This window comes from Bacillus sp. SRB3LM (genome assembly GCF_015712745.1).
GTDB lineage: Bacteria > Bacillota > Bacilli > Bacillales > Bacillaceae_G > Bacillus_A > Bacillus_A thuringiensis_K.
In genome coordinates this window covers 230,513-461,198 of sequence record NZ_VWVQ01000004.1, presented here as the reverse complement: position 1 = coordinate 461,198, position 230,686 = coordinate 230,513, and the positions used below count along the sequence as shown (strand labels likewise).

The following is a 230,686-nucleotide window of genomic DNA, read 5'->3' as shown; positions in this document are numbered from 1 at the left end:
TTCTGAAAGCGCATTGATTTTAGTATGAAACTGTGATATTTCCTGAAACTCCCCTTTATACAACAACTGAAGTAACGCTTTCCACGTATTATGTTCCTCTACAAACTGTAAGTGCTCTCTCATTTCTTCTGTTAATGATTTCTTAATTTCTTCCCATTCATTTTGACTCTTTTCAAGAGTATCAATTAACCGCTTATGAGTAATCGCAGCAATGCCAAGTGCACATTCGAAAAGTATCGAATATTTCACTTGAACGTTATAAGTTTCTCTCTTTTTACTCGTTATGTGATAGACCTCCATTTTTATCCCTCCTTGTTTGCTATATATTTAATTCTATTTTTATCGAATTATACCTTCTATATTTTTAGAATTATATTACAACTTTAAAAATATTCTAATCAATGAGCAAATAGAAAAGATTTATACTCTTTTTTATTCTGACTCAATTAAAACCTTGATTATTAAAAATGAAAGTTTTTAATGCCTCTTTTATACATTGCATTTCCTTCTCTTGATCAGCTATAAAGAAGGTTTATTGAAGAGAAAAGAGAATTGATTTTATTAAGAAAAATGAATAGGAGGCTATACGAATGGGGAGAAAAGAAATGTTGCAAAATGGAGTCCAACAAGTTTTTTACGAAGAAGAATGGTACCCACCAATATCAGAAGCGTTAAAAAATCTTACTGCTGAACAAGCATGTTGGCAACCAGAAGGTGCTGCCAGTAATACGATTTGGGAAAATGTGAACCATTTATTAATCTTTAAAGAACGCCTACTTTCCCGCTTACATGAAGACAACACATTTGTTGCTCCACAAAATAATGATGAAACCTTTATCCAAGGTGAGCCTAATGATGATAACGCTTGGCAACAAACAGTAAAGCGAACGCTTCAAGTACATGATGCCTTACAATCTTCATTAACCGCCCTTCAAGAAGCAGAACTAGATCAACTAAGTCCTTCTCTACCAGTTTGGCAACAATATATGAATATCCTTTTGCATGATGCTTATCATACAGGACAAATTATACAGCTTCGGAAACTTCAAGGTTCATGGCCAACTCACCGTTCTTATTTATAAAGTGAAATTTTAATCAGCTCTTACCAATCGGGATTTTGCGGGCAGCCCATCCCCACATCACTTCTTTGCTTTCCCTGAATTTTGAGGTGGAAGTCTTACTGCCCGTTAATCCGAGATAAACGATGTTTAAAATCGCATACGTTTAATATCCAACAAAGCAATTGAAAATAGCTACTTGTTTTGTAATTACTGCGATTGCTCAAAATAAAGCAAATTAAAATACGTGAATCCCAAACATCATTTACCTTCTTCATAACTTCTGATCATAATCCAAATTTGGAAGAATAGAGGCTTTTTTATATACAAATAATAAGCCTCAAGGAGTTGTTGACATGTATTTCATATTGAATATGTTAGGGATTTTCGTTGTCATATTAATCGTTTTCTTATGTTCGCCTAATAAAAAACATATAAAATGGAGACCAATTGTAATTCTCATCCTATTGGAGCTTTTTATTACGTGGTTTATGTTAGGCACAAAGCTCGGCAGTATTATCATTAATAAAATTGCGTCATTTTTCAGTTGGCTACTAGCATGTGCGAATGAAGGTATTCGATTTGCATTTCCTTCAGCTATGGAAAGTCAGCACATTGATTTCTTCTTTAGTGCGTTACTTCCTATCATTTTTGTTATTACTTTTTTCGATATTCTTTCTTATTTCGGAATCTTAACTTGGATTATTGATAAAGTAGGTGCAGTTATTTCAAAGATTTCTCGTTTACCAAAGTTAGAAAGTTTCTTTTCGATTCAAATGATGTTTTTAGGAAACACCGAAGCACTTGCGGTTGTTCGTGATCAATTATCTGTTTTAAAAGAAAATCGATTATTAACTTTTGGAATTATGAGTATGAGTAGCGTTAGCGGATCCATTCTTGGTGCTTATTTATCAATGGTTCCAGCAACATATATTTTCAGCGCAATCCCATTAAACTGTATTAACGCATTAATTTTAGCCAATGTATTAAATCCTGTGGAAGTTTCGAAAGAAGAAGACGTTGTTTACACACCTTCAAAACATGAAAAAAAGGATTTCTTTTCTACTATTTCAAACAGTATGTTAGTTGGGATGAATATGGTTATCGTTATTTTAGCTATGGTAATTGGTTATGTAGCTTTAACAGCATGTTTAAATGGGATTTTAGGATTTTTTGTAACAGGGTTAACAATTCAAAAAATCTTCTCCATTATCTTTAGTCCTTTTGCATTTTTACTCGGTTTATCAGGCAGTGATGCTATGTATGTAGCTGAATTAATGGGGATCAAAATAACGACGAATGAATTTGTTGCAATGATGGATTTAAAATCAAACTTAAAGTCGCTACAACCACATACGATTGCGGTTGCAACAACATTTCTAGCTTCTTTTGCTAACTTTAGTACAGTAGGTATGATTTACGGAACTTACAATTCATTATTTGGCGGAGAAAAATCATCAGTCATCGGTAAAAATGTTTGGAAGCTTCTTGTTAGCGGAATGGCGGTTTCTTTATTAAGCGCTATGCTTGTTGGACTATTTGTATGGTAAACATTCTTTAAAACGAAAGACACCCAATCGAATTGAGTGTCTTCTATTTTTATTTTCGAATTTGACCATTTCCACGAATCACATATTTTGTAGAAGTTAATGCAGGAAGCCCCATTGGTCCTCTTACGTGTAACTTTTGTGTACTGATGCCAATTTCTGCGCCGAATCCGAATTCAGATCCATCAGTAAAACGAGTTGACGCATTATGATACAGTGCAGCCGCATCTACAGCTGTGAAGAATTTGCTGACGTTTTCCTCGTTTTCTGAAATAATCGCTTCAGAATGCATAGATCCATACGTATTTATGTGATGAATCGCTTCTTCTATAGAAGAAACTAATTTAACTGCCAGCGTGAGTGATAAAAATTCTGTACCCCAGTCTTCTTCTGAAGCAAGCACAATTGAAGAATCAATTGCCAATGCTTTTTGATCACCACGTAGCTCCACGCCTCTATCCTTCAAAGAAGAAAACAACTCGCTACCATATTGCTCTGCCCACTTCTCATGAAGTACAATCGTTTCAATGGCATTACATACAGATGGACGCTGCGTTTTTGCATTTATAATAATATCAAATGCCATTTGTTTATCCGCTGTTTCATCAATGAAAATATGACAATTCCCCGCACCTGTTTCAAGTACTGGAACAGACGCTTCCCTCACAACAGTATCGATTAATTGCTTGCCACCTCTTGGAATAAGAACGTCTAGATAATCATTCATTGTAAACAACTGCTTCGCGCTATCCCGTGTTGTATCTTCTATAAGCTGTACACTCTCTTGAGGCAAGCTTGTTTGTTTAAGCGCCCGGTGAATAACGTCAACAATAGCTTTGTTAGAATTGATAGCAGAAGAACTACCACGTAATATAACTGCGTTTCCTGTCTTTAAACAAATTGTAGCAGCATCTACTGTTACATTTGGCCTTGCCTCATAAATCATACCAACAACACCAAGTGGTACACGCATCTCCTGAATAAATAGTCCATTTGGTCGCTCCCATTTGCTTACACATTCTCCAACAGGATCACGTAATTCAATTAATTGCTTAATTCCCTCTGCCATATCAATGATACGCTGTTCATTCAGCATTAGACGATCAAGGAGTGAATCAGAAAATCCTTTTGCCTTACCTTCTTCGATATCTCGTTTGTTTTCCTCTAAAATATAAGCTGTTTCTACTATTAACCTTTCAGCAATGGCAGCAAGTGCTTCGTTTTTTTGACTTGTAGATTTTAGTACAAGTTCTCTAGCAACTTCTTTCGCCCTTTTCCCCTTTGCCAACACTTCATTCATTTTTGTTTCCTCCTTTTTAACATCACTATTCTTAAAGTGAAACCCAATAATCTCTATGAATAACTTCATAATTATGTCTTTCGCCTCTTGCTTGAATATGTTGGCTTTGCATACCTTTTATCTCTCTTAATTCCTCTGCGCTATAGGTGCATTGCCCTTTTCCAATTACGTGCCCTTGTTGCGTCATTACTTCTACGACATCGCCAACTTTGAAAAATCCTGACACATTTGTAACGCCGGCAGGAAGAAGACTCTTACCATGCTGAATGATAGCAGTAGCTGCACCAGCGTCTACTTCAATTTGTCCGCTAACGAGCGAATGCAACGCGATCCATTGCTTGTTCATCTTCATTTCTTTTTGAGGAGCATTTCCGATATATGTTCCATCACCTTTGCCCTTTAAAACATCTACAAATTTCTCTTGTCCACGTCCTGTTCCAATAAATACACTCGCACCAAGAGAGAGTGCTGTCTTTGCAGCATCGATTTTTGATTTCATTCCGCCAGTCCCAAGTTTTGAGCCAGCATCTCCTGCAAGAGAAGCGATTTCTTCTGTAACTTCAGGAAGGAAATAATATTTTTTCGCATCCTCATTTTTCTGAGGATTTTTGTCATATAAACCGTTCACATCTGTAAAAATCATAAGCATATCAGCTGAAACAAGTCCGCTTACTAAAGCTGACAGCATATCATTATCACCGAACGTTAGCTCCTCTAAAGAGATGGAATCATTTTCATTAATGATTGGAAGAGCAGAACGGTTTAATAACTCTCCTAAAGTAGCGTAAGCGTTACTATATTGTTCTTTTCTAGAAAAGTCACTTCTCGTCAGCAATAATTGCGCAGTTACAATACCATATTTACGGAATTCCTCCGTGTACGCCTGCATTAACAAGCTTTGTCCGACAGCCGCAGCAGCCTGTTTTCCTTTAATTGTCACAGGTCTACTTGGATATCCTAGAGCAGAAAAACCTGCAGCAACGGCTCCAGATGTAATTAACAAAACTTCATGTCCTTCCTCTTTCAATCGAGCCAATGCGGCAACATGATCTGAAAGTTGTTCTTTAGAAATGCCTCCGTGACTATCTGCCAAGGAGCTGCTCCCAATCTTAACGACAACTCGTTGTTTTTTCACTTTTGTATCCCCCAAATCTAAAATCAAAGTTTTTTATACATTACACTTTTATTCATACAGCTTTCAGTCATTTCTATTCTCATTATTGCTGCACCTAGCCTATTCAAGAGCAAAATAAAAATGACCGCTTCGCCCTTAATAAAATAAAAAGGACGAAACGGTCATTGTTCCGCGGTACCACCTTAATTGATATACATAGATATCCACTTGGCGCCTATAACGCGGGCGAACGCCTAAACTTTCATTTAAGACTCAGGGATAGGTTCGATATATTCTATACGAGGAATCTTTCAGCCGGTGAATTCCACTCTCTTTCGCAAGAAGACATATGTACTATTTCCCTTCAACGATTTTCGGTTTAATTTTTTTATATTATGCGATATAGTTTGATTTGGTGTCAAGAGGTATTTTAAAAAATAAATAGAGCGACAAGTTCTTGTATGAAATGATTGCCCTACTGAATGAAAATACAAATTGATATAACTGCAACTCATATTCATAAACATAATACCTTACATTATAGTGTATATATTTACAGAATGTCGAATATAATTCATTTTTATCTTTTACTGTTGCAAAAAGGAATATATTCTCTTAGAATGTTTCTTTATATTGCATGGAGATGTTATTGTTATTTTAAGATAACAATTTCGAAATAATATAATTTATTAAAAAGGAGCAAGATTGAGTTATTATGGATAAACAAATTGGATTCATCGGATGCGGAAATATGGGAATGGCTATCATTGGCGGAATGCTAAACAAAAAGGTAGTGTCTGCAAATCATGTTATTTGTTCGGATTTAAACACTACGAATTTAAAACATGCTAACGAAAAATATGGGCTAACTACAACTACTGACAATAATGAGGTAGCTAAAAATGCTGATATTTTAATTTTATCAATTAAACCGGACCTATACGCAGCGGTCATTAACGAAATAAAAGAAGTCATCAAAAACGATGTTATCGTCGTAACGATCGCTGCCGGCAAAAGCATTAAAAGTACTGAAGAAGCTTTTGATAAAAAATTAAAAGTTGTAAGAGTAATGCCTAATACACCTGCTCTTGTTGGAGAAGGAATGTCTGCGTTATGCCCTAATGAAATGGTGACAGAAAAAGATTTAGAAGATGTGCTAAACATTTTCAATAGCTTTGGTCAAGCAGAGATTGTAAGTGAAAAATTAATGGATGTTGTTACATCAGTAAGCGGTTCTTCACCAGCATACGTATATATGATTATAGAGGCGATGGCAGATGCTGCTGTACTAGATGGTATGCCTAGAAATCAAGCATATAAATTCGCTGCTCAAGCTGTATTAGGGTCTGCAAAAATGGTACTAGAAACAGGAATACATCCAGGTGAATTGAAAGATATGGTTTGTTCTCCTGGCGGAACAACGATAGAAGCTGTAGCAACATTAGAGGAAAAAGGCTTACGCACAGCCATCATTTCAGCTATGCAGCGCTGTACGCAAAAGTCTATTGAACTGTCTAGCCAAACAAAAAAATAAAACGATAAAAGAGATCATGTTAGCTATGAATTCATATGAATTTAACTAGAAATGCACTACATGATAAACGGCCAAATTCGAATATACTTGAGTTTGGCCGTTTTAGTTTTTAATTATATTAAAATAATTTTACTCATCACACTACTTTACTTGTGTAATTTTATTAGAAACTAATAATTTTTCAATGCATTTCGGTAACATGTCTAATAGCGTTTCAAATGCGTAATTTACATCTAAACGTTCTGTCCATTGGTGGGCATCTTTTCCTACCGGCCCCATATTTAATACTGGAACGTCAAACTCTTCTAGTTCCTGAAGTGGAATCGAGTAACCTTTATCCCATAATGGCATATTGTCTACAAGTGAACTCATTGAATGTAGTGGATTCTGTAAGCCCACATAGCTCAAATCTGAAATTCCTCCAAAATAGTTTTGGTTTTCAAATGTAATGTTATGATTGTAATGTGCATACTTTTCCATTTCTGCAACTACTTCTTTAATTAATGGATCGTTGCGTGAACTTACAGCTGGATAATATGGTGGAGCAAAGAAAAGTACAATCATCGGCGCCTTTTCTTTACATAAAATAGCTAGTTTATCTACTAAATCAATTGTTACCGCACGATCATCTTTCTCTTCTCTATTTTTTATTATACTAGATTGAATATCATCTATTTTCGCTTGACCATGTTGTTCAATTGCATAAGCGATAAGCTCTTCGTACGTTAATACATTCACTTTCATATTAGGCGGTATAAACGGATTATATTTAGAAAAACGATATGCTTGCTTTTCATATTTCTCTTCTATTTTCTCTGCTATTTTCGTTACTTTTTGACGTAACAATGAAACGACATCTGTCATTGATTTTTCTAGTAAAAACAAATTAAATAATGTAACGGCACGATGCGGAATTTGTACAGAATAATCCTCCTTTAAGTCCCGTTGAAGTAAGTTAGTTGGCGGAGGACTCGCTTCCCCTTCTACAATATCACAAAGGTCCGTATTCAACTCTAATTCTGCTGTTATTAATGACGCCATATAACTACCATTTAAGCCCGCAAAAGGTTCACCTACATGTGTTTCTTTACCATAGCAAAGAAATCCAGGTAACACTTTACCAATAGAACCCGTGTAAATATACTTATTTTGGTCACCAGGATGTCTTGCAAACATAGGCTCTGAATTTAGGACTGTTTTATAATTTAAATCATGTTCTTTTGCTAACTCTAGTAATCTTGGAACAGCAGCCCTCATCCCCACCGAATTTACTTCTTCATCTGGAACAGCTAATAAAAGTACATTTCCATCAAATCTTCCTTCACAGGCTTGCTCAATCATTGCCATTTGTAACGTGAGGCCGCATTTCATGTCCATTGTTCCTCTACCAAATAGCCAATCTCCTTGTTCTATATCTTCACGTACATGGGCTGGTAGTTCATCTTCATGAGAATAAAACATAGACGTTAACTTTTTAGGGTTGAATGCATCCTCTTTCCATACTCCGTAATCTTGTACATCTACAACATCAAAGTGACTAACTAGAATTACGGTATTTTTTGTACAATCGCTTTTCTTTACGAGCGCTGTAACAAAATATCGTCCGTCCCCCGTCGGATTTTTTTGCAAATGTTGTGGGTTGTCTTTGAAGTACTGTAAATCAGATAATTGTTCCACAACAAAGTCTGGCAATATTACTTCAGCTTCTGTACCGGTAATACTAGGAATTTCAACTAGACTGCTTAATAATTGAATCAATTGTTCTTTTGATTGCCACTTTGACATATAAATCCCCCTATTTTTCCGCATTATGAAAATGAATTCCAGTATATGAATAAAAAATGACGACAGTTATCAAAATTATAGTTCTGATGTACTGCCGATTTTTATTGATATTTCATGAGCTGCTTGTTTTACCTTATTAATAAGAAAAGATAGTCGATCTTCATTAATACGATGACTAATTAACCCAACACTTAATGCTCCCACTACATTATGATTAAATCCAATAATTGGTGCAGCTACTGAAGCAGTTCCTTCTGTTTTTTCTCCATAACTGACAGCATATCCTTCGTTTCTTATTTGCTTTATTTGATCAAGAAGAATTCGCTTTTGTTCTGGTAAAGCAGGAAGTAGCTGCTCAACAATATATTCCATTTCATTCTGTTTCATATTGGCTAGCATCGTTTTATTTGCGGCACCAATTGAAAGTGGAATTTGTTCCCCTAGATTATCGATAACTCGAATTTTTAAAGGACTATCAATTCTTTCAATGATAATAGAATGCGTTCCGTTTGGAATATTTAAATAGACACTTTCTTCGACTTCAAAGGCCAACCGCTTCATCACTTCTCTTGCAACAGATCTATAGTCTACCTTCTCCAATTGACGTAACCCTATTTCCATCCACATTGGTCCAATTTTGTACTGTTTTGTCTCTGGTATTTGTGTAACTAACCCATGCTCCATTAGAGAGTTAAGTAATCTATGTACTGTACTAACTGGGAGATGTGTTCCATCTGCTATATCAGAAATAGCCCAATACTCTTTTTCATTTGTAGAATTCAATAATTTAATAATACTTATCGCTCGATCAATGGACTGTACCATAACTCGCCTCAACTTTACTCGTAGTATGTTAGTACGTTTAATTAACTACCAATTTAGCAAACATTCGAAATGAAATCAATATATTTATTCAATTTTCTAACAATAAAAATATATCACTAACAACGAATTGAAAACGCAAACAAAAAAATATTGACTTTTCTTTTTAATTATCTGAAAATTATAACAAGATTTCACATCACGGAATACATTCCATAATACGGGAAAACATCAAACTTTATTCTATCAACTACGAAAGTGAGGAAAACAATGGCGCAAGTAAACAATACAAACAATGAATTAAAACGTACGATGAAAAGTAGACACTTATTCATGATTGCACTCGGTGGTGTGATTGGAACGGGGTTATTTAACGGATCTGGCTTTATAATAAGTCAAGCTGGACCTGGTGGATCCGTACTTGCCTTTATGGCCGGTGGATTATTAATGTATTTCGTTATGCTATGTCTTGGTGAACTCGCTGTAGCCATGCCTGTTTCGGGTTCTTTCCAGGAATATGCCACTAAATTCATCAATCCTGCAACTGGCTTTACAATCGGATGGTTGTATTGGTTAAGCTGGGCGAATACGACCGGTCTTGAATTTACAACTGCCGGTATTACAATGCAGCGCTGGTTTCCTGATATTCCTGTTTGGGTTTGGTGTTTAATATTTGGCGTTACAATCTTTACTATTAACGCATTATCTGCTCGTAGTTATGCAGAAACAGAATTTTGGTTTTCAAGTATAAAAGTATCTGCCATTATAGCTTTTATAATTCTTGGTGGCGCCGCTATGTTCGGCTTTATTGATTTAAAAGGCGACGAACCAGCTCCACTCCTTTCAAATTTCGTAAATCATGGTGGTTTATTTCCGAATGGACTTGCAGCTATTCTATTAACAATGGTTACAGTCAATTATTCCTTCCAAGGTACAGAGCTTGTCGGAATCGCAGCAGGTGAAAGTGAAGATCCAGCAAAAACTTTACCTCGTTCTATTAGAAATATTATATGGCGCACAATGTTTTTCTTCGTCTTAGCAATCTTTGTTCTTGTTGCTTTAATTCCTTGGGAAGAAGCAGGACTCACAAAGAGCCCATTCGTTGCTGTTTTTGATAATATCGGTATTCCATATGCAGCTGATATTATGAACTTTGTTATTCTTACTGCTGTTCTTTCTGTTGCAAACTCAGGACTATACGCTGCTACTCGCATGCTTTGGTCTTTATCAAAAAACGAAATGGCTCCAGCATTTTTAAAGAAATTATCCTCACGTGGGATTCCTCTCAACGCTTTAATCATGACAATAGCTATTTCTGCTTTTTCTCTTTTAACAAGCGTAGTAGCTGCTGAAACGGTTTACTTATGGTTAATTTCCATTTCTGGAGTCATAACAATTATTGTTTGGATGTCAATTTGTGTTTCTCAATTCTTTTTCCGCAAACACTATTTAGCTGAAGGTGGAAAATTAGAAGACTTGAAGTTCAGAACTCCACTCTATCCCCTTGTACCAATTCTTGGTTTTGGATTGTATGGCATTATATTAGTAAGTCTTATCTTTATCCCAGATCAAAGACTAGGCATTTATTGTACTGTACCATTTATCATCTTTTGCTACACATACTATCACTTTAAAGTTAAGAAAAGAATTGCTACTAACACTCAAAGTGAAACTAAAATTAGCGAAACTTCGTAATATTGTACGATATAAAAAAGACAACATGTGGCGTTTCACTTCATGTGTTGTCTTTTTTTTATTATTTAAATATGAGTTCATCTGAATTTAATGAATATATCCCCTCTCCTACAAAAGTAGTAGAGGGTTCATTTAAACACTTACTACCTCAGTGGGATTTATCACATTCCAATTTCAATATAATAGTAAATAGGTATATCGGATATAGATGTACATTACTAGGCTTATACATATTTCAACTTTAGAATTACATTTACTATTCAATTGGTAGTTACCAATAAAGAGAGGAATGATTATAATAATACAGAACATATACGAAACTCATTTACATGTAAGAAATTTAGAAAAGGCAATAAATTTCTATCAAAACAAGCTAGGATTGACGTTAGCAAGAAAACTCTCCAAAAGAAGAGTGGCTTTCTTTTGGGTCGGAGAAAATAAACAACAAATGCTTGGACTATGGGAAGTAAATAATATCGAAGACTTTGAGCTGAGACATTTTGCTTTTGGTGTAAATTTAGAGTTTTTAATGACTTCTAAAGCGTGGTTAGAGGAACGTGGAATAGAAGTGATAGGAAGTCAAGGAAAAGGAAATCAAGAGCCAATTGTCCAAAGGTGGATGCCCGCTGCAAGTGTATACTTTCTAGATTGTGATAGAAATAAATTAGAATTCATTTCTATGTTACATGACAATCCAGATGAATTAGAATATGCATCCTATTTAAGTGTATGGAATGCGAAACACCAAGAAAAATGAATGAAATTTCCGTTCAAGTCTTTTCTAATTTTTTAGATATAATGTTGTACGATCCCCCTTTTGCTATTAATTTTCGTCGGATTTATGAACAGTTATCGTAATGGAAAATTCATGATAACTCCACTTGTTAACATAATGCATTTACTGTCACTTTATATTTGTACTTACGTACGAGCAATTCCTAATCTGCTTCAATTACAATTTGAATTATGTAAATTTTCCTCTTATCTGGCATCTACTCTTTAAACACAAACTCCCCTTAAATCGAAAATGATTAAGGGGAGTTTTATATACGATGCAATTATAGTTCAGATTTCACTCGAACAGAAACATTATTTTTAATTATATTTTTGACATCTTTAAAGCTAACAAAATTGTTACTTTTCTCATCCCAAAGACGGAAACGTAGTGATTGTAAGCTTGTAGTAAGCGTAATCGTTGGTACATTTTTTAACGGAAGCGTATTATTGTGTGCCTCTTCTAGTTTATAGTTAGGTACTCTTGGACTTAAATGGTGAACATGATGGAATCCAATATTACCCGTTAGAAATTGCAAAATTTTAGGAAGCTTATAAAAAGAACTTCCTTCCACTGCCGCTTTCACATATTCCCAATCTTTATCCTCTTCAAAATAAGAATCCTCAAATGTGTGCTGTACGTAAAACAGCCAAATCCCTACTGAACCTGCTATTAAGAATATCGTACCATGTACTAACAGAAACGATTGCCACCCAATTGCCCAGCAAAGTATAGCTACTACAGCAACAATTATAATATTCGTCAAATAAGTATTCATACGTTCTTTCTGTCTTGCACCTTTTCGGTTAAATCTATTTTTAAGCAAGAAAACATAAATCGGACCTAATCCAAACATAACGAATGGATTGCGATATAAACGATATGCTAAACGAAGTCTAAATGGTGCTGCTACATATTCATCAACTGTAAGCGTCCAAATATCCCCTGTACCCCTCTTATCCAAATTACCACTCGTAGCGTGGTGAATAGAATGCTCATGCCCCCACTGATCAAATGGGAATAATGTTAAAACACCCATACACGTTCCAACTATTCTATTTGCACGTCGACTTTTAAAGAACGAATAATGGGTACAATCATGAAAAATAATGAAAATTCTTGTCATAAATCCAGCGGCTAACAGTGCTGGAACTAAAGTTAACCAATAAGAAACTGACAAACTTTTATAAGCAAGGTACCATAAAATAATAAATGGCACGATTGTGTTGATCAGTTGCCAAACACTTTTTTTAATCGTTGATTTTTCAAAAGGAGCAACTTGTTTTTTTAAATTTTTAGTATTTTCTAAGGTCATTGTTCTAATTCCTTTCCTTTTTGTTGCTAATTCATATTATAGCACACTATTAGTATCAGGTGTTAAAAGTAGCTATAATAAATATTTTATACTATGAAAATCTCTTTTTTCTTACTCATTACTTACAAATTTCTTACGTCCAAAATAGCTTCTATAATTGGATAGACGGAGCATTTTATGTATCAAAGAAACTTCGAATTTTTCCAATAAGTACATAAAAAACAGAGAGTTTTTTCACAAGAAGAAAAAAGCTGCAACCAGTCAGTTTCACCGACTTATCGCAGCTTCTCTTCTTTTTACCTTATTTTATCGATGAAGCCAAACTGCACCTGCAGACTTGTCTTCAGCTTGGCCTACGACTTCAAACTTCAGTCCTAGCTTCGGCAACTTACGTCCTGCATCAGGAATAACGCTGTTGATGTATTGCTTAGAATCATCAAATTTTGCCACTCCTGGTAATCCTTTATAATCAAAGATACCGCGTGTTGGTGAATTTACTTTCCATGCTGGCGTTTGATCAAATGAGAATGCCGCATCAGCAATTTGATAACGCGTACTGCTCTTCACAGTAGGTTGTCCATTTAATGTCCCTACAATTGCCTCTGGATGAGAATCTACTACTCCTAAGAACCCTTCACCTGGATGAACGCCTACCCAGTTATCTGTAAAGCTTTGATCCGCATACCATACAACCATTCCTGTATTAAATACTGGTCCACGTGCATGTTGTAACGCAGTGTCAGAACCAGCGTAATTTCTCCACTCTACATAGTAATTATGTTTTTTCTGTTCAAATCCGTTAGACACAGTAAAGCCTTTTAACGTCATTGCTGGCTGACCTTCTGCATCATCAGAGAAAACAACTTTTCCATCTACAGTTAATGCTGCATTATCTAACGCAAACCCTTTATAAGCTACTGCAATATCTGTTAAGTACTCAAATTGCAGTTTTACTTTTTTTCCTTTGAATTGGCTTAAATCGTATGATTTATCAACCCACTTACCATCAGTTGTATCCGCGCCGCCTTTTACATCTTTTTCGCCCATTCTATCAATGCGTGTCTTCGTTCCATCTTCTGCAATCGCATATACGTCAAGGAAATCATACTTCGCTTCAAGTTCGTAAAATGCCTTATAATCGAACTTAGCATCCTTTGCATTTGTTAAGTCAAATACTGGTGTCTCAAGTGTTGTATGAATGTCATTTCCTTTTGTACTGTAATAGAACTTCTTACCAAACGCTGATTCGATATTTTTTATATCTTTGTCCGGCAAGTTAACACGAACGATTCCAGGTCGTTTAGATTTTGTAGTGCTTTGATCTACATATGTCGCAACACCGATTCCTTTGCTAAGTTTGTCATAATCTACTTCAAGGATATTCGCCCAGTTCCCCTTCATATTCTTTTGGAAAAACTCTTTATTTTGTGGTGAGAAACTCGTTGGCTCTGTTCCTGCAATTTTTCCAGCCCAACTACCACCACTCATAATAGACCATGACTCAACAGGTTCACCTTGTCCTGAGTACTTTGTATCATATTCATCTGGTAAACCTAAATCATGACCATACTCATGCGCAAACACACCAACTGCCCCGTCTTCAGGCTCGATTGTATAATCGTATGCAGCCATCTTTCCGCCCCAGTTCGAAACAGAAGATTTCGTGCCATCAATTGCATATGGTTTTGAACCTAGTTTTGAACGATGTGACCAAATCGCATCATCTTTCAATTTACCGCCGCCAGCTTCTTGACCAACGCCAGCATGTACAACCATTAAATGATCGATAATGCCATCTGGCTCATTTTTATTTCCATCACCATCTTGATCGTATTGATCAAATTGGTCATAGTCTGCTAAATTGATTCCTTTTGCTACCGCTGCTTTTAATGCTTCTTTCACAAAATCTTTTGGTCCTAAAGGCCCCTTGTTATCATGCCCAGTACCCGCATCAGCACCATAATCTGATGCTTTTCCTGGAACAGTAAGCCACTCTGTTACAGTCCCATCAACTGTATAGCTGCCACCAGATTGTTCTTCATAATATTGCTTAAATGTGTTAATCTTCGATCCATCAAATAAAGTGAATGGTTCATCACCAAATAACATTTTTTGATAATGTTCACGATTAAAGTCCTTAGAATACATGTATCCTGGCTCTTGATCAATATTGTTATGCTTAAAATCGCTAAATTCTACAAGTAAAACAAGTACTTTATCTTTTCGAACAGCTCCATTGTATTCTTCTTGCTTCGCTGATGTAGTAGGTACTTTTCCATTTAATTTCCCTGGATTCAATGCTGCACCTTGTCCAGCTACTGGGCCTACTTCAGGCTGCTGTGCCTGTTCATTTTCCTTCATTTTTGCATCTTTTACTTTTTTCATAAAATCAGAAGCTTCTTGTGTAAGACTATCTCCTGTTAAGATTTCTTTCCCAGGGTTTTCCCCTTTCTTTTTCTCAACATATTTTTCGACAGCCTTTGACATCTCAGCTTGTGATGCAGATTGATCAATTACCCCCCGTTGTTTTAGCGCTTCTGCCAAACGCTCCTCCGGTATTAAGTGCTCATCTATTGGTAGAGATGATGTTGGTGTCTCAGCATAAGCTGCGTGACCTCCAAAAGCAAACGTACTACTTAGTACTGCTGCTGTTGTTAATACCGCTAATGGTTTTAATTTCTTTTTCAATGTATTTCCTCCCCAATGTCTGCAAATTATCGTTTTTTGCCAATAACAACATAATATTCTTTATAATACGAATATTCAATCTTTTTCAATAAATAAAATGTTGAGAAATATTTTTTATGCAGGGTGAAATACATAAGATATAAAAACAAACAGACCCTCCTATAAATAACAGTGAACTTTTATATGTTCTTAGTTACAATCAAAATCCAGTAAATCTGGGATTCATACTTTTTTAATAAAAATAAGAATTAAATATTTTCTATACTATTTAATCTATGGATTACCATATTACTCACTATTCTCATTATTACAAGCTAATAGTGGTTCGTACATCATTATAGCGTGATTCTCTGTTACATATTGATCTTCTATTAACTGTTTCTGTTGATTATATACTTTACGTTGAATCACATTATGTCGTATATAACCGCCCCAGTATGCAGGTTGAATTGAGTGTTCTTTCTCATACACTTCATATTGATAAAGTTGCGGATAGACTGTTCTCCATTCACCAACTAAATGTTCATCTGTCATATAAAGGTGAAGTTGATACGGTTGGTCCGTTTCATTTTTAATTTGTAAATCCAAATAGTTATAGGAACAAGTCGCCCCACTCCCAAACGGTTGAGTTCGCCTAGAGTCAGGAAAGACATCAAAGCTATGACGATATCGTTCTGTTACTGTCAGTGGTGTATGTAAAGTCATCCAATATATTAAATTCGAAAGCTGACAAAGACCTCCTCCAATACCTGTTTGAAAAGATCCGTAATGTAATACCATACCTTCTACATACCCTTTTTTCCTCGTTGGCTTACCTATTAAACGCCAGTAAGAAAATGTTTCTCCCGGTCTAATGACGATACCATTTAGTTTTTTAACAGCAATTTTCAAATTAACAACCTTATTCTGTTGATACCACATATCTACATCTTTGAGCTTACGAAGTAATATCGTTCGGTGCTGAATTGCTGTACAAGGTAGCTTTTCTTGTTGGAACCTTTTTGCATATGTTTTTCCATCTGCCAACCACTGAATGTACCTCTTTGTAGAGTAATACCACTTCCCTAGCATAATGCGATACTTAGACCGCTGTTTAGGACGTAAGTGCACTATATTCATTTTATTCCCTCTCTCTTTCTTCAAGTAAATTCTAATATATTTCTAATTCAATAAATTACAGTTTTCTTAGCTGCATAATAATTTCCGCAAAAAAATAATAAATTTACTCTAGTGGAGATTTTATTTTGATGATTGCTTTATAATTATATGAAACTGCGCTGCAATACGATAAATTGAAATAAACATATTATAAATATAACGGATAACCTTAAATAAAAAATAATGAACATTAAAGAAATTCTAAAGTATTAATATATTTTTCGTAAATATTAATTGATAACACATTAGACTTTACTATATGTATAACTTCTTATTCTACAAAATGAAATTTTTTAATGTAAGAAAAAATATAATTTCCCTTTAACATTTATACAAGTCTCATATGGAAAACTTTACAAAACAATTCGAACACTTATATTTAGAATAAACACAAAAAATTGCCACCAGTTAGCTTAACTGGTTGGCAATTTTTTAACGAGAATGCTTTACAAATAGTTGAATTGCTTCTTCTGGTACATAGCACTTTCCATTACTCTCTACAATAATACTTCTTAATTCATACCCTTTACCATTAATACGAATTATATTTTTGTTACCAAATAATTGTGCTTCTACTTTATTATGTTTTACTACGAGTAACGGGTTTGCTCCTTCGATTTTGTCGGCTGTTACAGTTGCACCGATTTTCTTAAAGGCTTGTTCACTCTCTAAAAATATTTTATTCGTTACTTCTTCTAAGTTAAAGCCCATCGCTTTCGCCATCGTCTTCGCAATGTCTGTATTTTGGATTAAGCCTTCTGGTTTTTGAGGTCCATAAGAATGTAAGAATACATCCTCACCTGTATGTCCTCCTGTCGTAAAGCCGATATTTGCACGATTAGCCAATAATGTAGTAAGAATTCGTCCTACATCCATTTTCTTTTTTGCCACTTTTAATTTTTCTTTTTCATCATGAGTTAGATTATCCAAACCGTATAGTTTAGCTACATCTTCTACATTTGATAAATCAGATTTCAGTTTATTTATAGTTCCTTCAAGTGTCATTTTCGCCTTTTTCAATGGATCAATGTATGCAGAAACCGGTGTAGTATTGTATCCTTTTGTCGTATTCCTATTCCCTATAGAAATGCCACTGTTACCATGATCAGTTAAAGCGATGAGCATCGTATCCCCATCTTTCTTCGCAAATTGTAACGCCTTTGCTACCGCTTCATCAAATGCCAATACATCGCTAATAATCCCAATTGGATCATTAGCATGAGCTGCCCAATCTGGCTTACTACCTTCTACGAATAAAAAGAAGCCATCTTTATCTTTTGATAATGTTTGAATTGCTTTTTCTGTCATTTGAGAAAGTGTTGGTTGTTCTGGATTTGTTGCTATACGATCCATATCAAACGCAAGAGCATGATGTGAGAAAGAGCCCCAAATTTTATTAGATTTGGAGTTCAATAACGCATCTTTCGTTTCAACAAAATCGTACCCTTTGTCTTGAATCACCTTTACTAAATTTTCACCATCTTTTCGGATTCCATTACTTTTTATAGGTAGAAGCGCCGCTTTTCCCCCGCCTAATACGACATCTATATTTTGATATACTTGCTGCTTCGCAATTACGTCAAAATGTTTGCGATTGACATGGTGAGCGGAGAATCCGGCCGGAGTAGCATGCTGAATTTCAGATGTAGCAACAATGCCAGTTGCACGACCAGTACATTTTGCGCCTTCTAATACGTTTGCGACCGGCCGTAACTTTTCTTCTTCTTTTATTGGCTGTAAGCTAGGCGAACTTACAATAGAAGGTAATACACCTACATATCCTGAATTCGATTTATTTCCAGTTGCTAAAGCTGTTGCTGCTGGCGCTGAGTCTGTAATAGCTGATTCCGCCGAAAACGTACGAACACCTCCTGTTACAATTTGATCTAACGTAAGCGGTGCCCCTTTATACCAGCGAGCCAATGTTGTCGCCGTTGAACTCGTTCCGTCCATAACCATCATAATTATATTTTTAGGCTGGTGTTCTACTTTTTTCACCTTAGCTTTGGCCGCATGATAATTCATCATACTTTCCGTACTTAATACGCTTACTATTATAGCTCCCACCAATAGTAACTTTTTCATCTTCACACCATAATTCAACATGATTGTTCCTCCATAAACTTTGCATTCATTTCAATACACCTTATTTCCTTTTCCATACCAAAACCTACATATGTTTTATTAGTTCCCAATTCTCATAAAGCTAACAATAGTTACTTTCTCTTTCTTTAATTAAATATTGATATGTATCATTTATCTTATAAAAAAGATTTAACATCCTTTTCATTAATTACTTATTTAACAATAAATCCTCAATTAAAAGAAATAAAAATTTATTGTTAAACAATAAATTTCATGTTAAATTAATAAGATATTAAATAAATGAGGTGCTTTTTATGAAACAAGGATCCACACTCTTTTTAAAGACCGTTGTAATTCTGATCGGAATCCCCGTTCTTGCTATGTGCATTTTTTTAGTCCCTAAAATAGGAAATTTTGCCGCAGAATTATATCCAGATATTGCATATATTAAATATCTTGTATTTATCAATTTATACGCAACAGCAATACCTTATTACTTCGCACTGTACCAAACATTTAAGCTTTTAAACTATATTGATAAAAATAACGCATTCTCAGAGCTATCTGTTCAAGCTTTAAAAAATATTAAGTACAGCGCATTGGCAATTAGTGTATTATATGTATTAGGTATGCCACTTTTCTATCTCGTGGCAGAGAGAGATGACGCCCCTGGCATTATTATTATCGGAATGATTATGATTTTTGCTTCAATGGTAATCGCGGTCTTTGCTGCCGTTCTCCAAAGACTATTAAAAGATGCTATAGATATAAAATCAGAAAATGATTTAACGGTCTGAGGTGAATAATATGGCAATTATTATTAATATTGATGTAATGTTAGCAAAAAGAAAAATGAGTGTAACAGAACTTTCGGAGAAGGTTGGAATTACAATGGCTAACCTTTCTATCTTGAAAAATGGAAAAGCAAAAGCAGTCCGTTTTTCAACTTTAGAAGCAATATGTAAAGCATTAGAATGCCAACCCGGGGATATTTTAGAATATCAACCTGAAGATACCGAATAAAAAGAGTCCTTCATACGAGAAGGACTCTTTTTATTACACATTACGGCGCAAAACTAATTTGACCAGTAAACAATAGGATAATTGCTATGATCCAAAATATAAAAAATGATGAGGACAGTATTAATGAAAGAATAGCAATTCCCTTCTTCTCTGTTCTTTTCGTCATTGTGATTATTGAAAGCATGATACCTACACCTGTCAGGGCAATTGTAATATAATCTCCAACTATATTACCTGCATTGGCTATCCTTGTTGGCGTTATAAAAACGAATAGAAAACACAAAATGCCGATGAGTAAAGATATATAGCTTATTATACTGTACTTCTTTGTAGGAACTATTTCAGTTTTCATACTAACCCCACCCCTTCTATATAGCTATGAGTTCATATTAACATGAATAACCATAATTTGGTTAAAACATAAAAAAGATAAAGTGGACGCTATCACTTTATCCTTCAGTTTATTTCTATCTAACAATTAACCTGGCTACTTCTTTAATAAAGATGGACGGACATTCTTTAACTCCTAGCAATTTTTATATACAGAAAATAAAATGAAATAGTTCTAAAAAATTAAGACTGTACCTTTAAAATGAAAGATACAGTCTTTATTCATAACTTTTTTTATAAAGAAAACTCTCTATCACTCACTACCTTAAAAAACTCCGAGTAATGTGATAAAGAATAATCCGCTACATCACAATTACCTTGAAACATACATGTTGAAATACCTAATTCTTTTGCAGGTAATAAATCTAATTCTCTATCTCCAATAGCTAAATCAATATTGTATTTTTTATGCAGATGATTATAAGCTAAAGAGTTCGGCTTTCGAGGAAAGCCATCGTCAATTGTAACCATATCTACGAAGTATTTTTCCCAGCCGTAATATTTTAAAATGGCCATAACCCCTTTCCTATGTTTATGGGTCATAATCACATTTTTATCTGCAAATTTCAAAACCTCTTCGACACCTGCAAAAGGTTTCATATCTTTTGGCGTGAATGTTCCCTTCAAAACTTTAATCTTTTCTTCCTGCTCGCATGAAATATTATAATACTGAATTGCATGAGAGTATGATATTTTTAAGTTTTTGTATATTTCTTGTTTTTCTACTGAATCACCTAATATTTCAGAAAGCATCATTGTATATGCAGGGTACGTATCAAATAACGTCCCATCAAAATCCCATAAAATATTCATTCTATTCACCTTCTATTTTCAAATCATTGGATGACTAAATCCGCCCTATCCTTCGGCAATTCCATTTCTAAGTAATAATCCTCTGCTTTCCAATACCTATTTTCAAACTTTGAAAAGTTTTTCTGCGTTTTTTCACTCTCACGTAGAAACCTTGTCTCTCTTGGACAGTCCAAATAGACCATATAATGAAAGAAATCTCTCCATTCTTTTCGCTGCAAAAAAACTCCTTCAATAACAATTACGCCTACAATAGGAATCTGTACTTTTTTCATTTCACATGAGTCTGTTTCCTCTTGATAAAAAGGCAAAGTCAGTTTTGTCTCATGTTGTAACTTCTGAAAAAACTTCTGCCTCAAGTATGGAATATCCCACTGTAAACAATAATACTCATACCATTCTTCATATCCTGTATGATAGCGTTTATTACGCTCCACTATGTGATCATCAATATGAAAAATATGAAACGGGATGCCCTCTTGTTTCATATTTTCTTTTAAATTTGCTACGAATGTTGTTTTTCCAGATCGACTTAAACCATCTATCCCTAAAATAAAGCGGTTTTCTTTATGCTTCTTCATAACATTTATAAGCTCATTTGTACTCATTACTTCTTCCACTCTTCTTTTAATAAAGAATATAAAATGGTATCATGAGCGACACCATTTTGAATCATATGTTTTCGAAGTAATCCTTCTTCTTGAAATCCTGCTTTACTTAATAATTGTTGTGAAGCTTTATTTTCTACATATACAACCGCTGCGATTCTTATTAGTTGCAGTATTTCAAATCCGTAAGCTAAAATTGCTTGTAATGCTTCAGATGCATACCCCTGTCCCCAATATGTATCATCTAATTCATAACCAATTTCAGCTCGTCTATGATGATTGTTAATTAAATGAAATCCACACGTCCCAATTAATTGGCCCGTCCCTTTTTTCTCGATTCCCCAGCGAAATACACTTCCTTCTTCATAACGATTTTTAAACGTTTGAATCGTTGTTTTCGCTTGCTCAATATTTTCGAAAGAATCCATTCCGAAATAACGTATAACTGATTCTTTCGAAAAATATTCGAACATCGTTTCCGCATCTAATAGTGTAAGTTCTCTTAAGAATAAACGTTCTGTTTCTAGTTTTGGAAATCCCATCTCTCTTTCTCCCTCTATTCTAATGAACTACAAATTTCAATATAATTTCCATCTGGATCAGCAATGTAAGAAATTGTTTGTCCCCACGGTTTTACAATAGGTTCAACTAAAATCTTAATACCTTGTTCTCTAAATTGCTCAATCGTTTCTTGTACATTCTCAACAACGAATCCTAATTCGAAATGAGAAGACTGTAATTCACCTTCTGTAAGCAGTAGTCCTGTTAATTCTTTCACATCTTGCCGCGTATTCATCGCTAAAATGGTCGTTCCAGTATTAAATTCAATATATGTACCGTGCTCTGCTTTTATAGGTAACTGTAAAATATCTTTATAGAATTTTAAACATTCCTCAAACTTTTCTACATATAAAATGATGTACTTCATTTTCAAATCCATTTTCCATCCCCCTTTATATCTACCCCTAAAATTTCGACAAAAGTCTCATAAAAACCTTGTTTTTTGTAGTAATGAGCAAAAAAAATGAGGCCGATTTCTCGGCCCCCCAGCTTATTGGCATAAAACAGGAGATTTGGTTTGGACATAACCAGTTCGTACTTTTATTATATTTTATTTTTTCTGAATTTTAAATACATTAAACACCTATTTATATTGAGAAAGTTTTTTGCTTGCATAAAATTAAAGAGTTTAAGAAATGATACAAATGGAGGTGTATACATATGGAACCAATGCTATGTCCAAGTTGTAAAACGAACCGTACTCGCTTTAATATTCTTGAGCAACAAGTAAAACCAGTCAAATTAAATCCACAAACTGGTCAAGTAGAAGAAGAATATACAAATGACACGATGAATGCTTTTCATATGGCCTATCAAGGACCTACTTATCGCGTCCAATGCGCTGTATGTGGGCTTGTTGAAAACCCAGAACAATTTATTAAACCTGCTCAAAATCAGTCTTTCTAATAAAAACATGATTATCCCTTATAGAAATAGATTTTTCTATAAGGGATTTTTCCGTGTAATAACTTAATTAAAAATGTATTTCTTCCTTATTATATGTTAAACTTCGCACTCTTTTGGAAATGTTTACATAAGCGAGGTAAAACAAATAATAAAAAAATAACGCTTCCATCAATATTTCTACTATTAACTTGTCATATAGTCATCTTTTACTTTTGGATCTTCGATTGGAGGAAAATCTCGACTTCTTACGGTTTAGCTATATGGATACTTTCTACTGTTTGTCGTCTTTTACTTTATTTCCTTTATAAAAATCAAAAATCTAATAAATTGATATTAATTGCTCGTTCGTTATTATTAATTATTTCTTCTTCATTTATGATTTTTTTAGGTGTTGTTACTGGTATTCATCTTTCTAACTAGTTCTATGCCTTAAATATATAATGTTTTATTATATAAAAAATAGTTAACAAAATAGAATTACATAGAAATTAAAAAAGATAATGATGTCATTGTTATTGTCTTCTTCTAGGGTCTAATCTTTATTATAATATTTCACTTTTCAATTTCTTGATTTTCCAAAAAATCCTCATGAAAAAATAAGCATACATACAACCTACAAGCCCTGTCATAACTTTCGCCCAAATTGGCACCCTTGATTCTGTTGAACTTAAAAATACGCTATACATTGAGGGTAATGTAGTTATTGAAATCAATGCGAAAAATTGTAATAATTCCTTCATTTTTTGCACCTTCGTGTCCTTCTCTGAATATATGTCAGGTAACTCAATTCCCTTCTCTACTTCCTTACAAAAATAATTCCATCTTGTAAAACTTGTGACACGTTTCCAACCAGACATTTCATATATTTCAAAGTACTCCTGTTGTTTTTCTTTTGAATCTCTATAAACCAATCTAAAATCCGCTTTATATACTACATCTTTTGGTTCTGTTTTCTTAAACGTATACAACAAATTATATCTTTGTAACGCCCAACCTTTTTGATGCATTTTCCGTAAAAAAACTTCTTCTTTTTCTAAACTCCATGCCATGAAAAATTTAAATACCTTCTTTGTCTCCATCTCTCATTCACTCCCCTAATATACTATTTCCATTCCTTACAGATCTCTGCAATCTGTTATATTCTAGCTCTAACACTTCTCTCCCAAACGGCGTTAACTCATAGCACTTCTTTCTATCTGTAGAGGCAACTTCAACAATTAATTTTTCTTTAAGTAATTTCGTCGTATTCCCGTATAAAGTACCAGGACCGAGCTTTACTTCCCCATTTGTCATCTCTTCTACCATTTGCATAATTCCATATCCGTGCATTGGTTTCACTAGTGATAACAGTATGTAATATGTCCCCTCAGTTAACGGAATATATTTTTGCGCCTTCGCATTCATTATAACTACCTCCGATACATCGCCTTATGATATATCGACTTACGATACATCGTATATCGATATTATATAATCATATTCCAAAATATTCAAGAGTAATTTAATAATTAAATATCCATTTCTTTGAATTAAAAAACCATACAATTTTTCTGAATAATTTGTTAAAATATAGAAATATTAGCTCTTTTATAATGAAAGGAATGGTACATATGATAAATAAATTGAAAGAAAATATCGGATCTGTGTTTGTTGGGAAAGAAAATGTTATTGATCTACTGCTCGTTTCACTTCTTGCTGATGGACATGTACTACTCGAAGACGTGCCTGGTACTGGGAAAACGTTACTGGCGAAAACCATTTCCAAAAGTATTGGTGGTAGTTTTTCTCGCGTTCAATTCACCCCTGATGTACTTCCAAGTGATGTAACAGGTGTTGAATACTTCAACCCAAAAACAAGCGAATTCGAATTAAGAATTGGACCGGTTATGACAAACATTTTGCTAGCAGATGAAATTAACCGTGCAATGCCGAGAACGCAGTCAAGTTTGTTAGAAGCGATGGAAGAACGACAAGTGACACTCGAAAAACAATCTACGCCTCTGCCGAAACCGTTCTTTGTTATTGCGACGCAAAACCCAATTGAATCACAAGGGACTTTCCCTCTTCCAGATGCACAGCTTGATCGCTTTTTAATGACGGTTTCAATCGGTTATCCTACTCCTGAAGATGAGCTACAAATGATGCGACGTTTTCGGAACGATTTACCATTAGAAAGTGTCACATCTGTCATCTCATTAGAAGATATTTTAGAATCTCAAAAACGAGTAAAAGAAATATTTGTTTCGGAACCATTAGAACATTACATTATTAAACTTGCTCATGCTACAAGAAATCATGATTATATCGCTAACGGTGTAAGCCCACGTGCCACATTAGCTTTAGTACGTGCTGTTCAAGCTTTAGCCTTTTTACGCGGGAGAGAATATTGCACACCAGAAGATATACAATTGTTAGTTCCTTCTGTTTGGAATCACCGTATCGTCTTATCAATGGAAGGCGCATTACGTACGACAAAAAATGATATTATGCAAAGTATTTTAAAAGAAGTTGATGTACCCGTGGAGATTGAGCAAACATGAATGGACAGCGCGTTGTAACTGTACCTTTATTTTTTCAACTTCATATTATTCAACTAACCGTTCCAATCGCGTTACTTTTCACATTCTTTTTCCCGCAACGAATGCTTATGTTTCTCTTTTTCTTCTATTATATATTTGCGATTTTTATTTATAAATATGTCGCTTTCATAGAGAAGAAGTTTCAAATCATAAATGAGAAACAAACTACACGGCTTTTTCCTGAGGAATCTGGACAGTTTTTTATTCATTTAAAAAATGTAGCCAGCATACCACTCGTTAATGGTGTTTGTTACTTTCATTTAAATTCGTCCCTTATACCGCATAAAGAGCAAGGCATTGAACAAATATCAAAAACGTTATTCTCTTTCCCATTTTCACAACCTGCACATTCGGCACAAAAATGGGATTTAACATTAACCGCTACGAAGCGTGGGGTGTTTCAAATTGAACAGTTTGAATGTGTATTAAAAGATCCATTTCATCTATTAACTGTACATTTACCTGTTTTTGATAAATTAAGGACTGAAATTATAGTGTATCCTTCTCCTAAAGAAGTAGCAGGTTTGCAAGAACTTCAGCAACTTTTAATCGGATCCTATCAAACGAATTTTTCTTTTTACAATGACGAAACATCTATTATAGGTGTAAAACGCTATGAACGTGAATCATTCCGTTCTATTCATTGGAAGGCATCTGCTAAAATGCAGGAATTACAAGCGAAGCAATATGAACCTGTAAAAAATTATAGTTGGACGATTTGTCTTTCTTTAGCTGCCGATCGTGGATTTGGTTGGAAAGATAATGTTGAAGATTTAATTTCATTCGCAACATACATTTGCCAATATGCAACGAAGCATCACATACCGTTTGAATTATTTATTAGTGTATTAGCAGAAGGTGGTGCATTACATTTATCGTTACATGAAGGGCAAACGCAATATGCAAAAGCTTTAGAAGAATTAGCCCGTATTTCAGATGATAGTACGTTACTTCCGAAACAAGGATTCCTTCATTATGTAACGAGAAAGAGAGAACGATCGTCTACAATGATATACATTGGTTTACAAAGAAATGAACTCCCTCTTCTCTCGCAGCCAACGTTTCTCATTACTAGTGAAGGGATGGTGGAATCGGTTGAAAACTTGGCTATATCACATTCATGATTTCATTCTGCTCCTCCTGCTTTCATTATTAACAGAAAGAGATGAACTAATTAGTATTGCAATATTTTTAACAACAGGCTATATTGGAGTATTTCTTATTCATAAATTTATGCAGAAAAAAACAACAGGATTTGTAATACTTTTAGTTCTTCAAATCGTTCTTTTCTCTTTATTTTTACCTTTTTCTCTTTTTGGCACAATCATATTACCACTATTTTTCTTTATCGTACATGTGGTCGGACCTGGATATCCAGTTCAAAAATCTTTAGGTGGTATTGTATGGTTTGTCGTTTCAGTTATATTTTATGCACCCTTTCCACCGTTGTGGAAACTATTAATGTTAGCCTTGCATCTTATGATTACATTTTGGTTAACCGGGGCAAATCGCAAACAACAACTATTACGTTTTGCTTCTATCATTACGATTGGCTTAATGAGTATATTAATTGTTCAAATATTTCCTTTCATTCGACTTATTTTTGGTTTTATAACGGAAGTAGTCGCATTAGGCGTCGGCTATGCTTTAATGCCATTAATTAAAGCAGCGGAATTAAAAGATACTGAAGATGTTTGGGCAAATAAAGGACATCTCTTAAAACCAAAAATTGAAGACGGAAAAAAAATTCCTGATTTTGATCCAATACTCATAAATAGCGCTACAATAATAGTCTGTACAGCTATCGCTATTTACGTCGTTTGGAAAATAGTAAAAAAACGAAAACATTTAAGTTTACCAAATATGCACGTCTTCGAATCTACTATCATTACTGATAAAGAAGGAATGAGCCAAAATCGTTTTAAACGAAATAAACCGCCACATAACGAAATTCGGAAGGAAATTTTTAAGCTAGAGAGTAAGTTAACCTCTCCTTTAAATAGAAAACGGGGAGAAACTGTTGAAACTTGGCTAGAAAGAATAAACGATGAAGAAGATGTAAATATTCAAAGTGATATTATTATAGATGCTTATAATACTGTGCGGTATTCAAATGGTGCAAACACTGTACTTCTACATGAATTTAAGAAAGAGATTCATAAGCTTTATGCATATCAAAAAAATTTGAAGAAACGAAAGAAATAACGTAACAAAAAGACTCCTATATTCATAGGAGTCTTTTTATACTTCTACGTTGCTTTTTAAATGGAAGCATTCTTCCCTGCTTCAATTTCTAATGACTCTTCATGCCACCAAAGTGTTTCTTCAGGATCTTCTTTAGCAATTTGGTGTGCTTCTTTTTTCGTTTCTACTGTAGGATATGAACCTTTTAGCGCACGCCCTGAAGTCGTAACGAATAGTACACTAAATACAACTAATCCAATAATACTTACACCTGCTAAATAAAATGCCGGTGCGAGCGGGTTACCAGTTGCATGAACTAAGTATGAACATACAAGCGGCGTTGTTCCACCGAATATCGATACAGAAATATTAAATGAGATCGAAAGTGCTCGATAACGTACATCAGTGAAAAAGAGTGATGGTAATAATGAAGGTAATGTTCCTTCATATACACTTAAGAAGAAACCTAATACGAAAATACCTGCAAATATAGCTGCAATATGTCCGTTACCTATTAGTAAAAATGCTGGAATTGCAAATACAGTTAAACCAAGTAAACCAATTTGCACAACGCGTTTATTACCAATTTTATCACTTAATTTACCGAAATATAGTGCTAGTGGAATCATAAGTGCCATCGTAATAGAAATAATTAATAAGCCTGTTGTTTCTTCGACTTTAAGTACTTGAGTTAGATAAGAAGGAATATACGAAAGAATCATATAATTCGTAATATTAAAGAAGGCGACAATTACTGTGCTTAATAAGAAGTCTTTTTTGTGATACTTAATAATGTCCATAAATGAAAATTGTTCATTGTCTTCAGATTCCTCTTGTGCTTTTTCCATCTCTTCAAAGATTGGAGATTCATCTAGATGACGGCGTAAGTATAAACCGACCAAACCAATTGGTGCAGCTACTAAGAACGGAATACGCCATCCCCAGCTGAGCATTTGCTCATCTGTTAACAATAACGTCAAAATGGTAACAATTACCGATGCAGCAATGTAACCTGAGAGTGTTCCAATTTCAAGACCACTACCGAGTATACCACGCTTTTTATCTGGAGAAGATTCTGCGATATAAACCATTGCTCCTGAATATTCGCCGCCTGTAGAGAAGCCTTGAATCATTCGGGCAACTAAAAGTAGTATTGGTGCCCATACACCAATTTGTTCATAGGTTGGTAGTAATGCGATGAATAATGTAGAAAGTGCCATTAAAATAATAGTAGTACTTAACACGATTTTTCGGCCGTACTTATCTCCTATTCTACCAAAGAATACACCTCCGATTGGTCGAACGAGAAAGGCTGCTGCAAATGTACCGAATGTAAGTACAAGTTGCAATCCACTATTATCAACACCTGAGAAGAATAATTGACTTAAAATTACCGCTAAATACGCGTATAATCCGAAGTCAAACCACTCCATTGCGTTCCCTATACCAGTAGCAATTACTGCTTTCCTGGCTTGTTTAGGATTGACAATATTAACGTCTTGAGGTTCAAAATTTAAATCATTATTTTGTTGCATATAATAAAACAGCTCCTTTTTTAATTTAACTTCTTTAAGCACACCTTCTCTTATTGAATAAAATTAATTCGAAGCACTTAAGGGAAATCAACGTCTCCTTGTCTGTTATTATTATTTCACATAATTAATTATTTGTCCAATTAAATGCTCTTTTTGTATAAATTTACACCCTATTTAACTTTTTATAAAATGAAGTTTAGGCTATATAATATATACCTTTACACTATAAATGAACCTTTCATTTATTTATATTTATAACGTTTCTATAATTGCTTCCTCTAACTTAGAAATTAGTAACTTTTACTAAAGACTTGCATATATTTAAAAAGTGAACTCATTGGCTCGAATTCTGTTTTATTACATTCAACTATAATATTATTGTAGTTTTAAAGGAGGCTGTTTTATGTTGGAAATAATCCTTTTACTTGCTACTGTTTCTTTTCTCTTAATTATTTCTGGATTTTTCATTACCTTAAAGCAATATAAAGAAATAAAAAATATAAAGACTATATTAACTACGAAAAAAGAAAATGAGAAAACTACATCCGAAAACTCAATCCCTATGCAATTAGACCTTAGCGTTCTCAATAATTTACTCGCTTCTGGAATAAATAAAGGTTCTAATTCAGGTAATGAAAATTCTAAATCTGATAAAACTAAATAGTCGTTACGTATATAATAAAATATACATCTCCTATTTTATCTAACCTTATTAATAACTACCTCTGATTAAAAAGGAGACTACTTATGTGTAAAAATCCGATTTCTATTATTATTCGTATACAGCATAACATAAGAGTTTTAACTGAAATTTTGAAAGCCTGTGAACAACTACAGCCTTTAGAAATCATCCTTACTATTAACGGATGTATCGATGATTCCATTGATATTGCACAATCTTACAATTGTAAAATTATCACGCTAGAAGAACCGACAGAATCAAATAATTGTTATGTAATTGGTGCAAAAAAAGCAAAGGGTAAGTACCTCTTATTTTTAGATGCAAATTACAATATCCACCCTTCCTTACTTAAACAATTTCTTCAACCATTACTAGATGAATCAGCTGACTTAGTATTAAACAATTTAGATGATTTTTTTTATCAAAAGCAAAAGCCAACTATAGAAATGATTTGGCAGCAAGTTACGAATCATTTTTTTCATCGTCCAGATTTACATGTTAACTCATTATTATTTCCTCCCTATGCAATAACAAAAGAAATTCTTGAAGCAATTACTCCAGAAAGTTTATTAAATCCGATATTAGCACAAATGAAAATTATTAAAAATAAATTTCGGATTAGCAATCATTTTAAAATTTCTATACCGCAAATTCCCTCCTTCCCCTCAAAACAACTCATTCGTTATCACCTAGAAGCAATTGAAAATTGGATAAATATATTACAAAATTCAAGAGGAAACTATACTGATAATAATCGAAGGCGAGATATTATTTTAGAACTTCAAAACGGCGAACAAAAAGCTATACCAAAAATAATTACAGGTAAAGAGTTTTATTCAAATACTTATGGAAATAAACAATTATCCATCATTATCCCTGTTCAAAATGAAGAAAAAACGATAGAATCTATCATTTTTGAGGTGCAGAAATTAAAACCTTTAGAAATCATCATTATTGTTAATGGATCAACAGATAAAACAGAGGAATTGGCGAAGAATTGCGGTGCAACAGTTATTACTTACAAAGAAGCACTCGGCATTGATACCGGACGTGCCGTTGGTGCATATTTTGCAAAAGGTGATATATTATTATTTATTGATGGTGATTTCTTAATTCCTAGTTCTGATTTATTACCATTTGTACAATCTGTTCAAAATGGAACCGATTTAGCTTTAAATAAATTAGAGGACTACTACATGTATCGTCTTCCTTATACTATCGTGACTGCATGTAAGTATGCTGTTAATTTAGCATGTAATCGAAAAGATTTAGGTATGGGATCCACAATTGCTGTCCCTCATGCTTTTAGTCGAAAATGCATTGATATAATTGGATTTGATTCACTTCTTTCACCAACCTTAAGTCAAGTTAAAACAATTTTAGCAGGCTTGCATATACAAAAAGCCCATTCTGTCGACGTTGACAAGATAAATCGAGTTCGACCCAAAAAACACTTCTCTGAGGAAGGCCACCTTTCATTAGCAACACAGCAAATCATTGGTGATCATATAGAGGCAATTTCTTACCTCCTCGAACAAAAAGGAGACACTGAATGCTCTTAATTGTATATCCTTACGAACAGATAATATATAAATTCAATTTAAATATATAGCAAAATAAAAAAGATGGTTTGTAACCATCTTTTTTATTTTTACATTAGTTCAAAAGAAAAGTAGAAAGTAGGCTTTTCATTTCTTGATTTTCTTAAGAAGTTTGAAAAGAGAGGCTTGTTAATGAAGATACAACACTTAAATCATCGTTTAGTGTAATTGAGAAACATGCAACTAATGGTAAAGTAATTACAATTGATCCACTAGGACTAATTACAATTGTAGGACTTGTCCCACATGCACCCCCACAATCCACTACAGCGTCAATTCCACTACCAGGGGTAATTGTAATTTTAAGACATACATCAAAACAAACATTATTCGTAGTACATGCCATAACTCTCCCTCCTTTCTCTTAACAATATATGCAGTTAGTTAAATTCGGACACGACTCTCTTACTAAATTTTATAAATTAGATGTTATTTTACTATTAGGTTCCAAGAAAATTAACGTTTTATTAAACAATCTAAATCAACTAAAAAACTCAAATCATCCTTTACTGAAATAGAAACACATGCAATAAACGGTATTACATTAAAATTAGATGAACATTCATCATTGCACCTTACGAATATTTCTGCCCCACCATTTGGATTGACTTTAGTTTCTAAACAAATATTAAAACAACTTTTATTGATGCAAGACAAGATATTTCCTCCTTTCTTATATCTAATATCAATTTATTCAGAAATAAAAATGTTGTTACAACTTTATTCACTCTTTACTTTCCATACATAAAATAAAAAAGATAAAAGCTCCTTCATATATATAAAGAAGCCTTTACCTTTTGGTTACTTGTTCATTTATTATCAGTCAGTGAAACATGCTCTTCACTTGTACCTAAGCTAAAAATAATAAAAATTTTTGATTTCAGTTTCATTGCAATACTAAATATCGTTAAGTTGCATAAATGAAATGTTGAGGTTACTCATTCAATAGACAAATTTCCCTTTTAAAATAAATCTTTAAAACCCTTATTCTTCAATAAATACGAAAATCCTTCTAAATGATCCCCAGTAATTCTTAATACAGCTGGCGGATGTCCTATCGTGGCAAAATGCTCTTGTGGCCGAATACGATTAGGTTTCATTACATCTACAAAATGGACACATTCAACTTTATATCCTTCTAATATTGCCTTTACTTGCGCAACACACGCTGTGTGAAGTGTATCCCAGCCGATTCCCTCTAAACATTTTCTACTAATAGCATGGGGAACAGCAATTGTGGATCCCACTCCTAAATCTTTACGATTACAAGCAATATTCAACACATATTTATATAAATTTACAATATATAGAGGAAATCTAAGATTTAAATTTAAATCGTTTAAAGCCATATCAATCCCATTGGCAACAGCCTTTGTTAATGGGTGAAGATCTTTTGCTGGAATAGCAAAATCAGCATCAATAAAGAGAAGTATATCCCCTGTGGCTTCTTGTGCACCAATTGCCCGTCCTACATCGTGACCCAATGCTTCTTGATAAACAATTACTGTAGCTCCTAGTTGCTTAGCAATTGCTTCTGTTTGATCTGTTGATCCATTAATTACAACAATTATTTCTTTCGGTTCAATTTTTCTTGCCTCAAGAATAACTTCTTTAATCGTTGTTTCTTCATTTTGTGCTGGTATAATAATCGATAACTGTTTTCCATTATAAATAGAGGAATTCATTCCCCATCCTTTATGAAAAAGTGAATAATTCTTCTGTTTTTTTAGTTGCTCTATAATTTCTCTTTTTCTTCCTCCATCTGTATAGTTACCTCTACCATCTTTTCGTTGTAACCAACTCTCCAAAGCTTTTACGTTTTCTTTAATCTCACATACTTCTAATTTAGTTAATTCATTTTTATAGAAAGAGGTTTTGTTTGTGGGTATATTATTCAAGGAGGTGTTAGTGATAGCTGACGAGGATTGTAGTCGCCACCCTTTCTCAATAAAAGTTATTTGAGATAGAACGGGATTTTGCAAAGTGTCATATCCAATGTCCTCAATTGCTTTTTTTCTAATGGCATATGGCATAGATAACACCGAATCATATTTTAAATCCATGCGCCCCAATACATCGTTTACTATTTTTCTATACACCATAGCAATACTTGGCCATTCTACTCTCATCTTTTCAAAACATACGGAGTCTATGTTATTTAAGATTACATCCTGTTCCTTTTTTAGTAGCGGTTCTATAAATCGTTCTAATTCTACCGAAAAAATAACATCTTCTCCATTTAAAAATAAGACCACATCACCATTGGCGACTTTTGCCCCATGAACTGGTGCTTTCCATTTACTTTTCTCCTCAATCACAACAACGTTACTTTCAACAAATGTTGATATAGATTGTATCGCACTCATTCTATCATCAGATACAATAATAATTTCTAGTGGTTTTATATGCTGCACTTTATTTAAAATTTGATTCAATTTTGATTTATCTTCTCCTAAAACTATAACGACTGATAGGTCCACTTCTTTTTGTTCTTCTTTTACAGTCTGATTAGGTTTTACTTTTTTTATATATTCAATTGTTTCACTCTTACCTACAGCTGCATGCCCTGCTTTTTTATCAAAATATAAGTCAATTATAATTTGATTTACTTCCGTGTCTTTATCAAGTTGCTCTAATTCAGAAATAAATGGTAGCAAATGATTTTGCACATCAAATTCACACGCGAAATTTTGCAAAAAATAAATGTTCGGCACATATTTAATGTGATTAAAAAATTTCACAACATTAATTCTTTCACCAAATTTCTCCTCAACTTCTTCTCTTGATAAACCTGGATAAGATAAATCGAAAACTAAATTTACCGGTACAGGTATCCACTTTATTAAATTTGTTTGAGGATTATTAATGAAAGCTGTGGAACCTTTAACGAATCCAGCTAAAATTAAAGACATAAATCCTCCTCCAGAACTTCCATAAAACAAGACATTTTTTGAATCAACTTTTAACTTTATAAATAATATTTCTAGAATATTAGCTATATCTTGTAAATAAAATCTATTTAACTCTCCCTGTCCCCAACCTAAAGATAATTTTCCAAGATATAAAGTAGGATCATTATAATATATAACAGTATCTTCAAATTCATTCATCCAAGAATGTCGATGAAAAATAGGTGGACCAATTGGTTGTTCTTGAAACCCACCTGCTCCGGATCCAAAAACAATTGTGTTAGAAGCATTGGGCTTAATACGAATTAAAAATTCATACGTTACTTTATCCCAATTAACCTTGAGTATAAATGGCTCCGTAGTTTGAAAATCCATTTGCCATAATTGTTCATATGAAATGTTAATTATTTTATACTGGTCTAACAGTTTAATCACCCTTTCCATCCATTTCGAGTTGTTCTATCAAGTAAGAGAGAGCTTCAACATGATCACCAATTATTCTTAATACTGCTGGAGGATGTCCATTTTGACTTACATTTTCCTTTAAACGAATTCTATTCGGTTTTACAACATCAACATAATGAACACATTCTACCCTATATCCTTGTAATATAGCTTTTACTTGTGCAAGACTAGGGCATAGTAAAGTTTCCCACCCTATTGCATCTAAACATGATCTACTCATTGCATGTGGAATAGCTACTAATGATCCATTACTTAATTCTGGGCGATCATATGCTAAATTAAGCATATATTTTACAATATCAACAATATAAAAAGGCGGATTGAGCATTGGGTTCAAATCATTTAACGCTATGTCTATGCCATCTGAAACTGCTTTTGTAAAGTGATGTAAATCACTTCCTGAAACACTAAAATCACCATCAATAAATAAAAGAATATCTCCTGTAGCTTCAAGCGCTCCAATAGCACGTCCAACATTATGACCGAGTCGTTCGTTATATTTAATAATAGTAGCACCAAGTCTTTTAGCGATATTGGCCGTTTGATCTATCGAACCATTTACAACGACAATTATTTCTAGTGGTTCTATTTTTCTCGCCTCAAGTATTACTTGTTCTATAGTTTCCTCTTCATTTTGCACCGGTATAATGACAGAAAGTTGCTTCCCATCATAAATTGAAGAATGCATTCCCCACCCTTGATGATAGGAAGGGTATCGCTTACATTCACCTAGTTTTTGAACAATATCTCTTCTTTTTCCTGCATCAGTAAACCCTACTCTTTTTCCCTTTTTCTCTATCCATTTAGAAATACCGATTAAATATTTTCCCAATTTCTCCTTTTCATTTTCTGACAATTCTTTTTTAACTAAATACCCTTCCTCTTCTAACGTTTCATCTCTAGATAACGTTTTTATTGCATATTGATCGTTAATCCGCCATCCTTGATCCACTATGTTCATATGAGCTAGAACGATATTTTTCATATAATCAAAGCCGATATTTACTACTACTTCCTTCGCAAGTGCATATGGTAATGAAAGTATTGAATTGCTTTTTAAATCTGGTCGACTTAAAATTTCATTTAACATTTTTCTCCATACAATATCCATATTTGGACATTTACCAACTTCTACAAATTTATCTATTTTGTTTAATACTACATCAGCCTGATTTGTAACAACTGGTTCAATAAATTTCTTCATCTCATTTGTAGATATTGAAAAATTACTATCTACAAATAACAAAACATCTCCTTTTGCTGCCTTTACAGAAGCTTCATACCCCTCATAATACGTACTATATTTATCCATCAAAACAATATGGCATTTATTTTTCTTTGCTATTTCATACAAATTTCTTCTATCGTTAGGAACTAAAATTATAATTTCAAGAGGATTTAGCTTCCATATAGATTGAATTGACTCTTCTAATATTTGCTCTCTTTCACTATACAAAATAATAACCGTTAACGATTTCATTACACGCCCCCTTTACACATCATGTGACATAAAGTGAAACTTTAATCAGTGGGGGTTTTCTTCATCCCCCACTGATTATTAGCCCTCACCAATCGGACTTTAATGGGCAGCCCGACCCCCACCTAAATTCTTTGCTTTCACTAAATTTTGAGGTGGGGTCTTACCGCCCATTAAAGCGGGATAAAATATTAAGTATTACCATTTCCTATGAATTTGCTACTTTATTAACATATTCAAAAGTGAATTATACTGTGTAAAAACAATCGTCTATTTTTGAAAATATAAGTTCTACACTCGTTCCCTTCCTCTTATCATTATTTGTTACAACTCTCACCATTTAAAAACAAAAAAAAGCCCTAATTTCTTTAGGACTGTTTTAAACTAATTTATTTACATTATTAATTTTATATACTATCTTTTTCCATGTTATACCTCTATCCGTTGTAGTAAATATTTCTTTTTTATTACACGCCCAACCTTTACGCCGATTAAAAAAATGTAAACAAAATACATTTTTCAACAATGAATTACTTGATACCTTTATCCATTTTGCTCCTTTTTTTATTATTTGATATACACTTCCATGTTCACTATTTATAACCCAGCCATAATAGGAACTAAAAAAAGAAACAGCCGCTTTACTAGTATTTATTGTTTTATTTGAAATATGCCACGAATTCCCCTTATCAAATGAGTAATTCATTAAAAATACATCATTATTCATTTTAGTTGGTATTACTAACAAGTTATTTTTATAGATTGCTTTATAAGCCATAGAAGTCTCATTATTACTTCCTTCAAGACTTGGAATATCTTTTATAGGCTTCCAATTTACCCCGCCATCTATTGTTTTAAATACCGCTGATGTTTCATATTGTTTGTGCAATGAAATAAATCCAACTAACTCGTTTATAAATGTTATTCCTGAAATACTATCACTAATACTTATATTTTTAATTACTTTCCATACTCTCCCTTTCGTTTTCATGTAGTATAAATTATGTTCAAATTTATTTGATGCAAGCTTTCTAGACAATACAATCCATATACTATCCATATTGGTGGCATGCAATTGTACTTGAACATCAGTCGATTTCTCCCACTCTTCTTCAATTGGTAATATAAACTCACTCCATCTTTCCCCTCTATTAACTGTATAAAATATAGCGGGCAATAAATCATCATTCGTTTTTGTTAAACCATATGCCCAAGAGCTTCGAGCATTTATTGGATATCCAAATAATATAATTGAATTTAGAGGATTAACAACTTCCCATTCTACTCCTCCGTTTCGAGTATATAAGATAGCTTGCTTTTTATTTGTATATTGAATACCAGCCCACCCAAATCTATCAGTTCGCATTTGTAAAGAAGTAAATTGAATATCATTATTTTCCAATATATCACCTCATTCTTATCATATATATATTCGTATGCTATTATTTTCAAAACGTTCTATCATTAGTTGTTAGTACCACTCGTTTTATCTACTATCTTTACACATTTACTTTCTCTTTTCCTCACCAACCAAATATCAATAAATAATGTATCAAATCTAATAAAGTTCCTTTTATTTTTTCATTCTCATTTCATAACGACTGTATTTCACAAAATTCTACTATAAAAAATGCACCCCAATTGTAAAACTATTTCTAACAATTAGAGTGCACTTTATATAAAATATAGCTTTAATTTTTAAGCACTTACTACAGCAGCAACTTTATCTAAACAAATAATAAACTGATTAATAAATGCGTCAATTTCCTCTTTCGTAATAATATACGGCGGAAGTAATCGAATAATATTCCCTTGTGTTACATCGACTAACATTCCTTTATTCATTAGCTCAATCTGTAATTTCTTCACATTTTCATACGTATCATTCAGACTAATTCCAAACATCATGCCAGCATGACGTACTTCCTGAATATAATAAGAATTTTCTTTCTGAATTTCTTGTAATTTATCATTTAAATATAGTGACGTTTCATACGCTTCTTGCATTAAACCATCGTCAATCAATGTGTTTAATACAGTTAACCCTAAAGCCGTTCCCATAGATGAATGAGCAAACGTTGTACCGTGATCTCCAGGTGCAAATACATCACATAACTTTTCACCTACAATAATTCCTCCTAGCGGTATCCCGCCTCCTGCTCCTTTACCAATTTGAATAATGTCCGGTGTAATATTAAAATTTTGATAAGCAAATAGTTTTCCCGTTCTACCCATACCACTTTGAACTTCATCAACGACAAGAAGTACATTATATTTTTCACATAAATATTGAATACCATGTAAATATTCACTTGATAAAGGATAAATCCCCCCACTTCCTAAAACAGGCTCTAGCATAATCGCAATTGGGTTCTCTTTAATAATGGTCTCTTCTAATTGGTCTATATTTTCGCGCTCTACTTCATATACAGGAATAGATGTTTTAGGGAAATTTTGATATACCTTTTCTTGTCTCGTAAAATGTAGTGCCCCTAACGTCCTCCCGTGAAAACTATCTTTTAACACAACTACTCCATCACGTTCTTCATTCGCAATAGTTCTATATTTATCAATTAATTTTAATGTCGTTTCTGTCGCTTCCGTACCAGAGTTTGTAAAAAAGACTTTTCCGCTTTTTAAAGTACACTCTACTAATTTCTTTGCATACTCAATTGCAACTGGGTTTAAGAAATGAAACGGTAAATGCAACGATTTCGCAACTTGCTCCATTGTCGTTTGTACAATTTTAGGATGATTGTATCCTAATACATTTACTCCTACGCCAGAAAATAAATCTAAATACTCTTTACCATCTACATCATATAGATTACATCCTTCTCCTCTTTCCATTGCAACCTCTGTACGACAATATGTAGACACCATATATTCTTTATCTAATTGAAACCAATCCGACATGTTAAATTCCTCCTAGTTATTTTTCCTTTTTTAACGTTCATTCTCTATATAATCGTTTATAAATTAAGTTTTAAGATTGAAATTTTAATAGTGGTTTTCTTCCACATTTTTATTAAAACGTGTGCTTTCTCTTCCCGATATTCATTTTTCCATAATTTCTTCTATTTCAACAGGTCCACTACATATGTGTTTTTTTCATCTAGCGGTATGTTACTGCTTTGAACTTTGCATGTCATACATAATTGGGACTATAAAATCATATTTAGTAACAATCGACGAAAAAATTTGGAGGCTATATCGATGAATGAAAAACATGATAAATATAAAAAAGATTTATTAGATGAAGACTTTAATAAACATCGAGAACTTACTGAACCAGCTAAATTCCACTCTCAAACAGTTGGTTTACGTGGCCCCGTACTAGAACAAGATAGTGTACTGCATGAGTCATTACAACAATTTATTCATGAAAAAATTTTAGAAAGGCCTGTTCATGTAAAAGGATTTGGTGCGTTCGGTTATTTTCAAACGATATATTCGATGTCTGAACATACTAAATTAAGTTTTTTACAAAATTCTAATGAGAAAGTTCCTGTTATGGTTCGATTTTCGTTAGCTGTTAGTACGAAAGGAACACCGGATACTGCTAGAAATGTACGCGGTTTTTCTACAAAATTTTATTCAAAAGAAGGAATTTTTGACCTTTTATGTAATCACATTCCTGTTTTTTCTGTTCGTGATCCAATGCGTTTCCCTGAAACGATTCAAGCATTATTGCCTTCACCTAAAAATAACTTAATAGACCCGAATAGATTTTGGAGTTTTGTCGCTAAAGCACCTGAATCGATTCATTTTGTTGTCCGTTTATACTCTAATAATGGTACGACCAAAAGTCTTCGCCACATTCCAGGACATAGTGTTAATACATATGTATGGAGAAATGCGGAAGGTAATCGAAAGTATGTAAAGTATCATTGGTACCCATTTGAAGGTGTACAATACATTACTAGTAAAGAAGCAATTAAATTAGCTGCTGAAAATCCTGATTATAGCGGGAAAGATTTATATGATGCTATTAAAAATGGTAAACCAGTGGAGTATGGTTTATACGTCCAGCTCATGGATCCGAAAGATGAAGCGCACCTATCTTATGATCCTTTAGATGACACAAAAGTATGGGATGAACAGACGTATCCTCTCATACCAGTCGGGAAAATGGTATTAAATAAAAATCCTGAAAATTTTATGGAACAAGTAGAAAAGGTCGCATTCTCTCCTTCTAATTTACTGGATGGTGCAGAACTATCAGATGATAAAATGCTGCAAGGGCGCGCTAACATTTACAGTGATTCACAAAGAAGAAGAATTGGTCCAGAATTTCGCAAATTAACGATTAACCAGCAGCAAGATTGGACACCTGCTAATCAAATTACAACCGGTGAAGGAAGGTACGTTGAAGGTAAACTTGAAAGAACTTCTATAACGAAACAGGATGACTTTACGCAGGCTGGTGAATTTTATACGAAGTTACAGCCGATAGAAAAAGAGCATCTCGCTGAAAACTTAGCTAGTGATTTAAAAGTTATATCCGATGATATCAGAAAGGTCGTTTTAGGGTATTTTCATAAAGTGTCTGCTGATTTAGCTGCAAAGATTGAGAGTGCGTTGCAAAAGATTTAAGCATATAAAAAACGTCATTTTAATGTTTAAAATAACGTTTTTTATAGAAAAATTACTAATAAAATTTATTGTCTCGTTTATAAATTATTAAAGATAGATTCTCCTGTAAGATTTTCGTTATTTCATTTTATATTATGATACTCATTTTTCTTTTTCATATAATCTTTTTCACATTGCAACGGCTTGAATTTCACTTTTTTCCCTTTCTTCTTTTTCGTTTTTATAACGAGCCATTCCCCTTTTTCAACGTCTAGTTTTAGGCGTTTCATTACATTGATATTATCTTTTTCTTTATAAAGTAAAAATGCTTCTTGCGCCCTCACAAATAGGCTGGGCTGTTCGCTAAATCCACCACTATCATAAATTTTAGTTAGCGAAGTATAATAAGAATCATTTTCCTTTCCACCATACATCAAATGAGCAGCCTCCAGATCTCTTTTACTTACTTCCCAAAAACTATGTTCATCAATATTTAAATTAAATGTGGATTTAATGTCCTGTATTATATTCTTCACATACTTTTCATCTCTAACTTTTCTTTCTTCGAGACAATCCGAAGATAACTCTGGTGCATCTGATTGGGAATGTACAACGTGTTGTATCGATACACACAGAATAAATACGCTTAAAATGTAAAATATTTTTTTCATATTTACATATCACCTCAAATGATTTAGATACTATATCATTTGAGGCTTACAATATTCTTATGCTAATAAAAGGAAAGATCCTATAAAATAAAATTTTTATAGGATCTTTCCTTTTATTATTGCTTTATCAAATTCACGGGCGAGGCAACTACCTTACTACTTTTCACATCATATAATCCTATAGGTGTTACTCGTACAAAAGGCAAGTGCGTCGCAGAAAAGAATAAAATTGTAAATGCTGGATCATCATACGCGTAGCCACGCTCTTGTAGTAATTTCACCATCTGTTTCTCTTCCTGTATTAATTCTCTCATTTTTAAATTAGACATAATCCCGAGCAATGGTAATGCTATTTCGTGTAACACTTCATTGTTTTCTGCTATGACCATTCCACCACCGAGCTCTTTTACTCTACGAAAAGCTGTAAGCATATCTTCTTTTCTTTTTCCTATAAGAATGATGTCACCTGTACCAGAATAAGAGCTAGCAAGCCCACCTAGTTCTTTTGCAAAACCTTTCACAGCTGTATTCACTTGCCAACCGCCATCACGAGCAATCATCATAAGGAAACATTCATCATGATCTGTGGACAATTCATCACAGTCTATATTGATTTCACTAGTGTATGGTTTTGTAATAACGTTATTTAATAAGTGTATCCCCGTTTTATTAGAGAAAATCATATCCTCTTTTTCTATTGACCAATCTAGTGATAATGGAGTTACTTTATGTTTACTCCAGTCTATATGTAATGCCTCATGTGTATTTACACCGTCACGCTTCACCCATTTCCCCTTTGCAATTACACTTATTGGAACCGGGTTTTCTTTACTTTCCAAAATATTAATATTAGCAATTCTACCTGTCGCAATTGAACCATGTAGATGTTCCATATTGTAATAACGAGCGATATTATAGCTTGCCATATGATAAGCATCTATTATTGGCACTCCTTGTTTTATCGCGGTAGCTATCATTACATTTGTCATTCCATTTTCATAGAACGAAGGATGTGAACCGTCTGTCGTAAGAATAAATCTATCAAACTGCTTTACTCCTAGTTCCAGCAATTCTTTCAGTAACACTTCTAAATCTGGACGGATTGAAGAATTTCTTAGGGAAACCGTGTAACCTTGCATAAGACGAGCAAAAGCTTCCTGTCCTGTCATCGCCTCATGATCACAATCTGTACCTAACAGTTTTAACTTTGCTAAAGTCGTTTCAGATGCTCCTGGAAAATGTCCTTCTACTTTTTTTTGTAATCGTTTCGTTTCCTGCACCCAATGTAGCATTTCATCATCGCCATGTAATAACTTTGGCCACGCTGTTAGCTCACCGCCTTGAAGAACTGCTTTATGCTTTAGCCACTCTATTATTTCTTCACAATTAAATAAAGATTCCCCGTTTTGCAATTCAGTCTGTCCATCAAAACGACACCACCAATACATACTTGCTGGAATCTTTTCAAATTCATCTAATAAACAAAATGCTTCTTCACGTTGTAATGTGAAAAATAAAGTTAAATTATCATTAATAAAAGTAGTCGTCCCAAATTGCATCGCATAATTCGCTAACGTTTCTGGATTATATAATTGATACGGATGTGCATGCGGTTCTATGTAACCGGGTACGACATACTTTCCTTCACAATCAATGACTTCGCATCCTTGTAGTTGCACTGGTAGTTTTTCTCCTACATAAATAATGCGATCATCATAGATCCAAATATGTGCTTGCATCCACTCGCGTATATAGGAATTTAAATAAGTTGCATTTTTCAATAAAATGTGTGGACTTCTTGTGCCGTCTATTACTTCAACATGTTCTCTTAATTGCTTGTTACTCCATCTAAACTGATTTTCTCCCAATGAATTTCACTCCACATCTAGTTACATTATTTATTAAAATAAAAATAATTAACAAACTAAAGTATTATCCATTCATAACTCCCCTGTATAACCCCTATCCCCTTCATTATATGGAATAATTGTAAAAATAACAATTTTCAGAATCAAAAACACACCTCTTTGCTCAACAATAAAAAAGGATGTCGTGTAACTGACATCCTTTTTATTGTTGAATTACACTTGATATCATACTAGGAATGCTAATACTGTCCTTTACAACAGAATGCTATTCGCTTTCTTTTCATCTATTTCTTAAATTCAATTTGCATCATTTTATTAAACTGCGGAACAATATCGACCCCACCTATAGAGTTGAGACTGATAGCCAATGTATGTTTGCCTCCAATTACTCCCCCAGCAAAAGTTGTAAATCCAGGAATTCCTCCTCCATGCCCCCAAACTGAAACACCGTTTGGAAGTTTAGTCTCATAGATTCCAAGACCGTATGCGTCACCAACCCCTTTTCCTTCTACAGGAACTGTAGTAAGCATTTCTTTTAGCTCGCGTTCCTTCAGTAACTTACCACCGAGTAAAGATGAAAAGAACTTATTTAAATCATCCGCATTAGAAATCATATCTCCAGCTGCATTAGCTAAACTCGGATTATAATAAGTAATATCTTTCAACTCGCCTGTTCCTTCCATTTTCACATATCCACGAGCATGATTCTTTCCTGGGATGACGGGTGAATTTCCCGGTAAAAACGTATTTGATAGGTCCAAAGGTTCAATAATTCGCTTTTCGATTTCTTCCGCATAACTATTTCCAGTTATTTTTTCAATAAGCATTCCTAGTATTACGTATCCTGTGTTTGAATACAACCAGTCTTTACCCGGCGAAAAATCTGGAGGCAGCGAAAGGCCTATTTTCACTATTTCTTCTGCTGTATACGTTTTTTTCGAATTCATTATGTCCGCGTCTTTTGACTTTAAGTATTCAGCGATACCACTCGTATGATTCAAAAGTTGTCGTATCGTAATTTGATTACCATCATACCCATTTCCTTGCACAAGACCCGGTAGCCACTTTTCAATTGGATCATCAAGTTGTAAGCGATTTTCTCCTACTAATTGAAGAATAGTCGTGGCAGTAAACGACTTCGTCACACTACCAATCCGAAAGCGATAATCCGAATTCATCGGTTTCTTTGTACTTAAGTCCGCCACGCCAGCAGTAAAACTACTAGTTTTTCCGTTATTAGACGCCTTAGCTAATATTCCTACAGCACCAAGCTGTACTGTTTCCTGCATTACTTGTTTCCAGCCATTACGATTCTTTTGATCATGTACTTGTGACGAACTAGAAATATTTTGAGTTGACTCTGCAGTCACAGTAAAACCAGGTGTGAATAGAGCAGTACCCGCTAATAAAACTGCAAAACTTGCTAACTTAATTGAATTACATTTTTTCATAAGGCTTTCTCTCCTCCATTAATATCGGATTGATTCAAGCTATACTTTCATCCTATATGATAAATCTCTCTTTTTTCTTATCCATTCCTTACGAAATACTTACTTTCAAAATTTGGCGACCAGATGAGAAAAAATTATGTATGGAAATAAAAAAAGAACGTGTTTTCATTTATAAACACGTTCTTTTAAGCACTCTATTAACTTTTACCATCCTGCACTAGCGTTCATACCATTTCCTATAATAGTAAGAAGTAGTGGCCACAGTACTGGTACTAACGTAAGAAATAGATTAAACAGTATAAGTATTCTATATCTTCCAGGAATATTATAATTTTTACGATTAACAAATAATACAAAAACTAACAATATTATGGTCGTTACAAACAAAAGTAACACTAACAACCAATACCAAACCATTAAACTGAGACTCCATGGCTGTAATAGCTCGTGTACAATACCAAAGGTGATTCCCAATACTGCAAAACTAAAGGTAGTAATTGTTGCTTTGATAAACAATTTACTCGTTTTTTTATCGTATGTATACTTACAATATAAATCTATTATCGTGTATAAAGATAAAAATGCCATTAATACACCTATCCAAGACAATAACCAGTCTCCGCCTCCTCTAACTACCATAAACAGAAACCAACACATCCCTGCTGCAGAAAAAATAAAGGAAAGGAGTATGTTTTTCAATACCGGTTTCATTCTGTTTTCACACCCTTACAAAAATTTAAAAATAAATAATAATTTCTTATTTACATGCTACTAGTAATTGTTTTATCTCTTTTTCATTCTATATTGATGTAGTGAAGATAACTCCACAAAAAATGTAACGAGCAATACTCTATTAAGACAACCCATTTCCATTAGTATTGATATAAAAAAGTAAGTATACATTACCATATAATTAAATAAAATTAATTATATGGTAATTTTATTTACTTATATTAATGTCACCCTTTACCGTCTCGCTCTATCCATCGTACAGTCTTCTCTACATCTAAATCCGTATACGTCTTTGCACCATAACGAACAGACTCATATATCGAAATAATATCTCTCGTTCTACAAATTCTCGTTAACCATTGTTGCATCGTTTCATAAGACCTTCTTTGTTCGTGAAATGGTAATGTTCTTTCCCATTCAACTAACGTTTTCCTTATCGTATCTTTAGGTAACGGCTGTTCAAACTGATGCTTCACTTTCTTGTTCTTTTCGGTTCTATCCGTATTTTCCTTTGTTATCGATTGTTTATCCTGTTCTATTTCTGATTTTGTTACCTTTTTCCTCATTAATTTATAAAAAGCATATAGAATAACTAATGCAATAATTACATAAAAAACGACACTAATCCATGCATTTGAAAGAACAGAAAACACATCAGTCCATGAATTTTTTCGTACAAAAAGTGGAATTTCCCTATATATTTTTGTTCTTGTATCTACAACTCCTATTTCTTCATCTATAATTCTTTCAGGTTCATCAAACTGTGCGTCTACACTAGTAAAATCATAATTTCTTTCCGATATTGTCTCCGTCTTACTAGAAAAAAGCCCATTTACTATGTCTTGTACATGCACAACACCTTGTGATAACGTTATCGCACTAACCGTAAAGAAAAGTAGTATTAATACTCTAACACTCCACAACTTTACTTTCACATGTCTCTCTTTATTAGCCATGACATAAACCCCTTCTTATTCTTTAATTACGACCCATTTATTCGTTCTACTGTATTTCCTTGGGGAAGTACCAAGAATTAAAGGAACCGCATCTAATTCCTTTCGCCGAAATCCAGCTGTGTAAAAATAAGAAGAAGTTATAGGTGTATCTTGATCCGATATTGAGGCAAGTACCTTTAATACATTTTGCAAATGTTTCCGGTTATCTCCATTTTTTATATGTAGCAAACCATTATCTTTCACACTATTAATCCATACTTCAAACGAACAGTTTTGCATAAGAAGTTGTTTACATATGCCTGCTGTTAATTCAATTAATTCTTCTATATCATTTCGCAATGAAACGCCACTTTTATTTTGCAAATTGAGATAAATCGCATATTTATCTGATTGTGTTCGCTCGTACTTTTTCGCAGTTATCGTCCCTGTTTTCGCCGTTGCACTCCAGTGGATGGAACGAAAATCTTCATTTTCATAAGACTTTACTCCCATTACTTTCGTTTCATCATATAAGGGTGAAGACATCGCTTTTCGAAATCCTCGTGACCATTCTTGTAATTCAGGAACTTGTATTTTCGGAACAGCTGGTAAGACTAAATAAGAGGGCGTATCAACTTGTTTATATGTTATATGGTTCGTTATAAATCCAAAGAGATCAGTAATAACAATTTCAACTTCTTCCCATTTCGCGATGCCTCTTTTTAACGCTACAGCTTGCAAATCAAATGAAACTGACTCCCTTCCTTTTAAATTAAAATTCATATAATAATTTGAACCTGTACTATGATTTTTGTTTATTTCATCATGATTCCAAGTTAGCTTATTTTCACATTTAAATCGAAATACGATATTAAGAATAGGAAATATCGACTTGTTTGAAATTTTCATTTTGCACATATTCGTTTCACCTATAAAAACGTTCGAATTCCCTTGACTGTATTCCCATTCAACACGAGATACTTTACGTATATATACATGCATAGCACCTATTAAAATTACATATAAAAATACGAGAGATAAAAACAGTAGATTACTTGAAAATACACTTAAAATAACGGCTACAACTGACATAACCCCCATTACGAAAGGCTCCGCTAAAGGTGTATACACAAGCTGTTGATTCATCGTACATTCTCCACTGGCACACTAATCGTATGAAGAATTTCTTTCATAATTTGTTCTTTCGTCGTTTTCATCTCTCCCTCAATCGTTAACGTTAAACGATGAGCACAAACGGATGCAGCGAGCGTCTTAATATCATCTGGCGTACAGTAATCTCTTTCATTTAATATTGCCCGTGCTTGAATTGCTCTCATAAATGCCAACGTTCCCCGAGGGCTTACACCAATTTCAATTAACTCATGGTTACGAGTTGCTTCAATAATTTCAAGGAGATAATCTTGCACATCATTCCCTACTAACACTTCTCTTGCACGCTTTTGCATCGTAATAATTTCTTCACTTGAAATAATAGAATGTAACGTTTCTAATGGATCATTCATTTGAAACCGATTCATCATTTCCTTTTCAGCTTCTCTCGTAGGATAACCTTGGCGTATTGTGAGTAAAAACCGGTCTAACTGAGCATCTGGTAACGGAAATGTGCCGGCTGATTCGAGTGGATTTTGCGTTGCTATAACTAAAAAAGGTTCTGGTAATGAATGTGTCTGTTTCGCAATTGTAACAGTACGCTCTTCCATAACCTCAAGTAACGAAGATTGTGTTCTCGGTACAGCTCGATTAATTTCATCCACTAATACGATATTTGCAAAAATAGGACCTAACCTCGTTTTAAAATCCGATTCCTTCACATCAAAATATTCAAGACCAATAACATCTCCAGGCAAAGTATCCGCTGTAAATTGTATTCTTTGAAATTTAGCGTCCACACTTTTAGCCAAGCTTTTCGCTAACGTTGTTTTTCCTGTCCCAGGTACATCTTCTAATAAAATATGCCCCCTTGCTATAAGAGCTATAGCTGCCAGTTCAATCGATTCATCTTTTCCTATAATAACTTTCGAAATATTATTAGTAATCTTCTTTAATGTACTCATATAGTATCTACCACCTTTAAATTATCTAAAAATTAAGAATATTTTTTCCAAATTATAACATGTAATTCGAAGATGAAATAGAGTGAAAATGAATCTTTTATTTTTTCTTCATTGCACGCAAAAAAGCACCTATTGTCGTATATTGACAATAAGGTGCTTAACTCACGTAATTTTCATATTGGGTATTTAACACCTTATATACATTCACTATCTTTCTATTTCACTCCAAATATCAATATCACTTTCATTTAAAATCGATTTAATTTCGTCTTTCTCAAAAACTACTAAATAATTATACGGTAAAGCTAGTACTTGAATAATTGCAGGTTTCATTTTTAATAATTCGTAGGCGTATATGGTCTCTAATTCTCCTGATACTTCTTCATTAATAGGACCTATATACCAACCCGAATCACCTTTATCACAACCACTAGATCTTTGTAAATAAAGCCCTTCTTGTCGCAACACATTTTTCGCTATCCCAACCTCTCTAGCTGCAGCAATATTGTCTTCCTGCTCTTGTAAGTTCAATTGTTGTTCTTGCAAAGTAAATTGTTTCATCTTGGTTTGCCAGCTTGTACTTCTATAATCTCTTGAGTTCGTCTCATTGTTTCTTTAAAGAATCGACATTGATTTCTATTAGATATCCTAAGTACACTCATACTCTCATCTGCCTCTTATTCTTGCAACCAATTTCGTGCCACTGATGAACACCCTTTACAGGTGTTAAAAACATAGAAAAACCTTGAAAAGCATATATGCCAATCAAGGTCTCAGTTTATATACCACCTATTATTTACATATTCCACTTTCCCATACTCTTTTTCCGTCAGTTAAAAACACTGCACTTGGCGGATCATCATAGAGAGAAATTTCAACCAATGAACTTTTTTCTTGTTTTAACCAATTATATACAGTACCTTCGTTTGTATTAGGTCGAGATAAAATATTATTTACTCTAAATACAGCTGCATCATATTCTGTATAATTTATATCATCCTCATCTAGTCCATTGTCTGTTTCAAAAACTGTATCTAGTTCTCCAATAATCCTCAATCCACTTTTCCATTCTAGTATCATGTCACTATGTTCATAATTTATTAATGTTCCAATTAAAGAATCGTACCCCATTTACATCCTCTTTTCTTATGATTTTTATGGCCTTGATGGTACTATATGAGCGCCATCTTTTCCATAATGGATCAACCCTTTAGTAGTCTCATGGTATTCACCAGTATTGCGGTCATAATATTTTCCTATTGGCTCACCAAAGTCTACTCTTTCTCTACCGTTTTTTAATAGTTCACCTTTCCCGGCGAACTTATCAAGCAATTCTTGCGCTATTTTATTATCGCCATAGAAAATGCTCTTATTTTTTCCATTTGCTAATTCTTGTTTATAGTTCGGTGTATCAGGAATATGCTTTTCTTGAGCTCCTGCTTTCACTTTTATTGGATAACCATTTACTTCACGGTATGGACCTTTAGGTACAGAATCTTTTCCATAAGAAGGTATTCGATTACTCGCACCCTTACCCCCACCAGAAGACTGAATTTTTTTGAATAGTACCCTTAGTATTTTGAATCGATTTATCCCATACAAATCCACCATGTGCAAAAAGACTAGCCCCAGCAGCTGTTGCTGCTATATCTAATGGAATAACAATTGGTGACGCTAACCCGCCAGTTCCTACTTCTGCCACGATAGTTAAGAAATTAGATCCGCCTATGAGCGAGATACCTTCAAACATTTCTACAATGGACCCGACTATTTAATAATATTGCCCTGTTTTTTTTAATGTTTTTTGACATTGAAAAACAAACTATATACCTGCAATTGAAGCCTATGTGCATATTCTGTTAGCTTTAATTCATAAAAATAATTTCTATAAATTTATAGCTTACCTTTCAATTAAAAAGCACTTATTGTCTCAAATAGACAACCAAATGCTTTAAGTTCATATGTTTTTAAGTAGCATAAATTTTTGCCCATTCCAAGTCTTTAATATTCGTCGTACAGTAAAATGTCATCTCGCCTAAGCTCGTAATTCTTTTTCTATTCTCTCATTGCACACAGTACTCCACGATGGTACAACCATCATGATCTATGAATTTCAAGAAAGTATCATTATATCCCATGGTTCTATGCTTAAGCACACCAACTATTCCTTTAATTTAAGGATTTTCTATATAACTTTCTGCAATATCAATATCATTTGTCATTTCTAATTCTGGAAATTTCCCATCTAATTTTCTTAAGCAATTAATTAGTTCTTTACTTTGTATAATTTCTACTATATCTTCCAAAACTTCACTTATCCAATATAACTCTTCTTTACTACAGTTCTCTAAATATCTTATAGTATTTTCCTCATTTTCTGAGAGAACTTCTATTATTTCATTCCAACTTTTTTGTATCCCATAGTCATCATTCAAATTTAATTTTTTTCTTTCATTTAATATAACTTCCATTTTATTTGCTATATCCATATTAATCCTCCAAACTCTATCTACGGTTGTTTAGTCGCATCTGGAAAAATAGTCCCTATCTCTCCATTTGTTTTTATAACTCCAACCCTAACCCCATTATACTCTGCAAAAATAGCCACACCATTTTCTGTATTCGCAAATCCGGGCAATTCAGCAATCTTAGCACCTGCTGCTGTAATATCAGACTCTGTCCAGCTTTCTGGAAACCATGATTGATTGGAACCTGTTCTTTTTGCTTTCACCTTGTGTCCAGGCACATTACCTACCCTAACACCATTTTCGTATACTTTATTTATATTATAATCTACATTATTTTTTTCTAAAAATTCAATATTACTTTGTCCATGTCCTCCACCCTTCATTTTTGAAATATCTCCTGTTTTAGGATGTGTTGTAAAGTCACCTACATTTGAATGTTTAATGCTACTTTCGGGTATATTAACCTTGTTAGCCCGACTAGTTCCATTACTGAATCCACCTTCTTTAGACTTCGCAAACTTATAATAAGCTTCTATTAATTCGCCTTGAGGTATTTTGGTTACAATAGTTCCACCAACACTAGAGAGTGCATAGGAAGCCTCTCTCTTAAATGATTGTAACATTTCAAGCGTAGGCTTCAATTCTTTTGCTAGTTTTACTGCATTAGCAAATGTACTTAATCCACTTGATGCTTTTGCTCCTTTTGTGATATGGCCTATTGAAGATTTAATTACATCATTCAATTAATTTCTATATACAGATATAAATAGAAGGTGATAACAATATGTTTATGAATTTACTAACATCCAATTAGATATTATGGATATTTAGATAAAAAAATCCAGTGATAATTCATAATTCGTCTGCATTTCAACATCTCGTACATATTTCCTAATTAGCTCTTACATCTAGCTCACTGGATCCATTACCAACATTACCCTTATACCTACTTTAATACAAACTAAAAAATCCACAGTGTTAAAATTTATCACTGTGGATTCCAACATTTATTTTTCTTGGCAATGCACCATATCATAAGGGTAATATGAACTATCTTTCAAGGTTGAATCATCTAATTTTAAAATTTTAGCGATTGCTCCACTTTCAAAACTCCAGTAACCACTATAAATGTCATGTTTATTTTCATGTGCATCGTACCATGCTTCTTCTAAATGTCCCTTATACCAATACTCCTTTATATATTTCTCTAAATTTTTTATAGAATTCTCTTGTGAAATTTTATTACTCTCAATTACTTCTTTTAATTTGAAATATGGATATTTTACATAAAACTCACTTTGCTCATAAAAATCTGATGGCTCACTATTTCTAAAAGCAATAAAATAATTAATCAGATAATCATTTAATCCTTCTTTCCTTACCATTGCTATTAGTCTATTAAATTCTTTATCTTCAACATTTAGCATTACTGCTATAGATATCATCCATAACATACGTATATATCCACTTTCTTTATTCCACACTTTTTCCATTATATTTATTACTTCAGGTAAAAAATCACGAATAGTTTGGATAGAACAACCCGCAGAGTACATTGCCCTTAATTTATTAAAATAATACCCTTGTAACGCTATATATCCATTCTTTACACCTTTATCATCTTTGCCTCTTCCCTCAATAACCTTTTCAACCAATAATAAAAACTTTTCTATTCTCTTTTCCTCATAATTGATAAATTTGTTAAAATATATATCATTTTTGATTTTATCCCTTAGCATAATTTCTTTTCCACCTTTTATACTTCAAGAATTTTCTTCACAATCGTTCCGTCAGGCATAACTTGAATAACAATTCTTTGAACATTTTCTGGATTCAGCAACATCTCTTCCACAATTTCATCTGCTTTTTCTTTTGACAAAGTACTATCTAACCTTTCACTTCCAAGAATCCAATCTTCACTCATTTGCTTACCATCATTTGTTTTTCCTAATTTGGATGTGTTATACTTAGCCTCCGCTATCACATACTTAGGTGGCGGAGATGAATTTTCATATACAGCATCTATTCCCTTAACAATTTTTTGATCTAATGTTAATACACAATCATCACTAATTCTAGTATATGTTTGACTTTCAAAAAAGTCATCCATCTTCATTTCACCATAATTTCCTTTACGCTTCGTTGTTTTTAAAGCTACTTCGCCACTTTCTACTGATTCTATTACCGTACGTTGTTGTGCTCTAGCTGCTTCTAATGTTTGGGCTACTTTTCCAGATTCCTTAGCTATTTCACTAGTTTTACCCGTACCCTTACCACCATCTTTAGACTTCGCAAACTTATAATAAGCTTCTATTAATTCGCCTTGATGTATTTTGGTTACAATAGTTCCACTAACACTAGAGAATGCATAGGAAGCATTTCTCTTAAATGATTGTAACATTTCAAGGGTAGGCTTCAATTCTTTTGCTAGTTTTTCTGCATTAGCAAATGTACTTACTCCACTTGATGTCTTTGCGATATGACCGATTTTATTTAGCGCCTTTAACTTATTTACTTCTCCTACATAATATATACACTCTGAAATACTCTACTTAATTTACAGAACCATTCGTAAACACAAAAATAGTGGCAGTTGGATTCTCCAAACTACCACTATTTTTAACCTCTTAATTCATTAAATTCCGTATAAATTAGTTTTTCAACATTACTCATGATACACAATGTTTTAATTTGCTTATTATAGAACTTCCTCTACATCGACACTCTCAATCTTCACTTCATACATATTTGGGATGTTTGCTTCTTTTGGTACCCATGCATAATAATTTTGATCATTCTCTAACATAAATTGAACTAACTTTGTTTCTGAAACATTCCAGAAATTTTTAAGATTATCGATGTAGTCCTCTAAATCTTCTTTATAGTCCAATTGTAATATATAATCTCTTACCGTCAGAGCAAACACAATTAAACTTCCTAATAGATTTTTTTGCTCATTTTCTTCTTCATACTCTTGTGGTAAGAACCACACTTGACCTATTCCTATCGTTTTTTTGTATTTTTCATAAAAACTACTATCGTCCATATTATCATAGTCATGGATCAATTCATTGACCAATGAATGCCATTTTGGCGGAATAATGTTTTCCAATGCAGGATTATGTTCAATTCCTTCTACTATATCCTCGATTTCTTCTGTCTCATCTTCATAGTGATATTCACTTAGGTCTATATGCTTAAATTTCATTTCATTTTTATAATGTGCCAAATCATATGGATAATGATTATTATCTTTTAAACTTGTATCATCAAGTTCGAGTATCTTTACTATTGCAGCTGTCTCAAAGCTCCAATACCCTACATATCCAGGTTCTTTATGCGCATTTTTCCATTCATAATCATAATGGCCTTTAAACCATTCTTTCTCCATGTACGTTTGTAATCTTTTAGATGCTTCTTTTTTATCTGTTTGTGCAAGTTCTATAATCTCTCTCGTTTTTGCATATGGATTTTCTTTATAATATCTGTTCGTCATTTTTGTGTATCCGATATCACTAGCGCATAAGAGGAAATCGATTACTGCGTCATTCATATTTTTTTTATCAACTATCTTTTTTAATCTTTCTATATTCTTTTTATCCGTTTCTAACAAAATTCCTAAGGAAATCATCCAAATCAGACTTAAATATCCAATTTCCCTACTTCCTGTATTCTCTAAATCATAAATTGCATTATGAAAATCTTCTTCTATTACACTAACATCTTCCCCTAAAGAATACTTTGCCCTAATATCCTCCATCTCATATCTAAAATTGGCTAGATATGTCCCTTCTATAATACTCTTATTATCTTTAGAATATCTTTGAATTCCATTTTTAGTATCTTCTTCTAAACTTTTAATATCTTCTCTATTTTCCTCTATAAACTCTTTATGATATTCAATTCCTTCTCTACACTTTTCTTCTATACATAAATAATCTCTCATACCATTCAATTCCTCCTAGCTTCTAAATTATGGCCATTCTCCAACGATGTTACCCTTTGCATCTATTCTATAAGTTTTAACGTTCCCAGTACTATCAACTTTTGATAGTACTCTTTCCACTTCACCTTTTTTCAATGCATTCGTAATTTTTATTGATAATTTCATATCTCCATCAACAGCCTTCAATATCCTACTTTTTCGCGTCTTCGCACCATTCAACCAATCATTTGACATTTGTCGTCCATCTTTAGTTTTCCCCAATTGTGAACTACCAAACTTAGCTTCATCTATAACGTATTTGATCTTTGATTCTGCATTTGCATTTTCGTATAATCCATCAATTCCTTTTACTATTTTATCATTTATGCCAGATGGTGCACTTTTTCCGACTGGCTTTAACTCAAATCCAGCTTCTTTTAAACTTTGATTATTCAATAAATTGTCACTAGATTTTATTTCACCATAATTACCTTTTTGTTTATTTGTAGCTGTTTTTGCATCAAAATTTTCTACATTTGTGTTTTTGCTACTGCTAGGTTTACCGTTAGCCGTATCCTAAGTATCATCCTTAGCCCCTTTAACTCAATCAATTTCTTCCTAAAGCTTTGAAATCTTACTTTGAGTATAGGCTTTCGTGTCTTTACGACTTAGGGTGATTGCCTCTTCAAATATTAACTACTATAATTACAAGTAAATTAAAACAAACTTAAAAGGAATGAATTCTTTACTATACAGAATTCATTCCTCACTAGTTGCTTAAAATATTTATCTAACTCTTTAGTTTCAATTCACATTCAATGTCCCCTAAACATACATTAAATTTAAATTTTCCCTCCATATTTTTAAATTCCTAAAAATGATGGAAAGCTAGCATACCCTGCAAGCTTATGCTGAATACCACTCTTCCGTAGAAAAATTATCAGCATTTGAATTTCCTTCTAACTCCCATTCGCTAATAAAATTAATTATTTCTCCTAAAATTAGATTTATATCATGATTTTTTATAATCAAACCTCTATGATTATTCCAAGTCAAATCAATTTCGATATTTATATTCAACTCATCCTCACATTTACTTAAAAAGTCATTCATTACTAAGGTAAAACATAAATTTACAAAATTATCAGAAACCCAAATTACGGATGAATCATCATTAACCTTCTCTATTCTAAATCTTAAATTATTGTATGCAATCCACTTTATATTACCTTGTATTTTTTCTTCTTTCATAATTATTTTCCTCCCATACTATGAAATAATCCTGTCAAGACATCCATTGCTGGATTTGTTTTTAAACTGCCATATATCACATCTTCCCATGAACCATACTTTTTATAAAGTTGTTCAGGTGTAGGTCCTTCTGCCCTGCCATATTCAAGAATATTTCTTTCTTTCATTGCATTCAATCCATCTAAATTATTAGATTTTATATACGTTTCCATTCTTCCTTGATTTCGCTCTTCGACTTTCAATCTAGCAATTTCCTCCATAGATAGCCCATCATTTTGAAGATTTTTAATATCTTGTTCTAGTTGTATTCTTTTTTGTTGTATTTTTTCATGATACTTTATTCTTTCGCTTCTTGCATAAGCAACTTCATCACCATTTGTCCAGTCTACCCCAAACTTATTTAAGGCAGATTCCTTCTTAGGTGAATATCCATATACAGCTTCAGTATTTCCCTCAATCTCCTTTGCTATCTTAGGATTATCTAATGGATTTCGAAGTTTAGAATTTATTTCTCTTCTGGTACCACCAGCCTCGACTATATCATCAAGATAATTGCTTACAGTTTTACCCGTACCCTTACCACCATCTTTAGACTTCGCAAACTTATAATAAGCTTCTATCAATTCACCTTGTGGTATTTTGGTTATAATAGTTCCACCAACATTAGAGAATGCATAGGAAGCCTCTTTCTTAAATGATTGTAACATTTCAAGCGTAGGCTTCAATTCTTTTGCTAGTTTTACTGCATTAGCAAATGTACTTACTCCACTTGATGCCTTTGCTCCTTTTGTGATATGGCCTACTTTATTTAGTGCCCTATCGCCTAATATTGTGGTAGCTATTTGTGTTAATCCATAGGTAGTCAATTCTGTACGACTCTCTGCATCTCCCTCTATCATATCTCGTTTTATTTTATTTGAAAATGCATGCCACATATTTTTTGCAGTTTCATCCAAATGGAAAAGTGCATAGGTTACATTAATAAAAGTTCCTATGTCCATATTACTTAAAGCTATTGCGGACTCGATTTCATCACCAACAGCTTTCCCCGATCCTCTTTGAATAGCTTCCCACATCTTTTTCGCTGTTTCAAACGTGCTAACTATACCGTCTGCCGCATCGTCCCAAGCATTTCTAACCGGAGATTTCTTCTCAATTATGTTATTTGTTTCTATATCTTTAATTGACTGATCATTTTTTCGAGCTGTTTCTTCTATAATCCCCTGAATCGAACTCACCCAATCCATATTCAACCCTTGTGTACTAAACGTACCACTCACAGGACTAAATCCTTTCCCACTTTGCACTTCAGCGAGTCCGGCTGTGATGCTAGCTGCTAATTGGAGAGCGGCGCTGTAGTTGTTGCTGGATGAATGATTGAATTCATATAAATGCTCTAGTTTTTCTTCCAGTTTTTTTCTCATTGCACCTAATACCATTACAATTGCACCTACTCCGGGCATTGGTGTAAGTACTTCTATTGCTTCTATACTTGTAATCGATTGATTAATTCCCCTTATTTGTTCTCTTATTTCTTGTTCAATCACATCTGTCGAAGCAACTTTCGCTTGGAACTCATTTGGAAATGCTTCATTTTGGCGAATTAATTCTTCACATAAGCATATGATTCCTTGCGCTAATGGCCGAAATGTTTGGACAAGGTAGGCTTTTGCACTACTGTATGTTTGTCCTTGTAATACTGTGTCTATCGCAAAGGCATCAATAGATTGAATGGCTTGTTCCATACTTTGAATCGTAGCATTACATATAGCGTTCATACTTTGAGTTTGACTTTGTACTTCTCCCAAATACATGTTTAAACTCATGTATTGGCCTCCCTTTGTAGTTGCTGCTGTTCATAGGAAAGGTTGTTTTCTTTCTCACTGAGATGCCGTTTTTCTTTAAGCAACGTCTCTTTTTCGTTTTCTAATTCGAATGTAAGTTTTCTTTCATACTGCCCGATCTCTTGCCGCATATTCGTAAAAAAGTGAAATGCTTCTTTGTCACCATACCAAGTTTCTAGTATTCGGTTAAATAAACGATTACTTCTATTTTTCCATTCATGAAAACTAGCCTCAGCTCGTTCTTGATTTTGCAGCGCGATTCGGTTTTCATTTTGTTCTTCAAATATAATTCGTAATTTTTGATTACATTGATTGATTCTCGTTTCAATTCCTTGACTCATCTTTTCTCCCTACCTTTTCCCCTTTACGTAGGTTGTTACATTATTGAAAAGTCTTTTGAAGTCCTGTATCCATTTTCTCAAATTCATTTGCTACGGAATGGATATTATCAATTGTTTGTTGAAAAGCAGTACAAAATTGTTTCGTGATCTGTAAATTTTGTTGATTTGCTTCTTGTGCTTGGAAGTTCACAGATAGTGTAGTACGCGTTGCCTTATTTATAGAGCGACTAGTAGCACTTTGCATTCTATCTGAAGCAGTTCTCATTTTCGTTGCAAGTTGTGTTGCCGTATGCAAATTACTTTGAAATTCTCCCATTACTTACTCCCCTCTACCTTTTATTTACAAGAAAATTATAACACGGAAAAATATCCCAATAAACCGAATGTTCGAATTTAACATACAATTCACCACAGTTACTGAGGATACGAGCAACGCTTATCTATCAACATAACTGAGTCCAAGATGGATTCTACTTATACAAAAAAGATGACTTCAGCCATATGCTAAAGTCATCTTTTTCTACCTTATTATTTTACTAACTCTCCATTATAAGCTTTTATATTAAGCGGAGCAGTTAAAAACTGTGCTGCTTTACTAACGAAAGATGTGAAGTGTTCACTCGTATTATGACTCGCAACTGCTGCTTCATCTTTCCATACTTCTACCATCGTATAAACACTTTCTTTTTCTGTATCTTTATATAAGTCATAAGATACATTTCCACTTTCTTCTCTTGAACCGTGAATGAGTGGCTGAATTTCTTCTAAAAATACTTGTTGTTTCGCTGGATCTACTTGAAATATTGCGTGAATAATAATCATGGTGTTTCCCCTCTCATCTTTCACTTATTGAAGTTCTTTTATAAAATTATTTCCACTCTGCAACTTTTTCAATTGGAAGACGTACTGATTGGTAACCACTGTCTGCAGCTTTCCCGATTGAAATTAACATAACTGGTACGTAGCGTTCTTTATCTAGTCCAAATGCTTCTGCAATTTGGTCTTTTTCAAATCCACCAATTGGACAAGTATCATAACCGTGCGCACGAGCTGCTAGCATAAATTGCATCGCTACAAGACCACCGTCAATTAATACTGTATCTTTCATTACTTCTGGTGTAACCATAGAGAAGTAAGCTGAAAGTTTTTTCATTTGATCTTCTTTTACTTCTGCTGGCATAAGTCCACGCTCTACTGCTGTACCGTAAATTTCTTCTGCGTTATCAAAGTTGTTTAAATCACCAAATAAAGCAATCATTACTGAAGATGTTTCTACTTGAGATTGATTGAATTTCGCAAGTGGCGCAAGTGTTGCTTTCGCTTCGTCACTTTCAATCACTACGAATCTCCATGGTTGCATGTTTACTGAAGATGGTGCAAGTGTTGCTTCTGTAAGAATTTCTGTCATTTCTTCTTTGCTAATTTTCACTGAAGGGTCGTACTTACGAATTGAACGACGTCCTGTTAAAATTTCGTTAAAATCATTTGTTTTTACTGAGTTAGTCATAGTTGTATTCTCCCTTTTTTATAATTCTTTTATATTTTCTTGAATGTGATTTAACATATTTAAAAGATTATCGCGTTCTTCCTCACTTAATCCTTTAAATGCAGATGCTGCAAAACGTTCTTTTTCCTCTTGAAACGCTTGAATTTTATTTCGTCCCTCTTCAGTAAGAGAAACTAACGTAATTCTGTTATCTTCTGGATTTTTACGTCTTACAATCATTTCATTGGCCTCAAGCTGCTTTAAATGCCTTGTTATCGCAGCATTATCAATATTCACTTCTTGCTGAAGTGCTTTTTGACTAATTTCACCTACTTCAAATAATTGAAGTATAAGCTCTAATCGAGACTGGCTCATACCCGTACACCCTTCAAATTTCGAACTTACTTCTTTATTTAGAAAGTGTAATTTATATAAAATAATCGCTTCTTTTGAGCATGAACTTGTCAAATTAACCCTCCTTTACAATCAAAATAAAAACATTTGATGTATCAATAGTTGATATGTCAATTAATATAATCTATATCGATTTAGAATGCAAGCATTTTGTTTTTATTTTATTTTTTCCAAATTAAGGCACTTTGTAGCGTTACAAATAATGTTAATTGCACTATAATAATACTAATTTAAAGAACTGGAGAGTGATTGATAATGCGGCAATACACAAATAGAAATGAGGAATTGAAAATGGAAAATGAAATGAGGATATTCACAAATGACAACAATAAATATAGGGATTGTTGCGCACGTAGACGCTGGCAAGACGAGTTTGACTGAGCGTATTCTTTATGAAACGAATGTGATTAAAGAAATTGGCCGAGTAGATAGTGGTAATACACAAACTGACTCAATGGAATTAGAAAGACAACGCGGAATTACGATTAAAGCATCTGTCGTTTCTTTCTTTATTGATGATGTAAAAGTAAATGTCATTGATACACCTGGACACGCTGATTTTATCGCTGAAGTGGAGCGATCATTCCGCGTTCTAGACGGTGCGATTTTAGTTATCTCTGCCGTTGAAGGTGTGCAAGCACAAACAAAAATTTTAATGCGAACATTACAGAAACTAAACATACCGACTATTTTATTCGTTAATAAAATTGATCGTAGTGGCGCAAACACTGAAAAAGTTATGAAACAAATAAAAGAGGTTCTTTCAAATGAAGCATTCCCCTTCTATTCTGTTCTAAACGTAGGAACGAAAGGAGCCCAGATTATTGCATACAAATCATATGACGATTGTACGGAACTGTTAGCGCCATATAATGAATCGTTACTTGCGTCATATGTAAATGATGAAATCGTACCGGACGTATTATTAAGAGAAGAACTCGAAAAACAAATACAGCAAGCAAGTGTGTACCCAATCTTTTTCGGTTCAGCCATGACAGGTATAGGTGTAACTGAACTGCTCGAAAATATTTCAACCTTATTTCCAGCTAATAAGTCGGCAGAAAACGAAACATTATCCGGTGTTGTGTTTAAAATTGAACGTGAACCTTCTGGAGAAAAGATTGCTTATGTAAGAGTTTTTTCTGGTCGTTTACACGTAAGAAAATATGTCTATTTCATAACGGGAATGTTGTTCAAGCTTCTATCGTTCCTAGCGGAGAATTTTGCAAAGTGTGGGGACTGAATGATATTAAAATTGGTGATATTATTGGTGAACGTACGGATTATATAAAAGATATTCACTTTGCCGAACCACAAATGGAAGCTTCCATTGATGCAGTATCAAAAGAAAGAATTCATGATTTATACGCTGCACTTATGGAGCTATGTGAAGAAGATCCACTTATTAAAGTGTGGAAAGATGATGTTCATAATGAACTATATATTCGCCTTTTCGGTGAAGTACAGAAAGAAGTAATTGAAACGACTCTTTTTGAAAAATATAATTTGCAGGTTACTTTTTCAAATACGCGAGTTGTATGTATTGAAAAGCCAATTGGCATTGGGAATTCCGTTGAAGTCATGGGTGAAAAAGCCAATCCATTTTACGCAACAGTCGGATTCAAAGTTGAACGTGGTGAACTTAATTGCGGCATAACATATAAATTAGGTGTTGAGCTCGGCTCACTACCTTTAGCATTCCATAAAGCGATTGAAGATACGGTATTTCAAACGTTAAAACAAGGATTATATGGATGGGAAGTTACAGATATTATCGTCACGTTAACACATACTGGTTATGCTAGTCCTGTTACAACAGCGAGTGACTTTAGAAATTTAACACCGATCGTATTAATGGATGCTTTAAAGCAAGCTGAAACACATGTATATGAACCAATAAACGAGTTTGAATTAACTGTACCGGAGCACGCAATTAGTACCGCGATGTATAAGCTCGCTGCCGTTCCAGCAACTTTTAGAGAGCCTATATTGAATAATAACTCTTACCAGTTAACAGGATCATTACCTGTTGCAAAAACAGAGAATTTTAAACGAATGCTACATTCATTTACAGAAGGAGACGGCATATTTACAACGAAGCCAGCTGGTTTCACAAAGCTTATGGCTCCCTTCCCTACTCGAAAACGTGTTGATTATAATCCGCTGAACCGTAAGGATTATTTACTTCATGTTTTGAAGGCTTATTAAAGTAAAAGAGGTGCAATTCGCACCTCTTTTGCATGTATTAATAGGTTAGTTTGTCCTAACAACTTCTTTAAGTTCTCCTATTATTTTCGCTATAGCCTCAATTGAATTTTCCGTTTCATATCCCCCAACATTTACAGAATGATTTGCATTTTTGACAACTTCAATCTGTAAATTCGTTTTATATAACTGATCAATTTGATCTGCATTGTATTGGTGATCTTTATCCCCAATAACTAAAAACCCTTCGTGTCGACTATGTAAGATAGAATCAAAAATTGTATCAAACGTCAGTAAAGGTGTAAGTAATATCATTTTTGACTGCGCGAATTCGTCTCTCTTCATTAAATCATTTGCAATCGGAATTGTTCCGAGTGACTTCCCTAAAAACATAGTCTCGTTGTATTGCTCATCTTTTAATACTTCATTTATTACAGGATTAATATCATCCATCATTACTTTCGTTACTTCTTCCATTGGTTTATTCATTACTTGTTCGTCATAAGAATAATGAATATGTACAACATCTATTTTATGTTCAAGCATTAACATCGTTGCGTAATAAAATAACGGCTTATCATAATTGTATCCTGAACCTGAAAACATAAAGCAAACGGTACTAGAACCTTTTTCGATATGTGTGTAATAAATTACTTTGTCATTTATATGTACCTCTTTTTTAGTTCCCTTCACCATTTTCCCCTCCGAATACATTTACTTTTGTAATACGATATGTTCTGTGTGAACTGATACATCCTTTACTTTCTCTTTTATAAATGCAGGCTGTAAGTTATATGTATGCAGTTCTTCAACTGGCACCCATCTAAACAAATACGTTCTACCCTCTTCTTCCAAAATATATTGATCCGCTCCATTTGCAGGTAACTCATGTAGCTCTACTTCATAATAAAAACTAATTTCATGAAACTTTCGCTCAGAAAGTGTAAAGAAATTTTCTACTGACCATATTAATCTTTTCCCTTTCATAGGAACACCTAATTCTTCTGCAAGCTCTCGTTTTAACGCATCCTCACTATTCTCTAACATTTTCACTCTTCCGCCTGGTACGTACCAAAAATCTTCACCGTCACATTGCTGAATAAGTAGTTTATTACCTTGTTTACAAATTGCTCCGACTCGGTAATTAAAACATGTTTCCTCTACTTTAAACGTAAGATCCATCCGTAATGCCCCCTCATATAAATATCGAATTATTACAAAACAATTATGTAATTACTGTACAAATAAGGTTACTAAATTTATCCACTTCATTCAATCGTTTTCGAATTTTCCGAACTCTTATTTTTCATCATTACAAGTGTATATACATATGTTACAATCACATTGCACACTAGAAAACATTATGGGGGTACGGATGGAAACGTTATTAATCCAGCAAACTGAGAAATCAAATAAGTTTTGGAAAATCGTTGTGAAAGAAAAAGACTATGTTGTGTTTTACGGAAAAATCGGCACAGCTGGCAGTGTGAAAGCGAAAGAGTTTGAAACAGAAGAAGAATGTATGAAAGAAGCTAATAAACTAGTTGCTTCCAAACGTAAAAAAGGATATATAAACCCTATTCAAGGGGAAGATTACATAAAAGAAAAGACAATAACCGAAGAAGAATTTTGGGAACTACTTAATCGTGCAAAAACGAAAGGTGAGGAACAAGTAGAACAAATAGAATGGCTTACTTCCCACCTTGCTAAACGTACAGTACATGAAATTGTTGCTTTCGATACGCATATGCATCGTATTTTGAAAGATTCCTATACCTCCCATTTATGGGCAGCAGCCTATATTATTATGGGTGGCTGTTCAGATGATACTTTCGATTACTTCCGTGGATGGTTATTATATCAGGGAAAAGAGACATACGAAGCTTGTATTGAAGATCCAGAACGATTAATTCCTGTATTAGAAAATTTGAGTGAGTATGACGTTCCAGAGATTGAAGAACTTACTCTATATTTCGGGCAAGAAGTTTACATGGAGAAGACTGGGGATGAAGATGATACATACTTTACACTATACCATGTCTTAACAAATGAAGAGTTTGAGGAAGTTGATATCGAGTTAGATTGGGATGAAGACGATGAGGAAGGTTTAAAAAAGATGTTTCCTAAGCTATGGGAGATGTATGGGGAAGAACCGATTGAGTGGTAGATTCATATTAGGACTCTGTTTAAGCAATAAACAGAGTCCTTTTTTCACAAGATTCTTATTTAAACTCTCTTTATTTCATACCACTTATCCAATAACATCTTTTCTCTTTCCCTTGAAATACCTGCTTTTAATTCCCATTCGTCCACACTCTTCATCCACTCATACACATCTGTAACTGTATGTTCTAACCTTCTAAAAGTAAGTCCTTCTTTAACAGCACTTTCAATACTAATTGAAAACCCACCTTTCCACGGCTTCGTCTCACCTTCTAATGAAAAAGTTTCTGGAAGCCATAGTGGCATCTCTGTCCAAGGCTGTACTTTATGTCCATTCATAAACGATTCATCTACCCAAACGAATTCAGCATCACTATTCATAACCTTTTTACACGTATTTAATAGCTCTTCCATTGTCAAATCATAATTTGGACCTGTTACATTGAATGTACCTACATTTTTATTTTCTGCCATGTTTAGTCCCCAGTTTGCGACATCTTTTATATCAACTATTTGCACTGGACGATCTTTTCTTCCTGGAACTAACACTTTACCTCCTTTTGCTACACGCTGAATCCAGTATGGAAGTCGATCTGTATAATCAAACATCCCTGAAAGAAGTCCTGCTCTTACGTGTAAAACACGCCCTGGCCAATATTTCTCTGCTTCTTTTTCACATAATACTTTTAGTGCACCATAATGCTCATAATGAGATATTTCACCATTCTCTACAGCCTTTATTTGCTCTTCCGTCGGTTCAGGTTGTAATATATAGTCTTCTTTTATGTCATGCGGAATCCAATCTTTATATACGGAAAGGCTTGAGATGAATATATAGTGTTCAATATTATCTTTAAGCACTTCTCCAACATTCCTAATATGATGTGGAGAAAATCCACATGTGTCTATGACAACATCCCACGTTCGATTTTTTAAACTTGATACATCGTTATTTCTGTCACCGGTTAACTGCTCCACATTAGAAAAAATTTCTTTGTTTGTTCCTCGGTTAAATAACGTAATTTCATGCCCTCTCTGTAAAGCCTCATCTACAAATGCTCTTCCTAAAAATCGTGTACCGCCTAGAATTAGAATTTTCATGGTTCTCCCCCATTCGTGATTAATAACCCTTCCTAATGTTTAACGATTTTTTATTGAGGAAAGTTACGGGGAGCGTTTAAATTTTTCTACAAGTTCACCATTACTCTTTTAAAAGTATATACTCTTTGATTAATCTCCATCTATCCTTTGTTTCTGGCACAACTTCAGAAGCCATCACCACCACCAATTCCTTCTCTGGAATACAACAAATCATATTCCCACCATCACCCATTGCACAATACGAATAGACACCCTCTTCTTCTCGTAACCACCATAAGTAACCATATTGATTTGAATTCATCGCTATTGATTCTTTTATCCATGATTTTGATAGTATTTGTTTTCCATTATGAATACCTTCATTCAAATACATCTGTCCAAACTTAGCCATATCCCTAACCGTTAACGTTAGTCCCCAGCCGCCCGCCGAAATACCATTTGGATCGTGAACCCATCCTTTCACATCTTTTCCGAATAAGTCATCAAATCCAAATGCTTTCATATTATAGTTTGGAATTTCTCTCATGCCGAGTGGCTGAAATAAGTATTCATTCGCAAATTCACGCGCATTTTTTCCTATTGCGTTCGTTATGATCGCTGATAGTATATGAGCTCCTGCAGATGAATATTTAAAAGATCCAATTTCTCCGCCGTTTCCTATCCTATTTAACGTATATTGTATCCAATCTTGTTGTGTACATAGTTCTTCTAACGGTTCCTGCCAGTCTACGAAAGGATGTGGAGCTGTCATCGTTAGAAGATGGCTTACTGTTACTTCAGATGAATTAACGTTATATTCCGGGAAAAATTCTATTACTCTTTGATCAACGCTTTTTATATAGCCCTTATCTATACATATCCCAATTAGCGCAGAGATTATCGTTTTTGTGACTGACGCTATGTGAAATGCATCATCTGGACCGTAACCGTTATAATATTTTTCAAAAATAACATTACCTTTCTGCATTACTAACATACCATTCATATTTTCATATTCTTCTTTTATAATCTGATCTAACTTTTCAGCAGTTTTCATTATTCTTTCCCCTTTAACCTGTAATTAAAAAGGTTCGATAGGTACATATATATCAACTATATGTTTATGCTTTGGATGCTGCTTTGGGTCATTTCTATATACTTCAAAAGGATACGAGTCTCTCGGTTTATATCCGCTATTTGGCAGCCACTCACCATATATAAAGTCCCACGCTCCCTTATATTCATCTTGGAATATTTCAAAATGTCCTACTGCATACTTGCCTGAAGGTATTATCATTATTCCAATATCACTCGTTTCTACTGCGGACGCATCCGGAATTGTTATACATAAACTTGTTCTTAAATGATAGTCCTCAGTAAATTCATGATGATCGTGGTAAATGGTTAATACTTTCGTATCCTCAAATACATGATATTTTTTCTTCGCCGCGTAACGAAATAATTTTTCTATCATTTCTGGAAAAGCTATAGCTAACTCTTCATATGTACCTGTATGTCTTATGTATGCGACGTTTATATTATCCGCTGTTACAATTTCAACATTTCCTCGAACCTTCTTACATTCATTGTATTGAGGAATTCCCCTTACGTCTTTGCAATTCTTGCTATTGTCATTTCGATATTGAGACGGACTTACACCGTAACACTTTTTAAATGTACGAGAGAAAACTGCTGAATCGGTGAAACCAAAATGGTAAGCGATATCCGTAATCGTCATATCCGGACGATATGTAAGACGGTTTGTTGCCCTTTCTAACTTCAAGCGATTCACATACCGAGATAACGACTCGTCTACGATTCCTTTAAAAATCCGATGAAAATGAAACTTTGAAAATCCTGCTACATCTGCTAACTCTTCAATTGAAAGTGCATCATTTATGTTTGATTCTATATAATCTTGAACCTTATGTATGCGTCTTAAATACTCATTTCTACTTTGTTTACTCTCCATATTTCTAGCTCCTCACAACAAAAAGGCTAACTTTGCGCTAGCCTACTTTTACACATTTTTCAAAAACAAAACTCTACTACCACCGTTCCCATCATAATTTGTATGTACCGATACACCCTCTACCTCATCATCCCCGGCCTCAATTCGAAAACCGATTTCTTGATGAAACTGTATCGACTTTTTGTTAATTGGTGACGTAATTGCTTTTACAACTTTACGGTTATTTGCACGTGCGACATCAAAGAAATACGAATACAATGTCGATGCAATTCCTCTTCTTCTATACTTCGGATTGACACCGATAAAATGAACGTACGCTTCCTCTTTATGCGTTTGTGAGAAGAATCCGCATAAGAAACCTAACGTTTCTCCCTCTTCTTCAATAATAAAACTCGTTTCTTGAAAGTGAATAAAGAACAATTTTGGCAACATGGCAGCCATGTCTCTCCCGCCCCACCAATCATTTAAAACAGAATGAATCTTTACATAATCTTCCCCTTGGATGTTTCTTACTCGCATATGTTTCTCCCTCTCACTCACTTCATTTTTTCATAAATTTTAATGACTGTTTCTACTAATAGGATGAATACCCATATCCCGCAAAATACAAGAACTGACTGAAATATAGAACCTAGCATAACAATACTTATTAAACCTAATTCTGATCCTGAAATTGATATTTCTTCAAAACCCATATTATGTATAAATGGACCGGTTGAAAAAGCCATTAAAATTGATCCTATTAAATAAATCACACTCATTATTTTTAATATTTTTATAGAAAGATACGAAGTTTGTTCTTGCTCCACTTGTGATAATTCGATTTCTCCGTTCTCAATTCCTTTTTGTAAACAGTCTTCACATAGAAATTATTCCTTAATTTTTTTACCACCGTGCATCGTACCTGTTATTTCTTTACATCTTGAACATTTTCGATTTATCATGTTGTTACCACTCCAATCTATTAAGATTATACTTATATCATTCTGCATTTACCTTAATATCCCTTTTATGTATTTTATAGAGAAAGGTCGTGTTTTATGATTTCAAAACTCACGTTTGGCTCGAAAAAACGTACCGTTCATTATGTATTAAGACCTAGTTGTTATGCGATTATTTTCCATTCATCTTCTTCAAAGATTGCTGTTATCCAAAAAGGAGACCGTTACTTTTTACCTGGTGGCGGTATGGAAGGTAATGAAACAAAAGAAGAATGTTTGCACCGTGAACTACTAGAGGAATTAGGATGGGCAATTAAAATTGATCAGTATGTCGGTAATGCGTCACAATATTTTTATGCAGAAATGGAAGATACATATTATTTAAATGATGGGTTCTTTTACATTGCGAACATGGTGCAGAAACAAACTGAAAATTGTGAGGAGGATCATGTTTTGCGATGGATGTCTCCTTTACTTGCTGTAGAACTTCTCCTTCACGATCATCAAAAATGGGCCGTTCAACACGCGCTTTTATTACGAAATAAAAAATGATCTCCTTCTATATGAAAGAGATCATTTTTACTGTTAACTTACTTTTTTCAAATTGAGAGCAGGCTTTTTCATTCCACCTTTTTTTACAACATATAAGCCGATGAAGATAATAAGTCCGCCAACGAGTTGCATCATATTAATTTGCTCTCCAATTGTAACTGCCGCAAAGATAACTGCGAACAATGGTACGAGATACATATAAACCATTACTTTCGTTGAGCCTATTTGACTAATACCGACATACCACATTGCTAGTCCGAAGATGGTCGCAAAGATGATTGAATATGCTAGTGAACCCCAGCTTGGCGTATCTACTGGCCATGTTAAAGAGTTTACGTTGAATAAACAGTATATAACAAGTGGTACAATTCCAATTAAAGTAGACCATGATGTAACTCTCATTGCGGAGTATTTTGTAATAAGAGGTTGCGCTAATATTGGATACCATCCCCACGCAATTGCTGCGACTAATCCAATTACATTTCCGAGCCACGCATATTCGTAAGTAGCTCCTCCTGTATGTCCTGTTAATAAAACAAATGCTGCACCAATAAACGCTACTATTGAACCAATTTGTACTTTCATCGAAAAACGTTCTTGTTTGTGCAATACTGCTAATATCCCTGTAAATATAGGTGACATCGCAATTAATAATGAGGCGTTCGTTGCTGAAGTATATTTCACAGATAACATAAACATCGTTTGATACATTGCTGTACCAACGATACCGACTACTACTAATCGTAACCTATCTTTTCTTTCAATACGTAATGAACGTTCCATCATAAACGTAATAAGTAATAATACCGGAGATGCTACTAAAAATCGTAAACTATTAAATTGAATGGATGACATATATGCCACGCCATACTTTCCAATTGTATAATTCGCTCCCCATACTAATGCTACTGATACTAGGAGCCATTCCATTTGCCATCTTTTCATCCGAATCTCCCCTTCCATATTTAGCATAGTAAAATTGGCTGGATATAACACCGTCCAATTGGCTGTTTTTTTACCCAGCCAATTTGTTATACTGAATGTATATAAGAGATGCGGAGGCATTTGTATGGAATGGAAGCTAGATAACGACAGTAAAATCCCTATTTATCAGCAAGTTGTTGACTTTATTGAGAAACGTATTACATACGGAGAACTACCTCCAGGAAGCTTCCTACCTTCCGAACGAAAATTAGCTACGCAGTTAAATGTAAACCGTAGTACAGTAACGACTGCTTATAATGAATTACGTGCTATGGGGATTGTAGAAAGTACGACTGGTAAAGGGACACGTGTAAGTACACATATGTGGGGCGTTTCTCCAACATTAACGCCGAACTGGAGAAATTTCGTAGAAGGTGGTACTTTCTTACCAAACTTACCGTTACTTCGCCATATTCGTGCGGAAGTACAACAAAATGAAAATATTATTGATTTCGCAAATGGAGAACTCGGTTGTAACCTCTATCCTCACGATCAACTACAAACGATTTTACGAGAACAACCGTTAACACATTCATTAAGTTACGATCATCCGCAGGGCTATCTCCCGCTGAGACAAGCGGTAGTAAAATATATGAAGGAATATTTAAAAGTTGAAGCGACTGAACAGTCTATTATGATTACTTCTGGCGCACAACAAGCACTTCACCTTATCGTGCAATGTCTATTAAACCCAGGTGATGCAGTCGCTTTTGAAAGTCCTTCACACTGTTATTCCTTACCGTTATTCCAATCAGCAGGTATTCGTATTTTCCCGTTACCTGTCGATGAACATGGTATTAATCCGGATGATGTGCAAGAATTATATAGAAAGCATCGGATTAAAATGATCTTTTTAAATCCAAATTTCCAAAATCCTACAGGCACAATGCTGCATCCAAACCGTAGAAAAAAATTATTATCACTTTGTGCAGACTTACGAATTGCGATTGTGGAAGATGATCCGTCTAGTTTGCTGACACTAGAAAAGAAACAACCTTGTCCTACTTTAAAATCAATAGATGAAAATGGGACAGTCATTTATGTACATTCCTTATCTAAAATGATTGCACCAGGTTTACGAGTCGGCTGGCTTGTCGCCCCGCAGTCTGTAGTAGAAAGGTTATCCGACGCAAGACACCAAATGGAATTAGGTATGAGTATTTTCCCGCAGTGGCTTATGCAGCAATTTTTCGAAACTGTGCCATTTCACTCTCATATCGTACCGTTACGAAAACAACTCGCAGAAAAAAGAGACGTTATCGTTCGCGCCTTAAATGAGCAACTTCACGATAAAATCTCTTTTTCAAACCCAACCGGCGGTATATACATATGGGGAAAATTAAAAGAACCGATAAACGAAAAACAACTTATTATGCAAAGTTTAAAACAAGAAATCGCCTTTATGCCCGGTAGTATTTTCGGTGCGAAAGATGGTTATATTCGTTTATCTTATGGAAAAGTGAATATTAATCAAATTGAGGAAGGGATTTCTCGTTTACGTGAGGCTATTTTGCTTTGTGAAAAATAATGTGAGATAAAGCCTTCTCGTTTGACAAAAGAAAAATCTACCATTATTATCAACACGAACCTAGTTACCCCGCATTAACGGGCAATAAAACTCCCAGCTCAAAATTTAGCTGTAACAAAGAAGTTAGGTGGGAGATTAACTGCCCGTAAATGCCCGATTGGTTCAACTAATAATCAGTGAAGGGTGAATCCCCCCACTGATTAAAGTTTCACTTTATAGGAGTGGTAAAAATGAAAATTTACGTTGATGCAGATGCTTGTCCTGTAAAAGATGTAATTATTTTTGAAGCTACGAGTGCAGAAATTCCTGTTACCCTCGTTACTAGCTTCTCACATTATTCTAATGCAGAGCAGCCAAAAGGTGTCGAAACAATTTATGTTGATTCTGGAGCAGATGCTGCAGATTACCGAATTATGCAGTTAGCAAAAAAAGAAGATTTAATCGTAACACAAGATTACGGTCTTGCTTCGCTCGCTTTAGCAAAAGGCTGTATCGTTCTTCATCATAAAGGGTACAAGTATACGAATGATAACATTGAACAATTGTTACAAACACGATATTTAAGTGCAATGGTTCGAAAAAGTGGTAAACGTACAAAGGGACCGAAACCATTTACAGCAGAAGATAAAGAGAAATTTAGAGTGCTCTTTAAAAGTATGATTGCACTTCAGAAATAAACCTTCTATTTGTAGAGGAAGAAAAGAAGAGAATATCCAAATGAACATTCTCTTCTTGGGGTTTACCCGTTTAAAATGAAGGTAAATTATCTAAATTATTTTCTTTTATTCCATCCGGTTCACTACGTATAATATCTCTACCATACTTATGAAATACGTCCACATGAGCTAACTTCCCTGATTTTGCTTCACTAAGAGCAGTCGTATAATCTAACTCTCTCCCTCTACTTGTTTTAAAAGCAATCAAATCACCTTCATCATTTTTACGAACAGCAACAATTTGTTCTGCTCCTGAAGTAACTTCCTGAGCTATTTCAAATTGAGCTTGCTCTCCCCCTTGATGTAAATAATCATTATATACTTTTTCAAAGTCTTTTTTGTCCATTAAACTCACCTCCAACACATTTTATTAGTATGGTTGGGAGGTGTTGGTTTTATGTACTTTTCTGTTAGAAAAACGAATTTTTAATACCTACGCAAATCCTTCAAAGTTTCCAATATATCATCTGTAAAGGCTGTACTACCTTCTGTCTCTAAAGCTCTGAAATAAAAACTTCTTAAGAAAGTTCTAATATTTTGTACTAAAATAGCATGCTGCGGATGTCGGATGTCTTCAACCGTTGCTATACTATGTAACCAATTGCTCCACTCTTCCTCAGTTAAAAGATTTTGGTTACGTAACGACATAATTGGCGCTACTAATCTCTCATCTTCAAAGTGAATATATACGTAGTCATGTAAGCGAACCTTCTGACGAACAGCAGCTAATATAGCATATGAAAACTCACGATTTTGGATTGTACGTGCTAAAGCATCGAGCGCATCTGCTGCATGTGCAGTAGAGTGTGCCCAGCCTTTTCCTTCTACGTAGCCTCTTACATCTTCTTCTAAATACACATATTCCAGCACTTGTTCTGCTACACTGTACAGTTGTTCTTCGGATAACAACGGTTCTCTTTCATGAACAGATAAAATAAGTGGTGGAATTAATACGGAGAATGCACGTTTAAATACAGAGTCTGTTCCCTTTTCACCAATTTTATAAAATAAATAATCAGGACTAATTGCTTGTAACATTAATCCTCTTAACTCTTTTTGTCTAAATACATCATTTGTAATCCATGTGTGAAGCGTACTATAAATTAAATCATCACGTAATTCAGCATCAGTTGATCCGATATAATCTAGCATCCATTGCGCATATGGATATGCATCTACGTCTTCTGGTACAGCATAATTGTTATTTTTAATTTGTAGTAGTTCTTCTTTTAGTTCTAGTACTTCATTCATTATATTTCTTGTCCCCTTTTTGCGTTTTTTATTGTCTTATCCCCTTTTATTTGCTTCATAAAATTAATTTAATTATAACAATAAACAAAAGGCTATACATATATTTCTGATTATGTATTACGCTCTTTCATGAAATATAACTTCTGGATTTCCTAAATCATTATTCTTAAATATAACATTCGTACACTCTTTTGGATTATGCTCATCTATATACATCTTACAGGCAGCATGATATCTGTTTAAAAACATCTTCTCTGCTTCTTCATAACTTCCAAAAGCTTCAGTTTCCCGCTTAGCACCACGTTTTCTCGCAATCTCAAAATTTGTATCTACAAAGATTTTGTAATCAAATAAATGCGCAACGTCTTTTTTCAATAGAAACGTTCCATCTACTATTAATATCATATTTTGCGTGGCCAATAGCGGCTCATTATGTACAGGCATATCCGTTATTAAGTTATGAGAAATCGTTTCATATTGTAAATTCCCGTTAGGTCCTAAAGGCATTAATAATCTTTCTTTGAAAGCTGTATAATCGTGTGCATCTTCATAATACCCCCTTGCAGATTCTTTTCCTTTTGCATAGCGAATCACTCTTGGATTATGAAAATCATCAATGCTGGCGCGTGTTACTGGTAATCCTCGTTTTTTTATTTCTTCCGCTAGTTCGTTTGCAAATGTTGTTTTTCCTGATGCTGTAATACCACTTACTCCAACTCTTGTTGGATAGGTTAAGTTTAGCTTTACAATATGATCTGCAATTTTTTTGATTTGTTGTTTTCGGTTCATGATATCTCCCTTTACATTTAGTTTACATAATATTATTACAAGTAATAATACATGTCGTTATTTGTCGGTAAGTCGATATTCTTTATCGAATCGTCGATATATCGAAAAAATCGTTGATATATTTTAAGTTACGATAGATATATTTGAAAAATCGTTGATATATTATTAGCTTACTTCCCCTTAAACCCTCGATATAAAGCAGTCCGTAATTCTTGTTTGTATTCTTCAATTTCTGGCATTTCGAGTTCTTCTGCTAGTCTGATAGCTAATTCAATATCATACGGTACTCGTACAAGTTGAATAGAAAAGCTCGCTGCTTCTTTTTCATTGTAAGTTCCTTCAAATATTAAATAGGAAGCTTGTGTTATTTCAAGTGGGTTTCCTACGCTACCAGCATTACATAACGTTTTTCCTCTGAAATTTTGAACGAATGCTTGGTGAACGTCACCGTAGCAAACGACATCTGGCTTTCTTTCTCCTTCTATGTTCTCTGTGACCTCACTGTTTTCGAACATACTAACACGCTCTTCTCTTGAAGCGTGCGGTTGAATTCTTTCATATAAACTTCTCGGTGAAGCGTGGAACATACGAATCAATTTGCCACTCATAAAAAATTCGATTGAAAATGGTAAGCTTCTTAAATAATCATTTTGTTCTTCCGATAATTGTTTTTGATGCCATTTTAACGCTTCAAATTCAGTCGGTTTTGTAATAAAATCATCCCAGTTACCCATTACAACTACTTCACATTCTTTACGAATGATTTCAATTACTTCGCTAGAATGAGGGCCTTTTCCGACTAAATCTCCAAGACAAATAATGCGTTCAATTCCTCTTAATTTAATATCTTTCAGTACAGAATCTAATGCCGGAATATTGCCGTGAATATCTGAAATTACTGCTATTTTATCCATATGAATCCCTCCATTACTTATAGTTTATTATATCCTCATGTTGTGATTGATACCATTTTGGAATATAGGATGAAAAATGATTATGATCTTCTAAAATTCTGTTCAATCTTTCTTTCATATCATCTACTAAATGGGGCATGCTTCGGTTTGTCCATACGATATCCGCTGGGAATGTCATTGCTGCATATAAGGAGTACAGTTTCCAAAAATGAAGTGACGGTTCTCCCCCACAATAACCATGAACTTGTCCAACTGCAAATGGTTTACTTATTCTTGTAGTAAAAATCGCTACGTTATAGAAATCGTGTATTGGATCGCCAAAATCATATCCACCAAAATCGATAACGATAAACTCCTTATTATGAATCATACTATTTGCTGGATGGAAATCATCGTGTAAAAAGGTGATTGGACGATTTTTCAATAAATACTTATGATTTTCTACAAAGGTTAATATGGGCTTCAAATCGAGAAATTTCACCTCGTAACCTTCTAATGCTTCTATATATCTTTCATACTTATTCCATCGAACCGTTTCCCATTTATTACTTACGCTTTCTTTTTCAATTGAATGAATCCTCTTTAATACTTCCCCTGCTTTTCTTCCTGCATAATACTGTTCTTCCACCGATAGCTTCCCTAAACCTTCTTCACCATTTACACCTTGGACCCATTCAAATACTTGAACACATTTATTTAATTCCTCAAGTTTTATGAAATGAATTAACTTCGGCGTTGGAATATGTAATAACTCTAATTGTTTCATATACGTATATTCTTCTTGTTTACGTTCAAAATGAACAGCATCACATACTTTTACAAAATATGTTACTGTGTTTTCTAACTCTATTTTATATTTCTCTTCATGTGAAAAACCTTTTGAAATAGCTGTACACGTTGCAATACGAGGCCATTCTAGTATTCTCTCTATCTCTCTAAGCATTTCTTCCACAACGTTCACCTCTATTAATATATGTACAAACTACCTAGCACTTCATGTTCTCGTTTATTTCCACCTTTAAACTCTACTGCAAATGGATTTTCGCCATTCTTATTCAAATGTTCTAGTACTAGCCCTTCTCCAATCGGTTCACAAAACTGCACATGAATATCTCCAAATACTACACTTTGACACTCGGCATTCCATTTTTCATTTTTCACAACTGAGCTTGTAGATAGCTCCATTACTTCTTTCCATTTCCATACTGTTTCTCGAACATTTTTTACTGCGTAATGAATCGTTTCAATTTGTTGCACTTTGTTTTTATGTTCAGTAATCGTCCCACTGTTACGTAAATCGTTTCTTCTTTCTTCGTCCGTTTCATTCCACTGTATAAAGAAAGGTAATTTCGGTCCGTTCTCTTCTTGCTTAACGAATAACATTTTCCATTCTAAAAGTCGGCCATCTTTTCTCATACGTTTCCCTTCAAATGGCCCTATCGTATGTAAGCCGTACTTATTAAAGTTAACTGCTAGCTCCTCAATTGCATCTGTTCGGATCGCGATTTGTAGCATTCCTTCTCCATTTTGTAGTTTCACCACTGTTTCTTGTACTAATGGATTTTCTGCTTCTTTCGCTTTTTCTTCATGTTGAACTGCTAAAAATTCTATATATGATAAATCAAAATAACTTAAACTATTCCAAGTACCCCAATTCTTATGCTCTCCGCCTAATACAGTATGAAATCCAAGTTCCTGCATTTGTTTTGCTGCTTCCTCCGGTGTACCATGTACTGCGTGTACGAGATGATCGAATCGTAACATGTCTTTCTCCCCTTTCTCTCCATCCTTTTATTGTATATTTTATTTTTCTTTCATTCAATTCAAAAAACTTTAAAACCCAGTTGATTTATACGATTAATATGTATTATAATGAAACAAATTTAATTATTGCTGATTGGAAAAACCAAAGGCACTTTTCTCATACGGGAAAAGTGCCTTTTTCATTTATTATTACAGGGGGATTTTTTATGCAGAAATTAATTGTCTTTGCTATTATTGGATTTTTCGCTCAATTAATCGATGGAGCGCTTGGAATGGCATACGGGGTAACGTCTTCCTCTTTATTATTAATGTTTGGTATTGCACCAGCTGTCGCTTCCGCATCTGTTCATTTAGCTGAAGTCGTTACAACCGCGGCTTCTGGTGCATCTCATATCAAATTTGGAAATGTTGATAAATATACAGTTTCCAGGCTTACATTGCCAGGAGCAATTGGCGCATTTGTTGGGGCATGTTTTTTAAGCAATTTACCTGGTGATGTCATTAAACCGTACATTTCTGTATTTTTATTTACTTTAGGGGTTTATATTTTATTACGATTCATCATTCAAAAACAAATTGTTGCTTCAAAAAAACGTATGTCTGCAAAACAACTTGTGCCGCTTGGCTTATTCGCTGGATTCGTTGATTCAACTGGTGGTGGTGGCTGGGGTCCGATTACGACACCTGTACTTTTAGCAAGAGGAAATGAAGCGAGAAAAGTTATCGGATCTGTAGATACGAGTGAGTTTCCTGTTTCACTCGCTGCAACAATTGGCTTCTTCATCTCACTTGGCTGGGAACAAGTAAGCTGGGTTTGGGTATTTGCGTTAATGCTTGGCGGTATTGTAGCTGCACCAATTGCTGCATGGTTAGTTCGCATCGTTCCAGCACATTTACTTGGCGTATTAGTTGGCGGTCTTATTATCTTCACAAATATTCGTACACTGCTTACTACATTTAAAGTGGATCCAACTATTATTTCACTTTCTTACGTTGCAGTTGGTCTTGTCGTTATTATTTCTATTTTCATTGCTGTTCGAAATCATTCCAATCGGCCTAACGCATCAACGGCTGAGTATCCGAATGATCAGAAGCAAATGCTACCATAACTATAAAAATACCGCCCAATTTAGAGCGGTATTTTTTATTTTTCTATTTTCCAATTAATCATCGTTTCTGTAGCATTTACTCTCTTCATATGTAACTTTTCTAAAACACGCATCGAACTATAATTATCTAGGAGTGTCTCTGCAATTATTGTTTCTACCTCTCCTGTTTTGAAAGCCCAATCGATTAGTTCTCTTACAGCTTCTGTTGCATAGCCCTGATTCCAATATTTCTCAATAAATCCATAACCGATTTCTACTGTTTGATTCTCATTTGGTTTCCCCTTAAACCCAATATCACCTAAAACGATACCATCTTCTTTCCGAAGAACATACCACGCCCCCCATGATAATAAATCCGCATCTTGTTTTATATTCCCTACATGCCCCACAATATGCGGACCGCTATTATATCCTTGCTCGTTAGCGATTTGAATCCTCTCTTCTGTACACGGCACTATATAGAGCCTTTCTGTTTCTAATTTCATTTTGATTTCCCCTTTTTGCTTAAACGTTACTCTAATTATAACAAATAATATGACCTTATCATGAATGTCGAATTTTATTTTTCTGAATTTTCTTTTAATTTAAAGGATTTTTCAATATTTTTTGCGAAACATTTGTATAACAATTTTTTCTTTGCTTATTGCTACATAATAGTTGGTTCGGGTGGAGTTTTGCAAGCGTTTCCTATACAATAACCGATATTTTTTGATTTTTTCCTACAAAATATCTTGCAATATATTCAGAAAGTCATTACAATTGCCATATATTAAAAATCTTAGCAATATATAAATCCTCATCAATCCGATGAGGTAGAGGTTGCGACTTTTAATAGTAAAACGGACGAGACACAGAGAATGTCAGCTGACTCCGTTTGAAAGGAAAAGTTGCCGAAGTTTATATTTCTTCTCTGGAAATATGAGCTGGGGCTGTCTCCGAAAGGAACAGAACTGTCACGTTTACAAAATTACCGTGTAAACGTGGGGTGCTATCTTAACGGAAGGGTATGATGGGGTGGTTATTTGTGAAACGTTCCGCCAAATTCCTTTGGCGGTTTTTTGTATTTTTCTCCCCCGCTCCTTCCTAACCTACAAGAAAAGGAGTGTTGAACATGAATAGCGCAACAAATCAATCTACCTCTAAAACGCAAACTACACAAGGAAAAGGTGAATTAAGACGCGGTCTAAAATCAAGGCACCTTACGATGATTTCTCTCGGTGGTACAATTGGTACCGGGCTATTTCTTGCCAGCGGTGGTGTCATCCATACAGCTGGACCTGGTGGCGCATTAATTGCATACGCCGCAATTGGAATTATGGTTTATTTTTTAATGACAAGCTTAGCTGAACTTGCAGCTTACATGCCTGTTACTGGATCTTTTAGCACATATGCAACAAAATTTGTTGATCCATCACTTGGCTTTGCACTTGGATGGAACTATTGGTATAACTGGGCAATTACAATTGCGGCAGAACTAGCGGCCGTAACATTAATTATGAAATTTTGGTTCCCGGATACCCCTTCTCTTATTTGGAGCGGATTATGTTTAGCTATTATTTTCCTTTTAAACTACTTATCTGTTAAAGGGTTTGGTGAATCTGAATATTGGTTCGCACTTATTAAAGTAGTTACTATTATTATCTTTTTAATTGTTGGTTTCATGATGATTTTCGGAATTATGGGCGGCGAAACGGTTGGATTCAAAAACTTCACTGTTGCAGATGCACCATTTAACGGCGGTATCATGGCAATTATCGGTGTATTTATGGCAGCTGGTTTCTCTTTCCAAGGAACTGAATTATTAGGAGTAGCTGCTGGTGAAACATCTGATCCAGAACGTAATATTCCGAAAGCAATTCGTTCGATCTTTTGGCGTATTCTTTTATTCTATATCCTTGCGATTCTCGTTATCGGTTTATTAATTCCTTATACAACTGAAAGCCTTGCAGCAAGTGATGTAACAGTAAGTCCATTTACACTTATTTTTGAAAAAGCGGGCGTTGCCTTTGCTGCTTCTGTTATGAACGCTGTTATTTTAACTGCTGTACTATCTGCTGGTAACTCTGGTATGTATGCATCAACTCGTATGCTTTGGGATTTAGCTCGCCAAGGAAAAGCACCAAAATTCTTAGGCAAATTAGATAGCCGCGGTGTACCTGTTAACGCGTTAATCGTAACGTCAATTGTTGGTAGTATTGCTTTCATTGCTTCTTTATTCGGTGACGGTGTTGTATACATTTGGTTATTAAACGCATCTGGAATGTCTGGCTTTATCGCATGGGTTGGAATCGCAATTAGTCATTACCGTTTCCGTAAAGCATATATCGCACAAGGAAAAGATTTAAATGACTTACCATATAGAGCAAAATGGTTCCCATTTGGTCCAATCTTCGCATTTACACTTTGTATCATCGTAATTTTAGGACAAAACTACGGGGCATTTATGGGTGAATCAATCGATTGGAATGGCGTACTCGTTTCTTACATCGGTTTACCACTCTTCTTAGTACTATGGTTAGGATATAAATTTACGAAAAAAACAAAAGTGATTCCACTTGATAAATGTGAACTAAAATAAAGTGAAACGAGCAAACAAATTTGTTTGCTCGTTTTTTGTTGCAAACCTCTTTGCTTCCCTATTGCTCCTGTTTTTGCAATAATAAAGGAAATATAAATAAAGGTTGGGATACTATGAACATTCATATTACTGATGAAGCAAAAGCAGCTATACATAGATTAGAACGTGAAGACAAAAAGATCATTCGCATTAGAGGGACAATGACAAACTCTTGTAGTATTTTCGTTGATGTCGATTTAATTTGGGATACATATAACGCAGATGATGTTGTATATGAAGATGCAGAGCTTATCGTACAAATGGATTCATTCACGAAAGACTACACTGGTGATACAGTGAAGCTTGATTATAAGACGACTGGTTTTAGTATTACGACTCCGAGTGAGACGTTAGTTTATGGATTGTCGATAAAAAAATAACAATTGCTTTTAACTGGCCACCGAGGTGAAAAAATGGGTAAATACGTTCCATTAAAATTTTTATTCAACGAAGAATTAGCAGAAAAAATGGCTGATTCTATTTGTAAATACGATCCGAATTTCTCTAAAAAAAACTTTGTATCCTCTGTAACATGTAAAGTTGAAGGTTTAGAGTTAAAACAACGTATTGAAGTAATAGCAGATGAATTACAAAATGCTTTACAAAAAGATTTTAATGCAGCAATACATATATTACTGAAAACATTAGGACCAGAAAATACAACAGAAATAGGCACGTTTACAAATGGATATATGTACATGCCTCTTGCAAAATACGTTGAAAAATATGGACTTAACAACTTTGAAACCTCATTCAACGCCATGTATGAAATAACGAAAAGAAATACTGCTGAATATGCCATTCGGCCTTTTCTTGAAACATACCATGAAGACACACTAGACATATTACAACAGTGAGTTCATGACCAAAACAGTTATCTCTATCAGTGTTTCAGTAGTTTGGAACAAAAGGCTGCTGGTACTAGAATGAGTTTGCTTAATTTCCCAGGCTTTCTAACGAAAGGAATGGGGATTGCGATTGTAGGTGGATTATTATCGATACATTTGCTAAACCGAAAATTACTACCTATGAATGCTAATTCTTTCACTCATTTGTATAGTAATTTACTATTACTTTTTGCAGGAATCATATTGATTAGCTGGTTGGTTACTATGAAAATGTATAAATGCTCCAGAAGAAATATATATCAAGTGAAAAGATTCATTTTTCAATAACTTTTTTGTTATATTTTTCAATCTAGTGATGTTTCTTACATCAAGATTAAACAACTATATTTTTAACCCCGATCTAAATTTAGATCGGGTTATACTTATTTGGACTTTTGAAATTAAATAACTTTATTATCATTTTACATATAAAAAATCAAAATTTAACAATTTACCCTATATGCATTATAAAAGGCTTGTCTAAAATAATGTATATGTCAAGAAAACTTGTCTGTAAGTTGAAATGTTGTAGAATCTAGAGTCCGAATATGCTTACGGTAGATCCTCCTAATCATACTCGCCTGCGTCGGATGGTCTCTAAACCCTTTATACCACGTATGATTGAGGACCTTCGTTCCCGTATTCAGCAACTTGCCGACGAATTGTTAGTTGCTGTACAAGAACAAGGAAAGATGGAAATTATTGCAGATTTTGCTTAACCACTACCCATTATTTTCATTTCAGAGGTGCTTGGGATTCCCGCCACTGATCGAAACCAGTTCCGCAAATAGACAAAAAACTCATGGACACCTCTGTGGAACCTATTCAGGGACCTGAAGTTAAAACAACACTTAAAAGTTTATTCATTACATTGAGACATTACTTAACGAAAAGCGTCTAAATCCTGATTCTGATTTGATAAACGATCTCATTCAAACAAGAGAGCAAGAAAACAAGTTGAATAAGAACGAGCTTCTTTCGACAATTTGGCTATTCATCATCGCTGGACATGAAACGACAGTTAATTACATAGAGAAGTCAACGTCTTTTTTATTTTAGGGGAACTTGTTTTGTTAATTTGATATTTACAGTTAAGTGAAGTAAAGTGACATTTGATTCTCATAATCCGTATTATCTGAAGTTAATAAAGTCTATTACACTCTCTTCTTTAGGAACGTTTCCATAATATCTTTCTTAAATTTTTCATAATCAAACTGAAAAGCTACATTATGCGTTTTATAGCCTGGATTAGTAACAAAACGAAAATCTGCAATGCTTTGACCAAATCCTTCTCCTTGATCAGGGATTACTTTAATAGGTACTCTTGAAAGACTAACAGCGTCTTGATTTAGCAAATACCAAACTGTTACAAAATCATGCATAGGACTTCCACTTATACCAGGATTAGACTTGGAGTAGAAATTATAATAATAATCTAACATAGGTTTGATGATGAGTCCTGCAAGATCCTGTGTACTCCGATGAAATGCATCAATTTGCTGGACCATTTCGGGTGTAACAATCGCGTGTTGAGTCACATTTAAAGGAATAATCGTCAAGTTCTTTGCATGCTGCAGAATTAAGTTTGCTGCATACGGGTCTGCGTAAAAATTAGCTTCAGCCACAGCAGTTACGTTACCTGGATAGAAAAAAGCTCCCCCCATGCAAATGCATTCTCTTACATTTCGCATTGTTTCTAAATTTAATACAAAAGTCGTAGCTAGCGAAGAAAGTCTTCCTAAATTGATAATTGTAAGATCTTCTAAATTTGATTCTATAATTTGATAAATATCATTTAAAGGATAAACTGGATATGAAATTTCAGGTGGAATAATAGGTCCTAATCCAACTTTTCCATGTACCTCAGGGAAATACTGAATCACTATACCTGTCAACGGTACAGAAGCACCAAGGAATACAGGTATTTCTTCTCTTCCCGCAATGTACTTTAAATAGTTAATATTTCTTATTACATCTTCTCTTGATACATTTCCATAATCGGCCACAATTCCTACAAGTTGAATGTCTTTACGAAAAAAGGTGTACAGTATAGCAAACGCATCATCAATCCCTAAATCTGTAAACAGGAGAACCTTTTTTTGCATATCTCTTCCTCCAAAATTTATAGAATTCTACTTTCACCAATGATGCAGTGATTAGAATACGCTTGTATATATATTTTTTATGTATTCTTAAAGAGTGGATTCTATTCACTTGAAATAGTTTTGCTTATCTAAATCTGATATTATATTCAAGCACAAAATACATAAGGGTATTAGAGATATGGAAAAATCTGTTGTTATTGAGGAATTTACATCGGATTGGGCACTACAATTAGGGCTCACCATATCAAAAACAAAAATTGTACGTTTAGACACAAAATTAACATAGTTTAATTAGCTCCCTGTACGTTAAGGAATTAGTTTCTATATTTGAGGAGATGTATGTGACAGGTGTATATTTAGGGGAATCTAATATTCACCATTCAAATATGATAGAATAGAAGTATATCCAAAACGGAGGAATAACAAATGAACTCAAACACAAAACAGTTTATTTATGATATCCAGCAAAGAAAGAACAATTATATAGAAAATGCTCTAATAGCAATACAACACCCTAAAAAAGAGCAATCTGAACAGGTCATTCAAAATATAGTAGAGAAGATGGATATGATGATTAGTCTAGTTACTACGTACATGAGGATTGAATCTGGTTCTACGGAAGAATTAAAAGAACTTCAGAAAGAAATTATCCATGCTCAAGCATATATCCAAAAACGAAAATTTGAAGAAACACAGAGATAAAACCCTGTGTTTTTATTTGATTTATAATGCTAATCTATTATAAATCAAATTACATGTGATTATTGTTTTGGCATAATCCATACAATTTGTTGAATGCGTACAATATATGGCACCGTATCTTCAATGAGCAAATGATCTAGTTTCACATCCTTTAATTTACCTCTTATATTGCCTCTTACAGTTTCAATAACCACATGTTTACCAATTACTGATTGTAATGTCTGATATACATAGGGATTAGGCACACTTACCATATTTTGTTTACTAAAGTCATTTCCCTCCAAATAACTCATTCTATAAAACTCCTTTCTAACTTGCATTCTTTCTACTAATATATGATATAAATCTTATAAATATGCTAGAAGGATAATTCATTATATGGACGGAAATAACATTTTAATAGGGTACGGTTTCTATTTCTACATTGCTAAAAAAATGATTTATATAAAGTTACTTTTACTAGTTAATAGGAGATGATAAAGGGATATTTTGAATATACATCTAGGTTGTTCCTTTCTGGTTATGTATCATTTTAAATACGCCCTTTATTAGAATAGTGCTCATACTTTTTTTGAGATTCTTTCGTAATACGTGCGTTAAGTAAAATTGCTAACAATAAAAACACTCCATATTTTCCGCCTGTAGCTCCTATGATAATCACACTACTACAAACAAGTACAATTAATAGGATAAACGAAACTAAATAAATACGATCATAATTCTTTGACATCTTCTCGTATTTTATGCGTTCTTTCCTTGCATCCATTTTAATTCCTCCTTTAGATGATCCATTTCACTCTCAGATAAATCTCGCCCTTAAAAAGGAAACAATCTATCGTTTTAAATAATTAGTTTGTTTTTTTATCAACTAATTTATATAACGTAAAAAGAAATCCTACCAATATTAAGCTTTCCACCATGATAATCTCCATCCTCTCCTTCCTTTTAACCCCAACACATCAGATAAAAGTTATGTATATCCCATATTAGCTGCAGCAAGCAAAAAGGATCCCCCTTTTCTTAAAGGCTGATCCTTTTCTCCTTGCATGCAACTATTTTTACCTATTCTTGATTAATTAGAATAATAGCTGGTCCATCTACACGAATTCCACCAACTTCGATTTTTTCATAAGGCTCAACTGTAATAGAAATAATCCCTTCTCGCTTCTTTAATTCATTACTTAATGTTAGTAACGGTGGTAAAATCCTTTATAACAACGGTTCCAAATTCCCCAAAAATAACGGACAATGGTTTCAAAACGACAATGATGGAGTGGAGAAGCTATGGTCAAGATTGGGGAATTTTTTATGATCAGAGAATTGTATCAAAAAGGATGGACAATCAAAGCGATATCTGAAGAAACAGGATTTGATCCAAAAACTATTCGGAAATATATCCAGCAAGATGCATTACCATCAAAAAAGAAAGTAGAGAAAAAACCAAGTAAACTAGATCCATATAAACCATACCTCCTTCAAAGGATTAAAGAAGGTACTACAAATTGCGCAGTGTTATACGACGAAATTGTATCAATGGGATACCCAGGGAAGGCTACCATTTTGCGCGATTTTGTCAGACCTCATCGACAAACCCCTAAAAAACAAGCAACCTTACGGTTTGAAACACCACCTGGTAAACAGGCTCAAATGGATTGGGGATACATAGGGAACATAAAAGTTAACGAAAAAGAACAAGATGTATACGCGTTTGTAATGGTATTAGGGTACTCCAGAATGAAATATGTTGAATTTACTACAAGTATGGATTTAGAAACTTTAATGAAATGCCATATGAATGCATTTGCTTATTTTAATGGGGTTCCTGAACAAATCCTTTATGACAATATGAAAACTGTTGTAATTAAACATACACCAGTAGAGATTAGATTTAATCGAAGGTTCGAAGATTTTCTATCCTATTATGGGATTGTGCCGAAGGCGTGTAAGCCATATCGTCCACAAACAAAAGGAAAAGTAGAAAATGTAGTAGGGTATCTTAAAAAGAATTTTATGCAGCGTAAGCATACATTTACTTTAGAATCATTAAATGATGACGTCAGGGATTGGCTAAATAAAACGGCAAATCGTAAACCAAATGGAACAACAAAAGAAGCTCCAATCGCAAGATATCAAGTCGAGGAAAAGTATCTAGGAAAGTCTAATACAAAACCAGCCTTTCCAATTACAAAATGGGAAATACGAGAGGTTAGTAAGGATTGTTTTATCTCTTATCAAGGAAAACGTTACTCTGTACCGTTTCGATTCGTGGGCAAACAAGTGAAGATAAAAGAGACACTTGATCATCATCTTGAAATATATGATGAATTAGAGTGCGTCGCAATACATCCAATTCTTACAGGTAAGACTGAAACACATGTAAGCCTTGAACATTATAAAGGGCTGAATGCGACAACAAAAGGTTTGGCGACCCGTCACATTCAACCCGATGAGCTCGAAGTAGAACAACGTTCTCTTCAAGTGTATGAACAATTAGAAGGGAGTGATTCTGTATGACCACTCAGCTTATAATTGAACGCTTAATCAAAGTTGGATGGCATCATACCGCCGACCAAATTGATGGTCTTTTAGAAGATGCATCTAAACATAATGTACCATATTCTGAATTTCTAAACACCCTACTTTTGCATGAAATTGAAAAAAGAGAAGCATCAGCTTTACAGAAACGAATACAACACGCGAAACTTCCGTTTCATAAAACAATTCATGAATTTGACTTTACTTTTCAACCTAGTATTAGCGAAAAGCGAGTGAAAGAAGTATTAACATGCCGTTTTATTAATAATGGGGAAAATGTCCTACTCTTAGGACCTCCAGGAGTAGGGAAAACACATTTATCAATTGCATTTTCTAGCGAAGCTATCATGAAAGGTTATACAGCACTTTTTTTGAGAGCTGATGATTTTATTAATGAGTGTAAGAAGGCTCATACCAAGGGACTATTGAATCGAGTAATCAAACGTTGGAGTCGTCCTGATCTTCTTATCATTGACGAACTAGGCTATTTTCCCTTTGATGAATTAAGTGCCAATATCTTCTTTCAAATCATTTCAAAGCGATATGAAAAAGGGGGAGCACTCATTGTAACTTCAAATAAATCTTTTATAGAGTGGGGAAAGATTTTTGGAGATGAAGTATTAGCAACAGCTATTTTAGATCGACTCTTACATCACGCAACAACATTTAATATCAAGGGAGATTCATATAGGCTTCGTGAGAAGCAAAAAGCTGGAATACAGCCAACAACATTAAATCGCTAATAAAAGGGAATTTGATTCCGTCAAAAAAAGGGAATTTCAATACGTTATTGACAATATCTTCTATTGGAACACTATTGGCCCGAGCCAAACAGAAGTTTCGTAAGATGTATAAACAAGTAGAGGAGGCATAACAAATGAATTGTTATGCTAAAGGGTTTGTTCAAGCGTTTATAGATGGGGAGCTTCCTCATCATAAAAGAAAAGGATTTACAAAGCATCTAGATACATGTGAAGTATGCCAAAATACATTACTTGAAATTAGTAAATTAAATCAATGGGAACATGTCATGTTAGAGGATGAAACTATACACTCATCACAAGATATCAACATTGATATTGAACAAGCGTGGAAAACATTTGAAAGTCGCACAAAACTAGAAAAAGTTTCTTATATAAATGAAAAAACTGAACAGAAGAAGGGATTGTTTACGAATATGAATAAAAAATCAAAACGCTTTATGTATGCGGCGGTAGCTGCAGCTGGACTTTTCACAACAGCTATGATTCCACAAGTACGAGTGGCAGCGACAAATGTTGCTTCCTATTTTTCGAATGAAGTTTCAAATGATAAGGTTGTAAATGAAGGTATGCAAGATGAAAATGGTGTCACACAAGATATGATGAAAAATGGCCAATACATTCCGATTGATGAGAAAATCACAGATCAAGGTGTTACGGTACATTTCAAAGAATTATATGTGGCAGATTCACGTATATCTGTTCATTATAAAATTGAAAAAGCAGATGGAAGTTTAGTACCGTATGAATTTGATACAACGGGATTAAATCTTAAAAGTGAAGGCAAGGAAAATGGACAACAAGAGGAAAACCCAGAGTACTACGGAAAAGATGGTAGCTTCTCACAATTACCATTTATTCAAGGAGAAAATGGCTTACCATTCAAGCTAAAAGCGGCAGGGCAAGATTTAGAACATGTAGGTATTCGTGATAAAGATCGACCAGAAAGTGTCCTTACATTTGTGGAAGGTCCTGAGGGAAAAGATTCCTTCAAGCAGCCACTTACATTAGATGTAAATATAAATAAAATTGGAAAGCTAGCCGGATCTTGGAAGGAACAAATTCTAATTGATCCTTCTAAGTTGCAAAAATAAAACTAATTGAGATGAGAAAAAGAATAGAACGATATGTATCTCATACGAAGCTTATATTCTTTCTGGTTTTACTTACATGTATTTCGTACATGATTTTCACTCTATCTCTTTTTATTAAATAATCACAGAAACATCCCAATAGAGTACACCCTATCGGGATGTTCTTTTGATTCTGATATAATGGTACTTTAGAGTGTCCCATATGACTTGTTTCAAAATAGGAGAGTAGAATATGAGAAAAATAGGCTATGTACGAGTAAGTTCTGTTGATCAGAACCCTAAGAGACAGCTACAACAAATGAAGGAAATTGGAATAGATATTATATATGAAGAAAAATTATCAGGTGCTACACAGGATAGACCTGAACTCCAAAATATGCTAACTGATCTTAGAGAAGGTGATACAATTTATGTGACAGACTTAACTCGAATTACCCGTAGTACGAGAGACTTATTTGAATTAGTGGATTACATAAAAAATAAAAAGGCAAATTTAAAATCCTTAAAAGATACTTGGTTGGACTTATCTGAAGAAAATCCATACAGTCATTTCTTAATGACAGTAATGGGCGGCGTCAACCAATTGGAACGTGACTTAATTCGTATGCGTCAACGTGAGGGAATTGAGCTTGCCAAAAAGGAGGGAAAGTATCAAGGACGAGTTAAAAAGTATCATACAAAGCATGCAGGAATGAATTATGCAATGAAGCTTTATGAAGAAGGAAATATGACAGTCAAACAAATTTGTGAAATTACAAATGTATCTAGGTCCTCTTTATATAGGAAAATACACGATTTGAAATGAAAATTTCATCTCGAGGGATTGCAAAATCCGCTACCATAAGAAAGGAGCCGCAACATGCTTACTGTTCAAGAAACAGCTTATCCAAGATTAAAGAGTAACTTTACAACCAAAGAACTAGATAAGCTATTTTCGCCTACATTAAAAGAATTACATTGGACGAGAACACATTCTCGTAATCCATTTTCACATTTAAACTTTTTAATTTTGTTAAAAACTTTTCAATGTTTAAACTATTTTATTCCCATTACAGATGTTCCCCTTGTCATTATTAAGCATATTGCTAGAACATCTAATATTGCTCTTTCTGGTAATGAAAAATGGAATTCTTATCATCGGACGGGAACCGGAAAACGTCAAATCACCATGATTCGGAATTATCGAAAAGCAAAAGTATTTGATAATCAAGCCCGTCAAATTATGTTAAAAGCAATAGAAAACGCAGTGTTAGAGAAAGATGCGAAAAGTGATCTTGTGAATATTGCGATTGATGAATTAATCAAACATAGTTATGAATTACCAGCATTTCAGACGTTAGTAAAATCTGTAGACCATATCCATAGTATGGCTTATCGTACTCTATATAAACGAGTTGCAGATTCATTAAGTAATGAAGAAAAAGAAAAAATAGATACACTCTTTCAACAGATTGATGGAGCTACTTATTCTGATTGGTATGCGATAAAACGAGAGCCAGGCCGTCCTACACTAGAACAAATCAAGACATGGGTTGCACGGAAAAACTGGATGAGTGACCGACAGCTGGGAAGTAATTTTTTTCAAAAGCTATTTATCCCGCCCGCTAAAATAGAAAGATTAGCTGCAGAAGCAAAAACATTAGATGCAGCCCGTATGAAAGAACTGGAACAACATAAACGATATACACTAACTATAGCTTTATTACATGTTCAATACGCCAAAACGATTGATGATATAGGAACGATGTTTATCAAGCGAATTGCTAAAGCTGAAAATAAAGCGGAAAGAGCTCTCTATGTTTTGAAAGAAAAACGAGAAAAACAAACAGACGAACTCATTACGACATTACGTGATACCATCACTACTTATCAACTAGAAGGTTCTTCTGAAACACGATTACAATTATTAGAAACACTAATTGGTGGAAATCGTGGGCAACAAATTCTAGAGAACTGTGAAGAACACCTAGCCTATACTGGAAATAACTATTATTCTTTTATGTGGAAATATTTAAAAAGTAATCGTTCTGAATTAATTAAGATGTTGGAGTCATTAAGGTTTAAATCAACTACACAAAATAAAGGCCTAGGACAAGCAATTTCTTTCCTATTAAAGAATAAACATAAAAAATCTGAATGGATTTCAACTATCTACACCCGTAAGAATGGAATGCATAATGATTTAGAATCAGTTCCTCTTGTTGATTTAACCTGGATCCCTGAAGGCTGGTGGCGCTGGATTAGCTCTAATCGTAGAAAAAATGTATATCCAAATAAAATTAATAGAAGACACTTTGAAGCTTGTGTATTTTATCAAGTTAGAAATGAATTGAAATCTAGAGATTTATGTATTGAAGGTAGCGAACAGTACGCTGATTATCGAGAGCAATTAATATCTTGGGATGAATATCGCCAAAACTTACATACGTTTTGTGAACAAGCAGGTCTTCCAACAACAGCTGGGGAATTTAAAAAACAAGTGTATGATAAGCTTGAAGCACTTGCGAAAAAAGTAGATACTTCTTTTCCAAAAAATAAAGCTGTTATCATTCGAAATGGAGAACCTTTTATAACAAAATTAAAAAAGAAAAAAATATCACCGTTATTAAAGGCTGTTAGAAAACGAATTGAAGAGAAAATGGTACCTATTAATGTTTTAGATTTGTTGAGTGACACAGAGTATTGGTTAAATTGGACAAGATTTTTTGGTCCTATTTCTGGTTATGATGCCAAAATTGCTAAACCATCTCAACGTTATCTAACAACCGCTTTTTGTTATGGTTGTAATTTAGGTCCTACTCAAGCAGCTCGTTCCCTTGGTACAGTGGATAGAAGGCAAATTTCTTGGATTAATGAACGACACATTACGGAAGACACTATCCAGAAAGCTATTGAATGGTTAATTAATGCTTATAATAAATTTAATCTACCGAAATATTGGGGAACTGGAAATAGTGCGTCGGCTGATGGAACAAAGTGGGATCTCTATGAACAAAATTTATTATCTGAAAATCATATTCGTTACGGTGGATATGGTGGGATTGGATATTACCATGTTTCAGATAATTATATCGCCTTATTCAGTCACTTTATACCTTGTGGTGTCTGGGAAGGTGTTTATATTTTGGATATTCTGATGAAAAATCAGTCTGATATTCAACCCAATACACTACATTCTGATACGCAAGGACAAAATGCACCGATATTTGGATTATCCTATTTATTAGGAATCCAACTTATGCCCCGGATTCGAAATTGGAAAAACTTAAAATTATTAAGGCCGCATAACGACTCTAATTATCAGCATATTAATGAGTTATTTACAACTTCGGTAAATTGGAACATAATTGAAGATCATTATGAGGATATGTTACGTGTTGTGATGTCAATTAAAATGGGACGTATTCATCCTTCTACTATTCTTAATAAACTCAGTGCATATAGCAAGAAAAACAAGTTATATCAAGCATTTCGTGAATTAGGTTGTGCAATCCGTACACTATTTTTATTAAAATATTTATCAGATGAAGAGTTAAGAAGTACCATTCAAGCGGCTACAAATAAAAGCGAATCATTTAATGGGTTTACAAAATGGTTATTCTTCGGGGGAGATGGAATTATTGCAGAAAATCACCGGGAAAAACAACGGAAAATTATAAAATACAATCATTTAATTGCAAATTGTATCATTTTTTATAACGTCTTTCAACTTACCCGTATCTTGCATGAATATATTCAAGAAGGAAATGAATTAGACGAAGAAGTACTATCTGATTTAAGTCCATACCTTACCTTCCATATAAATCGATTCGGGAAATATGGATTGGACGATAGACGTCAACCACCCGATATCCAATTTGATATGGCCATTTCTTCTAATGGATTACAAGCTGCAAATTAAATAAAAATTGTCACTTTACCTATAAGTTTGCCGCAATTGGAAGCATAAACTTGCCGGAATTTACTTTTTTTAGAAGATATTTATCTAATTGTTCAAAGAACATGGAATCATAACTTTGCCATGGATTAATTATTAACCCATAAACTTGCCGTGAATCCTGGTACTTTGTAATAGATTTTAATCAAAAATATGCTACAAAAAAAGACCATTCAACAGAAGAAACCCAAACATTTTGAAAAAAATTGATCAAAAATGCTTGGGTTATTTGTTGCTAGTAAATAATTTATATAAGAAATTTTAATCGTTTTTCTACCTGTGTTTGCTCAACAATCGCACTCTTTTGTGTAATAAGGGTTTATAATTAAGTTTTAACAAATAAAACACCGAACAATCTTTTTATAAACACTGATGACATTTAAACAATAAATGATGCAATCAATAAAAAAAGAAGCTGTTAGTTAAGCTGAATTTTCAACCTTCTTTTTGTGGCGCCCTTGTTTTGAATTTTAATAATGGAAAAGTCGCCAATTTCAGTTGTTTTGCTAACATGGGTTCCACCACATGCTTGCTCGTCAATATCATCAATTTGAACTAATCGTACTTCGTTAAGAGAAGCTGGAAGTAAGTTAATAATTGTCTTAATACTCCCTACTTTCTGCTCAGCTTCTTTTCTACTTATCGTTTTTATCTGAACATCATGATGTTCAGAAGTTATCCTACATATTGATTGTTCTAATTCCTCAAACTGTATTTCTTCTATAACTTCAGGAGAAAACGCTAGCTCTAATCTGGCATAATCCTTTTCAATCTGACTGCTTGTAGCTAAAGCACCGTAATGTTGAAATAAATAACCAGAAATAACATGTAATAACGTATGATAACGCATGTTTTGAAAACGCCAAGACCAGTTGATATGCATGATGACTGCTTGTTCTAAGTGCTGCAATGGACGATCTAATTCATGAACGATTTCACCATCTATTTTTTTAACATTTACTACTTCGTAGATTTCATCTCCCTGTTTAATAGTCCCTTGATCGCAAGGTTGTCCACCACCACCTGGATAAAAAATCGTTTGGTCAAATGTAATTAAATTTCCATTTACTGAAACAATCTGCGCTTTACATTCTTTAATATAACTATTCTCAGCATATAATTCCTTTGTTGACACTTTGCATCTTCCTTTAACTGATAAACTATTGATTCAAATCAATACACTCATTCGCAAATCGCGATTCTAATTTTTTAATATCTTCTATCAACATTTCTACATTTTCCTTTTTTGTAGCCCAACTGGTACAAAATCTGACAATACTGTGCGTTTCATCGACTTTCTCCCAAATGGCAAAGGAATATTTTTGGCTCAATTTCGTTATTACATCTTTATGCAAAATAGGAAACTGTTGATTTGTTTTGGAATCGTACCTTAATGAAAATCCTTTTTCAACAAATGCCTCTCGGATCATCATCGCCATTTCCACAGCATGTCTGGAAATATCATAGTATAAGTCGTCTTCAAACAAAGTTTTAAACTGTATTCCCAATAATCTCCCTTTGGCCAATAGTCCTCCCTTTTGCTTGATTATATATCGAAAATCATTTTTTATAGCATCATTAATGATGACTACTGCTTCACCAAACAATGCTCCTATTTTCGTTCCTCCAATATAGAAAACATCACAAAGTGATGCGATATCTGCTAAGGATAAATCATTGCCTTTGGAAACCAGACCATATCCTAATCTAGCTCCATCCATAAATAATGGCAAACCACATTCCCGACAAGCCTTGCTTAATTCTTCTAATTCGGATCTACTGTAAGTTGTTCCATTCTCTGTTGGGTTAGAAATATATACTAAGCCCGGCTGTACCATATGCTCATGAGTCGCATCATTCCAATGGGCATCATATAATTCTTTTACCTGTTCTGCACGAATTTTCCCGTCATCACTCGGCAAAGTAAGCACTTTATGACCAGTTGCTTCAATTGCTCCGGTTTCATGTACTGCAATATGACCGGTAATTGCAGAAATTACCCCTTGATGCGGACGTAATATAGAAGCAATAATTGTTGTATTTGTTTGTGTTCCTCCAACTAGGAAATGTACATCTGCATTCTTTGTATCACATGCTTCTTTAATATATACTCTCGCTTTTGCACAATGTTCATCCATACCATATCCAGGTGTTTGCTCTTCATTAGATTCAACTAATTGTTTCAAAATTCGCCCATGGGCACCTTCTGCATAATCATTATCAAATCGTATCATTCATATCCTCCTCAATTCTATTTAATTTCTTTTCAATCAACAACATAGAAACATGTATTTCTTCTATTTCTTTTTGTGACAGCCCCTGTAGTAATTTCACTATTTGTTCATTAGATTTTTCATTTAAGTGATTAAAAAAAGCAGTCCCTTTTGGTGTCAATCGAATCAGACTTGTTCTATTATCAACCGTCGAACTTTCCTTAATTAGTAGACCATCTTTAATAAGCTTTGCAATTATTCTACTCATATAGCTGCGATCAATATCTAGTTTTTCGACTAAATCGTTTGCGATACATTCTTCCATGAAACCAATCTCTAAAATTACCCGAGACTCCGTCAAAGAATATTCACCATTAAATACATGCTTATCTAACAAACCCAGTATATTCGTATAAAATCGATTAAATCGCCTTATATCACTAACAATATTTTCATTATGGTTCATAATATCCCTCCCTCTTTTGTGGACTATGTCAACAAATAATAAAATATTTAGTGGACTATGTCAACGTTTTAATTTAGAATCATTAAGTATAAGTTAAGATATACAAACTACATATTTAGGATTGAATAATATGGTAGCTATACTGTTTTAAAAATCGAATTTATCCTGTAATGAAATGAACTGAATAATAGTTGTATTGAAATGTATTATTTCTCTGGTTATTAATCCTTTATTTCAATAAAAAGTGAATTTCTCTTTCTTGAAGATATATGCCCTTAAATTTTCCTGCTTATTCAAGAATCTGCCACTTTTAGTGGAGTAACTTTATTGTTGCTCACCAGTTTCTTTATTCACCTTTCAGTTCAGATTTTCTTTTAGCTATAAAAACCTCTCTCTAGATAGACAGATCAAAGTGGACAAAACATTTAGTCTTTTTATAAACATCTTGAATTTATTTAAAAACGACATTAAAAATATTCTTCAAATCCTGGAAGCATAAGTTTGCCGCAAACAAAAAGAACCATAAACTTGCCGAAACGGCAAACTTATGGTTCAAATCACAAAAATAGCCACAAAAAGAAGGAATCGTTGCCCTGCCCCTTTTTGAGGAAGGAATGAAAATATCTTCATTCTGATACTAATTACACTTAACTATAAAAAACAAAAAGACTTGGATACACCAAGTCTTTTTGTCAGCAAGTACATACTCGTCTAGAACAAGTAAAACGCTATTCGAAAGCTCTGTTAGTATAGCAAATAATGTGGATTTCAGCAATGAGATATTTCCTTTTACTTCTTATGTATCTTTATCATGCTCTTTTATTGAAGGAACATCTGTATCCCTGGGAGAAGAACCAGGGATACAATATCATCTTGATATAAGCCTTTCCTACACATTTTTATTTGCAATACCATAAGCCCTATACTTTCTTTGATTCATTTGTACAGATATAACCGAGGCGAAAATTATAAAATCTATGTAAAGATTCGATTGCTCCCGCAAACTCCAGTATTAATGGAATTTCCTTTTTGGATTGATAATAAATTTGTTTTGCTTGCGGTATTTTCCCGTCTGTTTGTATGCGTTTTAAACCTACATCTAATTCACGATGTAACACACGGGCTATGTTGTTCAATACATCAACAGATCCATGTATGCGTAATCGCGCACGTTTATATAGTTTTCCTTTATCTTGGCCATGTACAGTTCCTAAATCATGTAATAAGCGTATATAAGTCGCTACAAACACTTTTTCGTTAAAAGTCCCTTTGGGAAAGGTTCGATTTTTTTCTGAAATTGGCGTCCAGTTCATTTCCTCGATCTTTTTCACAAGCGGATGGCATTCGTTTATCCCGATTTCCCAAAAATTAACTTTCCCTTCACGTTCTCTCTTGCAGTATCTTACAGAATTACTTCTTACAACTAATTCACGAAATCGCTCTGGAATTTCTTTTTTTTTATTTCTGATAGAAAAATACCCTTTTCGTTTAGATCCATATCTCCAAATAATTGCTAATATTTCTGCAAAATCATCTGTTGTAAGAAATTGATTGAATTGTTTTTCCTCTTCATTTGATAATCTAAATTTCTTAGTCAATATTAGTTCTCCTATCTTTTAAAGAAATACCAATAAAGTGAACCTCTAATCAGTAAGAGTTTTGTATTCATGTGTTCATTCCCTACTGATTATTAGTTGAACCATTAGAGCTTTTACGGGCAGTTAATCCCTACCGAACTTCTTTGCTTCCGTTGAGTTTTGAAGTGGGGGATCAACTGCCTATTCATGCAGGATAAACCATTTAAAATATTTCACCAATACAAGTTTAATTCATCGCAATATGTATCCGCTTCAATGAAACAATTTCTCCAATCAGCGGTATTTGCAATCTCACAGATAATATCTTCAACCTGTTTTGTTAGATCATCAATATCTTTGTAGGGAACGAAAAATACATATTCATTAGATGCGTTCATTTCCATATTAAAATCATATCGGAGATATTGCTCCACTTCTTTTCGTACCTTGCTTTTTCCCCTAACAAATTTATTATTATTTTCTATTCTAAGCCACATTCTAATTTTGGCTATTTTTTCTTTTTCAATAGGATGTACCTTATCTCTTATCCCTTTTTCTTTTATGTAGCGATATAAAGTAGCTTGACTAATTCCAGACATAGCAACTATTTCAATAATACTATATTCTTTAGAGGCATATAGATTTAATGCTTTTTCAATGTATTTTTCTTTTACCTTGGGACGGCCACCTTTTCTTCCCCTAGCTCTAGAGCTTTCCAAACCTTCCCTCGTTCGTTGAACGATTAAGTCGCGTTCGAATCAAAGTTTTCTTTTAAACTAATTAGCTTTACACCTTGTTGTTCAAAATACTCTACTAATTCAATTAAGTCTTCGGTACTTCTCCCTAACCGTGAAAAACTTTCTACAATTATAGTATCTCCTATTCTAATTTTATCTTTTAACCTCAACAATTCCGGTCGATCGTTTTTTGTTCCAGACATTTTTTCTGTAAGAATTTCCGTACAATTACAAGTTTTTAGTAAATCTAATTGACGAATTAAATCTTGTTGTTGAGTACTGACCCTGGCATAGCCGTATATATGATTTTGTATGAAACATAACCTCCTCATGAAGTTAATTTTATCAAAAAATATAATTATCAAAAACCATCGTTTTTGACATAGTGTATATGTTTATTGTTTCTCCAAAAATAATAATATATGATAAACCTAAGAAACCGCATAAGAATAATGCAGTAATATCGTAAGCTATATGATAGAATATGTATGAAAAAGAGTAAAGAAAAAGCTCATTCTTTTACAAGAAATGAGCTTTCCTTTTTCAAGCTAAACATTGTGAATAGCTTCAATCTTTATTAGGGAAAAGATTGAAAGAAAAATTTAGCGTAATTATATTTTGTCATGAGTATAAAATAAAGTAAATTGATAATATTTATTTTGAATATTAATAATTTACTTTACACTTTCACAATGAGTAATCTAAAAATCCCACTGCCTAATTAGGCAGTGGGATTTTTAATTGATTTTGCAGATGCTATAATATAAGTATAAAATTAAGGTATAAGTATTTCTTAGAACTTCCTTTTTGCTTGCGACGGCGTAGGGAAGTTCTTTTACGTTGTTTGTTCAATTTGCTGACAAGCATAAAAGGGATTGAAATGATTCAGGCTATATATAAGCAGAAACGCCATTTTATAATCCGTTCTCTATTTTTTTAAACTTTGCAACAGACCCTTTTTTATTATATGCAATCATGGAAACAATATAAAAGCTAATTATGCCTCCACTAACATTTAGAATTATATCATCAATATCAAATAATCGATAGGAACAGTAGTATAGACCATAAACGCCTGTTAATTGTGTTCTTTCAAAGAAAAGAGAAATTGAACTTATAACAAGTGAAGTTTTCAGAATTTTATAACGAGAATTAAATACACAAGTGAATCAGGCAAAACGCCTGATTAAATCAAAAAATGTATTGAGCAGTGGAAGTTTTACAGGTGAAGGATGGCAAATTGGACGCAAAGTATTCATCTCATCAAGAGACTCACAATACGGGGGACGTCAACTGGTGTTGCCTCCTTCTTCTCTCGTCTATCCATCATATGCTTATCAGACTGTACCGGAATCAGCATTAAAGCCGTATACACGCTATTATCTATCCGTTTTCGTCTTACAGGCGGATTCGTTACACATTATGACTTCCCGTTATGGAAATGAAGTCAATCAAGTCGTCAATGTAGCCTATTCTACCTCCCTGCCTACATCTGCAGAAGATGTCAATAGTAGCCCTAACTTCTTCCAATATCCGATTGATGTAGGTGCGCTACATCCGGAAGCGAACATAGGTATTACAGTTGGTTTTACCGTACCACCGAATGGATTCGCAACAATAAGTCAGGTTTCCTTGACAGAGGGACGCCCACTAACTGTGGCAGAAATAAGAAAAGTACAGCACCAAGATGAACAATGGCTGCAACCCTATTTGGCGCAACAGACACAAATCAATGCGAGCTTACAGCAGGCTACAAATCAATTAAATGCCATGTATGATTCCTCAAATTGGAGCGGAACAATCAGACCAAATGTAAATTATACCAATGTGGAGAACTTAATGGTACTGCAACAAAGTACTCCTCAACAAGGCTCTATGCCAGGTATCCCGATGCAAGATCCATATGCACAACAAAAAGCAGCAATCTATCAAGCCGCTCTGCGCGCTTGGAATCAACTACAAGCACGGAATATTGTTCAAAATGGTTTGTTTCTCTAACAAGCACAAAATGGGAATATAGCCGGTACAGTGAGTTTCCCACAAGACAGCAATCGGAAACCTGTCTTGACATTATCGGATTGGGATAGCACAGTTTCTCAAATCATTACCTTACCAAGTAAGGGAGGCAATACAGAGTATCGTGTTCGCGTTCGTGCCAAAGGACAAGGAACGATTTCCATTGTGCCACCAGGAAATCAAAAACATATGTTATTCTTCACCCAATCTACTTTTATAACCCAATAATTCTATTTCTATCCAGATGCGAATACGACCCAAGTGGATTTGATTATTCAATCAGAGGGTGCGGAATTTACGATAGATTGGGTAGAATTACAAGAAATGGTATATGAAGAAGCCACACCACATAGTGTTTCAGGAGGAAATATGGTGGTAAATACCATTGGGATTGCTACTCCACTCGCACAACCAGGAGCATCTATGAGGGCATCACATTCACAAATCATGCACCTTTCAGCTGTCAATGTAACCAAAAATAAGGATGGTGGTTCGCTAAACGCTATTCATGAGAATGTATCAGAACGTAAAAGAAAGAGAAAGAACCCAGGAGCCCCTTCTCTCAACCTAGATTTTGTCTCTTTTTTATGGCGCTATATAATAACAGGACAAACGGTTTAACCTGCTATGTCTTGGTCGTAGAATCCCCTTCCCTATCAACTATAATCAGAACATATGATACTGGTGTAAGTAAACGATAAATCAAGCAAATTGTTTGAAATAAATGTAAAATTTTCTATACAAGTTTTTTAAACAAGCATGTCTCATTTTTTATTTAAAAAGGAAAGAATTACTCTCTTCAGTAAACACTGCTGAATAAGACGATTCGTCTAAATATCGCATGTTTTATGTAATTGAAATAGCTGTTATACATACAAACTACTCCATTTCTCATTTGGTCTTGAAGCTTGAGAGTCTCTATTTAAATAGTTATCTGAAATCTCATACACCTCTTTTTTCGTAATAAGGTCGTTTTTTCCTAATTTACTCATCAGACTTTGAATGTGCTTACAACTCAAATGAAGGTTATATGTGGCTTTAAGCCACACTTGTATTCTTTTATATCCATAAATCCCTCTTCAATATTTTTGGTTCTGGTGCAAGAATCCTAAAATGTTTGAAATGTGTTTTTCAAACTTGGCTATACTGGTACTAACGCTTCAAAAAGGGGTGTGATCAGTATGGGACCAGAAAACTTATTTAAATGGAAACATTATCAGCCCGATATCATTGAACAAGACCACAGGTTTATCAAAAAGCGGATTCGGAGTATGCTTGGATTGAAATCATTACAAACAGCTACAAAAATGATTGCTGGAATAGAAGCGATGCATATGATCAAAAAAGGACAAACTCTCCAAGGGGAGAAGCCTGTCCACAGACAGATATATCTTATTAATGATCTGTTCAATTTAACAGCATAACATTCAATTCCGCTAGGAATCTTTTTCTTTTTTCATATTCCACTGTGTTTGCACCAGAACCCTTTATTACGAAGGAAGAAGAGAAAAAGTTGAAAAACATTCTTACTTCTTCTGAAGGATTGTCAGAAGAACAACTTTCCATTCGACCGCTTCTCCTAGATCGAAATGTATCCATCCTATCACTTCTTTTGGATTATGGGCTCACACTACAAGAACTCGTATCGTTACAGATGCAACAGGTGCACTTTGGAAAAACAGGATTACTGTTTTACATAACAAAGGGAAAGAGAGAAGGATCATGTTAAAGGAAGAGGATAAAATATGTTTATTTACGTACTATAAAACGATACCTGAACTAGTTCGTCCTAGATATCACAGTACAGATTCGTTATTGGTTACATTTGATTTTAAACGAGAGACATTTCGTTGGGTGTATGACAATGATGCTCCGAAAGCACTAACAGCCATTGCTGTACAAAAGATGATTCGATTAGAAGTAGCCAGAGCGCAACTGAGAAAAGGAATTTCAGCACAGCACTTACGGAATACCTATATTCTACGCTGTCTAGAAAGAAACATGTCTACAGAGGAAGTCATAAAAAAAACTGGATTCCTTTCTCATTTATCAGTAAAGCGTTATGTAGAATATGCAAATCAATATTCACATGGAGAATAATTTGAAAAGAAACAATTTCTATGACATACTAAAATAATATAAGTTTACCTTTAAAAATGTAACGATTGAACCGCTCGCGGTGGAGAAAGAATAGGGTTCTGTTGCAAAGTTTCTTAAGAAATAAAAAGGTGAAATTGATTATATCTGAATCTTATGCAATTGTGAGTAATTGTTGTAATTCATTGTACGTTGAAAAACCGAAGTCTGAGCCAAGACTTCGGTTTCTTTTATATAAAGCATGAACGGTTTCAATGCCTTTCAAGGTACGTGAAGCATGTCGAAGGTTTTGAAATCCTGCGGATTTAACAAAACGTCTTTTAACATGCCTATGGTCCTGTTCTATAAGATTATTCAGATGTTTGATAGTGCAATGAGTTGTATGTTTATAAAAACCTTGTTCTTTTAATTTGTTAAATGCACATAGTAACGCTGGGGCTTTATCTGTTGTGAGAACCGTTGGTTCTCCAAAAGCCTTTACCAATCTTTTCATAAAGGCATATGCCGCCTGATGATCTCGTGTTTTTCGAAGCTGAATATCTAATGTGTATCCATCTTTATCAATCACACGATATAAATAAACCCATTTTCCTTTTATATAAGTCTCGTCTAATTTCCACGATGATCGTACCTGCTTGTTTTTCTTCTTCCAGATTTGATAAATCAAATTCCCATATTCATGGACCCAACGCATGATAGTTGTTGGATGAACCGATATTCCACGCTCTCTCAAAAGTTCAGATACATCGCGATAACTTAAAGAAAAACGGCAGTAATAGCCAACGGCTACTAAAATAATATCTTTTTTGAATTGCTTTCCTTTAAAATATCTCATGTCTCATTCTCCTCAGCACATTTTCCCTACAGTTTAGCTGCATTTAAAAAACTTTGCAACAGAACCTCATTGAGCAAGATTATCGATTTATCAAAAAACGGATTCGGAATATGCTTGGATTGAAATCCTTGCGAACGGCTACAAAAATGATCGCTGGAATGGAAGCTATGCATATTGATCAAAAAAGGACAAACGCTCCAAGGGGAGAAGTCTGTTCAAAAGCAAATGTATCTTATCGATGAAATCTTTGGTTTAACAGCATAAATTTCAATTCCGTTAGGAATCTTTTGTTCATTTTTCATAAACCCACTATTTTTGCAAAAGAACCATATCGTTAGATGTGGTTAAGGCCGATGCTACTTGATTCATATTTGCTGCCATATCACCACTCCTTTAAATTGTTTATTAGAAGAGGTTCTTCTTATAATTTAGAAAACATTAAATTTTCTCTGTATTAACTGTACCAGTAAATGTTCCAGTGTTGAGAGTTTGGTTAGTATCATACCCGGAAGATGACAATTTTATTGCTGTAAAAGACTTATCAGCACAGACCCCTTGAGAGTCTTGAGAAGGACGTTGAAAGTCAAAATTGTATGTGCCATTACTTAGAGACGTAGTTGTTTGATAACCGACTGGACACATATAATCCCAATTATTTGGGTCTGAGTCAGATCCCTGACCAGTTTTAGCTAGAAGGGCCGCACGCAGCCAACCATCATTAAGTCCAGCTATAGTTATAGTAGCAGTAACGCCACGTTCTCCTGATTGTGCCGTCCATATCGTCGGGTAAATGTCCATATTATTACTCGCGCCGCCAGGGACTGGGGATGTAATCGTATAATTAAGGTTTTCAGCATTATAAGGCATAGGAATCAACTCAATGCGATCGATAAATACTTGTGTGTTTGTTTCCTGTGGCTGTAAGGTAAGTGCTACTACCACATTTCCTGAAGGTAAAGTAAGAGGATCACCAGATCCGCCACCTGCAGGCCATGAGATGTCTTGGACTACATAATTTCCTTGTTGTCCCGATACATATACTTGATTTGGGAAGTTTGCTTGTATATTGGCATTTGTAGTACTTTTAAATCCCCATCCACCACCTTGAATCTGGCCACCATTTGCTACTACACTTTGCGTTAAAGATGCAGTAGTTGTACCAGCGTTTGCATAACGTACACGAACTTTATATTTTCCCGCTGTTAAGTTTGTTGCTGTTATCAACAAAGTATTTCCCGGAGTAAGGTTTACAGCATTCGCACCATTCACCCATTCTCTTACCACTACAGGACGGTTCCCATTCGTAAGAAATCCCTTTTCTGCCGGAAACCCTTTTCCAACGATATTTAGTGTATCAGGATCGATTGTACCAAAAACATTGTTTGGACTTAGACCATAGGGAACGAAACTCGCCATTACTCCTAATTTCCCAGATGCTCCCGACACATTTGTTTGTGTAAAAGGGTATAGTGCATTTATTTTTTGATTCGGTAACGGAGTATTACAACTCGCTGCATATCCAGAACTTCCATTTACACAATAGCTTCCCGGTGTACACGTCGCAGCATTACAATAACCAGGTGTAGCACAACCTGCTAAGTCAGCATTTTCTGTCGATAAGCTTTCCGCATCTACATAACGAGTATTTTGAGTAATCGCATTAATTGTCTGGACAGGGGCAATCGCACGATGATCCCAGCTGGTGTTATTTCCCGGATCATTATCCCCGTAGCGGTACGTCTTATTATTTGTATAATCTAAATAAAGTCCATAGGGGTAACAAGCATTATTAGGGTTGTATGTTTTCGTTCGAATGTACTGTAATTCTCCTGGAAAATACGAGATATCATTCAGGTTGATGGGTTGATGTTGATAACCATTGCTATCAAAAATATTATGAATAGTCGTAGTCCCATTATTGATTTGATCCTGTCCAACCATATCTGAAAAAATAACACGTGTTTGTTCTAATTCTGTTTGAGAAGTATAATCATCAGGATACATGGAAGGCCATGTTGCAACCATATCTAAGCCGTTTAACAACATTCCTCGAATATATACATTGTAGGCATTGATCGAAGCTTTATCAGATCCTAATGAAGGCATCCCCGATTTAAAAGCATCAAACACTTTTTGTGTGTTGTCATGAATAGCTGTCCGCATGATTCCTTTTATTCTAACTAGATTTTGTTTTTGTGTAAGCCCATCACCTTGTGTTTGATCTGGGTACACTACATTAATCCATTTATTTGCAAACTGGATAAAAGATTGATACGTTGATAATTGTACAGTTGCTCCTATAACAAAGAAAGGTATCGCAAGCGTGTCAAAATTTCCAGTGACCATTTGACTTAGGGCGATAATAAAAGCGGAATTAGCCGCAACAAGTTCATTATAAACATTTACATAATCTGAAGGGCTTGGTTGTCTTGGTTGTCTGTTTTGATCTCCTTGTACGCCAGTAAACTGCGCATCGACTACGGTGTCCGCTGCCTCGCTCGCTAATGTAAAAATAGCATTCAAATACCCCTGCCAATTATTTTTATCCTGATTAGATAAGGCTTGATTCAACTGTTTTTGAATTTCTGCATCAATCAAATTAATCAATTGTTGAGTATCATCTTTACTACTGTGTGGCCACAACCAACCAATCACCATGCTGAGAATTGGTGCTGCAACAGCAACGCCAGGAATTTCAGCGCCTAAAACTGTTCCTAATATTCCTATACCAGCTTGTAAAACTGCTAGATAATTGAAGCTTCCCCCACTCGCTGCTGAGAATCCGTTCTGTAGAACCGTTGTTAATAATTTGTCACTACCTGTTTTTTGAAATTCCACCCATGCTTCTTTTAGGGAAGTAATAAGGTCCTCAAAATCACCAAATTGACTCCCTGCAGTGCCCCTTGGCGGGCTTACCAGTACATTATAAGGAATAATGGATTGTTCTTGTAATGAATTCATAAAATACCCCCCTATAAAAATGGATTTGATATAGCATACTCTCTTTTCGAGACGGTGAAGAAACTCAGAACTTTATATGTTTTATTGGTATTATAAACATATTTTTTTGTGTAAATGGAATTTTTTGGGTTGTTATCACCATTTTAAGATATACGTGAAATACTCTGTTTATTCCTGTTATTTTCTTTATATAAAAAACTACAATGTTTTCCGTAGTCTGACAAAATTGTTCAAAAAGTAAAAGTATGTGTATATGTGAGTCAAAAAAGGGAAATTTACATTCCAGACTTCTCTTTTTCGACGTAAAAGGAATTACATTATTTAAACATCAACCATATTATTTCGTACATAATCATAACCGAGGTTTATCTTATCTTTAAATTAGGATGTGTGCTCTGAACACCTGAATCAACAACTGCTACAAACCTCATTTTTTCCAATTGATTCGTTTGAGCCTTTAATGTAATTCCAATGGATTTGAATCCCCGTAAACACAGTACTCATAGGATTATAATCACTATGTGTAAACTGTGAATCGTGTCCATTGGCTTGAATGATTCCAATATTAGGTGAAAGGTTCTGTTGCAAAGTTTCTTAAGAAATAAAAAGGTGAAATTGAGTATATCTGAATCTTATGCAATTGTGAGTAATTGTTGTAATTCATTGTACATTGAAAAACCGAAGTCTGAGCCAAGACTTCGGTTTCTTTTATATAAAGCATGAACGGTTTCAATGCCTTTCAAGGTACGAGAAGCATGTCGAAGGTTTTGAAATCCTGCGGATTTAACAAAACGTCTTTTAACATGCCTACGGTCCTGTTCTATAAGATTATTCAGATGTTTGATAGTGCAATGAGTTGTATGTTTATAAAAACCTTGTTCTTTTAATTTGTTAAATGCACATAGTAACGCTGGGGCTTTACCAATCTTTCCATAAAGGCATATGCCGCCTGATGATCTCGTGTTTTTCGAAGCTGAATATCTAATGTGTATCCATCTTTATCAATCGCACGATATAAATAAACCCATTTTCCTTTTCCTTTTATATAAGTCTCGTCTAATTTCCACGATGATCGTACCTGCTTGTTTTTCTTCTTCCAGATTTGATAAATCAAATTCCCATATTCATGGACCCAACGCATGATAGTTGTTGGATGAACCAATATTCCATGCTCTCTCAAAAGTTCAGATACATCGCGATAACTTAAAGAAAAACGGCTACTAAAATAATATCTTTTTTGAATTGCTTTTCTTTAAAATATCTCATGTTTCATTCTCCTTAGCACATTTTCCCTACAGTTTAGCTGCATTTAAAAAACTTTGCAACAGAACCTCGAATAGTATCTAATAATATTAAAGGAGTTTAGTATTATTTTCTTCTCGAAATAATGTAGTGCCTGTCAAAATGAAAGCATTCGTTATACATTTTGGGATAATTCTATATTGTATGATTGCATATGTGTGTTGTAACGCCATAAAAAAGAGACAAAATCTAGGTTGAGAGAAGGTACTCCTAGGTTCTGTCTCTTTCTTTTACGTTCTGATACATTCTCATGAATAGCGTTTAGCGAACCGACATCCTTATTTTTGATTACATTGACAGCTGAAAGGTGCATGACTTGTTGGCTTGCACTGACAATTACTAGCAGGTTGATTTGTCGACAGCTTGATTTGTGAATGTGATGCCATTATAGATGCTCCTGGTTGTGCGAGTGGAGTAGCAACCCCAATGGTATTTATTACTGTATCTCCACCTGAAACACTATGTGGTGTGATTTCTTCATATATCATTTCTTGTACTTCTACCCAATCTACCGTAAACTCTGCACCCTCTGATTGAATAATCAAATCCACTTGGCTCGTATTCGCATCTGGATAGAAATAGAATTCTTGGGTCATAAAAGTAGGTTGGGTGAAGAATAACATATGTCTTTGATTTCCTGGTGGCACAATGGAAATCGTTCCTTGTCCTTTGGCACGAACGCGAACACGATACTCTGTGTTGCCGCCCTCACTTGGTAAGGTAATGATTTGAGTAACTGTGCTATCCCAATTCGATAATGTCAAGACAGGTTTCCGATTACTGTCTTGTGGGAAACTCACTGTACCGGCTATATTCCAGTTTTGTGCTTGTTGAAGAAACAAACCATTTTGAACAATATTCCGTGCTTGTAGTTGATTCCAAGCGCGAAGAGCGGCTTGATAGATTGCTGCTTTTTGTTGTGCATATCGATCTTGCATTGGTATACCTGGCATAGATCCTTCTTGAGGAGCACTGTTTTGAAGTGCTGTTAAGTTCTCTATATCGGTATAACTTACGTTTGGTCCGATCGTTCCGCTCCAATTGGATGAATCGTACATGGCATTTAATTGATTTGTAGCCTGCTGTAAACCCGCAGTGATTTGTGCCTGTTGCGCCAAATAGGGTTGTAGCCATTGTTCCTCTTGGTTTTGTGCTTTTCTTATTTCTGCCGCAGTTAGTGGGCGTCCCTCTGTCAAGGAAACTTGACTTATTTTTGCGAATCCATTCGACGGTACGGTAAAACCAACTGTAATGCCTATATTCGCTTCTGGATGTAATGCACCTACATCAATTGGATATTGAAAGAAGTTTGGACTACTGTTAACACCTTCTACAGAAGTTGGCAGAGACGTAGAATAGGCTACATTCACGACTTGATTGACTTCATTTCCATAGCGGGAAGCCATAATTTGTAGAGAATCCGCTTGTAAGACAAAAACGGATAGATAATAACGTGTATACGGTTTTAATACTGATTCCGGTACAGTCTGATAGGCATAAGATGGATATACAAGGGAAGAAGGAGGTAACACCAGTTGCTGCCCCGCGTATTGTGAGTCTCCTGATGAGATGAACACCTTGCGTCCAAGTTGCCACCCTTCACCTGTAAAACTCCCACTGCGCAATACATTTTGTGATTTACTCAGACGTTTTGCCTGATTCACTTGTGTATTTAATTCCCGTTTTTCTATTGCATAACTATTTGGTAGAGATTGAACTTGTTGATGCACATAATCAATCCAGTAATCGGTCACACCGGGAGCTAGTTGATTCGGATTATCGGTCGAAAAAAGACTTTGTGTCATCACACGTGTTTGTGCCAAATTGTTGAAAGGGAATTTAACAGCGGATGTTATTTGATCTGTATTTATCATCATATAATCACTCCTTTAGATCTTTAATAGGACATACTATTTCTTTGGCTCTACTAATTAATAATGGAACATATTAGTTTTGAGGTATATTCACTGTACCAGTAATCGTTCCTCGTGTAACGTAGTTTGAAGAATAGCTACCTATTTTTATTACGGTGAACGGCTGGTCTCCATAAGGTTTTAAAATATAATCCCCATTACTTATCGAATAATCCCCAGTTGCATCTTGCATTGGAACTGCCGAAGACCAATCATCTCCATTCATAGCAATAAAAGTTACATTGTTATCAAGGTTTGTTGCATTAATGCTAGCAGAAACCCCATTTTCACCAGAGCTAGCTGTCCAGATTGTTGGAAAATTATCTGGTCCTACCCCGGATTCATTCCAGTAAGCCCAAAGCGGACTTGTAATTGTATAATTTATAATATTATCGGATGACTGAGTAGGTTGACTAACAGGAACCAACTCAATCCGATCGATAAATACTTGTGTGTTTGTTTCCTGTGGCTGTAAGGTAAGTGCTACTACCACATTTCCTGAAGGTAAAGTAAGAGGATCACCAGATCCGCCACCTGTAGGCCATGAGATGTCTTGGACTACATAATTTCCTTGTTGTCCCGATACATATACTTGATTTGGGAAGTTTGCTTGTATATTGGCATCTGTAGTACTTTTAAATCCCCATCCACCACCTTGAATCTGGCCACCATTTGCTACTACACTTTGCGTTAAAGATGCAGTAGTTGTACCAGCGTTTGCATAACGTACACGAACTTTATATTTTCCCGCTGTTAAGTTTGTTGCTGTTATCAACAAAGTATTTCCCGGAGTAAGGTTTACAGCATTCGCACCATTCACCCATTCTCTTACCACTACAGGACGGTTCCCATTCGTAAGAAATCCCTTTTCTGCCGGAAACCCTTTTCCAACGATATTTAGTGTATCAGGATCGATTGTACCAAAAACATTGTTTGGACTTAGACCATAGGGAACGAAACTCGCCATTACTCCTAATTTCCCAGATGCTCCCGACACATTTGTTTGTGTAAAAGGGTATAGCGCATTTATTTTTTGATTTGGTAGCTGACTATTACAACTTTGAAAATAGCCATTATTACTCGGACAACTGCCTCCTGGTGAGCAGTCTCCAGAACAGTATCCAGGTAGATTACAACCTGAAAAACTACTAACATCTCCCCACATGTTCTCCCCATCAACATATGTCGTATGTTGAGTTGCAGCATTAATGTTTGTTATAGGAGCGTTTTGCCAATGATCACCTGAGGTACCTGGATCATTATCACCATATCTATACGTGTTACTTGGATAGTTTAGAATAACTCCATATGGCCAGCAGTAACAATCACCACAATAGGAACCGTGATTATAACTATAGACTCTGGTTTGCACCTTCTGTAATTCATCAGGGAAATAAAAAATAGAGTTAAAATCTATTGTCCCATGTTGATAGCTAGTTGTATTGTCGAGAATATTTCGAATCGTTACATTTCCATTACGAGATTGATCTTGCCCTACTAGATCTGAAAAAATAACACGTGTTTGTTCTAATTCTGTTTGAGAAGTATAATCATCAGGATACATGGAAGGCCATGTTGCAACCATATCTAAGCCGTTTAACAACATTCCTCGAATATATACATTGTAGGCATTGATCGAAGCTTTATCAGATCCTAATGAAGGCATCCCCGATTTAAAAGCATCAAACACTTTTTGTGTGTTGTCATGAATAGCTGTCCGCATGATTCCTTTTATTCTAACTAGATTTTGTTTTTGTGTAAGCCCATCACCTTGTGTTTGATCTGGGTACACTACATTAATCCATTTATTTGCAAACTGGATAAAAGATTGATACGTTGATAATTGTACAGTTGCTCCTATAACAAAGAAAGGTATCGCAAGCGTGTCAAAATTTCCATTGACCATTTGACTTAGGGCGATAATAAAAGCGGAATTAGCCGCAACAAGTTCATTATAAACATTTACATAATCTGAAGTGCTTGGTTGTCTTGGTTGTCTGTCTTGATCTCCTTGTACGCCAGTAAACTGCGCATCGACTACGGTGTCCGCTGCCTCGCTCGCTAATGTAAAAATAGCATTCAAATACCCCTGCCAATTATTTTTATCCTGATTAGATAAGGCTTGATTCAACTGTTTTTGAATTTCTGCATCAATCAAATTAATCAATTGTTGAGTATCATCTTTACTACTGTGTGGCCACAACCAACCAATCACCATGCTGAGAATTGGTGCTGCAACAGCAACGCCAGGAATTTCAGCGCCTAAAACTGTTCCTAATATTCCTATACCAGCTTGTAAAACTGCTAGATAATTGAAGCTTCCCCCACTCGCTGCTGAGAATCCGTTCTGTAGAACCGTTGTTAATAATTTGTCACTACCTGTTTTTTGAAATTCCACCCATGCTTCTTTTAGGGAAGTAATAAGGTCCTCAAAATCACCAAATTGACTCCCTGCAGTGCCCCTTGGCGGGCTTACCAGTACATTATAAGGAATAATGGATTGTTCTTGTAATGAATTCATAAAATACCCCCCTATAAAAATGGATTTGATATAGCATACTCTCTTTTCGAGACGGTGAAAAAACTCAGAGCTTTATATGTTTTATTGGTATTATAAACTATATTTTTTGTGTAAATGGAATGTTTTGGGTTGTTATCACCATTTTAAGATATACGTGAAATACTCTGTTTATTCCTGTAACTTTCTTTTTTATACAAAAAAGAAAATCTACAATATTTTCTGTAATCTGATGAAAATGTTCGAAAGATGTAATTATCTTTATAGAAATGTAAAAAAGGGAGCGCGCTACGGGATGGCTCTACACGTTTATTCCCTCATCTTTCAGTCCTTCCTACATTAAAAAAGAAAATCTACCTATTAATTTCCAAAGAAATGGATTTGTTGGATATGGATTCAAACGAATAAGGTTCTTCAAAAGAATCAAAATCTTGCAGAGTCATTCTTCTCTTAGAATGGTTTGATTGTTCAACAGGCATGCCTTGTCTATTTGTTTTCGTTGTTGCACATAGGATTGAGCAACTTGCAAGAGAAACTCTTCTTGCCCTATCCCCGCATTTGCTGCCATTTGTACGACTCTTTGCTTGAATTCATGATCTGCATGAAAAGTTAATGGCTCTACTACATTACTTTTAAAGTAAATACCCTCTACATAAGGAAGTATCGTGCCAGATTTCATATGAGAATGTAAGTATTTAACCTCTTCTTGAAATTGCAGTGGATCTACTTGTAATACGAAAGGCTTAATTTCCAATTTGATAGTATCTGATGAAGTACCTAAGGTTTTTTAAATAAAAAAGATACATACCCTCGTTTTGTAATTACCGCTTTTGTAATGAAAGGTTCAAAGAAGTAATCATGTTCCTTATAAGTGGATAGAAGGAATATTCCCTCATCATCTGTAAGAAACCTCCATATGCACCGTTCATCTCTATTACCCTTGCTGTTTTTCCAGTATGTTGATTTGTTAACAATTGATATAAATATATCTCTTCTTGTTGAATCTTCGTAATGAATGTTTTTCGTTCTTTTGTTTTAGTTTTTTCATAATCAAGCATAAAAATCTCTAGCTCTTCTTCATCGATAAGATAGACTTGTTTTCCATGTTTTTCACCCATTGTCGCGGGTAATTTTCCAGATTTGATGTATGTAAAGATAGTAGATGGTGCAACATTCAAAATTTCAGCTACTTCTTTCGTGCTAAGGTCTCTACCCTCATTTTTATTTTACTTTTTATCGCAAAATTACTATATGAAATAAGTTATTCACTACTGAAATATATCTATTTACTAATAAATTGCAAAAAATATATGTATAAGTAGATGAGAAAGAATATCATGTTGTGTAGAATCTAAAAAATGAATTCAGTTTAAATGATAACAAAAAGAAGTGACACCACGAAATTTAATATGTAATAAGACGAAAGCGTAGCATATCCCCTGATAAGGATATTTAAGGAGAAAGGTATAAAAATAAAGAATAGGGGTCTACTTCCGGAATGAATTATAATTTCACGTACCAAACTGTTTATTAAATAAAAATATACAAACAATAAGGGTTGCTTCTTTTCTCCTTTTTTCGATACAATAGACATATAGAATCTACAATAAGAAAGGTGACTCTCTTTATGAATCAACCTTTAGTGAATTTACGAATTGATTTTGCTTTTAAGCAATTATTTGGTGTACAAGGACAAGAGGAATTACTGATTTCTTTTTTAAATGCAATCTTGCATGATTCCTTATCTACATCGATTGTATCCTTAAAAATTGAAGACCCACATTTACATAAAGAATATGAAGAAGATAAATTATCCATACTAGATATATTAGCTACACTTCAAGATGAGACCAAGGTAAATGTAGAAATCCAGTTACGAAATACACAAGAGATTGTAAAACGTTCCCTGTATTATTGGAGTAAATTGTATACATCTCAATTAGAGCAAGGAATGCCTTATCGTTCTTTACGAAAAACGATTGCGATTAATCTATTAGATTTTGATCTCTTTCCTCAATATGATGATATGCATACAGTCGGACAATTTTGGAGTCAACAACACAAGGAAGTGTTACTCGAAGATTTGGAAATCCATTTCATTGAAATTCCGAAATTGCTACAGCAATGGAGAGAAGAAAAAATTAATCCGTGGGAAAATGAATTCGCTCGTTGGTTACTTTTACTACCAGCGCATGAAGATGAACATTTAACCCACACGTTGGAGGATATAGCCATGAAACAAGATCCAATGTTACAGAAGGCAATCCACAAATGGGAAAATATGAGTCAGAGTAGCTCTTTCCGTCTCGCATATGAAGCACGGGAAAAAGTGTTATTTGATGAACAAGCGAAATTAGCACATGCACGTGAGGTTGGTATAGAAGAAGGTATGGAAAAAGGAAAACAAGTAGGGAAAGAAGAAGGGCTTCAAGAGGGTATAGAAAAAGGGAAAATCCAACTTATTCGAGGCATGCATAAAAATGGCATGGATATCGAAGATATTGCGAAGTTTACGAATATGGAACTGTCGGAAATACGCCATATTTTAGACAAGTAAAGTGTACCGTACACTTTGTAACAAGGTTAGATGATTCTTTAGGACCATCTGAACCTGAAGAACTAATACTGAAAAATAAATAGAATATTCAGAAAACTTAGATCGAATGAATCCAGTTATGTTATAATTAGCGTAACCGATATACTGTACTACCTTTTGCTCCCTGATTTGTATAACAAGTCAGGGAGCTTTTCGTATGCTTCCTGTTCTACGATTCTTTTTTCAGCAGATTCCTATATAAAAGTATTAGATTGAAAATATTGGAATTTTCGATATTTTTGTATATAAGAAAAAATAGTGATGACGACTATTCTTTCTCCACCGCGAGCGGTTCAATCGTTACATTTTTAAAGGTAAACTTATATTATTTTAGTATGTCATAGAAATTGTTTCTTTTCAAATTATTCTCCATGTGAATATTGATTTGCATATTCTACATAACGCTTTACTGATAAATGAGAAAGGAATCCAGTTTTTTTTATGACTTCCTCTGTAGACATGTTTCTTTCTAGACAGCGTAGAATATAGGTATTCCGTAAGTGCTGTGCTGAAATTCCTTTTCTCAGTTGCGCTCTGGCTACTTCTAATCGAATCATCTTTTGTACAGCAATGGCTGTTAGTGCTTTCGGAGCATCATTGTCATACACCCAACGAAATGTCTCTCGTTTAAAATCAAATGTAACCAATAACGAATCTGTACTGTGATATCTAGGACGAACTAGTTCAGGTATCGTTTTATAGTACGTAAATAAACATATTTTATCCTCTTCCTTTAACATGATCCTTCTCTCTTTCCCTTTGTTATGTAAAACAGTAATCCTGTTTTTCCAAAGTGCACCTGTTGCATCTGTAACGATACGAGTTCTTGTAGTGTGAGCCCATAATCCAAAAGAAGTGATAGGATGGATACATTTCGATCTAGGAGAAGCGGTCGAATGGAAAGTTGTTCTTCTGACAATCCTTCAGAAGAAGTAAGAATGTTTTTCAGCTTTTTCTCTTCTTCCTTCGTAATAAAGTCCTCCTTCCGTAGGGCCCGATTCGGTGGAGTGATTCCCTGCATTTCTACAATAGGACTTGGAATATCCAAGAACTGATACAATTTCTTTCACACGACTGCAATACGATGAATGGTTCTCTCTCCATCCTTTCGTTTGTATATGAGCTCCTGAAAATAGGCTTCAAAATCCTCTTTATCTAGCTTGTTCCATACGTTCTTTCCTTGAAAACGATTCGAGGTTTGCAGCCATCTTCCAAAGTCCTCAATATCATAGACATATCGTTTAATTGTGGATGCTTTTCTTCCACGACTAGCTAAAAAGAAAAATTTTGTAAGGTATCCTCAAATTCTTTTCTATTCATATACCTATCACCTCACTTTTTCTGTACAATTTTCATTTCAGCTTAGCTGGGTATTTCCAATCTCGCTTATCTTGTTTATCAGGTTTTGTTTTTGGCTTCTTTCGCTCTATTTTGTTCTTCACCTGATTTTGTTGTTCGAATGTATCTAACTTTGTTTGCATTTTCTCCATTTGTTCTTTTACTTCTTTAAGTTCCAACTTGATTTCTGATAACAACCTTAAAATTGCATCACCTTTATTCATAACAACCGCCTTATTTCAGAAGATGAATATTTTCTCAACGTATAATAGATTGAATCTTCTGTTTTATTAGGTATAATTAAGAAGAATAACTGTCATTATTTCCTTCTCGAAGGACGGACTATGCCAATAGAACCGTTCTTTTTTTATTATTTTTTACCAATCTAGTCTAATTCTCTCACATCATAATGAAAGAGTCCATTACAACAAGTAATGGACTTCCATTAAAATCACAAAAAGTAGCTCTTACTTTATCCTTCATGATTAATATCAACTCGCCTGTTTAATTGGTATGATAGGTGGAATTGAAATAGACAAAGGATAACTGCGAGTTTCTCCCATCATATTTTTTGCTACCACATGATACATATAAGATTGCTCAGGCAGGATATTTAAATCTGTAATAGTAGATGCCGTAAAGGTCTGGATTTTTTGGTTATTTTTATACAAATCGTATGCAGTCGCATTTTTCGCTGCTATATTAAATTTGATTTCAGAAGAATTTATATCTGTCGCTGCCATCTGCACACCAAATGGTGGATATTGTTTTTGTGAAGGTTTAATCACGTATGCTACACTATTTGACATGTCTAATAATGTCTGATAATGCATATATGCATATCCGTGGTCACCAAATTTTGTCCCCCAGCTATTTCTTACAATGAACCATTGGTTTGTTTCATCATACCCCACTACAACAAGAGCGTGTCCCCCTCTGGACTTCTTTTCTGTAACAGGTGGTACAATTCCGGATGTAGGAGTTGCATCAAAGTTGGGGTATACATGTATTCCCACTAAAACAGGGTCTTGATTGGCTACTGCTTGCTTTATATCAGCAAGCATATTTGCTTGACGTATAGCTTGATAGGAACTAATTTTATAAGGCACTGCATTTTTTTGCTGTAGAGCTGTAAGGGGTTCTTTAAATTGGTTTGTATTTTCTGGATTTAAATCATACAAGCGTTCTGTTTCTGGAGGTACGCCTTCTTGTTTTAAAATTTGAAAGGCGGATTCGAAATACATACCATCCTTTGGTCCACTTGGATAATAAATATAAGAGGGCGATAAATACGTAATGTCTGTTCCACGTGCTCCTGCATCTTTTGCAATATAGTATTCTCTTAAAGCAGTTGTAGCAAATGGGACACATGTACCAAACTTCCCTTGACTTCGTACTTCTGGAAAATATTCACGTAAATCGATGCGATTGGGAAGAATATTTGGATTTTGAATTCCCTGTTGTTTTTGTTTGGTTGCTTCTTGTTTTGTGAGATAAGAAATAGATGGTGTATAATCAGGTATATCTTCTTTCATTTTAGTATCTTTTAAACCCAATCCATACGTAGAGAAATCATTTGGTTGAAATGATGTTTCTGTTTCAGCATGTACAACTGGCGTAAACAACAAACCGATAATTCCGACTAATAATGTTATCATAAAAAAAATAAACGTATTCCCCTTCATAAAATTCCCCTCTCCAAATGTATTCCTTTTTCGTAAACTAAAAATTTAGTTACGCACTAAATATATAACAAATGAAATGTATAAACTAGATTACATAAGTTGATAAATAGTTTATTCCCGAAATGGTATGGTGAGGCCTTATATTATAGTATCTGCAAAATCAATTAAAAATCCCACTGCCTAATTAGGCAGTGGGATTTTTAGATTACTCATTGTGAAAGTGTAAAGTGAATTCGTAATATTTAAAATAAATATTATCAATTTACTTTATTTTACACTCATGACAAAATATAATTATGCTAAATTTTTCTTTCAATCTTTTCCCTAATAAAGATTGAAGCCATTCACAATGTTTAGCTTGAAAAAGGAAAGCTCATTTCTTGTAAAAGAATGAGCTTTTTCTTTACTCTTTTTCATACATATTCTATCATATAGTTTACGATATTACTACATTATTCTTATGTGTTTTCTTAGGTTTATCATGTATTACTATTTTTGGAGAAACAATAAACATATACACTATGTCAAAAACGATGGTTTTTGATAATTATATTTTTTGATAAATGATAAGATAAAAAACTAGGTAAACTCGTTATCAAAAGTATTACCAAAAACAAATTAACATTAATGCACCTTTTTGATAAAATTAACTTCATGAGGAGGTTATGTTTCATGCAAAATCATATATACGGCTATGTCAGGGTCAGTACTCAACAACAAGATTTGATTCGTCAATTAGATTTATTAAAAACTTGTAAATGTACGGAAATTCTTACCGAAAAAATATCTGGAACAAAAAAAGATAGACCTGAATTAATGAGATTAAAAGATAAGATTCGAACCGGTGATACTTTAATTGTAGAAAGCTTTTCAAGATTAGGAAGAAGTACCAAGGATTTAATTGAACTCGTTGAGTATTTTGAACAAAAAGGTGTAAAGCTCATTAGTTTAAAAGAAAATTTTGATACACAAACACCACAGGGAAAACTCATGTTAACTGTTTTCCAAGCATTTAGCCAGTTTGAACGAGATCTAATCGTCCAACGGACGAAGGAAGGATTGGAAAGTGCTAGAGCTAGGGGAAGAAAAGGTGGCCGCCCGAAGGTAAAAGAAAAATACATTGAAAAAGCGTTAAATCTATATGCCTCTAAAGAATATAGTATTAGTGAAATAGTTGCTATGTCTGGAATTAGTCAAGCTACTTTATATCGATACATAAAAGAAAAGGGGATAAGAGATAAGGTACATCCTATTGGAAAAGAAAAAATAGCCAAAATTAGAATGTGGCTTAGAATAGAAAATAATAATAAATTTGTTAGGGGAAAAAGCAAGGTACGAAAAGAGGTGGAGCAATATCTTCGATATGATTTTAATATGGAAATGAATTCATCTAACGAATATGTATTTTTCGTTCCCTACAAAGATATTTATGATTTAACAAAACAGGTTGAAGATATTATCTGTGAGATTGCAAATACTGCTGATTGGAGAAATTGTTTTATTGAAGCAGACACGTATTGTGATGAGTTAGATTTATATTGGTAAAATTTTAAAGGGTTTGGATTCCTATTGCCGTTTTTGTTCCATTATTACACAAACGCCTAATAAAAGGAGATACCCTCGTTGTAACAAGAATGGACCGACTAGGACGGAATACAATTCAATTACTACAATTTATTGAACATCTTCATAAAAAAGGCATACACTTTGCTGTTTTAAATTTAGGAATTGATACAAGAACTCCAACAGGAAAATTCTTTTTAACAGTTATGTCAGCCTTTAGTGAGTTAGACCGAGAAATGATTAAGGAAAAACAAATTGCTAGAATCAAACTTGCAAAACAAAAAGGAGTATATCATGGGAGAATAAAAAAATATACGGAACAACATGCAGGGATGAACCATGCGATTGAATTACGCCAACAAACGAAGAAAACGATTAAAGAAATTTATGCTATCACGGGTGTACGTCAAGCTGCGTTATATCGGAAATTAAGAGAATTGAAAAAAGATGAAAAGACGACTCTTTAATATAGAAAAGAATCGTCTTTTTATGTAAAAATATTCCTTAACGTACAATTTTCTTTTTTCGGTCGTGTGACCCCTAGTAAGTCTAAGGAACATTCTCAACAAGATAAGGAGGCGGCAGCACAAACACAATCGGCGCAAAATCAAGAGACGCCTCAAAAACAAGGGGAATCAAAAGAAGTAAGTTCTGAGCAACCTAAAAATTCACTCACAGTTACTGCGATAGGCGATTCTGTTATGATTGATATTACTCCGTATTTAAAAAATACTTTTCCTGATATTAGGATTGATGCGCAAATTGGTCGCCAGCTGTCAAAAGCGATTCCGGAAGTTGAACAGTTAAAAAACGAAGGGAACTTAGGAAACTATGTCATTATTGGATTAGGTACAAATGGAGCCTTTACTACGGAGCAACTTGTTTCATTAATAAAATTAATTGGAAACGAACGTAAAATCATATTTATTAATACGAGAGTACCACGTCCGTGGGAATCAATCGTGAATGAGAGACTGAAAATAACGGCATCTGAATATCCGAATGTAACTCTAGTTGATTGGTATACAGCAAGTGCTGGAAAGAGAGACTACTTTGCACCTGATGGTGTGCATTTAACCAAATTAGGGGCACAAGCATACGCAGCACTTGTAGCCCAAGCGGTGAAGCAATAATAGAATATGTTTTATTAATTTTTGGTTCCACCCCATTGCTATCAAGCTAACAAAAAAATACCCCCTAACAAGAAAAAATACGCTATTCTTTTTGTAGAAACATAGGAAAGGATGGCGTTTTTATATGTCTATTTCTATATCTGATGAATTACAACTATTTGCTCAAGATATTCAAAGATTTTTATCTCCAAATGCCTTACAAGATCTTGCTAGAAATGTTGGTTTTGTTCAGAAACTGAGTAAGTACCAAGCAAAGGATTTAATCGCTTTATGTGTGGATGAGTGAAAAGGTTGCTACGGCGTCTTTAACTCCGCTATCGTGAATTTAATGCATTCGATGTATCTGTAAACAGTTCACGTGGTAATTTAGATTTTGATAATGGGGCACTCCTCATTTAGAAGCAACAGAGTGTAAATATGATAGTGATTCTTGGAAACCTCATGATGGTGTAAAGGGAGATATTGCTAGCATGTTATTTTATATGACTGTTCGGTATGAAGGGGACAATGGAGAAATTGATCTAGAACTAAATGATAGAGTGAACAACAATACGTCTCCTTATATGGGACGAATATCGGTCTTACTACAATAACATGAACAAGATCCCGTGGATAATTTTGAACGAAGGCGTAATGAGCTTATTTATACAAAGTATCAACAGAATCGGAACCCATTTATTGATCATCCTGAATGGGTACAGCAAATTTGGAGTTCATAGGTAAACTCATACTAAAATATTTACATAATCGCTAGTACGTTAAAACCCTTTGAAAAACTGAAATCGTTTTTCAAAGGGTTTTATTTTTTAATATAATGTGAACATATTATACACAGTATGCTGATAGATTTCTCCGTTTGTTTTAAAAGATCCAGAAAACGTTCTTGTCTCCGGTACATATCTTCCCCCATTTATTTCTGGATATACGGATGTTTGTTTACAGGAAAAAACAAGATTCAAAGGGAGTTGAAACGAAACATTTCCATTTTTATCTGTTCGTTTCTTTGCATAGATTGTATTGTCCTTTTTATTATAGATTGTAAATTCTACATCTGCTAGATTGTTTCCAGGATAATACTTAAATCCCCCAGGCTCACTATGATCATATTTCCATTCCATGGCTGTCAATGTAATTTCTAATGTTCCCACTTCATTTCTTTGTGTTTGTAGAGATGGTTCACTAGCTGCTTGTACATGCTGCGGTGCCGCTGTACTCAACAGAAGTGCGCCTGCTGCAATAGGTACAGCTAAAAATCGAAGTGCATATTTTACGGTTTTGTTCATTCTATTTCCTCCTCAATATATGAAATGGATTGTTCCTAACAAACATCCATGTTCTCACTTTGTCTCCCTCGTAACAATTCCATTTTTTTAAAACATCTATCATTATGAGTGATTCACCTTCCATTCTTTTCTGTTTCCCCGTGAATCGACCATATGGAGGGATTACACTCTCAATCACATGCGACTTAAATATTTTATTAACAACACTTTAGTTACATCATAAATAAATTTCATATGACATACAAGGTTCTATCTACATTTCTCAACTTATGCATATTACGAATCAGAAACAACATCTCCCTGTGTAGAACCGTTTAAAGTCGAAATAACGTAGATAAATGGTGATTTTATGATACTTATTTTAACCTAAGGAGGTGTTTGTTATTTTTCCTATTTATGTCCTTAACATGACATGTAGACAAGAATCAAAAAAATAAAATCTCAGATTTTGTATGAAACATACAGAATATAAGATTTTATTTCTCATGTTTTAGGTTGTTGACACCAAATTTCATCCTCTCTAGACTAAATATAAGATCACATCCGAATTCATATTCAAAGCTTACCAATCTATAAAATTGGCAAGTGACATTTAAGGGAGGCGTTACCAAGTGACATTGCTAGAAAATATATTGACACATAATGAAACGTTTGTACAAAAACAAGAGTACGAACCTTTTGCTACAACCAAATTTCCAAATAAAAAATTATTGATTGTGACGTGTATGGATACCAGATTGTTAACATTATTACCACAGGCATTGGGCTTACAAAATGGGGATGCCAAAGTCATAAAGAACGCAGGCGCTGTGATTTCCCATCCTTTTGGTAGTATGATGCGGAGTATCATACTGGGCATTTATGAATTACAAGTAGAGGAAATTTGTGTGATTGGTCATGAAGATTGTGGTATGGCGGGTTTGCAAGCTGAGCCGCTATTAGAAAAGGTAAAACAGCAAGGCATTGATTCCACTTGCATTCGTACATTACAACATGCAGGCATTGATCTATCTACATGGTTAACCGGTTTCCGAAACGTACAGGAAAGTGTTCAACATAGTGTAGAAATGATACGCCAACATCCTTTATTACCACCTTCTGTACCTGTTCATGGACTTGTCATTCACCCCCAAACAGGTCATTTAGAAGTCGTTATAGAGGGATATTCCTACGCACATACAACAAGTCCTTAAATACATGCAGGAAGAGGAGGAAAATGATGAGATTTTCAGGCAGATATGCTGGATATAACCTTGCTAACTTACAAAAAGATATGCTGGCAGGATTGGTTGTCGGGATTGTAGCGATTCCGCTTGCGATGGCCTTTGCCATCGCTTGTGGGGTACGACCTGAATATGGTATTTATACGACGATTATCGCAGGAATTTTCGTATCCATATTTGGTGGTTCAAAATATCAGATTGCGGGACCCACAGGTGCATTTGTACCGATTTTACTCGGTATTGTGATGCAATATGGCTATGAAAACTTATTAATTGCTGGTTTTATGGCAGGAATGTTACTTATTATCATGGGTGTTTGCAAACTAGGAAGGTTTATCACCTTTATTCCGCGACCTGTCATGATTGGTTTTACAACGGGGATTGCTGTCATTATTTTCTCTGGACAGATTGCAAATTTTTTAGGGCTTCATCACCTGGAAAAGCAAGAAACCTTTTTTTATAATATGAAAGAAATTGGAACAAATATCGCAGAATTGAATCCATATAGTATCCTTACCGCTTTTCTTTGCTTAGGAATTGTGATCGCAGCTACAAAATGGTTACCTCGAATTCCAGGCGCATTATTAGGCTTGGTCATTTCAAGTTTGATCGCAACTCTATTATTTCCGAATCAAATCGAAACGATTGGGACTACATACGGCGATATTCCACATCAGCTACCAGACTTTCAAATGCCTGAATTTACATGGGATACTGTCCTTATGTTACTTCCAGCAGCTTGTATTATTGCAGCATTAGGTGGGATTGAATCATTGTTGTCTGCTATGGTGGCAGATAACATGGCAAACAGCAAACATAATAGTAATAAAGAACTGGTGGGACAAGGAATTGCGAATATGGTGACATCCTTATTTGGCGGCATTCCTGCGACCGGTGCCATCGCTCGAACTGCAACAAATATTAAAAATGGAGCGACTTCGCCAGTATCAGGCATGATACATGGAATAGTAGTATTATTGGTGTTAGTATTTCTGTCTCCGCTTGCTTTTCATATTCCACTGGCTAGTATGGCACCGATTTTAATGGTTGTTGCTTGGAATATGAGTGAGCAGGATGAGTTTATTCATATTCTAAAAACAAAAACGGGGGACACGCTGGTCCTTGTATTGACATTCCTAGTAACTGTTTTCACAGATCTTACAACTGGCGTAAGCGTGGGACTACTTCTTGCGTTTCTTTTATTCATTGGAAAAATGAGCAAATCCTTACGTGTTCGAAAAGCGTTGCCAGATCCAGTAGATTCCTATGTCAAGTCAGAAATCGTTGAAAATGGGAAAAATTGTCCGCAAATCGGTATCTTCAACGTAGAAGGTCCCTTATTCTTTGGTACCATAAAAGAATTCGAAACATCTATAGAAGCATCCTTACAATCTAACACTCACATCCTTCTTCTACGTATGGGAAACGTTTCTTTTATGGATACTTCGGCAGAGTCTGCAGTAGAAGACATTCGAAAAAAAATAATTGAAAAACAAGGAACCCTTTTGATTTCAGGTATCCAGCATCAACCGAAAGACATATTCTATCAAACAGGGTTATACGAAAGGATTGGAGAGCAACACTTTTTCACGCGTACAGGATTAGCATTAAACTTTGCACTACAAGAATTAGAGCTATCCACATGTAAGGGCTGTAAACAATTTGCGTTTCAAGAATGTACAACACTTTCTGAACCATCTGGCGAAACAGAATCAGATAAGAAACGTTCTCCAATGGAAATTAATATGTAAATCATGAAGTAACTCTATAAGTATATAGGGTTCTGTTGCCAAGTTTGAGAAAACATAGACCTGCATACAAAATCCTATTGTAGTTTAAGCAGATTTGAATAATTCCTGTAACGCATTGTATGCCGAAAAGACGGAGTCTGATGAAAGACTTCGTCTCTGTTTATATAGAGCTTGAATCGTTTGCATCCCTTTTAGGGGTAATGACAGGGTTGCTGTCATAGACCGTAAAGTAAGTTTTAAATAAAGAATACAACATTATGATTGTTGGTACAGGAACATCCGGTATTGGGAAATCTACATTTATTACAATAATTACTAGTTTAATTGAATTACCAGAAGGATAAAAAGTGCACGGTGCACTTTTGGAAAATGTTTGTGGTAATCATTTTGGGAATGATTTTTGGTAACGACTTAACCTATTTAAATCGAGAATCCTAATAAAGATTGAACAAGTTACAAAAATTATGGTTTTTGGTAACTGATTTTAGTACTTTATTCATTTACTTTGCGGTTCATAGCCAGAACCCTGCCACTACCCCCATTAAGATGCACGTCCCTTTCGCTATACAAGGTTTTATAAAATGGTGCCTAGTCCTTCTACATTTAAAAATATTAAAGTACGAATCCAAAATCTCTTCCTATGTATAATCTTCTTATCGTTTCATCTTCAAAATCTATAATGAATGGACAAAAAAGAAAAACCGCAATCTGTATGAAAGCGTCTCTTCTTTGTACCTAAACTTACAGACAACGGAAAGGAATTCACATTCACTTGCATCTTAACACACACCCACATCGACGAATATTGAGAAAGTTCTACATGTATGATAGATACATAGAACGAAGGGATTTCATTAGTTTGCTTTTACAACTACTGATGACGCTTGATCATTCCATGTTCTTTCGCCATCTCCCATACTATAATCTGTTAAATCGACACTAGTACCATTATTCGCTATAGCTAACGCACGACCTTGTGCATTCTTATGCTCATAAAGGGTTGTATAATTACCGAATTTATGTGTCCATACGGAAGACACCTGATCATTACTACTTGCACTAAAGTTCGTTATCAGTATGGGATTTCTACCTGCATTCGCATTAAATTTTGCCCCCTTCAAGTTAGTATCATGATAAAAAGTAGAATAAATTTGGGAAGAAGATTGTAATAATTTTGGAAAAGCTGGCGCAATGGGATGTTCTTTTAAATAGGATTCGAACGCTATTTGACTATCAAATCCAATGATTGTCGGCTTTGTATTGTCTTTGCTTGGGATAGCAACTTGATAAGGTTGAGATACCGTATCTGCATGTGCTGATGTATGTGATACTACAAACAGTATGGTCCCCGTTAATAACGCAGTAAAAACTACACCTACCTTACGTTTCAAAATTATCACTCCTATTTGTTTTATACGTACTCGCGTAGTATACAATGAATTTAGGCTTCTTATCAGCCTCTCTTCATATTTCTCAACAAGAGATGCTATAAAATACCGGTGGCTTGCCTCTCCATAGACAGCGTTCCTAATGTGCTACTGTAAATCATCCTTTCTACAACCCCTTTTATTACGAATCGAAATGCTTTCATAAAAAATTCACTCCAGCAGGGAATGTGAAAAAGGACGGCGAATGATAATGTTTGTTTACAGAAGGAAAACCTTGAGAAGAGAATTTCTTTGTAGCTGTTTTTCTGTCCAATCTATTGTTTAGAAGAAAAAACGCATCCCGCTGTAAATACACACTGTGTGTGAACGGTATAACATGCGAATACTCCGTTAAATGGGGAGAAAATAAACGTGAGGAGGGACATACCATGACTGTGAAAAAATTGCATTTTTTATCTGTAGGATCATGTTTTCTAGATCAATCCGCCGTGAATCTAACGTTACCACCAGGCAAATTACTTCGCATGCCTGTCTGGTCTTTTTTACTAGAAACACAGAGGGTCCAGTTGTAATTGATACGGGAATGCCAGATACTTTTATCAGCAATCCCAAATATTATAAAGGAACGAATCGAGAAAATCGAGTCGTTCCTCACATGTTCGAGAAAGATTCCATCGTGAACGCAGTCCAACGTGTTGGGTATCAGCCAGAAGAAATCCAAGTTGTTATTAACTCTCATTTACATGTCGATCATTCTGGAGGAAACAAACATTTTCGTCATAGTTCCATTGTCATCCAACAAGCAGAATATGAGGCTGCAATCGGGAATGAAAATTATGCTCCATTAGAATGTAGACTACCAGATTTACAATATCAGATGGTTACAGGGGATCATGAGTTGCTTCCAGGTGTACAACTCCTTTTTACGCCTGGGCATTCTCCAGGACATCAATCTATTCTGGTTACAACAGAAAAATCTGGACCCATCCTTTTAACGATCGATGTTGCTTACACGAAAGAAAATTTTGAAAAGGACATTCCCTTTTTCGGATTTGATCAGAAAATGGCAAAACAATCCATTCTATGTATGCATGATGTCATTCGAGACATACACCCAACATTGGTTTTTTTCGGACATGATAGAGAACAAGCGCAGCACGTACGTTTATTTCCACACTATTGATTCCTCGAATAGAAAATAACATGCCATTCTTTTCTTATATTTGGTGAGAAAAGAATGGCATGAAATATAAGACATTGAGAAATTTAAAATTGCTTACTACTTATCTAGTATTAGTTCCTGTTTTTTCTCATTGTTTTTCCACCGAAAAGAGCGAAGCATACGTGGATGTCCTTTCCAGTTCATTCATCTAAAACGATAAAAAACATACAATCTCATCCATGTAGCAAGAAAAAACTTCCTTTGCATTGTTACTGATTTTCCACTGTTGTATGAGACAATACGTTTTTTCTTTGCAAATCATGTATGGTATGCCAAATCCCTTGTTGAAAGGATGTGGTACGTATAGGACCAATCCATTTTTCGTATTTGTCGCCACTTAAGGTAAGTGGCTCTTTTGTTAAATATAACATTTCTACAATTTCTCTCATTACGGGAATAAACATTCCGAGTAACGATAGTCCCATACGGCCCAGCGGAATAACAGGTTTGGAGTACCCACTAGCCTGACGTGCAATTCGTACAATTTCCTGACCTGAAATAAGGCCCGCACCTGGAAGATTCCAATTTTCGCCCCTCCCATAGGCTGTGTCCCGAACAGCCAGCTCTGTAATCATGAATGCTGCATCTGGTAAGTAAATAAATTCTCGTGGGACGTGCATATTCCCAATAAAAAATGCCATCTTTCCACAAGCAATTGCTTGGAGGGTCGAACCGAGGTAAGAAGCTTCGTTTGCGGTGGGTCCATAGTAATCTGGTAAACGAACAATCATCACGGGTACCTTGCCCTACCTCTTTTCAAGTAACATTTGTTCAAAAGCCAGTCTTGTTTTCTCCTTCTTGGTATGTGGTCGTTTCGGATGATTCTCAGCAACCCGATCACTTTGTCTTCTTCCATAAGGATAAATGCCATCGACTACAACTACTTTTACTCCTAATTGATTCGCCGCCCCCATTACCGATTCTCCTAACGGAATTAATTTGTTCTCCATTTCATGATAGGGAACATTTGCACAATGAAATAAAACATCCGCGTCCTCAGCCGCCTTTACGATATCATCTTGACAAAACGCATCCCCTGTTACAATCGTTACATGTTCGGGATTTCCAATTTTTATTCGAAGTTGTTCTAATTTCTGAAGGGATCTCCCAAACAGAATAGTAGGGATACCTCGCTTTGCTAATTCTTCTGTAATCGCCGCTCCCGTGCCACCAGTAGCTCCAACCACAATCGCCTTTTTCAATCCAATCACCTCTTTCTTAAAATAGGGATAAAAATGAAACATAAAATAAAAAGAACAGATTACATAGTCCGTTCTTTAAAAAGATAATCATAGAGATTGACTTTAATCATAACCTAAAATACAGAAAATTCAAACTTATACTTATCAAACAAAGATTGACAGAAAAGATGTATGCAATATTTCTGTTACCTACATAATTCTCATCCGAACAACACACGCTACTATACATACCAATTCTTAACAGAAGGAGTGTATATGAAAAGTAGTCTAAAACTCATTTCTATAGTTTTCCTTTTTTGTCTATTGTGTGCTTGTGCGGAACGAAGAGAAATTGAAGAATTAGGATTTGTTGTTGGCGCCGCTTATGATCAAGCACCAGGGGAGGGAATCAAAGGAACCTATCAAATGGTATTACCCAATACACTTAGTACCTCAGAGCGTGGTACATCTACACAAAAAAATTATATTAATTTAAGTGCTACAGGAGAAAGTATTTTTGCTCATTTCCGCATGATTGCAAAAAAAATTAGTCGACCTTTATTTTTCCCACACATACAAGTCATTATTTTCTCTGACAAACTCTTACAAACACCGTATATGTTACAACATATTTTAGATGTGTACACACGTGACGACGCAATGAGAAGAAATATTCGACTCTTTGTATCGAAGGGGAACGCCGAACATATTTTAAAGCAAAATGCAGGTCCGGAGTATTTACCTGCCAAATACGTTGAAATGTTATCAGAACATACACAAAAAAACGCACAAATGGTAGAGAAAAAACGAATTGGTGATATTCATAGTAAGATTCTTGCCAAGAAAAGCTTTATACTGCCAGTTTTATTGCAAACCAAACAAGGAATAGCATTAAGTGGGGCCGCTTTGTTTAGCGGAAAAGATAACCGTTTCGTTACAATTTTACCTGCAAAAGATACAGCCTCCTTAAATTACATGACTGGTTCGCAGATAAGAGGAATTTTTACCGTTTTAAAACAGAAACAACTTATCACTTTTGAATTTCAACGTGTACATCATCGTATGAAAATAGATGTTACGAATCAAACTCATCCTAAAGTAGATATATACGTTATGGTAGACGGGAAATTGGCAGAGATTCATTCCTCTTTACAGCATCAATTTTCACTACAGCAATTGAATAACTTACTATCGAAAGAAATGGAAAAACAATTACAAAGTACGATACAGCGTATACAAAAACAATATAAATTAGATGTCCTCGAAATAGGAGATGCATATCAGCGTAAAGACTATAAAAAATGGAAAACGATAGAGAAGAATTGGGAAAATGGAAAACACTATTTTACTACGTGTCAAATTCGCATTCATGTAAAACCAAACATGACACAATCGGGTTCTACATTACCAAAATAGTACGCGAGGAGATCTACACGGAACTTTTATTTCATGATTTCTTTTTTACACCACCATATAAAAATCAATAGGAGTATAACAATAATGAAAGGGTTCTGTTGCAAAGTTTGAAAAAAATATAAACTCGTTTGCAAAATATAGTTATAGTTTAAGCAGTTCTGAATAGCTCTTGTAATTCCTTGTACGTCGAAAAAGAGAAGTCTGGAAGACTTCTCTTTTGTTTGTATATCGCATGAATAGTTTCGATTCCTTTCAAGGTACGTGAAGCTTGACGAAGACTTTGAAATCCTGCGGATTTAGCAAAACGTCGCTTGATATGTCTATGATCTTGTTCGATGCGGTTATTCAAATGCTTAACGGTGCAATGTTTTGTATGCACATAAAAACCGTTATGTTTCAGTTTTTTGAACGCACAAAGTAGAGCAGGCGCCTTGTCTGTTGTGAGAACCGTCGGTTCTCCAAAAGCTTTCGCTAACCTTTTCATAAACGTATAGGCAGCTTGATGATCTCTTGTTTTACGAAGTTGAATATCCAATGTATGCCCTTCTTGATCAATCGCGCGATAAAGATAACGCAACTCCCCCTTGACTTTGATATAGGTTTCATCTAGATGCCATAATAATTGAGCAGTTTTGTTTTTCTTTTTCCAGATTTGATACATAAGATTACCATATTCATGTACCCAACGCATGATTGTTGTTGGATGAACTGATATTCCGCGCTCTTTCAAGACTTCAGATACATCACGATAGCTTAAAGAAAAACGACAATAGTAGCCGATGGCTACCAAAATAATATCTTTCTTGAATTGTTTTCCTTTAAAATATCTCATGCGTCATGCTCCTCGCATCCTTTTTCTTACATTTTAATTTCACTTAGAAAACTTTGCAACAGAACCGAAAAGACGATCAAAATTGTTCAAAATTACATCTCTAATTTTGCAAAGATATAACGTTGGGGTGCTGTTTTCTTTGTATTATTTATTGTGTTGCTTCCATACGCCATGATTTTTATAATAGGTGTTCCGTCCATTCATAAAATCAGCCGTATGACCAGGAATACTATATTTTTTATTCTTTTTTCTCACTTTCTTTTCCAAGCGCCTTTCTTCTCGCATCACTTGGATATCCGCTTTCCATTCTTTAAGTGCATTCTTTTTACTCCGCATTATATATAAACCCCTTTATTGCGCGCGCATACACAAAAAGCCCCCCTATCATGCAGGTTCTTTCCTAGAATGCAAAAAATAACTCTTACTTTACTTTTTTCAATTATTATCATAGCGAATTAGCATGATAAAGCCTAGAAATTCTTCAACATATAGCATTTCTATTTTGTCCAAAAAACAGACAAAATGTTAGCGTCCAATTTATATAATAAAAAGGAATATTGCATTGCACATTTTTGATACTGTAGTTTCATTGCATTGGACTTAATAAACGAGAAGAAATAGGTTATGTTGATAGATGGACTGAATTGTTTTGATTCCTTTTGTAGAAGTAGTAGGCGTTTCTCAAGTCAATGCATCTAATTTATTGTGTGTACCTGTAGAAAAAGCACCTGTCGTTACAACCAATAATTCATATGAATTGGTCGTGACGACCAAACTTTCTCGCTGTCAGTTCATTTGTGGCGCTAATATCCTATTGTAAGACGTTTTAAATTAAGTTGAATAGCAAAACGAACAAATCGATTACTAACCGTTTATAAAGGTTTTAGATACCTTTAAATAAAATAGGTGTTTTTCGTAGGTGGAATACAACTCCATATACACTGTATACTCCTTATTTCGATTGATTATCCTCTGAATCAGCGGAGGGGGATTAAAAAGAATAAGATGCTCTATGAGTTATTTGTGTCGAAAATTGTAAAACAAGCTATTTTAGCGCCGGAATTAGTTTCATAAACAAAATATGTTTCTTTTGTTATCATAAGGAAAAAGAAACATAGGGGAGAATGGAAGATGAATGCAAAAGAAACGAGAATTCAAATTATAAATATACAAGAACAGCATTGCCGTGGATGTGAATATCTATTCGGTTCTTATCAACATTGCATTGCAAATTGTAAATGGGGGAAAGAAGTATACCAGTTAGGAAAGCATTTGTCTGGGGAGGAAAATGTGAGAGCAAAGAATGCAGAATGGAAATGGGATCAATTGTGTGAGGATACGGTTCAGTTACGGAATACAGGAATGGGATATGTGGAAATTGCAAAACGGTTAAAATGTCGCGCCAGTAGTTTACGTGAGCATTTGAAAAAGCGTGGACTATATGAATGATGTATCAACGATGTTATAAGAATATGGATGGTATTTAAAAGTGCATAAAAAGCTTGCAATGTTAGCATGCGGTATTTTTGCTCATCTGTCAGTTCTTATTGAGAGACATGCTAGTGGGTATGGAAGGAAGTAAATTTGCTTCAATAAGATGAACATAAGCCGTATACTAGCCAAACGAAGCCAAAACCTGAGCTTAGGTTTTGGCTTCGCAACATATGATGCATGCAAACTTAGGTGTTATTTTTTTATATTAATTTTTCCAATGGTATTAAATTCATCATCAGGTTGTAAGGAACGAGTTAGTTCATTACAACGTAAAATTTTCCCATCTTTCAATTCAAAAATCGCTATGATTTCTACGACACCACTATTCCCATTTTTCTTCTTTACATGAATCTCATATCTTAGCGTTGCTGTTTGCTTCTCTTCATCAAATAAAAAGTCATAAAAAGGTGACAATTCCAGTGTGTCTACTATACTTTTAAAAGTTTCCATGTGAGTATGAAACCCTTGTATATTCACCTCTGTACCATCTGTAACTTGCATATATTGGTCACTAAAATAATCTGATATTTTATATAATTTCAAATTTAAGATAACATCTTGATACACTTGTTTTAGAAATGTATAAGCTTGTTCTTTATGCAACATGATCACTCCTTCCATATTTCATTTGTCCATGCATTTCAAAAGGGGATAATAATATCTAATCTTACTTCATCAAATGTATCAAAGAGATGATAATGGTTCTCTGCTTTTTGATGAAGTTTTTCATAAATGGAGGCTAATTGGCTTTCAGAAATAGTCACAATAGAATACATCAATTTCTAGCACCTTCTTTTTATTACCATCTTGATTGCCTTTATAATCGCTAGTTTAGAGACATGTAATTTGCTTGAGAATAACATAGAATTTGTTAGATGTTTTTATAAAAAACCCCCTTTATTTATAATTTGTATGAAATGAACCAAGTTTATTATATTAGAAAAACATATTGTCCTTATAGCTAAATGATTGAGAAATAAAGATGTCTTGTAATCTATATGTAACAACTTTTAATTACATATAGGGTGCATGGCGCTTAAAATGAATGTGTAAGATCATGCATATTCCGAAGGGATAAACTTTTTAGGAGCAATGTAATTACAGACCAGTAAATATTCGAGGGTAATAAAAAATAACTTTAAAATTCAGAATTTTTAATTTGTTTTTTCTCAACATTTGAATTAAAATAAACCTATATTCTATCATTCTCACAGAAGGGATTAAAAAGAGATGAAAATGGTCTTATGTTCATTGTTAGAAGAGTTGCTGCAAGACTATGAGAAACATCACTCACGTATGTATTTTATGTTCAAACAAGACGAAGGGGACTATGTTTTTACTGATGTGAATCAGGCATTATTACAAACTGTTCATCAACAAAGAACTGATTTTGTAGGACAAACCATAGATACTGCACCGCATCTTGGAGATGAAGCCACAAGGAAAAAATTAAAAAACATTTATCCATTAGCTTGGTCCGGAAAAAAAGTGATTTTTTACTGTTTTCCAGATCGTAATGTAGATATATTTGTAATCACATATCTTGAACCTCAATATGAAAAGGGAAAAGTGGTACAAGTGAGGGGGCGCTGTGCATCCTTTGATAAAAATGAATTTCATGATACGTTACAACATCTTGAAGAGTTTGTCACTTTTGAAATGGTACCTGAATAATTCACAGTAAGTTCCTTCTCCCATCACATATATCAGCTGTGTATGTGCGAAGTCATAGTGAGCGCGATTATTTTCTCAACAAAAATGTTAGGTACATATGATAGAATCAATCTAGATAGGAATTTTATGTATATTTGTCAGTATATCAAGAGATGTTATTAAAATTAAAGTGGTTATCAAGTCAAAGGAAGACACTCATGAGAGTGTTTTTCTTTTTCCAAAAATAATGAGTGCTAAGAAAAAGAGTATGTAATACATATATACTCCTTATCCATATGCTTTTCTAGGGACCTTTAGCTCAGTTGGTAAGAGCAGACGGCTCATAACCGTCCGGTCGTAGGTTCAAATCCTGCAAGGTCCATCACTATTTGTATACCTTTCTTATTAGAACATGCATGGGTATGGACAATCCTAGTCCAAAAACGATTACATGGATCATGATAAGCTTGAAAATGAATATATGTAACAAACAGAAAAAGGTGCTCCTAGGGGCACCTTTTTCTGTTTATAGAATTTTAATATATATTACTTCTCAATATATATAGAACGTATAATCGTACGTGTGTACGGATGCCCCGCTTTATTTTCCTTTTCACATCAATGGTAAAATTGTATACACCTGAGTGCTCTATATGCTGTAACGTGGTAGATAGCGTATGTGCATTTACTTGCTGCACGCCATCAGATTGTGAAATCAGTGTACCTGTCTGATCAACAACTCGAACCGTCATAGAGACGTCCTCCGCTTCAACTGGTTTTTTATCAGCAGATTGGATTTGCAATTTTACTTGATTTGCTTCCATCTTAGCGGGTATTTTCAAATGGAAAGGTGCTTCTTGTTGATACTGTACCATCGCTAAATAGGCATCTTTCTCTTCCGTATTCATACGTATCGTCCAGTCTCCCAATTCCATACTTTTTAGTTGAAATGTATGAATAAAGGCCCCTTTAAAAAAGGTATCATCACCCGTTGTTACTACCGCATCCTGTTTGTTGTAAACCTTCCCTGATGGTGAAATGAGTTGTATCTCTATTTGTTTACTCGCAGTCAAAATGGATACGGTTGCGGGTGTCAACGTATCCACAGAAAACACAGCGCGATTTTCTTGATGTGGGATTAGTTCTCTGCCTACAACCGTTTGGTTTTCTGTCGGTCCTAACTCTGTATAGGGCTCATTCTTAGAAGGCGTGGCAGACGGTGACCATGCTGGCCCCATTTTTTTCGTTTGTAAGTAAGGTTCTATGCGAGAAAAGACGGCACTTCCCGTTCGAACGCCACTGTCTCTGTATACGCTAACTTAGGAAATGGATTGTGTTGTTCTTGTTTCTTTCTCATTGCTGAAATATATATTGAATCCATAGCTGAATTTTTTCTTGCAGGAGCATAATTTTCTGTATTTGTTCTTCTTTTTTATTTCTTTTCATTACGGTTCACCTCATTCTATTTCCATATCAAAAAACCTCTCAAAATGATTTTTTAAGAGGTTGGACACAAGTCGGGAATTCATGGATTCTAATCGTATCATACGGGATTCTCACAGTTCAAATGTTTTTTATTTTCTTGAAAAAATCGTTACATGTGTGATACCCATATTGACCTACTTAGGAGGTTTTCAGATGCAAAAACGCATCTGTTCTCGTACCGTTATCTTGCAATAATTTTTTGAGCGGAATTATATAAATCATTCACAAGTTTATCATATTCACACCTTGTAATCTGTTTCATATATAATTGAACTAATAATTCCTTATGAGCTTTTGAAAATGCCATTTTGTCAATCCATTTGGGATACATACAACGCTTCGTTCCATTTCTGTTTGAACATTCTGTCACAATGAATTATCTTATATAGATATCCCACTACAATCAACTGAAATTTCTACGAAAACAAAAGAATTTTTCTCTTTGTTATATTGCTCTTCCAATCTAAATTCTGTTAGCAATCCATTGTATATGTATACATTGTTATAATTGATAATAAGCAAAAACTATTAGATCAAGCAAACAATTAAGTCTTATGCTGTTCAAACAAATCAGAGTGCGCCAGAATAGAACGCAGGAGATATCAATTAAAAAGATAATTTATTTTATCATTTAGTTTTTAAAAATGTAGATAAAGAAAAATCATATTTAGTACAGTACAAAGAAGACAATGGTATAAGGGTTGCGTCCTCTCTCCAGTATCCGCTACAATAGAGATAGAATACACACAAAGAAAGGTGACTCACTCTATGAATCAACCTTTAGTAAATTTACGAGTCGATTTTGCTTTCAAGCAATTATTTGGTGTACAAGGACAAGAGGAATTACTGATTTCTTTTTTAAATGCAATCTTGCATGAATCACTATCTACACCGATTGTATCCTTAAAAATTGAAGACCCACATTTGCATAAAGAATATGAAGAAGATAAATTATCCATACTAGATATATTAGCGACACTTCAAGATGAAACCAAGGTGAACGTGGAAATCCAGTTACGAAATACACAAGAGATTGTAAAACGTTCCCTGTATTATTGGAGTAAACTGTATACATCTCAATTAGAGCAAGGGATGCCCTATCGTTCTTTACGGAAAACGATTGCGATTAATCTATTAGATTTTGATCTCTTTCCTCAATATGATGATATGCATACAGTCGGACAATTTTGGAGTCAACAACACAAGGAAGTGTTACTCGAAGATTTGGAAATCCATTTCATTGAAATTCCGAAATTGCTACAGCAATGGAGAGAAGAAAAAATTAATCCGTGGGAAAATGAATTCGCTCGTTGGTTACTTTTACTACCAGCGCATGAAGATGAACATTTAACCCACACGTTGGAGGATATCGCCATGAAACAAGATCCAATGTTACAGAAGGCCATCCACAAATGGGAAAATATGAGTCAGAGCAGTTCGTTCCGCCTTGCATATGAAGCACGCGAAAAAGTGTTATTTGATGAACAAGCGAAATTAGCACATGCACGTGAGGTTGGTATAGAAGAAGGGATGGAAAAAGGGAAAATCCAGCTTATTCGAGGTATGCATAAAAATGGCATGGATATCGAAGATATTGCGAAGTTTACAAATATGGAACTGTCGGAAATACGCCATATTTTAGACAAATAAAGTGTACCGTACACTTTTTCACAAGGTTAGATGATTCTTTAGAGTCATCTGAACCTGAATAACTAATATTGAAAAAATGAATATTCAGAAAAAATAGGCCGAATGAATCCAGTTATGTTATAATTAGTGTAACCGATATACTGTACTACCTTTTGCTCCCTGATTTGTATAACAAGTCAGGGAGCTTTTCGTATGCTTCCTGTTCTACGATTCTATTTTCAGCAGATTCCCATATAAAAGTAATATATTGAAAGTACTCGGGTTTTCGGTATGTGACGACTATTATTTCTCCATCACAAAAGATTCAATTGTTACATTTTAAAGATAAACTTATATTATTTTAGTATGCATAAAAAGGGATTCTTTTCAAATTATTCTCCATGTGAATATTGATTTGCATATTCTACATAACGCTTTACTGATAGATGAGAAAGGAATCCTGTTCTTTTTATGACTTCCTCTGTAGACATATTTCTTTCTAGACAGCGTAGAATATAGGTATTCCGTAAGTGCTGTGCGGAAATTCCTTTTCTCAGTTGCGCTCTGGCTACTTCTAATCGAATCATTTTTTGTACAGCAATGGCTGTTAGTGCTTTCGGAACATCATTGTCATACACCCAACGAAATGTCCCTCGTTTAAAATCAAATGCAACCAATAACGGATCTGTACTGTGATATCTCGGACGAACTGGTTCAGGTATCGTTTTATAGTACGTAAATAAACGTATTTTATCCTCTTCCTTTAACATGATCCTTCTCTCTGTCCCTTTGTTATGTAGAACAGTAATCATGTTCTTTCCAAAGTGCACCTGTTGCATCTGTAACGATACGAGTTCTTGTAGTGTGAGCCCATAATCCGAAAGAAGTGATAGGATGGATACATTTCGATCTATGAGAAGCGGTCGAACGGAAAGTTGTTCTTCTGATAATCCTTCAGAAGAGGAAAGAATGTTTTTCAGCCTTTTCTTTTCTTCCTTCGTAATAAAGTCCTCCTTGCGTAGGGCCCGATTCGGTGGAGTGATTCCCTGCATTTCTACAATAGGACTTGGAATATCCAAGAACTGATACAATTTCTTTAACACGACTGCAATGCGATGAATGGTTTTCTCTCCATACTTTCGTTTGTATATGAGTTCCTGAAAATAGGCTTCAAAATCTTCTTTATCTATCTTGTTCCATAAGTTCTTTTCTTGAAAACGATTCGATGTTTGCAGCCATCTTCCAAAGTCCTCAATATCATAGACATATCGTTTAATTGTGGATGCTTTTCTTCCACGACTAGCTAAAAAGAAAGAAAAATTTTGTAAGGTATCCTCAAATTCTTTTCTATTCATGTACCTATCACCTCACTTTCTCTGCACAATTTTCATTTCAGCTTAGCTGGGTATTTCCAATCTCGCTTATCTTGTTTATCAGGTTTTGTTTTTGGCTTCTTTCGCTCTATTTTGTTCTTCACCTGATTTTGTTGTTCTAATGTATCTAACTTTGTTTGCATTTTCTCCATCTGTTCTTTTACTTCTTTAAGTTCCAACTTGATTTCTGATAACAACCTTAAAATTGCATCACCTTTATTCATAAAAATAACCTTCCTTTGTAGGATGAATATTTTCTCAATGTAAATAAGATTTAATTTTCAGTATTTTCAGTTATAATAAAGAAGAATAACTGTCATTATTCTCTTCTTGAAGGACGGACTATGCCAATAGAACCGTTCTTTTTTTATTAATACCTTTTATTATTTAGAAATTTATTATACTATACATTTGAGTAATTTTCATTTCATCTTTTACCTATGGGCAGACTATTTCAATAGTCTGTTCTTTTTATTTAACAGTTCGTAAAGGTGTACTTTTACAGATACGCAGAATCATAGGGTAAACTACGTCCATAAAAGTTGCATTTCCACTTTACAGATATAAATAGACTATAATTATGGTTGAGGTGAAAGAATTGCTACATAAAAAGTTTGGATATGTCAGAGTTTCCAGTAAAGACCAAAATGAAGACCGTCAGATTGAAAATATGAAATATCTTGGAATAGAAGATCGAGATATTTTTATTGATAAGCAGTCTGGTAAAAATATGAAGAGAGAAAATTATCAAATGTTAAAACGATTAGCTCGTACGGGCGATACTATCGTTTTTGATTCCTTAACAAGATTAGGTCGTAGCATGAATGATGTGCTAGAAGAATTTAGATATTACGAGCAACAGCGAATTAACTTACAATTTATTGAAGAACCTTTTATTAATGTGAATTATAATGGAGAAAGTACGAATGCTGTCATTCAACAGGCTGTACAAAAAGCGACCCTTACCATTCTATCTGCTTTTGCAGAAAAAGAAAGAAATGATATTAAACAACGACAAGCGGAAGGGATTGCATTAGCTAAAAAACAATGAAAACATTTAGGAAGACCACCCGTACAAATTACAGATCAATTTATTGAGGCGTATCAAGAATGGCAAGCTGGGACCATTACGGCGGTTGGAGCAATGAGAAAATATCATATAAAGCGTTCTTCTTTTTACAAACTAGTAAAAGAATATGAATCGCAAGGAACAATGAAACACATAACTAAAAATGGATGACATGTAAAGAAACGGTATTCGAGTTTCTTCCTAATTATATAGGAAGTGTAACTGACATTGTAGCTCACATCTAATATTTAGATCATGTCTTGCAAAATTTGGCGAAGATATGATAGCTATCAAGGGAATCTCCTTGATAGCTTGGGCTTGCTATTTCAGGTGTCCAACGGCATATATATCCCTTCATTTTTAAACAAACGTTTGATTCGTCAATATTTGTACAAAGTCCGGGGAAATTCGCTACGAATTACTATCTCATGTAGAATCTTCGCCATTCTATGTTTTTCGGATTTGTATTCAGAAATTACTCTTGTAGTACACGAAAAATCACCTAAGTTACCGGTACTTTTAATCTTTTTATTTGTGATTTTTCTTGCTTCATACAGCAAACTTTTCTGTTACAATATAAGCGAAGGTAACATGTACATGCTTGTAACCGATATCTCGTATGTGTATATTCAAGTAGCATTTGTTAAAGACCCTCTTTTTATAATAAAAAGAGGGTCTTTAACAAATATATGTTCTTGACTCCTATGTTTGTTACTTATTTTGATTGCCAGTCCGCAAAACATTCCCACTCTCTACTTTACTTGATTCGGTAATGTTGAGCCAGAATGCTCAATGGTTGGATGAACATGAACAGTAATATCAACATTACTAAAATAATTTTCCCCTTGATCCCAATTGGTACTTATCTTCTTCCACTCTTTATAATTATGCCGCTTATACACCTCTCCTAGTTCTAATACATCTACCTTATACTTTTTTTGAACCAACTGTATTGATTTTTGGATACACTTTTCCATTTCCTTTGCAATTTCTCTTTTTACACGTTGCTCATTCATCACTTGTTTCTGGTCCCTAACATGTACTTCTGCTAATATCCCTTCCAGAGATACATGAACATCAAACTTTGGCTTGATTATATTTGTCGTAGAGACTGTAATCTTTCGGCGTACTCTATGAATTTCATATGTAATACTTTGCTTTTTTTTGTGGATAGTAAAAAAGCCCGCAAATTTTTTACCTACTATATAGTTGATGTCTTGTGTTTGTTCCCCACTCAAGCTTCCCACATACTTCGCATCTTTTCCACGAAACAAAGCTGCACCTTCCACTTTTACTCCTTGTTTTGTTAACTGTAAGACAGGTAGTATAAAACTTCGGTGTGCGACTATTTTTTCCTGCACATCCCCAAGTCTTGTCGTCTCAACCATATGCGCATTTTGGGGAGAATGTTCAGCTAGCATATCAATATACTGTGCAGGTAAATTTTCCGGTGTTGCACTTTGTTGTAAGATAGCTTTTGCATGTTCATCGGAAACAAATAGCCGGATATTTCTCCTCATTTCATGATTGCGAATATATACATCTAGTATATTTTGTAAAATATATGGATGTGAGAGTAACTTTTTGGAGAAAATGATCACTTGTATATGCGGAAAAAATAATGATCGACTAATCTTTTTATCGATCATTCGTATTTGTTCAAACACACTATCTGCTTTCGCACTCACATTAATATAATTTTCACCATCGTCATTACCTCGTCCGTTTTGTTGTGTTGTCTTACTGGGAAGAACCATTTGGTATGTTCCCTGCATAATTGGATTCAATTCCTTGTCCTTTACCATATCGTAAGCCGCACCTACTACAAATCCTCGTTCTTCTATCTCCTCTAGCTCAGAGCATCCAGTTATACATCCAGCAAAACACATCACTAATATCATTTTAAGAAGGTGTTTCATTTCCATCATTCTTTCTTTTTATGTTATCATAGGTTATTTCTAACATACTGGCAGTACTTCTATTTGATAGAATGTCCATTGAACAGGAATTAGAGATCATGTTTTATCGTAACCCTTATAAATAATATGCATGGGGACAAAGTTTCTTATACAAATTTTTCCCTATACAAAATTCTTACTTCCTATAGAGGCATGTATAGTGAGCCTATAATCGTAAAAGAATTCATTCAACGAATGATTACTTATCAGGAACGTATGTGCAGATTAAGGTTGCATAATTGAAATCATCTGTGTCTATTTTATTAATTTAACGAATTTCCCGAAAGAATTCTCCTTCCTCAAGCCTGTGAAGGGCGTAGCCCAACGGTAGGTGGGAGATGAATTTCGGTTTGGCGTAGCCAAAAGGTTTTCCTTTTTATTTTGCCTCTGATATAATCAGTCTTATAAATTATAAAGGCTGGTATATAAATGAAATTAGATAGTAATAACCATTCAGTATTCTTGTTATATTATCACCTTGTGTTGGTCGTGAAATACAGAAGAAATGTGTTTGATGATGATATGTCAGACTATGCAAAAGATATGTTTGTTCGACTATCTGAAAACTATAACATCACATTAGTTGAATGGAATCATGATGTAGACCATGTTCATATTTTGTTCAAAGCACACCCTAATACAGAAATGACAAAATTCATCAATGCTTATAAAAGTGCAAGTTCTCGACTTATTAAAAGAGACTTTCCACAAGTGAAAAAGAAACTTTGGAAAGAGACGTTTTGGTCAAGAAGTTTTTGCTTGCTAACTACTGGTGGTTCGCCAATAGACGTAGTAAAAACATATATTGAAAATCAAAGTGAAAAGTGAGGTGAAATGATATGACAAAGCAGAATAAAGCATATACATTCCGTTTGTATCCAACAGAAGACCAAGCACATTTTATGTGTAAAACCTTCGGTTGTGTACGTTTCGTGTATAACAGAATGTTAGCTGAACGGAAAAAAGCGTATGAAAAACATAAAGATGATAAGGATCAACTAAAGAAACAAAAGCTTCCCACTCCTGCGAAATACAAAGCAGAATTTGAGTGGTTAAAAGAAGTTGATTCATTAGCTTTGGCAAATGCTCAACGAAACTTGCAAACTGCCTATAAAAATTTCTTTAGTGGTCAAAATGGCTTCCCGACATTCAAAAGCAAAAAAAAAGGAAGTCTTATACAACGAATGTAGTGAACGGAAATATTATGTTGCTTAACGGTCATATCAAATTACCAAAACTGAAAATGGTACGTATCAAACAGCATAGAGAAATACCACAAGGCCATATAATCAAGTCATGTACGATTTCTATGACACCTACTGGTAAATACTATGTGTCCATTTTGACTGAATACGAAAAAGAGATCGTACAAAAAGAAGTAGAAACAGTTGTTGGATTAGACTTTGCGATGGATCAATTATACGTCAGTTCTGAGGATGAGAGAGCCAAATCCTAAGTTTTATCGTGAAATGTTAGACCGATTAGCAAATGCTCAACGAGTATTATCAAGACGTACAAAAGGTTCAGGGCGTTGGAATAAACAACGTATCCGTGTAGCTAAGCTGCATGAAAAAGTAGCAAACCAACGTAAGAACTTCCTGCATCATAAGTCTAAAGAGTTAGCTACTCATTTTGATGTTGTCGCTATTGAAGATCTAAATATGAAGGGAATATCGCAAGCACTTCATTTTGGAAAAAGCGTCGCTGATAATGCTTGGGGTATGTTCACTTCTTTCTTAGCTTATAAACTAAATGAACAAGGCAAACAGCTTGTGAAAATAGACAAATGGTTTCCTTCCACAAAAACATGTAGCAGTTGTGGAAATATGAAAAATATGTCATTGTCTGAGCGAGCCTATTCTTGTATAGGCCTCACGGCACCATTTTGGGGAAATTGTACGCTAAGGACTACAAACCCTTATCATTACAGTGTTTTTTAAAGATGAGTATATGTTCATAAAGATAAAATCCTAAGTTTAATTGAACACTGATTTGTGTACACACTTTATGAACACGATTATAGCTAAAAATTGTTGATATTATTGAGTTTTATCGTCTGTCCATAAACATACAATTTTCTGTACACATTTTCTTGGCTTCAATTTTGTAAAGTTCCGGAAAAGTATTTTTTCACCTCAAGAAACAATACATACACTGCTAAATAACGCTATTTGAATGTGCATATCACAAAAACTAAAAAAGCAGAGATGGAAACCACCTCTGCTCAATATAGCTGTGTCTTGTAGTTTGTCCTACGCAAAGAGAAGCAAATTTGTGCACGAACACTGTTAAAAGTTAATTACCCAAAACACTAGAATACTTATACATTTTAAAATCCTGATGGAATATACAATGTACAAGTTGTAAACATTCATTATCATAAAAACTTTTATATGTAGGCAATCTTGGGAATAGAGGATCGGTTATATCTACATCTGCATAATTTCCTTTATGTGACATTTTTTCAGATTGATGATGCCATGATTTTGTTAATATATGTAGTGGTGATTTTTTTAGATTGTATTTCATTTCTAATGCACGAATTGTCATGTCGAATTTCTCAAGATAAATATAGCTAGTTATAAATTGCTCTTCTCCAGGTATATATTGTTGATCAATATGTGGGTCTAAGTAAGCCTGCTGCTTTTTTATATGCTGAATATAATACAAATATTGTTTGAACGAAAATCCTTTTACGCTGTTTTCATTTTTATAAAGGAATTGTTTAATAGGCTTCCATTGCGGTAGCTGATATCCTAAAGGATCTATCTGAGCAACAAAAGAACTAACAGCTCTATAATAAGGGTTTCGAACTAACTTATATGTCTTTTTTTGATTCGTTTGTAACGCTTTTATCAGTTCACTTTGGTAGGAGGGTGCTGCTTTATATATCTCATAATTATGAATAAAGGAATGATATTTAAATGCTGTTTTTAATTCATTAATTTGATAAAAAAACCAATGCGCAAAGGAAGTACAACCACTTTTTTGACTCCAAAATAAAATGAGGGGAAAATCTTTTTGAAAATGAGGGATACGTCCCTGTGCAACTATAATGTTAGATGCATTTGAATTTGACATCACGTTTCCCCCTTGTTATATATTAACATTATCCAATAATTGACGTATCCGATGATTATAAGTATGTTCCTGCAATGTTCTTTTATAGGCATTCGTCGCAATTTGTAACCGCTCTTTTTTATGCTCTAAATAATACTCTGATTTTGTAATAAATTCTGTAGAGGAATGAAACGTTTCTATTTCCGTACCTAGCTTGTAATGTGCCGAAAGGTTACAACGTACATCTGTTAATTGAAAAGCACATGAACTTGCAATTTCAAATGTACGATTATTAATAGAATGCGCTGCAATTTTTAAAGAGTTACGGTTTAATGTTTGATCCTGTGTGGAGCGATGCATATTTACATTAATTTTAGAGGAAGTATAATACTGTAAACTTTCCTCATACGTTGCAAAGGGTAGTAATTTAATTTTCTCTTTTAATGATTCATAATGCTTAAGTTTCTCCCAACCATAGCCTACAATACATGTGTTTTTTTGTTTTAAATAATCAGCAATTGAATCAATAAAAGTCAATCGATTTTCAAATGCAGTACCCAGAAAACTTATATCGTACTTATAAGACAATTGTTCAAGGCTTGGTTTATATATACTTGAATCAGACGCTAGAGGGACATAATATACATGATTACAGCCTAATTCCTGATAAAAATTAATGATTCCAGCATCTTGTGTAAATACATAGTCATAGTGCGGAACTATGTGTTGGGTAAGATCGGAATAATAGGGATCATCCGTTAACCATATTCCGGTTTTATATCCATAACGCTTTAACATAGGGATGATATCATGATTGAAATCTGGATGTAAGCCATGTAGAACAAGAATAAAATCTGGTTTTGTTTTAATTGCTGTTTTTATAGCCTCTTTACTGGAAACCATTGTGACGGCTTGTACTACTTTCTGAAGAGCATTATATATAGATATTTCTAGTGACGGATAATAAAAAGGGATACCAGATTGAACAAATAAAACCTTTGCATTTAAAGGATTCATATTTATCACCTCTTTCAAATTTATGTAATGTACAAAATAATAAAAATAGAGCAATATTTATAGTATATATAAATATTAGCTCTACTTTTCACAGATGTATCAGGAGGAACAGGAACCTCCTACACCATATATATGTTTCATAATGAAATGTAAGAATATAATTATCTTATTTTGTTGTATAAATTTAGCCTTATTTTTGTACCCTTTCTCATAAGCGAAAGATTAACGTTAAGAGAATCAGTAATTTATGTCTAAATTGTGTCTAAACGTACAATTTTCCCGAAATGGTATGGTGAGGCCCATGCCCATCAACTTAAGAGAACAAATAGAATGAAATTCCTTTCCAAAGGGTTACAAACTGTTCAACAGATGGATTATTCTTAAAAATTCACATGCTAAATAAACTCTAACGAGTTTTCTTTTTAAAACTATGCAGCTTTCTTTTGTTCCCTAGCTATACTATACTCATAATGAACACCCATGATATCAAAGACCGTTTTCTTCTCATATCGATGAGATTTCCGTCCGTTTTTCTCTAGAAGGTGAAACAGTCGGGTTAGAAGCTTTGTTATCTCTTGGGTGTTTTGTATGGATTGATAGAGGAGAAATAGATGATCTTGAATCATTCCAATTGCCTTATATTCACTTAATTCTTTTTGCTTCTTCTGTAATAAAAGTTGACGCATTTTAAACATGGTAGAAGAACATAAGAAAATAGCAATCAGTTTTCCGTATAAATGGCACTCTATTCTTTCTTGTTTAACAGTGCGACAATGATCTATATCAAATAATGATTTCCACGTTTTAAAAGCAATTTCTATCTGCCAGCGTAATGAGTATAGCTCATGGACTTGTTCCATCGGAACCCACTCCCAAGGTGCATTTGTCGCATATACATTTAATCCCGCTACTAATTTACTTTTCTCTGAATAGGTTCTGTGTTTTGACTTTTCTTTTTCTGCAATTTTCTCTAGGCGTTTTTGTAATTGTGCCGCTGTTAAACGATGAAAAACGAGACGTGAAAATAACTGCTCTTTATTTCCAATATAAGCTTGCTGATATTCTATTGTTTCCCCTGGTTGAAGTTGATTCAAAATCTGTATGAAATTGATTTTTATGTATTCTGATTGTTTTTTAATGGAACCATTTTTAAAATATTCCGGATCTGGGTTTCTTACATATACGTTTGTATTTAACTTTAACCGCGAAATATAATACGTCCCCCGTTGATCCATTTGATCTAAATCCTCTAATGAAAAATATCCTAAATCACGAATACATAAATCGCCTGGCCGTAACGTATCTAAGCATTCTGTTCCAAATGTTTTATCATTGTTTTTGCCAGGTCCCACTTGAACCAGGATATATATGTTCCAAAGTGTTAGGTACCTGAAACAAGGTAGCATCCATGATGCGAATGCGTTGAAAATGGGGAAAAAGTTGATTAGAAAGGCGAGTTTGCTCACAGATTTTTTGTTGTAACAACAAAGAAAAGATATGTTTTAAAAATAACACTGATTTTTCATTAAATCGTTTATTTAAGCCCTCCGGGCTAAGTACAGTACCTGTAACAGCGTGAAGTCTACTACATAATCGTACTAAAGGATCACTGGCCACCCTTTGACTAATCCAAATACAAATGGTAGCTAAATCTGATCCCGAAAATTTGCGTTTTCTCTTTACAAACCTCATCTCTCTTGTTAGTTCTTCCAAAAATTCAGGTGTGATATAGCGCTGTAATTCTTCTGCAAATGGTTGTAACTCCTCTTGAATCGAGAGATTCATAAAAAAACGTCACCCTTTCTCATTTATATTATGTAAGAAAGAATAACGTTTTTTTGTACTTGGGGGTAGTAAAAGCCCTTAAGTTGATGGGCATGTATGGTTAGGCCTAGTAAAAGAATATGAAGCACAAGGAACAACGAAACATACAGCTGAAATTGAATGATATTTACAATAGCAGACGAGGCCTGATCATTCCATGTTCTTGCACCATCGCCCATGCTATAATCCATTAAGTTCAGAAAATCCCTATTTTTCGCTCTTGTCAATGCACGACCTTGTGCATTCCTATGCTCATAAATTATTGTATAATCACCGAACTTATGTGTACGTATGGAAGACACTTTATCATTACTAACCGCATTAAAATTGGTTAAGGTGACTGGGATTTCTATCTGTATTTACATTAAATTGATGTCATGATAAAAGGTAGAATAAATTTGTCAACAGAGTTGTAATGCTTTCAAAAAATTAGGTGCAATGGGATGTTCCTTTACATAAGATTTAAACTCTATTTTATTATCGAAGCCCAATATTGTAGCTTTTTCATTTCCTTCACCTGGTGTTGCAACCTGATAAGGTTGCCGCCGATGTATTAGATACACTAAATATCATTGTTCCAGTTAATAAAGTGGTAGAAACTACACACATAATACGTTTCAAACTCATCACTCCTTATAACGCATTGTACAATGGAAAGATTCCCATAGTAAGCCCTTCATTTATTTCTCAATGATGTGTTCTTATAAAGCCCGCAAGTAACGAAAGGAAACTGAAATAGACCAAACAACACTTTACGAAGGAGTTTGGCTGTTCCCAATACACGGTAAACTTGATTAGCCAGAAAGTATCGGTTCCCTGTAGCGCGATGAGTAAACAAAAGCAATTTGTATGACAAGGCATGAACTATTTCATAACAACCGGAACAGGTCTTTGGAATATCATTGCTTCATAAGAGAATGTCCTCTCTTATTAACATTTGTTCTTTTTCATGTTTTCGAACTAGACTGAGGGATTACAAATTAAGAAGAAAAAAGTTAGATCGCTTCATTTGCAGCATAAAACATTTAGGTTCAGCAACTTATTAGTCAAAAGAGTTCCTATTGAGAAATAAATGAAGCGCTTATTATCAAGAGAAATCCACTATACAATGTATTCGTACATATTCTATTTATAGGAGTGATGAGTTTGAAACGCCTGATGGGTATAATTTCAACGGTATTCGTAACGGGAGGATTACTTGTGCCTACGATTGATGCACAAGCTTCCACTACTGTACAAACTGAGGTGGCAACTCAAGAGGAAATGTCACAAAACTGGTAACGTCCGGACCGCTTTGATTACATGGTAAAATTACAGCGTGGCCAAAGTTCTAGTCAGTCACCTATTTTTAATTTGGACGAAAGAAGAAATCATGTGCAATTTAAAATCATGAATGAGTCAAGGTTCAGTAATTTAGTGTAAAAATTATATAAAATGGAAAACAACGGTAGAAGCCCTAATAGAGCCGTGGTAATTGAACGGGATACAGTTGATAGGAAGGCAACAAAAATATTTGATGAAAGATTTCAAAGAGGAGATTATTATGTAGAATTAGAGTGTGATCGAGACGGACATGGCAGACCAGGTCGTGGCGAATATGAAGGAAGTGCATTTATTGCTATCCTTGGATAGATAGTAATATCGCATAAATCAAGTGAAAGACAAGAACAAACCGACTTTTCATGGTTTGTTTGTTCTTTTTTAAATTTTTATATGACTTTCTCCGAAATACTGCAAACGGAGTTGTGGTGCTTCTCGTTTATAAAAAATTCGATGGGTAAATAAATTTAAACGAATAAAAATGTTTGATGAATTTTATATCATACAATGAATGCAACTTCTATCTTAATTTATCTCCTTATTTGAATTCTCTGTTCCTTGTATCTTCGTTTTATCATACACGTAATAACAGATTTTTTACTATACATTTGTGCGGATCACAGTTTTAGTTGTGTCTGTAAAACCAATAGATGACATAATAATGGTTTAATAAACCATATATAGCCGATTCTATCTTGAACAACCCATTCAGGTTCATCTACAAACGCTTTGAATTTATATATAATATGAAAATGCCTTAATGAATTAATAGGAACAGTGCCCTTATACTCACTCTTAAAATGATTATAAATAATTTTTATATCATAAAAATTTAAAACTCACTTTTCCCCCTTTAAAAAGGATAAAATTAAAGTTGTTTCTAATAAAAGAGGATTGTATTTTGAAGATAACTTCTGTATGGTAAGCCTATACTATACAAAACCTACATCCAGGAGTGTGATACATAATGAAACCAATTTTGAAAACAAGTATAGCTCTAACGCTGTTCTCTCTTTCTCTCGTGGGGTGCTAGTCGCTAGAAACACAATCAAAACAAACATCTTCACTAATGGAACAACAAGTTATGGCAAACGCTTGGTATCAAACGGCTGGAGAAGTCAAAGCGCTCTATCATCAAGGGTATAATATAGGAAAGATGAAATTAGACATGGCACTTGCCAAAGGTACCGAGAAAAAAACTGCCATCGTTTTAGATTTAGATGAAACAGTCGTGGATAATAGTTCATATCAAGCCATGATAGTAAAAGAGAAGAAAAGGTTCCCTTATAAATGGGAGAAATGGATTCAACAAGCAAAGGCAGATGCCCTCCCTGGCGCTGATTCCTTTTTACAATATGCAAATGAAAAGGGTGTAGCGATTTACTACATTTCCAATCGCAAACAAGATCAGTGAGATGCTACGTTACAAAACTTACAGAAATTGAATATTCCGCAAGCTGATAAGGAGCATGTTTTATTGCAAGGACAAGGGGAAAAAGGAAAAGAAGAGCGAAGAAAAAAAGTGACGACAGAACATGATATTGTTCTATTCTTTGGAGATAATTTATCTGATTTTACGGGATTTGATGAGAAATCTGTACAAGATAGAAATCAAGCTGTCGAAGAGATGCACGAAGCATTTGGAGAAAAGTTTATTGTATTCCCGAATCCGATGTATGGGGATTGGGAATCCGCTTTATATCAATATGACTTCAAAAAATCAGATGCTGAAAAAGACCAACTCCGCAAAGATGCATTGCGTGTATTTGAAGATGCAAAATAGCGGTCCCTCTTAGGTCAACTAGAGGGATGTTTACTATTATATTTTATAGGCTGTGGTCAGCTGTTATTTGGAAGATTGAGCGCATTCGCTCAATCTTTTTTCATACTCTCTATCCGTCCATCGACATCCGCGTGGATGAGATTGCAAAATGTAGCGAGTACCCCATACTCGTCAAGGGGATTCCCTTGATAGTGGGATATTTATATAGCAACTATATCGGGCTTCTTTACTTATCTTTACTTTTAAACAAACGTTTGATTCGGCGTCCTTCAGACGAAATCAATGTGGATTCGCTACAATTCGTTATCATCTGAACATTGCCTAGTCTATCTTTTATTAGAGAGGATGTGCTACACTTATGAAAATCTGTTGTATAAAAAGTAGGTCAAAAAAATCCTGAAATCGAGAAAAGTAGGAAGGAGTATTGTAAATGAAAAATGGTTTTAAGCTACGACCATTGGAACGGGAAGACTTAAAATTTGTACATACCCTCACGAACAATGCGAATATTATGTCTTATTGGTTTGAAGAACCGTATGAAGCATTTGTTGAATTACAAGATTTGTATGATAAACATATTCATGATCAAAGTGAACGCCGTTTTATTGTGGAGAAAAATACAGTCATGATTGGATTGGTTGAATTAGTAGAGATTGATTACATTCATAGACGAGCAGAATTTCAAATTATGATTGATCCCCACTATCAAGGCAATGGCTATGCAAGGGAGACCACCTGTTTAGCTATGCATTATGCTTTTTCTGTACTCAATTTGCACAAGCTGTATTTAGTTGTAAACACAACCAATGAAAAAGCGATTCATATTTATAAAAAGGTGGGTTTTTCTATAGAAGGGGAATTACAGGGTGAATTTTTTGTAGATGGCCAGTACCACAACGCAATCCGAATGTGTATGTTTCAAAAGGATTATTTAGAACAACTTCAAGAAAAGATAGTCCATTATCAATAGAAACAGTCTATTGATAATGTTTGAAAAAATACAGATATAAATGAGAGGTTTGTCTATGATTATTCGAAAAATAGCTATTTTGATTTTCTTGTCCTGTATATTGTTTGTCCCCTCTAAGTCATTTGCAGAAAACCTAGGGACAACACATGAACGCCTTAAATTATTTGAATATTCTTTTTATACTTATGATAAAAAGGAAATTACAGAAAGTTATTATCGGAATGCATTTGGAAAAACCGGTGTAATGCTAAAGAAAGAACTTCATAATATTATTGATAATCATAAAAAGCTATCCTACAATGCGCTATGGGAAGCACTACGTGATACAGATGAAGACCAAAATAATAGAAATAATGTTATTCTGTTCTATACAGGGCGCTCACAGGGGAAAAATACGAATGGATCTCATGTAGATGACTGGAATCGAGAGCACGTGTGGGCAAAATCACATGGTAATTTCGGGACATCTCCAGGACCTGGAACGGATCTTCATCATATAAGAGCAACCGATGTATCTGTAAACAGTTCACGTGGTAATTTAGATTTTGATAATGGGGGCACTCCTCATTTAGAAGCAACAGATTGTAAATATGATAGTGATTCTTGGGAACCTCTTGATAATGTAAAAGGAGATATTGCTAGAATGTTATTTTATATGGCTGTTCGGTATGAAGGGGACAATGGAGAAATTGATCTGGAATTAAATGATAGAGTAAACAACAATACCTCTCCTTATATGGGACGAATATCGGTCTTATTACAATGGCATAAACAGGATCCCGTGGATCATTTTGAACGAAGGCGTAATGAGCTTATTTATACAAAGTACCAACAGAATCGGAACCCATTTATTGATCATCCTGAATGGGTACAGCAAATTTGGAGCTCATAAATGGATTCATACTAAAATATTTACATAATCGTTAGTACCTTAAAACCCTTTGAAAAACTGAAATCGTTTTTCAAAGGGTTTTGTTTTTAATATAATGTGAACATATTGTACACCGTATGCTGATAGATTTCTCCGTTTGTTTTAAAAGATCCAGAAAACGTTCTTGTCTCAGGGACATATCTTCCCCCATTTGTTTCTGGATATGCGGATGTTTGTTTACAGGAAAAATAAAGATTCAAAGGAAGTTGAAACGAAACTTTTCCATTTTTATCTGTTCGTTTCTTTGCATACTCTGTATTGTCTTTTTTATTATAGATTGTAAATTCTACATCTGCTAAATTATTTCCAGGATAATACTTAAATCCCCCAGGCTCACTATGATCATATTTCCATTCCATAGCTGTCAATGTAATTTCTAATGTTCCCACTTCATTTTTTTGTATTTGTAGTGATGGTTCACTAGCTGCTTTTACATTTTGCGTTGCCGCTGTATTAAACAGAACTGCACCTATTACAAAGGGTACAGCTAGAAATCGAATTGCATATTTTACAGTTTTGTTCATTCTATTTCCTCCTTCATATATGAAATGGATTGTTCCTAATAAACATCCATTGTTCTCAATTTGTCTCCCTCGTAACAATTCCAAGTTTTACATAAAACATCTATCATGATGATAGATTCAGCTTTCATTCTTTTCTATTTCACCATGAATCAATTATATATAGGTAATTCTCATGTTAACGAAACTTAAATGAATCATTAACGATACTTTAGTTACATTGTAAATGGATTTCATATAACATACAAGGTACTATCTGTATTTCTCAACCTACGCATATTACGAATCAGAAAAAAATGTCTCCCTGTGTAGAACAGTGAAAAATCGAAACAACGTAGATGTATGGTGATTTTATGATACTTATTTTTCCTATATATGTTCTTAACATGAGATACAGGTAAGAATCAGAAAAAAGAATTTCATATTTTATAAGAAATCTACAGAATATAAGAATATATTTCTCATGTTTTAGGTTATTGACACCAAATTTTATCCTCTCTAGACTAAACATAAGATCACGTCCGAATTCGCATCAAAAGCTTACCAATCTTAAAAATTGGCAAGCTTTTTTTATTTCAGCCTGTTCATGTGATCGTACTTAATAAGGGAGGCGTTATCAATTGACATTGCTAGAAAATATATTGACGCATAATGAAACGTTTGTACAAAAACAAGAGTACGAACCTTTTTCTACGACCAAATTTCCAAATAAAAAGTTATTGATTGTAACCTGTATGGATACCAGACTGTTAACATTATTACCACAAGCATTGGGCTTACAAAATGGGGATGCCAAAGTCATAAAGAACGCAGGCGCTGTGATTTCACATCCTTTTGGTAGTATGATGCGGAGTATCATACTGGGCATTTATGAATTACAAGTGGAGGAAATTTGTGTAATTGGTCATGAAGATTGTGGCATGGCGGGTTTGCAAGCAAAGCCGCTATTAGAAAAGGTAAAACAACAAGGCATTGATTCCACTTGCATTCGTACCTTACAACATGCAGGAATCGATCTATCTACATGGTTAACCGGTTTCCGCAATGTACAAGAAAGTGTCCAACATAGTGTAGAAATCATACGCCAACACCCCTTATTACCATCTTATGTACCTGTGCATGGACTTGTCATTCATCCCAAAACAGGAAATTTAGAAGTCGTTGTAGAGGGATATTCCTACGCACATACAACAAGTCCTTAAATACATGCAGGAAAAGGAGGAAAAACGATGAGATTTTCAGGCAGATATGCAGGATATAACCTTGCGAACTTACAAAAAGATATGCTGGCAGGATTGGTTGTAGGGATTGTAGCGATTCCGCTTGCAATGGCATTTGCCATTGCTTGCGGTGTACGACCTGAATATGGTATTTATACGACAATTATCGCAGGAATTCTCGTATCCATATTTGGTGGATCAAAATATCAGATTGCAGGACCAACAGGCGCATTTGTACCCATCTTACTTGGGATTGTGATGCAATATGGCTATGAAAACTTATTAATTGCTGGTTTTATGGCAGGAATTTTACTTATTATCATGGGCGTATGCAAACTAGGAAGGTTTATCACCTTTATTCCGCGACCTGTCATGATTGGTTTTACGACTGGTATTGCGGTCATCATCTTCTCCGGACAAATTGCAAATTTTTTAGGGCTTCATCACCTGGAAAAGCAAGAAACCTTTTTTTATAATATGAAAGAAATTGGGACAAATATCGCCGAATTGAATCCGTACAGTATTCTTACCGCTTTTCTTTGCTTAGGAATTGTGGTTGCAGCTACAAAATGGTTACCTCGCATTCCAGGCGCATTATTGGGTTTGGTCGTTTCCAGTTTGATCGCAACCCTGCTATTTCCGAATCAAATTGAAACGATTGGGACTACATACGGCGATATCCCGCATCAAATACCGGACTTCCAAATGCCTGAATTTACATGGGATACTGTCCTTATGTTACTTCCAGCAGCCTGTATCATTGCGGCATTAGGTGGGATTGAATCATTGTTGTCTGCCATGGTGGCAGATAACATGGCAAACAGCAAACATAATAGTAATAAAGAACTGGTGGGACAAGGAATTGCTAATATGGTGGTACCATTATTTGGCGGCATTCCTGCGACCGGTGCTATCGCTCGGACCGCAACAAATATTAAAAATGGAGCGACTTCGCCAGTATCAGGCATGGTACATGGAATGGTAGTATTACTGGTTTTATTATTTCTATCTCCGCTTGCCTTTCATATTCCACTAGCTAGTATGGCACCGATTTTAATGGTCGTTGCTTGGAATATGAGTGAAAAGCATGAGTTTATTCATATCCTAAAAACAAAAACAGGAGATACCCTGGTATTGATTTTGACGTTCCTATTAACCGTTTTCGCAGATCTTACAACCGGAGTCAGTGTGGGGTTACTCCTTGCGTTTCTTCTGTTTATTGGAAAAATGAGCAAATCTTTACGTGTTCGAAAAGTATTGCCAGATCCAGTAGATTCCTATGTCAAGTCAGACATCGTCGCAAATGGGAAAAATTGTCCGCAAATCAGTATCTTTACTGTAGAAGGTCCTTTATTCTTCGGCACCATAAAAGAATTCGAAACATCTATAGAGTCATCCCTACAGTCTAACGCACACATTCTTCTCCTACGTATGGGAAACGTTTCTTTTATGGATACTTCGGCAGAGTCAGCAGTAGAACACATTCGAAAGAAAATGCTAGAAAAACAAGGAACCCTTTTGATTTCCGGTATCCAGCATCAACCGAAAGAAATATGCCATCAAACAGGATTATACGAAAGAATTGGCGAACCACACTTTTTCACACGTACAGGAGTAGCATTGCATTTTGCACTACAAGAATTGGAGATATCTAAATGTAAAGGCTGTAAACAATTTGCGTTTCAAGAATGTACAACACTTTCTGGACAATCTGCAGAATCAGATAAGAAACGTTCTCCCTTGGAAATCAACATGTAAATCATGAAGTAACGTGATAAGTATATCTGCTGTATGTTCGTTTGTTCACAAAAGACCTATGTTTTAGAGGACATTTCTATAAAAGGTCCTCTTTTTTCTTTCTTCTGTATGCTTCAAGAAGGAAAATGCAGAAGCACAGTTAAATACTTATAGTGGTGTCATACACCATTTTTTAAACCCATCGAAGACAAACCGAATGTATCATCTAAAGGAAGAAGGAGCGGTCCGATGGAATTAGAACAAGTTGTGCGCAAATATGAAACAGATTTATTACGTTTACCTTATGTTGTAGGAGTAGGAATGGGATGTGTACAAGGAAAAGAAGTGATTCAAGTATTTGTTTCAAAAAAAGTACCACGTTCTCAATTAAAAGCAGTGGAACAAATACCTACACAATTAGAAGCATACCCCACGAACATTATAGAAGTGGGGACCATTACAAATCATTACACGGGGTAAGGGGGCGAGTGTTATGGGAACACATTCAAATATAAAAGTGTTGACGATTCAGGAACAACAAGACATTCAAAAGGTACAGCAAAGTGTAGAGGAGGATTTCTTACAGTTTCGGAATGTAACAGGTATTGGAGCTGGTATTCAACAGGTAAACGGGGTTATGACAGGCACACCCTCTTTGCTTGTATTTGTAGACCAAAAACTACCTGTGGAAACATTAGAAACCAATCAAGTCATTCCAAAAGAAATAAACGGCATCAAAACTGACGTCATTCAAACAGGGTATCTACTTGCTGGGAATCAACAAACATTACAAGTTGATACACAGGCACTTTCCACTCGAATTCGTCCAGCCAAAGGAGGATATAGCGTTGCTCATCGAAATGTGACGGCAGGTACGATTGCGACTTGCGTATATGATATATTACCAAATGGTTCTACCAATCCGCCCGCACATGGATATGGTATCCCAAGTCGATATTATATACTAAGTAACAATCATGTATTAGCGAATAGTAATAATGCGAACATAGGCGATCCTATTTTACAACCTGGTCCAATTGATGGGGGAAGCGATCCAACGGATCGGATTGCAACTTTATCAAGGTTTGTCCCAATTACCTTTTCTTCGCAAGTACCACTTGAAAATCAAAGCAATCTCGTTGATGCTGCGATTGCAGAAGCACCATTTCATCAAATCGATCGTTCGATTCATTGGATTGGTTCTATGCAAGGCTGGCGACGACAACAAAATGTTACCGTCGGTACACGTGTCATGAAAACGGGACGGACAACAAATCATACACATGGCGTCATTACTGCAGTAAACGCAACCGTCGATGTAAATTACGGAAGTGGTAGGGTTGCACGGTTTCGAGATCAAATTGTCACAACAAACCTTTCTTCCGGAGGAGATTCTGGCTCTTTAATCACGACAAATGATGGCGTTGCCATTAGATTGTTATTTACTGGTTCAACCTCAGTTACAATCGCCAATCAGATGGACAAAAAACCACCATGCAATCTTTTTCAAGCCCTTTACAAGGATTTCAAACAAAAAGTACGCCTTGGTATCAAAATTAAGGCGTACTAATCAGGGTAATGAGCAAGTACATGTTTGCTGAACAGGTACTCTAGAATAACACAATAATTTATCACACTTTTCTATGTATGACAAGATAAAAAGAATGAAATAAGACTATGTATCCAATACTTTTAATAATTTTACATCTGCTGGAATAATAGCCCCTAAAAATATTAACACAGTAATTGCGATGGTCATATGTATAATCCCTTTCCCTAGTAAAGAATTTTTATTGTTATAACGTTGAAAGGGGATTTTGTCCTTTATCGAATCTATACTCCATACCATTTTTAGAGGTGTGATCCTATTGACTGAAACATTGTTTACTGTCCTCTTCTCTCACAAAATATATCCTATGTTAGGATGCAGAATATTTTTGTATCGTTTCTAAGACTGCGGCCACAATACTTTGCATATGTTGATGCAATTTCTCTATTTGTACCAACCGTTTTTCTCTTTTATACCCTGTCATATCTCGTACCATTTCTACAGAAAGAATTTTTATTTCTTGATAAGCCTTGGAACGTTCGAACGCCAATGTCTCTGTATACGCTAACTTAGGAAATGGATTGTGTTGTTCTTGTTTCTTTCGCTCCCATTGCTGAAATATATATTGAATCCATAGTTGTATTTCTTCTCGCAGGAGCATAATTTTCTGTATTTGTTCTTCTTTTCTATTTCTTCTCATTATGGTTCACCTCATTCTATTTCCTTATCAAAAACCTCTCAAAATGATTTTTTAAGAGGTTGGACACAAGTCAGGAATTCATGGGTTCTAATCGTATCATATGGGATTCTCACAGTTCAAATGTTTTTTATTTTCTTGAAAAAATCGTTACATATGCGATACTTATATTGACCTACTTAGGAGGCTTCCGGATGTAAAAACGCATCTGTTCTCGTACCGTTATCTTGCAATAATTTTTTGGGTAGGATTATATAAATCATTTACAAGTTTATCATATTCACACCTTGTAATCAGTTTCATATATAATTGAACTAATAATTCCTTATGAGCTTTTGAAAATGCCATTTTGTCAATCCATTTAGGATACATACAACGCTTCGCTCCATTTCTGTTTGAACATTCTGTCACAACGAATTATCTTATATAGATATTCCACTAAAATCAACTGAAATTTCTAAGAAAACAAAATTTTTTCTCTTTTTTATATTGCTCTTCCAATCTAAATCCTGTTAGCAACCCATTGTATATATATTATTATAATTGATAATAAGCAAAAGCTATTAAATTAGAAAAATATAGAGCATTATAATACGAAACGGCTAAAGGCAAAATTAGAAATGAGTCCGGTACAATACCGGACTCATTTTTATCAAGCTGCTTAATGAAGTAACCGTGTCTAACTTTTAGGGATCACTTCAATTGTCAGGTTATTTTTTATCTATTAAATTTCGTTAATTATGGAAAATACATCTTTAAAATAATACTATAATAAACTTCACTTAATAATTTATTGAAAATGCCATTTTAGGATTAGTTTTATTTTTTAGTTAGCATTATTTTTTCTTAAGAGTCTTTACTATATTAATACAGAAGGTTAATCTTAAGGTAAAGAACAAAAATGGATGTAACCATGTTCTAAAATTAACCAAAGTTACAATAACCATTACTATAAAACTATAATTTAAAATTCTCTATATAATAACATATGCGTCGATTATCAACCATTTTTTACATTAAATTTCTTTCTATATTGTTCTTACTGAGGGTAATAACGGAGTCCTTGCTATGAACCGCAAAATAAATGAATAAAACACTAAGATTGGTTACTAAAAATAACATTCGGTAAAAAATGTATTACTATAACCTAGTTTTACACGTATCTCGACTGAAGCCCATGCATTAGTTTAATAACCAATTTTATTGGCACTGAAATTATAAATTATTCTTTCCCCCCTTTGGCATCTATCAGAAAAAATGGTTCTGGTGCAAAAAAAACAAAATGTTTGAAATGTGTTTTTTAAATTTGGCTATACTGGTACTACTACTACTTCAAAAAAGGTGTGTGATCAGTATGGGCCCAGAAAATTTATTTAAGTGGAAACATTATCAACCAGATATTATTTTATTAACAGTACGTTGGTACCTGCGGTACAACTTAAGTTTTCGTGATTTGGTAGAAATGATGAAGGAACGAGGGTTATCTTTGTCTCATACAACGATTATGCGTTGGGTTTATCAATACGGACCGGAACTGGATAAACGTATTCGACGTCATCTGAAACAAACAAATGATTCATGGCGAGTGGATGAAACATATATAAAAATAAAAGGGCAATGGATGTATTTATACCGTGCGGTTGATTCTAAGGGAAATACGATTGACTTCTATCTCAGCAAAACTAGAAATCATAAGGCTGCAAAGCGATTCTTTAAGAAAGCTTTGCAGTCTTTTCATGTCTCAAAACCTCGTACCATCACAATTGATAAAAATCCTGCTTATCCAGTTGCCATCACCAAATTAAAAAAAGAGAAAAAAGTGCCGTTAGGCACTCAAATTCGACAGATAAAATATCTAAATAACGTAGTGGAGCAAGACCACCGGTTCATTAAAAAACGTGTACGCTCTATGTTAGGATTTAAATCTTTTGCCACAGCGACATGTATTCTTGCAGGAGTAGAAGCCATGCATATGATAAAAAAAGAACAGGTTGATTTACGGAATCAGTCTGTTCAAAATCAAAAAGAATTTATTCATCAATTATTTGGATTAACAGCGTAAAGAATGATCCCAGTAGGAATCCTCATTCTTTCTTGGGAACATATCCTTTCTTTGCACCAGAACCCAATTCTCTGATCATAAAAAATTCCCCAATCTTGACCATAGCTTCTCCACTCCATCATTGTCGTTTTGAAACCATTGTCCGTTATTTTTGGGGAATTTGGAACCGTTGTTATAAAGGATTTTACCACCGTTACTAACAATTATTCACTTAAATGAAAAAGTGCAACAAATAAAACTTATTTTTAAACAACTTTAATAACCTCGTACCAAATTAACAGGCAGAAGGTTATTGTATTTCTAGACACAAAATTAAACAACTTGATTATCACTGCACATGAACTCCGTATCCCTATTCGTTAAAGGTGTAGAAATACTGCCAGATGGAAGTGTCGCTAGAACTGGAACGAACTATAGCGTGAAATTCCAAGAAGCCCATGATGCCTCAAAGGCGAGTATTCAGAGTAGGATCTCGAATTTGGAGAGTGGTGGGGTTAAGGGTACGGGTGATATTGATAATCCTATTAGAACATATCGTGGTGTAGAACTTCAAAATATAGATCCAGTTTATATTGCAGATCAACGTACAGTCGTTGAGATGCCTTTTGTTGGGAAAGGCGAAAAGTACACTAATGCAGAAGGATGGAGACGTGATTTAAAGTATTTTTGGAGTGAACTCCTTGATCGACATCCAGAAGCATTCAGCCCGAATAATAGAGCAATAATAGAAGGTAGGAATCCGTTTACTGATAGTCCTGTTAATGATAAGGTGTTTAGGGAATATTTCTCTCAATATGATGTTAAAGGTGTTAGGGGGGGGACAAATTAGTTCATCATCATATTGGTGGAGGTGGACAAGCATTTCCAGTGCCCCAAAAACTACACCCAGGCTCCGGTGGAATTCATAATATAGAAAAAGAGGCAGGAATATGGGGGAAAGATAAAATTTATTCAGAGTTACTACAGAAACTTATTAAGGAGTGATTTCTAATATGAAAGAGGTTATGAAAGACTATTTTGAAAAATTTATAGATAAATGGATGGAGTACAACAAGTCCTTACCGCAAATAGCATGGAATGAAGATGTAGATGAATTTATATATTCGGGTGAAGAAGATGAATATGGATATATTTCTTGGAAACCAATAGAGAAGGGAGTGGAATTTTCCTTTGATGAAATTGAAAGTCAATATAACGTTCAGTTACATGATTCGGTGAAGCAGTATTTCAATTCATATTGGTTTTTAGAATTAACGGGATGGGTTTCTTCTTATAATATTAATTTGCACCCCGTTATTCCAGGGATTGAACCAGATTATTTTATTTCACTTGTCAAAGACTATGCAGAATCTAAAGAGGATATTTTTAAATTTATCCCAATTGGTTTTGAATCAAATGGCATGTTAATAGTGCTAGACAACAATACAGGTGAAATTTTAGTTGAAGATTTTGAATTAAATGAGTATAAACGAATAACTAATAGTTTAGAAAGTCTCATTTCACAATTGAAATTTAAGGATGAACAATAGAAATCTATGGTTGAACTTTAAGTACGACAAAGTGTTTAACCTATTTTTGTTTCTTGTGGGAACTGGATTGATTTAGATACAAGTACTGAAATTGTTATGAACTGTATTAATAATGAGAGTCATTTACCTATTCCTGTTAGATTAGCAGATTTAGAAACACATAAAATGAGGAAGAAGTTAATAGGAGAATAAAACAATGTATTCTATATTTATTAAGCAATAAATACAAGTAGAATGCATTTATATAAACTTGTAAGTTTTACCTAGTATTTGTCACAACATGTAAAGGCTGTCGAACTGTTACTAAAAAACTTACAAATTAAATACTACTTAAAAACATATAAATTTAAAGCACTTGATTGTCTACGAAAGGCAACAAGTGCTTTTTTATAGATAGGCATGCTATAAAATTTTGAAAATTATTTTTGTGAATTAAGGCTAACCCAAATTACTGGTATTATATAATTGGAAATACATTAGCAAAAGGTGCGGACTCCGTATCCCCAATCTTTAAAGGTGTAGAAATACTGCCAGATGGAAGTGTCGTTAGATCTGGAACGAACTATAGCGGGAAATTCCAAGAAGCCCATGATGCCTCAAAGGCGAGTATTCAGAGTAGGATCTCGAATTTGGAGAGTGGTGGGGTTAAGGGTACGGGTGAAGGTAGTACAAAAGTTAAAAAAACTGATAGTTTGTATAAGAGAAGTAGTTTTAGAAAAGGTACTCGTGTTAAAGCAGAAAGTGAAGCACCAAAAAATGCAACAGGAAAAATGATTTGTCCTACGTGCTGAAAAGATATTCCAGATAGTATTACCATTAATACTAAAAATGGACCAGTAAAAAGAATTGGATATGACTTAGATCATTATCCAGATACTTGGGCAGAAAGAGTTGTAAGTATGAAAACAGGTGAAGTAAAACCAACACGAAAAGAAGTATTGGATGAATATAATGCTCGAATAAGGGTTCAATGTCATGAATGTAATATAAGTCATAAATTTGAAGGAATAGAAGGAACATATAAAGGGGAGATAAAAGAATGATAAATTACGGAGAGCTTTATTATGACCATTATAGTAAATATTTAGGTGATCCAATAGACCGAGAGGTTTTTAAAAATAATGAAGAGCTTCCGAGTATGCAAATTTTAAAATATGAAAATGTATTTGAAGAATGTTTAGTTTTTAATACACTTGGACTCAGTAAATATGAAGAAATAGTAGGGGATAATGTTGAAATTTCAATGGTAGTTGATGGGGCATTTAATAGTACAGGGTATATCCTTGCAAGTGCTTTATTTTATTGTATAGGTAATGGAATAGAAATAGGACGAGGAACAGCAATTAGTGGTATTGAAAGTATTGATAAATCATTTGTTCAAAAATATAATAAAAGTGCAGTTTACTTTACTGAACCATTCGCTTTTCCAGAAGAATATGGTGATGTACGTACTGGAAGTGAAGATCAAGATGGTAAAATTTTGTTAGCATTCTTTATTTCCCAGTCGGAATATGAATGTTTTGTAAAATACGGAACAGAAAAATTTGAAGATTTGTTAGAGGAAAATAACGTAGATCCTTTTAATGTTAGCAGGAAATCTATAATTTGAGGGTTAATTAGTATTGAAAGGTATAGACAATTAGGGTTAGAAATTAAAGAATTCACATAAGACAAGTAAACGAAAAAGAATTTATTTTTGAAGTGGAAAGAAAAAGAATAAGCTGTTAAAAAGTAAGTACTCCATGATGGTTGTACCATCATGGAGTATTGTGTGCAATGATAGAATAGAAAACGAAGTACGAGCTTAGGCGAGATGACATTTTACCGGGCGATAAATATAAACACATGGAATGTATATAAAACTAACGAACTCGTAAGTTTTATCATAGTATTTGTCATGATGTACAAAAGGTGTCATACTGTTACTACAAAACTTACAAATTTATGCTACTTAAAAACATATGAAACTTAAAGCACTTGATTGTCTATTTGAGGCAACAAGTGCTTTTTTAATTGAAATGTATACTATAAATTTATAAAAGTTATTTTTATGAATTAAAGCTAACAGAAATTACTAGTATTATATAATTGAAAATACATTAGCAAAAGGTGTGGCCTCCGTACCCCAAATCTTTAAAGGTGTAGAAATACTGCTAGATGGAAGTGTCGTTAGAACTGGAACGAACTATAGCGGTAAATCCCAAGAAGCCCATGATGCCTCAAAGGCGAGTATTCAGAGTAGGATCTCGAATTTGGAGAGTGGTGGGGTTAAGGGTACGGGTAATTCCAGTAAGATAGTCAATAAGGCTAATTTAAATAATATAGATGAATTTATAAATGGGACTAAGAAATTTGATGATGTTATTAATGATTATGTAAAGTTGTACAGTGAAAAAATTATATCAAATAAAACGTGGTCATGGAATAAGTCACTTCACGGTGGAGCTAATTTAACGGCTCGTCAAAAAAGAATGATTAAGGAAAAAGCAGTTGCAGATGGTTTGGTTCCTGATGTGAAGGTTATTAAAGCTGATGGAATGAGATACGGATTTGCCGATTTTAAGAGTGCTGGGCTTGTTGTAGAGACAAAGCAACTATGGTTAATGTCAGACGAAGAGCAATTTAAATGGCTCGATAATGCAATAGGTGGACGACCGGAAGGTATGACATGGCATCATACTGAAGTACCGGGTAAAATGGAGTTGGTTCCTTTTGGAATACACAATATTACGATTCACAATGGTGGAAGGTCGGCCGGAATGTGGGCCGATGCTCCTAGATAGTAAACTAAAGAAAGAGGTAAAAACATGAAAATAAAACAGGATACTATTGTAAAACCATTACCTTCAGAAGAGTTAATAAAAAAACATGAAAATTTTTGGAGATTAAAACTACCAGGTTCATTTTTGGACTTTATTAAAGTGTATAATGGTGCAGAAGTTGAAGAAGCTACATTTGTATGTGATAATCGTAGTTATGCGATAGAAAGGTTTTTATGTATGCTGGATGACATTGAAAATAACCCTAAAGGGATCTATGATATTGATGTTGTATTTTCACAGATAGAGGAAAGATTAACTGATAATGAAGATTTATTAGGTGCAGAGGTATTACCAATAGCTAGTATATTTGCAGGGGATTTTGTATGCTTGGATTTTAGAGAAAATAAAGAGAATCCATCGGTGTGTGTATGGTCTCATGAAGAGTCAGGAGAGTTTGAACCAGTGTTTTATAAAATAGTAGATAACTTTACTGAGTTTTTAGAGGTACTACGATAAAACTTGGTACAATGACTTTGTAAGTAATATAACAAGACTTAATATTTGGTATTAAAGTTAAAGATGTATAAGAGAAGTGAAGAAAAAGAATGAATAGGCTGTTAAAAAGTAAGTACTCCATGATGGTTGTACCATCATGGAGTACTGTGTGCAATGATAGAATAGAAAAAGACGTGCGAGCTTAGGTGAGATGACATTTTACTGGGCGATGAATATAAATCCACGGAATGTATATGAAACTAACGAACTCGTACAAACTCGTAAGTTTTTAGATAGTATTTGTTATGAAGTATAACAAGTGTCATATTGTTACTACAAAATTTATAAATTTATGCTGCTTAAAAACAAATGAACTTAAAGCGCTTGATTGTCTACGAAAGACAATCAAGCGCTTTTTTATTAGATAGGCATGTTATAAATGTTTAAAAATTATTTTTATGAATTAAACCTAACGGAAATTACCAGTATTATAAAATTGAAAATACATTAGCAAAAGGTGCGGACTCCGTATCCCAAATCTTTAAAGGTGTAGAAATACTGCCAGATGGAAGTGTCGTTAGATCTGGAACGAACTATAGCGGGAAATTCCAAGAAGCCCATGATGCCTCAAAGGCGAGTATTCAGAGTAGGATCTCGAATTTGGAGAGTGGTGGGGTTAAGGGTACGGGTAATAGAGAGGCTGAAGTTCCACCAGCCTTCAAGCAAGAGGAATTTGCCAGTACATATGAATCAAGATTCAAGCAAACACCCGCAGAAACGAATTCAAATGTCGTTTTTGAAGGGGTTAGAGGTGAGTCTTTATGTACCCTAAAACCACCACCAGATCCTACGTTACAGAAAATCTTAAATGAAGCTGGTATTAATGGAATTGAGTATAAAAATGGAGTTCCTGATTTTTCACCAGTAGCAAAGGCACAGTTGGAAATCGATTATATGCTAGGTGGAAAAGGGGCTAAAGGAAATACTGCTAGAGATTATAATTTTAAGCAAGCAAATGAAAGGTTAGCAGATCAGCTTAATAATTCACCAGAATTGGCAAACCAATTTGGAATGGAAGCTGGTGGAATTACGGCAAAAGATATAGAAAAATACCGAGTGAAAAATAAATTAACATGGCATGAGTTAAATGATGGAGTTACTATACAACTTGTGCCAACAGAAATAAACGCCAAATTTGGACACCTTGGTGGAGTTGGTGAAATAAACGCAGGAGCTTTTGAACCTGGAGGATTTGCAAATAAATAATAAGGAGATTATAAAATGACAATAAATGATAAAGTTTTTGGAGAACTTGATTATCAGTATACATGGGTAGGATACAGAACCATAAAGTTTTTAGGAAAGGACACGGAGATAGCATTATTAATTGGAGGAGAAGATGATGGTAAATTTGATGAAGGTCAATATGTGGCATACAATTCATTAATGGATAATTGGGAGAAAATCCAACATAATATATTACAACCAATTTTAAATTATTATAAACAAAAAAGGCATGAGCTTGGTTATGATGTTGCATTTAATGAAGATTATCCATTAATTGAAACAGTTGATCAATTAATAGAACATATAACATTAGTAGGTATTTCTGTTCCGTATGATTTCCTTCGCGATGGACGTGATGTAGGGATCTCGTTTGATTGTTCATGGGATGAGGAAAATGGTTTAGGAATTCGTCTTATAAATGAAAGGGTAGATGAAGTAGGTTATCAAGATGTTGCTATTTAAAATAGGCTGTTAAAAAGTACAGACTAATGATGGTTGTATCATCATGGAGTGCAATGAAAGAACAGAAAACAAAGTACGAGCTTAGAGCTTAGGTGAGATGAGGTTTTATTTGGCTACGAATATATACCACTTAAAATGAACCTGAAACTAATGAATTCGTACAAGCTCGTAAGTTTTAATGTACTTGTCACGATGCATATAAGGTGTCATACTTTTACTAAAATACTTATAAATTTATGCTACTTAAAAACACATGAACTTAAAGCACTTAATTGTCTATGATAGGCAACAAGTGCTTTTTTAATTGATTGATATGCTTTGACTTTATAAATAGTTGGTAAGTTGGAAGAAGTAACGGCATTCATGAATAAGTTGCCGAATAGTATGAAGAATGTCAGAAAGAAGATTAAAAATATTCATATCCCGAATGTATTCCCTGAACCTTTGGCAGCTGGTGTTGGGAATGTAGGAGAAAGAAAAACACTTGGAGCGTTATTTTCTGTTGCTAAGAGTGAAACTAAGGGCACGGGTGATATTGGAGCACCGCCTCGATACGGGGAAAGAAGAATCTCAAAGGAATTATATGATGAATTAAGAGATGGAACGTCTACTGCAAAGCTACAGGAAAAAGTTAATGAGGGCATTGAGGATGAAATAGGAATGCCTGACCCTGCTTTACCTGGTAAGTATATTACAGATAGACTTCAAGCTGATCATATTGTATCAATGAAAAATACAGCGGATATGGAAAATTTTTATAAAATAATAAAGGAACAACAACTTAAGGTTTTAAACAATGAAGAGAATTTTCTAGGATTAAGTGAAGCAGCCAATAAATCTAAGGGGTCTAAATCTTATTCTGATTGGACAATTTATAAGAAAGAAAAAATTGAAGTTGATCCTAAGTTTAGAGAAGAAATGATAAAGAAGGAAAAAGAATTAGAAATGAAATTACAAAAACAAATTGATGATTTTGTTGAAGGAAATAAAAAGGATATAGATAAATAAAGGAGCTAGAATTATGGAACAAAAACTTGGTTTTTTAAGAAAATATAAAAGAAATGCACAACTTATATCATGCCATGAGATTAATAAACTTGATAGTGGGAAAATACCAAATTCATGGTATGAATTGTTTCAAGAAGAAAACGTAGACAAGAGAGTTGAGAGTATTTTATCGATATGGAAAGAGCAAGTAGGAGTGGAATTAAGAAACACTATTTCTTATTTGTCTAGGCACCTTGAAGAAGTAGAGCTTATGAACACAAATGGTAGATATTCAATTTTATACACTATTAAAACAGATAATGGGGAAATTCTATATTATGAAGGGGGAAATCCCAAAGATGAGTTTAATAATGAAGAATTAGAAAAATCTTGGGATAAGATTCCTTCAACAATACGAAATTTTTATCGAACTGTTCATAATGGTTTCTATTTTTATGCGAGTCAATCTATGGGTTTAGTTCCTTTAGAAAATGTAACTTTTTTTGATGATGATGAATGGGGTATTATTGAGGAGTTAGAAGAACCTTTACAAATTGATTTACAAACTACTTTTGGTTTCTTTAAAAGTGGTATGGGTGGTTATGTTGCAGTAGATTATAAGAATTCTAATAATGATAATGCGACTTTATGGTGGACGAATAAAGAGCCTAGATATAATATGAATTTTTGGGACATTGTTGATGAATGGATAGTAATTGGATTTGAAGTTTAGTTTAAAGATTCTGTTGCAAAGTTTTTATATAAACAAAAAAATCCTAATTTAGTAGGTAGAGTTTATACAACTTTGAATAGATTCTCTAATTCATTGTACGTCGAAAAAACGAAGTACGAGCTTAGGCGAGATGACATTTTACCGGGCGATAAATATAAACACATGGAATGTATATAAAACTAACGAACTCGTAAGTTTTATCATAGTATTTGTCATGATGTACAAAAGGTGTCATACTGTTACTACAAAACTTACAAATTTATGCTACTTAAAAACATATGAAACTTAAAGCACTTGATTGTCTATTTGAGGCAACAAGTGCTTTTTTAATTGAAATGTATACTATAAATTTATAAAAGTTATTTTTATGAATTAAAGCTAACAGAAATTACTAGTATTATATAATTGAAAATACATTAGCAAAAGGTGTGGCCTCCGTACCCCAAATCTTTAAAGGTGTAGAAATACTGCTAGATGGAAGTGTCGTGTCGTTAGAACTGGAACGAACTATAGCGGGAAATTCCAAGAAGCCCATGATGCCTCAAAGGCGAGTATTCAGAGTAGGATCTCGAATTTGGAGAGTGGTGGGGTTAAGGGTACGGGTGAAGGACCTGTAAAAGTAAACTATGGAGAACAATATGCTAGGGAAAAACGTAAAAAGATATTAAAGTCAAATGTTGAGTATACAAGTAAAGAAGGATATACATATACAACAGATAGTCAAGGGCGTGTTGCAAGTTGCGAGGGTAGCCTTCAATTAGGTGATGGTAAGCGGAATAACTACGCTCAGAGAGTGGTAGGTGGGAATGACCGTTTGGATGATGATGACGGCGGACATTTAATTGCAACTATATTTAAAGGCTCTGGTAATATGGATAATTTAGTTCCAATGAATAGTAACTTAAACAGAGGAGAATGGAAAAAACTAGAGAATGAATGGGCTAATGCTCTTAATGATGGTGATAAAGTTAGGGTGAAAATAACGCCGAATTATAGCGGGAATTCAAAACGTCCAGACAGTTTTGTTATTAGATATAAAATTGGTGATGAAGATAGATGGAGATTAAAGAATTTTGATAATGTACCAGGAGGAAAATTAGATGAATGATGAAAAATTAAGCAAGTTATACAATGAAATAGCAGAGGTTGTAATTGATACAATTCCAGAGAAGTGGTTTAAGGTTTACCTGTATGGTGAGGTTGGGGAAGGTGCTCAAGAATCATATTTTTATTACTACCCTGAAGAGAATAGTACTCCTATTTACAGTCATAGTATTTTTGAACTCTTTAATGTCCCAGAAGAAGAATATTTTAAGAAGTGGCATCGTTTGTTAGATTGTATTAAGAGAATGAAGAAAGAGTTTATTGATAATGATCAAGAAGCTTGGACAAATTTCACTATGATTTTTGATAATACAGGAAAGTTTAATATTGACTTTAATTATGATGACCTTTCAGATGAAAATTCCCACGAGAGAATGATTATTTGGGAATATGAACATCTTGGTCTTATGCCTAAAAGTAATTCAGGGAAAAAATACTTAGAAAAGCATCTTAAAAATCTTGAAGATACAAAAAATTGAGTGCAATACCATATATGATAAAAGTTTATAGTGGTTTAACGTAAACATGCATAAGCATATATGAGAAGTGGGTAGAAAAAGAAATGACTATTTTGAAGAGTAAACTCCATGATGGTTGTACCATCATGGAGTACTATGTACAATGATAGAAAAGAAAAAGAAGTACGAGCTTTGGCGAGATGACATTTTACTGGGTGCTGAATATAAACACATGGAATATATATTAAACTAACGAACTTGTACAAACTCGTAAGTTTTAACGTAGTAGTTGTTACCACATATAAAAGGTGTCATACTGTTACTACAAAACTTACAAATTTATGCTACTTAAAAACATATGAACTTAAAGCACTTGATTGTCAATTAAAGGCAACGAGTGCTTTTTTGCGTTTTAGCGTAGAAATAATGTGGTACAATCGCTTAAGGAAAATAACACTTTAAAGAATACACTAGATGCTATGAAAAATACTCCTATTCCAGTAGCAGTTAGGACGGTGGATACTGGAATAGGAATGAAGCTTCCTTATATAGAATCTTCAACTGTTGGAGAAGTAGCTGGAAAGTTTTCAAAGGCAAGTACGGCAGCTAAGGATGACGCTTATCAACTTGCTCATGGGCATAGTAAATTAGAAGGAAGTAATAAAACTAGCGGAGTGGGTAATAATAGCTCGCGTACTGACGAAATTGGAATCGAATTTAAACATAATCGGAAACATAATGAAGATGAGATTATACGACAATTAAAAAACCAAGAAGATGGACTGGGAAAATTGACAGTTTATGAGTTTATTTAGAATCGGAACCAATTTTTAAAATATGGGAGATCAAAACAAGCAAATTCAGCTCAAAGATTAACACGAAAACAAGCTGTGCAAGATAAAATTGATGAATTTATGGAAGAAGGTTTTTCATTTAGGGAAGCAGAAGAGCAAGCTTTAAAGTGGATAAAGGATAAAGCTGCATTACATGACCCAGATCAAATTGCGGGTGGAAATCCATTAAAAATAACTGGCATGGGTGATTCTAGAATTAATTCATCAATAGGTTCGCAGTGGAAAAGCAGGATTGGTAATGTGGATAAGGAAATTAGACGAGTTGCTGACACCTTATCAGAGGAAGAAAAAAATTGACATATCTTAATGTTAGATTGAAATCGGAGTAGGGGGATACTATGGAAAATATAAATGATTTTATATCTTTCGAAAAACCATCAACAGAGGTTATTGAAAAGTATACAGGGAAAGTTCCAGATCAAATAATAGATTTATGGAAATGCTATGGGTTTGGGAGTATGTTAAATGGATACTTAAGAGCAATAAACCCAGAAAAATATTTAGATATATTAAAGGAAAGTTCTATCCGTTATGAAGAAGCTATCCCAATTTTTACAACAGGTATGGGAGATATTCTTGTGTGGGAAAATAACTATTTATTATTACTTAAGTATCGAAAAGGTACGGTAGATGTAGTAGCTGGAAAATTCAAGTTTTTCTTTAAAAATACGAAAGATGATTATTTTTTAGAGAAAGGATTGGATTGGAAGCATTATCAGCAGGCATTAAATAAATACGGAAAGCTTGAAATAGATGAATGTTTTGGTTACACACCTTTACTTGCACTAGGTGGACCAGAAAAAGTAGAAAACTTACAAAAAGTCAAACTTATCGAGCATGTTTATTTAATTACTCAATTTATGGGGCCGATGGAATAATGAAAGAAGAAACTGGAAGGTGGAGTAATCCTCTTTCAGTTTTTTTATTTAAAAGGCTATTAATGTAAATGAAGCTTTAAAAGATACGATTGAGTTAATGTTATAATATAGAAATGTGGTAACGAGAAACTTGGGTTAAATTTATAAAAAGTAATTTTTTATGAATTAAGGCTAACATAAATTCCTAGTATTATATAATTGAAATTAAACTAGCAAAAGGTGTGGACTCCGTATCCCGAATCTTTAAAGGTGTAGAAATACAGCCAGATGGAAGTGTCGTTAGATCTGGAACGAACTATAGCGGGAAATTCCAAGAATCCCATGATGCCTCAAAGGCGAGTATTCAGAGTAAGATCTCGAATTTTGAGAGTGGTGGGGTTAAGGGTACGGGTGAAGTTGGAAAAGGGAATTCTGATTTACTTGATAATACCGGTAGATTTAAAGATGCTGAGTTGCAATCTAAGTATGATGTATATTGTGAAAGGAAATATAAGAATAGTGAAGCGCCTAAAGAGCCACTGGAGTGGAAAGAAGCAAGTGAAAAATGGGCATCACTTAAAGAGCAGGGGCAAGAATTTTCTGATGAAAGTTTTAATCTATTTTCACAGCAGTATGAAAACGCTGAACGAGAAATAACCATTGTTACACATGAAGGGACTAAGGTAAGAGTTGACGCCATTGCATCTGATGAATATGGGAATGTTATTATACAAGAATATAAAAGTTCCGCTACTGCTCCCTATACTACAAATCAAGAAAAGGGATTCCCTGAATTGAAGAATTCTGGTGGAAAGGTCGTAGGTGAAGGAAAGGGAGATTTTTCAGGGGGATACGAAGTGCCTAGTGGAACAAGACCGCAAATTGTTCGTCCTGAAGGGACAACTTATTTTGATGAATAAATGAGGTGAGAGATAAGTGTCAATATTAGACAAAAATAAAATAGATGGAATTGGCAAAAGTATGGGTGAAAATAAGTTAGCATTAATGATTGCAGATCATTTAGAGTGGGAAAATGAACTTCAGCACTTAACATTGTTACAAGATAAAATTAATGCCTATGTATCTTTTATTGAAAGTGGGCAAATATATAGTGTTTATCCGGATGCTAAGTTAGTAGATGGCTTTATATTCGATTTAAGGTTTAAATATAAACCGACTGAAAATTGTAATAAATTATTGGAGGTTTTTAGGAAGAATACTCAAGATTTGAGGATTGAGTTTAAAATATATGAATCTTAGGTAGTTTGAATTGGAGATGTAATATGAAAGCAAATAAAGCATTTGAGCGCGTATGTAATCTAATATCTGAAAAGTATTTAGATAATGGCTGGAAATATTCTAAGTCTGGTCATTGGATGAGTAAAAAAGATAAAAATTTCATTTATAAGGTACTCTTTTATACAAGTTGGAATAATATATCTGATAAAAATGTAGTATTTTATGGTGAATGCGCAATTCTTCCTTTAAAATCTAAAGATAAAATATTTCATATTAATACACGTCAGTGCAATGTACCAAGCGGTCAGTTATATTGGAACATAGCAAATGAGGAAGAGTGGGAGCGGACAGTTAACGAATTCACTAATTGGTTAAATAGTGTATTTATGCCAATTGTAGAAAGGTGTACGAATGATTTGAACAACTTTGTAAAAGAGGTTGTTGAAAGAGGTTTTTATCCTCAAAAGGGTTATATGGTAGATATTAATTTTATATTAACGCACGGGTCGCGTGAATTGGCAGAGGAAGCTACCAAAAGATACTATGACAGTTTGGAAGAGTCAATAAAAAAAGAATTTAAAGATAACTATGAAAGTATGGTGTGTGGTAATGAAGCAGTTAGTGCATATGGTAATAATATGATGAGAAATTACACCAATTTTAGAACTATCATAGATAATAAAATAATTGTTACTTTATAGTACATCAAATGGTTTGACTTAGTAAGCGATAATTGGTAACCCAATTATCGCTTTTGGTTTTAAATAAGGGTACGGGTGAAGTTGGTTATGGCAGTAACATTTCAGACAATATCTCAAAAGAAATTAAAGAGTTAGATAAAGAAATAAATAGATTGAAAATAGAGGGAAATGACAAAGAAGTCAAAAGATTAACGCGAGAAAAAAATAAATTGGCCAACAAGTTGGATACGAAAGATGTTATTAGTGATCATTATGACTTGAAGGTTGCAAAGGAGTATGAAAGAAAAATCGATAATTCTAAATATTTTTCTTGTGATAAAGGTGATTTTGGAGAAGAGTGACAAAAATAGTAGCTAGAGACAGTGATTTAGGTAAAGATGTTTCCGATCTGTTCCAAGTGGGGAGAAATGGTATAGATGCAGCATTCCTATCGAAAGGGCCGCCGCCAAAGTTAACTATTATTGAATCAAAGGCATCAGATTCCGCTAGTTTTAGTTACTCGGATAAACAGAAAAAGGGTGGAGATACTTATTTTCAAGACATGGTTAACAGCGATGATCCTAGGTATGCTAATTTTAGAGATAACTTAGAGAATCTGATGGAGGAGAGTCCGGATCTACAATTCGATTTTATTAGAGTTGAAACAGATATAAAGATTACTGATACTGGATTCGGTGTTGATGAGTTAAAGGTAAAGGACTGGAATAAGAAAATAGATTAATTCATAGGGAGGATGCAATGATGAACCCCAAAAAGTTAGAAATGGCTTTTAAAAGATATAGCAAAAATTTTGTGGATGGAATCGAATTTGAAGATGTTAAAGATAAATATAATGTCAGTAGAAGTAAGGTTGAGAAAATTGTTAAGCAAAATGAAACAGAGAAAGATCACATCCTACTAATAAATTTAAGCAAAATTTTCTCATATCACTTGTCACTATGGAAAAACGATGTATTGATAAGCGGTGGAAACAATGTAGAAGGATTAAAGAACATGCAGAAAGTCTTATTTTACCAGTGCATGGGACAAGATCTTTATAAAATCAGATATCCAAAGATGATTTTGGGGTATACGTTTAGAGAAGTCGTCCTCACATTAGTTCATTTTGCAATGTATGGATGGGAGAAAGAAGAAAATATATTATATGATTTTATGGTTCATCACTTCGGTGGACATTTAATAGATGCTAATGAAGAGGATAGACATATTTGGTTTTTGCTAGAGCTGTACTTGCAGTATAAAAATAAAACCATCATGGGAACGAATGAAAAATTGCATCTAGCCGTGATTAATAAGTTTAAGGAAGCTGAACTGCGATGTGACTTAATCCCTGAAGACCTAAACATTTATGATGAAGTGCTGGAACGTTGGTCGACTGGTGATTTAGAAGAAATAGAACATCTAATTTCGATCATGTCTCAGTATCATTCTGCATTAGCTTCTGAAATCGGACAGCTAGGTGAATTTGGTGATTTTGGATTCGGATTTTATCCTTATGAAATCTTGTTCTTGATCCATGTAAGAAAAAAACTAGGATTGCCAGTACCTACTCAATTCGATAATTTTCTGATGAATACTCCAGAAGCGAAAATGGTATTTGGAGAACGTGAGCCATACCCTGAGTGGGACCCTGTGCTTCAGATGATTGATCAATTTTATCGTAAAAACTACCCGGAATATATTCCTAACAAGCATGGAGAATTATTTCAATAAAAGGGAGGAAGCTAATATGCCTAATCAAGAAATAGCGCAGATTATATTTCCTGATAGCAAGGATTTGGAAACGTTTTTGAAGGAGCAAGGAAGTTATGACTTACATGAAGACCTATTAAAATATGGATTGACGACGAAACAGTTTTTATACGTTGACTATAAAGGTGAGCAATACCAAGAAATTGTAAATTTTATTCTTGATTATGAATTTGCCCACCAAATTGAATTAGCGACACAAGAAGAACTCGAGAAATTAGAAGCATTTAATTATGAATTTTTACCGGAAAAGATCCAGGAGGTCAACAAAATACTGTCACCAAAGGGGTATGGACTATTTTCATATCCTAATTCGGGCGATTTTTTCGCATTATTCATTGCGAAAATAGAGGATATAATAAAGTTTCTGCAAGAAGAAGTGCTGTTTGATGATAGAATCCCTTTCCAAGAAAGATGCATTAAGTACTATAAATAGACTTAAGATAATGCAGTTTTGAAAGAGACACCACATTATCCCTATGATATAGTGCATTATCAAGAAGAGTAAATGTAAGAATCTACAGTGATATACTTTTAGACTGTAGTTTTTTTATTTGTGCGTAATTAATACATACTGTGCAAAATGAAAAATAACTAAGGGGATTTATTAGTTCATTAGGCAATTGAGGAGTGAATTTAAAAATCAGAAAAAATATTTATTTAAAAGTTAAAATTATATATTGATGGATATATACGTTATAAAAAAATATTAGAAAATCCCGCTCGTTGTATATAGAAATTACACAATAAAAATAGAAGTGTATTACGATAAAAACTTACTTTTACATAAACAGATAAACAGAGCTTAACCATTAGCTAATATTGTAAAGGAGGATTGAAAATGTTAAATGGTGTGTTAACGAAGGAGTATATAATACAGAATAGCCTTGAGTTTGAAGAGTGTTTAGAATATGGGGGACCTTATGGGCTAGGAATAGTAGAGTGTGCAGATGATGGTAAAGAAAAATTGTTTACTGGCTTAGCTTATGATGTTTATGAGAATGGAAATATAGAATGTTATTTCTATGTAGAAAATGGTGTTAAACAAGGAGAGTATGTGGAGTTGTATATGAATGGAAATATAAAAAGAATCAGCAATATGAATAGAAGCACGGTTGAAGGCTACCATGTTGAATTTTTTCAAAACGGAATGAAGAAGCATGAGTCTGAATGTATTGCGGGACGTGAAATGACTTTTAAAAAATATGATGAACAAGGGAATATTGTAGAACAAAAAAATGAAACTGAATTATTTTACAATCGCAATGTATCCGACTGTAGCATTTAACGAGGAAGAGATATTGAATCGTCTTCTAGATGTATTTGAGTCAAACGAAAAATCCGCTCCTACTCATTGGGGAAACTGTGAAACGGTGCAGGTAGAATATAATCGCCAGGAAATCGTAGAAAAAGTAATTTCGGAGCGTAGAGTGTCTGAAGTTCACCTCTATCATGATAAAATGACGGGTTATATTCACTTAAGAATATAACCCTATTTATTAGAACCAGTAGTATATAAGGAGATTATTCTACGAGTTATATACAAATATTAGACGAGGAATATTTGACGCTGTAAAAGAAAAAATATTTACTCTTATATCATTATTGATGTTGTCCTCAATTTTCCTCATGTAGCACTTGAAAATCAGTAACAAGTGAAACGATTTTTCCTGCTTCATCAATTCCCCAATAGGAAGGATAAAATCCATCTCCATAACCTGAACGGAATATGATGATATTACTTCCTGTTTCCTCACACACCACGCAATTTCCCCAATCTTCATCATGTTCTGTTAGTATGTCATCTATAAGATCATCATACAAACTAGTAAATTCTTCTCCTAGTTCTTGTTGTAACCTATCTTCTATTTCTTCTAACTTACCAATTGCTTCAACATCTGCAAAGCACCCTAAGCCTGTATCAACTGGGTAACCAAAAATATATCCGTCTTCCAGTTCACTGACATTTTGTCCTGGTTTTGTTGCCATCTTCCATCTTACCGCTTTTGACTCCGACAATTTCAATTCGGCACCAGCAATGACTCCATCTTCCTTATGCCACCAAGCAACAATTGGATATGTACCTGGCTGAATTGTTTGTTCGAAGTGATTTGTATTAAAAATAAGAGGATCACAAGCAACAATTTTACCTGAAGTAACTTTCAACTGTTCTAGTGCTTCGGAACGCAGGGCCTCACTATCCGGTTTAGATAATTCACGTAATAACTTTGACATAATGTTTCTCTCCCTTTCCTTTTAAAATATTTGTTGGTGCTGCCTCCCATATATTTTTACATGAGTTACATTTGTGTTCTGTGGTATTTCTAGCGCCTTTGTATGTTCCTATAACTTCGATATTATCGCCATGAACTTCTAAAACCTCTGCGGCATATCATACCCGCGTTTTCTAATAGTTCTGCAACATATTCTTCATGCGTTTTACGTTTTCGGATATATTGCTCCCCCGTACAAGTGTAGATAGAACAAACATTTATTCATTGAAAAATATAACAAATGAATTTGACTTTAAAATTAGAACCAGTTTTGAGGATGTAAATAATAATCCACCCGTTGATTATATTATTTTAAGGGTAAAAATGCATTAATTAAAAATTCAATAAAAGAAAATCGAACTAGATAGTCTTTCTAGATTAATCTTCTTATTTTATATTCTCAAGGGATATTCCACTTCACTGCGACTCATTGCAATATGTCTACTTCTGTGACACATTACACAATTGTACAGAGATAATGAAGTAATATGAAAAAAAATATAAAGATTGTAATTTAATCCTATATATTTTTTATAAATTCTAAAAGTAAATCCCTTATTTTTGGTATGATTGACAGAGACTATTTAATTTCTTATGAATATTCTTAAAAAGAGAGTGATGCTGTATGAAATCAATAAATGTAAATGGGAATATATATCATATTGAATCTATTCCTTTTGAAGATAAGAGTGAGCAGGATGAAGAGGGATACTACGAATATTTTTACAAAGGAGTCAATTTATCGTTTCACTCGGACAAAGAAATAATTAAAGCCCGAATTTATGATGAGGAAGAAATAATATATTTCTTAAAAAATCCATCTCTTGCATTTGGTAAAGATTTTGAAGCTATAAAAGTATATATAATTAAAGAATATGATGTAAATAAATTTAAAATTCCAGGTGAAAAAAAGCCTATATAGAATTATAGCTATAATTCTATATAGGCTTTACCATGACCAATTATAATAAAACAGGAAAACTCACAAAGTACTTATGCCTGTGGGTGATGAAAGGAATGTATTCGAAATAGAGTAAATCAAGTGAAATAAGTAGATTTGAAAATAGATTCTCAGAAAATGTGATTGAAATAGCAGCTGTCACAGGGGCATTAGGAATCGGTGCATCAAAAGGCGGTGACAACATTTTGTGGACTGCGTCAATTGATTTGATTGCGTGGAAAGACTTACATAACAATGAAACGATTACAAAAGAAGACATACGACTCGCATGGTTGGTTGATGATGCAATTAGTTATTTCGGATAAACGTGATGTGATTTGTTAGGATGTGAAGTTAAATGAGAAATGACTTAACATGGCCAGTACCGGATGAGCCAGTTTCAGCAGAATATCTAAACTATGTGGGAAAAGAGATAGGGTATATATTTCCAAGTGACTATGTAGAATGTGCTACAAATAATAATGGTTCAGCTGTATTACCTTATAAATTTGAAATAGATACGATAACAAAGGTATTTGGAACTTTACTTTCTTATGATGTAGATAGTAGTGAATATATCGTTAAAGTATATAACCAGTATATTTCTACTCTGCCAAATGAATTGATTCCATTCGCATTTGACCCAGCAGGAAATTTAATTTGCTTTGATTATAAAAATCATGAAGAAGATCCAATTGTCGTTTTTTGGGAACATGAGGGAGCATGGGAAAAGGAAACTTTGATGGAAAGTGAGGGGATTACGGAAGAAGCAGCAGAGGAACGAGCAAGAGAAAATGTATTCTATATTGCTAATCATTTTACGGAGTTTTTAAATAAGTTACATGATTAATAATATTATTCATATGAAATGGTTCGTATAAATGTAAGAAGCAATAAAAGGAGAGAGAATGATGGACTTAGAGCATTTAAAAAAAGATATTTGGTATGGAGAAGTTTCTAATCATACAATTGAAACTCTTAAGTCTAACCTAAGGGATGGTGCAACAGAGAAAGAATGCTCTATCTTAATTAATGAATTGTTAAAGCTAGGTGATTTCTCTGTAAAGGGGTTACTAATCGAACTTATGAATAGTACTCGAGATGAGCTTGTGTTGAATTTATGTACTAGACTATTTTGCTCAGTAGCTACTCACGATGATTTATTAGAAACGAATAATTTGAAATTCCTTTCAAGTGCTTCAGAGGATGGAGTTCATAATTTTGTAGTAAGTGCTGGTGAAACTCTTTCATATCATGTAGTACCATATCTTTTACCATTACTAGAAGAGTGGGAAGATACCTTTGTTGAAAAAGCTATTAGAAATGAACTTTCATGGATGCTTGGAATTGAGGACGAGTATTATGAAGTATCGTTAGAAGAATTTAATGAAGCTTATTCTGGTTTTATCGAAAATAATGATGCGCAAGAATATTATTATCGTAATAGACTATCTTTTCCTGGAGACTTGGCAAAGGAGTTAGTGTCGGAAGTTATGAGTTCTTTAAGTGATAGAACTACTTATAATGTTGTTACTATACCTTCCGTTTTATCAATTTGGAGTGGAATCAAATGTCCAATTCAATATGATACGATTATAACAAATGAAAAAAATAGAGAGTTGATGTCATATATTGATGTTTTAACAAAGAAAGAATGGAAGATTGGTAAAAAGTATTTTTATGGATATGTAGTCGTATAAGAAAACGATATATGCGATGAATATAAAACATTCTATGGCACCCTGCTAAGGAGTGATTTTTACTATAATGGAAAGCTTTAATGGATGGTATGTTTTATGGAGGAAAATAAAAAAACAACTAGTAGCTCAACTAAATGTAAAAAGATATAAACACATCAAGAAGGTGAATGAATGATATTGCCAGAGGATTTTCGAGAGAAATGGGATGTTAATAAAGATGGCCCACTCGTTACATTTCATGAAAAAGAATTAATAAACAAAAACTTTTCAGATGAAGTGAAACGATTTTTGTCTATAGGAGGCTTACCAGAAACACCGTCACCATATTTAGAGTTTACTTCATCTCAGTCTTTCGTAAGGTCTATTACAACTGTATTTCATATGCCAGAAGAGTTTCGAAAATATTGGTTTTTAGGAACAACTAGTTCTGGAGATCCAATTTGTCTAATTGAAAAACAAGAAAATGTAGTATTTCTAAATAATAGTGATGAGTATAAAGAAGTGTTTATGAATTCTTCTATACATCAATTTGCAGAATGTTTATTAGTATATTCAAAAATGATCGATAAGGCAGTAGAGATTAATGGTGAGGATGCCTTTATCGATAATAATATACCAGAGTGTACAATAAGTTGGTTGAAGGAAGAGTTGAAAAAAATTGATGATAAGTGTATGGAAAAGGATTCTTTTTGGTTGATTGAAATTGAGAACTTATATGAATAATTGAAAGTGAAAAAGAAAATGTATGGTGCATGGAAGAGGAGTATGGTGATAGTGAAGAATGCTATGAGTACATATTTTAAATTAAGAAAAGAATATTTTGATAGAGGTTTGAATTTCTTATTTAAAACACCATATAACGAAAAAGTTGATTTTGTTATATATCAAGGTGAAATAGAGGAAGATGAAATTTCATGGAAACCAGTTGAGAAATATATTGAAACTGATTTAACAATACTTGAGGAGCAATTCGCAATTAAGTTTCATGATTCAGTTTATCACTATTTTAATTCATATTGGTTCGCTGATTTGGATGGGTTTATCGGTGACCATTATATTAGTTTAGAAGCTGTATTACCAAATATAGAATTGGAGAATTTTGAAGGTAAGTTAGAAGGATATGAAAAAGATCATCGTAAGCTAGATAAGATTCCTATAGGAGTAGAAGGAAATGGTTTACTAGTTATTTTAAATAATGTAAGTGGCAAAGTCGAATTGGAGGATTTCGAACGAGGTTTGTTTATAGAGATTTCGAACAGTTTAAATGAGTTGATTTCTAGTTTGAGATTACAAAAATAGTAAAGTGAAGAATGTTTATATGAATTATAGACCGGCTAGAGGGGCGTGGAAAAGTGGAATATAGTGGAATGGCTTCAGTTTGGTTTGGAATTTCTAAATCACTCCAAAATCTTGAGGAGTATGTCGATATAGATTACACGATAGATGGTGATTCAGTTCATTCAAATTTTGGGACGAGCTTTGAATTCGGTTATTATGATGAAGATAATATTGAATTTTGTTTTTATGAGAATAATAAAAGGGACGTTGAACATATTTTAAGTGATTTTTCTTACAGTGAACGAATTACTCCTAAAATAAAAAAGCTAATAAATGGAGATAGTTTAGCGAACGATATTAACTTTGCTATTGTTCTTTATGATTTTAAATATAATGAAGCGAAAAGAGAAGATATGTTTGATGGTTTAGAGGTAAAATTTATTGGTTCTATGCCGTACAGGTAGTTTGTAGGGAGCTGCAAATTCATTTCATAAATACATGGATAAACCTTATAAATGAGGGATACAAATGCATGCTTTGCCAAATCGTTTAGAAGAAGTCTTGGAAGAAGATATATATAAACGGGAAGATAAAGCTCAGGTGAATGAAGTAATAAATAGGTTAGGTGTAGAAGTGTCTAATACATTTAGAGAGTTTTATTATCGATTTGCAGGACCTTTTTGGGATGAGCATGTTCCTTATGAATTACTTGACATTATAGATGAAGAGAATAATATAGAATATTACACAATTATTGCTCGAAAGGAACATGGATTTCCTAATAAGTATTTAGTATTAACGGAAATGACAGCAAATGCTGCGTTGGTTCTTGATAGTGTAACTGATAAAATTTACTCAGTAAATTTTGAAGGTGAAGATGAATTACTTTTAAGTGAAAAATTAAAGGAGAGTTGGCCAACGTTTTATATGTTTTTGAAAGAGTATTTCAAGTGTTGATGGAAGTTAACAATAAGCAGGGACACCTTAGTAATAAGTACGAGAGGAGTGACAGATAAATGACAATGAACGATTCTGTTTTTGGAGAGCTTGAATATAATTATGGTTGGGCTAAGTGTATGCCTGTAACTTTTGTAGGTAATGTAACTGAGATTGATTTAATGATAGATGGTGAAGAAGATGGAGTGTTTGATGAAGGGCAGTATGTAGCATATCAATCATTAATAAAAAATTGGGAAGAGGTACAAATAAGTTTATTACATTCTATATTAGACTATTACAAACAAAGGCGATGTGAATTAGGATATGATATTGGAGTGCAAGAAAATTATCCATTAATTGAAACAAATGATCAAATACTAGAGATGATTAGTTTAGATGGTATTGTTGTTCCGTATGCAGATATTACGGAAGGACGAGAGGTTGGAATTACATTTAATTGTACGTGGGATATAGAAAATGGTGTAGGAGTTCGTTTATTAAATGAAAAGGTAATGGAAGTAGGTTATCAGGATATTATTTTTTAATATAAGTCAGGGGATATATAACCTGAATGAAAAAGGTGTCAACCTTTCTCGAATTGACACCCAGATACGAATCTGTTTAACACCTTACATACTTACGCTTAAAACCAAGTCTTCCTCTATCCAGTTCTTTCTGAATACTTTCAGAAGCATTTAACAAACTGCTTTTTTTATTATCACGTTTGACTTCAACTATACCAACTTCTTTTGCAATCTCGACTGCTTTTTCATGTAGTGGTACATATGAGATTGCCACAGTGTTTAGGAAATTATTCATAGCGGATTTTGTTCGTTCTGGAGAATGATGAATTGTATCTTTCATCATTTCAAGCATATCGGAAATTTTACTTTCGGAAAATTCATTGTCTTTGCGATTTCCTAAAAGCCAACAGTAGCAACTCCAGCCTGCAGACATTTTAAGCTCGTCCCCACTTGCAATCCATTTATCAGCAACATCTTGTGCGATATTTGACTCTGATAAAGTTACTGCCACCACATAATCGGATAGCATATAAAAATATGCCCCGTCTATCCAGCGATCAAAATCAGATTCACTCATAGCTTTTGGATCGGCAATAATACCTGCAAAGTACATAGCATCGTAGTTACCTGTGGCATAAAGCTCTTCAGCTAACTCTTGATTTAATTTTATTTTTTTAGCGATTGGTTTCATAGCACCTGTAGCTACTCCCAATACTGGCTCATGCGCACCGTTAGATATGTATATTTTTTTCGTTCGTTCCTTACCTAGAGCTTCAAGTTCTTGCATAACTGTTTTAAAATCCATAGCTGTGCAACTTCCTTCCTTCATGTGAAAGCCTTTTTAAGCCTTTCGTATTTCATATGTTAATACTAATTGTATTCAAGGGGTATGTCTACTTTCTAAAAGTATCGAAACCGGTTAGTAATTTTCAAGGTTTTGATTTTGTGACTGCTACAAGCTATCTATAATGGTAAGAAGGTCACTGTAAGGTAAGGAAGAATGAAAAGTATGTATAGTTTTTCCAATGAATATTTGGTATGATGGTGAATGGGAAAAATATACAAGCAGTTAGTGGTTCATAAAAGGGGGATTGAATTGAAAAGAACGCCTGAATTTGTATTAGGTTTAATTGGTGGCATTTTGGGAATTATTATTTCCATAATATTAATAGTTGTAGCGTTTAATATTATGGAAGGGGTTGATTACGAACTTTTAGCTTATTACTCTATTATTTTAACGGTTCAAATAGGGTTGTTCATTTTATCGTGTTTAGTAAACAAGGTTAATAATAAAGTTTATGGAGTTTGTATGATTGTGATTCCTATAGTTATGTTATTTATGTCATTATTCTTTTTACTTATTCCGACAATTTTACAAATTATATCTGGTTCATTTGCATTTAGAACATTAAAGTTAGAATCGAATGTAAGCTAAATATAATTATTAACGTCTGAATATTCGGTTTTTTAAACATTTTCGTTTGCAGTTCAAATTAACATAAAGTACAAAGTTGTACGCTTTAGGAGGAGAAATAAATGATTATTTGGTCTGGTTGGGGTTTTTTAGTCGCAATTATTGTAATTATTAATACTCTTTTGGGTAAGGCTATCTTTGGATCTATAACGGGGGACGCTACATATTTTCAAGATCATAGTTGGCCAATGGCGGTAATGTTTATTATATCAGGGGTTATGTCTTGGTATTTAGGTAAATATATTAATAAGCCAGATGGGAAAGTTTATATAGATACCGAAACTGGTGAAAAAGTTATGTTTAACAAAAAGCACTCATTATTTTTTATAAAAATGGAATATTGGGGACCGATTCTAGGAGTTATTGCGATTGTAACTTTAATTACAAGATAAAAAAAGAGGATGGGTATAGCAAGAGTAATCTATTCAAGTAAAAGGAGAAATCAGTCATGAATACAAAGAAACTACTAGGGGTAGCAGTTCCGGTCATGTTGTTATTTGGTTGTGGAGTTTCTGAGAAAACGAACACTTCTAAACAGGAGAAAACAGAAGAGTCTAAAGTAAAAGAATCGAAGTCTAATAGTAAGAAAGAAAAAGTTTCAAAGGAAGACTATCCTAATAAAGTGTATAAATTAGGGATAGAGTTTGATAAGTTGTTTGCGGAGCATAACAATATTACAAGAGAGGTTTTTGATGGTAAGAAAAAGAAATCAGATATAGTAGATAGTGTGAAAGAATTAAATAAAACGTTAGATAAATTCGAGTCGATAGATCCCCCTGCAGAGTATGTAAATCAACAAAAGGATTTTGAAAAAGCAATTAGTTATTTTAGAGAGTCTTTTTCTTTAATCAATGAAGTATTCACCCGAAAAGAAAAAAGAGAAAAAGGCGATAAGACTGATAAAGAGTTAATGGAGAAATCCGAAAAGTTAGTGAAAGAAGGAGATATTTACTGGCTTAAGGCATTCAAAGACCTTGAAGGGGATATTAAAATCGGTGACGGTACAGTATCTGTGAAAGATTTGAAAGAGTTAGATAAGAAAGCTGGAATTAATACGGATAACGTTATGAAGAATGTGAAGGATGGTACGGAATTAATTGGTAATTGGGGATTCAAAGGAACAGACGGTTTCATTATGTCACTTATTTTAAAAGGTGATAAGACATTTGAAACGTATGGTAAAGGTGAGTATCCAAATAAAAAGAATTATATTGAAGGCACTTGGGAATATGATAAGGAAGCTTTTACAATCTATTTACATCTCAATAAACGTTTAGTAGACGGTGTAGAAGATACAATTCAAAAAAAGAAAATAGCATATAAAGTTCAAGATTATGATGGGGAAAACTTGCAATTATTTAATGAGACGTCATTTCATACAATTAAGTATGTGAAGCAAAGTTAAAGTTATGTAGGACTAGGTTTAAATGGCCTAGTCCTTCATTAAAGTGCGAGTATGTAAAGAATATGTTATCTTTCGTTCTGTTTACTTAATATCATGTTATTCTTTAATAGAAGTAATAAATGGAGTTTTACATTAAATATATGAGGTTGGTTACAAATGATAAAGAAATTTACTAGATTCGTATTAATAGTGGTTATGCCAATCAGTCTTATTACAGGTTGTGGGGCTGCTGAAAAAGCTGAAGCACAAAAGCCGAAAGCGGTACAAACGGAGAAAAAGGACTATATGGATTACTCATATGGTAGCAAAGGTATATTAGTAAGTGGCAAAGCGAAAGAACGGCAACAATACGAGATTGGATATATGGATGATAATAAATTAATTGGGATTGATGAAAATATTGAAGACTGCATTATTTTAGATAATAAAGATGAAGCAGGTCTCATTTGGAAACAAATAGAGCGTGGATCTATTATTGAAGTGCAATACGGTAAGGATCGCAATGATATCGTAGGCGTGCAATTCGTAGGAGATCGTGAGTCATATGAAATTAGTGATAAGTTTGATCGGAATACGATAAATGAGATTGTTGAAAACGTTAAAGGGAATTTGTAATAGATGTATTTCGATAGTATAGGATCTCTTATTATGAAATTGTATGCCAGTTATTTGCTAAGTTTAAATTGATTATTTTGACGGTATTTGTAATTAGTTGTAAAATAATGTTTGTTGATGAATTTTATAAAAAGTATGTTAGATGAAATTCATCTGTAGGGATGACATATAAATATTTACTTAATGGGTATAAAATATGGTAATTTAAATATACAAATAAAAAGAAAATATATTAGGAGTACATAGTAGATTCATATTTTTAAAAATTAATGTGACAATAAAGGGAGGTTGAGATACATACACGGTGGGAGTGTGTATGTATTTATTATAATAATGAATAAGACAATCAAACAACAAGTAATCGCACTATCAACAAGTCTAGTGATTTTAGGGAGCGTACCTTTATCAGCATCAGCAGAAGAGATCAACAAATCTCAAACTGATCAACTTAATATTGCCCAAGGAGAACACGGAACGAGCGGATTAAATTATTCTAATTTCAAGTTGGAAGTTCCTAATCATGTACAAATTAACGAAGCAGAAGTATCTGAAAATGAAAAAATGCTTTTAGAAGAATATAAGCATAAACATGATGAAACAGAAGAATTAAACAAAATGCAAGATGCTAAGAAGGGACAAGTAGCAGAAAAGGAAGCTATTTCAAACATTGAAAAGGCATTTGAATCTGTAGATGGTCGAAATGATGGGTCTGATCGTCAAATGAAACCTGTTGCAAAGCCAAGAGGTATTCAATATAGCGCACAGAGTACGAAGAAATATGGAACACTTGCAGGAGTTCCATTTGTGGAGTGGATTGTTCCAGCAGGAAATCCTGATATTCGTCCTGCGAATCCGATGAAAGCACGTTACATTACAATCCATGAGACCGCAAATACAGCCGCTGGTGCTAATGCTGAAAATCATGCGAAATATTTATACAAGCAAGCAACTGAAGGCACTTTCCGAACAGCTTCATGGCATTTTACTGTAGATGATAAACAAATTTATCAACACTTACCAACAAACGAAAATGGTTGGCATGCAGGAGATGGAGATGGATCAGGAAACAGGGAATCTATCGGTATCGAGATCGCGGTTAACCAAGATGGTGATTACAATAAAGCATTAGAAAATGCAAAACGACTTGCAGGTTATTTAATGAACAAAGAAGGAATTGGTGCAGATCATATTTACAAGCATCAACAATGGAGCGGGAAAAAATGTCCTGACATTTTAATTTCACGTGGTAATTGGGCTGGTTTCGTACAAGGAATTCAGTGGTATGCAAATATAAATGCGCAGATTGATACGCCTTTACAAGATAAAAATGACTCATTTAATCCAAATGAAAATAATCCAGCTGAACCTAGCATGGAACTAGTGGTAAATGGTAGTGGCATCAATGTACGTAGTGATGCGGGTATTGAACATCGTGTTGTACGTAAAGCTTCAAACGGAGATCGTTACAAAGTATTAGCGGTTAAAAATGGTTGGTATAAAGTAGGTAATGGAGAATGGATTTTCTATGACCCAAGTTGGATTAAAATTAACTACAATGTACCTAAGGAAGAAGTACAAAAACCAAAAGATGATATTACAGGTGGATGGTTTGAAGAGCATATTCGTAAATTAAACAGTCTAGGTATTATGCAAGGCGAAGGCAATGGTGTATTTGCTCCATATCGAAATGTAACGAGAGCGGAGTTTGCGAAATTAATCTCGAATGCTCTTAAACTACCAGAGGGAAATAAGTCATTTGTAGATATCAATGAGGCACATCGATCACTTCATGACGGTATTAAACGTTGTGCAAGTGCAGGAATTATTAATGGTCGTGGTGAAGGGATTTTTGATCCTAACTCACCAATTACTCGTGAAGAAGTATCTATTATGATTGACAAAGCATTACGATATAAAGGAATTACAGGTGAGTTAGTAGCATTACCATTTACAGATAAGCATTTAATAACATACAAAGAATCGGTTCAACGATTATACAGTCTAAAGGTAGTTAATGGTATTGGAAATAATGAGTTTGATCCTCGAGGCACAGCAACTCGTGGTCAGGCGGCTGCCTTTATTGTGAAGATGTTAGATTCAATGCAAAAATAAAATGAAACTTTAATCAGTGAGGGCCACTCGCATTGCAATCAAGCAGTTTATTCACCAAATTTTGAAATGAGAGTGTTACTGCCCACAAATAGCAGAAGAAATTGTATGTAGAAGCTGACATTGGTAGAAGTAAAAAAATAAGAAGAATTTGAAAGGAGCTATCCAAAATAATAATTTGGAATAGCTCCTATTTAGTAGGAAGAACAATTGTATTTGATAGATTGTAATGTAGAATGCCCTTCCAAGCCCCTCATAAGCCCATACCAAGTAATAAATCACTAAGAAAAAACAAAAACAAAAACAACTACAAGAACAAAACAAGCGCGAAAAAATGAAACCGGCGTTGTAGTAGTAAAAAAATTGTAATTCGAATGCCAAAACCATTCCCGCAGTCCTATCTTTATAATGAAGGATTAAAATTTTCCTATTTACTAGCAAAGAGTGGAGGGAAACATATGGCAGTATACCGTAATGTGCAGGTGAACTTTTGGCAAGATGAATTCATATTAGATTTAACGCCAGAGGAGCGTTATTTTTACATATATTTGTTAACTGGTACGAAAACGAAGCAATGTGGTATTTATATATTACCGAAGCGTGTGGCAGAGCTTGAAACAGGTTATAGTATGGAGACTGTTGAGAAGTTGCTAAACAGGTTTGTTGAGTATGGAAAGATTCTATATGATACGGAAACGAAAGAGGTATTCATAATAAACTGGTTACACTATAACCCTATTTCAAATACGAATGTAGAAAAGTGCGTATTACGTGAGTTAAAGACTGTAAAAAGTAATGAGTTCATACATATGTTTTTACGTAAATGCCTTGAAGAAGAATACACGATTCCATTATTATTGCAGCATTTTGGTATGCCAAAAGAAGAGGATAATAGTAGTTCACAAGTAGTTATTGAAGAGAAAGAAGAAGCGGAAGAGGTAGAAAGTATAGAAGAGGACGTTCCAAATAGTGAAGTTTATAAGTTTTATGAACAAAATATTAGTAGTTTATCCCCATATATTGTGAAAGAATTGAAGAATTGGATACAAAAATTTTCTGGAGAGAAAGTGTTAGAGGCACTTAAAATTGCGTTTGAAAATAATAAGAAAACGTTAGCTTATGTGAAGGGGATTTTGAGGAATTGGTGTAGCAAAAAGTTAAAGGATTTTAGTGGGGAGAAGTGTGTAATGGGAAGTTTAGAGAGAAGGAAATGTATGTTGAGTAGTGTATTTTAATTTACATTAATTTAATGTAGAATGTACGTTCGTTTTTTGTGGATTTTATGCTATACTACCATTAAATAAGGGTATTTTTATAATAGATAAAAAGATGCGGGGGGTACAAAGTTTGACTACTAGTACATCTGAGTTGTTTCAATATATTAATATGACAGAAGAACAGGAACAATTAGCACTACGATATATACAGACAAAAGAAGAAGAGATTTTAAAAGATATTGAACTAACGACGATTCGTGATCAAAAAAGAAGCGATTTTGCGGAGCGATTTATAAACGATTTTAGGAAAGTACATAAACAAGATCCGGGTTTCTTTCGGTTATTTTATCATATACTCGAGGAGCAATTATTAAATGTTCTTGTAGTCCGTTTTGCGCATGTCAGTTTTTCTAAAATGAAGGTTTATTTAGAAAAAAGTGCACTACCTTTGGACAAACTTGTAGCAATTGCATGTAGGTATTTATCTAGTATTTCAAGTTACGTCAATGAAGCAGATGTTTTTCTTAGAGAGTTAACAAAAGAGAAACCGAACTATATAGAGGAACAATTACATACTTTACCAACTAAACAGCAATTAACATTACTTCTCGTAATGTTTGATGTAGAGTATGAAAAGTTTCGTACATATAGTTCTTTATTGAATAAGAGGTTAGAAGAACATACAGAATTTATATTGAAACTGCTAGGGGAAAAGGAAAAGGTTGAAGCAGTTAAACGGTATTTAAAAGGTGAAGATGATAGTGAAGTATTTATAGGTGGGAATTTACCGGAACATATTTGGCGGCTATTATTTTGTGTTCATAAATATTCGAATGTTGCGAGGCGATATATTGAAATATTGGCGAAGAAAAATGTTTGGGGTTTTATAAACTATGCAACACGTTATATGTGTCACACTCTCGGTCAGTCTCAAAACTACAAAAAAACTGGTAGTGTAAATAGAGAAACATATGAAGAAATTCAAAGTTTTTGTACACAGTTTTGGATTTCTAAGGAAAGATTTTTTGCGCATCGTCTAAGGCAACATGATTTAAATAGTGAGGATTTTTGTAAGACGTATGAATATGAATTGCTATGCTTTATGTTGGAGGAAGATCCTGAATTTATTCAAAATACTTTGCAATATGTAAGTAAAATGAATTATCTCATCATCGCACGAACGTTAGCTGAAAAAGGATATGAGCTAAATATAGGGAAAATGCGAGAAGAATTTTTTGTTGCTGCTTTGCAAATAAAATTGTCTACAGTGCGGGATACATATCGTGATTATTTACAAGGGAAATTGTCACTTGAGGATATGAAGCAAATACTTAAAAATCCGAAATATAGGAGTATGTATTGGGGTATGCCGGTGTTAGAGGTTGCGCTTCTTTGGGATATAGATGATGTAGCGAAGAGGGAAGCTGTACTTACACTACAGTTTGGAGATGATGATAGTGTTAATTTATACGAACTTCTTTACGAATGTTCTGTCAGAGGAGTAGAACCGAAACAAGTATTAGAAGATCTGCTTTCGTATGGGTTAAGTAAGGAAAAGCTTATCGCTTATGCAGTTGAAGAAGCTGCATGCTACAGTGAAGAGAGAAATAAGGCGAAGGAAGCGCTTGTTTGTGTAATTGTAAAAGAACAAGCGTACATCATTGAAAGATTTGATGAGTATTCTGCTGTGGCCAAAGCATATATTTTAGAAGAGTTAGCAAAGGATAACATGATTAAAATGCGTCCAATTTTAATTAAAAGCTTAGGAGATTCATCTAAAAAAATGCGTGAGTCTGTAGTTAAACTGCTTTCAAAAGATGTGGAAGCTGCAGCAGATGTAGCAGTTGAACTTCATAATAAAAAGAAAGTTGTTCGTGAAAATGTGATGAAAATACTTATAGAGTATAAGATTGAAAAATATACGAAACTTGTACAGGAAGCTTTGCAAGAAAGTAAAAATGAATCTTTCGCAGGAAAATTCTCATTATTATTCCAAACGGAGGAAGAAAAAATAGAAGAACTATGTGCACGTATTTTAACTGAACAAACAAGAAATTCACTTCTGCAATTGATTGGGGATGAGCCACAAATCCGTTTACGTGACTCGGATGAAATTGCTGATGCTGCAATTCCGTTAGCCTATTTACAACAGTATATTTCAGATGCTGTTATTGAGAAGAAAGAAACGGCAGAAGTAATTGGTAGAGCTTTAAATGAAGAGGACTTAAAAGAATGTGTGCAAACAATATATCAAATATGGATTTCTCAAGACGCAGATGTGAAGAAGCGTGGAATTCTTTCGTTATACGGAATGTATAGTGACGACAAAATGGTCGACATACTTATAAAGCAAATTGATGAATGGGTGCTTCAAATGAGAGGAAAGATAGCAGCGGATGCCGTTCGTGCTTTAGGTTTGTCTTCATCTAAGCTTGCACTTATGTCTATTCATGCAATAGCATTTAAATATAAACATAAGCAAGTACGTAATGCAGCAAAAGAAGCGCTAAGTCTTGCTGCGAAAACACGTGGTATAACAGAGGAAGAGCTGGAAGATCAATTGGTGCCGGACCTCGGCTTTACTATACAGGGTGAAAAGATAATTGATTTCGGGAATCGAAGTTTTACTGCCATTTTAACTACAGAGTCAAAAATTGAATTAGAGACAGAAGAAGGAAAACGTATGAAGTCACTTCCAAAGCCGAATGCAAAAGATGATGTAGAAAAGGCTGAAGAGGCTAAAAAAGAATTAGCCTCTTTAAAGAAGGAACTCCGAACTACTCTTTCAATGCAAAAACAACGATTAGAAGCGGCACTTTCGTTAAAGCGTTATTGGTCACATAATGCATGGAAATCTGTATTTATGGATAATCCAATTATGAAGCAATTTTCTATTTCACTCATTTGGGGTGAGTATAAGGAAGGGAAGTTGCTGAAGGCATTCCGTTATGCAGAAGGTGGCGTGTTCTGTACAATTGACGGGAAGAGTTATGAACTTTCATCTGGCACTGTTATTGGTTTCGTTCATCCGTTAGAATTGTCTGGGGCGGAGAAGGAATTATGGAAAGAGCAATTAGAAAGTGCGGGAATTGTTCAGCCGTTCCTACAAATTGAGCGTCCAGTGTTTGTAGTAGAAAAGAATGATGAGAGTGCTATTGAGAGATTTGGCGGTATTTTACTAAATGGTCGTTCGTTATTCGGTAAGATGACGAAGCTTGGATGGGTCCGTGGGTCTGTTCAAGATGGCGGTGTATATTATACATTTTACAAAGAAGATACTCGTACCGGATTAGGCGTGCAATTGTCATTTAGCGGAGCTCTGATTGGTTATGAAGATGAAGAAGATGTATGTGTATTTGACATTCAATTTTATAAAGCAGGTACAGTGAAGCGTGGTTCATATGAATACGATGAGATTGATGATGAAAGACGCATTGTACCAAAAGAAGTAGATAAACGCTTCTTTAGTGAAATGTTATATGATGTCCAAGTAGCGACAGATTCAAATCTTGGGCATAATGAAAGTTGGCGTAGCGAACGATAAGAAAAACCCCCTTCATTGGTAGGAAAATGAAGGGGGTTTTTCAATGTCTTTAAAAGGTTCTTTCTCAAAAAGAAGCGAATAGTGTGAGAAAGGGGTGGTTATATGGAAGTCGTTATAAAGAAGAAACGAAAAAGGGGAAAAAGAATTTTTATTTGGGCTAGTAGTATCGTTCTTTTGTTAGTTATTTCCGCTGTGATTTTTTTGAACATATATACGCTGAAATCTATGCCAAAGATAGATGGAACGATAAAGCTAGAGGATTTACAACAGGCTGTTACGGTGAAGCGTGATAGTAAAGGTGTACCGCATATTAAATCGGAAAATGCACATGATTTATATTTTTCACAAGGATATGTGCAAGCGCAAGATCGTTTGTTTCAAATGGATTTAAGTAGAAGACAAGCGTCTGGTATGTTAAGTGAAGTTGTTGGGGAAGCAGCTGTTGATCGAGATAAATTGTTTCGAACACTCGGTTTACGGCGAGCGGCCGAAGCTTCAGTTAGTCAATATGATGGAGAAGCGAAATATGCCCTGCAGTCATTTGCTGATGGGGTGAACGCTTTTATACGTGAGGCGAAAGAGGAAAAGAAATTACCAGTTGAGTTTACTATATTAGGTTATGAACCTGCTGAGTGGTCAATTGTTGATACTTTAACGATCGGGAAGTATATGGCGTTTGACTTAGGAGGACATTGGCACGGACAGGCATTTCGATATTGGGCCCTGAAAAATCTTCCCAAAGAGCAAGCGAATGAGCTATTTCCTGCATATCCGAAAGATGCCCCTAGATTGCTAACTGAACTGAAAAATACAAATGTGGACGTAGCACAAAGTTTTTCAAAAACGATAATTCCGCCGGAGTTTAACGGTAGTAATAACTGGGTTGTGAGCAGTGAGAAGAGTGCGTCAGGTAAGCCAATTTTAGCAGATGATCCTCATTTATCTCTTGCGACGCCTTCTATTTGGTATCAAACGCGACTTGAAATGAAAGGTTTGAATGTGAGTGGCGTTATTTTCGCCGGAGTACCAGGTGTTATATTAGGACACAATGACAAAATAGCGTGGGGCGTTACGAATACGGGGCCTGATGTGCAAGATTTATATATTGAGAAGAGAAATCCTAATAATGAAAATGAATTTCTGTATAACGATAAATGGGAGAAAGCTACCGTTGTAGACGAGTCGATTAAAGTAAAAGGCAGGAAGACAATTCCTTATAACGTTACGATTACGAGGCATGGACCAGTAATTTCAGAGTTTGCGGATAAGGGAAAGGAAAAAAACAAAACCGTATTCTCTTTAAAGTGGACAGCTTTAGAACCGTCAGCTGAGTTAAAAGCTGTATTAAATATGAACAAAGCAAAAGACTGGAATGAGTTTGAAACCGCTCTTCAAGATTTTCATACACCAACCCAAAACTTTGTGTTTGCATCAAACGACGGCACAATTGCTTATAAAGCGAATGGAAATATACCAGTGCGTAAAAAAGGTGATGGTAGCTTACCTGTTCCAGGATGGACAGATGAATATGAATGGGAAGGGTATATCCCGTTTGATCAACTTCCAAAAGTAATTAATCCAAAACAAGGGTTTATTTCAACTGCGAATAATAAAATTGTTGATGATGATTATCCGTATCATATTAGCAATACGTGGGCGCAGCCATATAGGCAAATGCGTATTCAAGAATTTTTGCAAGAGAAGGAAAAGTATACGGTGAAAGATTTAGAAGAGTTACAGATGGATCAAAAGAATTTATATGGGAAAGAGTTTACTCCTATATTTTTAAAAGAGTTAAATAAAGCATCTTTAAATGAGGTAGAGGAAGAAGGCGTAAACCAATTAACAAAGTGGAATTTTTACGATAGTAAAGATGAAGCGGCACCATTAATATTCCATTTGTTAATGAAAGAGATTTCAAATACGTTATTTTCAAAAGAAATACCGAAAGATGTAATGGAGTTATTTGAAGGGAAGTCACAAGTTGTTGATGAATTGATTCGAAAAGAAGTAGCGGGAGAAAATAGCGTTTGGTTTACGAAGTACGGAGGTTTCACAACAGTTGTGCATACATCGTATGAGAATGTAATGAAGAAATTGCAGAAGGAATATGGACCCGATGTTGGAGAGTGGAAGTGGGGCGATTACCATCAACTCGCTTTTACACATCCAATTTCGAAATCATCGAGTATGTTAGCATTACTCGCTTTTAATCGTGAGAAACCAGTTCCGATTGGTGGGAGCCAAGTTACCGTGCAAGCAGCGAGTTACGGCGAAAACGGCATTGTAAATCACGGGGCGTCTTGGAGATTCATTATTGATACGAAAGATATGTCAAACGGTTATCATATCGTAGGGCCAGGACAGTGGGGCCATTTTAGAAGCGATTGGTATCATGATCAAATAGATGATTGGGTAAATGGCACGTATCATACGACTACATTGAATACGGAGGGGATAGAGGGGAAGGTGCTAAATTTAGAACCGAAGTGATAGGGTGTTTTTGTTTGTGGAGGGAACTAGTAATACTCTTTTTGATAATGAAAGCTTATCATTTAGAACATAACCCAGTTCTTAAATAATTTTAACAGCCAGCCTACTATCATTTAATTTGATAGTAGGCTGTTTCCATCTTCGAAATACGCTGTAGCAACTTCTTCAGGATTACGATTATTTCCACATGCTGCAAGTGCTGTAACTAATAAAGTCATTACAACTATTAACATGATCATTCCAGTTTTGAGGGGAATTAGTTAACAAAGACTAGGTATTATTTGCAACAGAACTGTTCCTCTATTCCCCTTGTTTCATCATTTTTCTAGGCCAGCCAACTTGACAAATGTTTTTTTATCAAACTACAATGAAAATCATTATCAATAATATAGGGAGGATACTTTGGTCAATAAATGAAAAATAATATATTTATAGGTTAATAACCAGATCTCGTTAAGTTGTATGTACTATTTTTAGTTTAGCGTTTCCCAGAATGTACACCAATTAATCTCGCGAATTACAAGAAAACTATTATTGAAATGAGGCGTGTATTGTGAAGTTGGACGTGAATGAGTTAGCAGAGTATCTTGCCAATACTCCTTTCCGAGTAGAAGGAGTATATCGTTATGCTAAAAATCCAGGTGTGCCTTTTGCTGAGTCTACAGATTCTTTCCCAGGATTTGTATTTCCAATTACAGGGAAGACGCAATTTCAATTTAATGGTACGCCGTATACTCTTTCCCCAGGAAAAGTTATACATGGGGGTGCAAAAATGACATTAGCCCATAAAATGCTTGGTGAAATGAACTGGGAATATATTCTTGTTTTATATCAGATAAGCAATTCAGAACGAGAAGACTCTGGCTTTACTCATCAGCATTTTGAATTATTAACAGGACAATCTCCTCGTCTTGTCGAATTACTTATGCGTCTTTGGGATGTATATAATCAGCCTGGAGGCATTTCGATGTTTCAGACCGAAATGCTGTTTCGCGAAGCGTTGAATGAAGCTTTATTAAGTGTTTTCAATAGAGAAAGCAATTATGAGTCGCATACTTTATTCGAACGAATATCTAGTTACGTTCGTAAATACTATTATAAGGATATTACAATTCATACGCTTACAGAACAAAATAATGTTAATCGAAATCGTCTTTCTTACGTGTTTAGAAAGCATGCAGGTATGGGGGCAACAGAATATTTATTGAACTATCGTATAAAGATGGCTCAAAAAATGTTATGTACAAGTGATGTGCCTGTACAACAAATTGCACAGGCTGTTGGAATCGCAGACCCTTTTTATTTTAGTAGAGTTTTCAAGAAGCGAGTTGGCATTTCGCCTACTAAATATCGCGAGAAGTTCATCAATAATCCATACTAATGTCAACAGGGGTCCATTCTTATTTGAAAATCACTGTTCTATACTTATGGAGAGTTAAAGGAAACATTGGATTGAAAGTACTTTCATTGAAATCACTCCTTTGTACTATCTGAATGAAAAGTTCTGGCCGGAGCATTTTCTTTTTAAGCGTAATAACGACTTTTTTACTTATATTACTGTAATATAGTGGAATTTGAAAGTGAGGAGGGATTATTATCCATTACCAACCTATTAAACTAAATGACGAGTTATCTAAAATTAACGATTATTGGTATCCACAAGTGATTGGTGAAATGAATGACGATCAAATTCAGCTTTTTAAAGCTAATGGAGATTTTATATGGCATGAGCACCCTAATACGGATAAGCTATTTATTGTGCTTGAAGGGGAGATGTTCATCGATTTTCGTGATGGACAGGTGAAAATTTCTAAAGGCGAGATGTTTATTGTCCCGAGAGGCGTTGAGCATAAACCTTTCACTGAAAAGGAATCTCATATCATGTTGGTAGAGCCTAAAAGGGAAATGGATTGATAATTGTAAAAAGATAAAAAAGGAGCGGAAATCCGTTCCTTTTTTATTTATCTTACTATTTTTAGGAGCTTAGTATGAGTAAGATGTGAATAAAGGATGAATAGCATTTTTATCAATAAAAATTTATTGGATTTTTTGTGGAATATATATGAAACGTTGTATAAAATAATCAAGAAAGCCAAAAATTATAGGGGGAAAGTTGTGAAGAAAAATAAGAGTTTAATAAGTTTTTTAGGAGTGTTTATTATGTTGTTTTCTTTTTGTTTTCAAGGAAATGTACAGGCAGATGTAAATACTGTTCAATCTGGAAAAATCAAATCAGGAAACGTAACAGTATGGGAAGTTGGAAATGTAGCGAAAGTATTAGCGGATGTGGAGCGCTTAAATTTAAATACAGTAAATGTACCGATTCAAGTAGATATCCCAAATGTGACTTCTACTAACATGGTAATTAATCAAGCGCAAAAGCAACAAGCTATTATTTTAATTCAAGAATTATTAAAGCGTAATATTCAAGTTATAGTGGAACCGTTCCCGTATATTCAGCAGGGGAATGTTGGAGAGACAGAATGGAACCCAAGTAACATTAATGATTTCTTCTGGAATTGGAAGACGGTTATTCTGCAAGATATTTTTAATTCCATTACAAGTAAATACAATGTGTATGGACTAAAGATTGCTTCTAATTTCGTGAATATGGAGTATGCAGAAGGATACTGGAGCGATACAATTGATTTTGTTCGTAATCAGTATAAAGGAAATATTTTGTATCAAATGAACTGGTGGTTAACAGCAAGCTGGGACTCTTCTTATGAAGAGAAGTTTATAGAGAAAATAAACCGTCCGTATTTAAAGAAGGTAGATATTGTTAGCATAGACAGTTGGTTTGAAGTTTCTGGAAAAAGAAATCCGTCATATGAAGAAGTGAAGCAAAGTTTATTTGCGACGACAGTATATAATCGTGGGCAAAATGTTGTTCAGCAATTGGAACAATTACATAATGCAACAGGAAAGCCAGTTTACTTCGGTGGATTTAACGTTCCAGCACGTGAACTTGGATTACAAAATCCATGGAATCCAGATGTTTCAAATGTGTTTTCGAAAGATGTACAATTAAATGGATGGCGTGCTTACCGCGATGTATTAGAACCGAAACCATATTTTAAAGGTTTTTCAATTTGGTTTATTGGCTCTAATGATAGTACACATGCGTATCAAATACATAGTAAAGAAGCAGAGGCAGTTATTAGCGGGTGGTACCGAAAATAAATTTTATAAAATAGGTAAGTTTTAAAGTTTACTACATATATTTCTAGTGAAAGGCCTTTCACCATCTTATCACCTAGGGGGCAATCATAATGAAATTTTTGTCTTACCTTACAGTAATTTTGGTGATTCTCGGCGGTTTGAATTGGTTGTTTGTAGCGTTAGATTACAATGTAGTTGAGAAATGGTTTGGTTCTATGCCGGCGCTTGTGGACACTATTTATTGGCTCATTGGTCTTTCTGCTATTTATCAAATTTTTGATCGGTTCTTCACGGACAATTAGCAATTATACTTTATTACTAGAGTGTTAAGTACGATTATGTACTTAACACTTTTTTGTATGTTTATAAAAATAGTTTGCATATGCAAGCGATTCCATTGCGTCTTGCGCCGTAATAATAGAAAACAAATTGACCACGTATTATATTTTGGGTTATAATTCAGAAAGTTTAAAAATTAATAAAAATGAGAAATAGGGAGGTTATGAGGGTAATGGAGAGAGTCTATAATTTTTCAGCAGGACCATCAATACTCCCTTTGCCAGTTTTAGAGAAAGTGCAAAAGGAGCTTGTAAATTATAACGGGACAGGCATGTCTATTATGGAAATGAGTCATCGATCTTCATATTTTCAAAGTATTATGGATGAAGCGATTAACTTACTTCGTGAATTAATGAACATTCCTAATGAATATGATGTATTGTTTTTACAAGGCGGTGCGTCATTACAATTCTCTATGATACCGTTAAATGTAATGAATATGTATAAAAAAGCAGGGTACGTATTGACTGGCTCATGGTCTAAAAAGGCGATGCAAGAAGCTGAAAAAGTAGGGGAAGTACAAGTGATTGCTTCGTCTGAACAAGCGAAGTTTACTACAATTCCTAAATTGGATGGTTTACTGAGCGATGAAAAACTAGATTATGTACATATTACAACGAATAATACAATTGAGGGGACGAAATATGTAGAAGTTCCACATTTAGATAAAGTACCGCTCGTTGCGGATATGTCCTCAAATATTTTATCAGAACAATATGATGTTACGAAGTTTGGCCTTATATATGCGGGAGCGCAAAAGAATTTAGGGCCAGCGGGCTTAACGATTGCAATTATAAAAAGAGATTTAATTGGAGGAGCAGATCGCTCTTGTCCTACGATGTTAAACTATGAAACTTACAGCAAAAATAACTCCTTATATAATACACCGCCGTCCTTTAGTATTTACGTAACGAAACTTGTACTAGAGTGGCTGAAAGAACAGGGCGGGGTATCTGCGATTGAAGAACAGAATAGAATGAAATCTTCACTTCTTTACAATTTCTTAGATGAATCAACATTGTTTACTTCACCAGTTGATCCTACGTATCGATCACTTATGAACATTCCGTTTACAACACCGTCAGAAGATCTGAACAATGAGTTTTTACAAAAAGCGAAAGAACGCGGTCTTGTTACGCTAAAAGGACATCGCTCAGTCGGTGGTATGCGAGCTAGTATTTACAATGCGATGCCAGTACAAGGCGTACAGCAATTAGTAAATTATATGAAGGAATTTGAGCTTGAGAATAGATAGGGAGATGGGGATATGTTTCGTGTTCAAACGTTAAATCAAATTGCGGAAAAAGGTTTACAAGTTCTTAGCGGAGAGCGTTATGAAGTAGGGGAGAGAATGGATCACCCAGATGGTATTTTACTTCGCAGCTATTCTTTACATCAAGAAGATTTTTCAAAAGACTTAAAGGCGATTGCAAGAGCTGGTGCTGGTGTAAATAATATTCCTGTCGAGCGATGTACAGAAAAAGGGATTGTAGTATTTAATACACCAGGAGCGAATGCCAATGCAGTAAAGGAACTTATTATCGCCAGCCTTATTATGTCTTCACGTAACATTATTAACGGTGTAAGCTGGACGAAAAATTTAGAGGGTGAAGAAGTACCGCAGCTTGTTGAATCAGGAAAAAAACAATTCGTTGGATCAGAAATTGCAGGAAAACGTCTAGGTGTAATTGGCCTTGGCGCAATCGGTGCTTTAGTTGCGAACGATGCGTTAGCGTTAGGGATGGACGTTATTGGATATGATCCTTATATTTCAGTTGAAACAGCTTGGCGCCTTTCTACACATGTGCAAAGAGCATTTAGCCTTGATGAAATTTTTGCAACGTGTGATTATATTACACTGCATATTCCTCTTACCAATCAAACGAAGGGGCTTATTGGTGAACACGCTATAGAGAAGATGAAAAAAGGAATGCGTTTATTCAATTTCTCAAGAGGAGAACTTGTAGATGAAAAAGTTCTTCAAAAAGCGTTAGAAGAAGATGTTATTGCGCATTACGTAACTGACTTCCCGAATGAAAATGTGATTAAAATGAAAAACGTAACAGCGACGCCTCACCTCGGTGCATCTACGTCTGAATCAGAAGAAAATTGTGCAGTAATGGCAGCGCGCCAATTACGTGAATATTTAGAGACAGGAAATATTCGTAATTCAGTAAACTATCCAAACGTAGAATTACCGTATATCGGAAAGAAACGAATTACAATTATGCATCAAAACGTCCCGAATATGGTAGGGCAAATTACAGGATGCTTAGCGGAACATCATATTAATATTGCCGATATGATTAATCGTAGTAAACATTCTTGGGCATACACAATGATTGATATCGATAACGGAATTGATGATATAATAAAAGAGAATATTGTAGAAAATATAAACAAAATTACAGGTGTTGTAGCCGTTCGAATGATTGTGTAAAGGAGAGAGGAATGTGGCAAAAATACGACCGTTTCGGGCCATTCGTCCAGTAGAAGAAAAAGCAGCGGAAGTGGCAGCTTTACCGTATGACGTATTAAATAGTGAAGAAGCAAGAGAGGTTGTAAAAGGGAATCCTTATTCTTTCTTACACGTTGATAAAGCAGAAATTGATTTAGACCCGGAACTTTCACCGTACGATGATCGCGTATATGAAAAAGCGGGTGAAAATTTAAATCGATTTATACGAGAAGAAGTGTTCATTCAAGACGAAGAGCCAGCGTTATACATTTATGAATTGACGATGCAAGGAAGAACGCAGTCAGGCCTTGTCGTTTGTACATCTATTGATGAGTATGAAGATGATACAATTAAAAAACATGAAAGAACGCGTCATGAAAAAAAACTTGATCGCATTCGCCACGTAGATGTGTGTGACGCAAATACAGGTCCTATCTTTTTAACGTATCGTACAAAAGAAGAGATAAAGCGTTTTGTTGCCAGCTGGAAAGAAGAACATGCGCCAATCTATACATTTACAGCAGAAGACGGCGTTAAGCATGTTGCCTGGAAAATAGCTGATGAAGAAGTAATTGCAAGTTTAGTAAACGTATTTGAAGATATTCCTAATCTTTATATTGCAGATGGGCATCACCGCTCCGCATCAGCTGCAAAAGTAGGGCTCATGCGAAGAGAACAATATCCGAATTACACAGGAGAAGAAGAGTTTAATTTCTTCTTATCTGTTTTATTCCCTCACGATGAGTTATCTATTTGGGACTATAACCGAGTTGTAAAAGACTTAAACGGTTTATCAGAAGAACAGTTTTTAAAACAAATCACGCAATACTTTTATGTAGAAGAAGCGGCTGTTTCTCCGTATAAACCAAATGAGCCAAAAACATTTGGTATGTATGTAAATGAGAAGTGGTATAAGCTTACTGTGAAAGAAGAAACATTTGATGCGAATGATCTTGTTAGAGGTTTAGATGTATCTATCCTGCAAGATCATTTATTAAGCCAAGTACTTGAAATACACGATCCGCGATCTGATTCACGCGTTGATTTTGTCGGAGGAATCCGCGGGTTAGAAGAACTAGAACGCCTTGTAAATAGCGGTGAATATAAAGCAGCGTTCTCACTATATCCGACATCAATGGAATCGTTATTAGCAATCGCAGACGCTGGAGAAATTATGCCGCCAAAGTCAACGTGGTTTGAACCGAAACTGCGCAGCGGGTTGTTTGTACATTCTTTAAAGTAAATATAGACTTCTACAGTTTTGAAAAACCGAAATGATTATAGTTTCGGTTTTTCTTATTTTGGCTCAGTTAACGTTTCATGTTGATTTTGATGTTAAGATTGAAATATGTAACGACAGATCGCTACAAAAAACGGAGGAAATACGATGAAAATGCAACTGCAAGAACGTTTTTATGTTGAGTTGAAAAATGCAATTCGTTGTCATTATAACGAACTTATAACTAGGTGCGGTGTTGACACGATATATGGGTACTCCATATTAACAGACGATTGTGTCAATAGCATTGGACCAGTGGCTAATAAAGAAAGACTAATCAAAGTTAATAAGTCGGACCCTTTATACAATTATTATAGATACGGAGCTGTTGAGTGGAGCGAATGGGACGATTTTGGAATGTTTGATGAAGTGAACAAAATTATTAACAAATATCATGATATCGTCGAAGATGACTTTAACATACGAGTAAATACACTGTTGAAAGAAACGTTAAATGTGTTAATGGAACTTAAATCAGAAGGCTTGTTTGGAGACGGAGATGATAATCGATTTATTATCATTTGTGTAACTGATTCATCGAACGAAATCATGATTGAATCAGTTCGATTGCTTAATACATTAAAGACATACGAAGAATATGCCTCAGAATTTGCATAAGAATGAATATAAGTAAAACTGCGCTCTATAAGAGGCGATTTTCATTTAATCGAAAGTCACCAATTAATAGTAACTATTCATTGTGACGTAACCATTGAACAATTTGAGCCCGATGAAAAAAATCGTACAAAAATTATTGCGATGTTTATATGTAGGAATCAAATTGAAAAGGAAGTTATGAAGGGGAGTTTTTCTGGGATTATTCTTTAGTTAGTAGAGAAAGTAATGAATAGGTGGGCCATGTCACTCGGGCTTAGATTTTTAATTCCCCCCATAACGAAAATTTTATGTATCATTGAATACTGTTAATAAGAAGTTATGTAATATATTCTGTTCATTTTTAACTTGAATAAGCTCGTCAACAAAAAGGACATTCCTAGTATTACAAGAAGTGTCCTTTCCACTAAATTATAGGATATTTTGCTAACATTCAAACTCTAAAATTAGTTTACTGGTTTGACCTGTAAATTGATAATTATAGGATCCTTTTAGATTTTCTAAGTTACCGGTAGCTTTAATAATTGTTCCTGGGGAATCTGAATTTTCTTTATCAAATATTTCTTGCTCTATAGCTGTAAATGTCCCTTGTTGCCCATTATAAATTCCTTCAAAGTGTAAAAATCTAGAAATTTTAGAAGTAGCTAAGTGACCATCATTTATATTTGAGTCTAAATAATATAAGAAGTATTCAATAAAAGCTTTTCCTTTTAATTCACCATCAATATCATATTCGACATGTGCAATATTAATAGGGAAATCTTTTTTAGTATCATCGATTGGTTTTTCACCCCATTTACTTACTGTAAATGTTACTTCCATACATGTAAATCCCCCTTTATCATTTGAAAAGTACTAATTCACAGTCATATCTTATAGGGGTGTTTTTATTTATTTGAGCCCTGTCATATCGTTATCTTATCTCAGAATCACCTGCGCCTCCTCATGAAGGACTTACTGTCGCCAGGATATCTCCTGCTTGTAACCTCTTTGGTTTTATTAACATGTTAACTCCGCTGCTACATAATGTAATGGACTACGATTATACAAACTGTATCATTGAAAAACATGATGTATGAAATTAGTTTCTTCATCATTAATCCGTTTACCTGCTGGGATTCAAGAATTCAGTCTTAGTGTTGAATATAGGAATAATCAATTTACATTTGAAAATTACAGTATGCAACATTGCATGAGGAAAACGGTTGTTATTTTTATGGCTTGTAACTATAATGATTACAGGTTGGTCGATACCAATCAAACAAATACAATCATCATGAATGGAGATGTTACATATGGGTATGAAAAAAATAATTTTAGCAGGTGCTTTAGGTATCGCAGCATTATCAGGAACAAATGTACCAGGGTTAGAACTAACAAAAGCGAGTGCCGCTTCTATTGAATCGAATTTCTCGACGTTAGAAGGACGAGTAGTAGAAGTAGATAACGGTGTAATTGTCGTAAAATCTAAGCAATATGAGGAGCCTGTTAGTGTATACATGGATACTTTCTCAAATGTGAAAGTAGGAGATGAGGTTAAAGCTACTGGATCTATGATGCGTAATTTTACAGAATATATGGTTGCAACTGCAGTTGAAAATACAACAAACATGTTAGGTATGCACATGAAAGAAGATGGCTCACCTAATTATGTAATTGGAGAAGTATCAAAAGTAGGAACGATGGAAGATGAGGGAGACGGTGCTACTAAATATGTTGTAGTTGAGTATCCATCGCTAAATGGGAAGAAAGATATTATTGATGTTTTCTTAACAAAGGGACAAGTATTTAATGTGGGTGAGAAAGTGAAAATTGATATGGAGTATGTGGGCTGGGGTGGTATTTCTATTAACTGGAACACAGTTGATCATATTGAAAAAGTTCATGAAGCAAAGACGAACGCTGAAAATAATGATGATGTATGGATTTGGTCTTAATAAGGCGAGTATAGGTCGTTATTTGCAATTTTCTCCAAACAATACATGTAAAAACTAAATGTATCATGCAGTACCCATCTAATTCTCATTGCGTATGAGAATTAGATGGGTACTTTTTTATTTGAAATTTGTGCAAGTCAATGTTTAGCATTTCTTTTTAAGAGTAAATTACGGTTGAAATCAAAACTTTATTTGCAGTACATAATAAATAATGTTGATTTTTTATCTTATATTAAAATAAAAACAAACCACTGTTCGATTTGAATATTCCACGATATAATGGTGAGAGTTTATGGCAGAATAAATATTTACATAAGAAGTGAGGTACTGTATGAAAAAAAGAACGACAGACATTATTTTTATTATTATTGGTGCATTTCTTTTTGCGTTAGGTGTCAATTTGTTTGTTATCCCGAACGAGTTTGGTGAGGGTGGGGTAACAGGTATCACGATTATTACGTATTATTTATTTGAATGGTCACCGGGCTTAGTTAACTTAATTTTAAATGCAATTTTGTTAATAGCCGGTTATAAATTTTTAAATAAGATAACAACAATTTATACGATTATCGCTGTAGTTACGAACTCGCTATTCCTTCATTTGACAGAAGGATGGACGATTGCTTCGGATGAAATGCTCGTAAATGCCATTTTCGGAGGAATATTTATTGGATGCGGGATTGGTCTTATCATTCGCGTTGGCGGAACAACTGCAGGTACTACCATCTTAGCAAGGATGACGCATAAGTATTTAGGATGGAGCATTAGCTACGGTCTACTGTTCTTCGATTTAATCGTTGCGTTTTCATCTTATTTCATCATTGGTGCAGAAAAACTGATGATAACAATTATTATGCTATATGTAGCAACGAAAGTGATGGAGTTTGTAATTGAAGGTTTAAATCCGAAGAAAGCCATTACAATTATTTCTGATAACCCGAATGAAATTGCCGGGAAGGTAACTACGTTAATGGGCAGAGGGGTTACCGTGTATTCAGGTCATGGCTATTACACGAAAACTCCGAAGGAAATTCTTTATGTTGTTATCAATAAGCAAGAAGTAGTAAAACTAAAACGGATTGTTCAAACTACAGATCCGGCTGCGTTCATCGCTATACACGATGTTCGTGATGTGTTCGGAGAAGGATTCGTTGATATTTCTAAAGCTTAGAACTTATTTTTCATTAAAATAATCTTAAAACTAAAACGTAAGAATCTATTTTGAATAATTTTTTTTCAAAATAGATTCTTTTTCTTTTTCTTGCAAAAAATCCAATTGTTTCTTAAGGTAAGGATGTAGAAGGATGAACAAGAGAGGGTTTAATGAAGATGATACATATTTTATTAGCTGATGATGATAAGCATATTAGAGAGTTGTTACATTACCATTTACAAAAAGAGGGGTTTAAAGTTTTCGAAGCGGAAGATGGAAAAGTAGCGCAAGACGTTTTAGAGAAAGAAAATATTCATCTTGCGATAGTAGACATTATGATGCCGTTTGTTGATGGCTATACGTTATGTGAAGAAATCCGGAAGTATCATGATATACCGGTTATTTTATTAACTGCGAAAGATCAGTTAGTTGATAAAGAAAAAGGATTCATTTCTGGTACGGACGATTATATTGTAAAACCATTTGAGCCAGCTGAAGTTATTTTCCGTATGAAAGCATTACTGCGTCGTTATCAAATGTTGAGTGCTGATATGATTACGCTGCACGGAACGACTATTGACCGAAAAGGGTTTGAGGTGAAGTGTAACGGTCAAACGATTTTACTTCCGCTGAAGGAATTTGAATTGTTATCACAACTGGCTAGTTATCCTGGAAGAACATTTTCAAGAGAAGAACTAATTGAATTAGTATGGGGAATGGATTTTGAAGGGGATGAACGAACGGTCGATGTTCATGTGAAACGACTGAGAGATCGATTCTCAAAACGAACGGATGATTTTCAAATTCCGACGGTGCGCGGACTCGGGTATAAGTTGGAGTTGAAATAAAATGAAATCATTATATTCTAGATTTGTTTTTATGACGGTTGGAATCATGCTACTTAGCAGTATTATCGGCTTTTTATTAACGAACGTATATTATCAAGTGAAGTTAAAACCGTATAATAGTGAAAAGATTTTAAAGTATGCTGAAGAAGTTAAATCGTTATATGAAAAGCAAAGTGAAGAAAATCAAGAAGCATACTTACATTCTATTGCGAAGCTAGGGTATGAAATTTATATTGTCGATGATCAAAAGAATGGAAAGCGTATCGGTAATGCGTTTCGTAAGACGACAATAAGTGATGATACCGTTCATAAAGTATTGAATGGCGAAACGTTTAATGGCGTTTCTACATATCCGACTCGCCTATTTATTACCGGTTTTTTCGATAATGAATTAATAAATAGTGTCGGTGTACCAGTACAACACGGTGATAAACAGTACGCTTTATTTATTCGTCCTGACATTCAGAACCAATTTGGCGAGATGCGAATTTTCTTAGCGGTATTACTTGGATTTATCGTACTATTAAGTATTATATTCATAGCGATTGCAGCAGGTTATATCGTTCGTCCGATTCGTAAATTTACGAACGCCACGCAAAAAATTGCGAGTGGTAAATATGAAATTGAATTAGACGTAAAACGAAAAGATGAAATAGGAACGTTATCTACAAGCTTCCAAAAGATGACGAAAAGTATTAAAGAACTAGATGAAATGAGACAAGAATTCGTTTCGAACGTTTCACATGAATTTCAGTCGCCACTTTCTTCCATACAAGGTTTTTCAAAAACGTTGCAAACAGAAAAGATGAGTGAGGAAGAAAGAAATCATTACTTACAAATTATTGAGGGTGAAAGCAAGCGAATGTCTAGTTTATGTAAACAGTTACTTACGCTCGCTTCATTAGATAAAGAGGAAAAGGTTCTACAAATAAGAGAATTCAATCTGCAGAAGCAAATTAAAGACGTCATTTTTATGCTTGAGTGGAAATGGCGCGAGAAAGATATTGCCGTTGAATTTGATGTGCCGGATATCACTATAAAAGGTGATGAAAACTTACTTCATCAAGTATGGAGTAATATCTTTACGAATAGTATTAAGTTTTCAAACGATGGTGGGACCATTGAGTTTTTTGTCGAAGAGTTAGAGTCTAGCGTTATAATCGCTATATCCGATAACGGAATCGGCATGGAAAAAGAAGAAATGGAGCGTATTTTTGATCGTTTTTATAAGGTAGATACAGCAAGGGCAAGAAATGTAGAAGGTAGCGGTTTAGGGTTATCGATCGTGCAGAAGATTGTTGAACTGCATCATGGAAACGTTTCAGTGTATAGTACGAAGGGAGAAGGGACGACCGTTCGGGTTGAGCTTCCTAAATAGATGAAAGAGGCTGTTTCGGAACGGCCTCTTTTTTGTCGGTAAGTCGATATAATTGGAAAATCGCTGATATAAATTTCACGTACCCTCTCACTGCAGCTATAAAGCCGCACCTTTCCCACGTTCTACTTTAAACCGAACCCCAAAAGTATCCGCAGTAATTTCATCAGCTTTTGGCAATGCTCGTAATTTCGGATGAAGCAGCCATACGAGAGAAATAAATAAAATTCCGATGCTAGCGAGCGCGAAAATGAGTTGGCTACTAAATACATTTGCAGCATATCCACCAATTAAAGAACCGAACGGCATAGCAATTGTGCCCATACTTCGCATGACTGAATTGATGCGCCCGATATATTGATTTGGAATTACAATTTGACTAATTGTCGCAAATAATATGTTGGTCGCACCAATTGCAATCCAGGCTAGGCCGAATAAGAAAATAGATAGCAATTGAAACGGTACAATCGTAGAGAGAAACCAAAAGATAGCGCCGGTCGCAAAGCTAATAATGGAGACACGGCCAACATTACGTTTGCCAACCCATGAACTGAATAATGCACCGATAAGACTACCTGCTGATATAGCAGCTAAGAAGAACCCATATGATTTCACACCTCCTAAAGAATCAGCGAAAGAAGGGAGTATCGCCATCGTCATACCGATTGAAAAATTAGCGACTACTGAACCGATTAAGAATACGCCCATTAATGAACGAAAGACGATCGAAAAACCTTCTTTTAAATCAGTGAAATATTGTTTAGTTGATAGCGATGTATTGGTTTCTGTTTGCTTTGGCATTTTTAGTGAAAAGAACAAAAGGGCAGTAATCGCGAATGTAAAAGAGTCGATTACATATAAAGTAATTGCGCCAAATAGTGCTACTAATATTCCAGAAAGAGTCGTACAAATTAAATCAATGCCTTGATATGCAAATGAAAAGAGTGAGTTTCCTTTTAATAATTGTGTTTTATGCAGTAGAAGTGGTAAAGCTTTCGATTGTGCGGGATAGGCGAATTGTTCGATAAAAGCTACGATGGGCATGATGATGAGTAGTAGGTGGACTGTTAGTAGGTCGAAGTAGTGTGTAATTGGAATGATTAAAATAAGAATGCATTGCAAAACTTGTGTGATGACGAGGGTGTTTTTTATTGACCATCTATCGACGAATGGACCAGTAAGAAATTGTAATGCAGAAGGTAATAACGTAAGGAAACCAGCCAATCCAGAATAAAAAGGATTACCACTTAATTTGTATACGAGCCACATTGCTGCAACATAATACAAGCTATCTCCTATGTTTGTAAAAATTCTCCCTAAAAATAATAAGAGGAAATTCCGGTTTTTTAATATGTCCACTTTATCTACTCCTTTATAATAATTTTATTCGGTAAAATAAAATTGACCGTCTCGGTAAAAAAAATCGTATTACGATTTTTCTTCTTTTTTAATAAATTGCTGCATTGTTCTCTCAGCGATTTGAAGTGCAGTAGTAGAAATATAATAAGGTTTGCTATTCGGATCTTTATCTGCACCTTTTGTGATTTCGTTTAATTCAGCCATTAATTCATAAAACTTTTTCACCCACACTTGAAATTGTTCTGGCGTAGCATCAAATTCCCAGCAGGATGAAACGTAATTCCACTTAGCTGGATCTTCACTTGCATTTTGTAATGTAAAAGCTTCTTCTGGTGCAGCGAGAATTTGGCTTTTCGTTCTTTCTATCATTTGTAAAAAGATTTGGCGACCTGATTCGCTTAATATTTCTAAATGAGGTAATAGATCTGCGGCAGGGGTGAAGCCTTTCGCGACAGATTGATAAAACTTTTGAACAATCCCATTCTTTTCTTCTGTATAAACGATCTCTATAAGCCCATTCTTTTCTAATTCTTTTAAATGATAATGAATTTTCGCCCTTGAAATGCCGAATTTCTCAGATAGTAATTGTCCAGTATAAGGACGTTCGCATAGACGTATCATCATTTCGGCACGTAATGGATCGCTTAATGCTTTTAGTTGGCTATAAGTAGTTAGTGTTAATACGGGCTTCAACATGATCAACTCCTTGAATTAAATTACTCGGTCAATATTATTTGACTGAATTGTATCAAGGATTCTATTTATTTTCAATACTTTCTGAAAATTAAATCTTACTCTCTGTAATCTTCTGTTCATATTCCGTTCATATTTCTTTTTTATGATTAGTGCATAGAAAGAAAGAGGAAGGAGCGAGCGAAATGTTTTTAGCTCTGCGTGAATTGAAACAATCAAAATTAAGATACGGATTAATCGGACTGATTATGGTGTTATTATCATTTTTAGTTCTTGTTATTTCAGGATTAGCAAATGGACTATCATATGATAATGCTTCATCGATTCAAAATATGGAGGCGAATAAGTTCGTTTTAGCAGATGATGCGGAAAATAAATTACTTCGTTCACAAATTAAGAAAGACGATGTAGATAACGTAGTAAATCAAGTAGGCGAGAAAGAAGCCGTTCCGTTTCGTGTGAAAGTTTCAACATATGAAAAGAAAGATAGTTCGAAAAAGGTTGATATCGCTATTTTCTCAAGTGAACGGGATTCATTTTTAGAACCGAACATTGTAAAAGGGGAGAAATTAGGTACAGCAAATAACGAAATGGTTGCTGATGAATCAATTAAAGAAAAAGGAATCGATATTGGGGATACAATTATCGATCCTGTTTCAAAGAAAGAATTTACAATCGTCGGATTTACGAAAGATCAAATGTTTAGCCATACACCAGTCGTTTATGTAAATGAAGACGTATGGGGTGCTATTTCACAACCAAACCAAAAAGATTATAGTGCAATTGCACTTAACACAGATAAAGAGATTAAAAATGCACACGTAATTGACAAAAAAGAAGTGCTACAAAGTATTCCAGGATTTAAAGAAGAACAAGGAACATTAACGATGATCATTGCGTTCTTACTTGTTATCGCTGCATTACTAATCGGTGTATTCTTCTACGTTATTACACTGCAAAAAACACAGCAATTAGGTGTATTAAAAGCAATCGGTACAAAGAACTCGTATTTAGCAAATAGCTTAGTCGTGCAGGCGTTATTCTTATCAGTCGTTGCGATGGTAATCAGTATCGTTCTTGTACAAGGGTTAGAACAAATTTTACCAGCAGGTATGCCGTTCTTATTAACAACACCGATGATTGCGCAATATGCAGCAATCTTTATCGTAATTAGTATTTTAGGAACACTTATTTCGTTATACCAAGTATTAAAAGTTGATGCATTAGAAGCAATTGGAGGCGGGATGTAATGACTTCATTATTAAAATTAGACAAAGTAAGTAAAGTGTACGGAGAAGGGAATACGGAAGTAACAGCCCTTCATCCGATATCGCTTGATGTGAAAGCCGGAGAATTTATCGGAATCGTCGGTCCTTCTGGATCAGGGAAAAGTACGTTATTATCAATCGCGGGTGCATTATTATCACCATCAAAAGGGGATATTTACATTCGTGAGAAAAATATTACACAGTTATCAGAAAAGGAAATGACAGACATTCGTTTGAAAAAAATCGGCTTCATTTTCCAGTTTGCAAACCTTGTTCCATATTTAAATGTGAAAGAACAGTTACTTTACATTGCAAAGCTAAAAAAAGAAAGTAAACAAGAATCCGAAAAGCGTGCAGATCATTTATTAGCGGCATTTGGATTAGGAGAAAGAAAGAATCATTATCCAAATCAACTATCTGGCGGGGAAAAACAAAGGGTAGCAATCGCTCGTGCGTTCATGAACAACCCAGATTTAATATTAGCGGATGAGCCAACGGCAAGCTTAGACTCAAAACGCGCACGTGAAGTTGTTGAAATGATGAAACGCGAAGTGAAAGAGAGCCAAAAAGCAGCAATTATGATTACACATGATGAAAGAATGCTTGATGTATGTGATCGTATATTGAAGCTTCGAGATGGACAGTTAATATAAAAAAAGGAAAACCGTACATGTATGTGCGGTTTTCTTTTTTTAATGGACTTATTTAGAGAATAACGTTTTAATTTTATTACGAGTAAGTAATAAAACACCGCCTAATACAGATAGCATTCCTAGAGCCATATTGTTTGATTGCTCGCTACCAGCGTTAGGAAGTTCTTTAGCGTTATTGTTTTTAGTACCATTATCTGCTTGCGTTTGTTTAGACTGTGATACTTCATTAATCTTGTTATCAACATTTTGCTTCGTTGTATGTAACTCAGCTAATTTGTCGTCAATTTTTTTCTCAGTATGCTTAAAGTCGTTGATTTTAATATCTAAGTCTTGTTTTTTCTTTGATAAATCATCTGAAACAGTTTGTTTCGATTGTTTAATTTCGTTAATTTTATTAATTAAATCTTGTCTAGCTTCTTGTAAAACAGCTAGTTTATTTTTTACATCTTGTTTAGCTAATTCTAAGTTAGCGGAAAGACTGTCTAAATTGCCTTTAATTTTCTTAAGTTCCTCTAACGTGTTACCAGTATTCGGCTTGTTTTCTTTTAGTTCAGCGAGTTTGTCCTCAGCAGTTTGTTTCGCTTTCTTTAACTCAGCTAATTTTTCATCTACTTGTTTTTTAACTTCCTTAAGTTCATTAACCTTTTGATCAATGTTCTCTTTATGTTGCTTCATTTCATTCACTTTTTCATCGACAGTTTGTTTATGTTCTTTAATCTCATCCACTTTGTTATCGATATTTTGCTTATGTTCTTTTACTTCAGCAACTTTATCTTCTACTTGTTTTTTATGCTCTTTAATTTCAGCGATTTTATCTTCGGCGATTTGTTTGTCTTGCTGCAGTTTTGCATCTAGTTCTTGTTTATGCTGTTTAACTTCGTTAATTTTTTCATCAGCAACTTGTTTACGTTCATGTAGTTCATTCACCTTCGTATCAACATTTTCCTTAACCTTGTTAAGTTCATTTAATGTTTGATCCACGTTTTCTTTGTGTTGCTGCAATTTTGCATCTAACTCTTGTTTATGTTGCTTAATTTCAGCTAATCGATCTCCCGTACTTTGCTGAGGAGTAGCATCATTTACTTCCGCATGAGCAGAGTTCGCGCCAGCAATCATTGCTAAAGCTAGTGTAGACGCAGCAATTGTTTTTTTTGTTTTCATATTTTTGTACCTCTTTTCTTTCATATGCATGAACTGTTTTGTGTAAAAATGAGCATATAGAAGTAGATTCTTCCATCATTATATACCATCTGCGCCGTCTAGAGGAAGTATTTGCATAATAATCTATGATTATGTAATTTTTATAATCTCTTATTTTGGAGTAGGGGATAAATCTTTAGCTAGATGAACAATTTCTTCAATAGTAAAGCTTATATCTTTATTATTGCGAATAACAAACAAATAATCAGCCTCATTTTCTATAGGATCTACCACATCATCGTGAAGTGATTCAGTTTGTTGTCGATCAAATACTTCTTTGAAACTAGAATATCCACCTCTAAAAATATTGGTACTTCGCGTGCTTCGAGCCACTCTTTCGTAAAGTACATCATCTGGAATGTCAAAATGAACGAGTATGCGTACATATTCATTCTGTGGAAATAATTCGTTTAGTAAATATAACCTTCCATTTTTACTGCGATTGGAGTTACTAATAATAAGGTGTAAATTTGAATGTTCTTTCGCATAATCAACAATGAATTTTGAAAGACCGTGCTTAAATGTATTAGGGCCTTTAGCCGGCTGTAATTTTTCGTAATGCGTGTTAATAAATTCAGCTTGATTATCTTGATCCATAACGAAAGAGTGGGGTAACTCTTTTTCTAATGCTCTTGCAAATGTAGTTTTTCCACTGTGTGTTTTTCCAACTGTAATGATGACTAATCTTTTCATGACGCCCTCCATTTGTATTGTTATGAACTGGAATATTCGGTGTAGATCGAAATCTTCCTGCTAGAGATTACACAAATTATTGGAGCGTTAGTAGGCTGAAAACTTGACAAAAAAACTTATTTATGCTATAATTTAACAATATAAAAATAAGGTGTATAATAGGGTTCTCCTGGCCAGGGGAACCCTATTTTTGTTGTGAAAATGAAGGAGAGTGTATGTGCGTGAAACAAGGTGAAGCAAGTGTAACGTCGTTAGTATCAGCATTCGGAAGGGCGTATCATAGTGAATTTGATAGTCCTAAAATCTTTAATGATTATGTAGCTAAAGATTTCATTTCACAAAAAGAACGTAACAATATTGAAACGAACATGGTTCAAGGGATTCACTTTTTCAATACAGACATTGCAGAGCAGTTTCAAGACAATCCAAAAGAAATATTAAAATGGATTACACAAGTTCAGTTATCACCAACACCTTTAGCACGTGCCGCATATTGTGAAAGAGTATTACTACATGAAATTACATTAGGAGCGAAACAATACGTCATACTCGGTGCAGGCTTAGATACGTTCAGTTTTAGAAACCGAGAGTTAGAGAATAAAATAGAAATATTTGAAGTGGATCATCCTTCTACGCAGGCGTTTAAGAAGGAAAGAATAAAAGAAGTAGAACTTGAAGTTCCAAATAACCTTCATTTTGTTTCGATGGATTTCACGAAAGGATTTTTCTATGAGCAGTTACGGAATGAAGGATTTGAAAATAAAAAGACGTTCTTTAGTCTATTAGGTGTAACGTACTATTTAACGAAAGAGGAACTTTCTAGTTTAATAGAATGTTTATTTGAGGTGGTTCCGGCAGGAAGTTCTATCGTTTTCGATTATCCCGATGAAAACTTGTTTACGGAAAAGGGACTGTCCAATCGAGTTGAAAATATGGTAAAAATGGCTGCGGTAGGCGGAGAACCGATGAAATCATGTTTTTCTTATGCCGAAATGGAAGCACTGTTAGAGAAGGCGGGCTTACTCATTTATGAACATTTATCGCCAGAAGACATAAATAAATTATATTTTGAAGGACGAAACGATTATTTGAAAGCTTTTGAGACAGTGCATTATGTGCATGCGGTGAAAAGGTAGGAAATTAGTAGGCATGGGGAGGAATCTCTGTGTCTTTTTTTATAAAAAAGGAAATGAGCTGTAGTGGTGGAAAATATAATTATAAATATATATAAATTAATGTTTTGTAGAAATTAAAGGAAAGGGGAAATAGAAGATGTTGAAATTACGAGGAAAATACAATGAAGCAAAAGTATATACTACGAATGTAGAAGAAACGGCAGCAGGTCAAATTATTGATCTTTGTAACCAAGAATTCGTAAAGGATAGCAAGATTCGTATTATGCCAGATACACATGCGGGTGCAGGTTGCACGATTGGGACAACAATGACAATTCAAGATAAGATTGTTCCTAATTTAGTCGGGGTTAACTAATCGGCTCAGACTTTAAACTACTCACTCAATTGACTGGGAACCCTAACGATAAAAGGCGAGGGCAATCAGCAGCCAGTGGTTATGGTGACATAATCGAATGGTTCAGAGACTTGTACCATGTTAGCAGACTAAGGTACAGAATTATTCCTCATCCATTTTGAGTTGAAGAGGAATAATTAATACGGTGAGCCTACAGTAGAGACTGCATATCTCGATGACTGTAGAGAAGGTATAGTCCACACTTTCAGGAAACTGGGAGGTAAGTACGATATTGGTTGTGGCATGGAGGTTGTTATAATTAATAAGAAAAAAGAGGAAATCAACTTCGATTACTTAGACGAAACGATACGTAAATTTGTCCCAAGTGGTTTTCGTATTCGAGATAAGGAACATAGATTTTCAAAAATGATTGATTTTGATAGTGTAAGAGCCCCGTTTACATTGCAACGTGCTCAAAAAAGTATTGGTACACTTGGCGGGGGGAATCATTTTGTCGAACTGAATGAGGATGATGAAGGAAATGTATACATTGTTATTCATAGTGGTTCGCGTAATTTAGGGAAACAAGTAGCAGAGTATTATCAAAACTTTGCTTACGAGCAACTTATAAACGTTAAATCTATTAAAGAAGAAATGATTGAGCGTTTAACGAAAGAAGGCAGACAACAAGAAATACATGAAGCTTTACGTGAAATTAAGAAACCGGTGATTCGTAAAGAATTAGCTTATTTAGAAGGACAAGGATTTAAAGATTACATGAATGATATGAAAATTGCACAAAAATATGCGGAGTTAAATCGTAAAGCAATGATTGATGAAATCGTCACTACAATGGATTGGAAAGTAACAGATCAATTCACTACAATCCATAACTACATCGATATGGACAATATGATTCTAAGAAAAGGTGCTATTTCAGCTCAGAAAGATGAACGAGTAATCATTCCAATCAATATGAGAGATGGTTCAATCATTGCATTTGGTAAAGGAAATCCAGATTGGAACTTTTCTGGCCCTCATGGAGCAGGGCGTATTATGAGCCGTAAGAAGGCGAAAGAAGTACTTAACTTAGAGGATTTTCAAAATACAATGACAGAGGTTTGGACTACATCTGTTGCAGAAAGTACTTTAGATGAAGCACCAATGGTATATAAGCCAATGGATGAAATTATTGAGAATACAAAAGAAACAATTGATATTAAACATATTATTAAGCCACTTTACAATTTTAAGGCTAATTAAAAGAGGAGTAACGTTTATTAAAGAAAAAGAACTTGAAAAGATAGCATATTTTGTGGCGGTTATATAACAGAGATTAAAAAGACAACATATTAAACTAAGAGATTCATCATATTCATTTACATTTATGTAATGTAAAAGACTAGGAAGCTATATTGGCGCGAATTGCTAATTGTGGAGTGTGAAAAAAGACAAAATCTCTTAAAAAACACTTAATTTTTCATTCCATCAATCTTTACAATCTCCTCCTATAATGTGAATTGGACAAGCACCTAAGACAGAGCAGAACATGTCAGTTTGTACATTCTATTATTAGGGGGAGAATTTGTATGAAAAAGACAGTTGCTTCGTTAGCAGTTATGGCGGCATTATTACCGACTTTTTCAGTGCATGCGGAAGGGAAAGAGAAAGTTCGAAAATCAGCTACAACTTTTAATGTTATTAGTGACATTCAAGGTGATTTAGGAGATTTTGATCACGTATTAAAAGATATGAATAAAGTAACGCCACTTTCTAGAGCGCTTATTATGAATGGGGATATAACGCCGACTGGACAACAGTCACAATATGATGATGTAATGCGTGTGTTAAATAAAAATAAGCATCCAGAAAATATATGGTCTACTGTTGGGAATCATGAGTTTTATGCTGGTAAATGGACAGCAGATGGGAAACTCTCCCAAAGTACATGGCCAAATGGTGTAACTGAGGAAACTTTATTTAACCGCTATCTGAAATTTAGTGGACAAGAAAAGGTATATCATAAAAAAGAATTAGATGGCTATCCACTTTTATTTTTAGGAACTGAAAAATATATGAAATACCACGATTCAAAAATGTGGGATGAAGTACATATGAGTGATGAGCAATTAGGTTGGTTAAAACAAAATTTAGAAGAGTATAGTCAAAAAGATAAAAATAAACCAATCTTTATTTTCTCTCATCACGTTTTACCTGATACAGTATCTGGATCAAGACAATCACCATATTTACAAGATTATTTAAACGTGGATAAATTGTACGATATATTAAAGGACTATCCGCAGGTTGTTTTCTTCACGAGTCATACGCATTGGGATTTAAACTTACCTGACTGGGCTGGTAAAAAGAAAATTAACGGTGGAGATGAAAAAGGTTTCACTGTTGTAAATACGGGCGGGATTGAAACAGGCTGGATGTCAGCAGGACCAAATGGAGGAGAGAAAACTGCTCCAGATGGCTATTCATTTAAACAAGGGTTACAAGTGAAAGCATATGGTAACGATGTAATTGTGACAGCTTACGATTACAAACGTGATAAGGATATAAAGAAGTTATTAATTAGTGATTCAAAAATTGCGCAGATGGCACCAAATGTAACGGCAGATGATAGTGAAAATATAATTGTCGGTGCAACTGAATATATGGAGTATTCTATAGAAGGAACGAATGAGTGGCATACGTATAGTAAAGCAAACCCTCCGAAATTTGATGGGGATAAAGTCGTATACGTACGCCATAAAGGTGAAATGAATTTAGAGCCGGGATTAACACAGTTACTTCGTTTTTCGGTAAATAAGTGATTAGAGGGAGTCTGCATTTGAATGTGTAGGCTCTTTTTTTGTTGATGAGAAAGGGGTTGCCTGTCTGTCGTTTTTTGTCGATAGATCGATATATTAAGAAAATCGTTGATATATTGCAAGTTACGATAGATATATTTGAAAAATCGTTGATATATTGTAAGGAATGAACGATATATTTAAAAAATCGTTGATATAAATTTCATGTACCGTAATTAAGTTAAAATCATTAATACGGTTTTACTTATCAAAACGAAATTCTAATACATTTTTAACCGAGAAAGGTGACTTCACCATTTTTACGTGTAATAATAGTAACGTTACATATATTGTGAAAGAAGTACAAAAGGAGCGTTACAATGAATTTAGCTAAATTCCCGAGAAAAAAATATACAGAATCATATACACCAATTGAAAAGTTAAACAATTTTTCTGAAGCACTTGGTGGTCCGACTATTTATTTTAAAAGAGATGATTTACTTGGTTTAACAGCCGGTGGCAATAAGACGAGAAAATTAGAATTTTTAGTTGCAGATGCACAGGAAAAGGGTGCAGATACGTTAATTACAGCTGGTGGTATTCAGTCAAATCATTGCCGCCTGACACTGGCAGCTGCGGTAAAAGAAAAAATGAAATGTATCCTTGTATTAGAGGAAGGGCTTGAGACAGAAGAGGAGAGAGACTTTAACGGGAACTATTTCTTATATCACTTATTAGGTGCTGAAAATGTAATTGTTGTACCGAACGGAGCAGATCTTATGGAAGAAATGCATAAAGTAGCACAAGAAGTAAGTGAAAAAGGTAATACACCATATGTAATTCCAGTTGGTGGATCAAATCCTACGGGCGCAATGGGATACGTTGCTTGTGCGCAAGAAATTATGGCGCAATCATTTGAGCAAGGAATTGATTTCAGTTCAGTTGTTTGTGTAAGTGGTAGCGGCGGTATGCATGCTGGTTTAATTACTGGTTTTTCTGGAACACAAAGCCATATTCCTGTAATCGGGATTAACGTAAGTAGAGGAAAAGCTGAGCAAGAAGAGAAAGTAGCAAAACTTGTAGATGAAACTTCAGCACACGTTGGTATTCCAAACTTTATCTCGCGCGACGCTGTTACGTGCTTTGATGAATATGTAGGGCCCGGCTATGCGTTACCAACGCCGGAAATGGTAGAGGCAGTTCAGTTACTTGCGAAAACAGAAGGTATTTTACTTGATCCAGTGTATACAGGTAAGGCGGTAGCGGGATTAATCGACTTAATTAGAAAAGGTAAATTTAATAAGGAAGACAATATTTTATTCGTACATTCAGGTGGTTCACCAGCTTTATATGCGAATACTTCTTTATTTGTGTAAGTGTAAAAAGCATTGGGTATCCAATGCTTTTTTGTTATATACTGGAATTATCGAGAGGTAGGAGGATGATATGAATTCAAATTTAAAATGGATTATATATACGGCACTCGGCATTTCTATTCTATTAATCTTATTTGTGGCTTATGGGGTGTATTCTTATTTTACATTTTAAAAGCGTAATGGAAGTGAACCATAATGTAATGTATGTTATAGTTTGATATGTTAATTACTTACAATACTTTCTACAAGGAGAATACATAATGAGAGCAAAGAAACTAGTAACGTTAGCAGTTCCATTTATGCTGTTAGTCGGATGCGAGGTAGGAGATAAAGATTCTACTCATAAGACTGAGCAAACTAGTAAAGTAATAACGAAAACAGTAATTTCTGAACAACAGTATCCGTACTACATATGTGAGCAAGTGGTAGAGTTCCAATTTAAGAAGGATGAACTATTACTAAACTTAGGAGAATCCTTAAAGGACAAAGAAAAAGCAAAAGCTGTTTTAAAAACATCAAACGAGATAGATAAAATTTTAGACAATATGGAACACATAAAAGTACCTGATACATACAAAGACATTCACAAATCCATACAAGAAGGGGTAACAGAGGCAAGAAAAGCAACGAAGTTAATTAAGGATGCTGGTAAAGAAGATAAACAGAAGATTCAAGAAGCTACAATGAAAGGTACTGAATTTTTATCAGGTGTAGACGGAGAGCATTGGAAAAAAGCAATTTATGAGTTATCACAGGAAAACAAAGATGCTTATAGTAAGGCACTTGATAAGAAAGTAAAGGAGCACTCAAAGTAAAACGGTAACTTGTAACAATACATATCTACCTAAAATTTCCGCGAATGCTATGCTAGGAAGTTAGGTGGGAGATTACTGTCCTTAAATGTGGTTGATTAAAGCTACAGCCACATTCTCCTGTTCTAATTAACTAAAAGAAGAACTTCCCCATCCCGATTAGACTACTGATCATTCCTATTCCACTCATGGTGCCTTTTCCTGCTGTAAGTAAGTTTCCAAGCATTCCTAGCTGACCGTTACCTCCGTTATTTCCCCATCCCATTGGGGCCCACGGACCACCCCATCCTGGAGGGTTTCCAAAAACACCCGAGTTATTGGTATTGAAATGAAAAGGCTTGGCTGGCGGCGATAGTAAAGCTGCAAGATGACCTTCTGCGAACATCCCTGTATGATTGAATGGTTGTGCCCAGGGGAAGGGAGGTTTTTGAAAATTAAAACCTGCATGACTTGGTAATGGAGTCCAATTAGCAGGATGACCTTGGGGCATTATCCCTGCATAATTAATTGGCTGCCCCCAAGAGAAGAGAGGGGGGTGGGGATTGAACCCCGTATAATTGGCTGATGAATCCCAACTAACTGGATAGACTCGGTAACTCCAATTCTCAGGAATCTTCAAATCATTCATTACCTCAGCTGTAGTTATTTCGGACTGTGAATATAATGAAATTTGGTTATTATATTGTTGTCCATTTCCCTGTGAATTCAAATACCAATATTGGTCCATACGCTTATTCTCCTCACTTTAAAAATGTAATGTTAGACTTAGCCTATGTAATATTCCTTTTTATGGATGGTTACATAACTAGATCTACAAGCCTGTATTTAAAGGAATGGGTGCGTGGTCTTTTTGGTTTTTCTCGCTGCCTGTAAAATTCCCATTGATTTAAAGCTTCACTTTATTTTAGAAGGGGATTTTCAGTTGCTTATTTTGTGTATTTCAGCCTAATTTAAATTCCGTTAACAAACATTTTTATAAAGGTTTAATCAACAAAAAGATTTTAAAATGGTATGTTGAGCAAGTGGAATTGCTAAAAAGAGAATATCCATTCGAAGAGTTTGGCAAAATACTGCAAGGGTAATATTTTCTTGTGCAAATATGTAAACGATTTAAACGAATCAATGAAATTTATAATGAAGGGGCAATTAAATATATGAGTGAAACATTACATAAAAGAAAACCACCATATGTAATGCTTGTAATCCTTTTTATTGGGGCATTTGTTTCATTTCTAAATAACTCCCTTTTAAATGTAGCCTTGCCATCAATAATGAAAGATTTAAACATTCAAGATTATTCAACGATCCAGTGGCTTTCTACAGGGTATATGCTTGTAAGTGGTATATTAATTCCGGCCTCAGCATTTTTAATAACGCGTTTCTCGAATAGGAGCCTATTTATTACATCTATGGTGATTTTTATTCTTGGTACTGCCTTAGCGGCTGTAGCACCTAACTTTGGTTTATTACTTACTGGTCGGATGGTTCAAGCGGCAGGCTCTTCAGTTATGGGACCTTTGTTAATGAATATTATGCTAGTAAGCTTTCCAAGAGAAAAAAGGGGAACAGCAATGGGGATTTTTGGACTAGTTATGATTACAGCTCCAGCAATTGGGCCGACACTATCAGGTTATATTGTAGAGTATTATGACTGGCGTTTGCTTTTTGAAATGATTTTACCGTTAGCAATCATTAGCTTACTGTTAGGGATTTGGAAATCTGAGAATGTCATGAAACAAAACAAAAATGCAAAACTTGATTATCTCTCATTACTATTATCTTCTGTCGGTTTTGGCGGTTTGTTATATGGATTCAGTTCTGCAAGCTCCGATGGCTGGACGAATAAAGTTGTCTTAACAGCCTTAATCATAGGCGCTATTGCCCTAATTGCTTTCATTATTCGACAATTAAAAATGGATGAGCCGTTATTGGATTTACGTGTTTACAAGTACCCAATGTTTGCGCTTGCGTCTGTAATTGCAATTGTCAACGCAGTGGCCATGTTTTCGGGGATGATTTTAACACCAGCTTATGTACAAAACGTCCGCGGTATTTCACCGCTGAGCTCTGGGCTGATGATGCTTCCAGGTGCGGTAATAATGGGGGTTATGTCACCAATTACAGGTAAACTATTTGATAAATATGGCCCTCGGATTCTTGGTATAGTAGGACTTTCCATTACAGCTGTTTCAACTTATATGCTGGCAAACCTGCAAATCGATTCTAGTCACACACATATTATTCTTATTTACACATTGCGGATGTTTGGGATGGCGATGGTGATGATGCCACTTATGACAAATGGCCTCAATCAATTGCCAACGCGCTTAAATCCGCACGGTACAGCTGTTAATAATACAGCTCAACAAGTGTCCGGTTCGATTGGTACTGCTATTCTTGTTACAATTATGAATTCTGTAACAAAAACAAAAGCTGAAAGTCTAATGGCTGATGTAGATCCAACAACCTTCACAGAGGCTACGAAGGCAATGTTAACTCAGAAGGCTTTATTATCCGGAATTCAATATTCATTCTATGTAGCGCTTGGCATGAATGTTGTTGCACTACTATTAGTTTTTTTCGTTAAACGTGTAGATACAAGTGCGGAAGCTGTCGAGAAGTTAAATCGATAGAGAAGAATAAAACGCTAGATAATGATTCCTACAAGTTTTTTTGCTGCTAAGGCGCCGATATTTAAAGCTGGAAAAGAGCTGAAAGAAGCAGTGAAATAATTATATATAGTGAAAGAGGACCTGATGTTCATATCAGGTCCTCTTTCATTAGTAACACAGTATACTTGCTTATCATATTGGTTTAACTAGACTACTGATTACAATCTTAAGCTCGTCAACTTTTCTATTTTGGGGTGTTTTATAAGAAAATGAATCAAAATAATCGTTTTTATAAACAAATACAAGAGATGAGATCCGTTTGCAATTTCTCATAAACATTATAATTTTAGATTATCTTTTAACACCAACATTAAAAGGATCCAATTATATTTATTCGCTTCATTTTAATTTAGTATTTTTCTACAAGTTATAAATCTAATTGCCAAGCTTATACGTAATATCATAATCATGAATAGTTAGGGAAAAGATAAAATAAGGTAATCAATTACATATCTGTATCCCAGGGGATTAGTTGCTATTTCCTCTTTATTAAATGGGATATTTTATTTCATGCTTTTTTGAAAGGGTGTTTTAAATGGAAAAAAAAGTATCTGCCATTCCCCAGCCGAAAACATATGGACCGCTGGGTAATCTCCCATTAATCAATAAAGATAAACCGACTCTATCGTTTATTAAGCTGGCGGAAGAGTATGGTCCCATTTTTCGAATTCAAACTTTAAGTGATGCCATAATTGTCGTTTCTGGACATGAACTGGTAGCAGAAGTTTGTGACGAAACGCGGTTCGATAAAAGCATAGAGGGTGCTTTAGCGAAAGTTCGTGCTTTTGCTGGAGACGGATTATTTACTAGCGAGACTCACGAGCCTAACTGGAAAAAAGCTCATAATATTTTGATGCCTACATTTAGCCAACGGGCAATGAAAGATTACCATGCCATGATGGTCGATATTGCTGTACAACTCGTTCAAAAATGGGCAAGACTGAATCCGAACGAAAACGTAGATGTTCCAGAGGATATGACTCGCCTTACTTTAGATACAATTGGTCTATGTGGTTTTAATTACCGATTTAATAGCTTTTATCGTGAGACACCTCATCCTTTTATTACTAGCATGACCCGTGCTCTAGATGAGGCGATGCACCAATTGCAGCGGCTGGATATAGAAGACAAACTTATGTGGAGAACGAAACGTCAATTTCAGCATGATATCCAATCTATGTTTTCTTTAGTAGATAATATTATTGCTGAACGTAAAAGTAGTGGAGATCAGGAAGAAAATGATTTACTTTCCCGTATGTTAAATGTGCCAGATCCGGAAACTGGTGAAAAATTAGATGATGAAAACATTCGTTTCCAAATTATCACTTTTTTAATAGCTGGGCATGAGACAACAAGTGGATTGTTATCGTTTGCAATTTACTTTTTATTAAAGAATCCGGATAAGTTGAAAAAAGCCTATAAAGAAGTAGACCGTGTTTTGACAGATTCCACTCCAACATACCAACAAGTTATGAAACTGAAGTATATACGGATGATTTTAAATGAATCGCTACGTCTATGGCCTACCGCTCCAGCATTCAGTCTCTATGCAAAAGAAGATACAGTGATTGGCGGGAAATACCCAATTAAGAAAGGAGAAGATCGTATTTCTGTTCTTATTCCACAGCTACATAGGGATAAAGATGCATGGGGAGACAATGTGGAAGAATTCCAACCTGAACGATTTGAAGAGCTGGATAAGGTTCCTCATCATGCTTATAAGCCATTTGGAAATGGCCAGAGAGCATGTATCGGTATGCAATTTGCACTTCATGAAGCCACTCTTGTAATGGGAATGCTTCTTCAACATTTTGAATTAATCGATTATCAAAACTATCAGCTGGACGTAAAACAAACATTAACGCTAAAGCCCGGTGATTTTAAGATTAGGATTCTACCCCGAAAACAAACTATAAGCCATCCTACTGCTCTTGCACCTACAGAGGACAAGCTGAAAAGTCATGAAATTAAGCAGCACGTCCAGAAGACACCTTCTATTATTGGGGCCGATAATCTTTCACTTCTTGTTCTGTACGGCTCGGATACAGGGGTAGCAGAAGGTATTGCAAGAGAGTTAGCGGATACAGCTAGTTTAGAAGGAGTTCAAACGGAAGTGGTAGCTCTTAACGATCGAATTGGAAGTTTGCCAAAAGAAGGAGCGGTACTTATTGTGACTTCTTCTTATAATGGAAAACCGCCAAGTAATGCAGGGCAGTTTGTGCAATGGTTGGAGGAACTAAAACCGGATGAGCTAAAAGGGGTTCAATACGCAGTTTTTGGTTGTGGAGATCATAATTGGGCTAGTACCTATCAACGGATTCCAAGATATATTGATGAGCAGATGGCTCAAAAAGGAGCAACAAGATTTTCTAAACGCGGAGAAGCAGATGCAAGTGGTGATTTCGAGGAACAGCTCGAGCAATGGAAACAAAGCATGTGGTCTGATGCGATGAAGGCATTTGGATTGGAGCTCAACAAAAATATGGAAAAAGAGCGCAGTACGTTGAGTCTGCAATTTGTCAGTCGTCTTGGAGGATCTCCTCTTGCACGAACATATGAAGCAGTTTATGCGTCTATACTAGAAAATCGTGAACTCCAATCATCCAGCAGTGATAGAAGTACACGACATATCGAGGTATCCTTGCCAGAAGGCGCTACATATAAAGAAGGAGACCACCTTGGAGTGCTGCCAGTTAATAGCGAGAAAAATATCAACCGAATTTTAAGACGCTTTGGATTAAATGGGAAGGATCAAGTTATACTGAGTGCAAGTGGACGAAGTATAAATCACATACCTTTAGACAGTCCTGTTAGTTTATTGGACCTTCTTAGTTATAGTGTCGAAGTTCAAGAAGCAGCCACTCGTGCACAAATACGAGAAATGGTAACATTCACAGCATGTCCTCCTCATAAAAAAGAATTGGAAGCATTGTTAGAAGAAGGAGTTTACCATGAACAAATATTAAAGAAACGGATTTCAATGTTGGACCTTCTTGAAAAGTATGAGGCTTGTGAAATCCGATTTGAACGCTTTTTAGAACTTCTTCCTGCGCTCAAACCGCGTTACTATTCTATTTCAAGCTCTCCACTCGTTGCACACAATCGTCTGAGCATTACGGTCGGTGTTGTTAATGCGCCTGCATGGAGTGGGGAAGGGACATATGAAGGAGTCGCTTCTAATTACTTAGCTCAGCGTCATAATAAAGATGAGATTATCTGTTTCATTCGAACGCCACAATCAAACTTTGAATTACCTAAAGATCCAGAAACACCAATTATTATGGTTGGGCCAGGTACTGGAATTGCACCATTTTGTGGATTCTTGCAAGCGCGTCGTGTTCAAAAGCAAAAAGGTATGAACTTAGGACAAGCGCATCTATATTTTGGTTGTCGTCATCCTGAAAAAGATTATCTTTATCGTACAGAACTAGAAAATGATGAAAGAGATGGATTAATCTCTTTACACACAGCTTTTTTTCGTCTAGAGGGACATCCAAAAACATATGTACAGCATTTAATAAAACAAGATAGAATCAATTTAATTTCGTTATTAGATAATGGAGCTCACCTTTATATATGTGGTGATGGAAGTAAAATGGCTCCGGATGTAGAAGATACCCTTTGTCAAGCATATCAAGAAATTCATGAAGTCAGTGAACAAGAAGCAAGAAATTGGTTGGATCGTGTGCAAGATGAAGGGCGATATGGAAAAGATGTTTGGGCTGGTATATGAATGTTTCTTAATTAGATACATATTAACTAATGAAATTCTTTCGAATAAATTTCAATTTATTAGTATAGTGTATTTAGATGAATAGTGATTAACCGGACTATTTAGTATCTACTAAATAAAAAACAGGACCTGATATGCATCTATCAGGTCCTGTTTCACATAGACATTATACATCGATATTTTCCACACATTATCAATGTTTGTAATGTAGTTAGCCTTGTGGATCAGCCATAAAATCAGATATTATTTTTTCGATATCGAAAGGAGTAATCCCTTTATCCAAAGAAAAAATGCTTTCTGCTTCTTCGATGTCTTGAACGAGTTCACCTCTAGCTTCAATATGTAATCGGAACAAGTCATATAAATTCGGTTTAACTAAATTAGTTAAAGCCTTTCCAATAAGTATCATACCTTTTTGATTAGCCTCGATGGTATTATCATAAGTTAGATCTCTTATAAGAGACAAATCTGTCCAAATCAATTTTCGTTCCTTTAAGTCTAAAATAACTGGAATAGAGATTTGGGTGTCGGCAGTAATATCCACTTTATCTTGAACAGTAGAAGGTTCAAATATTTCACCTGAACCAGGATATTGACGAACCATCCAACCAGTAAAGCATTCTGGTAAATCTTTATATGGTTGGTCTGTGTAAGAAAGCAAAGTCATGACTACATAGCGTCCACCATATTTCAGCACAGACGGAATATCGAAATCAATGAATTCAGATGCTCCCTTTGGTGCAGAAGTAATATCTCCGCTATGGTAAGCTTTGAAATTTTTTGAACGTAAGTTCGTGAAGGATACATGTTCTTTGTATTGCCAATCTTCGTCGTACATTGCAGCAGATAAATCAATGTCAACGCGTCCTGTATGTCGTCCATTCACATAGCCTTCTTTCCACCATAGGAAAAAACGAATCGTATCTCCTTCGGGCAAATCTACTTTACTTCCTCGAGATAATGTGCGAAGCGCTTTGCTGGCTGAACGTTGAGAGAAGGGAACTAAGTGATTTTTTAACTGTTCATCCAAAAATACTTTTCCGAGACTTGGAAGTTCTGCGAAGCGATTTTTTAAAGTATCTTCACACATTTTTACAATCATTAAACAAATATCCTCTGAGATAAATGGAAGTGTATTTTCAATACCTATAGCTTTTGCTACATTTCCCTTTGGAAAAAAGGTACGAAATTCATTTTTATCATTTCGATGCTTAAAATGAGCCGTGAGTTGAAGTAATACAGGAGTAGAAACGTTTCCTATTATACTTAGAAAATCTTCGAGAATATTGAAAACATCTGTTGACTTATCACTACATAAACGGATTAAATGATCCAAGCGTCTGGCAAATTCCCCCGGGCGAGTTTTTAAAAGATTTTTCGCTGTCATGATATCACGATTCAACAAAGCTGTTTCTATTTTTCCATTAAATGTTTCAACTTTAATGTTGTTGCGAAGAATCTCAAATGCTCGGTGGGTTTTTGGGAAACGAGTATGATATTCTGCTGGATGAAGAATTTCACCTAAACGAATCCAACGTTTTTTGTATCGAAGCATATCTTCGGTAATGTTTCCGCATTGCTCTAACAATCCTAAAAGGAAGCGTCTTTCTGCTCGGTTAAACTTCTTGAATCGGACGGAGGATGCTAAACTCACATCGCCTTCAGATAAAGCAACTGCAAGGCGAAGAACATCAGTTGCTGTTTTAAAATACTTTGCAGCAGCATCGGCTGATATTTTTCTGTTTATTAATAAAACCCCAATTATAAAAGACATATTTTCCTTATGAGGAATTACATTAGGCAGAAAACAGGAAACATCTTCAGTGTGTGTAATAGCCCATTCTATATCTGTCTTATCAGTTGAGGAAATAGAGCTATTTGCACTAATCAATTGAGAAATCATTTGATTGAAATCTTCTTCACTTCCTAAGTCAATAACTTTCAAATCAACGCTATCTAAAAGAGGAAGTCGTTCTTCTATTTTTGATACAGGTAGGCGCAACGTCACATAATGAATAACGGCATTGATGTATAAATCAGCGTCACTTAAATCCATCATTTGTTGCGGAAAGTTTGGATACATAGGAGCAAACTGAATATGTGCACCAACCATTTCTTTTAAATGTTTTACCAACTCTTTGTAAAACGATGTGAATGCATCAATCGAAAGTGTTTGCAACTCTTCTATTAAAGCCTCGGAAAAAGTAAATCCTAAACTTTCCAAGTTTTTTAAAACAGTGGCTAAATAAATGTTTGGTAGTTTATTTTCTTCTCTTTTTATAATTACTTTCAAACTTCTTCTTATATAAATAGAATTTTTCATGAGAACGCCAGCTATTCACTCCTTATAAAAGAGGGGAATAGTCTGACTGTCCTCCTTTCAGTGGTAGATTTTTATTTTTACATGCATAAACACACTAATTGTAGAAAAATACACAGAGGTTACATAGCTATTTTTTAGTGAAAAATTAGGGGTATAACATTTAGTTGTTAAGTGGTAATTTGTTAATTAAGAAAAGAAAACCTCTACATCAATGGTTGATAAACTAAAGTTTATTCAATCCCAAAGAAGAAAGAGGTTTTATAGTCTAATTATTTTTCATAGGGAATTGACAACTCTAAAACAATTTAAAATTTCTGAAAAAGAAGGAAGAATTGTCATAGCCTATGTGTTTAGCAGGAAAGTAACATCCCTATTTGGCCAAAGAAGTTAGAAGGAAGGAACGTCATAGCCTGCTTTATTAGTATATTCTCTTGCGAAGAGCAATTCAAGTATACTGTCTGATTTTTTATATTTTTCTTAAAGGGGAATTTTCATGATTATCCCGCATTAACGGGTAGCCCGATTAGTGAGGGTGATTAAAGTTTCACTTTATAAATAGGGAGACCATCACATGCCTTTTTTATAATACTATTACGGGAGGATTTTTATTTTTGATATATTATACCATTTATTTAATGGTATAATATGGTGTTAGTTCTATGGAATGGAGTTGAATGAGTATTATAAATACAAAAGGTGAAATTAAAAAAACAAAAAGAAAAGTATTACTAACTATAATTACTATGTTAGTAATTATAATTGGGTTTGGATATTGGAAATTTTTTAGTTTGCAAGGTGTTCCAAAAGGGGAATTAATTCGAACAGTGAAATCTCCAGATGGAAAATATCTCATCAAGACTTATTTTCATAATGCAGGATCATTAAGTGCGGATGCT

At 34.5% G+C, this 230,686-nt stretch carries 201 protein-coding genes, 1 tRNA gene, 39 pseudogenes, 1 riboswitch and 1 other annotated feature (2 of these 243 cut by a window edge); of the genes and pseudogenes, 132 read left to right on the top strand and 109 right to left on the bottom strand.

Annotation, left to right across the window (positions count from 1 at the left end; genetic code table 11):
* A protein-coding gene (locus tag F3I02_RS03880) for an ArsR/SmtB family transcription factor (RefSeq protein ID WP_196477646.1) crosses the window boundary here: on the bottom strand, positions 1 to 300 show its beginning. The gene continues 744 nt to the left of window position 1, outside the view; the window shows 300 of its 1,044 coding nt (coding positions 1–300); its start codon is at positions 298 to 300; its stop codon lies beyond the left edge, outside the window.
* A gap of 290 nt (positions 301 to 590) precedes the next feature.
* On the opposite strand from F3I02_RS03880, the gene F3I02_RS03875 reads away from it, so the two are divergent.
* Together F3I02_RS03875 and F3I02_RS03870 are read left to right on the top strand one after the other, a co-directional pair.
* Complete coding sequence (locus tag F3I02_RS03875) at positions 591 to 1,082, top strand: DinB family protein (RefSeq protein ID WP_000532729.1); 492 nt, start codon at positions 591 to 593, stop codon at positions 1,080 to 1,082.
* A gap of 332 nt (positions 1,083 to 1,414) precedes the next feature.
* On the top strand, positions 1,415 to 2,608 hold the full coding sequence (locus F3I02_RS03870) for a NupC/NupG family nucleoside CNT transporter (RefSeq protein ID WP_000273601.1): 1,194 nt from the start codon (positions 1,415 to 1,417) through the stop codon (positions 2,606 to 2,608).
* A gap of 49 nt (positions 2,609 to 2,657) precedes the next feature.
* On the opposite strand, the gene proA is transcribed toward F3I02_RS03870, so the two are convergent.
* Together proA and proB are read right to left on the bottom strand one after the other, a co-directional pair.
* Positions 2,658 to 3,905 (bottom strand): gamma-glutamyl phosphate reductase, encoded by a 1,248-nt coding sequence (gene proA, locus F3I02_RS03865; RefSeq protein ID WP_196477645.1) that lies wholly within the window; start codon positions 3,903 to 3,905, stop codon positions 2,658 to 2,660.
* Between the two features lie 31 nt (positions 3,906 to 3,936).
* Positions 3,937 to 5,040 (bottom strand): glutamate 5-kinase, encoded by a 1,104-nt coding sequence (proB, locus tag F3I02_RS03860; protein WP_000744796.1) that lies wholly within the window; start codon positions 5,038 to 5,040, stop codon positions 3,937 to 3,939.
* A gap of 145 nt (positions 5,041 to 5,185) precedes the next feature.
* Positions 5,186 to 5,396, bottom strand: a binding site (T-box leader).
* Positions 5,397 to 5,734: 338 nt separating this feature from the next.
* Here proB and proC point away from each other — a divergent pair.
* Entirely contained in the window at positions 5,735 to 6,553 is an 819-nt protein-coding gene (gene proC, locus F3I02_RS03855; protein ID WP_000360712.1) for a pyrroline-5-carboxylate reductase, read from the top strand.
* A 141-nt stretch (positions 6,554 to 6,694) separates the two neighbouring features.
* On the opposite strand, the gene F3I02_RS03850 is transcribed toward proC, so the two are convergent.
* Positions 6,695 to 8,338 carry a M20/M25/M40 family metallo-hydrolase gene (locus tag F3I02_RS03850; RefSeq protein WP_046945994.1) on the bottom strand — a complete coding sequence of 548 codons (1,644 nt, stop codon included), beginning with the start codon at positions 8,336 to 8,338 and terminating at the stop codon, positions 6,695 to 6,697.
* A 75-nt stretch (positions 8,339 to 8,413) separates the two neighbouring features.
* A complete protein-coding gene (locus F3I02_RS03845) occupies positions 8,414 to 9,163 on the bottom strand; it encodes an IclR family transcriptional regulator (protein WP_163050766.1) in 750 nt (249 codons plus the stop codon).
* 267 nt (positions 9,164 to 9,430) lie between these two features.
* Between F3I02_RS03845 and F3I02_RS03840 the strand changes: the two genes are divergently transcribed.
* Both F3I02_RS03840 and F3I02_RS03835 read left to right on the top strand, forming a co-directional pair.
* The gene (locus tag F3I02_RS03840) at positions 9,431 to 10,855 is read left to right on the top strand and encodes an amino acid permease (protein ID WP_000079968.1); all 1,425 of its coding nucleotides are present in this window, start codon (positions 9,431 to 9,433) and stop codon (positions 10,853 to 10,855) included.
* A gap of 298 nt (positions 10,856 to 11,153) precedes the next feature.
* A complete protein-coding gene (locus F3I02_RS03835; RefSeq protein WP_033690237.1) occupies positions 11,154 to 11,612 on the top strand; it encodes a VOC family protein in 459 nt (152 codons plus the stop codon).
* 301 nt (positions 11,613 to 11,913) lie between these two features.
* Here the strand turns inward: F3I02_RS03835 and desA are convergent, their stop codons facing one another.
* The 4 genes from desA to F3I02_RS03815 form a co-directional block, all read right to left on the bottom strand.
* On the bottom strand, positions 11,914 to 12,945 hold the full coding sequence (gene desA, locus F3I02_RS03830; RefSeq protein ID WP_000171505.1) for a Delta(5) desaturase DesA: 1,032 nt from the start codon (positions 12,943 to 12,945) through the stop codon (positions 11,914 to 11,916).
* 306 nt (positions 12,946 to 13,251) lie between these two features.
* A complete protein-coding gene (locus tag F3I02_RS03825; protein ID WP_196477644.1) occupies positions 13,252 to 15,633 on the bottom strand; it encodes an immune inhibitor A domain-containing protein in 2,382 nt (793 codons plus the stop codon).
* Positions 15,634 to 15,921: 288 nt separating this feature from the next.
* Positions 15,922 to 16,752, bottom strand: a complete 831-nt coding sequence (locus tag F3I02_RS03820; RefSeq protein WP_001028242.1) for a VanW family protein — start codon at positions 16,750 to 16,752, stop codon at positions 15,922 to 15,924.
* Between the two features lie 471 nt (positions 16,753 to 17,223).
* Positions 17,224 to 18,897 (bottom strand): alkaline phosphatase, encoded by a 1,674-nt coding sequence (locus F3I02_RS03815; RefSeq protein WP_061884303.1) that lies wholly within the window; start codon positions 18,895 to 18,897, stop codon positions 17,224 to 17,226.
* Between the two features lie 293 nt (positions 18,898 to 19,190).
* Here F3I02_RS03815 and F3I02_RS03810 point away from each other — a divergent pair, with 293 nt between their 5' ends.
* Positions 19,191 to 19,673 carry a DUF2975 domain-containing protein gene (locus tag F3I02_RS03810; protein ID WP_000809118.1) on the top strand — a complete coding sequence of 161 codons (483 nt, stop codon included), beginning with the start codon at positions 19,191 to 19,193 and terminating at the stop codon, positions 19,671 to 19,673.
* A gap of 10 nt (positions 19,674 to 19,683) precedes the next feature.
* Positions 19,684 to 19,899 (top strand): helix-turn-helix domain-containing protein, encoded by a 216-nt coding sequence (locus F3I02_RS03805; RefSeq protein ID WP_000974619.1) that lies wholly within the window; start codon positions 19,684 to 19,686, stop codon positions 19,897 to 19,899.
* A gap of 40 nt (positions 19,900 to 19,939) precedes the next feature.
* On the opposite strand, the gene F3I02_RS03800 is transcribed toward F3I02_RS03805, so the two are convergent.
* The 5 genes from F3I02_RS03800 to F3I02_RS03780 all read right to left on the bottom strand — a co-directional run bounded on the left by F3I02_RS03800 (position 19,940) and on the right by F3I02_RS03780 (position 22,647).
* Positions 19,940 to 20,251 (bottom strand): hypothetical protein, encoded by a 312-nt coding sequence (locus tag F3I02_RS03800; RefSeq protein WP_000845564.1) that lies wholly within the window; start codon positions 20,249 to 20,251, stop codon positions 19,940 to 19,942.
* A 272-nt stretch (positions 20,252 to 20,523) separates the two neighbouring features.
* A complete protein-coding gene (locus tag F3I02_RS03795) occupies positions 20,524 to 21,102 on the bottom strand; it encodes an HAD-IA family hydrolase (RefSeq protein WP_196477643.1) in 579 nt (192 codons plus the stop codon).
* Positions 21,103 to 21,125: 23 nt separating this feature from the next.
* On the bottom strand, positions 21,126 to 21,707 hold the full coding sequence (locus F3I02_RS03790) for a kinase (RefSeq protein WP_196477642.1): 582 nt from the start codon (positions 21,705 to 21,707) through the stop codon (positions 21,126 to 21,128).
* Positions 21,707 to 22,249, bottom strand: coding sequence for a GNAT family N-acetyltransferase (locus F3I02_RS03785; protein WP_000506637.1), 543 nt, complete (start codon positions 22,247 to 22,249; stop codon positions 21,707 to 21,709). The genes F3I02_RS03790 and F3I02_RS03785 overlap by 1 nt, the downstream gene beginning before the upstream one ends.
* 14 nt (positions 22,250 to 22,263) lie before the next feature.
* On the bottom strand, positions 22,264 to 22,647 hold the full coding sequence (locus tag F3I02_RS03780) for a VOC family protein (RefSeq protein WP_196477641.1): 384 nt from the start codon (positions 22,645 to 22,647) through the stop codon (positions 22,264 to 22,266).
* A 281-nt stretch (positions 22,648 to 22,928) separates the two neighbouring features.
* Between F3I02_RS03780 and F3I02_RS03775 the strand changes: the two genes are divergently transcribed.
* Both F3I02_RS03775 and F3I02_RS34615 read left to right on the top strand, forming a co-directional pair.
* The gene (locus F3I02_RS03775; RefSeq protein WP_000433605.1) at positions 22,929 to 23,174 is read left to right on the top strand and encodes a hypothetical protein; all 246 of its coding nucleotides are present in this window, start codon (positions 22,929 to 22,931) and stop codon (positions 23,172 to 23,174) included.
* 93 nt (positions 23,175 to 23,267) lie between these two features.
* Positions 23,268 to 23,607: pseudogene (locus F3I02_RS34615) on the top strand (hypothetical protein).
* A 109-nt stretch (positions 23,608 to 23,716) separates the two neighbouring features.
* Here F3I02_RS34615 and F3I02_RS03770 read toward each other — a convergent pair.
* Positions 23,717 to 24,253: a DUF2812 domain-containing protein gene (locus F3I02_RS03770; protein WP_196477640.1), complete on the bottom strand. Its 537-nt coding sequence runs from the start codon at positions 24,251 to 24,253 to the stop codon at positions 23,717 to 23,719.
* A gap of 7 nt (positions 24,254 to 24,260) precedes the next feature.
* The gene (locus F3I02_RS03765; protein WP_000991894.1) at positions 24,261 to 24,578 is read right to left on the bottom strand and encodes a PadR family transcriptional regulator; all 318 of its coding nucleotides are present in this window, start codon (positions 24,576 to 24,578) and stop codon (positions 24,261 to 24,263) included.
* Between the two features lie 206 nt (positions 24,579 to 24,784).
* Here F3I02_RS03765 and F3I02_RS03760 point away from each other — a divergent pair, with 206 nt between their 5' ends.
* Genes F3I02_RS03760 through F3I02_RS03750 form a run of 3 tightly spaced genes read left to right on the top strand, consistent with a single transcriptional unit; the run spans position 24,785 to position 27,958 of the window.
* Entirely contained in the window at positions 24,785 to 25,714 is a 930-nt protein-coding gene (locus F3I02_RS03760; RefSeq protein WP_196477639.1) for an AAA family ATPase, read from the top strand.
* On the top strand, positions 25,711 to 26,877 hold the full coding sequence (locus F3I02_RS03755) for a DUF58 domain-containing protein (RefSeq protein WP_001014394.1): 1,167 nt from the start codon (positions 25,711 to 25,713) through the stop codon (positions 26,875 to 26,877). The genes F3I02_RS03760 and F3I02_RS03755 overlap by 4 nt, the downstream gene beginning before the upstream one ends.
* Positions 26,849 to 27,958, top strand: a complete 1,110-nt coding sequence (locus tag F3I02_RS03750) for a DUF4018 domain-containing protein (RefSeq protein WP_000860494.1) — start codon at positions 26,849 to 26,851, stop codon at positions 27,956 to 27,958. The genes F3I02_RS03755 and F3I02_RS03750 overlap by 29 nt, the downstream gene beginning before the upstream one ends.
* A 56-nt stretch (positions 27,959 to 28,014) precedes the next feature.
* Here F3I02_RS03750 and F3I02_RS03745 read toward each other — a convergent pair whose 3' ends face one another.
* The gene (locus tag F3I02_RS03745) at positions 28,015 to 29,472 is read right to left on the bottom strand and encodes an MFS transporter (RefSeq protein WP_001186931.1); all 1,458 of its coding nucleotides are present in this window, start codon (positions 29,470 to 29,472) and stop codon (positions 28,015 to 28,017) included.
* A gap of 403 nt (positions 29,473 to 29,875) precedes the next feature.
* Between F3I02_RS03745 and F3I02_RS03740 the strand changes: the two genes are divergently transcribed.
* Both F3I02_RS03740 and F3I02_RS03735 read left to right on the top strand, forming a co-directional pair.
* Positions 29,876 to 30,136 (top strand): hypothetical protein, encoded by a 261-nt coding sequence (locus F3I02_RS03740; RefSeq protein ID WP_000889744.1) that lies wholly within the window; start codon positions 29,876 to 29,878, stop codon positions 30,134 to 30,136.
* Between the two features lie 83 nt (positions 30,137 to 30,219).
* Entirely contained in the window at positions 30,220 to 31,716 is a 1,497-nt protein-coding gene (locus F3I02_RS03735) for a glycosyltransferase family 2 protein (RefSeq protein WP_000335269.1), read from the top strand.
* 142 nt (positions 31,717 to 31,858) lie between these two features.
* Here F3I02_RS03735 and F3I02_RS03730 read toward each other — a convergent pair whose 3' ends face one another.
* From F3I02_RS03730 to F3I02_RS03710, 6 genes are all read right to left on the bottom strand, one after another.
* Positions 31,859 to 32,101 (bottom strand): hypothetical protein, encoded by a 243-nt coding sequence (locus F3I02_RS03730; protein ID WP_000752466.1) that lies wholly within the window; start codon positions 32,099 to 32,101, stop codon positions 31,859 to 31,861.
* Positions 32,102 to 32,211: 110 nt separating this feature from the next.
* Positions 32,212 to 32,412: a hypothetical protein gene (locus F3I02_RS33780; protein ID WP_001277650.1), complete on the bottom strand. Its 201-nt coding sequence runs from the start codon at positions 32,410 to 32,412 to the stop codon at positions 32,212 to 32,214.
* A 305-nt stretch (positions 32,413 to 32,717) separates the two neighbouring features.
* Positions 32,718 to 35,039 (bottom strand): glycosyltransferase, encoded by a 2,322-nt coding sequence (locus F3I02_RS03725; RefSeq protein WP_116777461.1) that lies wholly within the window; start codon positions 35,037 to 35,039, stop codon positions 32,718 to 32,720.
* A 52-nt stretch (positions 35,040 to 35,091) separates the two neighbouring features.
* The gene (locus tag F3I02_RS03720) at positions 35,092 to 36,609 is read right to left on the bottom strand and encodes a glycosyltransferase family 2 protein (protein WP_000839306.1); all 1,518 of its coding nucleotides are present in this window, start codon (positions 36,607 to 36,609) and stop codon (positions 35,092 to 35,094) included.
* A gap of 376 nt (positions 36,610 to 36,985) precedes the next feature.
* Complete coding sequence (locus F3I02_RS03715) at positions 36,986 to 38,008, bottom strand: hypothetical protein (RefSeq protein WP_196477638.1); 1,023 nt, start codon at positions 38,006 to 38,008, stop codon at positions 36,986 to 36,988.
* Between the two features lie 296 nt (positions 38,009 to 38,304).
* Positions 38,305 to 39,522 (bottom strand): aspartate aminotransferase family protein, encoded by a 1,218-nt coding sequence (locus F3I02_RS03710; protein ID WP_001286511.1) that lies wholly within the window; start codon positions 39,520 to 39,522, stop codon positions 38,305 to 38,307.
* Positions 39,523 to 39,822: 300 nt separating this feature from the next.
* On the opposite strand from F3I02_RS03710, the gene F3I02_RS03705 reads away from it, so the two are divergent.
* On the top strand, positions 39,823 to 41,202 hold the full coding sequence (locus F3I02_RS03705) for a catalase (protein ID WP_001003074.1): 1,380 nt from the start codon (positions 39,823 to 39,825) through the stop codon (positions 41,200 to 41,202).
* A 122-nt stretch (positions 41,203 to 41,324) separates the two neighbouring features.
* Here F3I02_RS03705 and F3I02_RS03700 read toward each other — a convergent pair whose 3' ends face one another.
* The 23 genes and pseudogenes from F3I02_RS03700 to F3I02_RS03585 form a co-directional block, all read right to left on the bottom strand.
* Complete coding sequence (locus F3I02_RS03700; RefSeq protein ID WP_000719377.1) at positions 41,325 to 41,852, bottom strand: hypothetical protein; 528 nt, start codon at positions 41,850 to 41,852, stop codon at positions 41,325 to 41,327.
* Between the two features lie 116 nt (positions 41,853 to 41,968).
* On the bottom strand, positions 41,969 to 43,720 hold the full coding sequence (locus F3I02_RS03695) for an adenine deaminase (protein ID WP_196477637.1): 1,752 nt from the start codon (positions 43,718 to 43,720) through the stop codon (positions 41,969 to 41,971).
* 284 nt (positions 43,721 to 44,004) lie between these two features.
* Positions 44,005 to 45,171 (bottom strand): serine hydrolase domain-containing protein, encoded by a 1,167-nt coding sequence (locus F3I02_RS03690; protein WP_000710631.1) that lies wholly within the window; start codon positions 45,169 to 45,171, stop codon positions 44,005 to 44,007.
* Positions 45,172 to 45,375: 204 nt separating this feature from the next.
* Positions 45,376 to 45,882 (bottom strand): DUF3902 family protein, encoded by a 507-nt coding sequence (locus tag F3I02_RS03685; RefSeq protein ID WP_000805745.1) that lies wholly within the window; start codon positions 45,880 to 45,882, stop codon positions 45,376 to 45,378.
* Positions 45,883 to 46,130: 248 nt separating this feature from the next.
* The gene (locus F3I02_RS03680; protein ID WP_196477636.1) at positions 46,131 to 46,859 is read right to left on the bottom strand and encodes a signal peptidase II; all 729 of its coding nucleotides are present in this window, start codon (positions 46,857 to 46,859) and stop codon (positions 46,131 to 46,133) included.
* Positions 46,860 to 46,874: 15 nt separating this feature from the next.
* Positions 46,875 to 47,984, bottom strand: coding sequence for a DUF58 domain-containing protein (locus F3I02_RS03675; protein WP_001075945.1), 1,110 nt, complete (start codon positions 47,982 to 47,984; stop codon positions 46,875 to 46,877).
* Positions 47,981 to 48,913 carry an AAA family ATPase gene (locus F3I02_RS03670; RefSeq protein ID WP_000105661.1) on the bottom strand — a complete coding sequence of 311 codons (933 nt, stop codon included), beginning with the start codon at positions 48,911 to 48,913 and terminating at the stop codon, positions 47,981 to 47,983. The genes F3I02_RS03675 and F3I02_RS03670 overlap by 4 nt, the downstream gene beginning before the upstream one ends.
* Before the next feature lie 207 nt (positions 48,914 to 49,120).
* A complete protein-coding gene (locus F3I02_RS03665) occupies positions 49,121 to 49,474 on the bottom strand; it encodes an immunity protein Imm33 domain-containing protein (RefSeq protein WP_196477635.1) in 354 nt (117 codons plus the stop codon).
* Positions 49,475 to 49,705: 231 nt separating this feature from the next.
* A complete protein-coding gene (locus F3I02_RS03660; RefSeq protein WP_074594862.1) occupies positions 49,706 to 50,044 on the bottom strand; it encodes a hypothetical protein in 339 nt (112 codons plus the stop codon).
* 24 nt (positions 50,045 to 50,068) lie between these two features.
* Positions 50,069 to 50,684, bottom strand: a pseudogene (locus tag F3I02_RS03655) (polymorphic toxin type 50 domain-containing protein); the annotation flags it as partial.
* 403 nt (positions 50,685 to 51,087) lie between these two features.
* A complete protein-coding gene (locus tag F3I02_RS03650) occupies positions 51,088 to 51,402 on the bottom strand; it encodes a hypothetical protein (RefSeq protein ID WP_000350220.1) in 315 nt (104 codons plus the stop codon).
* Positions 51,403 to 51,422: 20 nt separating this feature from the next.
* Positions 51,423 to 52,100 (bottom strand): annotated as a pseudogene (locus F3I02_RS33775) (EndoU domain-containing protein); the annotation flags it as partial.
* 288 nt (positions 52,101 to 52,388) lie between these two features.
* Positions 52,389 to 53,120: a PoNe immunity protein domain-containing protein gene (locus F3I02_RS03635; RefSeq protein WP_196477634.1), complete on the bottom strand. Its 732-nt coding sequence runs from the start codon at positions 53,118 to 53,120 to the stop codon at positions 52,389 to 52,391.
* A 17-nt stretch (positions 53,121 to 53,137) separates the two neighbouring features.
* Entirely contained in the window at positions 53,138 to 53,782 is a 645-nt protein-coding gene (locus F3I02_RS03630) for a hypothetical protein (RefSeq protein ID WP_196477633.1), read from the bottom strand.
* A 297-nt stretch (positions 53,783 to 54,079) separates the two neighbouring features.
* Complete coding sequence (locus F3I02_RS03625; protein ID WP_196477632.1) at positions 54,080 to 55,327, bottom strand: PoNi-like cognate immunity protein; 1,248 nt, start codon at positions 55,325 to 55,327, stop codon at positions 54,080 to 54,082.
* Between the two features lie 27 nt (positions 55,328 to 55,354).
* Positions 55,355 to 55,882, bottom strand: a pseudogene (locus tag F3I02_RS03620) (hypothetical protein); the annotation flags it as partial.
* Positions 55,883 to 56,212: 330 nt separating this feature from the next.
* Entirely contained in the window at positions 56,213 to 56,557 is a 345-nt protein-coding gene (locus F3I02_RS03615; RefSeq protein WP_000656836.1) for a hypothetical protein, read from the bottom strand.
* Between the two features lie 2 nt (positions 56,558 to 56,559).
* Positions 56,560 to 58,383, bottom strand: a complete 1,824-nt coding sequence (locus F3I02_RS03610) for an LXG domain-containing protein (protein ID WP_196477631.1) — start codon at positions 58,381 to 58,383, stop codon at positions 56,560 to 56,562.
* A complete protein-coding gene (locus tag F3I02_RS03605; protein ID WP_000077521.1) occupies positions 58,380 to 58,742 on the bottom strand; it encodes a DUF3958 family protein in 363 nt (120 codons plus the stop codon). Before F3I02_RS03605 ends, F3I02_RS03610 begins: the two co-directional genes overlap by 4 nt.
* Before the next feature lie 40 nt (positions 58,743 to 58,782).
* Positions 58,783 to 59,058, bottom strand: a complete 276-nt coding sequence (locus F3I02_RS03600) for a TIGR04197 family type VII secretion effector (protein ID WP_151522182.1) — start codon at positions 59,056 to 59,058, stop codon at positions 58,783 to 58,785.
* 212 nt (positions 59,059 to 59,270) lie between these two features.
* The gene (locus F3I02_RS03595; protein ID WP_196477630.1) at positions 59,271 to 59,564 is read right to left on the bottom strand and encodes a putative quinol monooxygenase; all 294 of its coding nucleotides are present in this window, start codon (positions 59,562 to 59,564) and stop codon (positions 59,271 to 59,273) included.
* Between the two features lie 46 nt (positions 59,565 to 59,610).
* Positions 59,611 to 60,249 carry a nitroreductase family protein gene (locus tag F3I02_RS03590; RefSeq protein ID WP_196477629.1) on the bottom strand — a complete coding sequence of 213 codons (639 nt, stop codon included), beginning with the start codon at positions 60,247 to 60,249 and terminating at the stop codon, positions 59,611 to 59,613.
* Between the two features lie 18 nt (positions 60,250 to 60,267).
* Positions 60,268 to 60,696, bottom strand: a complete 429-nt coding sequence (locus F3I02_RS03585; protein ID WP_000204164.1) for a MarR family winged helix-turn-helix transcriptional regulator — start codon at positions 60,694 to 60,696, stop codon at positions 60,268 to 60,270.
* Between the two features lie 265 nt (positions 60,697 to 60,961).
* Between F3I02_RS03585 and F3I02_RS33770 the strand changes: the two are divergent.
* Positions 60,962 to 62,850 (top strand): annotated as a pseudogene (locus F3I02_RS33770) (GTP-binding protein).
* Positions 62,851 to 62,895: 45 nt separating this feature from the next.
* On the opposite strand, the gene F3I02_RS03570 reads toward F3I02_RS33770, so the two are convergent.
* Together F3I02_RS03570 and F3I02_RS03565 are read right to left on the bottom strand one after the other, a co-directional pair.
* Complete coding sequence (locus F3I02_RS03570; RefSeq protein WP_152664952.1) at positions 62,896 to 63,561, bottom strand: alpha/beta family hydrolase; 666 nt, start codon at positions 63,559 to 63,561, stop codon at positions 62,896 to 62,898.
* Positions 63,562 to 64,029 (bottom strand): NUDIX hydrolase, encoded by a 468-nt coding sequence (locus tag F3I02_RS03565; protein WP_000366254.1) that lies wholly within the window; start codon positions 64,027 to 64,029, stop codon positions 63,562 to 63,564. It abuts the gene before it with no gap.
* 193 nt (positions 64,030 to 64,222) lie between these two features.
* Between F3I02_RS03565 and F3I02_RS03560 the strand changes: the two genes are divergently transcribed.
* Positions 64,223 to 65,014 (top strand): DUF4240 domain-containing protein, encoded by a 792-nt coding sequence (locus tag F3I02_RS03560; RefSeq protein WP_196477626.1) that lies wholly within the window; start codon positions 64,223 to 64,225, stop codon positions 65,012 to 65,014.
* Positions 65,015 to 65,073: 59 nt separating this feature from the next.
* Here F3I02_RS03560 and F3I02_RS03555 read toward each other — a convergent pair whose 3' ends face one another.
* The 5 genes and pseudogenes from F3I02_RS03555 to F3I02_RS03535 form a co-directional block, all read right to left on the bottom strand.
* Positions 65,074 to 66,111: an SDR family oxidoreductase gene (locus F3I02_RS03555; RefSeq protein ID WP_196477625.1), complete on the bottom strand. Its 1,038-nt coding sequence runs from the start codon at positions 66,109 to 66,111 to the stop codon at positions 65,074 to 65,076.
* Between the two features lie 100 nt (positions 66,112 to 66,211).
* Entirely contained in the window at positions 66,212 to 67,147 is a 936-nt protein-coding gene (locus F3I02_RS03550; protein ID WP_196477624.1) for a serine hydrolase domain-containing protein, read from the bottom strand.
* A 24-nt stretch (positions 67,148 to 67,171) separates the two neighbouring features.
* Positions 67,172 to 68,062 (bottom strand): AraC family transcriptional regulator, encoded by an 891-nt coding sequence (locus F3I02_RS03545; RefSeq protein WP_196477623.1) that lies wholly within the window; start codon positions 68,060 to 68,062, stop codon positions 67,172 to 67,174.
* Positions 68,063 to 68,110: 48 nt separating this feature from the next.
* Complete coding sequence (locus F3I02_RS03540) at positions 68,111 to 68,581, bottom strand: GNAT family N-acetyltransferase (RefSeq protein ID WP_196477622.1); 471 nt, start codon at positions 68,579 to 68,581, stop codon at positions 68,111 to 68,113.
* Positions 68,582 to 68,598: 17 nt separating this feature from the next.
* Positions 68,599 to 69,006, bottom strand: a pseudogene (locus tag F3I02_RS03535) (DUF3980 domain-containing protein).
* Between the two features lie 96 nt (positions 69,007 to 69,102).
* Here F3I02_RS03535 and F3I02_RS03530 point away from each other — a divergent pair.
* A complete protein-coding gene (locus F3I02_RS03530; protein ID WP_196477621.1) occupies positions 69,103 to 69,555 on the top strand; it encodes an NUDIX hydrolase in 453 nt (150 codons plus the stop codon).
* Positions 69,556 to 69,588: 33 nt separating this feature from the next.
* Here F3I02_RS03530 and F3I02_RS03525 read toward each other — a convergent pair whose 3' ends face one another.
* Entirely contained in the window at positions 69,589 to 70,500 is a 912-nt protein-coding gene (locus tag F3I02_RS03525; protein WP_196477620.1) for a DMT family transporter, read from the bottom strand.
* Between the two features lie 124 nt (positions 70,501 to 70,624).
* Between F3I02_RS03525 and pdxR the strand changes: the two genes are divergently transcribed.
* A complete protein-coding gene (pdxR, locus tag F3I02_RS03520) occupies positions 70,625 to 72,067 on the top strand; it encodes a MocR-like pyridoxine biosynthesis transcription factor PdxR (protein ID WP_196477619.1) in 1,443 nt (480 codons plus the stop codon).
* Positions 72,068 to 72,297: 230 nt separating this feature from the next.
* The gene (locus F3I02_RS03515; protein WP_196477618.1) at positions 72,298 to 72,744 is read left to right on the top strand and encodes a YaiI/YqxD family protein; all 447 of its coding nucleotides are present in this window, start codon (positions 72,298 to 72,300) and stop codon (positions 72,742 to 72,744) included.
* Between the two features lie 70 nt (positions 72,745 to 72,814).
* On the opposite strand, the gene F3I02_RS03510 is transcribed toward F3I02_RS03515, so the two are convergent.
* The 6 genes from F3I02_RS03510 to F3I02_RS03485 all read right to left on the bottom strand — a co-directional run bounded on the left by F3I02_RS03510 (position 72,815) and on the right by F3I02_RS03485 (position 77,501).
* Complete coding sequence (locus F3I02_RS03510; RefSeq protein ID WP_196477617.1) at positions 72,815 to 73,129, bottom strand: DUF3892 domain-containing protein; 315 nt, start codon at positions 73,127 to 73,129, stop codon at positions 72,815 to 72,817.
* A gap of 80 nt (positions 73,130 to 73,209) precedes the next feature.
* Positions 73,210 to 74,034 (bottom strand): DUF2785 domain-containing protein, encoded by an 825-nt coding sequence (locus tag F3I02_RS03505; protein WP_196477616.1) that lies wholly within the window; start codon positions 74,032 to 74,034, stop codon positions 73,210 to 73,212.
* A 117-nt stretch (positions 74,035 to 74,151) separates the two neighbouring features.
* On the bottom strand, positions 74,152 to 74,823 hold the full coding sequence (locus F3I02_RS03500; RefSeq protein ID WP_196477615.1) for a nucleoside/nucleotide kinase family protein: 672 nt from the start codon (positions 74,821 to 74,823) through the stop codon (positions 74,152 to 74,154).
* 170 nt (positions 74,824 to 74,993) lie between these two features.
* Entirely contained in the window at positions 74,994 to 75,737 is a 744-nt protein-coding gene (locus F3I02_RS03495) for a metallophosphoesterase family protein (RefSeq protein ID WP_196477614.1), read from the bottom strand.
* A gap of 13 nt (positions 75,738 to 75,750) precedes the next feature.
* Positions 75,751 to 76,689 (bottom strand): aminoglycoside phosphotransferase family protein, encoded by a 939-nt coding sequence (locus F3I02_RS03490; RefSeq protein ID WP_196477613.1) that lies wholly within the window; start codon positions 76,687 to 76,689, stop codon positions 75,751 to 75,753.
* A gap of 14 nt (positions 76,690 to 76,703) precedes the next feature.
* Complete coding sequence (locus tag F3I02_RS03485) at positions 76,704 to 77,501, bottom strand: VOC family protein (protein WP_000943343.1); 798 nt, start codon at positions 77,499 to 77,501, stop codon at positions 76,704 to 76,706.
* A 98-nt stretch (positions 77,502 to 77,599) separates the two neighbouring features.
* Between F3I02_RS03485 and F3I02_RS03480 the strand changes: the two genes are divergently transcribed.
* A complete protein-coding gene (locus tag F3I02_RS03480) occupies positions 77,600 to 78,610 on the top strand; it encodes a sulfite exporter TauE/SafE family protein (protein WP_002181419.1) in 1,011 nt (336 codons plus the stop codon).
* 35 nt (positions 78,611 to 78,645) lie between these two features.
* Here F3I02_RS03480 and F3I02_RS03475 read toward each other — a convergent pair whose 3' ends face one another.
* On the bottom strand, positions 78,646 to 79,095 hold the full coding sequence (locus tag F3I02_RS03475; RefSeq protein WP_196477612.1) for a GNAT family N-acetyltransferase: 450 nt from the start codon (positions 79,093 to 79,095) through the stop codon (positions 78,646 to 78,648).
* A 320-nt stretch (positions 79,096 to 79,415) separates the two neighbouring features.
* Positions 79,416 to 79,609, top strand: a riboswitch (Lysine riboswitch).
* A gap of 112 nt (positions 79,610 to 79,721) precedes the next feature.
* Here F3I02_RS03475 and F3I02_RS03470 point away from each other — a divergent pair.
* The 5 genes and pseudogenes from F3I02_RS03470 to F3I02_RS33760 all read left to right on the top strand — a co-directional run.
* Entirely contained in the window at positions 79,722 to 81,188 is a 1,467-nt protein-coding gene (locus tag F3I02_RS03470; RefSeq protein WP_001083381.1) for an amino acid permease, read from the top strand.
* Between the two features lie 113 nt (positions 81,189 to 81,301).
* Complete coding sequence (locus tag F3I02_RS03465) at positions 81,302 to 81,607, top strand: iron-sulfur cluster biosynthesis family protein (RefSeq protein ID WP_001020817.1); 306 nt, start codon at positions 81,302 to 81,304, stop codon at positions 81,605 to 81,607.
* A gap of 33 nt (positions 81,608 to 81,640) precedes the next feature.
* Positions 81,641 to 82,081 (top strand): annotated as a pseudogene (locus tag F3I02_RS03460) (DNA alkylation repair protein); the annotation flags it as partial.
* A 10-nt stretch (positions 82,082 to 82,091) separates the two neighbouring features.
* Positions 82,092 to 82,402, top strand: a pseudogene (locus F3I02_RS33765) (tetracycline resistance MFS efflux pump); the annotation flags it as partial.
* A gap of 254 nt (positions 82,403 to 82,656) precedes the next feature.
* A pseudogene (locus tag F3I02_RS33760) lies at positions 82,657 to 83,146 on the top strand (cytochrome P450 family protein); the annotation flags it as partial.
* A 122-nt stretch (positions 83,147 to 83,268) separates the two neighbouring features.
* Here F3I02_RS33760 and F3I02_RS03445 read toward each other — a convergent pair.
* A complete protein-coding gene (locus F3I02_RS03445; RefSeq protein ID WP_001170286.1) occupies positions 83,269 to 84,219 on the bottom strand; it encodes a nucleoside hydrolase in 951 nt (316 codons plus the stop codon).
* A gap of 426 nt (positions 84,220 to 84,645) precedes the next feature.
* Here F3I02_RS03445 and F3I02_RS03440 point away from each other — a divergent pair, with 426 nt between their 5' ends.
* Positions 84,646 to 84,921 (top strand): hypothetical protein, encoded by a 276-nt coding sequence (locus F3I02_RS03440; RefSeq protein ID WP_001087712.1) that lies wholly within the window; start codon positions 84,646 to 84,648, stop codon positions 84,919 to 84,921.
* A gap of 59 nt (positions 84,922 to 84,980) precedes the next feature.
* Here F3I02_RS03440 and F3I02_RS03435 read toward each other — a convergent pair whose 3' ends face one another.
* The 3 genes from F3I02_RS03435 to F3I02_RS03425 all read right to left on the bottom strand — a co-directional run bounded on the left by F3I02_RS03435 (position 84,981) and on the right by F3I02_RS03425 (position 86,127).
* Positions 84,981 to 85,214, bottom strand: a complete 234-nt coding sequence (locus F3I02_RS03435) for a YuzF family protein (protein WP_000120816.1) — start codon at positions 85,212 to 85,214, stop codon at positions 84,981 to 84,983.
* A 239-nt stretch (positions 85,215 to 85,453) separates the two neighbouring features.
* Positions 85,454 to 85,687: a hypothetical protein gene (locus tag F3I02_RS03430; protein ID WP_000340032.1), complete on the bottom strand. Its 234-nt coding sequence runs from the start codon at positions 85,685 to 85,687 to the stop codon at positions 85,454 to 85,456.
* Between the two features lie 296 nt (positions 85,688 to 85,983).
* Positions 85,984 to 86,127 (bottom strand): BC1881 family protein, encoded by a 144-nt coding sequence (locus F3I02_RS03425; protein ID WP_196477658.1) that lies wholly within the window; start codon positions 86,125 to 86,127, stop codon positions 85,984 to 85,986.
* Between the two features lie 78 nt (positions 86,128 to 86,205).
* Here F3I02_RS03425 and istA point away from each other — a divergent pair, with 78 nt between their 5' ends.
* From istA to F3I02_RS03395, 6 genes and pseudogenes are all read left to right on the top strand, one after another.
* Positions 86,206 to 87,435 (top strand): IS21 family transposase, encoded by a 1,230-nt coding sequence (gene istA, locus F3I02_RS03420; protein ID WP_196477521.1) that lies wholly within the window; start codon positions 86,206 to 86,208, stop codon positions 87,433 to 87,435.
* Positions 87,432 to 88,199 (top strand): IS21-like element helper ATPase IstB, encoded by a 768-nt coding sequence (gene istB, locus F3I02_RS03415; RefSeq protein WP_196477610.1) that lies wholly within the window; start codon positions 87,432 to 87,434, stop codon positions 88,197 to 88,199. Before istA ends, istB begins: the two co-directional genes overlap by 4 nt.
* A 47-nt stretch (positions 88,200 to 88,246) precedes the next feature.
* Positions 88,247 to 88,330 (top strand): annotated as a pseudogene (locus tag F3I02_RS03410) (RNA polymerase sigma factor SigX); the annotation flags it as partial.
* 3 nt (positions 88,331 to 88,333) lie between these two features.
* Complete coding sequence (locus F3I02_RS03405) at positions 88,334 to 89,311, top strand: DUF4179 domain-containing protein (protein ID WP_196477609.1); 978 nt, start codon at positions 88,334 to 88,336, stop codon at positions 89,309 to 89,311.
* A 232-nt stretch (positions 89,312 to 89,543) separates the two neighbouring features.
* Positions 89,544 to 90,116, top strand: a complete 573-nt coding sequence (locus F3I02_RS03400; RefSeq protein ID WP_196477608.1) for a recombinase family protein — start codon at positions 89,544 to 89,546, stop codon at positions 90,114 to 90,116.
* A gap of 54 nt (positions 90,117 to 90,170) precedes the next feature.
* Positions 90,171 to 93,212 carry a Tn3 family transposase gene (locus F3I02_RS03395; RefSeq protein WP_196477607.1) on the top strand — a complete coding sequence of 1,014 codons (3,042 nt, stop codon included), beginning with the start codon at positions 90,171 to 90,173 and terminating at the stop codon, positions 93,210 to 93,212.
* Between the two features lie 454 nt (positions 93,213 to 93,666).
* On the opposite strand, the gene F3I02_RS34610 is transcribed toward F3I02_RS03395, so the two are convergent.
* The 6 genes and pseudogenes from F3I02_RS34610 to F3I02_RS33745 all read right to left on the bottom strand — a co-directional run.
* A complete protein-coding gene (locus F3I02_RS34610) occupies positions 93,667 to 94,383 on the bottom strand; it encodes an alanyl-tRNA editing protein (protein ID WP_196477606.1) in 717 nt (238 codons plus the stop codon).
* Positions 94,384 to 94,408: 25 nt separating this feature from the next.
* Positions 94,409 to 95,482 (bottom strand): threonine aldolase family protein, encoded by a 1,074-nt coding sequence (locus F3I02_RS03385; RefSeq protein WP_196477605.1) that lies wholly within the window; start codon positions 95,480 to 95,482, stop codon positions 94,409 to 94,411.
* Complete coding sequence (locus F3I02_RS03380) at positions 95,469 to 95,930, bottom strand: MarR family winged helix-turn-helix transcriptional regulator (RefSeq protein WP_196477657.1); 462 nt, start codon at positions 95,928 to 95,930, stop codon at positions 95,469 to 95,471. Before F3I02_RS03380 ends, F3I02_RS03385 begins: the two co-directional genes overlap by 14 nt.
* A 917-nt stretch (positions 95,931 to 96,847) precedes the next feature.
* A complete protein-coding gene (locus tag F3I02_RS03375) occupies positions 96,848 to 97,525 on the bottom strand; it encodes a hypothetical protein (RefSeq protein WP_196477604.1) in 678 nt (225 codons plus the stop codon).
* Between the two features lie 212 nt (positions 97,526 to 97,737).
* Positions 97,738 to 98,555: pseudogene (locus tag F3I02_RS03370) on the bottom strand (recombinase family protein).
* A 600-nt stretch (positions 98,556 to 99,155) separates the two neighbouring features.
* Positions 99,156 to 99,392, bottom strand: a pseudogene (locus F3I02_RS33745) (VanZ family protein); the annotation flags it as partial.
* A 13-nt stretch (positions 99,393 to 99,405) separates the two neighbouring features.
* Between F3I02_RS33745 and F3I02_RS03360 the strand changes: the two are divergent.
* The 3 genes from F3I02_RS03360 to F3I02_RS03350 are packed head-to-tail and all read left to right on the top strand — an operon-like array spanning position 99,406 to position 100,878.
* Complete coding sequence (locus F3I02_RS03360; RefSeq protein ID WP_196477603.1) at positions 99,406 to 100,239, top strand: hypothetical protein; 834 nt, start codon at positions 99,406 to 99,408, stop codon at positions 100,237 to 100,239.
* Between the two features lie 30 nt (positions 100,240 to 100,269).
* Positions 100,270 to 100,485 (top strand): hypothetical protein, encoded by a 216-nt coding sequence (locus F3I02_RS03355; protein WP_196477602.1) that lies wholly within the window; start codon positions 100,270 to 100,272, stop codon positions 100,483 to 100,485.
* A 33-nt stretch (positions 100,486 to 100,518) separates the two neighbouring features.
* Positions 100,519 to 100,878 (top strand): hypothetical protein, encoded by a 360-nt coding sequence (locus F3I02_RS03350; protein WP_196477601.1) that lies wholly within the window; start codon positions 100,519 to 100,521, stop codon positions 100,876 to 100,878.
* Between the two features lie 245 nt (positions 100,879 to 101,123).
* Here the strand turns inward: F3I02_RS03350 and F3I02_RS35095 are convergent, their stop codons facing one another.
* Positions 101,124 to 101,330 (bottom strand): hypothetical protein, encoded by a 207-nt coding sequence (locus tag F3I02_RS35095; protein ID WP_483862131.1) that lies wholly within the window; start codon positions 101,328 to 101,330, stop codon positions 101,124 to 101,126.
* Between the two features lie 156 nt (positions 101,331 to 101,486).
* Between F3I02_RS35095 and F3I02_RS03345 the strand changes: the two are divergent.
* Both F3I02_RS03345 and F3I02_RS03340 read left to right on the top strand, forming a co-directional pair.
* Positions 101,487 to 101,681 (top strand): annotated as a pseudogene (locus F3I02_RS03345) (DDE-type integrase/transposase/recombinase); the annotation flags it as partial.
* Between the two features lie 56 nt (positions 101,682 to 101,737).
* A pseudogene (locus tag F3I02_RS03340) lies at positions 101,738 to 102,357 on the top strand (tyrosine-type recombinase/integrase); the annotation flags it as partial.
* A gap of 151 nt (positions 102,358 to 102,508) precedes the next feature.
* On the opposite strand, the gene F3I02_RS03335 reads toward F3I02_RS03340, so the two are convergent.
* Positions 102,509 to 103,189: an IS6 family transposase gene (locus F3I02_RS03335; RefSeq protein ID WP_196477600.1), complete on the bottom strand. Its 681-nt coding sequence runs from the start codon at positions 103,187 to 103,189 to the stop codon at positions 102,509 to 102,511.
* A gap of 62 nt (positions 103,190 to 103,251) precedes the next feature.
* On the opposite strand from F3I02_RS03335, the pseudogene F3I02_RS03330 reads away from it, so the two are divergent.
* A pseudogene (locus F3I02_RS03330) lies at positions 103,252 to 103,453 on the top strand (DDE-type integrase/transposase/recombinase); the annotation flags it as partial.
* Between the two features lie 174 nt (positions 103,454 to 103,627).
* Here the strand turns inward: F3I02_RS03330 and F3I02_RS03325 are convergent.
* The 6 genes and pseudogenes from F3I02_RS03325 to F3I02_RS34815 form a co-directional block, all read right to left on the bottom strand.
* On the bottom strand, positions 103,628 to 106,150 hold the full coding sequence (locus tag F3I02_RS03325; RefSeq protein ID WP_196477599.1) for an insecticidal delta-endotoxin Cry8Ea1 family protein: 2,523 nt from the start codon (positions 106,148 to 106,150) through the stop codon (positions 103,628 to 103,630).
* Positions 106,151 to 106,782: 632 nt separating this feature from the next.
* A pseudogene (locus F3I02_RS03320) lies at positions 106,783 to 107,416 on the bottom strand (IS6 family transposase).
* A 314-nt stretch (positions 107,417 to 107,730) separates the two neighbouring features.
* Positions 107,731 to 109,329 carry a hypothetical protein gene (locus tag F3I02_RS03315; protein ID WP_196477598.1) on the bottom strand — a complete coding sequence of 533 codons (1,599 nt, stop codon included), beginning with the start codon at positions 109,327 to 109,329 and terminating at the stop codon, positions 107,731 to 107,733.
* Positions 109,330 to 109,399: 70 nt separating this feature from the next.
* A complete protein-coding gene (locus F3I02_RS03310) occupies positions 109,400 to 111,886 on the bottom strand; it encodes an insecticidal delta-endotoxin Cry8Ea1 family protein (protein WP_196477597.1) in 2,487 nt (828 codons plus the stop codon).
* Between the two features lie 436 nt (positions 111,887 to 112,322).
* Positions 112,323 to 112,658, bottom strand: a pseudogene (locus tag F3I02_RS34820) (hypothetical protein); the annotation flags it as partial.
* Positions 112,659 to 112,663: 5 nt separating this feature from the next.
* Positions 112,664 to 113,094: pseudogene (locus F3I02_RS34815) on the bottom strand (helix-turn-helix domain-containing protein); the annotation flags it as partial.
* 416 nt (positions 113,095 to 113,510) lie between these two features.
* On the opposite strand from F3I02_RS34815, the gene F3I02_RS03300 reads away from it, so the two are divergent.
* On the top strand, positions 113,511 to 114,440 hold the full coding sequence (locus tag F3I02_RS03300) for an Rpn family recombination-promoting nuclease/putative transposase (RefSeq protein ID WP_196477596.1): 930 nt from the start codon (positions 113,511 to 113,513) through the stop codon (positions 114,438 to 114,440).
* 401 nt (positions 114,441 to 114,841) lie between these two features.
* Here F3I02_RS03300 and F3I02_RS03295 read toward each other — a convergent pair.
* From F3I02_RS03295 to F3I02_RS03285, 3 genes and pseudogenes are all read right to left on the bottom strand, one after another.
* Positions 114,842 to 115,799, bottom strand: a pseudogene (locus F3I02_RS03295) (tyrosine-type recombinase/integrase).
* Between the two features lie 32 nt (positions 115,800 to 115,831).
* On the bottom strand, positions 115,832 to 116,041 hold the full coding sequence (locus tag F3I02_RS03290; RefSeq protein ID WP_196477595.1) for a hypothetical protein: 210 nt from the start codon (positions 116,039 to 116,041) through the stop codon (positions 115,832 to 115,834).
* A 267-nt stretch (positions 116,042 to 116,308) separates the two neighbouring features.
* Entirely contained in the window at positions 116,309 to 117,502 is a 1,194-nt protein-coding gene (locus F3I02_RS03285) for a C1 family peptidase (protein ID WP_196477594.1), read from the bottom strand.
* A gap of 672 nt (positions 117,503 to 118,174) precedes the next feature.
* On the opposite strand from F3I02_RS03285, the gene F3I02_RS03280 reads away from it, so the two are divergent.
* The 5 genes and pseudogenes from F3I02_RS03280 to F3I02_RS03260 all read left to right on the top strand — a co-directional run.
* The gene (locus tag F3I02_RS03280) at positions 118,175 to 119,047 is read left to right on the top strand and encodes a recombinase family protein (RefSeq protein WP_196477593.1); all 873 of its coding nucleotides are present in this window, start codon (positions 118,175 to 118,177) and stop codon (positions 119,045 to 119,047) included.
* 53 nt (positions 119,048 to 119,100) lie between these two features.
* Positions 119,101 to 119,532: pseudogene (locus F3I02_RS03275) on the top strand (recombinase family protein); the annotation flags it as partial.
* A 75-nt stretch (positions 119,533 to 119,607) separates the two neighbouring features.
* Positions 119,608 to 120,198 (top strand): annotated as a pseudogene (locus F3I02_RS03270) (SGNH/GDSL hydrolase family protein); the annotation flags it as partial.
* 124 nt (positions 120,199 to 120,322) lie between these two features.
* Positions 120,323 to 120,518, top strand: a pseudogene (locus F3I02_RS03265) (IS4 family transposase); the annotation flags it as partial.
* Positions 120,519 to 120,528: 10 nt separating this feature from the next.
* Positions 120,529 to 120,917: pseudogene (locus tag F3I02_RS03260) on the top strand (endonuclease); the annotation flags it as partial.
* 87 nt (positions 120,918 to 121,004) lie between these two features.
* Here F3I02_RS03260 and F3I02_RS03255 read toward each other — a convergent pair.
* The gene (locus F3I02_RS03255; protein ID WP_196477591.1) at positions 121,005 to 121,481 is read right to left on the bottom strand and encodes a SpaA isopeptide-forming pilin-related protein; all 477 of its coding nucleotides are present in this window, start codon (positions 121,479 to 121,481) and stop codon (positions 121,005 to 121,007) included.
* A 611-nt stretch (positions 121,482 to 122,092) separates the two neighbouring features.
* Here F3I02_RS03255 and F3I02_RS03250 point away from each other — a divergent pair.
* Both F3I02_RS03250 and F3I02_RS03245 read left to right on the top strand, forming a co-directional pair.
* Complete coding sequence (locus tag F3I02_RS03250) at positions 122,093 to 122,674, top strand: beta-class carbonic anhydrase (RefSeq protein WP_196477590.1); 582 nt, start codon at positions 122,093 to 122,095, stop codon at positions 122,672 to 122,674.
* A 26-nt stretch (positions 122,675 to 122,700) separates the two neighbouring features.
* A complete protein-coding gene (locus F3I02_RS03245) occupies positions 122,701 to 124,455 on the top strand; it encodes a SulP family inorganic anion transporter (RefSeq protein WP_196477589.1) in 1,755 nt (584 codons plus the stop codon).
* 84 nt (positions 124,456 to 124,539) lie between these two features.
* On the opposite strand, the pseudogene F3I02_RS35090 reads toward F3I02_RS03245, so the two are convergent.
* Both F3I02_RS35090 and F3I02_RS03240 read right to left on the bottom strand, forming a co-directional pair.
* Positions 124,540 to 124,659, bottom strand: a pseudogene (locus tag F3I02_RS35090) (IS6 family transposase); the annotation flags it as partial.
* A 650-nt stretch (positions 124,660 to 125,309) separates the two neighbouring features.
* Positions 125,310 to 125,855 carry a hypothetical protein gene (locus tag F3I02_RS03240; protein WP_308018386.1) on the bottom strand — a complete coding sequence of 182 codons (546 nt, stop codon included), beginning with the start codon at positions 125,853 to 125,855 and terminating at the stop codon, positions 125,310 to 125,312.
* Between the two features lie 416 nt (positions 125,856 to 126,271).
* Here F3I02_RS03240 and aiiA point away from each other — a divergent pair.
* A pseudogene (gene aiiA / locus F3I02_RS03235) lies at positions 126,272 to 127,026 on the top strand (quorum-quenching N-acyl homoserine lactonase AiiA).
* A gap of 248 nt (positions 127,027 to 127,274) precedes the next feature.
* Here the strand turns inward: aiiA and F3I02_RS03230 are convergent.
* Positions 127,275 to 128,309 (bottom strand): annotated as a pseudogene (locus tag F3I02_RS03230) (SDR family NAD(P)-dependent oxidoreductase).
* Between the two features lie 213 nt (positions 128,310 to 128,522).
* Between F3I02_RS03230 and F3I02_RS03225 the strand changes: the two are divergent.
* Entirely contained in the window at positions 128,523 to 129,662 is a 1,140-nt protein-coding gene (locus F3I02_RS03225; RefSeq protein ID WP_196477587.1) for a Ger(x)C family spore germination protein, read from the top strand.
* Positions 129,663 to 129,810: 148 nt separating this feature from the next.
* Here F3I02_RS03225 and F3I02_RS03220 read toward each other — a convergent pair whose 3' ends face one another.
* Both F3I02_RS03220 and F3I02_RS03215 read right to left on the bottom strand, forming a co-directional pair.
* On the bottom strand, positions 129,811 to 130,494 hold the full coding sequence (locus tag F3I02_RS03220) for an IS6 family transposase (protein WP_196477586.1): 684 nt from the start codon (positions 130,492 to 130,494) through the stop codon (positions 129,811 to 129,813).
* A 144-nt stretch (positions 130,495 to 130,638) separates the two neighbouring features.
* A complete protein-coding gene (locus F3I02_RS03215) occupies positions 130,639 to 130,830 on the bottom strand; it encodes a hypothetical protein (RefSeq protein ID WP_196477585.1) in 192 nt (63 codons plus the stop codon).
* Between the two features lie 795 nt (positions 130,831 to 131,625).
* Here F3I02_RS03215 and F3I02_RS03210 point away from each other — a divergent pair.
* Positions 131,626 to 131,943, top strand: a complete 318-nt coding sequence (locus F3I02_RS03210; protein ID WP_065486709.1) for a hypothetical protein — start codon at positions 131,626 to 131,628, stop codon at positions 131,941 to 131,943.
* Positions 131,944 to 132,180: 237 nt separating this feature from the next.
* Here F3I02_RS03210 and F3I02_RS03205 read toward each other — a convergent pair whose 3' ends face one another.
* Positions 132,181 to 132,594 carry a nuclear transport factor 2 family protein gene (locus F3I02_RS03205; RefSeq protein WP_196477584.1) on the bottom strand — a complete coding sequence of 138 codons (414 nt, stop codon included), beginning with the start codon at positions 132,592 to 132,594 and terminating at the stop codon, positions 132,181 to 132,183.
* Between the two features lie 624 nt (positions 132,595 to 133,218).
* Here F3I02_RS03205 and F3I02_RS03200 point away from each other — a divergent pair.
* Complete coding sequence (locus F3I02_RS03200; RefSeq protein WP_069356707.1) at positions 133,219 to 133,662, top strand: hypothetical protein; 444 nt, start codon at positions 133,219 to 133,221, stop codon at positions 133,660 to 133,662.
* Between the two features lie 287 nt (positions 133,663 to 133,949).
* Positions 133,950 to 134,023, top strand: a tRNA-Ile gene (locus F3I02_RS03195).
* A gap of 154 nt (positions 134,024 to 134,177) precedes the next feature.
* On the opposite strand, the gene F3I02_RS03190 is transcribed toward F3I02_RS03195, so the two are convergent.
* Positions 134,178 to 134,879, bottom strand: a complete 702-nt coding sequence (locus F3I02_RS03190) for a hypothetical protein (protein ID WP_230876760.1) — start codon at positions 134,877 to 134,879, stop codon at positions 134,178 to 134,180.
* Positions 134,880 to 135,307: 428 nt separating this feature from the next.
* On the bottom strand, positions 135,308 to 135,496 hold the full coding sequence (locus F3I02_RS03185) for a hypothetical protein (RefSeq protein ID WP_196477662.1): 189 nt from the start codon (positions 135,494 to 135,496) through the stop codon (positions 135,308 to 135,310).
* Positions 135,497 to 135,894: 398 nt separating this feature from the next.
* Between F3I02_RS03185 and F3I02_RS03180 the strand changes: the two genes are divergently transcribed.
* Positions 135,895 to 136,776 carry an Rpn family recombination-promoting nuclease/putative transposase gene (locus F3I02_RS03180; RefSeq protein ID WP_086396175.1) on the top strand — a complete coding sequence of 294 codons (882 nt, stop codon included), beginning with the start codon at positions 135,895 to 135,897 and terminating at the stop codon, positions 136,774 to 136,776.
* 371 nt (positions 136,777 to 137,147) lie between these two features.
* On the opposite strand, the gene F3I02_RS03175 is transcribed toward F3I02_RS03180, so the two are convergent.
* Both F3I02_RS03175 and F3I02_RS03170 read right to left on the bottom strand, forming a co-directional pair.
* Complete coding sequence (locus F3I02_RS03175) at positions 137,148 to 138,110, bottom strand: tyrosine-type recombinase/integrase (protein ID WP_196477583.1); 963 nt, start codon at positions 138,108 to 138,110, stop codon at positions 137,148 to 137,150.
* Between the two features lie 32 nt (positions 138,111 to 138,142).
* The gene (locus tag F3I02_RS03170; RefSeq protein ID WP_088081389.1) at positions 138,143 to 138,352 is read right to left on the bottom strand and encodes a hypothetical protein; all 210 of its coding nucleotides are present in this window, start codon (positions 138,350 to 138,352) and stop codon (positions 138,143 to 138,145) included.
* Between the two features lie 356 nt (positions 138,353 to 138,708).
* On the opposite strand from F3I02_RS03170, the pseudogene F3I02_RS03165 reads away from it, so the two are divergent.
* Positions 138,709 to 139,368: pseudogene (locus tag F3I02_RS03165) on the top strand (recombinase family protein).
* Positions 139,369 to 139,949: 581 nt separating this feature from the next.
* Here F3I02_RS03165 and F3I02_RS03160 read toward each other — a convergent pair.
* A complete protein-coding gene (locus F3I02_RS03160; RefSeq protein ID WP_196477582.1) occupies positions 139,950 to 141,116 on the bottom strand; it encodes a Ger(x)C family spore germination protein in 1,167 nt (388 codons plus the stop codon).
* A gap of 468 nt (positions 141,117 to 141,584) precedes the next feature.
* Here F3I02_RS03160 and tnpA point away from each other — a divergent pair, with 468 nt between their 5' ends.
* Both tnpA and F3I02_RS03150 read left to right on the top strand, forming a co-directional pair.
* Entirely contained in the window at positions 141,585 to 141,983 is a 399-nt protein-coding gene (gene tnpA / locus F3I02_RS03155) for an IS200/IS605 family transposase (protein WP_196477581.1), read from the top strand.
* 11 nt (positions 141,984 to 141,994) lie between these two features.
* Positions 141,995 to 143,023 (top strand): annotated as a pseudogene (locus tag F3I02_RS03150) (RNA-guided endonuclease TnpB family protein); the annotation flags it as partial.
* 427 nt (positions 143,024 to 143,450) lie between these two features.
* Here the strand turns inward: F3I02_RS03150 and F3I02_RS03145 are convergent.
* The 3 genes and pseudogenes from F3I02_RS03145 to F3I02_RS03135 all read right to left on the bottom strand — a co-directional run bounded on the left by F3I02_RS03145 (position 143,451) and on the right by F3I02_RS03135 (position 147,017).
* A complete protein-coding gene (locus tag F3I02_RS03145) occupies positions 143,451 to 144,236 on the bottom strand; it encodes a sulfotransferase family 2 domain-containing protein (RefSeq protein WP_196477580.1) in 786 nt (261 codons plus the stop codon).
* A 15-nt stretch (positions 144,237 to 144,251) separates the two neighbouring features.
* Positions 144,252 to 145,232: a CgeB family protein gene (locus F3I02_RS03140; RefSeq protein ID WP_196477579.1), complete on the bottom strand. Its 981-nt coding sequence runs from the start codon at positions 145,230 to 145,232 to the stop codon at positions 144,252 to 144,254.
* Positions 145,233 to 145,660: 428 nt separating this feature from the next.
* A pseudogene (locus tag F3I02_RS03135) lies at positions 145,661 to 147,017 on the bottom strand (IS4 family transposase).
* Between the two features lie 1,185 nt (positions 147,018 to 148,202).
* Here F3I02_RS03135 and F3I02_RS34330 point away from each other — a divergent pair.
* From F3I02_RS34330 to F3I02_RS03115, 5 genes and pseudogenes are all read left to right on the top strand, one after another.
* Complete coding sequence (locus F3I02_RS34330) at positions 148,203 to 148,337, top strand: hypothetical protein (RefSeq protein WP_269061757.1); 135 nt, start codon at positions 148,203 to 148,205, stop codon at positions 148,335 to 148,337.
* 186 nt (positions 148,338 to 148,523) lie between these two features.
* Positions 148,524 to 148,688, top strand: a complete 165-nt coding sequence (locus F3I02_RS03130) for a hypothetical protein (protein ID WP_196477578.1) — start codon at positions 148,524 to 148,526, stop codon at positions 148,686 to 148,688.
* A 754-nt stretch (positions 148,689 to 149,442) separates the two neighbouring features.
* Positions 149,443 to 150,159 (top strand): annotated as a pseudogene (locus F3I02_RS03125) (5'-nucleotidase, lipoprotein e(P4) family); the annotation flags it as partial.
* 430 nt (positions 150,160 to 150,589) lie between these two features.
* Positions 150,590 to 151,129, top strand: a complete 540-nt coding sequence (speG, locus tag F3I02_RS03120) for a spermidine N1-acetyltransferase (protein ID WP_196477577.1) — start codon at positions 150,590 to 150,592, stop codon at positions 151,127 to 151,129.
* Positions 151,130 to 151,340: 211 nt separating this feature from the next.
* Positions 151,341 to 152,021: pseudogene (locus F3I02_RS03115) on the top strand (endonuclease I family protein); the annotation flags it as partial.
* Positions 152,022 to 152,107: 86 nt separating this feature from the next.
* Here F3I02_RS03115 and F3I02_RS03110 read toward each other — a convergent pair.
* Complete coding sequence (locus tag F3I02_RS03110; RefSeq protein WP_196477575.1) at positions 152,108 to 152,584, bottom strand: SpaA isopeptide-forming pilin-related protein; 477 nt, start codon at positions 152,582 to 152,584, stop codon at positions 152,108 to 152,110.
* 617 nt (positions 152,585 to 153,201) lie between these two features.
* On the opposite strand from F3I02_RS03110, the gene F3I02_RS03105 reads away from it, so the two are divergent.
* The 4 genes from F3I02_RS03105 (at position 153,202) to F3I02_RS03090 (ending at position 157,108) form a co-directional block, all read left to right on the top strand.
* Positions 153,202 to 153,783, top strand: a complete 582-nt coding sequence (locus tag F3I02_RS03105; protein WP_196477574.1) for a beta-class carbonic anhydrase — start codon at positions 153,202 to 153,204, stop codon at positions 153,781 to 153,783.
* 27 nt (positions 153,784 to 153,810) lie between these two features.
* Positions 153,811 to 155,559 carry a SulP family inorganic anion transporter gene (locus tag F3I02_RS03100; protein WP_196477573.1) on the top strand — a complete coding sequence of 583 codons (1,749 nt, stop codon included), beginning with the start codon at positions 153,811 to 153,813 and terminating at the stop codon, positions 155,557 to 155,559.
* A gap of 228 nt (positions 155,560 to 155,787) precedes the next feature.
* Positions 155,788 to 156,018, top strand: a complete 231-nt coding sequence (locus tag F3I02_RS03095; RefSeq protein WP_196477572.1) for a hypothetical protein — start codon at positions 155,788 to 155,790, stop codon at positions 156,016 to 156,018.
* A 13-nt stretch (positions 156,019 to 156,031) separates the two neighbouring features.
* On the top strand, positions 156,032 to 157,108 hold the full coding sequence (locus F3I02_RS03090; RefSeq protein ID WP_230876759.1) for a S1 family peptidase: 1,077 nt from the start codon (positions 156,032 to 156,034) through the stop codon (positions 157,106 to 157,108).
* A 349-nt stretch (positions 157,109 to 157,457) separates the two neighbouring features.
* On the opposite strand, the gene F3I02_RS03085 is transcribed toward F3I02_RS03090, so the two are convergent.
* Both F3I02_RS03085 and F3I02_RS03080 read right to left on the bottom strand, forming a co-directional pair.
* On the bottom strand, positions 157,458 to 157,787 hold the full coding sequence (locus tag F3I02_RS03085; protein ID WP_196477571.1) for a hypothetical protein: 330 nt from the start codon (positions 157,785 to 157,787) through the stop codon (positions 157,458 to 157,460).
* Positions 157,788 to 158,006: 219 nt separating this feature from the next.
* Positions 158,007 to 158,195: a hypothetical protein gene (locus tag F3I02_RS03080; protein WP_196477661.1), complete on the bottom strand. Its 189-nt coding sequence runs from the start codon at positions 158,193 to 158,195 to the stop codon at positions 158,007 to 158,009.
* Positions 158,196 to 158,356: 161 nt separating this feature from the next.
* On the opposite strand from F3I02_RS03080, the pseudogene F3I02_RS03075 reads away from it, so the two are divergent.
* The 26 genes and pseudogenes from F3I02_RS03075 to F3I02_RS02955 all read left to right on the top strand — a co-directional run.
* Positions 158,357 to 158,449, top strand: a pseudogene (locus F3I02_RS03075) (IS3 family transposase); the annotation flags it as partial.
* A gap of 689 nt (positions 158,450 to 159,138) precedes the next feature.
* Positions 159,139 to 159,846: an IS6 family transposase gene (locus F3I02_RS03070; protein WP_196477570.1), complete on the top strand. Its 708-nt coding sequence runs from the start codon at positions 159,139 to 159,141 to the stop codon at positions 159,844 to 159,846.
* Between the two features lie 337 nt (positions 159,847 to 160,183).
* Positions 160,184 to 160,830 (top strand): annotated as a pseudogene (locus F3I02_RS03065) (hypothetical protein).
* An 8-nt stretch (positions 160,831 to 160,838) separates the two neighbouring features.
* A complete protein-coding gene (locus tag F3I02_RS03060; RefSeq protein ID WP_151153573.1) occupies positions 160,839 to 161,375 on the top strand; it encodes a SecY-interacting protein Syd in 537 nt (178 codons plus the stop codon).
* Positions 161,376 to 161,414: 39 nt separating this feature from the next.
* Positions 161,415 to 161,567: pseudogene (locus F3I02_RS34605) on the top strand (endonuclease V); the annotation flags it as partial.
* Between the two features lie 281 nt (positions 161,568 to 161,848).
* A pseudogene (locus F3I02_RS03050) lies at positions 161,849 to 162,418 on the top strand (GH-E family nuclease); the annotation flags it as partial.
* Positions 162,415 to 162,984, top strand: a complete 570-nt coding sequence (locus F3I02_RS03045; protein ID WP_000611567.1) for a suppressor of fused domain protein — start codon at positions 162,415 to 162,417, stop codon at positions 162,982 to 162,984. The pseudogene F3I02_RS03050 and the gene F3I02_RS03045, both read left to right, overlap by 4 nt.
* Before the next feature lie 502 nt (positions 162,985 to 163,486).
* Complete coding sequence (locus F3I02_RS34600) at positions 163,487 to 164,158, top strand: HNH endonuclease (protein WP_196477569.1); 672 nt, start codon at positions 163,487 to 163,489, stop codon at positions 164,156 to 164,158.
* Positions 164,159 to 164,182: 24 nt separating this feature from the next.
* On the top strand, positions 164,183 to 164,653 hold the full coding sequence (locus F3I02_RS03035; protein ID WP_000695050.1) for an SMI1/KNR4 family protein: 471 nt from the start codon (positions 164,183 to 164,185) through the stop codon (positions 164,651 to 164,653).
* A 516-nt stretch (positions 164,654 to 165,169) separates the two neighbouring features.
* Entirely contained in the window at positions 165,170 to 165,898 is a 729-nt protein-coding gene (locus tag F3I02_RS03030; RefSeq protein ID WP_374058637.1) for an HNH endonuclease, read from the top strand.
* 15 nt (positions 165,899 to 165,913) lie between these two features.
* Positions 165,914 to 166,381 (top strand): DUF6985 domain-containing protein, encoded by a 468-nt coding sequence (locus F3I02_RS03025; RefSeq protein WP_000154325.1) that lies wholly within the window; start codon positions 165,914 to 165,916, stop codon positions 166,379 to 166,381.
* Between the two features lie 363 nt (positions 166,382 to 166,744).
* On the top strand, positions 166,745 to 167,389 hold the full coding sequence (locus F3I02_RS33725) for a hypothetical protein (RefSeq protein WP_230876769.1): 645 nt from the start codon (positions 166,745 to 166,747) through the stop codon (positions 167,387 to 167,389).
* A 13-nt stretch (positions 167,390 to 167,402) separates the two neighbouring features.
* A complete protein-coding gene (locus tag F3I02_RS03015; RefSeq protein ID WP_000435838.1) occupies positions 167,403 to 168,101 on the top strand; it encodes an SMI1/KNR4 family protein in 699 nt (232 codons plus the stop codon).
* A gap of 428 nt (positions 168,102 to 168,529) precedes the next feature.
* A pseudogene (locus F3I02_RS03010) lies at positions 168,530 to 169,209 on the top strand (DNA/RNA non-specific endonuclease).
* Positions 169,202 to 169,684: an antitoxin YezG family protein gene (locus F3I02_RS03005; RefSeq protein WP_000997350.1), complete on the top strand. Its 483-nt coding sequence runs from the start codon at positions 169,202 to 169,204 to the stop codon at positions 169,682 to 169,684. Before F3I02_RS03010 ends, F3I02_RS03005 begins: the two are co-directional and overlap by 8 nt.
* A gap of 404 nt (positions 169,685 to 170,088) precedes the next feature.
* Positions 170,089 to 170,846 (top strand): annotated as a pseudogene (locus F3I02_RS34595) (polymorphic toxin type 15 domain-containing protein); the annotation flags it as partial.
* 9 nt (positions 170,847 to 170,855) lie between these two features.
* Complete coding sequence (locus tag F3I02_RS02995; protein ID WP_196477568.1) at positions 170,856 to 171,395, top strand: T6SS immunity protein Tdi1 domain-containing protein; 540 nt, start codon at positions 170,856 to 170,858, stop codon at positions 171,393 to 171,395.
* Between the two features lie 221 nt (positions 171,396 to 171,616).
* Positions 171,617 to 172,294, top strand: coding sequence for a toxin (locus F3I02_RS02990; RefSeq protein ID WP_098347175.1), 678 nt, complete (start codon positions 171,617 to 171,619; stop codon positions 172,292 to 172,294).
* A gap of 16 nt (positions 172,295 to 172,310) precedes the next feature.
* On the top strand, positions 172,311 to 172,634 hold the full coding sequence (locus F3I02_RS02985; protein WP_000025259.1) for a DUF6572 domain-containing protein: 324 nt from the start codon (positions 172,311 to 172,313) through the stop codon (positions 172,632 to 172,634).
* Between the two features lie 23 nt (positions 172,635 to 172,657).
* Positions 172,658 to 173,314: a hypothetical protein gene (locus F3I02_RS02980; protein ID WP_000646590.1), complete on the top strand. Its 657-nt coding sequence runs from the start codon at positions 172,658 to 172,660 to the stop codon at positions 173,312 to 173,314.
* 32 nt (positions 173,315 to 173,346) lie between these two features.
* Complete coding sequence (locus F3I02_RS33710) at positions 173,347 to 173,655, top strand: hypothetical protein (protein WP_074594131.1); 309 nt, start codon at positions 173,347 to 173,349, stop codon at positions 173,653 to 173,655.
* Positions 173,652 to 174,035, top strand: coding sequence for a hypothetical protein (locus tag F3I02_RS02975; RefSeq protein ID WP_230876758.1), 384 nt, complete (start codon positions 173,652 to 173,654; stop codon positions 174,033 to 174,035). The genes F3I02_RS33710 and F3I02_RS02975 overlap by 4 nt, the downstream gene beginning before the upstream one ends.
* A 17-nt stretch (positions 174,036 to 174,052) precedes the next feature.
* Positions 174,053 to 175,027: a hypothetical protein gene (locus F3I02_RS02970; protein ID WP_196477567.1), complete on the top strand. Its 975-nt coding sequence runs from the start codon at positions 174,053 to 174,055 to the stop codon at positions 175,025 to 175,027.
* A 16-nt stretch (positions 175,028 to 175,043) separates the two neighbouring features.
* The gene (locus tag F3I02_RS02965) at positions 175,044 to 175,499 is read left to right on the top strand and encodes a DUF6630 family protein (protein ID WP_001133582.1); all 456 of its coding nucleotides are present in this window, start codon (positions 175,044 to 175,046) and stop codon (positions 175,497 to 175,499) included.
* Positions 175,500 to 175,904: 405 nt separating this feature from the next.
* On the top strand, positions 175,905 to 176,351 hold the full coding sequence (locus tag F3I02_RS02960) for a toxin-antitoxin system YwqK family antitoxin (protein WP_086408869.1): 447 nt from the start codon (positions 175,905 to 175,907) through the stop codon (positions 176,349 to 176,351).
* Positions 176,302 to 176,553, top strand: coding sequence for a hypothetical protein (locus F3I02_RS02955; RefSeq protein ID WP_196477566.1), 252 nt, complete (start codon positions 176,302 to 176,304; stop codon positions 176,551 to 176,553). The genes F3I02_RS02960 and F3I02_RS02955 overlap by 50 nt, the downstream gene beginning before the upstream one ends.
* A 127-nt stretch (positions 176,554 to 176,680) precedes the next feature.
* On the opposite strand, the gene F3I02_RS02950 is transcribed toward F3I02_RS02955, so the two are convergent.
* Positions 176,681 to 177,298: a DUF4241 domain-containing protein gene (locus F3I02_RS02950; protein WP_000040620.1), complete on the bottom strand. Its 618-nt coding sequence runs from the start codon at positions 177,296 to 177,298 to the stop codon at positions 176,681 to 176,683.
* Between the two features lie 663 nt (positions 177,299 to 177,961).
* On the opposite strand from F3I02_RS02950, the gene F3I02_RS02945 reads away from it, so the two are divergent.
* From F3I02_RS02945 to F3I02_RS02905, 9 genes and pseudogenes are all read left to right on the top strand, one after another.
* On the top strand, positions 177,962 to 178,258 hold the full coding sequence (locus tag F3I02_RS02945; RefSeq protein ID WP_002181372.1) for a hypothetical protein: 297 nt from the start codon (positions 177,962 to 177,964) through the stop codon (positions 178,256 to 178,258).
* 125 nt (positions 178,259 to 178,383) lie between these two features.
* Positions 178,384 to 178,584 (top strand): annotated as a pseudogene (locus F3I02_RS02940) (DUF7021 domain-containing protein); the annotation flags it as partial.
* A 50-nt stretch (positions 178,585 to 178,634) separates the two neighbouring features.
* Positions 178,635 to 179,126, top strand: coding sequence for an SMI1/KNR4 family protein (locus F3I02_RS02935; RefSeq protein WP_196477565.1), 492 nt, complete (start codon positions 178,635 to 178,637; stop codon positions 179,124 to 179,126).
* 61 nt (positions 179,127 to 179,187) lie between these two features.
* The gene (gene imm47 / locus F3I02_RS02930) at positions 179,188 to 179,976 is read left to right on the top strand and encodes an Imm47 family immunity protein (RefSeq protein ID WP_196477564.1); all 789 of its coding nucleotides are present in this window, start codon (positions 179,188 to 179,190) and stop codon (positions 179,974 to 179,976) included.
* A 171-nt stretch (positions 179,977 to 180,147) separates the two neighbouring features.
* A complete protein-coding gene (locus F3I02_RS02925; RefSeq protein ID WP_000602770.1) occupies positions 180,148 to 180,699 on the top strand; it encodes an SUKH-4 family immunity protein in 552 nt (183 codons plus the stop codon).
* Positions 180,700 to 180,762: 63 nt separating this feature from the next.
* Positions 180,763 to 181,275, top strand: coding sequence for a SecY-interacting protein Syd (locus tag F3I02_RS02920; protein WP_170965438.1), 513 nt, complete (start codon positions 180,763 to 180,765; stop codon positions 181,273 to 181,275).
* A gap of 53 nt (positions 181,276 to 181,328) precedes the next feature.
* Entirely contained in the window at positions 181,329 to 181,718 is a 390-nt protein-coding gene (locus tag F3I02_RS02915; protein WP_065224270.1) for an immunity 22 family protein, read from the top strand.
* Positions 181,719 to 181,782: 64 nt separating this feature from the next.
* Positions 181,783 to 182,211: an SMI1/KNR4 family protein gene (locus F3I02_RS02910; protein WP_065224271.1), complete on the top strand. Its 429-nt coding sequence runs from the start codon at positions 181,783 to 181,785 to the stop codon at positions 182,209 to 182,211.
* 59 nt (positions 182,212 to 182,270) lie between these two features.
* A complete protein-coding gene (locus F3I02_RS02905) occupies positions 182,271 to 182,738 on the top strand; it encodes a DUF6985 domain-containing protein (protein ID WP_016118261.1) in 468 nt (155 codons plus the stop codon).
* A gap of 76 nt (positions 182,739 to 182,814) precedes the next feature.
* Here the strand turns inward: F3I02_RS02905 and F3I02_RS02900 are convergent, their stop codons facing one another.
* A complete protein-coding gene (locus tag F3I02_RS02900; RefSeq protein ID WP_196477563.1) occupies positions 182,815 to 183,522 on the bottom strand; it encodes a DNA alkylation repair protein in 708 nt (235 codons plus the stop codon).
* Positions 183,523 to 183,813: 291 nt separating this feature from the next.
* Here F3I02_RS02900 and F3I02_RS02895 point away from each other — a divergent pair, with 291 nt between their 5' ends.
* From F3I02_RS02895 to F3I02_RS02815, 17 genes and pseudogenes are all read left to right on the top strand, one after another.
* Entirely contained in the window at positions 183,814 to 184,152 is a 339-nt protein-coding gene (locus F3I02_RS02895) for a DUF4064 domain-containing protein (protein WP_000831724.1), read from the top strand.
* A gap of 101 nt (positions 184,153 to 184,253) precedes the next feature.
* Entirely contained in the window at positions 184,254 to 184,583 is a 330-nt protein-coding gene (locus F3I02_RS02890) for a hypothetical protein (protein WP_000587855.1), read from the top strand.
* A gap of 56 nt (positions 184,584 to 184,639) precedes the next feature.
* The gene (locus F3I02_RS02885) at positions 184,640 to 185,596 is read left to right on the top strand and encodes a DUF3994 domain-containing protein (RefSeq protein WP_001093044.1); all 957 of its coding nucleotides are present in this window, start codon (positions 184,640 to 184,642) and stop codon (positions 185,594 to 185,596) included.
* A 156-nt stretch (positions 185,597 to 185,752) separates the two neighbouring features.
* The gene (locus tag F3I02_RS02880; RefSeq protein ID WP_006915118.1) at positions 185,753 to 186,211 is read left to right on the top strand and encodes a hypothetical protein; all 459 of its coding nucleotides are present in this window, start codon (positions 185,753 to 185,755) and stop codon (positions 186,209 to 186,211) included.
* Positions 186,212 to 186,544: 333 nt separating this feature from the next.
* Positions 186,545 to 188,323 carry an S-layer homology domain-containing protein gene (locus F3I02_RS02875; protein ID WP_196477653.1) on the top strand — a complete coding sequence of 593 codons (1,779 nt, stop codon included), beginning with the start codon at positions 186,545 to 186,547 and terminating at the stop codon, positions 188,321 to 188,323.
* Between the two features lie 455 nt (positions 188,324 to 188,778).
* Positions 188,779 to 189,555: a DnaD domain-containing protein gene (locus F3I02_RS02870; protein WP_016077465.1), complete on the top strand. Its 777-nt coding sequence runs from the start codon at positions 188,779 to 188,781 to the stop codon at positions 189,553 to 189,555.
* A gap of 112 nt (positions 189,556 to 189,667) precedes the next feature.
* Entirely contained in the window at positions 189,668 to 193,081 is a 3,414-nt protein-coding gene (locus F3I02_RS02865; protein WP_196477562.1) for a DUF4132 domain-containing protein, read from the top strand.
* Between the two features lie 102 nt (positions 193,082 to 193,183).
* Positions 193,184 to 195,574 carry a penicillin acylase family protein gene (locus F3I02_RS02860; RefSeq protein ID WP_196477561.1) on the top strand — a complete coding sequence of 797 codons (2,391 nt, stop codon included), beginning with the start codon at positions 193,184 to 193,186 and terminating at the stop codon, positions 195,572 to 195,574.
* A gap of 553 nt (positions 195,575 to 196,127) precedes the next feature.
* Positions 196,128 to 196,955, top strand: coding sequence for a helix-turn-helix transcriptional regulator (locus F3I02_RS02855; protein ID WP_196477560.1), 828 nt, complete (start codon positions 196,128 to 196,130; stop codon positions 196,953 to 196,955).
* 293 nt (positions 196,956 to 197,248) lie between these two features.
* The gene (locus F3I02_RS02850) at positions 197,249 to 197,488 is read left to right on the top strand and encodes a cupin domain-containing protein (protein WP_000997182.1); all 240 of its coding nucleotides are present in this window, start codon (positions 197,249 to 197,251) and stop codon (positions 197,486 to 197,488) included.
* Positions 197,489 to 197,689: 201 nt separating this feature from the next.
* Positions 197,690 to 198,757, top strand: coding sequence for a glycoside hydrolase family 113 (locus F3I02_RS02845; protein WP_133963758.1), 1,068 nt, complete (start codon positions 197,690 to 197,692; stop codon positions 198,755 to 198,757).
* 89 nt (positions 198,758 to 198,846) lie between these two features.
* Positions 198,847 to 199,038 (top strand): DUF378 domain-containing protein, encoded by a 192-nt coding sequence (locus tag F3I02_RS02840; protein WP_000670803.1) that lies wholly within the window; start codon positions 198,847 to 198,849, stop codon positions 199,036 to 199,038.
* A gap of 209 nt (positions 199,039 to 199,247) precedes the next feature.
* Positions 199,248 to 200,330 carry a 3-phosphoserine/phosphohydroxythreonine transaminase gene (serC, locus tag F3I02_RS02835; RefSeq protein ID WP_000442945.1) on the top strand — a complete coding sequence of 361 codons (1,083 nt, stop codon included), beginning with the start codon at positions 199,248 to 199,250 and terminating at the stop codon, positions 200,328 to 200,330.
* A 12-nt stretch (positions 200,331 to 200,342) separates the two neighbouring features.
* Complete coding sequence (locus F3I02_RS02830; protein ID WP_196477559.1) at positions 200,343 to 201,515, top strand: 3-phosphoglycerate dehydrogenase family protein; 1,173 nt, start codon at positions 200,343 to 200,345, stop codon at positions 201,513 to 201,515.
* A 13-nt stretch (positions 201,516 to 201,528) separates the two neighbouring features.
* Positions 201,529 to 202,776 carry a DUF1015 domain-containing protein gene (locus F3I02_RS02825; RefSeq protein ID WP_196477558.1) on the top strand — a complete coding sequence of 416 codons (1,248 nt, stop codon included), beginning with the start codon at positions 201,529 to 201,531 and terminating at the stop codon, positions 202,774 to 202,776.
* Positions 202,777 to 202,920: 144 nt separating this feature from the next.
* Positions 202,921 to 203,430 carry a DUF4303 domain-containing protein gene (locus F3I02_RS02820; RefSeq protein WP_002164097.1) on the top strand — a complete coding sequence of 170 codons (510 nt, stop codon included), beginning with the start codon at positions 202,921 to 202,923 and terminating at the stop codon, positions 203,428 to 203,430.
* Positions 203,431 to 203,502: 72 nt separating this feature from the next.
* Positions 203,503 to 203,640 (top strand): annotated as a pseudogene (locus tag F3I02_RS02815) (enoyl-CoA hydratase); the annotation flags it as partial.
* Between the two features lie 213 nt (positions 203,641 to 203,853).
* On the opposite strand, the gene F3I02_RS02810 reads toward F3I02_RS02815, so the two are convergent.
* Positions 203,854 to 204,249, bottom strand: a complete 396-nt coding sequence (locus F3I02_RS02810) for a DUF3224 domain-containing protein (protein ID WP_196477557.1) — start codon at positions 204,247 to 204,249, stop codon at positions 203,854 to 203,856.
* Between the two features lie 473 nt (positions 204,250 to 204,722).
* Here F3I02_RS02810 and F3I02_RS02805 point away from each other — a divergent pair, with 473 nt between their 5' ends.
* The 4 genes from F3I02_RS02805 (at position 204,723) to F3I02_RS02790 (ending at position 208,743) form a co-directional block, all read left to right on the top strand.
* Complete coding sequence (locus F3I02_RS02805) at positions 204,723 to 205,364, top strand: hypothetical protein (protein WP_196477556.1); 642 nt, start codon at positions 204,723 to 204,725, stop codon at positions 205,362 to 205,364.
* 331 nt (positions 205,365 to 205,695) lie between these two features.
* Positions 205,696 to 206,535, top strand: coding sequence for a YitT family protein (locus tag F3I02_RS02800; protein WP_000747488.1), 840 nt, complete (start codon positions 205,696 to 205,698; stop codon positions 206,533 to 206,535).
* Between the two features lie 152 nt (positions 206,536 to 206,687).
* Complete coding sequence (locus tag F3I02_RS02795) at positions 206,688 to 207,365, top strand: response regulator transcription factor (protein WP_196477555.1); 678 nt, start codon at positions 206,688 to 206,690, stop codon at positions 207,363 to 207,365.
* 1 nt (position 207,366) lies between these two features.
* Entirely contained in the window at positions 207,367 to 208,743 is a 1,377-nt protein-coding gene (locus F3I02_RS02790; RefSeq protein WP_074594142.1) for a sensor histidine kinase, read from the top strand.
* A gap of 96 nt (positions 208,744 to 208,839) precedes the next feature.
* On the opposite strand, the gene F3I02_RS02785 is transcribed toward F3I02_RS02790, so the two are convergent.
* Complete coding sequence (locus tag F3I02_RS02785) at positions 208,840 to 210,099, bottom strand: MFS transporter (RefSeq protein WP_196477554.1); 1,260 nt, start codon at positions 210,097 to 210,099, stop codon at positions 208,840 to 208,842.
* Between the two features lie 69 nt (positions 210,100 to 210,168).
* Positions 210,169 to 210,792 (bottom strand): ArsR/SmtB family transcription factor, encoded by a 624-nt coding sequence (locus tag F3I02_RS02780; RefSeq protein WP_014895296.1) that lies wholly within the window; start codon positions 210,790 to 210,792, stop codon positions 210,169 to 210,171.
* Positions 210,793 to 210,977: 185 nt separating this feature from the next.
* On the opposite strand from F3I02_RS02780, the gene F3I02_RS02775 reads away from it, so the two are divergent.
* Both F3I02_RS02775 and F3I02_RS02770 read left to right on the top strand, forming a co-directional pair.
* Positions 210,978 to 212,042 carry an ABC transporter permease gene (locus tag F3I02_RS02775; protein ID WP_000477754.1) on the top strand — a complete coding sequence of 355 codons (1,065 nt, stop codon included), beginning with the start codon at positions 210,978 to 210,980 and terminating at the stop codon, positions 212,040 to 212,042.
* Positions 212,042 to 212,713 (top strand): ABC transporter ATP-binding protein, encoded by a 672-nt coding sequence (locus F3I02_RS02770; protein ID WP_131250158.1) that lies wholly within the window; start codon positions 212,042 to 212,044, stop codon positions 212,711 to 212,713. Before F3I02_RS02775 ends, F3I02_RS02770 begins: the two co-directional genes overlap by 1 nt.
* A 48-nt stretch (positions 212,714 to 212,761) precedes the next feature.
* Here F3I02_RS02770 and F3I02_RS02765 read toward each other — a convergent pair whose 3' ends face one another.
* Positions 212,762 to 213,874 carry an LPXTG cell wall anchor domain-containing protein gene (locus tag F3I02_RS02765; protein WP_000850437.1) on the bottom strand — a complete coding sequence of 371 codons (1,113 nt, stop codon included), beginning with the start codon at positions 213,872 to 213,874 and terminating at the stop codon, positions 212,762 to 212,764.
* Positions 213,875 to 214,024: 150 nt separating this feature from the next.
* A complete protein-coding gene (locus F3I02_RS02760; protein ID WP_000826986.1) occupies positions 214,025 to 214,606 on the bottom strand; it encodes an ATP-binding protein in 582 nt (193 codons plus the stop codon).
* A gap of 215 nt (positions 214,607 to 214,821) precedes the next feature.
* On the opposite strand from F3I02_RS02760, the gene F3I02_RS02755 reads away from it, so the two are divergent.
* From F3I02_RS02755 to F3I02_RS02730, 6 genes are all read left to right on the top strand, one after another.
* Entirely contained in the window at positions 214,822 to 215,742 is a 921-nt protein-coding gene (locus F3I02_RS02755; RefSeq protein ID WP_002164096.1) for a class I SAM-dependent methyltransferase, read from the top strand.
* A 136-nt stretch (positions 215,743 to 215,878) separates the two neighbouring features.
* Positions 215,879 to 216,097, top strand: a complete 219-nt coding sequence (locus tag F3I02_RS02750; RefSeq protein WP_000916247.1) for an RtcB family protein — start codon at positions 215,879 to 215,881, stop codon at positions 216,095 to 216,097.
* Positions 216,098 to 216,379: 282 nt separating this feature from the next.
* Positions 216,380 to 217,339, top strand: coding sequence for an RtcB family protein (locus F3I02_RS02745; RefSeq protein WP_061884379.1), 960 nt, complete (start codon positions 216,380 to 216,382; stop codon positions 217,337 to 217,339).
* A gap of 326 nt (positions 217,340 to 217,665) precedes the next feature.
* Complete coding sequence (locus tag F3I02_RS02740; protein WP_196477553.1) at positions 217,666 to 218,898, top strand: DUF4073 domain-containing protein; 1,233 nt, start codon at positions 217,666 to 217,668, stop codon at positions 218,896 to 218,898.
* Between the two features lie 356 nt (positions 218,899 to 219,254).
* The gene (gene cuyA, locus F3I02_RS02735; RefSeq protein WP_001046610.1) at positions 219,255 to 220,250 is read left to right on the top strand and encodes a D-cysteate sulfo-lyase; all 996 of its coding nucleotides are present in this window, start codon (positions 219,255 to 219,257) and stop codon (positions 220,248 to 220,250) included.
* Positions 220,251 to 220,510: 260 nt separating this feature from the next.
* Positions 220,511 to 221,065, top strand: a complete 555-nt coding sequence (locus tag F3I02_RS02730; protein ID WP_196477552.1) for a hypothetical protein — start codon at positions 220,511 to 220,513, stop codon at positions 221,063 to 221,065.
* Positions 221,066 to 221,195: 130 nt separating this feature from the next.
* Here the strand turns inward: F3I02_RS02730 and F3I02_RS02725 are convergent, their stop codons facing one another.
* Entirely contained in the window at positions 221,196 to 221,789 is a 594-nt protein-coding gene (locus F3I02_RS02725) for a hypothetical protein (protein WP_196477551.1), read from the bottom strand.
* A gap of 427 nt (positions 221,790 to 222,216) precedes the next feature.
* On the opposite strand from F3I02_RS02725, the gene F3I02_RS02720 reads away from it, so the two are divergent.
* Both F3I02_RS02720 and cypD read left to right on the top strand, forming a co-directional pair.
* Entirely contained in the window at positions 222,217 to 223,695 is a 1,479-nt protein-coding gene (locus F3I02_RS02720) for a DHA2 family efflux MFS transporter permease subunit (protein ID WP_196477550.1), read from the top strand.
* A gap of 574 nt (positions 223,696 to 224,269) precedes the next feature.
* Positions 224,270 to 227,467, top strand: a complete 3,198-nt coding sequence (gene cypD, locus F3I02_RS02715) for a bifunctional P-450/NADPH--P450 reductase (RefSeq protein ID WP_196477549.1) — start codon at positions 224,270 to 224,272, stop codon at positions 227,465 to 227,467.
* 211 nt (positions 227,468 to 227,678) lie between these two features.
* Here the strand turns inward: cypD and F3I02_RS02710 are convergent, their stop codons facing one another.
* On the bottom strand, positions 227,679 to 229,790 hold the full coding sequence (locus F3I02_RS02710) for a TerD family protein (protein ID WP_196477548.1): 2,112 nt from the start codon (positions 229,788 to 229,790) through the stop codon (positions 227,679 to 227,681).
* A gap of 674 nt (positions 229,791 to 230,464) precedes the next feature.
* Here F3I02_RS02710 and F3I02_RS02705 point away from each other — a divergent pair.
* Positions 230,465 to 230,686 carry the 5' portion of a DUF5412 domain-containing protein gene (locus F3I02_RS02705; protein WP_000022536.1) on the top strand. The gene runs 207 nt beyond the window's last position, so only the first 222 of its 429 coding nucleotides appear in the window; its start codon is at positions 230,465 to 230,467; the stop codon falls past the right edge of the window.

Bases quoted from the DNA above. Each gene is read 5' to 3' on its own strand.
- F3I02_RS02900 (WP_196477563.1), bottom strand. From the start codon at position 183,522: ATGGATTTTAAAACAGTTATGCAAGAACTTGAAGCTCTAGGTAAGGAA.
- F3I02_RS02935 (WP_196477565.1), top strand. From the start codon at position 178,635: ATGAGAAATGACTTAACATGGCCAGTACCGGATGAGCCAGTTTCAGCA.
- F3I02_RS03595 (WP_196477630.1), bottom strand. From the start codon at position 59,564: ATGATTATTATTCACGCAATATTTCAAGTAGATCCAGCGAAACAACAA.
- F3I02_RS03400 (WP_196477608.1), top strand. From the start codon at position 89,544: ATGAGAAAAATAGGCTATGTACGAGTAAGTTCTGTTGATCAGAACCCT.
- F3I02_RS03610 (WP_196477631.1), bottom strand. From the start codon at position 58,383: ATGAGTTTAAACATGTATTTGGGAGAAGTACAAAGTCAAACTCAAAGT.
- tnpA (WP_196477581.1), top strand. From the start codon at position 141,585: ATGAAATTAGATAGTAATAACCATTCAGTATTCTTGTTATATTATCAC.
- F3I02_RS03790 (WP_196477642.1), bottom strand. From the start codon at position 21,707: ATGAGTACAAATGAGCTTATAAATGTTATGAAGAAGCATAAAGAAAAC.
- F3I02_RS03395 (WP_196477607.1), top strand. From the start codon at position 90,171: ATGCTTACTGTTCAAGAAACAGCTTATCCAAGATTAAAGAGTAACTTT.
- F3I02_RS02810 (WP_196477557.1), bottom strand. From the start codon at position 204,249: ATGGAAGTAACATTTACAGTAAGTAAATGGGGTGAAAAACCAATCGAT.
- serC (WP_000442945.1), top strand. From the start codon at position 199,248: ATGGAGAGAGTCTATAATTTTTCAGCAGGACCATCAATACTCCCTTTG.
- F3I02_RS03540 (WP_196477622.1), bottom strand. From the start codon at position 68,581: ATGCGAGTAAGAAACATCCAAGGGGAAGATTATGTAAAGATTCATTCT.
- F3I02_RS03025 (WP_000154325.1), top strand. From the start codon at position 165,914: ATGACAATAAATGATAAAGTTTTTGGAGAACTTGATTATCAGTATACA.
- F3I02_RS03705 (WP_001003074.1), top strand. From the start codon at position 39,823: ATGAATGAAAAACATGATAAATATAAAAAAGATTTATTAGATGAAGAC.
- F3I02_RS03495 (WP_196477614.1), bottom strand. From the start codon at position 75,737: ATGGATAAAATAGCAGTAATTTCAGATATTCACGGCAATATTCCGGCA.
- F3I02_RS03405 (WP_196477609.1), top strand. From the start codon at position 88,334: ATGAATTGTTATGCTAAAGGGTTTGTTCAAGCGTTTATAGATGGGGAG.
- F3I02_RS02750 (WP_000916247.1), top strand. From the start codon at position 215,879: ATGTTGAAATTACGAGGAAAATACAATGAAGCAAAAGTATATACTACG.
- F3I02_RS02970 (WP_196477567.1), top strand. From the start codon at position 174,053: ATGATGAACCCCAAAAAGTTAGAAATGGCTTTTAAAAGATATAGCAAA.
- F3I02_RS03500 (WP_196477615.1), bottom strand. From the start codon at position 74,823: ATGAACCGAAAACAACAAATCAAAAAAATTGCAGATCATATTGTAAAG.
- F3I02_RS03800 (WP_000845564.1), bottom strand. From the start codon at position 20,251: ATGAAAACTGAAATAGTTCCTACAAAGAAGTACAGTATAATAAGCTAT.
- F3I02_RS03435 (WP_000120816.1), bottom strand. From the start codon at position 85,214: ATGAGTTATTTGGAGGGAAATGACTTTAGTAAACAAAATATGGTAAGT.
- F3I02_RS03525 (WP_196477620.1), bottom strand. From the start codon at position 70,500: ATGAAAAGATGGCAAATGGAATGGCTCCTAGTATCAGTAGCATTAGTA.
- F3I02_RS03300 (WP_196477596.1), top strand. From the start codon at position 113,511: ATGAATCAACCTTTAGTGAATTTACGAATTGATTTTGCTTTTAAGCAA.
- F3I02_RS03660 (WP_074594862.1), bottom strand. From the start codon at position 50,044: ATGGGGTACGATTCTTTAATTGGAACATTAATAAATTATGAACATAGT.
- F3I02_RS03210 (WP_065486709.1), top strand. From the start codon at position 131,626: ATGAATGCAAAAGAAACGAGAATTCAAATTATAAATATACAAGAACAG.
- F3I02_RS03570 (WP_152664952.1), bottom strand. From the start codon at position 63,561: ATGTATTCGGAGGGGAAAATGGTGAAGGGAACTAAAAAAGAGGTACAT.
- F3I02_RS03215 (WP_196477585.1), bottom strand. From the start codon at position 130,830: ATGCGGAGTAAAAAGAATGCACTTAAAGAATGGAAAGCGGATATCCAA.
- cuyA (WP_001046610.1), top strand. From the start codon at position 219,255: ATGAATTTAGCTAAATTCCCGAGAAAAAAATATACAGAATCATATACA.
- F3I02_RS03675 (WP_001075945.1), bottom strand. From the start codon at position 47,984: ATGAATCAACAGCTTGTGTATACACCTTTAGCGGAGCCTTTCGTAATG.
- F3I02_RS03095 (WP_196477572.1), top strand. From the start codon at position 155,788: ATGGAATTAGAACAAGTTGTGCGCAAATATGAAACAGATTTATTACGT.
- F3I02_RS02740 (WP_196477553.1), top strand. From the start codon at position 217,666: ATGAAAAAGACAGTTGCTTCGTTAGCAGTTATGGCGGCATTATTACCG.
- istB (WP_196477610.1), top strand. From the start codon at position 87,432: ATGACCACTCAGCTTATAATTGAACGCTTAATCAAAGTTGGATGGCAT.
- proC (WP_000360712.1), top strand. From the start codon at position 5,735: ATGGATAAACAAATTGGATTCATCGGATGCGGAAATATGGGAATGGCT.
- F3I02_RS02730 (WP_196477552.1), top strand. From the start codon at position 220,511: ATGAGAGCAAAGAAACTAGTAACGTTAGCAGTTCCATTTATGCTGTTA.
- F3I02_RS02800 (WP_000747488.1), top strand. From the start codon at position 205,696: ATGAAAAAAAGAACGACAGACATTATTTTTATTATTATTGGTGCATTT.
- F3I02_RS02910 (WP_065224271.1), top strand. From the start codon at position 181,783: ATGCATGCTTTGCCAAATCGTTTAGAAGAAGTCTTGGAAGAAGATATA.
- F3I02_RS03805 (WP_000974619.1), top strand. From the start codon at position 19,684: ATGGCAATTATTATTAATATTGATGTAATGTTAGCAAAAAGAAAAATG.
- F3I02_RS03515 (WP_196477618.1), top strand. From the start codon at position 72,298: ATGAAAATTTACGTTGATGCAGATGCTTGTCCTGTAAAAGATGTAATT.
- cypD (WP_196477549.1), top strand. From the start codon at position 224,270: ATGGAAAAAAAAGTATCTGCCATTCCCCAGCCGAAAACATATGGACCG.
- istA (WP_196477521.1), top strand. From the start codon at position 86,206: ATGGTCAAGATTGGGGAATTTTTTATGATCAGAGAATTGTATCAAAAA.
- F3I02_RS03845 (WP_163050766.1), bottom strand. From the start codon at position 9,163: ATGGTACAGTCCATTGATCGAGCGATAAGTATTATTAAATTATTGAAT.
- F3I02_RS03730 (WP_000752466.1), bottom strand. From the start codon at position 32,101: ATGGCATGTACTACGAATAATGTTTGTTTTGATGTATGTCTTAAAATT.
- F3I02_RS03160 (WP_196477582.1), bottom strand. From the start codon at position 141,116: ATGAAACACCTTCTTAAAATGATATTAGTGATGTGTTTTGCTGGATGT.
- F3I02_RS03545 (WP_196477623.1), bottom strand. From the start codon at position 68,062: ATGGAGAGTAAACAAAGTAGAAATGAGTATTTAAGACGCATACATAAG.
- F3I02_RS03820 (WP_001028242.1), bottom strand. From the start codon at position 16,752: ATGAATATAGTGCACTTACGTCCTAAACAGCGGTCTAAGTATCGCATT.
- F3I02_RS03205 (WP_196477584.1), bottom strand. From the start codon at position 132,594: ATGTTGCATAAAGAACAAGCTTATACATTTCTAAAACAAGTGTATCAA.
- F3I02_RS03690 (WP_000710631.1), bottom strand. From the start codon at position 45,171: ATGAAAAAATGTAATTCAATTAAGTTAGCAAGTTTTGCAGTTTTATTA.
- F3I02_RS03070 (WP_196477570.1), top strand. From the start codon at position 159,139: ATGGGCCCAGAAAATTTATTTAAGTGGAAACATTATCAACCAGATATT.
- F3I02_RS03700 (WP_000719377.1), bottom strand. From the start codon at position 41,852: ATGAAAAAAATATTTTACATTTTAAGCGTATTTATTCTGTGTGTATCG.
- F3I02_RS02920 (WP_170965438.1), top strand. From the start codon at position 180,763: ATGAGTACATATTTTAAATTAAGAAAAGAATATTTTGATAGAGGTTTG.
- F3I02_RS03045 (WP_000611567.1), top strand. From the start codon at position 162,415: ATGATAAATTACGGAGAGCTTTATTATGACCATTATAGTAAATATTTA.
- F3I02_RS02955 (WP_196477566.1), top strand. From the start codon at position 176,302: ATGAAACTGAATTATTTTACAATCGCAATGTATCCGACTGTAGCATTT.
- F3I02_RS02875 (WP_196477653.1), top strand. From the start codon at position 186,545: ATGAATAAGACAATCAAACAACAAGTAATCGCACTATCAACAAGTCTA.
- F3I02_RS03555 (WP_196477625.1), bottom strand. From the start codon at position 66,111: ATGAAAATTCTAATTCTAGGCGGTACACGATTTTTAGGAAGAGCATTT.
- F3I02_RS02965 (WP_001133582.1), top strand. From the start codon at position 175,044: ATGCCTAATCAAGAAATAGCGCAGATTATATTTCCTGATAGCAAGGAT.
- F3I02_RS03600 (WP_151522182.1), bottom strand. From the start codon at position 59,058: ATGGGAGAATTTCAAAGTAATTTGCATACGGCAACACAACTTGCAACG.
- F3I02_RS03810 (WP_000809118.1), top strand. From the start codon at position 19,191: ATGAAACAAGGATCCACACTCTTTTTAAAGACCGTTGTAATTCTGATC.
- F3I02_RS03335 (WP_196477600.1), bottom strand. From the start codon at position 103,189: ATGAGATATTTTAAAGGAAAGCAATTCAAAAAAGATATTATTTTAGTA.
- F3I02_RS03255 (WP_196477591.1), bottom strand. From the start codon at position 121,481: ATGAACAAAACCGTAAAATATGCACTTCGATTTTTAGCTGTACCTATT.
- F3I02_RS02840 (WP_000670803.1), top strand. From the start codon at position 198,847: ATGAAATTTTTGTCTTACCTTACAGTAATTTTGGTGATTCTCGGCGGT.
- F3I02_RS03145 (WP_196477580.1), bottom strand. From the start codon at position 144,236: ATGTCAAATTCAAATGCATCTAACATTATAGTTGCACAGGGACGTATC.
- F3I02_RS03035 (WP_000695050.1), top strand. From the start codon at position 164,183: ATGAAAATAAAACAGGATACTATTGTAAAACCATTACCTTCAGAAGAG.
- F3I02_RS03590 (WP_196477629.1), bottom strand. From the start codon at position 60,249: ATGACTAACTCAGTAAAAACAAATGATTTTAACGAAATTTTAACAGGA.
- F3I02_RS03445 (WP_001170286.1), bottom strand. From the start codon at position 84,219: ATGCAAAAAAAGGTTCTCCTGTTTACAGATTTAGGGATTGATGATGCG.
- F3I02_RS03285 (WP_196477594.1), bottom strand. From the start codon at position 117,502: ATGAAGGGGAATACGTTTATTTTTTTTATGATAACATTATTAGTCGGA.
- F3I02_RS03315 (WP_196477598.1), bottom strand. From the start codon at position 109,329: ATGATGATAAATACAGATCAAATAACATCCGCTGTTAAATTCCCTTTC.
- F3I02_RS03510 (WP_196477617.1), bottom strand. From the start codon at position 73,129: ATGGACAAAAAAGACTTTGAAAAAGTATATAATGATTATTTACATCAA.
- F3I02_RS02710 (WP_196477548.1), bottom strand. From the start codon at position 229,790: ATGAAAAATTCTATTTATATAAGAAGAAGTTTGAAAGTAATTATAAAA.
- F3I02_RS02960 (WP_086408869.1), top strand. From the start codon at position 175,905: ATGTTAAATGGTGTGTTAACGAAGGAGTATATAATACAGAATAGCCTT.
- F3I02_RS02805 (WP_196477556.1), top strand. From the start codon at position 204,723: ATGGGTATGAAAAAAATAATTTTAGCAGGTGCTTTAGGTATCGCAGCA.
- F3I02_RS03430 (WP_000340032.1), bottom strand. From the start codon at position 85,687: ATGGATGCAAGGAAAGAACGCATAAAATACGAGAAGATGTCAAAGAAT.
- F3I02_RS03710 (WP_001286511.1), bottom strand. From the start codon at position 39,522: ATGTCGGATTGGTTTCAATTAGATAAAGAATATATGGTGTCTACATAT.
- F3I02_RS03170 (WP_088081389.1), bottom strand. From the start codon at position 138,352: ATGAATAAAGGTGATGCAATTTTAAGGTTGTTATCAGAAATCAAGTTG.
- F3I02_RS03290 (WP_196477595.1), bottom strand. From the start codon at position 116,041: ATGAATAAAGGTGATGCAATTTTAAGGTTGTTATCAGAAATCAAGTTG.
- F3I02_RS03745 (WP_001186931.1), bottom strand. From the start codon at position 29,472: ATGCAACAAAATAATGATTTAAATTTTGAACCTCAAGACGTTAATATT.
- F3I02_RS02870 (WP_016077465.1), top strand. From the start codon at position 188,779: ATGGCAGTATACCGTAATGTGCAGGTGAACTTTTGGCAAGATGAATTC.
- F3I02_RS03470 (WP_001083381.1), top strand. From the start codon at position 79,722: ATGAATAGCGCAACAAATCAATCTACCTCTAAAACGCAAACTACACAA.
- F3I02_RS03310 (WP_196477597.1), bottom strand. From the start codon at position 111,886: ATGAATTCATTACAAGAACAATCCATTATTCCTTATAATGTACTGGTA.
- F3I02_RS03385 (WP_196477605.1), bottom strand. From the start codon at position 95,482: ATGATACGATTTGATAATGATTATGCAGAAGGTGCCCATGGGCGAATT.
- F3I02_RS03110 (WP_196477575.1), bottom strand. From the start codon at position 152,584: ATGAACAAAACTGTAAAATATGCAATTCGATTTCTAGCTGTACCCTTT.
- F3I02_RS03280 (WP_196477593.1), top strand. From the start codon at position 118,175: ATGCAAAATCATATATACGGCTATGTCAGGGTCAGTACTCAACAACAA.
- F3I02_RS03180 (WP_086396175.1), top strand. From the start codon at position 135,895: ATGAATCAACCTTTAGTAAATTTACGAGTCGATTTTGCTTTCAAGCAA.
- F3I02_RS03005 (WP_000997350.1), top strand. From the start codon at position 169,202: ATGAATGATGAAAAATTAAGCAAGTTATACAATGAAATAGCAGAGGTT.
- F3I02_RS03725 (WP_116777461.1), bottom strand. From the start codon at position 35,039: ATGGATTTTCAAACTACGGAGCCATTTATACTCAAGGTTAATTGGGAT.
- F3I02_RS33725 (WP_230876769.1), top strand. From the start codon at position 166,745: ATGAATAAGTTGCCGAATAGTATGAAGAATGTCAGAAAGAAGATTAAA.
- F3I02_RS03760 (WP_196477639.1), top strand. From the start codon at position 24,785: ATGATAAATAAATTGAAAGAAAATATCGGATCTGTGTTTGTTGGGAAA.
- F3I02_RS03625 (WP_196477632.1), bottom strand. From the start codon at position 55,327: ATGAGAGATTATTTATGTATAGAAGAAAAGTGTAGAGAAGGAATTGAA.
- F3I02_RS03665 (WP_196477635.1), bottom strand. From the start codon at position 49,474: ATGAAACAATTTACTTTGCAAGAACAACAATTGAACTTACAAGAGCAG.
- F3I02_RS03615 (WP_000656836.1), bottom strand. From the start codon at position 56,557: ATGAAAGAAGAAAAAATACAAGGTAATATAAAGTGGATTGCATACAAT.
- F3I02_RS03475 (WP_196477612.1), bottom strand. From the start codon at position 79,095: ATGAAATTAGAAACAGAAAGGCTCTATATAGTGCCGTGTACAGAAGAG.
- F3I02_RS03605 (WP_000077521.1), bottom strand. From the start codon at position 58,742: ATGAGTCAAGGAATTGAAACGAGAATCAATCAATGTAATCAAAAATTA.
- F3I02_RS03775 (WP_000433605.1), top strand. From the start codon at position 22,929: ATGGAACCAATGCTATGTCCAAGTTGTAAAACGAACCGTACTCGCTTT.
- F3I02_RS02795 (WP_196477555.1), top strand. From the start codon at position 206,688: ATGAAGATGATACATATTTTATTAGCTGATGATGATAAGCATATTAGA.
- F3I02_RS03685 (WP_000805745.1), bottom strand. From the start codon at position 45,882: ATGAAACCGGTATTGAAAAACATACTCCTTTCCTTTATTTTTTCTGCA.
- F3I02_RS03140 (WP_196477579.1), bottom strand. From the start codon at position 145,232: ATGAATCCTTTAAATGCAAAGGTTTTATTTGTTCAATCTGGTATCCCT.
- F3I02_RS03090 (WP_230876759.1), top strand. From the start codon at position 156,032: ATGGGAACACATTCAAATATAAAAGTGTTGACGATTCAGGAACAACAA.
- desA (WP_000171505.1), bottom strand. From the start codon at position 12,945: ATGACCTTAGAAAATACTAAAAATTTAAAAAAACAAGTTGCTCCTTTT.
- F3I02_RS02820 (WP_002164097.1), top strand. From the start codon at position 202,921: ATGAAAATGCAACTGCAAGAACGTTTTTATGTTGAGTTGAAAAATGCA.
- F3I02_RS03720 (WP_000839306.1), bottom strand. From the start codon at position 36,609: ATGAAATCGTTAACGGTTATTATTTTGTATAGTGAAAGAGAGCAAATA.
- F3I02_RS03650 (WP_000350220.1), bottom strand. From the start codon at position 51,402: ATGGATATAGCAAATAAAATGGAAGTTATATTAAATGAAAGAAAAAAA.
- F3I02_RS02765 (WP_000850437.1), bottom strand. From the start codon at position 213,874: ATGAAAACAAAAAAAACAATTGCTGCGTCTACACTAGCTTTAGCAATG.
- F3I02_RS03200 (WP_069356707.1), top strand. From the start codon at position 133,219: ATGAAAATGGTCTTATGTTCATTGTTAGAAGAGTTGCTGCAAGACTAT.
- F3I02_RS03505 (WP_196477616.1), bottom strand. From the start codon at position 74,034: ATGAATGAAGTACTAGAACTAAAAGAAGAACTACTACAAATTAAAAAT.
- F3I02_RS02885 (WP_001093044.1), top strand. From the start codon at position 184,640: ATGAATACAAAGAAACTACTAGGGGTAGCAGTTCCGGTCATGTTGTTA.
- speG (WP_196477577.1), top strand. From the start codon at position 150,590: ATGAAAAATGGTTTTAAGCTACGACCATTGGAACGGGAAGACTTAAAA.
- F3I02_RS02830 (WP_196477559.1), top strand. From the start codon at position 200,343: ATGTTTCGTGTTCAAACGTTAAATCAAATTGCGGAAAAAGGTTTACAA.
- F3I02_RS03175 (WP_196477583.1), bottom strand. From the start codon at position 138,110: ATGAATAGAAAAGAATTTGAGGATACCTTACAAAATTTTTCTTTCTTT.
- F3I02_RS02850 (WP_000997182.1), top strand. From the start codon at position 197,249: ATGAATGACGATCAAATTCAGCTTTTTAAAGCTAATGGAGATTTTATA.
- F3I02_RS02995 (WP_196477568.1), top strand. From the start codon at position 170,856: ATGGAAAATATAAATGATTTTATATCTTTCGAAAAACCATCAACAGAG.
- F3I02_RS02745 (WP_061884379.1), top strand. From the start codon at position 216,380: ATGGAGGTTGTTATAATTAATAAGAAAAAAGAGGAAATCAACTTCGAT.
- F3I02_RS03765 (WP_000991894.1), bottom strand. From the start codon at position 24,578: ATGAATGCGAAGGCGCAAAAATATATTCCGTTAACTGAGGGGACATAT.
- F3I02_RS03680 (WP_196477636.1), bottom strand. From the start codon at position 46,859: ATGGCTAATAAAGAGAGACATGTGAAAGTAAAGTTGTGGAGTGTTAGA.
- F3I02_RS02980 (WP_000646590.1), top strand. From the start codon at position 172,658: ATGAAAGCAAATAAAGCATTTGAGCGCGTATGTAATCTAATATCTGAA.
- F3I02_RS03465 (WP_001020817.1), top strand. From the start codon at position 81,302: ATGAACATTCATATTACTGATGAAGCAAAAGCAGCTATACATAGATTA.
- F3I02_RS03220 (WP_196477586.1), bottom strand. From the start codon at position 130,494: ATGAGATATTTTAAAGGAAAACAATTCAAGAAAGATATTATTTTGGTA.
- F3I02_RS02770 (WP_131250158.1), top strand. From the start codon at position 212,042: ATGACTTCATTATTAAAATTAGACAAAGTAAGTAAAGTGTACGGAGAA.
- F3I02_RS03085 (WP_196477571.1), bottom strand. From the start codon at position 157,787: ATGAGAAGAAATAGAAAAGAAGAACAAATACAGAAAATTATGCTCCTG.
- F3I02_RS03815 (WP_061884303.1), bottom strand. From the start codon at position 18,897: ATGTTGAATTATGGTGTGAAGATGAAAAAGTTACTATTGGTGGGAGCT.
- F3I02_RS03190 (WP_230876760.1), bottom strand. From the start codon at position 134,879: ATGGGGCCAGCATGGTCACCGTCTGCCACGCCTTCTAAGAATGAGCCC.
- F3I02_RS02775 (WP_000477754.1), top strand. From the start codon at position 210,978: ATGTTTTTAGCTCTGCGTGAATTGAAACAATCAAAATTAAGATACGGA.
- F3I02_RS02945 (WP_002181372.1), top strand. From the start codon at position 177,962: ATGAAATCAATAAATGTAAATGGGAATATATATCATATTGAATCTATT.
- F3I02_RS02755 (WP_002164096.1), top strand. From the start codon at position 214,822: ATGTGCGTGAAACAAGGTGAAGCAAGTGTAACGTCGTTAGTATCAGCA.
- F3I02_RS03735 (WP_000335269.1), top strand. From the start codon at position 30,220: ATGTGTAAAAATCCGATTTCTATTATTATTCGTATACAGCATAACATA.
- F3I02_RS02725 (WP_196477551.1), bottom strand. From the start codon at position 221,789: ATGGACCAATATTGGTATTTGAATTCACAGGGAAATGGACAACAATAT.
- F3I02_RS02925 (WP_000602770.1), top strand. From the start codon at position 180,148: ATGATATTGCCAGAGGATTTTCGAGAGAAATGGGATGTTAATAAAGAT.
- F3I02_RS03740 (WP_000889744.1), top strand. From the start codon at position 29,876: ATGTTGGAAATAATCCTTTTACTTGCTACTGTTTCTTTTCTCTTAATT.
- F3I02_RS03875 (WP_000532729.1), top strand. From the start codon at position 591: ATGGGGAGAAAAGAAATGTTGCAAAATGGAGTCCAACAAGTTTTTTAC.
- F3I02_RS03770 (WP_196477640.1), bottom strand. From the start codon at position 24,253: ATGGAGACAAAGAAGGTATTTAAATTTTTCATGGCATGGAGTTTAGAA.
- F3I02_RS03015 (WP_000435838.1), top strand. From the start codon at position 167,403: ATGGAACAAAAACTTGGTTTTTTAAGAAAATATAAAAGAAATGCACAA.
- F3I02_RS03785 (WP_000506637.1), bottom strand. From the start codon at position 22,249: ATGGGATTTCCAAAACTAGAAACAGAACGTTTATTCTTAAGAGAACTT.
- F3I02_RS03565 (WP_000366254.1), bottom strand. From the start codon at position 64,029: ATGGATCTTACGTTTAAAGTAGAGGAAACATGTTTTAATTACCGAGTC.
- F3I02_RS03630 (WP_196477633.1), bottom strand. From the start codon at position 53,782: ATGTTACAATCATTTAAGAGAAATGCTTCCTATGCATTCTCTAGTGTT.
- F3I02_RS02905 (WP_016118261.1), top strand. From the start codon at position 182,271: ATGACAATGAACGATTCTGTTTTTGGAGAGCTTGAATATAATTATGGT.
- F3I02_RS03670 (WP_000105661.1), bottom strand. From the start codon at position 48,913: ATGAGTACATTAAAGAAGATTACTAATAATATTTCGAAAGTTATTATA.
- F3I02_RS03755 (WP_001014394.1), top strand. From the start codon at position 25,711: ATGAATGGACAGCGCGTTGTAACTGTACCTTTATTTTTTCAACTTCAT.
- F3I02_RS03635 (WP_196477634.1), bottom strand. From the start codon at position 53,120: ATGCTAAGGGATAAAATCAAAAATGATATATATTTTAACAAATTTATC.
- proA (WP_196477645.1), bottom strand. From the start codon at position 3,905: ATGAATGAAGTGTTGGCAAAGGGGAAAAGGGCGAAAGAAGTTGCTAGA.
- F3I02_RS02890 (WP_000587855.1), top strand. From the start codon at position 184,254: ATGATTATTTGGTCTGGTTGGGGTTTTTTAGTCGCAATTATTGTAATT.
- F3I02_RS03550 (WP_196477624.1), bottom strand. From the start codon at position 67,147: ATGAAAACTGCTGAAAAGTTAGATCAGATTATAAAAGAAGAATATGAA.
- pdxR (WP_196477619.1), top strand. From the start codon at position 70,625: ATGGAATGGAAGCTAGATAACGACAGTAAAATCCCTATTTATCAGCAA.
- F3I02_RS02760 (WP_000826986.1), bottom strand. From the start codon at position 214,606: ATGAAAAGATTAGTCATCATTACAGTTGGAAAAACACACAGTGGAAAA.
- F3I02_RS03530 (WP_196477621.1), top strand. From the start codon at position 69,103: ATGATTTCAAAACTCACGTTTGGCTCGAAAAAACGTACCGTTCATTAT.
- F3I02_RS03325 (WP_196477599.1), bottom strand. From the start codon at position 106,150: ATGAATTCATTACAAGAACAATCCATTATTCCTTATAATGTACTGGTA.
- F3I02_RS03480 (WP_002181419.1), top strand. From the start codon at position 77,600: ATGTATTATAATGAAACAAATTTAATTATTGCTGATTGGAAAAACCAA.
- F3I02_RS03560 (WP_196477626.1), top strand. From the start codon at position 64,223: ATGGAAACGTTATTAATCCAGCAAACTGAGAAATCAAATAAGTTTTGG.
- F3I02_RS03245 (WP_196477589.1), top strand. From the start codon at position 122,701: ATGAGATTTTCAGGCAGATATGCTGGATATAACCTTGCTAACTTACAA.
- F3I02_RS03795 (WP_196477643.1), bottom strand. From the start codon at position 21,102: ATGAATATTTTATGGGATTTTGATGGGACGTTATTTGATACGTACCCT.
- F3I02_RS03780 (WP_196477641.1), bottom strand. From the start codon at position 22,647: ATGGATTTGAAAATGAAGTACATCATTTTATATGTAGAAAAGTTTGAG.
- F3I02_RS02790 (WP_074594142.1), top strand. From the start codon at position 207,367: ATGAAATCATTATATTCTAGATTTGTTTTTATGACGGTTGGAATCATG.
- F3I02_RS03100 (WP_196477573.1), top strand. From the start codon at position 153,811: ATGAGATTTTCAGGCAGATATGCAGGATATAACCTTGCGAACTTACAA.
- F3I02_RS02860 (WP_196477561.1), top strand. From the start codon at position 193,184: ATGGAAGTCGTTATAAAGAAGAAACGAAAAAGGGGAAAAAGAATTTTT.
- F3I02_RS03850 (WP_046945994.1), bottom strand. From the start codon at position 8,338: ATGTCAAAGTGGCAATCAAAAGAACAATTGATTCAATTATTAAGCAGT.
- F3I02_RS03060 (WP_151153573.1), top strand. From the start codon at position 160,839: ATGAAAGAGGTTATGAAAGACTATTTTGAAAAATTTATAGATAAATGG.
- F3I02_RS03225 (WP_196477587.1), top strand. From the start codon at position 128,523: ATGAAAAGTAGTCTAAAACTCATTTCTATAGTTTTCCTTTTTTGTCTA.
- F3I02_RS03870 (WP_000273601.1), top strand. From the start codon at position 1,415: ATGTATTTCATATTGAATATGTTAGGGATTTTCGTTGTCATATTAATC.
- F3I02_RS03840 (WP_000079968.1), top strand. From the start codon at position 9,431: ATGGCGCAAGTAAACAATACAAACAATGAATTAAAACGTACGATGAAA.
- imm47 (WP_196477564.1), top strand. From the start codon at position 179,188: ATGGACTTAGAGCATTTAAAAAAAGATATTTGGTATGGAGAAGTTTCT.
- F3I02_RS02880 (WP_006915118.1), top strand. From the start codon at position 185,753: ATGATAAAGAAATTTACTAGATTCGTATTAATAGTGGTTATGCCAATC.
- F3I02_RS02950 (WP_000040620.1), bottom strand. From the start codon at position 177,298: ATGTCAAAGTTATTACGTGAATTATCTAAACCGGATAGTGAGGCCCTG.
- F3I02_RS03440 (WP_001087712.1), top strand. From the start codon at position 84,646: ATGAACTCAAACACAAAACAGTTTATTTATGATATCCAGCAAAGAAAG.
- F3I02_RS02720 (WP_196477550.1), top strand. From the start codon at position 222,217: ATGAGTGAAACATTACATAAAAGAAAACCACCATATGTAATGCTTGTA.
- F3I02_RS03485 (WP_000943343.1), bottom strand. From the start codon at position 77,501: ATGTTACGATTCGATCATCTCGTACACGCAGTACATGGTACACCGGAG.